The sequence below is a fragment of the Pseudomonas sp. GM30 genome (genome assembly GCF_000282275.2).
Taxonomy (GTDB): Bacteria; Pseudomonadota; Gammaproteobacteria; order Pseudomonadales; family Pseudomonadaceae; genus Aquipseudomonas.
The window spans coordinates 227,620-458,305 of the sequence record NZ_AKJP02000011.1; the positions used below are offsets into that span (position 1 = coordinate 227,620).

The following is a 230,686-nucleotide window of genomic DNA, read 5'->3' on the forward strand; positions in this document are numbered from 1 at the left end:
CTCCGGACCGCTTGAGGGTACCGCCGGGAGAGTGAGTTTTATCAGGCACGGACAGCGTTGAAGCTGCGCAAGGCTACAGAATATCCCGTTGATACAAAAGATGATTCTGACCTGTGTCGGCGCAGGCAACAATGAAAGGACAGGCAGCTGAATCACAGGCAAAAAAAATCCGGAAATCTCCCGCGCCTGGAGACCTCCGGATTTGCCGAACCGCCAGATACAGCAGATCGCGTAAATAGCTGCGATCTTGCCTGCCGGATTTGCCGATCTAGCGCAGCGGGTAGATGGAACCGCCACGTTTCTTTTTCTTACGCTTGAACAGACTCAAGATTTTTCGAATGATGCCCATGCTGTTGCTCCCGATAGAGGCCTAGTTCGGCACTGATGAGTTTTGCCAATTGCTCGTTGCCCAGGTCATTGAAGTGGACGCGATCGACAAAAAGGGTTTCGTTGAAGACCGGCGACTGCTTGAGCATGGAATTCATGTCCAGGCAGCGGATGTCACCGGCCTTCGCCTGAATATGCGCGAAAAACGGCGCGTGCACTTCCTTGCCCAGTACGCCGCTGAATAGCCGGTAGAAGTTGTTCGGACAGCTGTCGATGGCATGGAATACAGCTTCTTCATCCGCCGTCAGTTGATCCCGGCACCAGTGGGACAGGGGTTGAAGGACGAAGCTCAGGGTAGCGCCACTGCCCGACAGCAGCAGTTGCCATTGCTTCAATGCGTCGGTGATGGAATCAGCCGCGCGCTCCAGACGTTCGTCCAGCGAGATCCCCTCGTCGGTGATGACTTCATCCGCCGGGTTTTCATAGAACAATGCTTTCTTGCAGCGCTGCAGCCAGGACTCCCCCCCCTTGGAACCGAACGAGTTCTTTTTGCGTTGCATGTCCTCATTGAATTTATTCATGTAATGCTGAAATTCGAACGAGTAGTAATAACGCCCATGCTCGCTGGCGAACTCGTCCGGGATACCCTCCAGAGCCAGGGTGTTGATGCCGCTGAACACCACGACATGACCGATATTGCCCAGACGCTTCTGATGCATGAGGAACATCAATAATTCCTGGGTAGAGTTGTAGCCCCGGCCGGCAAAATTCAGCCACACCTCGCCAGTCAACTCGCTGAGCCTGGAAGCCACGGTAAACGCATCGCGCGTAGCGCCCACACCCAGTGCGGTCGAACCGCCTACCAGCAAGTTGATCTTGCCATTGGCCGGAAGCTCAGTGACCGAAAACCGCTGGCCTTCATATTCGCTGTAACGAAATCCGAATGCGTCGGTATTGATCGTCGGCGAACGAAAGTTCTTTTCATGGAAGTACATGGTATAGGGCACCCAGCGCGCGCCGATGTGCATGAAGCTATCGTAATCACGGATTTGCGGGGTCCACCTGTAGACCTCCTGCACCGCCTGGTGGTGATTCAGTTCGGGTTTGTCAGTCAAGGGCATAGTGCGTTCTCCAGTCGGTCTCTTCATTCCATTGAGGCTGGTCGGACTTGGTCAGCAGAAACTGACCGATCACCAGACAATCCATTTCCGTGCGCATGAAGCAGCGGTAGGCATCTTCCGGACTTTCAACGATCGGCTCCCCCCGAACGTTGAACGAGGTATTGATCAGTACCGGGCAGTCCGTCCGCTCGGCAAATGAGCTGAGTAACTGTCGAAATCGCGAATTGTGTCTGCCATCCACGGTCTGCACCCGAGCGGAGAAGTCCACGTGAGTCACTGCCGGTATTTGCGAGCGCTTGAGCTTGAGCTTCTCGATACCGATATAGCCGACGTCATTCACGTTTGGCTCTCGCTTGTCAGGCTGTACCGGCGCGACGATCAACATGTAGGGCGACGGTTGATCCAGATCGAACCATTCGTGCGCCTTTTCGGCCAGAACCACTGGGGCAAACGGGCGAAACGACTCACGATTCTTGATTTTCAGGTTCATGACGCTCTGCATGTGCTCCGAGCGAGGATTCCCCAGAATCGATCGCGAGCCGAGAGAGCGTGGGCCAAATTCCATGCGCCCCTGAAACCATCCGATGACTTTGTCTTCGGCCAACCGCGCGGCCGTCGCCTCGATCAAGGCCAACGGATCGAGCTTTTGATAGTTGGCTTTCAGCTCACACAGGTACTGTTCGATCTGGTCATCACTGTAAGCATTGCCAAGATAGGCACCTTGCATGCTGTCCTCGGTGCCGTCCGCCTGACGTTGCATCCCGGTCTTTTCAAAATGGCATTGCAACGCGGCGCCAAGAGAGCCCCCGGAATCCCCCGAGGCTGGCTGGATGAACAAACTTTTGAATAACCCGGATCTGGACAGTTTGCCGTTGGCCACACAGTTCAGGGCCACACCACCGGAAAGGCACAAATGCTCGGCGTTGGTCATTGCCTTGACCTTGCGGGCCAGTCCGAGCATGACCTGTTCGGTGACCACCTGGATGGAGGCCGCCAAATCCATTTCCCGTTGAGTGATGAGAGCCTCGGGTTCGCGCGGCGGGCCAGCGAACAAGGTCTCAAAGGCATCGCTGATCATCCGTTCGCCCACCTCATAATCGAAGTACTGGCGATTCAGCGTGAAAATGCCGTCGTCTTCGATCCGGATAAGATGCTCCAGAATGGTCTCGACATATTTCGGCTCACCGTAGGGCGCCAGCCCCATGAGCTTGTATTCGCCGGAGTCAACCTTGAACCCGCAGTAATAGGTGAATGCCGAATACAACAAGCCAAGAGAATGAGGGAAACGAACCTCGAACAGCGGTTCGAGACGATTACCGGTGCCATGCCAGGCGGTAGTGGTCGACCACTCCCCTACACCGTCGACACACAACACAGCTGCATCTTGGAACGGTGACGGATAGAACGCCGAAGCCGCGTGACTCAAATGATGCTGACACAGATACAACGGGGGCATTGCCACGCCGGGAAATAGCGTCTGCAGTTCGCGAGCGATGATGCCCTTGACGTCCTTTCGCGCGACGAAGCGGGTGTAGTTTTGCGCGAACGCCAGAGCGCCTCGCGGGAAATTGCTCTTGTAGGTGTGGCAGATTCGCTCGAACTTGATGCTCGGGTCTTCGTAATAGGCCAGCCAGCTGATATCCGCCAGCGTGATACCTGCCTGATCCAGGCAGGCGAGCAAGGCTTTGGCCGGGAAGCGCTTGTCCTGTTTGACCCGTGAAAAACGCTCTTCCTGCAATGCGCAGACGATTTTTCCGTCCTTCAGCAGGGCCACCGCGCTGTCATGGTAGAACGCCGAGATTCCAAGAATGTAACTCATACCACCCCCTGCACGAAGGCGAAAATCGCAATGGCGAAAAACAGCACGGGCGGCAGATAGTCAAACCAGGTGGCGCGCTGGATGGCGCCTCGCAATGAATGCGCGGTCAGCCCGACCGTCATATTCACCAGAATCCCGCCGATATTGAAAATGAGCCCGTAAAGCAGAAAATGCAGCCACGCAGGACTCGCATCGGACGGCACGAATTGCGGCAGCAGACTGATAAAAAACAGGCCGATCTTGGGGTTCGACAGGTTGATCAGCATGCCTTTGCTAAACGCATAGCTGGCTGGCGCTGGCGGGATTTCGCTGCCTTCAGCCGTGCCGCCAACAGGACGGCGGGGCCAGGAAATATAGGCCAGATACAACAAGTAAAAAGCCCCGGCAATCTGCACTGCGCGATACAGCAGCGGCACTTCCTTGAAAATCAGTACCAGGCCGAATGCTGCCAGCAACACGTAGAAAAACACTCCAAACTCAACGCCCGCCGCCGCCCGCAAACCGGTCCTCACGCCATGCTTGAGCGATTGGTTCATCACGTACAGCATCGCTGGCCCGGGCGCCAGGTTGATGACCAGTACCGCCAAAATGAAAGATAGAAATCCGTAGCTCATAATGCATCCTGCCGTTGTGTGATTTTGTTGTAACTGCGTCGGGTAAAGTCACGCAGCGCGGCCAGCAGTGACGCTTCGGGCGGGCTCAACGCACGGTAGCCGATCCAGACGCGCTGCCAATGGTGAGCGAGTTCCGTTTGCCCACCGTTCTGCGCCACATCATCCAGATGTAGTTTGATCGCCTCGATGGCCCAGGCTGTGTGGCCACTGACCACGTTGTCGATGGTGTTGTGGAGGTCGGTAAACATCGAGTTGAAGCCGTAGTGCCGCAAGACGTCAGCCGAACGGCGATACTCGCCTCCCACACCCGACAGTTCCATGGCGAGATTCAAACCCAGGGTTTCCGGTTGAAAACTTTGCGGAAACAGTGAAATGGCTAGCCAGAACACCGGAACCTGCAGACAGTCGTCGTCAAAATGCGTGGATGCAGCAAAGGACCGAGCCGTGAACGTCCCGACATCGACTCCCATACTGGCCAGCAGCTCCTGGTAGATATTGCCGTGATGGAGCGCTGTATCGCCTTGGCCGAGCTCGTCGATCAGAGTGCGGTATAGCAATGCGCCGATCGGACTGGTGACAATCGCCGGCTTGACGATGTTTCGCAGCCAGGCACCATCGATCAGGGTCAAGGGCGCCAGCCGCGTCGCGTCGGCAATAATCTCCTCGCGACTTTCTTCGGGTGCCTGCGTCAATGGTCGGTAGCTTTCAACCTGTCGCTTGTGCTGCGCGGCTAACCACTGATCCAATCGTTGATGGCTGTAAACATTGAACGGCAGTCCTTCACTGCGCACAGCCTGTTGATGGCGTGCCAACCACCGCTCGGCAAAAAGCCTGGCTGCCGGCAGGGCATCAGGCGCCTTGTCAATATGAAGGAACAGGGGGTAAAGCTGCTGTAGCGAATAATCGGAATACTTGGCCAGTGCCAGTTGCCGGGCTTGAGCCAGTGCTTTTTCGCAAAGCGTTGCCGATTGCTCAGGAGATGGAGCGGTCAGCGGCGGCGGAGCAACAACACTCAAGCTCTCTCTGTTCAGCGATGCGATCCAGGTATCGACGACTTGAATATCTTGCGCAGAAAAAACCCCGAACATCCTGCCTTTCGGGTGACTGATGAGATTCATCAACGCGCTTTTTCCCGGCTGGCCAGCCCTGACGTAACGAGAGTTCGCCAGCGCCTGAATCGTCGCCTGCGCATTGAAGGTTTGCGGATCCAGCCAATGGTCGATCGGTTGGTCGGCCAGTTGCCCACGCTTGTGATAACCGCAGCCATGAGGACCCAGTTTTTCAATCAATGCGACCATGGCCGCCGCATTACTGAAACGCGCTTCATCCTTGAGTTCACTGGCCAGGCGTTTTTCACTTTTCTGAATCAGACTCAGTGCGCAAGCAAAGCCTGTGGCGATCCGGTCATGCGCCTGCGAATCGACCTGCGCCAGGAAATAGTCAATGGCCTCCGCCGCCGCCGGCCAATACCGGTCGCTGGATGAACAGCCAAAGACAGGGTTGCCCGCTTGCGCGCACAGGATGTTGAGCTGATCGAGATAACCGCACATTGCAAGATTGACGCCCAGGGTTTCGGCGAACCGTGTCGCTGGAAAACTTGCCAGGCCTAGCAAGAACACCGGTAGCTCGTAAGCGGCGCCCTCGATGTTCGGGTCATGACTGAAACTGTTCGCGAATACTTCATTCAAGTGTACCCCTGCCTGCCGTGCGGCCTGCTCGAACAAATAGCTCTGGCTCAAGGACGGATACCCTCCCCCGACCAGCCGCGCATGTGTCTGAAGCAGCAAACCACCATCCTTGCGCCACGCGTAGGCGATCGAAGTCACGCCGCAAAGCCAGCCACCGAGGGTTTTAAACAGCGGCGCATATTGATAGTAAAAATGACGTCGCTGCGGCGCATCGTGAAGAGTGTCTGGCATGTCCTGACGAATTTGCGCCCCGAGTGCCTGGATATCGCGCTGTCCCGCAACAATAAACGCAGCAAGATCTGCAGCCTCGCCCACCGCGCGATGAGGATTCAGATATTGATCGATATTGTTCCAGACCAACTCCATCAGCCCATGACTCTGTTCCTGGTTAATCAGCCTGAAAAACCATTGACGAGGGCTATATCGCAGCGTCGAGAGTTCCGTCGAAGAGATCGCCAGAAAACTCGGCACTTCGTCATCAGGTAACGCAGAAGTACTACCGGCCATTATTCGATCCTTGATTGATGGCATTGAATTGCTTCGGATAACCAGACCGTACAAACAGTCAACTCATGACAAATTGAACAGTTCGCGCACGTTATAGATCAGCCCGGACAAGGCAATCAAAAGCAATGCGACACCCGCCCCCCTGGAAATCAAGTGGCTGCTGGTTTTACTCAGCAGTTTTCTGGTCATGAAAATATATAAACCCAGAATGGCAAAATCGATCACAACCCAGAGTAACGAGAGCAGGATCAGGCTGTGCTTCGAGGAAGAGGTAATCTGGATGAACTGGGGAAAGAATGAGATAAAGAAAATAATGTCTTTGGGGTTGGAAATACCCACGATGAACCCGTGCCACAGACCACCCTGCATCGCTTGTTTATCCGGGGATTGTGCATCCGCAGATGCCGGATTGTTCTTCAGCGCATCAAGCGCCAGGTAACCGATAAAAAGACAACCCAGCAAGCTGAGCATGTTCAACAACACGACATTGACAGCAGCGCTGGCAACGATGATGTAAGAGGCCAGTGCAATCAGCATCAAGGAGGCCCAGTTCGTGCCTATCGCCGTCGAGAACGCCTTTCTCGGCCCGGCAGCGCTGGCAGTCGCGACCACTAGCGCGACGACGGGGCCAGGCGTCGCTATCAAAAGCATGACGGTCAAGATATAGGTAATGGCTAATGCAGTATTCACGCTTTGCTGGCCCCGCTGTCGGTTAATCGATATTCATTCGAAAAGGGCATCGCTCATGACTCAGTGAGCCCGGTTCTTCAAGTTGGTATTGTTTGATTTCAAAATTGCCCGGATCACCAAAAACACCGAGTGTTCTGGAGTACACGCCTCCGTTGTAGGCATCAGAACGGGAACGAATACGTGCACGAATACGTTGTCCGCTCAGCGAGTTACCGGCAGCCACCTGGTCAAAATTTTCTCGAGGATTGATCACGAATACGATATGCGTCCCCAGGTTCCTGCTTTTCATCAGGCGATGCCGGGGAAAGTTCATGTTCACGAAAAGAGGTATCCCCATGAAAGAGAATGACCATTTTTCGCTGCTCAGGTCGGCCGAAATCTCTCTTGGCCATGGCCCGGGATCCTGGTTGTGCAGCCTCTGCAAAAGATCCCAGGCATAAAGTTGCTCTTGTTCAAGAGAATCAAACTCGTTGTTTTCCAACAGTACGATCAAGGGCTTGCCGACTCTACATTTCAGTGGCCAGGCATTTACCTTTTTCAAATAAGAAGCAAGCCCCGTCATGAAGTCGGTAACGTCAGACTCTTTACTGACAAACAAAAGTTCGACATTCGAGGACTTCACCGCTTTCATCCCAAACAGACAGGGAAAAGAGGCCTGGCGTACGATACTTTCGAACACGTCTAATGCCGATGTTACCCAAGTCGTCTTGAGCGACTCATACACCTGCAGATTCTCAAGCCAATCCAGCTTGTTAAAACAACGTCCGTGTATAGCTACCATTGCATCTCCATGATGACGCTCAAAAAAAGTTATATGCATATATCTTTTTTAGAAGGCGCATTCTGGGAGAGGCCGGGATCGTTGTAAAACGAGTTAGATTATGATCTATTATTAGTTTTACTCATGGTAGAAACCTGTATGACGGAACGGATTCCCGCACTGTATTCCTTACGCGCATTTGAGGTCGCAGCGCGCTTTGTCTCATTCAGCAAGGCAGCCAGCGAGCTATCGGTCACTCAAAGTGCGGTGAGTCATCATGTTAAAACCCTCGAAGAACTTTTCGGTTGCAGCCTTTTCGAACGCCACGGACCAAAAATCAGCCTGACCGAACATGGGCGACTGCTCGCAGACGAGTTGAAGGTCGGCTTCAAGATCATCGAAAGTGCTTGTGAGCTATTGAAGGTGGATCGTCATCGGCTGCGCCTCAAGGCACCTTCGACGCTGACGATTCGCTGGCTTCTCAGAGCGCTGGATAAATTCAATAAACACAACAGCCATTGCTCTGTGCAACTCTCCAGTGTCTGGATGGATGTTGACGAGGTCGACTTCTACTCCGAGCCCTATGATTGCGCGATTCTGTTGGGGGATGGCAATTTCGGCCCGGCCATGGAGAGCTTTAAACTGTTTGATGAATGGCTGATCCCCATTTGCAGTCCTGGGTATCTGGAGCCGGAAGACCTCAAACTGTCGTCGCTCAACGATCATGAATTGCTGCATCCCTCCACTGACCGGCGAGACTGGCGACGATGGCTGAAAAGAATGGGCTGCCTTGATACCACCAATATAGAACGCGGCCAGTTGTTCGACACCCTGGATCAGGGAATTGCCGCTGCCGTACAGGGTATGGGAATCTCCGTGGCAGATCTGGTGCTGGTTGTTCAGGAGATTCAGGCCGGCCAGTTGCGGCTTCCATTCAAAAGCGCTGTGGCGACAGGGGATGGCTATTACATGACCTGGCTGAAGGCCAGCCCCAAGTCGCAGCAGATGTGCCAACTGCGCGATTACCTGATGACTCAGGTTCATGCCCTCCCGGCACAAGGTATCGCCTACCTGCTCTGATGGCCGCAGGCGTCGCGCATTCGAGACTTTCGCAGCGGCGCCTGATCCAGCCTCAAGACGCAGGAGCCCGCGAAATCGCAGGCAAAAAAAAACCCGGAAATCCTCACTTTCGTGGGCCTTCCGGATTTTCTAAACCGCCAAATATGGTGGGTCGTGTGGGATTCGAACCTACGACCAATTGGTTAAAAGCCAACTGCTCTACCAACTGAGCTAACGACCCGCTGTGTGGTGGCGCGTATAATACTGATTTTTAAGGACTATTCAACACCTTTTTGAAAAAAATCAAAAATAAGGTGTTGGATCGCTTACACCGGCCGCTGCGAAGCCTTCCGCGCGCAGGCGGCAGCTGTCGCATTTACCGCAGGCGCGGCCGTTATCGTCCGCCTGATAGCAGGAAACGGTCAGGCCGTAATCCACGCCCAGCTTCACGCCCGCCTGGACGATCTGCGCCTTGCTCAGGTTCTGCAGCGGTGCCTGGATGCGGAAACCGTTGCCTTCCACACCCGCCTTGGTCGCCAGGTTGGCCATGCGCTCGAACGACTCGATGAACTCCGGACGGCAATCCGGGTAACCGGAATAGTCCACCGCATTGACACCGATAAAGATGTCACGCGCGCCAAGCACTTCAGCCCAGCCCAGCGCCAGCGACAGGAACACGGTATTGCGCGCCGGCACGTAGGTCACCGGGATGCCCTCGCCCAGCTCTTCCGGGATGTCGATGCTGGTGTCGGTCAGCGCCGAGCCGCCCATACCGTTCAAGTTCAGGCCGATCACTTTGTGCTCGACCACACCCAGATCGCGGGCGACGCGCGCGGCGGCATGCAGCTCCGCATGAGAGCGCTGGCCGTAATCGAAACTCATGGTGTAGCAGGCGTAACCTTCAGCCCGGGCCATCGCCACCACCGTGGCTGAATCGAGGCCACCCGACAGCAGGATGACCGCACGTTTTTCGTGAGTGTTCAGTTGTTCAGTCATATCAGCGCCCCGGCTCGTCATTCCATAGATATTTATGCAGCTGCAATTGCAACCGCACCGGCAGGTTGTCTGCCACCACCCAGTCCGCCAGATCCCTGGCATTGAGGTCATGATGACTTGGGGAGAACAGCACTTCCCCCGCACGGCGATCAAGACCGTACTGGATCAGCTTCGAGACCGCCCAGTCATAGTCGTCCCGCGAACAGATGACAAACTTCACCTGATCGTTGGACGTCAACAGTTCGATATTTTCATAGCGGTTGCGGTGCGCCTCTTTGGAATCCGGCGTCTTCAAGTCGACCACGCGACTGACGCGCGGATCTACTGCCGAGATGTCGAGGGCACCACTGGTTTCCAGGGAGACCTCATATCCGGCATCACACAACTGCTTGAGCAAAGGGATGGCGTTCGGCTGTGCCAGCGGTTCACCGCCGGTTACACAGACATAGCGCGGACGATATCCGGCCACTTGCTCGAGGATGTCGTCGAGGGTACGAATTGTACCGCCGCTGAACGCATAGGCACTGTCGCAGTATTGGCAACGCAACGGGCAACCGGTCAGGCGCACAAAAACCGTGGGCAGCCCGGCTGTCCGAGTTTCCCCCTGCAACGAGTAGAAAACTTCGGTAATTCTCAATGTGTCTTGCATAGTCGCCACGGGCGTAACAGCTAAACAGGCTGTCCGCCTCCGTCAGGCACTTCGGGCAACCCCGCCAACGCGTAGATCACCAGAAGCGTGTTTCAGAAAAAGGGCGTGAATTCTAACGAAAAAACCCGCGACAAGCGCGGGTTTCTTCCAAACGGGTCAAACACACTTACATGCGTTGCAGATCGCGTTGGGCCAACTGAGCAGCGGAGGTCCCCGGGTATTGGGAAACCACCTGTTGCAGAATGCCTTTGACCTTGTCGGTATGACCCAGGCGGCGCTCTACGTCAGCCAGCTTGTACAGCGAGTCCGGCACTTTGTTGTGCTTGGGATAAAGCTGCGAAACTTTGGCAAAAGCCTGACCTGCGCCCTGCAGATCACCCTTGGCCAGATTGACTTCGCCCAACCAGTACTGGGCATTGCCCGCGTATTGACTGTTCGGGTATTTACGCAGGAATGCCGAGAAAGCCTGGCTGGCCTTGTCGAAATCCTTGGCTTTGATCAGGTCGAAAGCGGCATCGTAATACAGCTTTTCCTTGGCCGGATCACCCGGTTCGCTACTTGCAGCAGGTGCCTGGGCAGCAGCCCCGGCGCCAGAGGCAGCACCGGCAGCAGCACTTGCATCGCCACCGGCAGAAGAATTCTCAGGAGTCGCGGCAGGTGCAACACCGGATCCTATGCGCCGATCAAGATCCTGGTATCGCTCCAGGGATTCCTGTTTCATGCGCGCAACCTGATTCTGCAGTTCTTCGATCACACCTTGCTGGCGCGATATCTGATCCTGCATCTGTTGCAGTTGGTTGAACAGCATGCCCTGTGCCGAGGCAGGGGCCGAAGCCGCTCCCCCGGCATAGGCGCCGTTCGTACCGTAACCCGCAGGCGGATAACTGCTCCCGCTATTGTTATAACCGGAGTTGTCATCGACCACAGGAACCGCAGCCCACACCGCAAGCGGTGCGAGACTGAGAGCCAGGACAGTTACAGCACGACGGCACGTTCGCATATCGAATTACTTACGCAGTTCGACGCGACGGTTTTGAGCCCAGGACTGCTCGTCGTTGCCGGTAGCAACTGGACGCTCTTCGCCGTAGGAAACCAGTTCCAGCTGAGCTGGGGAAACACCTTGCAGTACCAGGTAGCGCTGAACGGCTTTCGCACGACGCTCGCCCAGTGCCATGTTGTACTCACGAGTACCACGTTCGTCGGTGTTGCCTTCCAGAACAACGCGAGCGCCGTTTGCTTTCAGGTCTTTGGCGTGAACGTCCAGAGCGCGCATGGCTTCTGGCTTCAGGTCCGAGCTGTCGTATTCGAAGTAGAAGGTGGTGATTGCGCGCAGAGCAGCTTCTTCGCTCAGGGAACCGTCAACGGCACCAGTGTTTGCGCCGTAACCAGCGTTTGGATCAACAGCGCCTTCACCGGCGTTGTCGCCGCCTTTGGACGAGCAACCTACAGCTACAGCCATGGCCAGAGCCAGCGCAGCAAATTTACCAAACTTCAGCATTTCCATCGTGAAACTCCTAATGAACCCCAGTGTGTTAAGTAAAACGTAAAGCGCCGCGTCAGTTCAGGTAAGGGGACCAGGACGGTTCTCTGACTTCGCCTTGTGCGGTAGGAAGCGGGAGCCTCACGCGTCCATTAATGGACACGAGCATCAAGACTCCCCGGCCCTGCTGGCGGGTGGCGTAGATTACCATGGTGCCGTTGGGCGCAACAGTGGGTGACTCGTCCAGAGTGCTATCAGTGAGGATCTTTACACTACCTCGCTGCAAATCCTGGGCCGCCACCTTGAAATTGGTGAAACCATCCTGGCGATGGATCATCACCAGCGTCTTTTCATCCGCCGAAAGCTTCGGGTTGGCGTTGTAGTTGCCAATGAAGGTCACACGCTCGGCACCGCCGCCATTGGCGCTGGTTTTGTAGATCTGTGGTTTGCCGCCACGGTCCGAGGTGAAGTAGATGGTCGAACCATCCTTGCCCCAGTACGGTTCGGTGTTGATGCCAGGACCTGCCGTCACACGAGTGATCTGACGCGAACCCAGGTTCATCACATAGATGTCCGGGTTGCCGTCTTTCGACAGCACGAAAGCCAGGCGATTGCCATCCGGCGACCACGCTGGCGCGCCATTCAGGCCTTCGAAGTTGGTGATCTGCTCACGGCGACCGGTGTCGATGTTCTGCATGAAGATCCGTGGACGCTTCTGCTCGAACGACACGTAAGCGATACGCTTGCCATCCGGTGCGAAACGCGGCGACAGGATCGGCTCGCGCGATTGCAACAGAGTCACGGCACGGGCACCGTCGTAGTCCGAACGCTGCAGGGTGTAGCGAGTGTTCTTCTCGGAAAAACGCTCGGCTGTCACGTACAGCAGACGGGTCGAAAACGCACCTTTGATACCGGTGAGTTTTTCGAACGACTGGTCAGAGATGAAGTGCGCCATGTCACGCAGTTGCTCGGTGGTACCGGAAACACTGCCGTCAGCCACTTTCTGCTCGGTGGCCACGTTGAACAGTGCCCACTGCACCTGCAGACGACCGCCCGCTGGAGCAATGCTGCCAACCATCATGTACTGAGCACCCACCGCCTTCCAGTCACGGAAGATGATTTCGCTCGGCTGGCTTGGCTGGCTGATCATGTTTTGCTTTGGAATCGGCGAGTAGTAGCCCGAGTTCCGCAAATCGTTACCAATGATTTCTGCCATGTCGTCCGGCAGCACGGCACCGCCCTGCATGCCGAACGGTACGACGGCAATCGGGGTGGCCCGATCGCTGCCGCTGGTGACCAGAATGTTCTTTTCATCAGCCATCGCGATCCCTGCCATGCAGCAGATCACGACCAGCATTCCTCGAAGAAGGTTTCTCACAAGGCTAGATCCTCAGGTGTGAATGTCATCTTGAATGAACGATACGGAGCGAAATCGCTCGGCTTCATTCCCTGCATTTCCGTCAAACGTCCAATATTCTTCACTGCCGCGACTGCCGACGCATCGAACGGACCGTCGCCACTGGACTTGGCCACGCTGACCGAAGTCACCGTACCGTCAGGCAACATGCCGATTTGCAGCACGACCGTCATGCCTTTGCGTGCCGAAGGAGGACGAGCCCAACCTTCCGCTGCCCGCGCACGAATCAGGTCATCGAAACTGCCCGCGACTTCGTCACCCTGCTCATCGGCCAAGGCCTGCTGACGCTGTGGCGTGTCGGAAAGCAAATCTGCCAGGGCCTGAGCCTTTTTCTCTTCGGCGGATTTACGTGCCGCTTCCTGCGATTTCTTCTTCGCAGCATCAGCAGCAGCTTTCTTCTTCGCTTCGTCGGCGACTTTCTTCTTCGCCTCCTCAGCTTCAGCTTTTTTCTTGGCGTCTTCGGCGGCTTTCTTCTTCGCGTCTTCGACGATCTTCTTCTTGGCTTCTTCAGCGGCCGCTTTCTTGGCCTCTTCCTTGGCCTCTTCTTCGGCTTTCTTCTTGGCTATATCAGCCAATTGTTTCTCTTCTGCCTTCTTGGCCTCGGCTTTCTTCGCATCGTCGGCTTTCTTGGCTTCATCAGCCTTTTTCGCCTCGTCCGCTTTCTTCGCCTCGTCGGCCTTCTTGGCTTCCTCGGCCTTTTGAGCCGCTTCTTCTTTCTTTTGTTCCGCAGCCTTCACCGCTTCCTGCTCGACCTTTTTCTGTTCCATCTGCTCGACTTCGGTCTGGCGCGCGGCGGATTTCTTCGCCTCACCCGCAATCTTCTGATTGGTCTGGGTGGTTGCCTGACTTTTCGATTTCAGCTGGTACAGGGTCGCCTGGACGATCGGCTTGGCCGGCGGCAACTCGGGTGTGAAGGCAAAACTGACGAACAGCATGCCGAACACCAGCACGTGCAGGACAATCGCCAGAACACTGGGCCAGAAGTAGCTTTCCGAGGCGGACGGCTCTCGCTGTTGCTGCATCAGGGGGCCTCGGTAATCAAACCAACATTACCGACCCCGGCTTTCTGCAACCCGCCCATGGCACCCATGACGGCGCCGTAGTCGACCGACTTGTCGCCACGAATGAAGACCTGGGTACGCTTGCCGCCTTCGGTACCGGCGCGAATGATCTTGGTCACCGCGTCAGTCATCTGCGGCAGCGTCATTGCCCTGTCCTGCTGCTTTTCAGTATCGACTTCGCTGCCAAGGTTCCAGTAGTAGGTCTTGTCAGCCTTGATCGAAATGGTCAGCACCTGAGTGTTGTTGTCCTGCGGCAAGGCTTCGCTGGAAACCTTGGGCAGATCCACTTTCACGCCCTGATTGAGCATCGGCGCGGTCACCATGAAGATAACCAGCAGCACCAGCATCACGTCGATGTATGGCACCACGTTCATCTCGGCGACCGGCTTGCGCTTGTTTCGGGCTCGAGCGATTAAAGCCATCGGGAAATACCTGCTTATTCTTCGCTGGTGTGCACTTTGCGGTGCAGGATCGCCTGGAACTCATCGGCGAAGGTGTAGTAGCGGCTCAGCAAGGTTTCGCTGCGGGCAGAGAAACGGTTGTAAGCGATAACGGCCGGGATCGCGGCGAACAGGCCGATCGCGGTAGCGATCAGGGCTTCGGCGATACCCGGGGCTACGGTGGCCAGGGTCGCCTGCTGGGCGCTGGCCAGACCGCGGAAGGAGTTCATGATGCCCCAGACGGTACCGAACAGACCGATGTACGGGCTGACCGAACCAACGGTGGCAAGGAACGGCAGGCTCTGCTCCAGCTTCTCTTCCTCACGGGAGATGGCAACGCGCATGGCACGGGCCACACCTTCCATCACCGCTTCCGGATCAACACCTGGCTGCTGACGCAGACGGGAGAATTCCTTGAAACCGGCACGGAAGATCTGCTCCACGCCCGAATCAGGATCCGGGTTGCTGCCGGCCTGACGGTACAGCTTGGACAGATCGATACCCGACCAGAAGCGCTCTTCGAAGCTCTCCAGGGCGCGTCGACCGGCGCGCAGCAGATTGCTGCGCTGAAAGATCATGATCCATGAGGTCACCGATGCGGCCACCAGGGTCAACATTACCAACTGCACCACGATGCTGGCATTGCTGACCAGGCTCCACATGGAGGAATGGTCGACGACGTTAGCTTCCACGCTTTATCTCCTGCTTTGAGTGTGTACCCGTGCCGCCCGCGTCGGCAAAGGCCGCACGCAAGGATTCGGGCATGGCCCGGGGTTTCAAACTGTCGGTGCGCACACAGGCCACCAGAAACTGCCCTTCACAGAGCAGCACATTATCCGCAGCCCGCCTGACCTGCTGTCTGAAGCGCAGGCTGGCACGGTTCAATTCGATTACATCAGCGCTTACCAGCAGTTCGTCGTCCAGTCGCGCCGGCGCGTGGTAGCGCGCTTCGCTGGAATGCACGACAAACAACAGGTCCTCTCCGGCCAGTTCCGACTGGGCAAAGCCCAGCGTCCGGAGCCGCTCGGTTCGAGCCCGTTCCATAAACTTGAGGTAATTAACGTAATACACGATGCCGCCCGCATCGGTGTCCTCGTAATAAACGCGACAACGATGTGCGAACGGCTCAAGCCCGTTTTGCGCGCGCATACTCTAGTGCTTACTCCTCGGGTTGCCAATCCGGCCAGGCAACTGTTTTTTCAGTGTTTAAGGCTTTACCGCAAAAGTACCGTCCTGTGACAGTACAAACGCTGAATAAATCGCGAAAAAATGTGTATCAATCGTCCACGGCATCGAGAAACTCGTCTGCCACGGGCATCTCGCCCATTCGTGACGGAATGTTTAAGCCGAAATGCAGGTACGCATGCCGCGTCACCACCCTGCCCCGTGGCGTACGCATGATGTAGCCCTGTTGAATCAGGTACGGCTCCAGCACGTCTTCGATGGTATGGCGTTCCTCACTGATGGCAGCCGCAAGGCTGTCGATGCCCACCGGACCGCCATCGAACTTCTCGATCATGGTCAGCAGCAAGCGCCGGTCCTGATGGTCGAAACCGTGTTCATCGACGTCCAGCAGATTCAACGCCAGATCGGCCACCGACTTGGTGATATGGCCCTTGGCCCGGACTTCGGCAAAATCGCGCACCCGACGCAGCAGACGGTTGGCGATCCGCGGCGTGCCACGGGCACGACGAGCGATTTCGAAAGAACCCTCCGGATCCAGTGGCAGACCGAGAATCGCCGCCGACCGGCTGACAATCGTCGCCAGATCCGCCGTGCTGTAGAACTCGAGACGCTGGACGATACCGAAGCGGTCACGCAACGGGTTGGTCAGCATGCCGGCACGGGTCGTGGCGCCAACGAGGGTGAACGGTGGCAGATCAAGCTTGATCGAGCGCGCCGCCGGCCCTTCGCCGATCATGATGTCGAGCTGGAAGTCTTCCATCGCCGGATACAGCACTTCCTCAACGATGGGCGACAGGCGATGGATTTCGTCGATGAACAATACGTCGTGCGGCTCAAGATTGGTCAGCAGTGCCGCCAGATCCCCCGGACGTTCTAGCACCGGACCGGACGTGCTCTTGATCGACACGCCCATTTCCTGGGCAATGATATTGGCCAGCGTGGTTTTACCCAGACCCGGCGGGCCGAAGATCAACGTGTGATCCAGCGATTCACTGCGACCACGCGCAGCCTGAATGAACAGTTCCATCTGCTCGCGCACGGTCGGCTGGCCAATGTAGTCGGCCAGACTGACCGGGCGAATGGCCCGGTCCTGGACTTCTTCGCGCTCGCGCGGGCTGTGCGCGGCGGCGATCAGACGATCAGCTTCAATCACTTAAATCATTCCCTTCAGGGCGCGGCGGATCAGGTCTTCACTGCTCAAATTCTTGTCCTTGATGGCGGTAATCGCCTTGCTCGCTTCCTGCGGCTTGTAGCCCAGGGAAATCAACGCACTGACCGCATCGTTTTCAGCGGTGTTGACCGGCGCCGGGCCGTCCGGCTGGTTCGGCACCAGGGCGAACATGGCCGGCGAGGTTTCCCAGGCCTTGAAGCGATCCTTCAGTTCAACCAGCAGGCGTTCAGCGGTTTTCTTGCCGACACCCGGGACCTTGGTCAGCGCCGAGGTGTCCTGGGATTGCACGCAGCGGATCAGCTCATCGACTTCCAGGCTCGACATCAAGGCCAGGGCCAATTTCGGCCCGACACCATTGAGACGGATCAACTCGCGAAAAAAGTCTCGCTCACGCTTGCCGGCGAAGCCATAGAGTAATTGCGCGTCTTCGCGTACGACCAAATGGGTGTGCAGCGTCAGCGGTTCACCGACCGACGGCAAGCGATAAAGGGTGGTCATGGGCACTTCCAGCTCATACCCGAGGCCGTTTACATCCAGAATCAGGTGCGGCGGCTGTTTCTCAGCCAGGGTGCCGCGCAAGCGTCCAATCACGTTTCAGATCCTTGAGCGTTGGCCAGCCGTGGGCTGGCGACAGATGGAAGGCGGGAATCGGGCCGACGACCCAGGCGCGAAATCCGCATTCCGCAAAAATGATTGCTGATGCTATCAGAGACGCAGGCGCCCGCCACGACTGCGTGCGGTACCCAGGCCATGCGGCAGCAGACTGGAACGGGTGTGCGCGTGACAAATGGCAATGGCCAGGGCATCCGAGGCATCGATCTGCGGTTTGCTGGTCAACTTGAGCATGTGCATGACCATCATCTGCACCTGTTCTTTATTGGCAGCGCCGGTGCCGACCACGGCTTGCTTGACCTGGGTGGCGGTGTACTCGGCAATTTCCAGACATTCTTCGGCGCCGGCAACAATCGCCGCACCGCGAGCCTGCCCGAGCTTGAGCGCCGAGTCGGCGTTTTTCGCCATGAACACTTTTTCGATGCCCATGGTCACCGGGCCATAGGTCTGAATGATTTCGCGCACGCCGCGATAAACGATTTGCAGCCGCTCATGCAGCTCGCCGGCGCCGGTACGGATGCAGCCCGAGGCCACATAGATGCAGCCGCCGCGTCCGGTATCGCGAACAATCCCGTAACCGGTGATGCGCGAGCCGGGGTCGATACCCAGAATTAAAGTCATAACGCCTGCTGGTTCGAAATAACACAAAAACAAATGTGGGAGCTGGCTTGCCAGCGATGACGGAGTGCCAGGCGCCATCATTGCCTGATGTGCCGACGCCATCGCTGGCAAGCCAGCTCCCACATTGAATCGTAGTCGCTCTTAACCGAGCTGAGCGGCCACGTCTTCCGGAATGTCTGCGTTGGAGTAGACGTTTTGCACGTCATCCAGATCCTCGAGCATGTCGATCAGCTTGAGCACCTTCTCCGCGCCTTCCAGATCCAGTTCGGCGCTGGTGGTCGGCTGCATGACGATTTCTGCGTCGTCGCCTTTGAACCCGGCCGCTTCCAGCGCGTTACGCACCGCATAGAAGCTGGTGAACGAGGTGAACACGTCGATCGAGCCGTCTTCATGGCTGACCACGTCGTCGGCATCGGCTTCCAGCGCCGCTTCGGTCAGGGCGTCTTCGTCGACGCCCGGGGCGAAGCTGATCTGTCCCTTGCGCTCGAACAGGTACGCGACCGACCCGTCGGTGCCGAGGTTGCCGCCGCACTTGCTGAACGCATGGCGGACGGCTGCTGCGGTACGGTTGCGGTTGTCGGTCATGCACTCGACCATCACCGCCACGCCACCCGGGCCATAACCTTCGTAGGTCAGCTCTTCAACGTTGTCCGCTTCGGTCGCACCGGCGCCACGGGCGACGGCGCGATCGATGATATCGCGGCTCATGTTCGCGCCAAGGGCCTTGTCCAGAGCCAGCCGCAGACGCGGGTTGGAACCCGGATCGCCGCCGCCCTGACGGGCCGCAACGGTCAGCTCACGGATCCACTTGGTGAAGATCTTGCCTCTCTTGGCATCCTGACGTTCTTTGCGGTGCTTGATGTTCGCCCACTTGGAATGACCTGCCATAACTCGCTCCGAATTCTCTTGAAACGTTGCCCGCCCTGCTCACGCAGCAGCCAGCAAACAAAAAATCTCGACCTGCTCTCTATAGAAAGAAAAAAGGCGCATCCGAAGATGCGCCTTCAGGCCCGTCTTACTCAGCCTTTGGCGTTTCGCGCAAACGAATGTGCAGCTCGCGCAATGCCTTGGCATCCACCACACCCGGTGCTTGGGTCATGACGTCCGCAGCACTCTGGGTTTTCGGGAAGGCGATCACTTCACGGATCGACTGGGCGCCGGTCATCAGCATCACCAGACGGTCCAGGCCGAAGGCCAGACCACCGTGCGGCGGCGCACCGTACTTCAGCGCGTCGAGCAGGAAGCCGAACTTCTCTTCCTGTTCCGCTTCGTTGATACCCAGCAGACGGAACACTGCCTGCTGCATTTCCTTGCGGTGAATACGGATCGAACCGCCACCCAGCTCGGTGCCGTTGAGCACCATGTCGTAGGCGCGGGACAGAGCGCCGGCCGGGTTGGCCTCCAGCTCTTCAGGGGAGCACTTTGGTGCGGTGAACGGGTGGTGCAGCGCAGAGAAGCTGCCATCGTCGTTTTCTTCGAACATCGGGAAGTCGACGACCCACATTGGCGCCCACTTGCAAGTCAGCAGGTCGAGGTCGTGACCCAGCTTGATACGCAGCGCGCCCAAGGCTTCGCTGACGATCTTGGCCTTGTCGGCGCCGAAGAACACGATATCGCCGTCAACCGCACCGACGCGATCGAGGATCACGTTCAGGTTGGCTTCAGGGATGTTTTTCACGATCGGCGATTGCAGACCTTCAACACCGGCAGCGCGCTCATTGACCTTGATGTACGCCAGGCCCTTGGCACCGTAGATGCCGACGAACTTGGTGTAGTCGTCGATCTGCTTGCGCGGCATGCTCGCCCCGCCTGGAACGCGCAGCGCGGCGATACGGCATTTCGGATCGTTGGCCGGACCGCTGAACACCTTGAATTCGACTTCTTTGAGTTGATCGGCAACGTCGACCAGTTCCAGCGGGTTACGCAGGTCCGGCTTGTCGGAACCGTAACGACGCATGGCTTCTTCAAAGGTCATGTGCGGGAATTCGCCGAATTCCAGATCCAGCACTTCCTTGAACAGGTTGCGGATCATGCCTTCGGTCAGACCCATGATGTCTTTTTCGTCGAGGAAGCTGGTCTCGATGTCGATCTGAGTGAACTCAGGCTGACGGTCGGCACGCAGGTCTTCGTCGCGGAAGCATTTGGCGATCTGGTAGTAACGGTCGAAACCGGCAACCATCAGCAGTTGCTTGAACAGCTGAGGCGATTGCGGCAGGGCGAAGAACGAACCGGCGTGAGTACGGCTCGGCACCAGGTAGTCACGGGCGCCTTCCGGGGTCGCTCGGGTCAGGATCGGCGTTTCCACGTCGAGGAAGCCGTTCTCGTCAAGGAAGCGACGGATGCTGGTGGTCATGCGCGAACGCAGACGCAGCTTCTCGGCCATTTCCGGACGACGCAGATCCAGGAAGCGGTAGCGCAGACGGGTTTCTTCGCCGACGTCGGAGTATTCGTTAAGCGGGAACGGCGGGGTTTCCGACTCGTTCAGCACTTCCAGCTCGTAGCCCAGCACTTCGATCATGCCCGACGCCATGTTGGCGTTGGTCGCACCGGCCGGACGCAGACGCACCTTGCCGGTGATCTTCACCACGTATTCGCTGCGCACGCGGTCGGCGGCGGCGAAGCTCTCGGCGCGATCCGGATCGAACACCACCTGAGCCAGACCATCACGATCACGGATATCGAGGAAAATCACCCCGCCGTGGTCGCGACGACGGTGAACCCATCCGCAAAGGGTAATTTCCTGGCCTTCCAGGCTTTCGTTCAGTTGGCCGCAATAATGGCTGCGCATCATGGTAGTGGTTTCGCTTCTCGTAATTCGAAATTCGGTGGAGATTCCGTCGCACTCAAGCACTGCGAAATCTCACGCGTGTCGTTCGACCAGGGTTTGAACCCTAGTCAGATTTGTCGCCACCGGCCAGATTCTTCTTGGCTCCGGTCTTGAAATCGGTTTCGTACCAACCGCTGCCGCTGAGGCGAAAACCCGGCATGGACAGCTGTTTCTTGAGCTCTGGCGCCTGACAGGCAGGGCAGTCGACCAGCGGTGCCTCGCTGATCTTTTGAATGGCTTCCAACTGATGACCACAGGAAGCACATTGATAATCGTACATCGGCATGGGGGTGTCTCGGCGATCAGATTGCCACCGCGCGCAGGGCTTTGCGGCGAAAGAGCGGGATTATATCCATTAAATGCGGGCTGTGCAGCCGTAAGACTGCACAGCCCGCCACGTCATTTCAAGTATTGCCCGTTCAGGGCATGACGGCCGCCGGGGTATCGCGCAGGCCATTCATCACGCACACCACCCGCACCAGACCACTGAAGTTTTTCACCCCGCCGTGGCGCAGGTGCACTTCGCGGTCCACATGGGACAGCAGCGTGCTAACCGAACAGCCGTTGTGCCCGGCCATTTCACCGAGAATGTTCCAGTAAACCTGCTCGAGCCTCAAGCACGTGGCAAACCCGTTCAACCGCACTGATCTCGCCAGCGGCCGGATCAGCTCGAAGTCGAAATCGCTGACAAACGGATCAACCTTCAGAGCCTGCTGCGAAACGCCATGTTCGCTTTGCCTGTCTGCACCCACCATATCGCTGACACTCCTTTGTCATCGCTGCTTTTATAAAGACAACATCCTGTGCCTTCATAAAAACGCAGACGCAGAGCCAGCGCCAGATGACTAGTTGCCCAGCAACGTAGGATAAGCCGACATGTTCAGTAAGATTTGAAACAGCACGCGGACATCCATTACCCCCGGATATCCGCGCACCGGATTATCAGGCCTCGAGCAACGCGCGCAGCATCCACGCGGTCTTCTCGTGTACTTGCATGCGCTGGGTCAGCAGGTCGGCCGTCGGCTCATCACTGACTTTGTCCAGCAACGGGAAGATGCCGCGAGCGGTGCGCGTGACCGCTTCCTGGCCGTCGACCAACTGCTTGATCATGTCCTCGGCACTTGGCACGCCGACTTCTTCTTTAATAGAGGAGAGACGCGCGTAAGTCGCGTAGGCCCCCGGCGCCGGAAAACCCAGAGCGCGGATGCGCTCGGCGATCAGATCCACCGCCAGCGCCAGCTCGTTGTATTGCTCTTCGAACATCAGATGCAGGGTCCTGAACATGGGACCTGTGACGTTCCAGTGGAAGTTATGGGTTTTCAGATACAGCACGTAGGTGTCCGACAGCAGCCGCGACAGCCCCTCGACGATGGACTTGCGATCTTCTTCACTGATACCGATATCGATTGCCATGTTTACCCCCTAAGGCGATTGAATTCATCCAACAGGTGCAGACCCACTCTAGCAAGGCAGCCGCCACCTCGCAGCCGACAATCTTCACTCGCCATGCGACAAATCGACCGGGCACGTGCCGCTGGCCGGGGTAATTTGAGTCGCTGCAGGCTTTGCTGTTAAATAGGCAGTGTGTCGCTACGCCCCATTTTTCGGGGGTGTCGCGCATAGGCTGATGCCGGGCACGTGTCCAACGCCTCTTTATTGTTCCGAAGCGAACCGTGCGCCTTCAGCTCTTCCTTGTGAGCCGTCATAACGTGAGCCAATCAAAATGTTGAAGATCGTCCACCTGCTAATGGGCGCAGCGGCCTTGCTGCTGTCGTTCATACCTAGCTTGAAATCCGAAGCCGTTCCTTACCTGCAACAACCCGATGCACTTTACCTGGCCTTTTTCGGCCTGCTGAACCTGGTCATCGCTCCAGTGATTCCTTACTGGAACAAAGGCCCGCGCCAGCATCTGCAAAATCTGGTCAGCGCTCTTCTCGTGCTGACTGTCGTCCTGCAAACCCTGACCCTGATCGCACCGATGCCAGTCATCGCCGGTCAACCTGCCGTGTTGTTCAGCCTGGTGATCGCCCTGGTTGCCGTGGTTGTGCATCTGGCTGTGAGCTTCTACAAATCTTCACCGGCTGCCGCACCTGTCAGCTATGACATGAGCAATCGTGATACCGGTACCGTCAAGTGGTTCAACACCTCCAAGGGCTTCGGCTTTATCTCCCGGGATTCCGGCGATGATATTTTCGTGCACTTTCGTGCAATCCGTGGCGAAGGCCACCGCGTACTGGTCGAAGGCCAGCGCGTGGAGTTCTCGGTGATGAACCGGGACAAAGGCCTGCAAGCCGAGGACGTGATCGCCGCCCTGCCGCGTCGCTGATCCAGGGTAATAAAAAACCGCGAGCAGCCAGGCTGATCGCGGTTTTTTTATGCCTGCACAAACGTGCCTGGCATCAGTAATGCGGCGGTGGCGCCTCTTCCTCGAAAGAGTCGAACTGCCCGACCATCTCTTCCTGACGCTTGAGCAAGGCGGCCATCTGCAACTGCAGGCGCTCGATCACGCGCTGCTGCGCCACCAGTTCGTCGTTCAATGCCTGAATGGTGTCATCCTGGAAGGCCAGACGGCTTTCCAGATCGGTAACGCGTTCTTCAAGGTTCATGGTTCAGCTCTCCAGAAACGTGAAGTGTTCGGTCAACACCAGCCGCAACCGCTCACGAATGGCCGCTACCTGCTCGGCGCTGTAGGGCTTTGCCGGATGTTTGCCCCAGACTGGCGCCGGCCATGCCGCATCGTCACGCTTGCGCACGATCACATGCACGTGCAGTTGGCTGACGACGTTGCCCAGCGTTGCGACGTTCATCTTGTCAGCGTCGAACAGGTCCTTGAGCAACTCGGCCAGCGCGGTGGTTTCCTGCCACAACTGCTGCTGGTCGGCGACATCCAACTGAAACAACTCGCTGATATCGTCGCGGCGTGGCACCAGGATGAACCACGGGTAATTGGCATCGTTGGACAACAGCAGCCGGCAGAGCGGGAAGTCGCCGATGGTCAGGGTGTCCTGTTGAAGTCGTGAATCTAAAGCAAACACTGCATGCACTCCCGGCTGATCTACACAATTCAGCTTAGCGGCCATCCCGACGGGCGACGCACCAAGCGACAGGCAGGCAGCATACCTGCGAATGCGCCGGGGTTCACGAAGCCAGCACACTCAGGCCCTTGCAAGAGGCATTCATACGGACCGTGCACCATCACAGCGCCAGGTTTGCCCTCAAGCACGAACAAATGCCCGAGACGCCCAGACCAACCCGACAGCAGAGTGACCACACACTGTATGAATCCGGTACAGCCTGTAAATTTTTTGCACCAAAAGCGCACAGTGCGTCTACGCTCAGTGCGTCGGGCATCCGCCAAATACTCACTTATGGGGTGAACCGGTAACGTTTTTGGTTGTCACGCCACCCTTCGAACGTGACAACACGATGTAAAGGTATGCGTCAAGCCCCTGATACAAAAGGGCTTGAACCCCCGTTTTTATGAGGTTTTTACGGCTACAGGCGGGTGTTCAGAAAAATAAACGTGGCAACCCTGCACTTTGTGCACGCTTGTTGCATTGAGTCACACATGGTCTATAAGCGCAGCACGTGAAGTGGCAGCTTGAGACCAACCAAATACGGTGGCAGGGTTGCCCCAATGGAGATTCAAGTGTTTTGCCAGGGACTCTTTTTTACCGATGCAAAAAGGCCCAGAAACAGCGATAAAGTTGTCAGCCCGGCTGCATGGGTACTGTGAATTTGCGACATCGACCAAGCTATTTGCGACCTCGTCGTAAAGAACATGAAAGGTTGTATGTGCAAGTATCGCCAACAATGTCGGCGTGATATAAGTTTGCGCCGACACAAAAAGAAAGAGCCGCCCAGATAATAAAACAGGTGGGACGGCAGTACTCTTCTAAAACCAAAGGAGCAAATCACGATGCGCGTGATGAAGTGGAGCACAATCGCACTGGCAGTTGCAGCAGCAGCCAGTACTCAGTTGGCTACGGCCGCCCCGTTTGTTAGTGACCAGGCAGAAGCCAAAGGTTTCGTTGAAGATGCAAAACTCACCGAAACGTTGAAGAACTACTACTTCAACCGCGACAACAAGAACGGCGGCGCTGACCAGAAAGACTGGACACAAGGTTTTCTGGGTAATTTCACCTCCGGCTACACCCAGGGTACTGTCGGCGTGGGTGTTGATGCTTTCGGCTACCTGGCTATCAAACTGGACGGCGGTGACGGTACTTCCGGTTCGGGTAACATGAGCCGTAGCGATGTCGTCAATCCGAACAACGGCGCTCGCGACGTCAACGACAGCCAAGGTAAAGCCGGTGCTGCCGTTAAATTCCGCATTTCCAAAACCGAGCTGAAAGTCGGCGACCAGCAGCCAAGCACTGCTCCTGTGTTCGCAGTTGGTGGCTCCCGTATCATTCCGCAAACTGCCAGCGGCTTCCAGCTCCAGAGCAGCGAAGTCAAAGACCTTGACCTCGAAGCCGGTCATTTCTACTCGGCGACCAGCCAGGACAAAAACGCCCGTAACGGCGGCCTGTACGCGAACTACGCTGGCGTAGAAGCCAAGTCGATCGACTATTTCGGCGGCAAATACGGCATCACCGAAAACCTGAGCGCATCGCTCTACGGTGCCAAGCTGGAAGACGTCTGGAACCAGTACTACGCGAACGTGAACCTCACCACCCCTTTCGGTGGCGACACTTCGCTGAACACTGACTTCAACATCTACCGCACCACCGATACCGGTGACAAGCTGGCAGGTGACATCAGCAACACGGCCTTCTCCCTGGCAACCGCGCTGTCGTTCCTGAAGGCACACACCTTCACCCTGGCCTTCCAGAAGGTTAACGGCGATACCCCGTTCGATTACGTGGGCGTTGGCAAGAACAACCGTGGCGGCGACTCGATCTTCCTCGCCAACTCCATCCAGTACTCTGACTTCAACGGTCCAGGCGAGAAATCCCTGCAAGCCCGTTACGACCTGAAAATGGCCGAGTACGGCGTACCTGGCCTGAGTTTCATGGTTCGTTACGTCAAAGGTTGGGATATCGACGGTACCGGTCTGGCTGCAAACAGCCAATACCGCACCAGCACTGGCGCACCGCTCTACGGTGAAGATGGCAAACACCACGAAACCAACTTCGAAGCCAAGTACGTTGTTCAGTCTGGCCCAGCGAAAGATCTGTCGTTCCGCATCCGTCAAGCCTGGCACACTGCCAACGCCGACCAGGGTGAAGGCGACGTTAAAGAGTTCCGCCTGATCACCGAATACCCACTGAACATCTTGTAATCGTCAGTGGTTAGTTTCGAAGCATAAAAAAAGGCCCATCTACGGATGGGCCTTTTTATTGCCTGTCACTTGTAATAAATGCCTGACCAGCAAGTCAGGCATTTAATTAGCAACCTATCATTGTGTTGCCGATTCCTGAACCACACGAATTACGCGCTGTGGAAACGGAATATCAATACCGGCAGTCTTTAAACGATCACGCGACTGTTCGTTAAACATGAACATCACATCCCAATAGTCTGCAGTTTTAACCCAAACTCGCAGGGAAACCGTGATCGAACTGTCACCCAATGTCGAAATGACCGCTTGTGGCGCAGGGTCCTGCAACACGCGCTCATCCTTGGCCAGATCCAGCAGCACTTGACGGGCCTTCTGCAGATCCGCTTCGTAATCCACACCCACATCAAACACCACTTTGCGGGTTGGCTGACGGTTGGTGTTGGTGATGATGCCGTTCGACAGATTGCCGTTCGGCACGATGATGGTCTTGTTGTCGCCGGTACGCAGCACGGTGTGGAAAATCTGGATGCTGTCGACCGTACCCGCCACGCCTTGCGCTTCGATCCAGTCACCGATACGGAATGGACGGAACAGCAAAATCAACACGCCGCCGGCGAAGTTCGCCAGGCTGCCCTGCAACGCCAGACCGATGGCCAGGCCGGCAGCACCAATCGCGGCCACGAACGAGGTGGTTTCCACGCCGATCATCGAGGCCACGCTGACGATCAGCAGCACCTTGAGAATGATGTTCGCCAGACTGCTGATGAAGCCTTGCAGCGCCAGGTCGGCATTACGCAGCGCCAGCAGACCGCCGAGTTTTTGCGTGACCTTGTTGATCAGCCACCAGCCAATGGCCAGGGTAATCACCGCCAGCAGCACGCGGCTGCCGTATTCCATGATCATCGGAATCCACGCCTGGGACGCCTTGACCAGGTTGTCTACCTCAGCATTCAAATCCATCATCCATCTCCTGATTTCCGGCTACCCGGGCTGTAAAAAATCAGCGGCAGAAACCGCCAGGTATACATAAAACAATGTGGGAGCGAGCTTGCTCGCGAAGGCGGTGTGCCAGTCAACTCATGGCTGAATGACATACCGCTTTCGCGAGCAAGCTCGCTCCCACAGATCATCTGACCGGACTTAGTCGCGGAAGTTGTTGAACTGCAGCGGCATGCCGAATTCCTTGGCGCGCAGGGCCGCGATGGCTTCCTGCAGATCATCGCGCTTCTTGCCGGTCACACGTACCTGCTCGCCCTGGATGGCGGCCTGCACCTTGAGCTTGGCGTCCTTGATGTGCGCGACGATCTTCTTCGCCAGTTCCTTGTCGATGCCTTCCTTGAGAATGGCGTCCTGCTTCATCAGCTTGCCCGAGGCGTAAGCGTCTTTGACTTCAAGGCACTGCACATCGATCTTGCGCTTGGTCAGGGCCAGCTTCAGGATCTCGATCATCGCTTCCAGCTGGAACCCGGCTTCAGCGGTCAGGTTGACGGTCAGGTCCTTTTCCTTGAACTCGAAGCTGCCCTTGCCTTTCAGATCATAGCGACGATCGAGTTCCTTCACGGCGTTCTCGACCGCGTTGGTCAGCTCGTGTTTGTCCAGTTCGGATACCACGTCGAACGACGGCATGTAATCTCTCCAATAAAAAGGCGCGCTCGATGAGGATGGAGCGCGCTTGGCTTGCGGTTAAAATCCGGCTCATTATAACGGGTCTTTTCCCACCGATACGGCGAGCCTTGCATGCCAGTACCTTACCGAGTGAAAAACTGATGTCCACCCCCTGGCACGTTCTCGGCGCCGGCAGCCTCGGCACCCTGTGGGCCACGCGTCTGACGCGGGCCGGGCTGCCGGTGCGCCTGATCGTGCGGGATGCCGAGCGTTTGCGCAGCTATCAGGCGGCGGGCGGTCTGACGCTGGTCGAACACGGCGCAGCCACTACATATACCGTCCCCGCGCAAACGGCGGACGATCCAGAGCCGATCCGCCGCCTGCTGGTCGCCTGCAAGGCCTATGACGCCGAAAGCGCCGTCGCCCGCCTCGCCCCGCGCCTGAGCGCAGATGCCGAGCTGATCCTGTTGCAGAACGGCCTCGGCAGTCAGGACGCGGTCGCTGCGCTCGTGCCGCAGGCTCGCTGCATCAGCGCCTCCAGCACCGAAGGCGCGTTCCGCGACGGCGACTGGCGCGTGGTGTTTGCCGGCCACGGTTTCACCTGGCTGGGCGATGCCGGCCATCCGGTAGCGCCGATCTGGCTGGACGATCTCGACGCAGCAAAAATACCCCACGAATGGAGCACCGACATCCTCACCCGGCTGTGGCGCAAACTGGCGCTGAATTGCGCGATCAATCCACTGACCGTGCTCCACGATTGCCGTAACGGCGGGCTGAAACAGCATCAATGCGAAGTCGCCACGCTGTGCGCAGAGCTTGCCGAATTGCTGGAGCGTTGCGGTCAACCGGCAGCCGCGGTCAATCTGCAACAGGAAGTCGAACGGGTGGTCCACGCCACAGCGGCCAATTACTCGTCCATGTATCAGGACGTGGCGAACCGGCGCCGCACCGAAATCAGCTACCTGCTGGGCCACGCCTGCAAAGTCGCCACCCGTCATCAACTGAACCTGCCGCACCTCAATCAATTGCAGCAGCGCCTGGTCAGTCATCTGCACAGCCTTGGATTGCCCAGCGACTGAGCAGCGGCTACGCTGCCCACTTGTTCCTTTGTTGCGATAAACCTGATGCCATTGCGCCAGCGCCTCGAAAACCTGCCGGTTGGCCAGAAATTGCTGGCCGCCCTGCTGGTGTTGTTGACCACCGTCCTGCTGGTCGCCAACCTGACCTTTATCAGCGCCGCCTATTACATCTCCCAGGAAAGCATGGCGCCGCAGGCCCTGCAGACCATCGGCCGACTGATCTCCAACCCGAGCCTGGTCGCGCAAGCCCTCGAGTCGCCACAAAGCGCCGAACGCCTGCTCAAGGAACTCGACAGCTATTCGCCGTTGCGCGCGGCGGCGCTGTATGACGGCAAGGGTGACCGCATCGCCCAGGTGCAGCGTGGCGACAAGCTCAATCTGCCGGAACGCTATCGGCACGTCGAAGCCTGGCAACTGACCGAGTTTCGCAGCAACCAGTTGATCACCCTGCCCCGCCCCGGCACCGCGCCGGGGCATCTGCTGCTGGTGGCCAGCAGTGAACTGCCGATGGCGTTCTACACCGGCACCCTGACCGCCAGTCTCGGCATCCTGATTTTCAGTGTGCTGCTGTGGCTGGTGATTGCGCGGCAGATCAAACGCCTGATCACCCGCCCGATCCATGAACTGGAAGAGCTCTCGCGTCAGGTCACTCGCGAAGAGAACTATGCCCTGCGCGCCTCACGCGGCAACCACGATGAAATCGGCAGTCTTGCCGAGGCTTTCAACACCATGCTCTCGCGTATCGAGGCCCGCGAACAACAGCTCAAGCGCGCCCGTGATGACTCGCAGGCCGCCTACGATCAGGCGCAGGGCCTGGCCGAAGAAACCCGCCACACCAACCGCAAGCTGGAGCTGGAGGTCCAGGTGCGGAGCAAGATCGAGAAGAAGCTCACCGGATTCCAGAACTACCTCAACAGCATCATCGACTCCATGCCCTCGGCGCTGATCGCCCTCGACGAGCAGCTCTACGTGACCCAGTGGAACCAAGAGGCCAGCGCCCTCTCCGGGACGCGCCTGGATGAAGCGCTGAACCAGCCGATCTTCCTCGCCTTCGAACCGCTCAAGCCGTTTCTGCCGCAACTCAAGCAGACCGTGGAAGAGCACACGGTGGCGAAGATCGAGCGAGTGACCTGGTTCAAGGATGACGAACCCAAGCATTACGCCCTGACCTTTTACCCGCTGATGGGCGGTGCCGGGCGTGGTGTGGTGATCCGGATCGACGACATCACCCAGCGCCTGTCGCTGGAAGAAATGATGGTGCAGTCGGAGAAAATGCTCTCGGTCGGTGGCCTCGCTGCCGGCATGGCTCATGAGATCAATAACCCGCTCGGCGCGATCCTGCACAACGTGCAGAACATTCGTCGGCGGCTGTCGGCGGATCTGCCGAAGAACCTCGAAACCGCCGAGCAGCTCGGCATCGAACTGGACACGGTCAACCGCTACCTGCAAAGCCGTGAAGTGCCGAAACTGCTCGACGGCATCCAGCAGGCCGGCGCGCGCGCGGCAAAAATCGTCACCCACATGCTCAGTTTCAGCCGCCGCAGCACCCGGCAAATGGCGCCCTGCGATCTGCCGGCGTTGATTGATCAGGCGGTGGAAATTGCCGGCAACGACTTCGATCTGGCGATCGGTTTCGACTTCAAGGGCCAGGCGATCATCCGCCAGTTCGACCCGGCGCTCGGCCCGGTGCCGGGCACCGCCAACGAACTGGAACAAGTGCTGCTCAACCTGCTGAAAAACGCCGCGCAAGCCATTCACCAGCGCGAAGACGACAGCGAGCCGGGGCGGATCATCCTGCGCACCAAGCTCAATCCGCCATGGGCCGAGATCCAGGTCGAGGACAATGGCATCGGCATGAGCGAGAACGTGCGCAAACGTACTTTCGAGCCGTTCTTCACCACCAAGGAAATCGGCCAGGGCACAGGGCTGGGGCTGTCGGTGTCGTACTTCATCATCACCAACAACCATAAAGGGCAGATGGAAGTGCAATCGGCGCCGGGCCAGGGCACCTGCTTCACCTTGCGCCTGCCACTGACCCAACCGGCGGCCATCGCCGCCGAAACCAATCAACTACCGAGGTAACCCATGGGCTTTCGCTTGTCGAAGATCTACACCCGCACCGGCGACACAGGCGAAACCGGCCTGGGCGATGGCCGCCGCGTACCCAAGGATCACCCGCGGATCGAAGCGATTGGCGAAGTCGATACGTTGAACAGTCAGGTCGGTGTGCTGCTGGCCGGATTGATCGCCGAACGTGAGGCATTCCCGGGTTTGAATGAACTGATCGACGTGCTCACGCCCTGTCAGCATCGATTGTTTGACCTCGGCGGTGAACTGGCGATGCCGCAATATCAGGCGCTGAATGCGGCGGAAATCGAGCGCCTGGAAGCAGCCATCGATGTGTGGAACGAGGAATTGGGGCCGCTGGAGAATTTCATTCTGCCCGGCGGTTCGATGTTGATTGCCCAGGCCCATGTGTGCCGCAGTCTGGCACGCAGTGCCGAGCGCCGTTGTCAGCATTTGAATGCAATTGAGCCATTGGCCGGGGTTGGCCTGGCGTATATCAATCGGCTGTCGGATCTGCTGTTTGTGGCGGCGCGGTTGATTGCGCGGCGGCAGGGGATTGCAGAGATTTTGTGGCAGCCGGCGGCAAAACCTTCAGATATCTAGCGCCTGTACGGACGCCTTCGCGAGCAAGCTCGCTCCCACAGGTATGTGAACGACATAGAACCTGTGGGAGCGAGCTTGCTCGCGAAGGGGCCAGCTATATCAATACGAAATCAAGCTTCCGGCCAGAACGCCCGAATCCCCGCCACACCCTGAGCCCCGACACCCCACGCTTTCTCGCGCTCCGCCGGGCCAACGCCGCCAAGCAGGAACACCGGCTTGCCAAAGCCCTCGATCAACGCCGCAGCCTGCTCCCAGCCCAACGGCTGCGCATCAGGGTGGGTCAGGGTCGGCTGCACCGGCGACAGGGTGACGAAATCCACACCCATCTGCTCGGCCAGCGCCAGTTCTTCGGCGTTATGGCACGAAGCCGCCAACCAGCGCTCCGCCGGCAACGGTCGCCCCGCTTCGGCGTATTTGCGCAATTGCGCGGCGGTGATGTGCCAGCCGGCCGACGGGAAATCGCCGAGCCATTCGAACGGGCCCTTGATCATCAACTGCGCCTTGCCGGCACACAGACCGGCTGCATCCACCGCCAGATCGCGGTATTTTGGGTCGTAGCCGTTGGGCGCACGCAGCTGGATCAGTTTGATCCCGCCGGCAATCGCCTTCTGAATGCCGCGCAGCAAGGCCGGGGCTTCCAGATCTTCCGGAGTGATCAAGTATTCAGCGGGCAGGCGTGCGGCGGCGACGATTGGCTGGTTGGCGGCCGGAAACTCGTAGCCGGTCAGTTCTTTCGCGCTGACCCAGGCCAGTGGCTGACCTTCGGCACCGTGGGGTTCACCGCTGAAGCTCGAGACTTCCCAGACATCCAGCAACACCTGTTTGTCCGGGTAGTCGTGGCGAACCTTGATCAGTGGACGAGCGGCGCCCACGACAATGCCCAATTCTTCCTGAAGCTCGCGAGCCAGGGCGCTTTCGACCGATTCGTCGGCCTCGACCTTGCCGCCGGGAAATTCCCACAAGCCGCCCTGATGCTGGGTGTCGGCACGGCGGGCGATGAGGATTTTGCCGCTGTCGTCACGAATGACGGCAGCCGCGACGTGTACGCGTTTCACGGATTCAACTCCTCCAGTCCAGCCTTTTGCCACGCCTTGAAGGCGGGCCATTGGTAGATGGTTTCAACATAGGCCTGATCAACCGCCGGCAACTGCACCTGGTAGGTCCGCAGGCGCACGGCAATCGGGGCGAAGAACGCATCAGCCAGACTCACCCGGCCAAACAGATACGGCCCAGGCTCTGTGGCAGCAGCACGGCATTCAGCCCACAGCGCGAGCACGCGCTCGATATCGACCTTCACTTCCGGCGGCACCGGGTTCAGCGGTGCGTCGTGGCTCAGGTTGAACGGCATGTGATTGCGCATGGCGAAAAAGCCGCTGTGCATCTGCGCGCACGCAGAACGGGCCTGGGCGCGAGCGTAAACATCGCTCGGCCAGAGCTGTTCGGACGGAAACTGCTCGGCCAGGTATTCGGCGATCGCCAGAGAGTCGGCGATGGTGCCACGAGAGGTTTGCAGCAACGGCACCTTGGCGGTCGGCGAATGCTTGAGCAGCTTCTCGCGGGTGTCGGGCTTGCCGAGCTTGATCAGTTCTTCGCTGTAGGGTGCGCCGGTCAGCTCGACGGCCAGTGCGGCACGCAGCGACCAGGAAGAAAGCAGTTTGTCGCCGATGATCAGGTGCAGGGACATGGTGTGGCGCCTTTTCGTCAGTGGAAAGCTTCAAGACTTGTAGTGACCGGGCCGACGCTTTCGCGGGCAAGCCCGCTCCCACAGTAGTTTCGGTCGTGCACAAAGGTTGTGTACACCGCAGAACCCTGTGGGAGCGGGCTTGCCCGCGAAGAGGCCGGCAGCCCACCCTCACCCTTTGGATCAGGTGCGGTATTCGGCGTTGATCTTCACGTATTCATGCGACAGGTCGGTGGTCCAGATGATTTCGCTGCAGTCGCCACGGCCCAGTTCGATGCGGATGGTGATCTCTTCCTGCTGCATCACCGCCGAGCCCTGCGCTTCAGTGTAGGTCGCTGCGCGTGCGCCACGGCTGGCGATGCACACGTCACCGAGGAACACGTCGATCTTGCTCACATCCAGATCCGGCACGCCGGCACGGCCGACGGCGGCGAGAATGCGGCCCCAGTTCGGGTCGGAAGCGAACAGCGCGGTCTTGATCAGCGGCGAGTGGGCCACGGTGTAACCGACGTCCAGACATTCCTGATGATTGCCGCCACCGTTGACTTCAACGGTGACGAACTTGGTCGCGCCTTCGCCGTCACGCACGATGGCCTGGGCCACGTCCATGCACACCTCGAACACCGCTTGCTTCAACTTGTTGAACAGCTCGCCTTCGGCACGGGTGATTTCCGGCAATGCAGCCTTGCCAGTGGCAATCAGCATGCAGCAGTCGTTGGTCGAGGTGTCGCCGTCGATGGTAATGCGGTTGAACGATTTGTTCGCGCCGTCGAGCATCAGGTTGTGCAGCACGTCGCGGGAGACTTTGGCATCGGTAGCGATGTAGCCAAGCATGGTCGCCATGTTCGGGCGAATCATGCCCGCGCCTTTGCTGATGCCGGTGACGGTGATGGTCACGCCGTCATGCTCGAACTGACGGCTGGCGCCCTTGGGCAGGGTGTCGGTGGTCATGATGCCGGTGGCGGCGGCTTCCCAGTTGTTTTCCGACAGGTCGTCCAGCGCCGCTTGCAACGCGCCTTCGATCTTCTCGACCGGCAGTGGCTCGCCGATCACGCCGGTGGAGTACGGCAGGATCTGGCTGGCATCGACACCGGTCAGTTCGGCCAGTCTGGCGGTGGTGCGCTCGGCAGCCGCCAGGCCCGGCTCACCGGTACCGGCGTTGGCGTTACCGGTGTTGGTCAGCAGGTAACGCACGTCGTTCTGCACACGTTTTTTTGCCAGGATCACCGGCGCGGCGCAAAACGCGTTCAACGTGAACACACCGGCCACGGTCGAACCTTCGGCGCAGCGCATCACTACCACATCCTTGCGCCCGGGGCGCTTGATGCCGGCCGAGGCAATACCGAGTTCAAAACCGGCAACCGGGTGCAACGTTGGCAAAGGACCAAGACCAACAGCCATGAATGCGCTCCTTACTCAATGATGTCAGCACCGCTCACAGGGATGGCGGTGGTGTAAATGGCAAAACGCCGCGACGGCAGGAGCCGGTCGCGGCGCGGGTATTTCAGCGATTGAAACGGGAGTTACTGGATCTGCCCGTGGCAATGCTTGAATTTCTTGCCCGAACCGCAGTAGCACAGTTCGTTGCGACCCAGCTTCTGCTCGTTGCGTACCGGCGCGGTGGCGAGGGCTACATCGACCTCTTCACCCAGCACTTCCGGCTGCTCCAGACCAGGAGCCTCGGCGTGTTCGAACTGCATGCGGGCGGCCAGTGCTTCGGCCTCCTGACGCAGACGTTGCTCTTCGGCTTCCGGATCTTCGCGGCGCACCTGAACGTGCGACAGCACACGGATCGAGTCGCGCTTGATCGAATCCAGCAGCTCGGAGAACAGCGTGAACGACTCGCGCTTGTATTCCTGCTTCGGGTTCTTCTGGGCGTAGCCACGCAGGTGGATGCCGTGACGCAGGTGATCCATGGTCGACAGGTGGTCTTTCCACAGGTCGTCCAGCACGCGCAGAACGATTTGTTTCTCGAACGAGCGCAGTGCTTCGGCACCGGCCTGATCTTCTTTCTCGTTGTACGCCGCCATCAGCTCGACCATCAGCTTCTCGCGCAGGGTCTCTTCGTACAGGTGATCGTCCTCGTCGAGCCATTGCTGGATCGGCAGTTTCACCCCGAAGTCGCTTTCCAGCGAAGCTTCCAGACCGGCCACGTCCCACTGCTCTGGCAGCGATTGCGGCGGAATGTGCGCGCTGACGGTGGCGTTGAGCACGTCCTGACGGAAGTCGGCGATGGTTTCACCGATGTTGTCGGCGGCCAGCAACGTGTTACGCATGTGATAGATCACTTTACGCTGTTCGTTGTTGACGTCATCGAACTCAAGCAGCTGCTTGCGGATGTCAAAGTTGCGACCTTCAACCTTGCGCTGCGCCTTCTCGATCGCATTGGTCACCATACGGTGCTCGATCGCTTCGCCAGGCTGCATGCCCAGGGCTTTCATGAAGTTCTTCACCCGGTCAGAGGCGAAGATGCGCATCAGGCTGTCTTCCAGCGACAGGTAGAAGCGGCTGGAACCGGCATCACCCTGACGACCGGCACGGCCACGCAGCTGGTTGTCGATACGACGGGATTCGTGACGCTCGGAAGCAATCACCTGCAGACCGCCGGACTCCAGCACTTGCTGGTGACGTTTCTGCCAGTCGGCCTTGATCTGGGCGATCTGCTCGGGGCTCGGGTTTTCCAGTGCCGCGACTTCCACTTCCCAGTTGCCGCCCAACAGAATGTCGGTACCACGACCGGCCATGTTGGTGGCGATGGTCAGGGCGCCCGGACGACCGGCTTGCGCGATGATCTCGGCTTCTTTTTCGTGGAACTTGGCGTTCAGCACCTTGTGCTCGATGCCTTCCTTGTTGAGCAGGTTGGACACGTGCTCGGAAGTTTCGATGGTCGCGGTACCCACCAGGATCGGACGGCCCTGGGCCATGCCTTCCTTGATGTCGTTGATGATCGCCGCGTATTTCTCTTCGGCGGTCAGGAACACCAGGTCGTTGAAGTCTTTACGCGCCAGGGGCTTGTTCGGCGGAATGACCATGACCTGCAGGCCATAGATCTGGTGGAATTCGAACGCTTCGGTGTCGGCGGTACCGGTCATGCCGGACAGCTTGGTGTACAGACGGAAGTAGTTCTGGAACGTGGTCGAAGCCAGGGTCTGGCTCTCTGCCTGGATGTTCAGACCTTCCTTGGCTTCGATGGCCTGGTGCAGGCCTTCGGACAGACGACGACCCGGCATGGTACGACCGGTGTGTTCGTCGACCAGTACGACCTGACCGTCCTGCACGATGTATTCGACGTTGCGGTGGAACAGCTTGTGCGCACGCAGACCCGAATAAACGTGGGTCAGCAGGCCCAGGTTATGCGCCGAGTACAGGCTCTCGCCTTCGGCCAGCAGACCGACGCCGGTGAGCATTTCTTCGATGTACTGGTGACCGGCTTCGTTGAGTTCGACCTGACGGGTCTTCTCGTCGATGGTGTAGTGACCGGCCTTGGTGACCTGGCCTTCGACTTCTTCAACGTGCAATTCCAGCTGCGGGATCAGTTTGTTGATCTCCATGTACAGCTTGGAACTGTCCTCGGCCTGACCGGAAATGATCAGCGGGGTACGGGCTTCGTCGATGAGGATGGAGTCGACTTCGTCGATCACGGCAAAATTGAGTTCGCGCTGGAATTTCTCTTCCATGCTGAACGCCATGTTGTCGCGCAGGTAGTCGAACCCGAATTCGTTGTTGGTGCCGTAGGTGATGTCGGCAGCGTAGGCGGCGCGCTTCTCTTCCGGCGGCTGGAACGGCGTCACGACGCCGACGGTCAGGCCGAGGAATTCATACAGCGGGCGCATCCAGTTGGCGTCACGGCGGGCCAGGTAGTCGTTCACGGTTACAACGTGCACGCCCTTGCCGGACAGCGCGTTGAGGTAAACGCCCAGGGTCGCTACGAGGGTTTTACCCTCACCGGTACGCATTTCGGCAATCATGCCTTCATGCAAGGTCATGCCGCCGATCAACTGGACGTCGAAGTGGCGCATGCCCATGACGCGCTTGCCGGCTTCACGGGCGACCGCGAAGGCTTCAGGCAACAGCTTGTCGAGGGATTCCCCTTTGGCGATACGGGCCTTGAACTCATTGGTCTTGGCGCGCAATTGATCGTCCGAAAGGGCCACCATTTGCTCTTCGAAGGCATTGACGAGCTGCACCGTCTTGAGCATGCGTTTGACTTCACGCTCGTTCTTGCTTCCAAAAAGTTTCTTTAACAAAGGCGCAAACATATCGGCAGGATCTTCCACACTAAAGGGATGGAGGGCGGCCCCGTGAGTCGCCCGTGCAGCCCTCATGGCCGCATGCGAACGAGCATTCTACCCGGAAACGGTGGTGAGGAAAGTGGCGATATTCCACGATGCTGGCACTGCGCTTTGACGGGGCTCACTTAAAATAAGGGCGTTTTGCTCAACTTCAACCCATCAAGGCAAGAAGTTAGTTGTTGATTTAATGGGTAAAGCAGGGACAAAAGCAATGGGCGAGTGGTTCCGTTGCTTTCTGCTAACATGGCGCCTCTGTTACTTCAGGTCTTCGATCATGGCATTTCGCCCCCTTACAGCCAGAGCGCCCGCCGTTCTGCTACGCGAAGCCAAGCCGCTCAAAGCCATCCTCGGCCATGCCCAACGCCTCGCTCATCTGCAACGCCTGCTTGAAAGCCAGCTGCAACCTGCCGCCCGCGCACATTGTCATGTGGCCAAGTGGCGTGAAGGCGAACTGTCGCTGGTGGTCACCGACGGCCATTGGGCCACACGCCTGCGCTACCAGCAAAAACGCCTGCAACGGCAACTGCAGCTGTTCGAAGAGTTCGCCAACCTGACGCGAATCAAGTTCAGCGTGCGACCACCGATCGTCCAGCCTGGGGCTGTCGGGCACACGATGGACCTGTCGAGCGATGCGGCGGCGACCATTCAGTCCACGGCCGACGGGATCAGCGATCCTGGCCTGCGTGCGGCGCTTGAACGTCTGGCGGCGCACGCCAAAGACAAGGCCTGAAGCAAAAGCAAAAGATCGCAGCCTGCGGCAGCTCCTACAGTTGAAATACGTTCCCCTGTAGGAGCTGCCGAAGGCTGCGATCTTTGCTTTTAGCGGCGTTTGCTGCCGCCAAGTAATGAGCCCATCAAACCGCGCACCAGTTGCTTGCCCAGATTGTTCGCGGCCTGGCGCATAGCCGATTTCAAGGCCTGCCCCGCCGCCGTGCCCAGAAACTCTCCGGCCCGATCGGCCAGGCTCGGCTCTTCGGCTGGCGGCTTACCCGCTGGCGCATCCGGTGCCAGATCCTTGCGGCCCATCAGGATTTCGTACGCGGATTCGCGGTCGATCGGTTTGTCATATCGGCCTTTGAACGGCGACCCGGCGATCAGCATTGTGCGTTCGGTTTCGCTCAGCGGCCCGATCCGCGACTGCGGTGGCGCCACCAGCACCCGCTGGACCATCTCCGGCGTGCCTTTTTCCTGCAGCGTCCCGACCAGTGCTTCGCCGATACCCAATTCCGTCAGCACCGACAAGGTGTCGAATGCCGGATTCGGCCGGAAGCCATCGGCCACCGCGCGCAGGGATTTCTGCTCCTTGGCGGTGAACGCACGCAAACCGTGCTGGATGCGCAGACCGAGTTGCGCCAGCACGTTATCCGGCAAATCCCCCGGCGACTGGGTGACGAAATACACGCCGACACCTTTCGAGCGAATCAGCCGCACCACCTGCTCCAGACGCTCCTGCAGCGCCTTGGGCGTATCGCCGAAGAGCAAATGCGCTTCATCGAAGAACAGCGCCAGCAGCGGTTTGTCGGCGTCGCCGCGCTCCGGCAACTGCTCGAACAGCTCGGCCAGCAGCCACAGCAGGAACGTCGCGTAGACTTTCGGCGCCTCGTGTACCAGACGACTGGCATCGAGCAAATGAATCCGTCCACGGCCATCGGCGGACGGTTGCAGAATGTCTTCGAGTTGCAGCGCCGGTTCGCCGAACAAGGCTTCAGCGCCCTGCTGCTCCAGGGTCGCCAGCCGGCGCAACAGCGCCTGACTGGAACCGGTGGTCATCAGCGCAGCATCTTCGCCCAGCAGTTGCGGGTTGTCCTTGAGGTGATTGAGCAGCGCCTTGAGGTCTTTCAGGTCCAGCAGCAGCAGGCCTTCGCGATCGGCCACTTTAAAGGCTGCGTACAGCGCCGCCTGTTGGCTGTCGGTCAGTTCCAGCAGGCTGCCGATCAGCAACGGGCCCATTTCACTCAAGGTGGTACGCAACGGATGACCGGATTCACCGTGAATGTCCCACAGCGTCACCGGATAAGCCTGCGGCTTGTAATCGAGCCAGGGCATCCCGGCGATACGCTCGGCGACCTTGCCCTGCGGATTGCCGGCGGCACCGAGGCCGCACAGATCGCCCTTGATGTCGGCGGCGAACACCGCGACCCCGGCGTCACTGAATGCTTCGGCAAGGCGTTGCAAAGTCACGGTCTTGCCGGTCCCGGTCGCACCGGCGATCAGCCCGTGGCGGTTAGCCAGGCGCATGGCCTGAGCAATCGGTTGCCCCGCCAGATCGGCGCCGATAACGAGTTGCGATGTGTCAGGCATTTTGTCACCTATGGTTAATCTTTAATCCGCTGTGGCCGATAGCTAAGGCGAGAACCGACTGAAAAGTCGGTCGGACATTTCCCTAAGGAGAGTCGGAAATATCAGTTTGTTTCACCCTTGCCCATATTGCGCGTCTTTATAAAAGCACGCCCAGGACATTAAGACCTTAGCGGAACCCCAAGCCATGAACAAAAACCTGCGCTTCAGCCATAAAATTTTGCTTGCCGCCGCCCTCATCGTCATCGCCGCTTTCGCCTCGTTCACGCTGTACAACGACTGGCTGCAACGCAACGCGATCCGCGATGACCTGAACAACTATCTCAACGAGATGGGCGAAGTCACCGCCGACAACATCCAGACCTGGCTCAACGGGCGCATTCTGCTGGTGGAGAACGCCGCGCAGAACATCGCCATCAACCCGGAACCGGCCAACGTCGCCAGCCTGCTGGAACAGAAGTCCCTGACCTCGACATTCATGGCGACCTATCTGGGCGATGCCACCGGTCACTTCACCATCCGCCCGGACGTGAAGATGCCGGACGGTTTCGATCCACGGGTGCGCCCTTGGTATAAAGGTGCCGAGAGCAGCAGTGCCTCGACCCTGACCGAACCGTACATCGACGCCGCCACCGGGCAGTTGATCATCTCCATCGCCACCGCCTCGAAAAAAGCCGGCCAGAGCGTCGGCGTGGTCGGCGGCGACCTGAGCCTGCAAACCCTGGTCGACACCCTCACCGCGCGGGACTTCTCCGGCATGGGCTACGCGTTCCTGGTCAGCGCCGACGGCAAGATCCTCGTGCACCCGGACAAGGCACTGGTGATGAAATCACTGAAGGAGGCCTATCCGCAGGACACCCCGCGCATCAGCAGCGACTTCAGTGAAATCAGCGTCGATGGCAAGACCCGCATCGTCAGCTTCACCCCGATCAAAGGCCTGCCGTCGGTCAACTGGTACATCGGTCTGTCGGTGGACAAGGACAAAGCCTTCTCGATGCTCAGTGAGTTCCGCACCTCGGCGGTGATTGCCACGGTGATTGCGGTGGTGATCATCATCGCGCTGCTGGGCATGCTGATTCGCCTGCTGATCCAGCCGCTGCACGTCATGACCCGCGCCATGGAAGACATCGCCGATGGCGAAGGCGACCTGACCAAGCGCCTGACCATCGTCAATAACGATGAGTTTGGCGTGCTGGGTACCGCATTCAACCGTTTCGTCGAGCGTATTCACGGCTCGATCCGTGAAGTGTCGTCGGCCACCGGCCAGGTCAACGAGGTCGCGTTGCGCGTGGTCGCGGCGTCCAACTCGTCGATGTACAACTCCGACCAGCAAGCCTCACGCACCAGCAGCGTCGCCGCCGCGATCAATCAACTGGGCGCCGCCGCCCAGGAAATCGCGCGCAACGCCGCGCAAGCCTCGAACCAGGCCAGTGATGCCCGCGGCCTCGCCGAAGACGGCCAGCAAGTGGTGGATCGCAGCATCAAGGCGATGAATCAACTGTCGAGCATGCTCAGCGCCTCCAGCACCAACATCGAGTCGCTGAACAGCAAAACCGTGAACATCGGGCAGATCCTCGAAGTGATCACCAGCATCTCCCAGCAGACCAACCTGCTGGCACTCAACGCCGCCATCGAAGCGGCGCGTGCCGGTGAGGCCGGACGTGGTTTTGCCGTGGTCGCCGACGAAGTACGCAACCTGGCGCACCGCACCCAGGAATCGGCGCAGCAGGTGCAGACCATGATCGAGGAGCTGCAAGTCGGCGCCCGAGAGTCGGTGAGCACCATGAGCGACAGCCAGCGCCACAGCCAGGACAGCGTGGAAATCGCCAACCTCGCCGGCGAACGCCTGAACAGCGTGACCCAGCGTATCGGCGAAATCGACGGGATGAACCAGTCGGTGGCGACCGCGACCGAAGAACAGACGGCGGTGGTCGAGTCGATCAACGTCGACATCACCGAGATCAACACGCTGAACCAGGAAGGTGTCGAGAACCTGCAGGCGACCCTGCGTGCCTGTTCGGATCTGGAGCAGCAGGCTTCGCGCCTCAAGCAATTGGTTGGCAGCTTCCGCATCTAGGGCGCTGAGACTGGCCTCTTCGCGAGCAAGCTCGCTCCCACATTTTATCTGTGTCGTTTGCAGATCCCTGTGGGAGCGAGCTTGCTCGCGAAGGCGTCCTGTCAAACACCACAACACCTCGCAAAAAACCCCACCGCGTATTCCCGACCGAACATCTATTCTGGATAAAGGTCAACCAAGGGAGTGCAACGCAGCGGAGGGTTGATCACTGTGCATATCGCCGACATCACCATGTTCTACGCCCCGGCCAGCGGCGGCGTACGCACCTACCTGGACGCCAAGCATCGTCGGCTGGGCGTCAAACCCGGGATTCGCCACAGCCTGCTGATCCCCGGCGCGCACTTGAGTGAACACGATGGCGTCTACACGGTGCCTGCTCCCGCCCTGCCCTTCGGCAAGGGTTATCGCTTCCCCGTGCGTCTCGCCCCTTGGCGCAATGTCCTGCAGGATTTGCAGCCGGAGCTGATCGAAGTCGGTGATCCGTACCTGACGGCCTGGGCGGCGCTGGATGCACGACGGCAACTGGACGTGCCGGTGATCGGCTTTTATCACTCGGATCTGCCGTTGCTGGTGGGTAACCGCATGGGTCATTGGGTCACGCCGAATGTCGAGGCGTACGTCAGCAAACTGTATGGCAACTTCGACCGGGTGCTGGCGCCGAGTCAGGTGATGGCCGACAAGCTCCGGGGCCTGGGGGTGCGCAACGTCTTCGTGCAGCCGCTCGGGGTCGATCTGCAGACCTTCCATCCTGACGCCCGCGACAACGGTTTGCGCGCCGAGCTGGGGATTGCCGAAGATACCCGCCTGCTGATCTTCGCCGGGCGCGGATCCAAAGAGAAGAACCTGCCGATACTGCTCAAATGCATGCAACGTCTCGGCCCGCGCTACCACCTGCTGCTGGTCGGTTCATCGATGCCCGCTGTGGTCCCGGACAATGTCAGCGTGATCGACGGGTTCTGTCCCGCCGCCACCGTCGCAAGGTTGATGGCCAGCGCCGACGCCCTGCTGCATGCCGGCGATCAAGAAACCTTCGGTCTGGTGATCCTCGAAGCCATGGCCTGCGGGATTCCGGTGGTCGCCGTGGCGGCCGGAGCATTTGAAGAAATCGTCGCCGAAGACTGTGGCTTGCTCTGTGCGCCGAACAACCCGCAAGCCATGGCCAATGCGGTGCGCGAGCTGTTCAGTCGCGGCTGCGTGAAACTCGGCCAACAAGCCCGGCAACACGTCGAACGGCGTTATTCCTGGGACAGCGTGGTTGACAGCCTGCTCGGCCATTACCACGCGGTGCTCGGTCACTCGCTGCCAAGGGTGGCCAATGGCTGATTCCTTGAATGACCGCGCAGTGCTGCTGGTGCTGCACGACGTGGCGCCGTCGACATGGGCGGATTATCGGCCATTTGTCGAGGCGGTCGACACGATGGGTGGCGTGCCGATGACCTGGCTGGTCGTTCCGGATTTCCATGGTCACGACGCGCTTGAGGATCATCCCGCGTTTTGCCGAATGCTCGGCGAGCGCGTGGCCCGTGGCGATGAACTGGCCTTGCACGGTTTTTTCCATGACGACCGCGAGCCGGCACCAACCACGCCGCGCGACTGGTTCATGCGCCGGATCTACACCCACGAAGGCGAGTTTTATCGCCTGTCCCGCGAAGCCGCCCTGGCTCGCCTGCACGCCGGCATTGAACTGTTCCGGCGCAATGAATGGCCGTTGCACGGCTTCGTCGCCCCGGCATGGCTGATGAGCGAGGGCACGCGCCAGGCGCTTCGTGAAACACCATTGCGCTACAGCAGCGACCCGCAACATCTTTATCAATTGCCGGATTTCACCCCGATCAACGCTCCCGGTCTGGTCTGGAGCGCGCGCAGTGCCTGGCGCCGGGGTCTGTCAAAACTTGTCAGCGAGCAACGCGAACAGCGGTGGCGCGACGCACCGGTGATTCGTCTAGGCTTGCACCCGGTAGACATGCGCCACGTCTTCGCACGTGATTACTGGCTACGAACCCTTGAACGGCTGCTGGCAGAAGGACGCACGCCCATGACCAAAATCGACTGGCTCAGCGAGCAACGCGGGCGAATGGAGCGCGCTGCATGAGTCGCGGCATTGTGCTGTTGATCGGCCTGCTCGCTGCTGTACTGATCCCGGTGTTGCTCGGCGGCGGCGAGATCGGTGCGCGCCTGCAAAACTTCCCGCTGCAATGGCTGCTGATCATGTTCGGCATGATTCTGCTCTGCTGGGGTATCAACACCCTGCGCTTGCGCTTGCTGCTGGGCGATCAACGCGAGCGGGTAACACCGCTGAAAAGCCTCGGCGTGGTGATGGCCGCGGAGTTTGCCTACTGCGCCACACCCGGCGGCAGTGGCGGGCCGCTGACGATCATGGCGTTGCTGGCGCGCAGCGGTGTGCGCCCGGCCCGTGGCAGTGCGGTGTTTGCCATGGATCAGTTGAGCGATCTGCTGTTCTTTCTCTGTGCCTTGAGCGGCATCCTGATTTACGCCTTGTTTCAGCACCTCAGTGACCGCCTCGAATGGTTGCTGATGGTCAGTGCGGTGTCGCTGTTCGGTGGCCTGTTCAGTTGCGTGCTGCTGGCGCGCTACCACCGCCGTCTGATCCTTTTAAGCGGGCGCCTGCTCGCTCGCCTGAACGTGCGGCCCGCCACTCGCCGGCGCTGGGCACGCAAGCTGCTGCATTTTCTCGCCGCGTTCATCGATACGCTCAAGTTGCCGTGGCAGACCCTGATCAAAGTCTTCGCCCTGACCTGCGTGCACTGGCTGCTGCGCTACAGCGTGCTGTACCTGGCCTTGCGCGGACTGGGCGCGGACCTGCAATGGGCCTGGAGTTTTCTGGTGCAGATGCTGTCGCTGGGGGCTGGTCAAATGAGCCTGCTGCCCGGTGGCGCTGGGGCGGCAGAACTGACCTCGGCAGCGCTGCTGGCGCCGATGGTCGGCAAATCCACCGCAGCGGCAGCGATCCTGATCTGGCGGGTGGTGACGTTCTATTTCTATCTGGTGGTGGGCGGGCCGGTGTTTCTGTTGATGCTCGGACGGCCGCTGCTCAAGAAGCTGTTGAAGATCAGGCAGGCTTCTCAGGTTCGTCCGCCTTCTCCTTGAGCTGCTCCCACAGCTCGGCGGCGCCGGGAAACTCGGTGCCATCCTCCGGACTGAGGTCATCCGGGTCGTAGCGGCTCAGACAGCCTTCGCCCAATGTGGCAGGTGCTTTCGAAGTGGCTTTGTCCAGTGGATCGCTCACGGGCGGTTCCTCAACGGCTGAAACGAAAAAAGGCCTGGGACGATTGAACGCCCAGGCCCTTCTTTATTCAAGTACGCGCAGATTCGATCAGAACACCACGGTCTTGTTGCCGTGCACCAGCACGCGATCTTCGAGGTGATAACGCAGGCCACGGGCCAACACCATCTTCTCGACGTCACGGCCGAAACGCACCATGTCTTCGATGCTGTCGCTGTGGCTGACACGCACCACGTCCTGCTCGATGATCGGACCGGCGTCCAGCTCTTCGGTCACGTAGTGGCAGGTTGCGCCGATCAGCTTCACGCCGCGCAGCGACGCCTGATGGTATGGCTTGGCACCGACGAACGACGGCAGGAAGCTGTGGTGAATGTTGATCACCTTGTGCGCGTATTCGCGGCACAGCGCTGGCGGCAGGATCTGCATGTAGCGCGCCAGTACCACCACTTCGGCATCGTGCTGTTTGACCAGACGCGAGACTTCGGCGAAGGCCGGCTCCTTGTCCTGCGGGTTGACCGGGACATGGTAATAAGGAATGCCGTGCCACTCGACCATGCTGCGCAGGTCGTTGTGGTTGGAAATCACGCAGGAGATTTCGCAATCGAGCTCGTCGCTGTGCCAGCGGTGCAGCAAGTCGGCCAGGCAGTGGGATTCGCGGCTGGCCATCAGCACCACGCGTTTCTTCTGCTCGGTGTCGGTGATGCGCCAGTCCATCGAAAACTCTTCGGCGATCGGCGCAAACTTCTCGCGCAGCACTTCAATACCGAACGGCAGCGAATCGGCGCGGATCTCGTGACGCATGAAGAACCAGCCATTCTGATTATCCGAATGGTGGCTCGCTTCGGTGATCCAACCGTTGTGGGATGCCAGAAAGTTACTGACTTTGGCAACGATGCCAACGCGGTCAGGGCAGGAAATCACCAACCGAAAGGTGCGCATGGGGGGGAAACTCCAGAACTTCGCAAAGGCGGCCATTCTAGCGACTGTGCGCGGAAACTGCAGTATTGATGACCACATCCCCGCAGGCAGGCCCGATTCGCGGCGTCTGACGTCACGCGCGGCAAAACTATAGTCCTGCAGTGAAGCTGTTCGGCCAGATAATTGTGAATACTCGTGATGACTGCATCACATTATTTAAATGACCATTCAATTCAACGGTTATTCCACGTAACTAATTCAAATAAAAAAACCGGTTAAATGTTTACTTGATGAAACAGCCTGACTATTATTGCGGCACTGTCCCTGCCATTCAACACATCCGCATAAGGTAGTTACCATGTCCTTGATCAACGAATATCGCGCCACCGAAGAAGCAATCAAAGAGCTGCAAGCGCGTTTGAAGAATCTGTCGCAAGACGACAAATTGCAAGCCGAGCTGGAATTCGAAGGCAAACTGCGCACCCTGATGGGCGAATACTCCAAGTCCCTGCGCGACATCATCGCCCTGCTGGATCCGGAATCGAAAACCAAAGGCACCCGTGGCGCCGCAGTCAAAACTACCGGCACCAAGCGCGCGCGCAAAGTTAAACAATACAAAAACCCGCACAATGGCGAAGTCATCGAAACCAAAGGTGGCAACCACAAGACTCTGAAAGAGTGGAAAGCCAAGTGGGGCGGTGACGTGGTTGAAGGCTGGGCTACCCTGCTGGGCTAAGCCGCAACGCCTGCCGCAGACTGCTTCTGCGGCCCATGAAAAACGCCAGCATATGCTGGCGTTTTTTTATGCCCGGCATTTCACGGGCACACTATGTTCGATTTCAAAGATTCAAACGTTTGCGCAATGCCTGGACATAATTCTGCCACTCATTGAGCACTTGATTCTGTATCGGCGTAGCACTAAGCACCCATTGCTGCGCGGCCTCGGCAAAAGATTGCAGGGTATTAGGCGCGCCCATTTGCGGCTCGGACAAACGCTGCTGGCAGAATATTCTCCAGCGTTCTTGCTCCTCGGAATTCAACGTATCGGGAAAGTTACGTGCGCGATATCGAAAGAGTAATTCCGGCAGACGTTCATCATCGAACGGCCAGTGTTCTTGCGCTAATTGCGCCGGATCCGCCGTCCTCACTTGCTCGCATAGACGCCGGTCACGATCACCGATGAATCCATCGTACAACTGCTGTTCCGGATCTTCGCTCGGCGTGAAGTCTTCGCTGGCGTAAATCGCCGCGACTTTATCTTTCCAGACTTGTTGTGCGTCACTTAGCCGCAGTGCACGCGCCTGATACAGCGCCATATCCAGACCCAGGCGCTGCTGATCGTCGGCGCGCAACACCGACAACGGCGCCACCACCGGGCAGCGATTGATGTGAATCAGTTTGAGCGGCACCGGCAGTTCACCCTCGGCGAGGTCGTCGCGGCGGGTGTACAGGCGCCGGCGCAGGGTTTCGGCATCCAGGTCCAGCAAGCCTTGCGGATCAAGGTGCAGGTCACAGACGATCAGCGCATTGCGATTGCGCGGATGCCAGGCCAAGGGCAGCACCACACCGACATAGTGCCGCGCCGCCGAAAATCGTCCAGAGATATGCACCAGCGGTTGCAGCAGACGAATCTGATCCATGACCTTTTGCTTGCTGCGCAGTTGAAACAGCCAGTCATACAACTTCGGCTGTTTCTCGCGGATCAACCGCGCCAGCGCGATGGTGGCGCGCACGTCCGAGAGTGCTTCGTGGGCATGCCCATGGTCGATGTGGTTGGCGGCTGTCAGGCGTTCGAGCTTGAGGGTGACCTTGCCTTGGTCATCGGTTGGCCAGACCAGCCCCTCCGGGCGTAGCGCATACGCGGCACGCACCACATCGATCAGGTCCCAGCGACTGTTGCCGCCCTGCCATTCACGGGCGTACGGATCGAAGAAATTGCGATAGAGACTGTAGCGGGTCATCTCGTCGTCGAAACGCAAGGTGTTGTAACCCGCGCCGCACGTGCCGGGCGCCGCCAGCTGTGCGTGCACGCGGGTCATGAAGTCGGCTTCGCTCAAACCCTGTTCGGCGAGACGACTTGGGGTGATACCGGTGATCGCGCACGCCGCCGGGTGCGGCAGGATGTCTTCGCTGGGCTGGCAGTAGAGGTTGACCGGTTCGTCGATTTCATTGAGGTCGTGGTCGGTGCGAATCCCGGCGACCTGCAGCGGACGGTCGTTGCGCGGATTGATGCCGGTGGTCTCGTAGTCGTACCAGAAGATTGAAGTCACGGGCGGTTCCTGAACTGAAGATCGGCAAAGTCTAGGCGTTGAACGGCCGTCGCGGCCAGCGCTGTGTCATTCAACCACCGCGCATCACACGATGTGCAATACATAGTTATGTCGTTTTCCCCCAAGAGGCTGCTAGCATCGGACGGACTTCGCATCCCGATCCGGCCCCATCAGGTAGCCCATGCTCGAGAACACAGCACTGCCACGGAAAGCACCGCTGAACCCGCCACTCGATACCCGCTATCAAGTGGAAACGCCGGAGGGCATCGACCTGCCGTTGCGCCCGGCCGGTCTGATGGTGCGCAGCCTCGCCTTCGGCATCGACCTGGGCATTCGCGGGGCCATCCTCGGCGTGCTGTTGCTGGTGCTGGCGTTTCTCGGCAAGCTCGGCATCGGTCTCGGTTCGTTGCTGCTGTTTGCCGTCAGCTGGTGGTACATGGTGCTGTTCGAAGTGCTGCATCAGGGCCGCTCGCCGGGCAAGCAATGGATGGGCCTGCGGGTGATCCACGATGACGGCACACCGATCGGCTGGTCGGCCTCGCTGCTGCGCAACCTGCTGCGTTTTGTCGATCTCTTGCCGTTCGGTTATGCCTTCGGCGCCATCAGTTGCCTGCAACATCCCACCTTCAAACGCCTCGGCGACATCGCCGCCGGCACCCTGGTGGTCTACAGCGAACGCGCCCTGCTCCGCCCGCAATTACCTGACGCCCAGCCACGCCGTTCACCGGTGCCGCTCAACCTCGGCGAACAACGCGCCCTGCTCGCCTTCGCCGAACGCCAGGCTGAACTGTCGCCGGCGCGGGTCAACGAGCTGGCCGCGCTGCTCGCCCAACCGCTGCACATCACGGCGCCCAAAGCGGTCAGCGAACTCAATGGCATCGCCCGCGGCTTGTTGGGTCCGACATGAAGCAGAGTCTTTTCGAAACTCGCCACAAGGCCGAATGGGAGCGCTTCACCCTGGCCCTCGAACGTCTCGAACACGGCAAGGACACCTCGCAGGTGGCCGCTTTCCCCAAGGCTTATCGACGCCTCTGCCAGCATCTGGCGCTGGCACAGGAGCGTGGTTACAGCAGTTTTCTGATCGACTCGCTGCAACAGTTGGTGTTGCGCGGTCACCAGCAGCTGTATCGGCACCGCAGTCGTTTCGGCGCCAACCTGCTGGGTTTCATCCTCGCTGACTTCCCTCGACTGGTGCGTGCCGAATGGCCGTTCGTGCTGGCCGCCGGTCTGGTGTTTTTCGGCAGCCTGATCGGCTTTGCCTTGCTGGTGTATGCCTTTCCCGAATTGATCTACAACCTGATCCCCGCCGAACAGGTGCGCGACATGCAGAGCATGTACGACCCGGTGGCCGGGCACCTCGGGCGCTCGGCCGAACGAGCGGCCAGCGAAGACTGGGTGATGTTCGGTTATTACGTGATGCACAACATCGGCATCGCCTTTCAGACCTTCGCCAGCGGTTTGCTGCTGGGCGTGGGCAGCGCGTTCTTCCTGTTCTACAACGGATTGATCATCGGCGCGGTGGCCGGGCATCTGACTGAAATCGGTTTCGGGCAGACGTTCTGGTCGTTCGTGATCGGCCACGGAGCTTTCGAGCTGAGCGCCATTGCCCTGGCGGGTGCTGCGGGGCTGAAACTCGGCTGGGCAGTGATTGCGCCGGGGCGGCTGACGCGCGGTGAGGCGCTGGTGCAGGCGGCGCGCAAAAGCGTGCAGTTGGTGTGCGGCGTCATGCTGTTCCTGCTGATCGCGGCGTTCATCGAAGCGTATTGGTCGTCAAAGACCGGGGTCACACCGCCGACCAAATATGCGGTCGGTGCCTCGTTGTGGATCGCAGTGGCGGTCTATCTGCTGTTCGCCGGAAGGACACGCCATGCGCCTGAGTGACGCCACGGTGGCGATCCGCCCGCGCACCAGCTGGGAAGCCATGGACCTGGGCGTGCTCATGAGCCAACAGCACCGACGCCTGCTGATGACCAGTTGGGCCATCGTCACCCTGCCGCTGTTCGCCGTGCTGACCTTGTTGCTGTGGGATTCGCCGTCGCTGGCGGTGTTGATTTTCTGGTGGCTGAAACCGGTCTACGAACGCCTGCCGCTGTACATCCTGTCCAAGGCCCTGTTCGGCGAAACACCGACACTGAAACAAGCCCTGCGTGAGTTCCCGCGGCTGCTCAAACCGCAATGGCTGGCCAGTCTGACCTGGCGCCGCCTGAGCCTGAGTCGCAGTTTCCTGCTGCCGGTGCTGCAACTCGAAGGCCTCGACGGTACCGCCCGTCAGCAACGCTTGCAGGTGTTGCTGCAACGCAATGCCGGCGCCGCGCAATGGCTGACGATCATCGGCATGCATCTGGAAACCGCACTGTGGATCGGCCTGATGGTGCTGTTCTACATGTTGCTGCCACAGCAGATTGAAACCGACTGGGACTGGCAATCGCTGATCCTCGACACCGATCACCACTGGCGTTGGCTGGAACACCTGACCAACGCTTTCTACGCGCTGGTACTGGTGGTCTGGGAACCGATTTATGTCGCCTGCGGTTTCAGCCTGTATCTGAACCGGCGCACGGCACTGGAAGCGTGGGACATCGAGCTGGTATTCCGTCGTTTGCGCCAGCGCCTGAACAGCAGCGCGGTGGGTTTGTTGTTGGCGGTCTGTCTGTTGCTGCCGTCGGTGCCACCCGTATGGGCTGCGGCCGACCCCGCCAGCGCACCGGAGGCGCCACGCCTGCTGCACCAACCGCTGACCAGCCAGGCTGCGCACGACAGCATCAAGGCACTGCTCGAACAACCGCCGTTCAAGAATAAGGAAAGCGTGACCCGCTATCGCTTTGGCGACGACCCGGCAGCCCAGGCCGAGGGTAAACCCGGTGAGGCGCCGCAATGGCTGAAAACCCTGCTCGGCTGGCTGGACAGTCAACGTTTCAATGCGCTGGCGGGCCTGATTGAAGTGCTGTTGTGGGGGGCGTTGATCGCCGCTGTCGGCTGGCTAATCTGGCGTTATCGCGAGTTCCTGCGCACCTTCGTCAGCCGTCGGCCGAAGCTGCCCGCCCGCATCAGGCCACCTGAGCCGCAGCAGGCGTTCGGCCTCGATCTGAACCCGCAATCCTTGCCCGACGACATCGCCGCCAGCGCCGAACAACTCTGGCAGACCCAGCCGCGCGCCGCACTGGGCCTGCTCTATCGCGGATTGCTCAGCCGTCTGCTGCACGACTTTGCCCTGACCTTGAAAGCCGCTGACACCGAGCATCAAGTGCTGCTGCGGGTCGAGCAACTGCAGCGCCCTGAACTGCTGGCGTTCAGTCGCAGCCTGACGCAGCACTGGCAGAACATGGCCTACGGGCACCGCGTACCGGCGGCGCATCTGCAACAGGAATTGTGTGACGGCTGGCGCGCCTTGTTCGACCATGGAGCGCGCACTTGAACCGGCGTAGCGCGTGGCTGCTCGGCGGGCTGATCGTCGCCTTGCTCGCGGCGTTGAGCATTTATCTGTACCTCAAGGCCCGGCCTTATCAGGAAGTGATCGATCACGGCCCTTCGCCCCAGGCCCAGGCCAATCCTTATCTGGCGGCAGAGATGTTTTTGCGTGAACGCGGGCTCAACGTCGGCCATGCCGAAACGCTGGCAGTGCTGCCGGATATCGATCCGCGTCGGCACACCCTGCTGTTGTTCGGCGAACGTTCGCGCATGACCCCGCGTCAGGTCGATCAGGTGTTGAACTGGGCCCGCGCCGGTGGGCGCCTGGTGTTCGTGGCCGAAGCGCTGTGGGACAAGCAGGCCAGACAAAGCGCTGACCTGTTGCTGGATCGGGTGCAGTTGCACCAGTCCCTGAGCAAGGATCTCAAGGAGCCGCCGGCGGAGTTGGCCGATGATCCGTACCCGAACCTGACCAAGCTCTACCTGGAAGACGAGGACGCTCCCGCCTACGCCGGTTTCGACACCGCGTTCCATCTGGACGACCCGAAGAATCTCGCCCAGGCCTGGGCCAACAGCGCCAAGGCCACGCACATGATGCAACTGCCGTACGGCCTCGGCTCGATCACCGTGGTCACCGATGCCGAACTGTGGAAGACCCCGGCCATCAGCAAGCACGACAACGCCTGGCTGCTCTGGTACCTGAGCGCCGACACCGACGTCACGCTGATTTTCAATACGGTGCACGATGGTTTGCTGACCTTGCTCTGGCGTTACTTCCCGCAAGCCATCGTCGCCCTGCTGGCGCTGATCGGCCTCGGCCTGTGGCACGTTGCTGTGCGTCACGGGCCATTGCAGGCGCCCGCCGCGAGTGGCCGCCGGCAGTTGCAGGAACACCTGCGCGCCAGTGCCGATTTCATCCTGCGTCACAACGGTCAGCACACGCTGTTGCAAGCTTTGCAGCTGGACGTGCTGCGCCGTGCCCGCCGCCGTCATCCCGGCTTCGACCAATTGAACGTGGCCGAGCAATGGCTGGTGCTGTCGCGTCTGACCCGCCAGCCGACCCGCGCCATCAGTCAGGCCCTGAGCCCGGTGCCGAAACAGCGCATGAGCAGCGCTGATTTCAGTCGCCAGGTAGCCCACCTGCAAACCTTGAGGAACACGCTATGAGTGAACAGATCGAGCCCGGCAGCGCCAGCCACGCCGCCCAGCAACGCCAGCGTGCCAGCCAGTTGGCGCAAGCGCTGCGCGGCGAATTGCAGAAGGCCCTGATCGGCCAGAACAGCGTGATCGACGATGTGCTGACCGCGTTGATCGCCGGCGGTCACGTGCTGCTTGAGGGCGTTCCGGGGCTGGGCAAGACCTTGCTGGTGCGGGCGCTGGCGCGCTGCTTCGGCGGCGAGTTCGCGCGCATCCAGTTCACCCCGGACCTGATGCCCAGCGACGTCACCGGCCACGCGGTGTACGACCTGCACACCGAGCAGTTCAAGCTGCGCAAGGGGCCGCTGTTCACCAACCTGCTGCTGGCCGACGAGATCAACCGTGCACCGGCGAAAACCCAGGCGGCACTGCTCGAAGCGATGCAGGAACGCCAGGTCACCCTCGAAGGTCGGGCGCTGCCGATCGCCCAGCCGTTCATGGTGCTCGCCACGCAAAACCCGATCGAGCAGGAAGGCACTTATCCCTTGCCGGAAGCCGAGCTCGACCGCTTCATGCTCAAGGTACGCATGGATTACCCCGAGGCCGAGCAAGAGCTGAACATGGTGCGTCAGGTCAGCCGCTCGACCCGCGCCGACATGCTTGATGTGCAGCCGCTGCGCACCGTCCTGCAAGCCAAGGACGTGCAAGCCTTGCAACGCATCGCCAGCGATCTGCCGATCGACGATCAAGTGCTCGATTACGCCGTGCGCCTGGCGCGCAGCACCCGCTCCTGGCCCGGCCTGACCCTTGGCGCCGGGCCGCGTGCCTCGATTGCGCTGGTGCGTTGCGCTCGCGCCCGCGCGTTGCTGCGCGGCGGCGAGTTCGTGATTCCCGATGACATCAAGGGTTGCGCGCTCTCGGTGCTGCGCCATCGGGTGCGAGTGGCGCCGGAGCTGGACATCGAAGGTCTGCAGGTCGATCAGGTGCTGCAACAATTGCTCGACCAAGTGCCGGCGCCGCGCCTGTGAAACCGTCACGCCTGCTGCTGATCTGGCTCGCGATTCTGCTGGCCGTCGGCACGCTGCTGGGCACGCTGCAAGCTCTCGACATCGACGTGCCCGCCACGCTGTTGTCGATCAACTGGGGCTTGCTCCTGGCTCTGCTGGTGCTGGCGCTCATCGATGCGCTGCGCCTGAACAACCTGCCCTCGCCGCGCATCCAGCGGCAGATGCCCGGCAGCCTGGCACTCGGCCGTTGGAGCGAGGTGCGGCTGCAGCTCATCCATGACTTCATCGAGCCGGTCGCGGTGGAGATTTTCGACCACGTGCCACAGGGCCTGAGCTTCGAAAACCTGCCGCTGGCGATTGAACTGCAACCCGGGCAATTCAGCGCGGTCGGCTACCGTCTGCGCCCGCTCAAGCGCGGGCACTTCAGCTTCGAGCATTGCGAAATCAACCTGCCCAGCCCGTTCGGTCTGTGGACAGGCAAACGCCTGCTCGCCGTGAGCGGCGAGATCCGCGTCTACCCGGACTTCGCAAAGCTCTACGGTGGGCAGTTGTTGGCGGTGGACAACTGGCTCAGCCAGCTCGGTGTGCGCCAGCGCCAGCGTCGCGGGCAGGGTCAGGAATTTCATCAGTTGCGCGAATTTCGCGAGGGCGACAGCCTGCGCCAGATCGACTGGAAAGCCACCGCCCGTCAGCGCACGCCGATTGCCCGCGAGTATGAAGACGAGCGTGATCAACAGATCATGTTCATGCTCGATTGCGGGCGGCAAATGCGCAGCCAGGATGGCGAGCTGTCGCATTTCGACCATGCGCTGAATGCGTGTCTGCTGCTGAGCCATGTCGCGCTGCGTCAGGGCGATGCGGTGGGATTGAGTACATTTGCAGACGATCAACCGCGATATCTAGCTCCGGTAAAAGGCAGCGGGCAACTCAACGTCCTGCTCAACACGGTCTACGATCTGGCGAGTAGCCAACGTCCGGCGGACTATCAGGCAGCCATTCGGCAACTACTAACACGTCAGAAACGACGGGCACTGGTCATCCTTATGACCAACCTGCAGGATGAGGACCATGGCGAACTGACCAACGCAGTCCAACACCTGAGCCGCCAGCATCAAGTGTTAGTGGTCAGCCTGCGCGAAGAAACGCTCGACCAAATGCGCCAAGACTCGGTACAAACCCTTCCTGAAGCATTGGCCTATTGCGGCGCAGTGGATTACCTAAACGCTAGGGCCGAACTGAATGAGCGCCTGATGGCTCATGGCACACCTGTGCTGGATGTCCCTACCAGTAAGCTAAACACTGAACTAGTGTCAATTTACTTAAGCTGGAAGAAAGCTGGAGCCCTATAGACATTGTAGATTTCACGCCGGCGGGGTGTTTCAAATTGGCAAGCGGGTGTAGATTTCTTAATAAGAAATACCGCTGCTAAAAGGGCTTTTCCATTGATCGGTATCTCACTCCACTTATTTAAAGGAGTACCAGTCCGCTCCTTGAGGCGGCCCATCCCGCGCTATCGGATTGCCCGCTAAATTTTCCCATGCAGCCATGCTCGAAGCCTCTCGAACGGAGTCGAAGAATGCCCACTAAATATTCATTATCTGATGTGTTGGAAAGGATTTATCAGAATCAGCTTGGGCTGGAGGCAGCCCTAATGGAGCTAACACTCCAGGTCGAAGAGAGGGGGTTTACCGAGATCGGAGAAAACGTCCGCTCTGCGCTTTTTGTCATTGGAGAAAATGCCGGCTATATCAAGCAGGGCTTGGCGAAACTCAGAGCAAAGGAAACGGACTAGGCCTCAAAAACTCAATGAATTTTGTCGACCGCTTTGGTGTTATCCACAGGGTGATTATCGAAGCGATTTGACGATTCAAAAACCTTCCAACACCCCACCTAAAATCCCCCCGTCTCATATCGAAATGATACAGATTGATGCGTTCGGGTACACATATCCGTCATCCGAATGAAGTCTTTCCCCAAACCTAGGAATTTAGGCTACACGACGTGGCGCCTTTGCCTACGAACACACCAGAATGCTCTGTCTTGTACGCATTGGTGAGGCTCCGTAACTTGATCTTGGCCGCTGAATCAGCGGTCGAAATTAATTGTCCGGGGCAATGTCGAGGCAGTAGCTTCAGTCAGGCTAGTAACATTTTAGCTGTTAGCAGGACGTCTCTAGGTGAGCCGAACAGCTCACCTCCCCCCGGCCGAATAACCTCTTCATAGCAGTTTCCGTTCACGTTCACCCGAACTGGAAGCCAAGCAAAAAGGATATAAAGCCATGAACAGTGCAACATCAAATCCTCCAGAATCTGACGCGACTTCCAGCTGTCTCCCCCCTGATTCAGAGAGGTTTCAGGAAGCCGCAGAACGCGCCCTCGACCACTACCTCAAACCAAAATCGCCCTCACGCAATTCCGTGGATCGCGGCATGCAGATGTTCGTTGTCGCCCCCGACCTCAACCCCGAAGCCATCGCCATCCAGACCTACGAAACCTTCTCGTCGGTGAGCATTCTGCTGCTGGATCTGGCGGACAGCCTGGAAGACAAACCACGGCATCTGGCGATGGCGATCTATCAGTTGAGCGAGATGGGTTTGTTGCTGGCGGAGAAGACACTGGACAGTGAGCGGGCGATTGCCTTGAAGGCTTGAAGATCAAAAGATCGCCGCCTGCGGCAGCTCCTGCAGGAAAATTGCATTTCCACTGTAGGAGCTGCCGCAGGCGGCGATCTTTGGTTTTGGCTGTATCAGGCAGACGCCGGCAGGGGCTGAAAACTGAAGTACTGCTTCAACGCCTGCACCAGTTGCGCATATTCCGGCGGCGGGCGTTGCAGGCTGAAGCCGGCGTCGTAGTGCATCGGGGTCGCGTCTTCATGGCACCACAGGCAGCACGCCGTCAGGTCGATGACCTGCTGGCAGCCATCGCCGAGCGGAATTTTGAGACGCAGACTGAAATCGACACCGGTCATCATCGGTAACTGGCTGATGAGCATCAGCCCGTCTTCGGACACATTGCCCAGAAAACCGATGGGTTTGTCGGTGACGCTGTTGAACACCCTGAGGAAGTACGGCAACTGGTGCCGTTCGATTCGTCGGTCGGTAAACATGCGAGGTACGCCACGCAAGGCCCCATCACAGAGCCGCACCTTTGCTTCGGAACACGCCTGTGTCACAGACACGCTCTCCCCGCTTCCGGTGGCATGGTCGCCAATACGCCATCGCCTCAACATCGACCAGTCGCAGGTGTTGCCCCATGTTTAGAGGCCAGACTCTAAACCGGATCACTGGACTATAGCTCAACCTGTACAGTCAGCCAGCGTTTGTATGACATCCGGCATCAGAAGCGTTGCGCACTCGGCACCGCCGCCGCACTGCGAGTCGGGTAATGTCCCAGGCTCTGCAGGGTTTCCAGGCGGGCGCGGGCGCGGAAGGCGTATTCGCTGTTGGGGTACGAGGCGATGATGAACTGGTAGGTCTGCGCAGCGTCGATGTACATTTTTTGCCGTTCCAGGCACTGGCCGCGCATCATCGACACTTCCGGCCACACATACGGACGGGCCCGGCTGGCGCGTTCGACCTTGGACAGTTCGAGCATCACCTGCTCGCAATTGCCCCGGTCGTAGGCGCTGTAGGCGTTGTTCAAATGATGGTTCATCGACCAACGGGTGCAGCCCGTGACGGCGAGGACGCTGAGGGCAAGGGCGGCAATGGGCAACAATCGCATGGGGAGGTTCTCCTGTCTTGAGCTCTGTATCGACCCCTGGTCGTAAATCTTCAGGCGCGTTTGTCCCAAAGTTGCCACGTTCAATAAAGAAAACAATAAGTAGTGCAAACGAACAATGACTACACCCCAAGAGCATAGTAGCCTCTGCTAGCGCTTGAACTCAGGAGTCTTTGCATGTCCGTCCGTCGTACCAAAATCGTCGCTACCCTTGGCCCGGCCAGTAACTCGCCGGAAGTTCTCGAACAGCTGATTCTGGCTGGTCTGGACGTTGCCCGTCTGAACTTCTCCCACGGCACCCCCGACGAGCACAAGGCTCGCGCGAAGCTGGTGCGTGACCTGGCCGCCAAGCACGGCCGTTTCGTCGCCCTGCTGGGTGACCTGCAAGGCCCGAAAATCCGTATCGCCAAATTCGCCAACAAGCGCATCGAGCTGAAGATCGGTGACAAGTTCACCTTCTCCACCAGCCATCCGCTGACCGAAGGCAACCAGCAAGTGGTCGGCATCGACTACCCGGATCTGGTGAAAGACTGCGGCGTGGGCGACGAGCTGCTGCTCGACGACGGCCGCGTAGTGATGCGCGTCGAAACCGCCACCGCTACCGAGCTGCACTGCGTCGTGACCATCGGCGGCCCGCTGTCCGACCACAAAGGCATCAACCGTCGCGGTGGCGGCCTGACCGCACCAGCCCTGACCGAAAAAGACAAGGCCGACATCAAGCTCGCCGCGGAAATGGAAGTCGACTACCTCGCCGTGTCCTTCCCGCGTGACGCGGCTGACATGAACTACGCCCGTCAACTGCGCGACGAAGCCGGCGGCACTGCCTGGCTGGTGGCGAAAATCGAACGCGCCGAAGCCGTGGCCGACGACGAAACCCTCGACGGTCTGATCAAGGCTTCCGACGCAGTGATGGTTGCCCGTGGCGACCTCGGTGTGGAAATCGGCGACGCCGAGCTGGTGGGCATTCAGAAGAAGATCATTCTGCACGCACGCCGCCACAACAAGGCGGTGATCGTCGCGACCCAGATGATGGAGTCGATGATCCAGAACCCGATGCCGACCCGCGCCGAAGTGTCCGACGTGGCCAACGCCGTGCTCGACTACACCGACGCCGTGATGCTCTCGGCCGAATCCGCTGCCGGCGCTTACCCGCTGGAAGCCGTGCAGGCGATGGCGCGCATCTGCGTCGGCGCTGAAAAGCACCCGACCAGCAAGACTTCCAGCCACCGCATCGGCAAGGAATTCGAGCGCTGCGACGAGAGTATTGCGCTGGCGACCATGTACACCGCCAACCACTTCCCGGGCGTCAAGGCGATCATCGCGCTGACCGAAAGCGGTTACACCCCGCTGATCATGTCGCGCATCCGTTCGTCGGTGCCGATCTACTGCTTCACCCCGCACCGCGAAGCCCAGGCCCGCGCGGCGATGTTCCGCGGTGTGTACACCGTGCCGTTCGACCCGGCTTCGCTGGCTCCGAACGAAGTCAGCCAGAAGGCGATCGACGAACTGGTCAAGCGCGGCGTTGTGGAAAAAGGCGACTGGGTCATCCTGACCAAGGGCGACAGCTACCACACCACCGGCGGCACCAACGGCATGAAGATCCTGCACGTGGGCGACCCTCAGGTCTGAGTGATCAGCTGAAAACCAAAAGCCCCGGCATGTGAGTGCCGGGGCTTTTGGTTTACTGCTCTGGAAGATGTGTCGATTGGTCTAACCTCTTCGCGAGCAAGCTCGCTCCCACAGGGAACGCATTCCAATGTGGGAGCGAGCTTGCTCGCGAAGGGGCCGGCACAGTCAGCGAAAATCTCAATGCCGTTTGATAAACCCGGTCAACGCCGCCAATGCCTCCGGCGAGCGCAACCGCTGGGTGAACAGTGCGCCCTCCTGCTCGATCACCTTACGGATCAATTCGCGATCCGGCGCCCTCATCAATTGCTTGCTGATGCGTACCGCCTCTGCTGGCAGTTCATCGAAACGCAACGCCATCTCCCGCGCCTTGTTCAGCGCCGCTTCGCCGCTGCCCAGCGCTTCAGTGGCAATGCCCCACTGCGCCGCCTGCTCACCGCTGAATCCTTCGCCGAGCAGCAACAGCTCCGCCGCTTTCGCCTGCCCGAGCAAACGCGGCAGGATCAGGCTGGAGCCAAACTCCGGACACAACCCGAGATTGACGAACGGCATGCGCAACCGCGCATCGCGGCTGACGTAGACCAGATCACAATGCAGCAGCAACGTGGTGCCGATGCCCACCGCTGCGCCGGCCACAGCGGCGATCACCGGTTTGCGGCATTCGAGCAGGTTGAGCATGAAGTGGAACACCGGGCTGTCGAGGTCGCTCGGCGGTTGCTGGATGAAGTCGGCAATGTCGTTGCCGGCGGTGAAGCACTCAGCGCTGCCAGTGATCAGCACAGCATTGATGTCAGGATCGTTGTCGGCCTGCTTCAGGGCCTCGGCGAGGCGACTGTACATCGCACGGGTCAGGGCGTTTTTCTTGTCCGGACGGTTGAGGCGCAGGGTGAGCAAACCGCGTTCGCGTTCCAGCAGGATGGCTTCGGTCATCAGCGTTACTCAACATTTAAATGGCTGACAAAATTCTTTGTGGTGAGGCTGGATTGCTGTGGTGAGCCAGAACTTCTGTGGTGAGGTTGATTCCTGTGGCGAGGGGATTTATCCCCGATTGAGTGCGCAGCGCTCACAAAAACTGGGGCCGCTGCGCAGCCCATCGGGGATAAATCCCCTCGCCACAGGAGTTCACCTTCACACGAGATTCAGCGCTCAACCGCGGGTCAGAAACACATCGGCCAGCAGTTGATTGCGCGGCAATCCGGCCAGGTACAGACGCTTGGCAAACGCATCGACGCTGGCAGTCGAGCCGCAGACTAAGGCCAGAGTTTGCCGGGAAACAAGGCGCAGTTGCGCCAAAGCGGCGGCTGACTCGGCCGCCGTCCACAGCTCGACGCTGAGGTTTTCGCGTTGTGCGGCAAGCGCCGCCAGAGGTTTGGCCAGATAGTGTTCGCGCGGGTCATGGGCCAGGTGAATGACGCGGATGGCGCCTTGGTGATCCTGGCGCAAGGCTTCGCGCAGCACGCCGAACAACGGGCCCAGCCCGGTGCCGGCCGCCAGCAGCCACAGCGGGCGCGAGTGCCAGTCCGGGTCGTAATGCAACGCGCCGCCGCGCAGTTCGCCGAGGCGGATCGGGTCGCCGATCTGCAGGCGCCGCGCCGCATCGCTGAATTCGCCGGGCTGGCGGCAGTCGAGGTGAAATTCGAGAAAACGGTCTTCCTGCGGCAGGCTCGCCAGCGAATACGGCCGGGCGATGTGATTGATCCACAACACCAGATGCTGCCCCGCGCTGTAGCGCAGCGGTCGCTGCGGAGCGAGGCGCAAACGCAGGACGTTATCACTGAGCCAGTCCAGCGCCTCGACCACCGCCGGGCGCCCGTCGGTGACCGGGTCGAAGGTGTGTACCTGCAAATCTTCCGTGACCTGACACTGACAGGCCAGCCGCCAGCCTTGCTGGCGCTGTTCGGCGCTCAAGGCATCCGGGCGACTGTCGGCGGGCAAGCCGTTCACGCACTGCACCAGACAGGCATGGCAACTGCCGGCGCGGCAGCTGTAAGGCACCGCGACGCCGTTCTGGTTGAGGGCGTCGAGCAGGTTGCTGCCCGCCGCCACCGACCATTGCCGATCACCGACGCGAAGTTCAGGCATCCACATTCTCCCATGCCGCTGCACAGCGATTGCGCCCGTCGCGCTTGGCCCGGTACAGCGCCTGATCGGCACGCTGCAAAGCGTCGTCCAGATCATCGCCCAGTTCCAGCAGGGTCATGCCTGCCGACAGGCTGAGGCTGCGCACGTTCAGGCCCATCAGTTCGACATCAGTGAAAGCAATGCGCAGGCGTTCGCAGCAGGCGGTCAGGCGTTCGGCATCGCAGTCGGGCAGCAACACCACGAATTCTTCGCCACCGTAACGCGCCAGCACGTCGCCGTCACGCAGGCAGGCACCCGCCACGCCGGCGAAAGCCTGCAACACCTGATCGCCGGCGGCATGACCGTGCAGATCGTTGATGCGTTTGAAGTGATCGAGGTCGATCAGTGCCAGACCATGCACCACGCCCGGTTCCATCTCCGCCAGTTCCCGTGAGGCCAGACGCAGAAAATGCCGGCGATTGAACAGCCCGGTCAACTCGTCGGTGGCCACCAGATCTTCGAGCTGGCGCATCATCCCGCGCAGGGTGTCCTGATGCGCCTGTAAGGCAAACCGGCGCTGGCGCATGCGCTGGCGTGAAACCTGGACGAAGCGTGCGTAAATCACCAGCCACGCCAGCACCATCGCCAGAATGCACACCTGCAACGCCGCCAATGCCGGATCCGGCAGACGGAAGTGGAAGCCATCCCAAAGGGTGATCGCACAGAAACTGAAGAACACCAGCAGCGCGCAACGAATGAACGCGCGTCGGGATAAATGGAACAGGCCGAACAGCAGGATCAGCACGTAGAACACCAGAAACGCGCCGCGTGCTTCATCCAGATGGGCGATCAGCCAGGTCTGCCAGCCGAGCCCGAGCAGCACTTGCGCCTCGGTCAGGCTGGGGTCGGCAAAGCGCTGATTGCGCCCGGACCAGAACAGCGCAAACAACGTCGCCTGGCAGATCACCACCAGCGCGCTGCCGATGGCCACGCTGTTCAATGATTGCGGGTAATGCCCGGTGAAAAACGCCAGCCACAGCAGCAGCAAAGCCAATCCATAGGTGGCTGCAGCGAGTGCAAAGCGTTTGAGCAAAAGACGTTGAATAGCGTTATGGGTCAATCGTTGACTCACCGTGCGATAGGAGGCTGACCGAGTGTCCTACTCTACAGACCGGATGCCACTTTAGAGGGGCGGTCGATAAATGACCACCGATTTTCGGCGCCAAAAATTGACGTCAAATGCATGACCCGATTGTCGGATTGACGCCGCCTTCTGTGGCGAGGGAGCTTGCTCCCGCTGGCCTGCGCAGCAGGCCCAAATCCAGCCAACTCAATATTTCAGTTCCACCGTGTATACCGATTTACGGCTGCTGCGCAGCCGAGCGGGAGCAAGCTCCCTCGCCACAGGGGCCAGCAGGGTTCGGTATGCGACCAACGAATGACTGCCGGCGCGTGTATGCCCTGCTGAGGCGCGGTATACTGCCGCGCCTTTTTAGCGTCGCGCCAGCAGCCCCGGCGTGCCTTGAAAGGTGCTTGCGACCGACCGATGCACCCAAGCCGCAGGCACCTTATTGAATGTTCCCGTCTTTTAGAGGAGCGCGACTCATGACCGTGATCAAGCAAGACGACCTGATTCAGAGCGTTGCCGACGCCCTGCAGTTCATTTCCTATTACCACCCCGTGGATTTCATCCAGGCGATGCACGAAGCCTACCTGCGCGAAGAATCGCCAGCGGCCCGTGATTCGATCGCGCAGATCCTGATCAACTCGCGCATGTGCGCCACCGGCCACCGGCCGATCTGCCAGGACACCGGCATCGTCACCGTGTTCGTGCGGGTGGGCATGGACGTACGTTGGGATGGCGCGACCATGAGCCTGGACGACATGATCAATGAAGGCGTGCGCCGCGCCTACAATCTGCCGGAAAACGTCCTGCGTGCCTCGATCCTCGCCGACCCGGCGGGCGCTCGTAAAAACACCAAGGACAACACCCCGGCGGTCATCCACTACTCCATCGTCCCGGGCAATACCGTGGAAGTGGACGTGGCGGCCAAGGGCGGCGGTTCCGAGAACAAGTCGAAAATGGCCATGCTCAACCCGTCCGACTCGATCGTTGACTGGGTGCTCAAGACCGTTCCGACCATGGGCGCCGGCTGGTGCCCACCGGGCATGCTCGGCATCGGCATCGGTGGCACCGCCGAGAAAGCCGCGGTCATGGCTAAAGAAGTGTTGATGGAATCCATCGACATTCACGAACTGAAAGCCCGTGGCCCGCAGAACCGCATCGAAGAGATCCGCCTGGAGCTGTTCGAGAAGGTCAACCAGCTGGGCATCGGCGCCCAGGGCCTCGGTGGCCTGACCACCGTGCTCGACGTGAAGATCATGGACTACCCGACCCACGCCGCTTCCCTGCCGGTGTGCATGATCCCGAACTGCGCCGCCACCCGTCACGCGCACTTCGTGCTCGACGGCACTGGCCCGGCCTCGCTGGAAGCGCCATCGCTGGACGCCTACCCGGAAATCGTCTGGGAAGCCGGCCCGTCGGCCCGTCGCGTCAACCTCGATACCCTGACCCCGGAAGAAGTGCAGAGCTGGAAGCCGGGCGAAACCGTCCTGCTCAACGGCAAGATGCTCACCGGTCGCGACGCAGCGCACAAGCGCATGGTCGAGATGCTGAACAAGGGCGAAACCCTGCCGGTGGATCTCAAAGGTCGCTTTATCTACTACGTCGGCCCGGTTGATCCGGTCGGTGACGAAGTGGTTGGCCCGGCTGGCCCGACCACCGCCACGCGGATGGACAAGTTCACCCGGCAGATCCTTGAGCAGACCGGTCTGCTGGGCATGATCGGCAAGTCCGAGCGTGGCCCGACCGCGATCGAAGCGATCAAGGACAACAAGGCCGTGTACCTGATGGCCGTCGGCGGCGCCGCTTACCTGGTGGCCCAGGCCATCAAGAAGTCCAAGGTGCTGGCCTTCGCCGAGCTGGGCATGGAAGCGATCTACGAGTTCGAGGTCAAGGACATGCCGGTCACCGTCGCGGTGGACAGCAACGGTGAGTCGGTGCACATCACCGGCCCGGCGATCTGGCAACAGAAGATCGCCGAAAGCCTGGCGGTAGAAGTGCAGTAAGCGTTTCGCAGCTGTAAAAAAGGCCGGCCCGTCAATCGACGGGCCGGCCTTTTTTATGCCTGGGAGAACGACACATACCTTGGGCTTGAGCGCACCTGTCAGATCTGACAGGTGTGCGCTGCCATGATTGTTGTTAGCGTCAATCCATCTGCGTCTTCGCCTGTGCAATGTATGTGACTCATGGCTGATCAAGACCTCAGTATCACCCCGCCCTCCATCGCCAAGAGTTCGACGATTGCCACTTTCAGCAAGCGTTTGGTTTGTTCGAGTGACAGCGTCGAAAGCCTGACACAGGCCACGCAAGCCATCATTGGCGAGCTGGCTTATACCCGCACCATGCTGCTTTCACACTCACACCGGTTCACGGCGGTCTGATCAGGTAACGCGTCAGACGAGAAGGACGGGCAGGCCCATGCTATCGTGCCCGCCCGTCCCTCTATCCATTAGCCCAGCATGCTGCCGACTTCCCGTACCCTGCGTTTGTCGTTGTACACCCTGCTGATCATTGCCGGTGCGGCCATCGCCGCGACCCTTGCCATCCGCCACGCCGAACGCCAGGCGATGGAGGAAGACGCCACCCGCGCCAGCCAGCAATTGGCGCTGTATGCCAACTCGTTGCACACCCTGATCGACCGCTATCGCGCCCTGCCCGCGGTGCTGGCGCTGGACCCGCAATTGCGCAGCGCGCTGGCCGGGCCGGTGGGCGCGGAACAACAGAATGTGCTGAATCTGAAGCTGGAGCAGATCAACGGCGCGGCGCAGTCCTCGACCCTCGAGCTGCTTGATCACAGCGGCCTCGCGGTGGCCGCCAGCAACTGGCGCCTGCCGAGCAGTTACGTCGGCCACAACTACGGTTTTCGTCCGTACTTCAGCCAGACCCGCACTCAGGGCAGCGGGCGCTTTTATGCGGTGGGCGTGACCAGCGGCATCCCCGGCTATTTTCTGTCCAGCGCGGTGCTCGGCGACAACGCCGAGTTCCTTGGCGCGATGGTAGTCAAACTGGAGTTCCCCGAGCTTGAGCGCGAATGGAGCCAGGGCAGCGACACGCTGCTGGTCAGCGATGCACGCGGGATCATCTTCATCGCCAACCAGCCCGGCTGGCGCTATCGCTCGTTGCGGCCGCTGGACAGCCGCGACATGGACGAGATCAAGCGCACGCGCCAGTACGACAAACAATCGCTGATCCCGCTGACGCATTTGTCCCTGCGTCACTTCGACGACAACAGCGACCTGCGTCGAGTCGAAGGCCCGGACGGAACGGCGGATTACTTGTGGGAATCACTGCCGCTGGCCGCCGAAGGCTGGACCCTGCACTTGTTGCGGCGCCCGCAAGTGGCTTTCGAAGATTTGCGTAACGCCGGGCTGGCCGCTGCGGGTGTATGGCTGGCGCTGGTGTTCCTGCTGTTGTTCCTCAATCAGCGCTGGCGCCTGTCGAAAGTCCGTCAGCGCAACCGTGAAGAACTCGAACAACTGGTCGAAGAACGCACCCGCGATCTGCGCACTGCGCAGGACGGTCTGGTGCAATCGGCCAAGCTTGCCGCACTGGGGCAGATGTCCGCCGCACTGGCCCACGAAATCAATCAGCCGCTGACCGCGCAACGCATGCAGCTCGCAACGCTGCGCTTGCTGCTTGAGCATGGCCGCGTCGATGATGCGTACAAGGCGCTCAAACCGGTGGACGACATGCTCACGCGCATGGCATCGCTCACCGGCCACCTGAAAACCTTTGCCCGCAAAAGCCCCAGCGGCCTGCGCGAACGGCTGGATCTGGCGACCGTGGTCGATCAGTCGCTGCAACTGCTCGACGCGCGCCTACGCGACGAACAGGTCAGTCTGGTGCTGCACCTGACGCGTCCGGCCTGGGTGCGTGGCGATGCGATTCGCCTCGAACAGGTGCTGATCAATCTGTTGCGCAACGCCCTCGATGCGATGCAGGGCAAACCGTGCAAACGCCTGGAAATCCGTCTGGAGTCCGATGAACAGCTGTGGCGTCTGAGCGTGATCGACAATGGCGGCGGGATTGCCGAGCAGCACCTGAATCAGGTGTTCGATCCGTTCTTCACCACCAAACCGGTGGGTGACGGTCTGGGGCTGGGGCTGGCAGTATCCTTTGCCATCGTGCATGAATCCGGCGGGCGTCTGAGCGTGGAAAATGGCGAGGCTGGCGCGGTGTTCAGCCTGACCTTGCCGATCGATCTGGAGGCACACATCTGATGCTCAACTCAGTGATGGTGGTCGATGACGAGAGCAGCATTCGCAGCGCCGTCGAGCAATGGCTGAGCCTGTCGGGGTTCGAGGTGCGGCTGTTCAGCCGCGCCGAAGATTGCCTCGCCGCGCTGCCCGCGCATTTCCCAGGGGTGATCCTCAGCGATGTGCGCATGCCCGGGCTCAGTGGCCTGCAGTTGTTGGCCGAAGTGCAGCGCCGTGACAGCGATTTGCCGGTGATCCTGCTGACCGGTCACGGCGATGTGCCGATGGCGGTCGAAGCCATGCGTGACGGCGCCTACGACTTTCTGGAAAAACCCTTCAGCCCGGACACCCTGCTCGGCAGCCTGCGCCGGGCGCTCGACAAGCGTCGGCTGGTTCTGGAAAACCGTGCCTTGCACGAGCAGGCCGACCACCGCGCCAGACTCGATGCCACGCTGCTCGGCGTGTCTCGTGGCATGCAGACTTTGCGTCGGCAAGTGCTGGATCTGGCGGCGCTGCCGGTCAACGTGTTGATCCGTGGTGAGACCGGCAGCGGCAAGGAACTGATCGCCCGTTGCCTGCATGATTTCGGCCCGCGCGCCGACAAACCCTTCGTGGCACTGAACTGCGCGGCGATCCCCGAGCAGTTGTTCGAAGCCGAGCTGTTCGGTCATGAAAGTGGCGCGTTCACCGGCGCTTCCGGCAAGCGCATCGGCAAGCTGGAATATGCCGACGGTGGCACGCTGTTTCTCGATGAAATCGAAAGCATGCCGCTGGCCCAGCAAGTGAAGCTGCTGCGGGTGTTGCAGGAACAGAAGCTGGAGCGCCTCGGTTCGAACCAGAGCATTCGCGTTGATCTGCGGATTGTTGCCGCGACCAAACCCGACCTGCTGGATGAGGCCCGGGCCGGACGTTTTCGCGAAGACCTAGCGTATCGCCTGAACGTCGCCGAACTGCGCCTGCCGCCGCTGCGCGATCGGCGCGAAGACATTCCGCTGCTGTTCGAGTCGTTCGCCTTCAGCGCTGCACAGCGCCTGGGCCGCACGTTCCCGCCGTTGAGCGGGGCGCAATTGAGTCATCTGCTCAGCCACGACTGGCCGGGCAACGTGCGCGAACTGGCGAACGTCGCCGAGCGGCAGGTGCTGGGGCTGGATGAGCCGGTGCACGGCATCGATCCGGGCCAGTCGCTCGCGGCGCAGCAGGAAGCGTTTGAAGCGCAATGCCTGCGCGCGGCGCTGACCCGGCACAAGGGCGATGTGAAAGCGGTGCTGGAGGAGTTGCAGCTACCGCGGCGGACCTTCAATGAAAAGCTGCAGCGGCATGGGTTGAGTCGGGAGATGTTTGTTTCGGGCAGCTGAGTTTTGCTGTGTCTGATCGGGCCTCTTCGCGGGCAAGCCCGCTCCCACAGGGTTTTGTGCTGAACACAGATTTTGTGAACACCACCGACCACTGTGGGAGCGGGCTTGCCCGCGAAGAGGCCCGCACAGGCAACATTTATCCATCAGCCTGAATGAGCGACTTTCCGCTCACCACAATCCAGCCATAAGCGGATTTCCGCTCATAAAGTCCTGCCGCCCCCTCTAAACCGGCCCTCCCCCCGTTGGCACAGCTCCTGCTATAGCCCCTGCAGGCTGCGTTTCTACGCGCTCCACAAAAACAATTAAACGAAGGATCCTTCAATGGATAACTCCAACGCCCTGCCCCTTGGGTCGGCTGCCGCGCCCGCCAAAGAAAGAACCACCGCCAGCCGGATCAAATCGATCTTCAGCGGCTCGGTCGGCAACATGGTCGAGTGGTACGACTGGTACGTTTACGCAGCATTTTCGCTGTACTTCGCCAAGACCTTCTTCCCCGCCGGTTCCACCACTGCGCAATTGATGAACACCGCCGCGATCTTCGCCGTGGGTTTCCTGATGCGCCCGATCGGTGGCTGGCTGATGGGCCTCTACGCCGACAAGGTCGGGCGCAAGAAAGCCTTGATGGCCTCGGTCTACCTGATGTGCTTCGGCTCCTTGCTGATCGCCCTCAGCCCGAACTACGAAACCATCGGCATCGGCGCGCCGATCCTGCTGGTCTTCGCCCGCTTGCTGCAAGGCCTGTCGGTCGGCGGCGAATACGGCACCTCGGCCACCTACCTGTCGGAGATGGCGACCAGGGAGCGTCGCGGCTTCTTCTCCAGCTTCCAGTACGTGACCCTGATCTCCGGCCAGCTGATCGCGCTGGGCGTGCTGATCGTGCTGCAGAACATGCTGACCACCGAACAGCTGTACGCGTGGGGCTGGCGTATTCCGTTCGCCATCGGCGCACTGTGCGCGATCGTCGCGCTGTACCTGCGTCGCGGCATGGAAGAAACCGAATCGTTCACCAAGAAGGAGAAGTCCAAGGAAAGCGCGATGCGCACCTTGATGCGCCACCCGAAAGAACTGCTGACCGTGGTCGGCCTGACCATGGGCGGGACGCTGGCGTTCTACACCTACACCACCTACATGCAGAAATACCTGGTGAACACTGTCGGCATGAGCATCTCCGACTCGACCACCATTTCGGCCGCCACGCTGTTCCTGTTCATGTGCCTGCAACCGATCATCGGTGGTCTGTCCGATAAGATCGGTCGTCGTCCGATCCTGATCGCTTTCGGTGTGCTGGGGACGATCTTCACCGTGCCGATCCTGATGACCCTGCACACCATCCAGACCTGGTGGGGCGCGTTCTTCCTGATCATGGCCGCACTGATCATCGTCAGCGGCTACACCTCGATCAACGCCGTGGTGAAAGCCGAACTGTTCCCCACCGAAATCCGCGCGCTGGGCGTCGGCCTGCCGTACGCGCTGACCGTGTCGATCTTCGGTGGCACCGCCGAATACATCGCACTGTGGTTCAAGAGCATCGGCATGGAAACCGGTTACTACTGGTACGTGACCGCGTGCATCGCGGTGTCGCTGCTGGTGTACATCACCATGAAAGACACGCAGAAACACTCGCGGATCGTGACTGACTGATCGGGTTTTCACAGCCACTGCAACGGTGGCTGTGGTGGCCTCATCGCTGGCAAGCCAGCTCCCACAGGTTCGGGTGGTGCATACAGATTTGGTGAACATCACCGATCATTGTGGGAGCTGGCTTGCCAGCGATTGGGGCGACTCGGTATCAGGACAATTCAGCAACTATCGTTGGCTTGCCGTAACGCTTCTGCGCATACAACGCGCCGACAATCATCACCAGCAGAATCCCCGCCAGCACCGCCGACGAGCCGATGGTGCCGAAATCCAGGCCGCCCTTTTCATGGGGCTTGGTCATCAGATCGCCCAAGGTCGCACCAAACGGCCGGGTCAGCACGAACGCCACCCAGAACAACAGCACCGACGAAATCTTCGTGAAGTATTTGAGCGCCACGACCACGGCAATGGTCGAGCCGATCAGCAGCGCGCCCCCCGCAAACCCCAGACCCGAGTCATCGGCCAGGTAGTCGCCGAGCGCTGTGCCCAGGGTGTTGGAAAACAGAATCGCCATCCAGTAGAACATCTCGCCGCGGAAAGTCTGCACCTTGCTGACGTTCAGCGAATCGCCACTCAGGCGCCAGGCCGCGAAGATCGCCAGCAGAATCGCAATCAGGATCATCGACCCGGTGGCGTAGCCGAGCCCGAGGGTGCGGTCCATGAAGTCGGACATGGTGGTGCCGGCGGTGCTGGTGGACAGAATCACGATCCAGTACAGCAGCGGCTTGTAGGTCTTGGCCATCAATTGGCTGATCAGGGTCAGCACGAACACGCTGATCAGGATCAGCGAGCTGAGGGCGTACCCGACGTTGAGGGTCATCGACAGCAAATCCCCCGCGGTTTCCCCCAGGGTCGTCGCGCAGATTTTCATGACCCAGAACGCCAGGGTGATTTGAGGCAGTTTGTTCATCGCAAGCAAAGCTCCAGTGTGAGACGGCCGTTTCTTGGGTTTTCTGGCCGTGGGCAGACTGGCGATGCGCCGGTGAAAAAGCGGTCGGCAACAGATGAAAAATCTGTCATATCGCGAAAACAGCGATTAATCCCCCATTAATGCTGCCCTTGCACCCTGCCAATAACTGATCGATGACCTGCGCGGCGTTCGCTCCCGACAGTGGAAGCCCATTCAATGCGTCGCCCTTAATATCAATTTAATCGATGGTTTTTAGCATTAATTCGCTCTTTTTAATCAACTTAGTTGGCGTAGCATTCAACCCAAGCAAGACACACCGCCAACCCATCCGGAGTCACAAACATGAAAACCAAACTGATCCTCGCCCTGACCCTGTCCGTACTGGCCGCCAACACCTTCGCTGCCGATGGCTCGGACAAAACCAAATCGGCCGACTTCATTTCCGGCGCCAGCGCCGTCATCGAAACCAGCCACTCGGGCACTTACGCCGCTGACGGTTTCGATAAAACCAACATCGGCAAAACCGTGGCCGCCGATGGTTTCGATAAAACCGGTACTGCCAACGCCATCGCGGCTGACGGCTTCGATAAAACAGGGACCGCTGCAGCCATCAGCTGACTATCAGCGGTCCTTCCACAGCCCGGCCTCGGCCGGGCTTAGTCATTTCTGGGGCAGCACAGTTTCTGAAATCCACGCAAAACCCTGTGGGAGCTGGCTTGCCAGCGATGACAATCTTTCATTCAAATTAATTGTCGACTGACAGACCGCCATCGCTGGCAAGCCAGCTCCCACAGGTTTCCATTGAATGGAATATCAGCGACCGACTGGAAATTGTCTGACCGTGCTTGCACTATTGTTCACCTGTCCTAGCCCCCTTCCGGAACCCCATCCATGTCCGACGACATCCACTACTACGAACCCGCCAACGGCCACGGCCTGCCCCACGATCCGTTCAACGCCATCGTCGGCCCGCGCCCTATCGGCTGGATTTCTTCGCAGGATGCCAATGGGCAGTTGAACCTGGCGCCTTACAGCTTCTTCAACGCGTTCAACTACATCCCGCCGATCATTGGTTTTTCCAGCGTCGGGCGCAAAGACAGCCTGAACAACATCGAGCAGACCGGCGAGTTCGCCTGGAACCTCGCCACCCGCCCGCTGGCCGAGCAGATGAACCAGAGCTGCGCGATGGTCGCGCCCGAGGTCGACGAGTTTGAACTGGCGGGGCTGACGCCGGCGGCGTCGAAGGTGATTGCCGTGCCACGGGTAGCCGAAAGCCCGGTGTCCTTCGAGTGCAAGGTCACGCAGATCATTCAGCTGCAGCGCGCCGATGGCGAAACCGTGCCGAGCTGGCTGATTCTCGGCGAAGTGGTTGCAGTGCATATCGCCAAGTGGCTGTTGAAGGACGGAATCTACGACACCGCCGCGGCAGAACCGATTCTGCGCGGCGGCGGGCCGGCGGATTATTTCCAGTTGGGGCCTGAAGCCCTGTTCAAAATGTGGCGCCCGGGGGCGGGCAAGTAAGCGCAGTTACCAGATCAGCTCGGCGTCATCAGTGACACCCTTGAGGCGGTCCAGCTCATTGATGGCAGCCTCATCGGCAGCGATGGCGCCGGGGAACACCTGGTCACCCAGCAGTTTGTGGAAGCGTGGCGCACCGCCATCGACCAGGGCCTTGACCGCGATTGCCGCGTGATAACCCTTGTTGCCGCCCAACTCGACGGGGACGACTGCGGAGACTGCTTCGAAGTGTTCAAACTCTTTACGTGCCATGGCACACATCCTGGCTCAGACGAATAAGCCGGACATTAAACCCTCAACCGGCGAGTTTGTGTATCGGTGCCGGGCATTGTCCGAGCGCCTGCGCCGCCGACACCTCTTTGAAGGTGTGGAAATCCAGGCTGTTGACCACCAGATCCTGGACCAATTCGGCAAAGATCTGCATCGACGGGCTGTTGAAATACGCGGTCATCGCCTGTTGATGGCTCCAGAAACCGGAAACCAGCCACAGCTCCGGATCGCATTGCGAATGCTGCAGGGCAAAGTTCAGGCAACCGGGGGCGCTGCGTGACGGTTCGATCAGGGCACTGAGGCGTACACCCAGTTCGGCGGAGCGTCCGGCGCGCGCTCGAACGAAGGCCATATGACTGACGGGAATCTGCTTGGACATGTTCAACCCTCCCAGGGAGTCGCGTGGCAGCCGGGGGACGGGCTGCGACAGGATCCAAGGTTAAGGGCCGGGCGCAAGGTGCGGTTAGTCGATTCCTGCCGCTGCGTTGCACAATCCTGCGAGACTGCACACAAAGCTCGTAACAACCTGCAAAACAGCGTCACACCACTGTCATACGGCGTTTCAAGCAAGTTTTCCGCCCTGCATCCTGCTATGACTGGGCACGCCGGCAATGCAATGCAGAATCAGGCAAGCATTTGACAGGATGTGTCTACCGCTGGCGCTTGCACAAACATATGCTCTGCCCCATTCCAGATTCCTTGCCGAGGATGCCGTGCATGACGTCATTCGATCGTTTCCAGTCTCCGCCCGATGCCGACATGGAAAAACAGCGTGCAGAACTCGCGGCGATCATCCGCCGCAACACCACCGACGACGGCAGTTACCAGACCGCCATCGGCTCGTTGTTCATGTCGCGCCACACAAAATCCCACGACTTCGCCCCGGTGCTGGCGCAACCGGCGCTGTGCATCATGGCTCAGGGCCGCAAAGAGGTGCGGCTGGCGGATGAGTTCTTCAATTACGACCCGCTGAATTACCTGGTGGTCTCGGTATCGATGCCGTTGAGCGGGCGGGTGGTAAATGTCTCGCCGGAAGATCCGATCCTCGCTGTGCGCCTGGACATCGATCCGGCGGAAATCACCGCACTGATCGCCGATGCCGGCCCGATGGGCGTGCCGACCCGGCCGACCGGGCGTGGCCTGTATGTGGAAAAGATCGACAGCGCGATGCTCGACGCGGTGTTGCGTCTGGCGCGACTGCTGGACGCGCCGAAAGACATTGCCATGCTCGCGCCGCTGATTCGCCGGGAGATTCTCTATCGCCTGCTGCGCAGTCCGCAGGGCCATCGCTTGTATGAGATCGCGATTGCCAACAGCCAGAGCCACCGCATCAGCCAGGCGATCAAATGGCTCAACGGCAACTTCGAGCAGCCACTGCGCATCGATGATCTGGCGAAAGAAGTGAACCTCAGCGTCTCGACCCTGCATCACCGTTTCAAGGCGATGACCGCGATGAGTCCGTTGCAGTACCAGAAGCAGCTGCGCCTGCAGGAAGCGCGACGCCTGATGCTGGCCGAGGGTCTGGAAGCGTCGGCGGCGGGCTATCGCGTGGGCTATGAGAGCCCGTCGCAGTTCAGCCGCGAGTACAGCCGCTTGTTTGGTGCACCGCCGTTAAGGGATCTGGCGCGGTTGCGGCAGTCGGTCTGATCCGGAACTTGTGTCAAGGCTGATGGCCTCTTCGCGAGCAAGCTCGCTCCCACATAGGATGTGTGATCGACACAAATCCCCTGTGGGAGCGAGCTTGCTCGCGAAGAGGCCGGAATGGTCAGTAAAAAATCCGGATCAAGCCCCCAACACCCGACACGCCTCACTCGGCAACGTCACCGACACCGGATGCCCGATCCCCAAACCGATCCCCTGACACGGCGTACTCAATGCGGTGAACGTCACCCCGGAACACTCCACCGTGGTCTCGATGGTCGCGCCGATATCACGCACGAACGTCACCTTGCCGAGCAAGCGATTGCCCGCCGTCGCCTGTGGCGCGGACAGTTGCAGGTCTTCCGGACGAATCAGCATCTTCACCTTTTGCCCCACCTCGATGCTGCTGCAGATCGGCACTTGCAGCGCATCACCGCCCGGCAAACTGACCTTGCCGTCGCCCAGCGCCGTGGCCGGGAAGATGTTGCCTGAGCCGATGAAGTCAGCGACGAATTCGTTGGCCGGGTGCCGGTAGATTTCGATCGGCGTGCCCACCTGCTGCACCTTGTGCTCGCCCAGCACCACGACGATGTCGGCCATGGTCATGGCTTCGCGCTGGTCGTGGGTGACCATGATCGTGGTGATGTTCAGCCGTTGTTGCAGTTGACGTATTTCCACCTGCATCGACTCGCGCAGCTTGGCGTCCAGCGCCGACAGCGGTTCGTCGAGCAGAAGGATTTTCGGCCGCGAGGCGATGGCCCGGGCAATCGCCACCCGCTGCCGTTGCCCGCCGGAGAGTTTCGCCACCGGCCGGTCGATCATCGCTTGCAACTGGATCAATTCCAGCAGTTCCACCACCCGCGCCTGCTGCTCGGCCTTGCTCACGCCGCGCAGTTTCAGCGGATAGGCGATGTTCTCGCCGACGGTCATGTGCGGGAACAGCGCCAGCGACTGGAACACCATGCCGAAGTTGCGCAGGTGCGCCGGGGTGTGGCCGATGTTCTCGCCGTCGAGACGAATCTCGCCGCCGGTGAGGGTTTCCAGCCCGGCGATCATCCGCAGCAAGGTGGTCTTGCCGCAGCCCGAGGGGCCGAGGAAACACACCAGTTTGCCTTCCGGCAAATGCAGATTGACGTCCTGTACCGCGCAAGCCGAGCCGTAGAATTTCTCGACGTTTTCCAGAATCAGACCAGTCATGTTGCACCTCAAATCAAAAGGAAACGCCGCCCTCGCCCACCAGCTTCTCCAGCGCCCAGATCAGGACGAAGTCGATCAGCACGATCAGCACGGCAAACGAGAACACGGTAGGGTCGAGCGATGACACGGTGCGGCTGTACATCCAGATCGGCACGGTCATGACGTCGATGGTGTAGAGGAAATAGGTCACGGTGAATTCGTTGAACGAGACGATGAACGCCAGCAGCATCCCCGCCAGAATCCCCGACTTCATCAACGGCACCACCACGTCGACAATCGCCCGCAGCGGTGAAGCTCCGAGCATCCGCGCCGCCTCTTCGACTTCGCTGCCGATGGAGAGCATCGCGGCGGTGCAGTTTTTCACCACGAACGGCAGCGCCAGAATCACGTGGGCGATCACCAGCCGCGAGGTGGTCAGGTGGAACGGCAGGCTGTCGAACACCAGCAGCAACGCGAGGCCCAACACCACCATCGGAAACACCAGCGGCAGCGACATCAGCTGCAGCGCCACGGCTTTGCCACGGAACTCGCAACGGGTCAGCGCATAGGCGGCAGGCACCGCGATCAGCGTGGCGAAAACCATGGTCAGACACGACACCAGCAGGCTGGTAGCCATGGCCTGACCGAGACTCAGCACGTCGCTGGCGTCTGGCGAGACGAAGGTGTGCCAGGCCGCCTTGTACCATTGCAGACTGTAGCTGCTCGGCGGGAAGTCGAGGTTCGACGCACCGCTGAACGACATGACGATCATGGTCAGGATCGGCAACACCGCCAGCAGCAGAATGAACCCGGAAAGGATACCGGCGAACTTGCCGGTGTCGCCGGGCAGCAGCGCCATGCGCTTGTTGGTCAGGGAACTCATTGCGAAGCCTCCAGCAGACGCCGACGACGGCCGGTGATGTATTCGGACAGGGTCATGATCGCCAGCGTGGTGACGATCAGCACCACTCCGGCCGCCGATGCCGCGGGCCAGTTCATCAGCGGCGCGATCTGGTCATGCACCATCACCGCAAGCATCGGCACACGGCGGCCACCGAGCAGCAACGGCACCACAAAGCTGCTGGCGTTGTAGGCGAACACCAGCGTCGCCCCGGTGATGATCCCCGGCAGACTCATCGGCAACACCACCTGACGGAACACCTGAAAACGGCTGGCGCCCAGAGTCGCGGCGGCCTCTTCGTAGGTACGCGCAACACCGCGCATGGCGCTGGCAATCGGCAGCACGGCCAAAGGAAACGCGGTCTGCACCAGACCCATCAGCACGCCGTTCTGGTTGTACAGCAGCATGATCGGGCGCTTGATCAGGCCCAGGCCCATCAGCGTCTGGTTGAGCATCCCGCCCGGGCCGAGAATTACCAGCCAGCCGTAGCTTTGCAGCAGCAGGTTGACCAGCAGCGGCAACAGCACCGCGGCGAGAAAAATCCGCCGCACGAACGGCGAGGTCAGACGTGACATGGTGTAAGCCACCGGGATCGCCAGCAGCACGGCGATCACCGCACTGATCAGCGCCAGCCGCAGGGTCAGCAGCAGGGATTTCAGGTAATAGGGTTCGAGCAATTGTGCGTAGCTGGCGAGGCTGAACCCGCTCCATTCCGCGCCTTTAGTGCCGACGCTCATGCGCAGCACCAGCAGGCTGGCGGCGATCAGCACACCGAGAAACAGCATCGACGGCGTGAGGAAAAACCACGCCCGGGCAGTCGGCGAAACACCGCGCGCCGGGCGCACGTCAGCGGCGCCGACCGGTTGGGTCAGGGATTGATGTTCCATAGCAATGATCTCGTCAATGGAAAAGCAACAGGATTGAAATCCGGGATAAACCCTGTGGCGAGGGAGCTTGCTCCCGCTGGGTCGCGAAGCGGCCCCATCAATGGCTAGATGCATTCGCCAGGTCGCCATTCAGATTGCGGCTGCTTCGCAGCCGAGCGGGAGCAAGCTCACTCGCCACAAAAGATTTTCAGTCCTCGGAAATCAGGAAGAAAAAATTTCCGTATAACGACGAATCCATTGGTCATGCACGGTCGCCAGGAAGGCGTTGTCGTGCATGATCGCCTTCTCGGCAATCTGCTCCGGGGTGAGGATGTACGGGCTCTTGCGCGCTTCGGCGGAGATGATCGCCTTGGCGTTGACCGGGCCGTTGAAGATGTCTTCGGCCATCTTGCCCTGCACCAGCGGGTCGAGAGAGTGGTCGATGAAGGCGTAGGCCAGATCGGTGTCGCCCGGACGGTTCTTCGGCATCACCGAGAGCATCAGGTCGGTGTAGAAACCTTCCTTCATGCCGAACGTGGCACCGAGGCCGTAGTTCGGATCGCGGATCTGCTTGGGGAAGAATGCCGGGGCGTACAGCCCACCCATGTCCAACGACCCGGTGCGGAACAGCTCGGCGATCTGGTTCGGGTTTTCGCCGAGGGTGACCACGCGATCCTTGAGCTCGGCGAGTTTCTTGAAGCCCGGTTCGATGTTGTGTTCGTCACCGCCGGCCAGTTTCGCGGCGATGATGATCAGGTCCATGGCCTCGGTCCAGTTCGGCGGCGGCAGGAAAATGTTCGGCGCCAGATCGGCGTCCCACAACGCAGCGTAACTGGTGGGTGCTTCTTTCTGGGTGCGGGTGCTGTAGACCAGACTGTTGCACCACAGCAGGTAACCGATGCCGTGCCCGTTGGCGCCGGTGCGGTATTTTTCCGGTACGTCGATGAGGTTGGGAATGCGGTTGAGGTCGGGTTTTTCCAGCAGCCCGGCGGCGGCCAGACCTTCGGCGCCGACCCCGGCCAGGGTGATGATGTCGTACTGCGGACGATCACCGCCGGCCTTGAGTTTGGCGACCATCTCCGAGGTGCTGCCGGTGCGGTCGGCGATGACCTTGGCGCCGGTCTTGGCTTCGAAGGTGGCGGCGATGTTGCGCAGTGCGGCGAGGCCGGTGTCATCCGACCAGGTCAGCAAACGCAGAGTCTTGCCGGCGAACCGCGTGTCGCTGGCGCTGGCCCGGATGAAGGGCATGCTCAGGGCCGCCGCCGCTACCGAAGCGACGCCGACGGTTTTAATGAATTGACGCCTGTTCAGATCATGCTCGCCCATGAAGGACTCCCTTTGTTCTTTTAAGTATGAGGTTGGTCGCAACCGTTGCATCCGCGCGGCCGGATCCGCTGCAGGCCTTGTGTTCAAAGGCCTGCAGCGCTGCCGACGGGTTCATCCTGAGGTCGTGCAATACACCTGACTATCGATAAAAACTCATCGAAGCCATGACACCGACGCATGCCTCGTTGCGAGGCATGCGCTCACCTTTTTCGGGCGTTCAGAGCGCGCGGATCACGTGTTTGATTTCCTGAAACGCGGCCAGGCCCCACGGCCCCAATTCGCGGCCGATGCTGCTCTGCTTGTAGCCGCCCCACGCCGTCTGCGGGAAGATCACTTGCGGCGCGTTGAGCCACACCAGCCCCGCCTGCAGGGCATTGGCGACCCGATCGGCAGTCTCGGCGTTACGCGTCACCACACTGGCGACCAGCCCGAACTGGCTGTCGTTGGCCAAGGCAATCGCCTCGGCTTCGCTGCTGAAACGGCGCACACAGAGCACCGGGCCGAAAATTTCTTCGCACCACAGCGCACTGTCGAGGGGCACGTCGGTGAACACAGTCGGCTGCAAAAAATAACCGCGCGGCAGATGTGCCGGGCGATTGCCGCCGCACACCAGCTTGGCCCCAGCACTCAGGCCACGGTCGATGTGACCGAGCACGCGCTGGTATTGCGTCTGATTGACCAGTGCGCCCATCTCCACGTCCGGGTCGAACGGATCCGCCACGCGAATCGCTTGCGCGCGCTTTTGCAGACGCTCAAGAAACTCATCGGCCAGCTCATCGGCGACCAGCACGCGACTGGTGGCCGAGCACATCTGCCCGGCATTGAAGAAACCGCCGCCGCAAGCCAGCTCCACGGCCAGTTCCAGATCGGCATCTTCGAGCACCAGCAACGAAGATTTGCCCCCCAGTTCCAGGCTCACGCCTTTCACCGTTTCAGCGGCGCGCTGCATCACCTGCACGCCGACGGCGTTGCTGCCGGTGAAGGATATCTTGGCGATGCGCGGATCCGCCGACAGCGGCGCACCGACCGCCAGCCCGGTGCCGCAGACCAGGTTGAACACACCGTTGGGCAGACCGGATTCAGCGATGATCGCCGCCAGTTCCAGCTCCGGCAGCGGCGTGACTTCCGACGGCTTGAGCACCACGCAGCAACCGGCGGCCAGTGCCGGCGCGAGTTTCCACGCGGTGGTGACCATCGGGAAATTCCACGGCACGATCAGCCCGACCACACCGCACGGTTCACGGCGCAGACGTGCGCTGAAGTCGTCGCTGGGCAGCGTCACGTTGCTGTCGAGTTGTGCGTCGAGGCCTTCGGCCAAACCGGCGTAATACTCGAAGGTGGCGATCACATCATCGACGTCGATCGCCGCTTCGAATTGCGGTTTGCCGTTGTTGCTCGACTGCAATTTCATCAGATGATCGCGGCCGTTGCGCACGCCATTGGCGATGTTGCGCAGGATCGCCCCGCGCTCGGCACCGCTGGTTTTCGACCAGCGCTTGAACGCTTCAGTGGCCGCGCTGACGGCCAGATCTACCGCGTTTTCATCGCCGCCATTGACCGTGGTCAGCAGCGCTTCGGTCGCCGGGTTGATCACCCGCAGGTGTTCACGCCCGGCCGACCATTGGCCGTTGATGTACAGGCCATCGAGTGTGGTTGGGAAACTGCTCATTGGGCCACCGCCTGCATCCATTGGCTCTGGTCGATTTCGATCACGGTCGGGCCTTGGCGATCAGTCGCCGCACGCAGCGCGCCACGCAATTGCTCAACCGAGCCGATCGCTTCGGCGGCGCAACCCAGGGCCTTGGCCACGCCGATGAAATCCGGGGTGTAGATGTCGACGCCAACCGGCTCGATGGCGCGGTTGACCATGTACTTCTTGATCTCTTCGTAACCCTGGTTATTCCACAGCAACACGATCACCGGGGTGCGCGCTTCAACCGCGCTGGCCAATTCCGGCAAGGTGAATTGCAAGCCACCGTCACCGATCAGGCACACCACTGGTGGACGAGCACCGCCCTCGACGCTGCCGCCGAGCCACGCGCCGATCGCCGCCGGCAAGGCGTAACCGAGGGTGCCGTAACCGGTGGACGAATTGAACCAGCGCCGTGGTCGTTCCGGGTTGAAGGTGAGGTTGCCGGTGTACACCGGTTGCGTGGAGTCGCCGACGAATACTGCGTCCGGCAACTCGTGCAGGACGGTTTCCAGAAAACGGGTCTGGGCCAGGGTTGGCACGTCCCAAGTCGCGGCCAGATCATCACGCAGACGCGCTGCCCGCACCTGGCCCCAATCGTTGCGCCGCTCGGCCAGCGCCTGCTGCGACAGCGCGCCAAGCAGCGCTTGCGCGGCGTTGCGCGAGTCGGCGACCAACGCCACGTGCGGCGGATAGTTGCGCACGGTCTGATCGGCGTCGATGTCGATGCGCAGCAGCTTGCCGGGGATTTCAAAGCCGCCGGCGAAGGTCACGTCGTAATCGGTTTCGGCCAGTTCGGTGCCGATCGCCAGTACCACGTCGGCATCGGCCACCAGTGCGCGAGTGGCGACCAGGCTTTGTGTCGAACCGATCAACAACGGATGGCTGGACGGCAACATGCCTTTGGCGTTGATGGTCAGCGCCACCGGAGCGTCGAGCAGCTCGGCCAGTTCGGTGAGTTCGGCAGCGGCATCGATGGCACCGCCACCGGCGAGAATCAGCGGACGCTGGGCGCCGGCCAGCAACTCGCTCATGCGGCGTACGGCTGCCGGCGCAGCCCCGGCGCGGTCGATATTCACCGGAACGCTGGCGAGCAGTTCATCGGCTTCTTCCACCAGCACGTCCAGCGGAATTTCGATGTGCACCGGACGCGGGCGCCCGGCCTGGAACAGTGCGAAGGCACGGGCCAGCACCGCCGGCAATTCTGCCGCCGACATCAGGGTGTGGGAGAACGCCGCGACACCGCCGACCAGTGCGCTCTGGTTCGGCAGTTCGTGCAGCTTGCCGCGACCGCCGCCCAACTGGCTGCGGGTCTGCACGCTGGAGATCACCAGCATCGGGATCGAGTCGGCGTAGGCCTGGCCCATCGCGGTGGTGATGTTGGTCATGCCCGGACCGGTGATGATGAAGCACACACCCGGTTTGCCGCTGGTGCGCGCATAGCCGTCAGCCATGAATCCGGCGCCTTGTTCATGCCGTGGGGTGACATGGTTGATGCTCGAACGGGCCAGCCCGCGATACAGCTCCACGGTGTGCACCCCGGGAATGCCGAACACCTGCTCGACCCCATAATCTTCGAGTAACTTGACCAGTACTTCGCCACACGTCGCCATGTCGATTGCCCTTCTTGTTGTTCAATACGCCGTGCCAGTGTGGGAGCGAGCTTGCTCGCGAAAGCGGTGTATCAGCCACATTGATGCTGAATGGAAAACCGTATTCGCGAGCAAGCTCGCTCCCACATCGATCCGGGTGGAATGGGCTCATTGAACGGGCGGCAGGTAGCGGCAACAATCGATTAAAAGTCATACTAGCCATGTCCTCACGTCATACCTTGGATCCACATGAAACGACTGCCTCCCCTGCCCGCCCTGCATACGTTTCTGATCACCGCGCAGTGCTGCAACTTCACCCGGGCCGCCGAGCAGTTGCACATCACTCAGGGCGCGGTGAGCCGGCAGATTGCCGGGCTGGAAGCTCATCTGGGGTATGAGTTGTTCATCCGTCTGGCCCGAGGCCTGGAGCTGACCGCCGAAGGACGTGAATGGCTGCCACGGGTGGAAAAGATCTTTGGCCTGATCAGCGAAGCCACCGAGCAGATTGGTCGCAAGCGCCAGACCCTGCAGCTCAAGGCGCCAAGCTGCGTGATGCGCTGGCTGGTGCCGCGCCTGCTGCAATGGCAAAAGGAACGCCCGGACGTACCGGTCAAACTGACCACCACCCTGGCCCACGGCGTGGACTTTCAGCGCGAGCAATTCGATGCAGCGGTGATCTACGGCACGCCGCCGGACAACTCCTCGACTGCCCTGCATCTGTTTGATGAGCAACTGACCCCGGTGTGTTCGCCAGCGTTATTGAAAGGCCCACCGGCGCTGAGCGAACCGGCCGATCTGCAACAGCATCTGCTGTTGCATCCGACCCGCGATACGCAGGACTGGACGGTGTGGCTAACGGCGGCCGAGTTGCAGTTGAACAACGTCAACACCGGGCAGCATTTCGAGACACTGGATCAGGCGATGTCGATGGCGTCGCATGGGACGGGGGTGGCGATTGGCGACTGGTCGCTGATCGGCGACGACCTGCGCGCCGGGCGGCTGGTAATGCCGTTTGAGCTGAAGGTGAAAACGGGGCTGGGCTACTACGTGGTGATGCCGCAAGGCGGCGAGGCGTCGCCGCAGTTGGAAGAGTTGATGATCTGGCTGGTGGAACAAGCCCATACCCGCTGAATCAACGCATTCCCCTGTAGGAGCTGCCGCAGGCTGCGATCTTTTGATCTTGTTTTTAAAAATTCAAAGTCAAAAGATCGCAGCCTGCGGCAGCTCCTACAGGGGGTTGTGTTTGCAGGTCAGTAGCCGACGGTGAACCGCTGACGCGAATGCTTCGGCGTTTCCACTTCGTCGAGCAGTGCAATCGCGTAATCGGCGAAGGTGATCCAGCTACGGCCTTCGGCACTCACCAGCAAGTGATCCTTGCCGACCCGGAAGGTGCCGGTGCGCTCACCTTCGACGAACTCGGCTGACGGCGAGAGGAAGGTCCAGTCCAGATCCTGCTCCTGACGCAAGGCATCGAGGAACGCCGCGCCAGCGCTGGCCTCGGTTTTGTACTCGGCGGGGAAACCGGTGCTGTCGATCACTCGGGTGTCGTCCGGCAGCAGCAGCGAACCGGCACCGCCGACCACCAGCAGACGCTTCACGCCCGCCTGCTTCACCGGGCCAACCAGAGCGCTGGCCGGTACGCTGGCGAAATGCGCGGCGCTGATCACCACGTCGTGACCGGCCACCGCAGCTTGCAGCGCCGCCGAATCCAGCACATCGACATTCTTGCTGACCACACCGGCGCGTGCGCCGATCTTCGAGGTGTCGCGGGCGATGGCAGTGACGCTATGCCCGCGACGCAGGGATTCTTCCAGCAGTTGGCTACCGGCACGGCCGGTGGCACCAATGATTGCGATCTTGCTCATGACATTCTCCAGTTGGCTTGAGAGTGCTGCGTTTTCAAAATCGGGTTACCACTTCATCTCGCCCTTGGCGACTTTGGCGCTCAGTTCCAGCGAGCTTTCTTCGCCGAGTTTCGGGTAGCGCTTTTGCATGGCCTTGATCAGTGCGGCGGAATCCTTGGCCTTGGCGGTTTCTTCGTCGAAAGCCTTAATGTAGTCGGCGGTGAATTTCACGCTGGCCAGCGAGCGGCTGCTCTCGCCCAGGTAGTGACCCGGCACCACGGTTTTCGGTTTCAGGGTTTCGATCGAATGCAGGGTGTCCAGCCAGTCGGCGTGGGATTGCGCAGTCTGGGTATCGGCCATCCACACATGGATGTTCTCGGCGACCACAACACCACCGACCACCGCCTTGAGCGACGGAATCCACACGAAGCTGCGATCCGGCTGTTTGCCTTCAAGGCCCACCACCTGCAGCTTCTGACCTTCGAGCATCAGGCTGTCGCCCTTGAGCACGCCGGGCACGATGGTTTTGGCCGGCAAGTCGGCGCCCATTTTCGGCCCCCAGAAAGCGAGTTTGCCCGCGACGGTTTTGTTGATGTGATCGACGGTCGGCTGCGAGGCCAGAACCACGGCGTCGGGGAAGGCCTGGGTCAGGGTGTCGAGGCCGAAGTAGTAATCCGGGTCACCGTGGCTGATGTAGATGGTGGTCAGGTGTTTGCCGCTGGCGCGGATCTTTTCCACCACCTGCTCGGCCTGGGCCTTGCCGAATTGCGCGTCGACCAGGATCGCGTCTTTCTCGCCGCTGACCAGCACCGAGGTCACCGGGAAAATCGCGTTGTTGCCTGGGTTGTAGACATCCAGGGTCAGGTTGGCGGCAGCGGCGTGGGCCGCAAAACCGAGGGTGGCGGTGGCCAGCAAAACGCGCTTGAGAGTAGTGAAGCCGATCATCTGTTGCTCCGTGATCCGAATGCCGGGTTGGCGATGGGACAGAGCTTAGTTGCCTGACTCGGTACAAAAAATGCGATGCTTGGACATAGTTTGTTTCTGAAAGCGGGCAAATCATGGATCGTCTTCAAGCAATGCGGGTGTTTGTCACGGTGGTGGATCTGGGCAGCCAGTCGGCGGCCGCCGATCATCTGGACCTGTCGCGGCCGGTGGTGTCGCGCTATCTGGCGGAGCTGGAAGACTGGGTCGGCGCGCGCCTGATGCACCGCACCACGCGCAAGTTGAGCCTGACCGCCGCCGGCAGCGAAATCCTGCCGCGCTGCCGGCAGATGCTCGAATTGTCGACCGACATGCAGGCCGCCGTCAGCGAACCCCACGATGCGCCGCGCGGTTTGTTGCGCATCAGCGTCAGCACCTCGTTCGGCCAGGCGCAACTGGCCGATGCCATGGCGGCGTACGTCAAGCGCTACCCTGGGGTCAGCATCGACCTGCAGATGCTCGACCGCACGGTGAACCTGGTGGATGAGCGCATCGATCTGGCGATCCGCACCAGCAATGACCTCGATCCGAACCTGATCGCCCGGCGCCTGACCGTGTGCCGCTCAGTAGTCTGCGCCGCGCCCGCTTACCTGCGCGACAACCCGCCACCGCAGCGAGTCGAGGACCTGAGCCGACACAATTGCCTGACGCACTCGTATTTCGGCAAGAGCCTGTGGCATTTCGAAGAGGATGGCGAACCGGTGTCAGTGCCGGTGCAGGGCAACATCAGCGCCAACGAGGCCAGCACTCTATTGCGCGCAACCCTGGCCGGTGCGGGCGTGGCGATGCTGCCGACCTATCAGGCCGGGGTGCATGTGCATGCCGGTGAACTGGTGCGTTTGCTACCGCATGCCGAGCCACGGCAGATGAACATCTACGCGGTGTACGCCTCACGCAAGCACATGCCGGCGGCGCTGCGCAGCATGCTGGATTTTCTGGTGCAGCGGTTTCCAGAGAATCCAGAGTGGGATGTGGGGTTGTAGAAAAGCAAAAGATCGTCCGAACGCGGCCCGAACCCGCGGCAGCTCCTACACATAACCCTGTAGGAGCTGCCAAAGGCAGCGATCTTTTGATCTTGTTCTATGCTGAAAGTAATACCGCAGGGTATGCGTTCAGAGGTCTACGCCATGAACATCAGAACAAGAAGGTACTTCGCGATTTTCATCACCTGCGCCGCCACGCTGGCGTTGTATGGCACCGCGGCCTGGCGGGTCGAGCAACTGCGACAGCTGCCCCGCGAGTATGCGAGCTGCAATTTCGAGCGTTGTATTCCGCACAATGCGACGCTGAACGCATTGCGCTGAATGATCTGAGCTGGAATGCGATCCTGTGGGAGCGAGCTTGCTCGCGAAAGCAGTGCACCAGTCAACATCAATGCTGAATGTAAGACCGCATTCGCGAGCAAGCTCGCTCCCACAGGGGTTGGCAGTGTCTACAAGATTACTGCTCAGCCTTCAGCCGGTCACGAAACGCCTTTGGCGAAATCCCCACCCTGCGCCGGAACAGGCGCGTGAAGTTGGTCGGGTCGGAAAACCCCAACAACTCCGACATCTCGTAAATGGTCATGCTGGTGTAGGTCAGCAACCGTTTGGCTTCCAGCAACTGACGTTCGTGCATGATCTGCAGCGCTGGCTGCCCCGCCAGTTCGCGGCAGGTGCCGTTGAGGTGTGATACCGAAATCCCCAGACGATGGGCGAGGTCTTCGACCTTCACATGCTGGCGGTACGTCTCCTCCACCAATTGAATGAACCCGTTGAGGTACTCGCGCTGGCGTTGCGGCCGCTGGCTGGCGTTATGGCGCACGAGCGCCTGACGGCTGACCCAGACCATGATCACGCTGACCAGCGAATGCATGAGCATTTCCCGCGCCGGCTGATGGCCGTTGTACTCGGCCTGCAACGCTGAAAACAGACTGTTCAGGTACTCCGCGTCCTTGCCCGCCGGGTAGTGCTCGGCCTGGGCCAGTGCGTGCACCGAACTGCCCAGTTGCGCCTGCAGGTGATTGATCAGCGGATTGGCGAGGGTGACGACGAATCCTTCGACGTCCTCGGAAAAGCGAAAGCCATGCACCGACAACGGTGGCAGGACTTGAATCGCGGGTTGGTTGAGCTGCGTGCGTTGACCTTCGATTTCAAGCTCTGCCTGACCTTTGAAGACGAAGAGCAACTGGCACAAATCGGCGTGGCGGTGGGGTTTGATTTCCCATTGATGTTCGCGGCTGCGTTTGGAAATGGTTTCACAGTGCAGCAAGTCAGGGGTCGGCCAGTCCAGGCTTTCACCGTAGAGCTTGAACACCGGAATCGAAGGCAGGTCAGGCTTGTTCATCACTTCAATCCAGGCCTCGAGTTTGCGGGCGATAATCGCACCGATTGGCAGAATGTACAGGTATCGGCTCAGTTTTCACCTTCAATTGACAGACTCGCAAGGGAAAAATGCAAGCACTCGATCCATAAAAATCATTCACCGACTCACGTCGCGTGAAGCTTGCGAGTCATAAAAACAATGAAAACGCTGAAAACCCAAGTCGCCATCATTGGCGCCGGTCCGTCCGGATTGCTCCTCGGTCAGTTGCTGCACAACGCCGGCATCGACACCCTGATTCTCGAACGCCAGACACCCGACTATGTCCTCGGACGAATTCGCGCCGGCGTGCTTGAACAAGGCATGGTAGAGCTGTTGCGCCAGGCCGGCGTAGGCGCGCGCATGGATGCCGAAGGACTGGTGCACGCCGGCTTCGATCTGGCCCTGGATGGACGCCTTGCGCACATCGATCTGCAGGGTTTGACCGGTGGCAAAACCGTGATGGTCTACGGTCAGACCGAGGTCACGCGCGACCTGATGGCCGCTCGTCGGGAGGCCGGGGCGCCGTCGTTTTATGAAGTGAGCGATATCGTTCCTCACGGCATGAAAAGCGACGAGGCGTTTGTCACCTTCGAAAAGGACGGCGAAACCTGGCGCGTCGATTGCGATTACATCGCTGGTTGCGATGGTTTTCATGGCGTCGCCCGACAGTCGATTCCCGAGGACTGCCTGAAGATTTTCGAGCGGGTCTATCCGTTCGGCTGGCTGGGGATTCTCGCCGACACCCCGCCGGTGCACGAAGAGCTGGTCTACGCCCGGCACGAACGTGGCTTCGCGCTGTGCAGCATGCGGTCGGCCACGCGCACCCGGTATTACCTGCAAGTGCCGGCCGAGGAGAACGTTTCCGACTGGTCCGATGAGCGCTTTTGGGCTGAGCTGAAAACCCGCCTGCCCACCGCGCTTGCGGAAAAACTGGTGACGGGCCCGTCGATTGAAAAAAGCATCGCGCCGCTGCGCAGTTTTGTCGTCGAACCCATGCAGTACGGGCGGATGTTTCTCCTCGGCGACGCCGCACACATTGTGCCGCCCACCGGCGCCAAGGGTCTGAACCTGGCCGCCAGCGATGTCAGCACGCTGTTCAATATCCTGCTGAAGGTTTATCGCGAAGGGCGCACCGATCTGCTGGAGAAATATTCGGAAATCTGCCTGCGCCGGGTCTGGAAAGCTGAACGGTTTTCCTGGTGGATGACCAACATGCTGCACCGCTTCGACGAGCACGACGATTTTAGCCAGCGGATCAGCGCCTCGGAACTGGACTACTTTGTCAGTTCCGAAGCGGGGCGAAAAACCATTGCAGAAAATTACGTCGGACTTCCGTACGAGGCTATCGAATAGCCTGCTATCGACTTACACTGGCGAGCATCCACCCGCGTGCGATGGCAGCGCGGGTCCATCACTGCCCGCAGGCTTGCCCGTGACCAATCTCAATCACCCTGAAACGCCCAAACCGGCTATTCGCAGCGTGCTGGTCGCGCTGATGCTGGCAATCTTTCTCGGCGCGCTGGACCAGACCATCGTCGCCGTCTCGATGCCCGCCATCTCCGCACAGTTCAAGGACGTCAGCCTGCTGGCCTGGGTGATTTCCGGGTACATGGTGGCAATGACTGTGGCGGTACCGATCTACGGCAAACTCGGCGATCTGTACGGGCGACGCAAACTCATGCTGTTCGGCATGGGCCTGTTCACACTGGCCTCGCTGTTCTGTGGCATGGCGCAAAGCATGGAACAACTGGTGCTGGCGCGGATTCTCCAGGGCATCGGCGCCGGCGGGATGATCTCGGTGAGTCAGGCGATCATCGGCGACATCGTCCCGCCGCGCGAACGCGGACGCTATCAGGGTTATTTCAGCAGCATGTACGCGGTCGCCAGCGTCGCCGGGCCGGTGCTCGGCGGCTACATGACCGAATACCTGTCGTGGCGCTGGGTGTTCCTGATCAATCTGCCACTGGGGCTGGGCGCCTGGTGGGTTGCCAATCGCAATCTGCGCGGCCTGCCGATTCCACAACGCAAACCGATCATCGACTACCTCGGCACGTTGTTGATGATCATCGGGTTGACCGCCCTGCTGTTGGCCATCACTCAGGTCGGTCAGGGTCACTCTTGGCGCAGCAGTGAAGTGCTTGGCTTGTTCGCCTGTGCGGTGCTGGTGCTGGCGGTGTTCGTCTGGCATGAACGCCGGGCGCGCGAGCCACTGCTGCCGATGCACTTGTTCACCAACCGCAACGCATTGCTGTGCTGGTGCACGATTTTCTTCACCAGTTTTCAGGCAATCTCGCTGATCGTGTTGATGCCGCTGCGCTTTCAGAGCGTCACCGGCGCCGGGGCCGACGCGGCGGCGTTGCACTTGCTGCCGCTGGCGATGGGCCTGCCGATTGGCGCTTATTTCGCCGGACGCCGCACCTCGGTGACCGGTCGCTACAAGCCGCAGATTCTGACTGGCGCATTGCTGATGCCGATCTCGATTCTCGGCATGGCGTTCAGCCCACCGGATGCGACGCTCGTCAGCAGCCTGTTCATGCTGCTCAGCGGGATTGCCGGCGGCATGCAGTTCCCGACTTCGCTGGTGGGCACGCAGAATTCGGTGGAACAACGCGACATCGGCGTCGCCACCAGCACCACCAACCTGTTCCGCTCGCTGGGCGGCGCGGTGGGGGTGGCGTTGATGTCGGCGCTGTTGCTGGCCTTGTTGCAGGGTTCGAGTTTCGCCCATCTGGCGAGCAACTCGCTGATCAGCGAGGGGCATTCGGGCAACGTGCTGCTCGACGGTCTGAACGCCGCACCGGGCGATGCGCAGAACGCCTTGCGCGCCGAGCTTTCGGTGACGTTCCAGCATTTGCTTTGGGTGAGTACGGCAGTGTCGCTGCTGGGGCTGGCGGCGGCGATTGCGATGCCGAACAAGTTGCTGCGCGGGCGCGAGCACGGCGCCAAATAACAGCAACACCGCGATCCCCTGTAGGAGTGAGCCTGCTCGCGATGAGGGTGTGTCAGTCGACATCACTGTTGAATGACACTTCCTTATCGCGAGCAGGCTCACTCCTACAAAAGCAGTTCACTCAAGGGCTGTAGTAACCCACTGCCACCAGAAAATGCCCGACCTTCTTCAGGTAGGCATGCTTGTCCTCGACCTTGCCGGTCACCGGGTTTTTCCAGCGGTATTCGTATTCGCCGTCGTCCTGTTTGGCGATCAGCGCCAGAATCGGCTCGCCCACCGGTTTGCCTTCCGGGTCCTTGATCTTGCTGAAATCGGTATTGATCAAGCGCAGGTTGGTACCGTGGGCCACGTAGCGTTGGGTGTCGAGATCGACCACGAATACATACAGGTCATCCTGCAGATACCCGCCCTTGAGCGAGTTGATGGCCGTCAGCGTACCCTTTTCGTTTTTCCCCAGATCGGTTGCAGCCTTGTCGAGCAGTGCCTTGGCCTGCTCGGCTGACGCACGCGGCAGGTAATAACCGACTGCCAGAATGCGCTGACCGATACGCTGGTAATACACATGTTTGCGCTCGACCTTGCCGTCGGCCCAGTTCTGCCAGCGGTACTCGGCTTGCTGGATGCCGTTGCCTTCCGGCACCAGCAAGGCGTCCTTGAAGGCTTTCTGCAAATCCGGCGCAAGCACCTCGCTGACATCGCGGCCGATCAAGGCTGAGGAAGGCCCGCCGCTGGCGAGCATCACGCCTTTGGTGTCGACCACGAACACGTAGCGATCCTTGTCGACGAACTCGCCCTGACGGCTGAACGCGGCGAAAGCCTTGTCGCCATTGTCGTGGTAATAGGCCAGGGCCTTTTCCAGCAAAGCGATGGCGGCCTTGCTGTCGTCCTTTTGTGTGGTGGCAGCATTGACCTGCCCTGCCCCCACAAAAAGCATCACCCCGAGCCACGCCACTTTATGCAAAAACCCCATAACGCATCCCTCGTTCTTGTTGGTGTTTCAAGAGCGTAGACGGCTTGGGATCGGACGGAGGTCGAAGATGAATCCAGAAGTTGCCGCATTACCTGTGGCGAGGGAGCTTGCTCCCGCTCGGCTGCGAAGCAGTCGCAAAACCTGCAAATGCGCTCTACCTGAACGAAAGCAGGGGAGCGCTTCGCACTCCAGCGGGAGCAAGCTCCCTCGCCACAAAGGTTCCTGAGTCAGGTTCTACGGCCGGGCATTGATCTGCTGCTGCAGATTCTGGATCTGCGCCTGCAGGGTGTTGAGGTTGCGGGTCATCTGGCCACGGAACGCATCGAACTCAGCGGTATTGCCGCCACCCTGTGGCGTTGCCGGGCGGTTGTCCTGTTCACTCTTGAGAACGACGATTTCCTGCTCCAGACGCTCGATCGCTGCGTTCGAGTTGCCCTGCTTTTTCAGCGCAACGATATCAGCGCCAAGGCTTTTCAGTTGCGCGTCATAACTCTTGAGCTGGGCGTCGACCTTGCTGGTATCCGCCGGTGCGCTTTTCAGGGTGGCCAGTTCGGCGCTCAAGGCTTTGACCTGGGCCTGCAACTGGGTGTTGGCGTTCTGTTGTTCGGTGGTCTGCGCGGTCATCTGCGCCAGACGCTTGTCCAGATCGCTGGCCTGGCCGACCACGCCTTGCTGCTGTTTGCTCTGATCCAGCAACTGGGTTTCCAGCTGTTTGATCTGCAGCTTCAAGGCTTCGCTGTCGCTGTTGACGTTGCTCTGGCTGGCGACGACCTTGCCGGAAATATCCTGCAACCGCCCCGCCGCTTCCTCGCTGATGCGCGCAAAGCTTTCCTGGGTCGCGACCAATTGCTGCTCCATCAGCGAAATCTGCTGGAAGCTCCACCAGGCCAGACCGATGAAGGCGAAGAACAACGCGCCGACCAGTGCCCACAGCGGCCCGGTACTCGCAGCCTTGACCTTGACCACCGGCGGCGTGCGCGAGTGCACCGAGGTGCGAGCGGAGGGCGGAATGTCATCGTCGTCAAAGGTGTCGGCCCGCAGGCTCGGTACATCGTCGAAATCGTCGTTGGCATCGTTACGCATGGACATTGAGGCAACCTTTGTGGAACGCGGTGATGGCTAAATGCTGCGAAGTATAACCGCCGCAGCCGCAGGGATTGACCCTCAAGCGGCAGTGCGGTTCATTGCCGGCCGGGCGACTTGTATCAACGGATGTCCTGAGCTTTCCACCAGCCACAGAACTCGTCGAGGGCCGACCACAGGCTGACTTTCGGATCGTAGTCCAGATAATGCCGGGCGCGGCTGATGTCGAGGGTGAAATTTTTCTTCATGACCTGCATGCCCAACCGCGACAGAGTCGGCTCGGGGCGCCCCGGCCAGAGCTTGCACGCACCTTCGTTGAGCGCCGCAACGCTGTAGGCCAGACCGTACGAGCGGTATTTGGTGACCTGCGGCACTTCCATCTTGCGCATCACGTAATTGACCACATCCCACAACGGCACCGGCGCGCCATTGCTGATGTTGTAAGCCTTGCCCAGTGCGGAACCGGCCGCCAGCAGACTGCTGAGCAACGCTTCGTTGAGGTTCTGCACGCTGGTGAAATCGACCTTGTTCAGGCCGTCGCCGATGATTGCCAGACGCCCCTTGCGCTGCATGTTCAGCAGGCGCGGGAAGATGCTCATGTCGCCGGCGCCGGTGACAAAACGCGGGCGCAGGGCGATGGTTTCCAGGCCGAATTCCTGCGCACCGAAGACCTTCTGCTCGGCCAGGTACTTGGTCGCGGCGTAGTGATGTTTGAAGCGTTTGGGCACTTGTTCTTCGGTCAGGCCGAGGTGGTCGCGGCCATCGAAGTAGATCGACGGCGACGACAGATGCACCAGCCGCCGCACGCGCTGCTTGAGGCAGGCTTCGACGACATTCTCGGTAACCTGCACGTTGCCCAGATGAAAGTCCTGATAGCGCCCCCACAAGCCGACGGCACCGGCGCAGTGCACCACGGCTTCGACGTCGCTGCAGAGGTCGCGCACGAGATCCGCATCGGTCAGATCGCCCGGGACAAACTCGGCGCCACGGCGCACCAGATGCTCGACGCTCTCGGCCCGGCGACCGTTGACCCGCACGTCCAGGCCCTGCTCCAGGGCGAAACGCGCAAAGCGTCCGCCAATGAAGCCGCTTGCGCCGGTGACCAGAATTTTCATGTAACGCTCCGATGTCTTTCGTTTACCTGATACGTCTGTCTTGACGCTGACCGTCAGCCCAAGGGCACCAGCCAGCGCGGTGAAGAACGTAGCAATTGCTCGGTCAGCAAGCCCAGCAGCTGACCGCCATTGCGCCAATGATGCCAGTACAACGGCACATCGATCGGTTTATCTGGCAACAGTTCACGCAACACCCCGCGTTGCAGCTGATCGCGCACTTGCAGTTCCGGCACAAGGCCCCAGCCGAACCCGGCTTCGGTCAGGCGCACAAATCCTTCGGAGGACGGGCACAAATGATGCTCGAATCCGCCATCAACGCCCAATGATGCAAGGTAGCGATGCTGGAGAAAATCGTCCGGGCCGAACACCAGCGCCGGCGTGCGTGGTAACTGCTCGGCGCGCACCCCGTCGGGGAAATGCCGCTCGATGAACGCCGGACTGGCCAGCGCCCGGTAACGCATGGCCCCGAGCAACACGCTGCGCGCCCCGGCCACCGGGCGCTCGCTGGCACAGACACACGCCGCCACCTCCCCGGCACGCATGCGCTTGAGGCCGACGGTCTGATCTTCCACCACCAGATCCAGCAATAAATGCTGCTCGGCGCAGAAATCGCCCACGGCTTCGGCCCACCAGGTGGCGAGACTGTCGGCGTTTATCGCGATGCGCAACCGCTCCGGCAGACCCTCTTCGTCGAGCGCCGGCACCAGGGTCTGCAAGTCACGTTCGAGCAGGCGTACCTGCTGCACATGGTTGAGCAGCCGCCGGCCGATCTCGGTCGGTGACGGCGGCGTGCCGCGCACCAGCACCGGTTGGCCGACCCGCGCTTCCAGCAGTTTGATGCGCTGGGAAATCGCCGATTGCGACAAGCCCAGCACCTGCGCGGCGCGTTCGAAACCGGCCTGCTCGACCACAGCGGCCAGAGCGGAAAGCAATTTGTAGTCGAACATCAGTTTTCCTAATGAGCGATCAGCACTATTGGTTTTTCTTATACCGCTTTCGACCGGAGAATAGCCAGCAAGCACTCTTTATCAAGGAACACGGCAATGGCTGGCGAAACCTCACTCACAACTCTGCTGCGCAGCATGAGCCCGCAGCTCAACGCCGGCGAATACGTGTTCTGTACCGTGCCTGACAACTTGCTGCCGAGTGGGCTGGAGATTGTCGGCAGTTTCCGCGAGCAGGAAGGCCTGACCGTGATTCTTGAGCGCTCCCAGGCTGAACACGCCGGGTTCGCTTTCGATTATGTCGCGGCGTGGATCACCCTCAACGTGCATTCGGCACTGGAAGCGGTCGGCCTGACCGCCGCGTTCGCCACGGCATTGGGCAAAGCCGGGATCAGTTGCAACGTGATCGCCGGTTACTACCACGATCATTTGTTTGTCGGTCAGGCCGACGCCGAACGCGCCATGCACGTGCTGCGCGATCTCGCAGCCAACGCGGAGTAAATTTTATGTGGCAAAGCTATGTGAACGGCCTGCTGGTGGCGTTCGGGCTGATCATGGCGATCGGCACCCAGAACGCTTTTGTCCTGGCCCAGAGTCTGCGCCGCGAACATCACCTGCCGGTCGCGGCGCTGTGTGTCGCGTGCGATGCGCTGCTGGTGGCGGCCGGGGTGTTTGGTCTGGCCACTGTGCTGGCGCAGAACCCGACATTGCTCGCGGTGGCGCGCTGGGGCGGCGCCGTCTTTCTGATTTGGTACGGCAGCCAGGCGCTGCGCCGGGCGTTCTCGAAACAGAGTCTGGATCAGGGCGAAAACCACACCGTGCGCTCGTTGCGCGCGGTGATGCTCAGCGCGCTGGCAGTGACCCTGCTCAACCCGCACGTTTATCTCGATACGGTCTTGCTGATCGGCTCACTCGGCGCGCAGCAATCAGTGCCGGGCGCTTATGTCGTGGGCGCGGCAAGTGCCTCGCTGCTGTGGTTTTTCACCCTCGCCCTCGGTGCCGCATGGCTCGCGCCGTGGCTGGCGCGACCGAGTACCTGGCGGATTCTTGATCTTCTGGTGGCAGTGATGATGTTTACAGTCGCAGGGCAATTGATATTGGCGCAGTGATTTATTCCAAACAGCTCTGGAACCTCTATCCCACACAGTTGTTGCGTGGTTAAGCCTTGACCCCGGTGCTATGATCCGAACCCTGCGCCGCAAAGAGTAAAAACTCGTCGGTGCATTTCTGGCCGCCCGTGATCGGCCTTGCGCTCACCGCAACAGACCTGATTAGGAGAATCATCATGGCTTTCGAATTGCCGCCGCTGCCTTACGCACACGATGCCCTGCAGCCGCACATTTCCAAGGAAACCCTGGAATTTCACCACGACAAGCACCACAACACCTATGTCGTGAACCTGAACAACCTGGTGCCAGGCACCGAGTTCGAAGGCAAGACCCTGGAAGAGATCGTCAAGACTTCCTCGGGCGGCATCTTCAACAACGCCGCTCAGGTCTGGAACCACACCTTCTACTGGAACTGCCTGGCGCCAAACGCCGGCGGTCAACCAACTGGCGCACTGGCTGAAGCGATCAACGCAGCCTTCGGTTCGTTCGACAAGTTCAAGGAAGAGTTCAGCAAAACCTCGATCGGCACCTTCGGTTCCGGCTGGGGCTGGCTGGTGAAGAAGGCTGACGGTTCCCTGGCCCTGGCCAGCACCATCGGCGCCGGCAACCCGCTGACCAGCGGCGACACCCCGCTGCTGACCTGCGACGTCTGGGAACACGCTTACTACATCGACTACCGCAACCTGCGTCCGAAGTACGTTGAAGCGTTCTGGAACCTGGTCAACTGGAAGTTCGTCGCCGAGCAGTTCGAAGGCAAAACCTTCACCGCTTAAGCTGCGCACCAGATAAAAAACCCGGCTGATGCCGGGTTTTTTTATGCCTTTGATTTCTGTAGGAGCTGCCGCACCGTGCCACAATTTATGGCGCCTCTGTTTTCCTACAGGGAATAGCGTTTTTCTCACGATGAACGCTGGCTCCGGCCACTTGCCGGGGCAGCACAGCGGGCTACCATCAAATCAACGAAAATTTGTTCCACACCGCTCAAGTTGAGGGGCGAAACTACCGACACAGTACAAATAGAGCTGAGACTCCAGACAGCAGTATTTCGGCCAAGGCCACGGGCAAATGTTCCGAGGCTTGATTGTCCCTTTGACTGCCAACACGGGATTGCCAATACTCATGGCAACTTGACGCTACCCGCACGGAACAAGGAATAACCCTTTGAAGCTGGAACTCAAGAACAGCTTGTCGGTGAAGTTGCTCCGGGTCGTGCTCCTTTCGGCATTGATCGTCGGCGTAGTCTTGAGCTGCGCCCAGATTGTTTTCGATGCCTATAAAACCCGCCAGGCGGTGGCCGGCGACGCTCAGCGCATCCTCGACATGTTCCGCGATCCCTCGACTCAGGCGGTCTACAGCCTGGACCGGGAAATGGGCATGCAGGTGATCGAAGGCCTGTTCCAGGACGACGCCGTGCGCCAGGCTTCCATCGGCCATCCCAACGAAGCGATGCTCGCGCAAAAATCCCGTGAGTTGCAGCACTCCAACAGCCGCTGGCTGACTGATCTGATTCTCGGTCAGGAACGCACCTTCACCACCCAACTGGTCGGTCGCGGCCCGTACAGCGAGTATTACGGCGACCTGAGCATCACCCTCGACACCGCCACCTATGGCGAGAGTTTCATCGTCAGTTCGGTAATTATTTTCATTTCCGGCGTCTTGCGCGCCCTGGCCATGGGCCTGGTGTTGTATCTGGTTTATCACTGGCTGCTGACCAAGCCGCTGTCGCGGATCATCGAGCACCTGACCGAAATCAATCCCGATCGCCCCAGCGAGCACAAGATTCCACAGCTCAAGGGTCACGAAAAAAATGAACTCGGCATCTGGATCAACACCGCCAACCAGTTGCTCGAATCGATAGAACGCAACACCCATCTGCGCCACGAAGCGGAAAACAGCCTGCTGCGCATGGCCCAGTACGACTTCCTCACCGGCCTGCCGAACCGCCAGCAATTGCAGCAGCAACTGGACAAGATTCTGGTCGACGCCGGCAAGCTGCAACGCCGGGTCGCGGTGTTGTGCGTGGGGCTGGATGATTTCAAAGGGATCAACGAGCAGTTCAGCTACCAGACCGGCGACCAGTTGCTGCTGGCGCTGGCCGACCGCCTGCGCGCCCACAGCGGTCGCCTCGGTGCCCTCGCCCGCCTGGGTGGCGACCAGTTCGCCCTGGTGCAGGCCGATATCGAACAGCCTTATGAAGCGGCGGAGCTGGCGCAGAGCATCCTCGATGATCTGGAAGCGGCGTTCGCCCTCGACCATCAGGAAATCCGCCTGCGCGCGACCATCGGCATCACCCTGTTCCCCGAGGACGGCGACAGCACCGAGAAGCTGTTGCAGAAGGCCGAGCAGACCATGACGTTGGCCAAGACTCGTTCGCGCAACCGCTATCAGTTCTACATCGCCAGCGTCGACAGCGAGATGCGCCGGCGCCGCGAACTGGAAAAAGACTTGCGCGATGCGCTGATTCGCGACCAGTTCTACCTCGTCTATCAGCCGCAGATCAGCTACCGCGATCACCGCGTGGTCGGGGTTGAAGCGCTGATTCGCTGGCAGCATCCGGAACACGGTCTGGTGCCGCCGGATCTGTTCATTCCGCTGGCCGAACAGAACGGCACGATCATCGCTATCGGCGAGTGGGTGCTGGATCAGGCCTGCAAGCAATTGCGCGAATGGCATGATCAGGGCTTCGTCGATCTGCGCATGGCGGTCAACCTGTCCACCGTGCAGCTGCACCACGCCGAGCTGCCGCGGGTGGTCAACAACCTGTTGCAGATTTACCGCCTGCCGCCGCGCAGCCTCGAGCTGGAAGTCACCGAAACCGGCCTGATGGAAGACATCAGCACCGCCGCCCAGCATCTGCTGAGCCTGCGCCGCTCCGGGGCGCTGATCGCCATCGACGACTTCGGCACCGGCTATTCATCGCTGAGTTATCTGAAAAGCCTGCCACTGGACAAGATCAAGATCGACAAGAGCTTCGTCCAGGATCTGCTGGATGACGACGACGATGCGACCATCGTTCGCGCGATCATCCAACTGGGCAAAAGCCTGGGCATGCAGGTGATCGCCGAAGGCGTGGAAACCGCCGAGCAGGAGTCCTACATCATCTCCGAAGGCTGTCACGAAGGTCAGGGTTACCACTACAGCAAGCCACTGCCGGCCCGGGAGCTGGGCGCTTATCTCAAGCAGGCCCAGCGCAGCAACGCGGCTATTTTATAAAGTCAAAAGATCGCAGCCTGCGGCAGCTCCTACATTTTGGAATGCATTCCCCTGTAGGAGCTGCCGCAGGCTGCGATCTTTTGATCTGCGTAAACAAGAAATATTTCCAGCCACAACCCTTTACACATAATGCGAAAGATTTGCATTATGTCGCAGCTTTGCGCACCCCCGCGCCCTGTCCATTCCATTACCGAAGCAGGATGTTCGCCATGATTCGTATGCCTCTGGCTACCGCCAGTCTGCTGGCCATCGCTATTTCCCTCGCCGGTTGCGGCGAAGGCAAAGACAAGGCTGCCGCCCCGGCCACGCCGACGCCGGCCGCCAGCACCGCTGCCGCGCCAGCACCTGCCGCTGCCGGTAAAGTCGATGAAGCCGCCGCCAAGGCTGTGGTCGCGCACTACGCCGACATGGTCTTCGCCGTTTACAGCGATGCCGAATCCACCGCGAAAACCCTGCAAACTGCCGTCGACGCATTCCTCGCCAAGCCGAACGCCGACACCCTGAAAGCCGCCAAGGCTGCCTGGGTCGCTGCGCGCGTGCCTTACCTGCAGAGCGAAGTGTTCCGTTTCGGCAACACCATCATCGACGACTGGGAAGGTCAGGTGAACGCCTGGCCGCTGGACGAAGGCCTGATCGACTACGTCGACAAATCCTACGAACACGCACTGGGCAACCCGGGCGCCACCGCCAACATCATCGCCAACACTGAAGTGCAGGTCGGCGAAGACAAGGTTGACGTGAAGGACATCACCCCGGAAAAACTCGCCAGCCTCAACGAGCTGGGCGGTTCCGAAGCCAACGTTGCCACCGGCTACCACGCCATCGAATTCCTGCTCTGGGGCCAGGACCTGAACGGCACAGGCCCGGGCGCCGGCAACCGTCCGGCTTCGGACTACCTGGAAGGCGCAGGCGCCACCGGCGGTCACAACGATCGTCGCCGTGCGTACCTGAAAGCCGTGACCCAACTGCTGGTCAGCGATCTGGAAGAAATGGTCGGCAACTGGAAGCCGAACGTGGCTGACAACTACCGCGCCACCCTGGAAGCCGAGCCTGCCGAATCCGGCCTGCGCAAAATGCTGTTCGGCATGGGCAGTCTGTCCCTGGGTGAACTGGCGGGCGAGCGCATGAAGGTTTCGCTGGAAGCCAACTCCCCGGAAGACGAACAGGATTGCTTCAGCGACAACACTCACAACTCGCACTTCTACGATGCCAAAGGCATTCGTAACGTGTACCTGGGCGAGTACACCCGCACCGACGGCACCAAGCTGACCGGCGCCAGCCTGTCGTCGCTGGTGGCCAAGGCCGACCCGGCTGCCGACAACGCGCTGAAAGCCGATCTGGCCGCTACCGAAGCGAAGATCCAGGTCATGGTCGATCACGCCAACAAGGGTGAGCACTACGACCAGTTGATCGCTGCGGGCAACACCGCCGGCAACCAGATCGTGCGTGACGCTATCGCCGCGCTGGTCAAACAGACCGGTTCGATCGAAGCCGCTGCCGGCAAGCTGGGCATCAGCGACCTGAACCCGGACAACGCTGATCACGAGTTCTGATCAACGCTGGCTGCACAAGAAGGCGACCTCCGGGTCGCCTTTTTCATGCCTGCCAAACACGGCCCTCTGTAGGAGTGAGCCTGCTCGCGATAGCGGTGTGTCAGCCAGAAATTAGTCGAATGACACTCCGCTATCGCGAGCAGGCTCACTCCTACAAGGTTTTTGCATTGGTCTTGAGGCTTGCGCCATATCAAGCAAACGATAATTCCTCTTATTCAAATTCACTCGCCCTGTTAGACTTTGCGCCTTTGTTTTCGCCCGTCCGCAGGATGTCTGATGCCCTCGCTGCCGCTTCGCTTTTCCGCACTGTTTCTGGCCCTGGGCCTGAGTGCCTGCGATGACGCCCCGCGCTTTACCAAGGCCGAGCCGGGTGAAGCGCGTTCGGGCGGTGCAACGACCGTGCGCAAGACCGATCAGAATGCGTTCTCCCTGCCCTCGGCCAACCTGCCACCGTCGCGTCGGGTCGATTTCAGTGTCGGCAACAGTTTTTTCCGCAGCCCTTGGGTGATCGCCCCGTCGACCACCACTGCCCGCGATGGCCTCGGCCCGTTGTTCAACACCAACGCCTGCCAGAACTGCCACATCAAGGATGGTCGTGGCCACCCGCCAGCGCCCGATGCGGCGAACGCGGTGTCGATGCTGGTGCGCCTGTCGATTCCCGATTCGCCGGCCTACGCCAAGGTCATCGAGCAACTCGGCGTGGTGCCGGAGCCGGTCTACGGCGGGCAGTTCCAGGACATGGCCGTGCCCGGGGTCACGCCCGAAGGCAAGGTGCGCGTCGAGTACACGCCGGTGCCGGTCCGCTTCAAGGACGGCACCGAAGTCGAACTGCGCAAACCGGTTTTGCAATTCACTCAGTTGGGCTACGGTCCGATGCACCCGGACACGCGTTTCTCCGCCCGCGTCGCGCCGCCGATGATCGGCCTCGGCCTGCTCGAAGCCATTCCCGAAGAAGCGATCCTCGCCAACGCCACCGCGCAAGCCAAAGAGAACAACGGCATCAATGGTCGACCGAATCAGGTCTGGGATGACGCGTTGCACCAGACCGTCATGGGTCGATTTGGCTGGAAAGCCGGGCAACCGAATCTTAATCAACAAAATGTTCACGCGTTTTCTGGTGATATGGGCCTCACCACCCGCCTGAGACCCTTCGATGACTGCACCGACGCGCAAACCGCCTGCAAACAGGCGCCGAACGGCAACGGCCCGGACGGCGAGCCGGAAGTCAGCGACAACATCCTGCGTCTGGTGCTGTTCTATACCCGCAACCTGGCGGTGCCCGCGCGCCGTGACGTCAACGACGAACAGGTGCTGGCCGGCAAGAACCTGTTCTTTCAGACTGGCTGCCAGTCCTGCCACACCCCGCAATACACCACCGCCGCCAACGCCGCCGAACCTGAACTGGCCAATCAAGTGATTCGCCCGTACAGCGATCTGCTGCTGCACGACATGGGCGACGGTCTGGCCGACAACCGTACGGAATTCCAGGCCTCCGGCCGCGACTGGCGCACCCCGCCGTTGTGGGGGATCGGCCTGACGCAGGCAGTCAGTGGTCACACCCAGTTTCTGCATGACGGCCGCGCCCGCAACCTGCTCGAAGCCGTGCTCTGGCATGGCGGCGAAGCGCAGCAGGCGCAGCAACAGGTTTTGTCTTTCAACGCCGAGCAGCGTGCTGCGCTGCTGGCGTTCTTGAACTCACTTTAAACACTTAAAAGAATCGGGAGCCCGACATGTTCCGTCCCAAGTTGTTGTTCACCAGCCTTGCCGCACTCGCCCTCGGCGCCTGCTCGCCGCAGGATCCGCAAGCGGTCACGTCGGCGGCCATCGCCAAATCGGTGATCCTGCCGACCTATACCCGTTGGGTCGAAGCCGACAAGCAACTGGCCGTCAGCGCCCTCGCCTACTGTCAGGGCAAGGAAACCCTGGAAACCGCCCGCGCCGACTTCCTGCATGCGCAGAAAGCCTGGGCCGAGCTGCAACCGCTGTTGATCGGCCCATTGGCCGAGGGCAACCGTTCGTGGCAGGTGCAGTTCTGGCCGGACAAGAAGAACCTGGTTGGCCGTCAGGTCGAACAACTGGTGATCGCCCAGCCGCAGATCGACGCCGCCGCACTGGCCAAATCCAGCGTCGTGGTGCAGGGTCTGTCGGCTTACGAATACATCCTGTTCGATGAAAAACCGGACGTCACCAACGCCGAGCAGAAAGCCAAATACTGCCCACTGCTGATCGCCATCGGCGAGCGCCAGAAGCAACTGGCCGAAGAAATTCTGCAGAGCTGGAACAACACCGACGGCATGCTCGCGCAAATGAGCAAATTCCCTAACCAACGCTACGCCGACTCCCACGAAGCCATTGCCGATCTGCTGCGCGTGCAAGTCACCGCCCTCGATACCCTGAAGAAAAAACTCGGCACGCCGATGGGCCGTCAGAGCAAAGGCGTGCCGCAGCCGTTCCAGGCTGATGCATGGCGTAGCCAGTCGTCGCTGACCGCGCTGGAAGCCAGTCTCGCTGCAGCCAAAACCGTCTGGGAAGGCGTCGACAACAAAGGCCTGCGTGGTCTGCTGCCGGCCGAGCAGAAACCGTTGGCGGACAAGATCGACGCCGCTTACGCCGCGTCGCTGAAACTGTTCGACAGCAGCCAGCGCTCGCTGACCGAAATGCTCCAGGACGACGCTGGTCGCCAGCAGCTCAACGATCTCTACGACAGCCTCAACGTCGTCCATCGCCTGCACGAAGGCGAACTGGCCAAGGCGCTGGGCATCCAACTGGGCTTCAACGCCAACGACGGTGACTGATGAGGGCAAGTGCCATGCTGCGACGCCAGGCTCTGACTTTAGGTAGTTTGCTGCTGGGAGCAGTGACACTGGGCGGCTGGACGCTGTTCAAGCGCAAGGATCAGAGCCCGCTGTTGCTCTCGGCGCGCGACGACACCGACGGCAAGCATTACGCCGTCGGTTATCGGCTGGACGGCACCCGGGTGTTCGCCACCGAGGTCGGCCAGCGTTGCCACGACATCATCAACCATCCGACGCTGCCGATCGCGCTGTTCGTCGCCCGCCGCCCGGGTACCGAGAGCTACCTGATCGACCTGCGCGACGGGACGTTGCTGCAAACCGTGACGTCGCAGCCGAACCGGCATTTCTACGGCCACGCCGTGGTGCACAAGGACGGCGAATACCTGTACGCCACCGAGAACGACACCACGGATCCGGGGCGTGGCCTGCTCGGGGTGTACAAGTTCGAAGGCGAGCGGCTGGTGCACAGCGGCGAGATTTCCACCCATGGCCTCGGCCCGCATCAGGTGTCGTGGATGCCCGATGGCGAAACCCTGGTGGTGGCCAACGGCGGGATCCGCACCGAGGCCGAAAGCCGCGTCGACATGAACCTCAACGCCATGGAACCGAGCCTGGTACTGATGCAGCGCGACGGCACCCTGCTGAGCAAGGAAACCCTCGCCCAGCAGATGAACAGCGTGCGTCACCTGGGCATCGCCAGCGACGGCACCATCGTCGCCGGCCAGCAATTCATGGGCGCCTCGCACGAGCGTTCCGAGCTGTTGGCGATCAAGCGTCCGGGCCAGCCCTTCGTGGCATTCCCGGTGCCGGAGCATCAGTTGCAGTCGATGGGGCACTATACCGCCAGCGTCGCAGTGCACAGCGAGCTGCGGTTGGTGGCGCTGACTGCGCCGCGTGGAAACCGCTTCTTCATCTGGGACCTGGACAGCGGCGAAGTGCGTCTCGACGCGCCGCTGCCCGATTGCGCGGGTGTCGGCGCGGTGAAGGATGGTTTTGTCGTGACCTCCGGTCAGGGCCGCTGCCGCTACTACGATTGCCGCCAGGATGAACTGCTGGCCAAACCGCTGGAATTGCCGGCGGGGCTCTGGGACAACCATCTGCACCTGATGGCGTGAATCAACGCTGTAACTGTGGCGAGGGAGCTTGCTCCCGCTGGGGCGCGAAGCGGCCCCGCTTTTTAATTCAAAAGCATGGGACTGCTGCGCAGTCCAGCGGGAGCAAGCTCCCTCGCCACAGGGGTTTTATTCGTCGTCACTGTAATAACTGCCAGTTGGAATCCCCCCTGTACTCGGAGTAATGTGCCCGCCTGTCTCACCTGATTTATCCAAGGAACTGGAAATATGCTGCGTCGCCGCATGCTGATCATGTTGGGTGTTGTCTTGCTGGTCGTCCTGGTATTGGGCGGGTATAAAGCCTTTTCGATCTACACCATGATCCAGGGCTTCTCCAAACCGAAACCGCCGATCAGCGTCGCCGTGGCCCGCGCCACCGAACAACCGTGGCAGATGCGCCTGCCCACCGTCGGCTCGCTCAAGGCTTTGCAAGGCGTCGAGCTGAGTCTTGAAGTCGCCGGCACCGTCACCGAACTCAAATTCGAATCCGGACAGAAGGTCAAGGCCGGGCAGCCATTGCTGCAACTCGACAGCGCGGTCGAGACCGCCCTGCTGGAAACCGCCAAGGCTGACCTCGGTCTGGCGCAACTGGATTTCGGTCGCGGCAGTCAACTGGTCGACAGCCGCGCGATCTCCAAAGGCGAGTACGACCGTCTCTCCGCCGTGTTGCAAAAGAACAAGGCCACGGTCAACCAGCTCAACGCCTCGCTGGCGAAAAAACGCATCCTCGCGCCGTTCAGCGGCACCATTGGCATCCGTCAGGTAGATGTCGGCGACTACCTCGCCAGCGGCACCAAAATCGCCACCCTGCAGGACCTGAGCAGCCTCTACGCCGACTTCTATGTGCCGGAGCAATCGGTGCCGAAACTGGCCATCGGGCAACCGGTGCAGATCGGCGTCGCCGCCTATCCCGGACAGGATTTCCCCGGCGCCATCAGCGCGATCAACCCGATTGTCGAGAGCACCACGCGCAATATTCTGGTGCGCGCGACCCTGGCCAACCCCGACGGCAAATTGCTGCCGGGGATGTTCGCCAGCCTCAACGTGTTACTGCCCGATCCGCAGCAACACATCGTGGTCCCGGAAAGCGCGATCACCTACACCCTCTACGGCAACTCGCTGTACGTGGTCGGGCAGAAAAAGGCCGAGGACGGCAGCGTCGAAAAAGACGACAAGGGCCAGCCGGTACTGATCGCCGAACGCCGTTTCATCGAGACCGGTGAGCGGCGCGATGGCCTGGTGATGATCAACAAGGGCGTGCAGAGCGGCGAACAAGTGGTGACCGCCGGCCAGATCAAACTGGACAACGGCGCACACATTGCCATCAGCGACGACAAGACCCTCGGCGAGCAGAACAGTCCGCCTCGCGCCGACTGATCAAGGAATCCCCATGGCTTTTACCGATCCGTTCATCCGCCGCCCGGTGCTCGCCACCGTGGTCAGCCTGCTGATTGTGCTGCTGGGTTTCCAGGCCTGGAGCAAACTGCCGCTGCGCCAGTATCCGCAAATGGAAAACGCCCTGATCACGGTAACCACCGCCTACCCCGGGGCCAACGCCGAGACCATTCAGGGCTACATCACCCAACCGATGCAACAGAGTCTGGCCAGCGCCGAGGGCATCGACTACATGACCTCGGTCAGCCGCCAGAACTTCTCGGTGATCTCGATCTACGCGCGCATCGGTTCCAACACCGACCGTTTGTTCACCGAACTGCTGGCCAAGGCCAACGAGGTGAAGAACAAACTGCCGCAGGACGCCGAAGACCCGGTACTGAGCAAGGAATCGGCGGACGCCTCGGCGCTGATGTACATCAGTTTCTTCAGCAAGGACTTGAGCAACCCGCAGATCACCGACTACCTGTCGCGGGTGATCCAACCGAAACTGGCGACCCTGCCGGGCATGGCCGAGGCGGAGATTCTCGGTAATCAGGTATTCGCCATGCGCCTGTGGCTCGACCCGGTGAAGCTCGCCGGTTTCGGCCTCAGCGCCAGCGACGTGACCAACGCGGTGCGCCAGTACAACTTCCTCTCTGCCGCTGGCGAGGTGAAGGGCGAGTACGTGGTCACCAGCATCAACGCCAACACTGAACTGAAATCCGCCGAAGCCTTCGCGGCGATTCCGCTCAAGGTCAGTGGCGACAGCCGCGTGCTGCTCAGCGATGTGGCGCGGGTTGAGATGGGCGCGGAAAACTACGATTCGATCAGCTCGTTCGGTGGTACGCCGTCGGTGTACATCGGCATCAAGGCCACACCGGGCGCCAATCCGCTGGACGTGATCCGGGAAGTGCGCAAGCTGATGCCGGAGCTGGAGGCGCAATTGCCGCCCAACCTCAAGAGCGAGATTGCCTACGACGCCACCCAGTTCATCCAGGCCTCGATCGACGAAGTGGTGAAAACCCTGTTCGAAGCGGTGCTGATCGTGATTGTGGTGGTGTTCCTGTTCCTCGGTGCGCTGCGCTCGGTGGTGATCCCGGTGGTGACGATCCCGCTGTCGATGATCGGCGTGATGTTCTTCATGCAGATGATGGGCTATTCGATCAACCTCCTGACCCTGCTGGCGATGGTGCTGGCCATCGGTCTGGTGGTGGACGACGCGATCGTGGTGGTGGAGAACATCCACCGGCACATCGAGGAAGGCAAGACACCGCTGGAGGCCGCGCTGGAAGGTGCGCGGGAAATCGCCATGCCGGTGGTGTCGATGACCATCACCCTGGCGGCGGTGTATGCGCCGATCGGCTTCCTCACCGGGCTGACCGGGGCGTTGTTCAAGGAGTTCGCCCTGACCCTGGCCGGCGCCGTAGTGATCTCCGGGATCGTCGCCCTGACCCTGTCACCGATGATGTGCGCCCTGCTGTTACGCCACGAAGAAAACCCCAGTGGCCTGGCGCACCGCCTCGACCGCATTTTCGACAGCCTGAAACGCCGCTACCAGAGCATGCTCCACGGCACATTGAACACGCGGCCGGTGGTGCTGGTATTCGCAGTGATCGTGCTATGCCTGATCCCGGTGTTTCTCAAGTTCACCAAGTCGGAACTGGCACCGGATGAGGACCAGGGCATCATCTTCATGATGGCCACGGCCCCACAGCCGACCAACCTTGATTACCTGAGCACCTACACCGACGAATTCATCAAGATCTTCAAGGAGTTTCCGGAGTACTACTCTTCGTTCCAGATCAACGGCTACAACGGCGTGCAAGCGGGCATCGGCGGCTTCCTGCTCAAGCCGTGGAACGAACGCAGTCGCACGCAGATGCAGATCCTGCCCGAGGTCCAAGGCAAACTGGCGAGTATCCCCGGCCTGCAGATTTTCGGCTTCAACCTGCCCTCCTTGCCCGGCACCGGTGAAGGTTTGCCGTTCGAATTCGTGGTCAATACCGCCAACGACTACGAGTTGCTGCTGCAAGTGGCCGACCGGATCAAGAAACGCGCCATGGAGTCCGGCAAGTTCGCCTTCGTCGACCTCGACCTGGCGTTCGACAAACCGGAAGTGGTGGTCGATATCGACCGTGCCAAAGCCGCGCAGATGGGCGTGTCGATGCTCGACCTGGGCGGCACCCTGGCGACGCTTCTGGGTGAGGCGGAAATCAACCGTTTCACCATTGAAGGCCGCAGCTACAAGGTGATTGCCCAGGTCGAACGACCGTACCGCGAAAATCCCGGCTGGCTGAACAACTACTACGTGAAGAACACCCAGGGCGAGCTGCTGCCGCTGTCGACCCTGATCAAGGTCAGCGACCGGGCGCGACCGCGCCAGCTCAACCAGTTCCAGCAACTCAACGCGGCGAAGATTTCCGGATTCCCGCTGGTCAGCATGGGCGAGGCCATCGACACCGTGCTGCAGATCGCCCGCGAAGAAGCACCAGCCGGGTTTGCCTTCGATTATGGCGGCGCTTCACGCCAGTACGTGCAGGAGGGCAGCGCCCTGTGGGTAACCTTCGCCCTGGCGCTGGCGATCATTTTCCTGGTGCTGGCAGCGCAGTTCGAAAGCTTCCGCGATCCACTGGTGATTCTAGTGACGGTGCCGCTGTCGATCTGCGGAGCGTTGATTCCGCTGTTCCTGGGCTGGTCGAGCATGAACATCTACACCCAGGTCGGGCTGGTGACGCTGATCGGGCTGATCAGCAAGCACGGGATCCTGATCGTCGAATTCGCCAACCAGTTGCGCAAGGACAAAGGCCTGACCGCACGCGAAGCGGTCGAGGAAGCGGCAGCGATTCGTTTGCGCCCGGTGTTGATGACCACGGCGGCGATGGTGTTCGGCATGGTGCCGTTGATTCTGGCGACCGGTGCTGGCGCCGTGAGCCGTTTTGACATCGGCACCGTGATTGCCACGGGGATGTCGATCGGCACCCTGTTTACCTTGTTTGTACTGCCGTGTATCTACACCTTGCTGGCAAAACCCGATCCGAAAGAAACCGCATAACCCTTGTAGGAGTGAGCCTGCTCGCGACGGTGGTCTGTCAGCTAACAATGATGTGAATGACGCACCGCCATCGCGAGCAGGCTCACTCCTACAGAGGATCCATGTTGGCCAGGGAATAAAAAAGGCCTCGCAACTGCGAGGCCTTTCATTTTGGCTTCAATCGGTTCAATTCTGTGGCCTCATCCCTTGAGAAAGTCCGAACATGAACAGCAACAAATCATGGTCAGGTTTAGTCGCCACGGAGGCTTTCGCCACCCGTGGTACTGCGCAGTGAGCATCGCCTGTGGTAGCACCGATCACCTGCATGCGGGGCTGCTCCCAGGCCGCCACCGCCAATGAAGCAACTGCCAAGGCTCCAACCAGAAACAAACCTCGTGCAATTTCGAGTTTCATCGCTATAAACCTTTGATAGCGCTGCCAAACGCCGTCTCATAAAAGTAGACGAGTTTTTTCCAGTCCGTGTCGCTGAACGACGAATGGCGACGCAATTGCTTCATGTCATGGGAGGCCGCGCGATAAGCGGTCAGACGCTGACGGCATTTCTCCAGATCGATCAATGCCACTTCGACCTGAGCCGCATCACCTTCGCCGGTCACCCGTACAAAAACGTGTTTGATGTAGATGCAGCTGTGCTGCCAACGGCCCTTGTGCATGCGCGCGAGGTTTTCGGCCAGGTCTTTGAGGACGCGCTCGTAAACCGCTTCGCCATATTGGGCACGGCCACCGGCGGCTTCCCACTTCTCGAGTTCGTCGAAACCGTCCAGCGACTTGGTCACCAGCAACGCACGCCACTTGTGTTGCGGATCCGGCTGCGCACCGCAGAAGACGATTTGCGGGACGCGTACGCCGAGGCGGCTGACACCGGTCAGGGCATCCAGCTCTCGCAAGACTGTCGGCCGGCCGAAAGGATGCAGCCAACTGCGATAGATATGTCCGGTCTGGCGCTTGGCATACAGTAACTGGCCGTCACGGCCCACGACTCGTTGCACACCACTTTCCCCGCCACGGCGCACGTTGGGCTCTTCCACCCATTCACCGCGCTGGTTCCAGTAGTAGTCGAAGCGATCCTGGGGAGCGACTTCCGTTTCTGCTGCTATTTGCACCGCCATCCTGTTACCTCTTGCGTAATACGTAAACCCGCCACATGGCATACAGCGGAATGAAGTCCAGTTGTTCCTGAATGCGAAAACCTGCTTCTTCGAACTCTTTTTCTACTGTCACAGCCGGTAACACAAACCGGTTTTGGTAACCTTCCTGCCCACGCCGCTGTTCGGCGCGCTTGCGTTTCCAAGCCTTGAAATTACCGTCCACCCACAACGAAATGATCACGCTGTCACGGGTGACACGCTCGAATTCGCGCAAAATCGTCCGCCGATGTTCGGCTTCACCGATGTGATGCAGCAAACGCATGCAGAAAATGCTGTCGACAGCGTTATCCGGCAAGGCAATGTCGAACGCAGACGTGTGCAAAGGTTGTACCCGTTTCACCACGTCAGCCGGTTGCGCCTGCATCGCGGTCTTGATCATCGACTCGGAATTGTCCGCGCCAATGATCACTCGATTGGGTTTTTCCGCCAGCAACGGCCAGAAGCGTCCTGCACCGCAGGGCAAATCCAGCACCAACCCTGGCTCACCCGCCAGCGTCAGCGCCTTGCGGGCCAATTGCTCGTCCCGCCAATGTGACAACCGACGACCGAGACCGTCCTGATGCTTGCGCAAATATTTTTGCGCATGTTGGTCATCATACTTTTCGGAAAAATCGAGCTTGATCGGACTGCTCATTTTCAGGACTCCTGAATAACTGATGCCCCTACCATAGGTAATGGCATGTCAGCGTCAGGTCGTCCATTTGTGAAAATTACGTCAGGTAAACAGGCAAACTATTACAGGGTTTTACAGTGAGAAAGCAATAGCGCAGGGCCATTAGCGACCGTCAATACGGCCCAGCGTCACCTCAAAGCGGCAGCCATTGGGCTGCATCGTGCTCAGTGTCACTTCCCAGCCCTGGTTTTCACAGATCCGCTGCACCAGCGACAGGCCCAGGCCGAGGCCTTCGCCGCGCTTCTCATTGCCGCGCACGAAGGGCTGGAACATGGCTTCACGTTTTTCCTCGGGAATGCCGACACCCGAGTCCTCGACGACAAATCCATTGTCGTTGAGCGTCAGGCGAATGAAGCCCTGCTCGGTGTAGTGACAGGCGTTACGCAGCAAATTACCCATCACCGCGCTGAGCAGAGTCGCGTTGAAGCAGGTGTCCGGTGGATGGCCCGGCTCGAACATCAACCGCAGCCCTTTCGATTCGATCGGTTCACGCCAGATACTCAACAAGCCATCGGCCACCTGGCTGATGTTCTGCTGCGGCGCTGAACCGGCATCTTCGCGCTGGGCGCGGGCGAGCATCAGGAAGGTCTGCACCAGTTCGCGCATTTCTTCGCTGGCGCGGGCGATGCGCTCGACCTGGGCACGCCCGCGTTGATCCAGTCCCGGATTTTCCAACAGCAATTCGCAGGAACTGGCCAGTACCATCAACGGAGTGCGCAGTTCGTGGCTGACGTCGCTGGTGAACAGCCGCTCGCGGGTCAGCGCCTGACGCAAGCGCCCCAGCGTGGCATCGAACGCCACCGCCAGTTCGCCGACTTCATCAGCCGCATAGTCCGGTGCCAGTGGCGGCGCCAGCCCGAGCAGTTGATCGCGATGCCGCACTTGCCGTGCCAGGCGCACCACCGGCGCCATGACTTTGCGCGCCAGCACCCAGCCGAGGAATACCGCCAGCGCCAGACTGAGCACAAAACCCACCAGCACCACGGCAAACAGCACGCGCTCGCGTTCTTCGAAATCGCTTTGATCCTGCAGCAGGACATAGCGACGACCGTCGACGATCTCGACCATCGCGTGATACGACAGCTGCTCGCGGAACACTTCGTGGAACCCCGCATCAAGGTGACGCAGGTCCTTGGGCAGTTCGAAATCACCCGGTCCGCCACTGAAATAGAACAACTGATCCGGCTCCGGGCGATGGCTCCAGTCGGAGACGTTGTCCATCAGCAGCAGACGTTGCAGGTCGCCGCCCAGCCCCGCCGAAATCAGTTTCTCCTCCACCAGGTGCACGGTCGCCACGATGCCCATGGCAAAGGCCCCGGCCACCAGCGCACTCATCAGTGCAAAAGCAATGATGATCCGCTGAGAAAGGCTTTGCTTAAACTCCATCACGCCCCTCGGCCAAGCGGTAACCCACGCCGTGCACGGTTTGCAACAACGGCTTGGCGAATGGCTTGTCGATCACCTGACGCAATTGGTGGACGTGGCTGCGCAGGCTGTCGCTGTCCGGGCAGTCATCGCCCCACAGCGCTTCTTCGAGAATTTCCCGACGCAAGACGTGCGGACTCTTCTGCATCAAGACTGCCAGCAGCTTGAGGCCGACCGGGTTGAGCTTGAGCAGCTTGCCCTCGCGGGTCACTTCCAGCGTGTCGAGGTCGTAGGTCAGATCGCCGACCTGCAACGCACGGCGACCGCCGCCCTGGGTGCGACGCATCACCGCTTCGATGCGCGCCGCCAGTTCCGACAGCGCAAACGGTTTGACCAGATAATCGTCGGCCCCGGACTTGAAGCCCTGCAGGCGGTCGTCGAGTTGATCGCGGGCGGTGAGCATGATCACCGGCGTGTCGCGCCGCGCGTCTTCGCGCAGGCGCTTGCACAGGGTGTAGCCGTCGATCCCCGGCAGCATGATGTCGAGCACGATCAGGTCGTAATGCTCGGTGGCGGCCAGATGCAGGCCCGACAAGCCGTCCTGGGCGCAATCGACGGTATAGCCTTTGAGCCCCAGGTAATCGGCCAGATTGGCCAGGATATCGCGGTTGTCTTCGACCAATAGAATTCGCATTGGCATTTCCTCCGTACACAGTAACGGCCGTCATGGCCCGCGCAGCTTAAGGCCAACGCCGGTTCACGGCTAGGGCCGGCAAGCGCACGAATCCATTTGCCCAGGCAAATTAAATATTTAACAAAGTTTTCACTATCGATTCACAACCTGACTACAGTGGCGCCGCGACACTCGCGCGCCATTGATATAAGGAAAACGAAACAATGGACTCTTTCAAGACAGCGCCTATGCGCTTTCTGCTGCTGATCACTGGCGCCTGGCTGGTCATCTTTCTTCTGACTCGAGCGGTACTGCTGCTGACTCACCTGGATGAGGCCGGCGGCTTTGCCCTTTCGGTGTTCGGCATCGGCGCGCTGTACGACCTGGGGTTCCTGGCCTACGCGGCATTGCCGCTGGGCTTGTACCTGCTGCTCTGCCCGCCGGGCCTGTGGCGGCGTCGTGGACATCGCGGGTTCCTGCGCGCCCTGTTGACCGTCAGCCTGTTCGCCATGCTGTTCGTGGCGGTGGCTGAATGGCTGTTCTGGGACGAGTTCGGCGTGCGCTTCAACTTCATCGCCGTCGATTACCTGGTGTATTCCGACGAAGTGCTGAACAACGTCCTCGAGTCGTACCCGATCGGCAAGCTGCTGAGCCTCCTCGCCGTGCTGGCCGTGGTGATCAGTTTTGCTTTGGGCAAGCCGTTCAATGTCGCCATGAATGCCCCGCTGCCAGCGCTGCGCGGGCGTCTGCTCAGTGCCTTGGGCCTGTTGATCGTCGCGGGTCTGAGCCTGCAACTGCTCAGTCAGGACGCCCCGCGTGCGCAGGGCGGCAATGCCTACCAGAACGAACTGGCCAGTAACGGCCCGTATCAGTTCTTCGCCGCATTCCGTAACAATGAACTGGACTACACCCAGTTCTACAAGAGCCTGCCCGCTGAAAAAGTCGCCAGACAGATCCGTTCCGAGCTGAGCGAAAGCGACGCGCGCTTCATCGGCAAGGATCCGCAGGATATCCGCCGGGTGATCGACAACCCGGGCACGCCGCGCAAGCCGAACATTGTGCTGGTGACCATCGAAAGCCTGAGCGCCAAGTATCTGGGCAGCAATGGCGACGGTCGCAACCTGACGCCGAACCTCGACGCCTTGCGCAAGCAGAGCCTGTATTTCAATAACTTCTACGCCACCGGCACCCGCACCGACCGTGGTCTGGAAGCGATCACCCTGGCCATCCCGCCGACGCCGGGTCGCTCGATCGTCAAGCGCATCGGCCGTGAGAGCGGTTTCGCCAGCCTTGGTCAGCAGTTGAGCGCGGTGGGTTACGACAGCGTGTTCGTCTACGGCGGACGCGGCTACTTCGACAACATGAACGCGTTCTTCAGCGGCAACGGCTATCGCGTCGTTGACCAAAGTAGCGTCGATGAAGCCGAGATCCACTTCAAGAACGCCTGGGGCATGGCCGACGAGGACCTGTATCGCCAGACGCTGAAACTGGCGGATGCCGACTACGCCAAGCAGCAACCGTTTCTGCTGCAACTGATGACCACGTCCAACCATCGTCCTTACACCTACCCGGACAACCGGATCGACATCAAGTCCGGCAACGGTCGTGATGGCGCGGTGAAGTACACCGACTATGCGATTGGTCGGTTCCTCGAGCAGGCGCGGCAGAAGCCGTGGTTCGACAACACGATCTTCATCTTCGTCGCCGACCACACCGCGGGCAGCGCCGGCAAAGAAGACTTGCCGATCGCCAACTATCAGATCCCGCTGTTCATTTACGCGCCGAAAATGATCGAAGCTCGCGAAAGCGCGCAACTGGCCAGCCAGATCGACCTGGCGCCGACACTGCTGGGCTTGCTCAACCTGGATTACACCTCGACGTTCTTCGGTCGCAACCTGTTGCAGGACAACCCGCTGCCACCGCGCGTGGTGGTCGGCAACTACCAGCATCTGGGCCTGTTCGACGGCAAGGATCTGGCGATCCTCAGCCCGCGCCAGGGCTTGCGCCGGCATGACGATGCGTTGACCGAGAGCCGTGAATCGCGAGTCAGCAGCGACGATCCGCTGGTCAGCCGGGCCATTGCGTATTACCAGGCGGCCAGTTATGGCTTCAAACAGCAGTTGCTGAGTTGGAAGCCGGCGAAGGACAGCACTGTCCAGGTCAGCGAACAGTAACCGTCAATAGAAACGCCCCGGGCTGATGCACCGGGGCGTTTTTTTTTGCGCAACCGGTTATCACAGGAAATACAGATCCCAATGTGGGAGCGAGCCTGCTCGCGAATGCGCTGTATCAGTCACAGATGTAGTGACGGGGGGATTGCTTTCGCGAGCAGGCTCGCTCCTACAGGGGACGGTGTGAAGCCTGATATCCGGGCAATAAAAAACCCCGCCTGCTCATCGCAGGCGGGGTTTTTCGTTACAGGGGTAAGGCTGGCTTACATCATGCCGCCCATGCCACCCATGCCGCCCATGTCTGGCATACCGCCGCCAGCCGAGCCTTCTTTCTTCGGTGCATCGGCAACAGCCGCTTCGGTGGTCAGGATCAGACCGCCGATCGAGGCTGCAGCTTGCAGAGCGGAACGGGTGACCTTGGTTGGGTCCAGGATGCCCATTTCGATCATGTCGCCGTATTCGCCCGAAGCAGCGTTGTAACCGAAGTTACCTTTGCCGTTCTTCACTTCGTTGACGACTACGCTTGGCTCGTCGCCGGAGTTGGCAGCGATCTGACGCAGCGGCGCTTCAACAGCGCGACGCAGCACAGCGATACCGACGTTCTGGTCAGCGTTGTCGCCGGTCAGTTCGGTCAGGGCTTCCAGAGCACGGATCAGCGCAACGCCACCGCCAGGTACCACGCCTTCTTCAACGGCTGCACGGGTTGCGTGCAGGGCGTCTTCAACGCGGGCCTTCTTCTCTTTCATTTCAACTTCGGAACCCGCGCCAACCTTGATCACTGCAACGCCGCCGGACAGCTTGGCCAGACGCTCTTGCAGTTTTTCACGGTCGTAGTCCGAGGAAGTTTCGGCAACCTGGGCACGGATCTGAGCGATACGTGCTTCGATGTCGCCTTGTACGCCAGCACCGTCAACGATGATGGTGTTTTCCTTGGACAGGGTTACGCGCTTGGCGTTACCCAGGTGCTCCAGAGTGGTGCTTTCCAGGCTCAGACCGATCTCTTCGGAGATCACGGTACCGCCAGTCAGAACGGCGATGTCCTGCAGCATGGCCTTGCGACGGTCGCCGAAGCCTGGCGCCTTGACGGCTGCAACCTTGACGATGCCGCGCATGTTGTTCACGACCAGAGTCGCCAGGGCTTCGCCTTCAACGTCTTCGGCAACGATCAGCAGTGGACGGCCGGCTTTGGCAACGGCTTCCAGCACTGGCAGCATTTCGCGGATGTTCGAGATCTTTTTGTCGACCAGCAGGATCAGCGGGCCGTCGAGCTCGGCAACCATGGTGTCCGGCTTGTTGACGAAGTACGGCGACAGGTAGCCACGGTCGAACTGCATGCCTTCTACAACCGACAGTTCGTTTTCCAGGCCCGAGCCTTCTTCAACGGTGATCACGCCTTCTTTACCGACTTTTTCCATGGCTTCGGCAATGATGTCGCCGATGGAGTTGTCGGAGTTGGCAGAGATGGTGCCAACCTGAGCGATAGCCTTGGTGTCAGCGCATGGCTTGGACAGGGCTTTCAGCTCTTTGACGATCGCGATGGTCGCCTTGTCGATACCGCGCTTCAGGTCCATCGGGTTCATGCCGGCAGCGACGGCTTTCAGGCCTTCGTTGACGATCGACTGAGCCAGAACGGTCGCAGTGGTAGTACCGTCACCAGCGTCATCGTTGGCACGGGAGGCAACGTCTTTGACCAGCTGCGCGCCCATGTTTTCGAAGCGATCTTCGAGTTCGATTTCTTTGGCGACGGAAACGCCGTCCTTGGTGATGGTCGGAGCGCCGAAGCTCTTCTCGAGGATCACGTTACGGCCTTTCGGGCCCAGGGTCGCTTTTACCGCGTCAGCCAGAACGTTGACGCCTTTGAGCATCTTGGAGCGGGCGGCATCGCCGAACTTAACTTCTTTAGCAGCCATGATCGATATTCCTTAAATACTTTGTAGTAACGGGAAAATGAGCGGGGAAATCAGCCTTCCAGTACAGCGAGAATCTCGTTCTCAGCCATTACCAGCAGGTCTTCGCCTTCAACTTTCACAGTGTTGCTGCCGGAGTAAGGACCGAACACAACCTTGTCGCCGACTTTAACGGCCAGCGCACGCACTTCACCGTTTTCCAGAGTCTTGCCTGGGCCTGCAGCGACGATCACACCGTGGTTGGCTTTTTCAGCAGCCGAACCTGGCAGGACGATACCGCCAGCGGTTTTCTTTTCTTCTTCGCTGCGACGGATGACGACGCGGTCATGCAGAGGACGAAGCTTCATTGTCGATCTCTCCTAATTGTGGTTTTCATCGGCCGGTGTAGTCCCGGCGGGTTTAACGAATCCGGCCTGCGCCGGTTGCGGTTCGTCGAGCGAACCGCGGAAGTCTGTCCGGCTCAACGCCGGAAACCTTTCGGTGACCGATACATAAGGGCGCATAAGCTTATTACAAGGGCGGGGGCAGAAAATTTTTCATCGATTTGCCCCTTGAATGCCGCGCATAAACAAACGGCACCCGAAGGTGCCGTGTCGATGCAGCGGTTACTTGCTGTCGCGATGTTCGAACTCGCCTTCGATCACATCGCCTTCACGACCCAAAGGCTGGCGCGGCGCAGGACCGCCACGCGGTTGCAGGTCGTCGGCGAAGGCACGCTGACGGATCGCCTGTTCTTCGGCGCGCTGGCGCATTTTATTGGCCAGCAGACGACGGGTGAACGGCAACAGCATCACCAGACCGACCACGTCGCTGACGAAGCCCGGCAGGATCAACAGACCGCCGGCCAGTGCCAGCATCAGGCCTTCGAGCATGGTCTGTGCGGGCAACTCACCGCGATTCAGGCTTTCACGGGCACGCAGGGCGGTGGCCAGACCGGCGACGCGCAGTACGAACACACCGAACATCGAGCCGAGAATGATCAGCAGCAGGGCCGGGAAAAACCCGATAGACCCTGCCACTTTGACGAATACGAACAGCTCCAGCACCGGAAACAGCAGAAAGAGCAACAAAAAAGGGCGCATCAAAGATTCCTCAACGCAAGAAATGCCTTGCAGTAAGCCTTAGATGACGTCGCCCTTTCGTGAATTCAAGCGTCGGCCACCGCATTTTTTGGCCAGACCTCGGCGCGAGCCAGAGAAACCAAGGCTTCGCGCACTTGTATCGGCGTATGACAAGCCGCTTGAAACGGCAGCCAGTACAGCGCCTGACCGATGCGCAGGTGCATGCCTTCGCTGTCGATTCCGGCCAGTTGCGCCGGTACGGTTTTCGGCAAACCGCTGAGTTCCACGTAATGCGCGATGGCTTTGGCGTGATCGCTGTTCATGTGCTCGACCATGCTGATCTCGGCCTTGCCGGCAAACGGGTTGGCCAGGGTCAGCTGATCGATCCAGTGAATCGCGCCGAAACCGCCGATGTAGCGGTGACGCACCGGGTTGAGCATCCAGAAATCAAAGTCGTGGGCCTTGTGGTAGTTCTGCGAGTCGGGGAAATAACGGTAGTAGCGCTCGGCGGCGGCTTCGATGGCAGCCGGGTCTTCGAGTTTTTGTGCCTCGGCCAGACAGGTCAGGCGACCAACGGCCTGCACGTCGTCGGCCTCGCGTTCGCCCACCAGCAGCGAACACTTCGGATCTTTCTGCAGGTTGTGGGTGTGCTGGGCGATGCGGCTGATCAGGATCAGCGGGCGGCCCTGCTCGTCCAGGCAGTACGGCACCACTGAGCCGAACGGGAAACCGGGCATCGATTTGGAGTGGGTGGACAATACGCCACGGTATTCCTTGAGAAGCAATTCTCGGGCATTCTTGGCCGCTTCAACGCTCAATTTATGACTCCTTAAATAGAATCCGTCGAAAAAACGGACAGGCGCCTGGGGATAAGTCCCGGTCACGCCATCGGGCAATGCTCATGTGCAATCCGGCCATCACCGGTACGGATCGAGCGTCGCCAATAACAAAAACCACTCAGACCGGCTATCGGGGCATGCGAATGCAACTCAACGACAAAGTAATCATTATCACCGGCGGTTGCCAGGGTTTGGGCCGTTCCATGGCCGAGTATTTCGCCGGCAAAGGCGCGAAACTGGCGCTGGTCGACCTCAATCAGGAAAAACTCGATGACGCGGTCGCAGCCTGCAAGGCCAAAGGCGTCGAGGCGCGCAGCTATCTGTGCAACGTGGCCAACGAAGAACAGGTCGAGCACATGGTTGCCCAGGTCGCCGAAGACTTCGGCGCGATTCATGGCCTGATCAACAACGCCGGGATCCTGCGGGATGGCCTGCTGCTGAAGGTCAAGGATGGCGAAATGACCAAGATGAGCCTGGCCCAGTGGCAGGCGGTCATCGACGTCAACCTGACCGGCGTGTTCCTGTGCACCCGTGAAGTGGCGGCGAAAATGGTCGAGCTGAAGAACAGCGGCGCGATCATCAACATCTCGTCGATCTCCCGTGCCGGTAACGTCGGCCAGACCAACTATTCCGCCGCCAAGGCTGGCGTGGCCGCCGCCACCGTGACCTGGGCCAAGGAACTGGCGCGTTACGGCATTCGCGTGGCGGGCATTGCACCGGGCTTCATCGAAACCGAGATGACCCTGGGCATGAAGCCGGAAGCGCTGGAGAAGATGACCTCGGGTATCCCGCTCAAGCGCATGGGCAAGCCGGAAGAGATCGCCCATTCGGCGGCGTATATCTTCGAGAACGACTACTACACCGGGCGGATTCTGGAGATGGATGGCGGGTTGCGCATCTAAAGCAAGATCAAAAGATCGCAGCCTGCGGCAGCTCCTACATGGGATAACTGTAGGAGCTGCCGAAGGCTGCGATCTTTTAATGGACGACGCCGATCAATCGTCACTGATGCTGATGTTCGGCATCGCCGGTGTCGCCGCTTCCTGCAACACAATGCGCGCGCCGACGTGGCGGGCCAGTTCCTGATAGACCATGGCAATCTGGCTGTCCGGTTCGGCGATCACCGTTGGCTTGCCGCCATCGGCCTGCTCGCGAATCAGCATCGACAGCGGCAGCGAGGCCAGCAGTTCGACGCCATATTGGGTCGCCAGCTTCTCGCCACCGCCCTCACCGAACAGATGCTCGGCATGTCCGCAGTTCGAGCAGATGTGCACGGCCATGTTTTCCACCACGCCCAGCACCGGAATGTTGACCTTGCGGAACATTTCCACGCCTTTGCGCGCGTCCAGCAGCGCCAGATCCTGCGGCGTGGTGACGATCACCGCACCGGCCACCGGGACTTTCTGCGCCAGGGTCAACTGGATGTCGCCGGTACCTGGCGGCATGTCGATCACCAGATAATCCAGGTCGCCCCACGCGGTTTGCGTGACCAGTTGCAGCAGTGCGCCGGAGACCATCGGCCCGCGCCAGACCATCGGCGTGTTGTCGTCGGTCAGGAACGCCATCGACATGACTTCCACGCCGTGGGCCTTGAGCGGCACGAACCACTTCTGATCCTTGACCTCGGGGCGGGTGCGCTCGGGGATGCCGAACATGATGCCCTGGCTCGGGCCATAGATGTCGGCGTCGAGAATGCCGACCTTGGCGCCTTCACGGGCCAGCGCCAGCGCGAGGTTGGCCGCGGTGGTCGACTTGCCCACACCGCCCTTGCCCGAAGCCACGGCGACCACGTTCTTGACGTTGGCCAGGCCCGGGATCTGGGCCTGGGCCTTGTGTGCGGCGATTACGCTGTTGACTTCAACCTTGGCCGAAACCACGCCGTCGAGACTTTCGATGGCCAGCTGCAACAATTGCGCCCAGCCGCTCTTGAACAGACCCGCGGCATAACCGATTTCCAGCTGAACCCTGACGCGATCGCCATCGATCTCGATGTGCTTCACGCAACCGGCGCTGACCGGATCCTGATTCATATAAGGGTCGGTGTACTGGCTGAGGACGGCTTCCACCGCTGCGCGAGTGACGGCACTCATGGGCAACTCCGATAACAAGACTGGGAAAAGATGGCGGGTATCGTACCCCGCAGATTGATTCGTGGTCAGGCGATTTATGCGTTGATTCGACTTTGTGGCGAGGGAGCTTGCTCCCGCTCGACTGCGCAGCAGTCGCGATCCGATTGATCTGGTCTATCTGCCATTGCCGGATGGGGCGGCTTCGCCACCCAGCGGGAGCAAGCTCCCTCGCCACAATGTAATGCAGTCAGTCCATCCGGTTATTGCAGTGGCCGCATCCGGAAACAGGTGCACAGGGTGAAAAATATGCGCCAGCGCTTTATAGTGGCCGACCTCCGTTTCATCAAGTAGCGAAGCCCCACATGTCCGAACCACGCAAGATCCTCGTCACCAGCGCCCTGCCCTACGCCAACGGTTCGATTCACCTTGGCCATATGCTGGAATACATCCAGACCGATATGTGGGTGCGCTTCCAGAAGCATCGCGGCAATCAATGCATTTATGTCTGCGCCGACGACGCCCACGGTTCGGCGATCATGCTGCGCGCGGAAAAGGAAGGCATCACCCCGGAACAACTGATCGCCAACGTGCAGGCTGAACACAGCGCCGACTTTGCCGAGTTCCTGGTCGATTTCGACAATTTCCACTCCACTCACGCCGAAGAAAACCGTGAGCTGTCGAGCCAGATCTACCTGAAACTGCGTGATGCCGGGCACATTGCCCAGCGCTCGATCACTCAGTATTTCGACCCGGAAAAGAAAATGTTCCTGGCCGACCGCTTCATCAAGGGCACCTGCCCGAAATGCGGCACCGAAGACCAGTACGGCGACAACTGCGAAAAATGCGGTGCGACCTACGCTCCGACCGATCTGAAGGATCCGAAGTCGGCGATCTCCGGCGCCACTCCGGTGCTCAAGGATTCCCAGCACTTCTTCTTCAAGCTCCCGGACTTCCAGCAGATGCTGCAGACCTGGACCCGCAGCGGCACCCTGCAGGACGCCGTCGCGAACAAGATCGCCGAGTGGCTGGACGCCGGCCTGCAACAGTGGGACATCTCCCGCGATGCGCCGTACTTCGGTTTCGAGATCCCGGACGAGCCGGGCAAGTATTTCTACGTGTGGCTGGACGCGCCGATCGGCTACATGGCCAGTTTCAAGAACCTCTGCAACCGCACGCCGGAGCTGGACTTCGACGCGTTCTGGGGCAAGGACTCCACCGCCGAGCTGTACCACTTCATCGGCAAGGACATCGTCAACTTCCACGCGCTGTTCTGGCCCGCCATGCTCGAAGGCGCCGGTTTCCGCAAGCCGACCGGGATCAACGTGCACGGCTACCTGACCGTCAACGGCCAGAAGATGTCCAAGTCCCGTGGCACCTTCATCAAGGCCCGCACCTATCTCGATCACCTGTCGCCGGAATACCTGCGCTACTACTACGCAGCCAAACTGGGCCGTGGCGTCGACGACCTCGACCTGAACCTCGAAGACTTCGTGCAGAAGGTCAACTCCGACCTGGTCGGTAAAGTGGTCAACATCGCCAGCCGTTGCGCCGGTTTCATCCACAAAGGCAACGGCGGCCTGCTGGTCGACAACAATGCCGCGCCAGAGCTGACCGAAGCGTTCCTCGCTGCCGCGCCAAGCATTGCCGACGCCTATGAGGCCCGCGACTTCGCCCGCGCCATGCGTGAAACCATGGCCCTGGCCGATCGCGCCAACGCCTGGATCGCCGACAAGGCCCCCTGGTCGTTGAACAAGCAGGAAGGCAAGCAGGATGAAGTCCAGGCGATCTGCGCCACCGGCATCAACCTGTTCCGCCAGTTGGTGATCTTCCTCAAACCGGTGCTGCCGCTGCTGGCCGCCGACGCCGAGGCATTCCTCAACGTCGCCCCATTGACCTGGAACGACCACACCACGCTGCTGGCCAACCATCAGCTGAACGAATTCAAGCCGTTGATGACCCGCATCGACCCGGTAAAAGTGCAAGCCATGACCGACGCCTCGAAAGAAGACCTGACCGCCAGCCAGACCGACACCGGTGCAACCGCCCCGGTCGGCAATGGCGAATTGGCCAAGGATCCGCTGTCGCCGGAAATCGACTTCGACACCTTCGCAGCCGTCGACCTGCGCGTCGCGCTGATCGTCAAGGCCGAACACGTGGAGGGCGCCGACAAGTTGCTGCGCCTGACCCTGGACATCGGTGACGAGCAGCGCAACGTGTTCTCGGGAATCAAGAGCGCCTACCCGGACCCGTCGAAACTCGACGGTCGCCTGACCATGATGATCGCCAACCTCAAGCCACGGAAAATGAAGTTCGGCATTTCCGAAGGCATGGTGATGGCGGCCGGCCCTGGCGGTGAAGAAATCTACCTGCTGAGCCCGGACAGCGGCGCCAAGCCGGGTCAACGCATCAAGTAAGGCCCAGCGGTAAAGCGATCCCACAGGCATGTTCCGCAGGCCTGTGGGATTTTTCATATCTGGCCCACCCTTCACGGGTGCCGGATAATGCCTAACCTTGAATGACACCCGCCCGTTGCTGCCGGCAGAACCATGACCGAACTTGCGCTTACGCTGATCAGTGCCGCCCTGCTCAACAACTTCGTGTTGCACTGGCCGCTGGGCGTCGATCCGTTGCTGGCCGGCAGTCGGCGCCAGGTGCATGCGCTAGGGCTGGCGACGGCGTGCCTGATGCTGAGCGTCGGCTTCATCGGTTATGTGCTCTGGCACTGGCTACTGGTGCCGCTGCAACTGCAGGCCCTGCAGCTGTTTGTGTTCCTGCCGCTCAGCGTGCTGCTGATCGCACCGCTGCTGAAGTTGCTGACTCGCGCACTGCCTGACTGGCCCTTCGCCGGGCTATGGCCGTTGTTGCTGGGCAATGCCGGCGTGCTGGGGCTGGCCTTGATCAATGCACACAATGATCGTGGCCTGCTGCAGGCAACGGCGCTGAGCCTGGGGGCCGGGCTGGGTTTCTGGCTGGTGCTGAGCCTGTTCAGCGACTTGCGTGAACGCACGGCTGACAATGACATTCCCCTGCCCTTTCGCGGCTTGCCGATCGACCTGATCGGCGCCGGACTGATCGCAGTGATTTTTCTCGGATTCAGTGGACTGATCAAAACATGAGTCTGATTCAACTCATCGATGCCCTCCTGCCGCAGACCCAATGCGGCAAATGCGGCCACCCCGGGTGCAAGCCCTATGCGCAAGGCATCGTCGATGGCGAACCGATCAACAAGTGCCCGCCCGGCGGTGACGAAACCGTCGCCGCCCTGGCAGAACTGTTGAACGTGCCGGTGCTGGAGCTGGACGTCAGCCGTGGCTCGGCACCGCCACAAGTGGCGTACATTCGCGAGGCCGAGTGTATCGGCTGTACCAAGTGCATCCAGGCCTGCCCGATCGACGCCATCGTCGGCGCGGCGAAACTGATGCACACCGTACTGATCGACGAATGCACCGGTTGCGACCTGTGCGTGGCGCCGTGCCCGGTGGACTGCATCGAGATGCATCCACTGCCGCTCGGCACATTGCCGGTGGTCGGTGGCCTGGCATCCAGCCTTGAAGAACAGCGCGCACGCGCCGCCAAACGCGATCATGCACGCCAGCGTTTTGAACGCCGCAATGCCCGCCTGCAGCGCGAAGAACAACAGAAACAGGCTGAGCGCGAAGCCCGGGCGCAGCGCGCAGCGCAACCGGCGGTGGCCACTCTCGATCCGGTGCAGGCCGCTCTGGAACGGGTGCGCGCGCAGAAAGCCGCAACCGCCGACGCGGCATTGAAGAAAGCCAAGATCAATGTCGCCATGAGCCGCGCGCAATTGCACAAATCGCTGAAAGCCTTCGGCCATCCGCCGACCTTCGAACAGCAATCGCAACTGATCGTGTTGCAACAGCAGTTTGAAGCCGCCGAACAGGCGTTGGCGAAACTCGAAAGCAGCGCCGCCACCGCTCCAGCCGCTGCGGCCCCGGCTCCGGCGAAAGACGCCGACCTGAAGCGGGCGAAAATCCAGTTGGCCATGCGCCGCGCCGAACTGAAAAAGGCTCAGACTGCCGAGGCGCCGCCGGAACAGATCGCCACGCTGGAACAGGCCTTGCGTGATGCCGAGCAAGCCCTTCACGCTGCCGAAGCCTCGAGCGAGCAGGCTGTACCGGATCTGATGCGTGTGGAAAAACGTCCGATCGACAGCCAGCTCCGTCAGTTGAAAACCGAACTGGCCTACGCCCGTGCCGACCTGAGCAAACTCGAGCGCCGCGCCGACACGCCGGACGACATCCTCGACAAGGCCCGCGCGCGCCTGCAAGACGCCGAGCGGCAGGTGCAAGATCATGTCGTCCCGTGAAGCACCGGATGATCGCCTGCAACAGGCGATGAAGCGGGTGTTGCTGGCCACGCTGCCGGGGCTGTTGGCGTTGTTCTGGTTTTACGGCTGGGGCGTGTTGATCAACCTGATCCTGGCGGCGAGCACCGCGCTGCTGATCGAGGCTGGCGTCGCCCGCCTGCGCCGACAACCTTTGCAACCAACGCTCAGTGATGGTAGCGCACTGGTCAGCGCGGCACTGCTGGCCGCTGCGCTGCCGCCGTATTGCCCGTGGTGGCTGACCGTTAGTGCGGTGGCTTCGGGGCTGCTGTTCGGCAAGCATTTGTACGGTGGCGTCGGCAAGAACCCGTTCAACCCGGCCATGCTCGGTTTCGCCCTGGCAATGCTGCTGTTCCCGCAACCGATGACCCACTGGCCGGCGCATGGCATGAATCTGCAGGCCGCTTTTGCGCAAGTCTTGAATCTGGGCCAGGCGCCGGACGCCTGGGTTCAGGCCACCGCGCTGGACAGCCTGCGCATCAACAAAAGCCTGACCATCGATGAATTGTTCGCGGCCAATCCGGCGTTCGGGCGTTTCGGTGGACGCGGTGTGGAGTGGATCAATCTGGCGTTTCTCGCCGGTGGACTGGTTTTATTGCAGCGCCGGGTGATTGCCTGGCAAGCGCCAGTTGGCATGCTGGCCAGCCTGATTGTCGTCAGCCTGCTCTGCTGGAACGGTTCGGGTTCTGATTCCCACGGCTCACCGCTTTTTCATCTACTGAGCGGCGCAACCATGCTCGGTGCATTTTTCATCATTACCGAACCAGTATCCGGCGCCAAAAGTGCGTTGGCCCGACTGCTGTTCGGCGTGGGTGTCGGCTTGCTGACCTACCTGATCCGCACCTGGGGCGGCTACCCGGACGGTGTTGCGTTTGCGGTGTTGCTGATGAATCTGTGTGTACCGGCTCTGGAACGTTTTGCCGCTGCCCGCCAGACACAGGTGCAATCATGAACCGTGCGGTTTCTATGGTGACGCTTGTGCTGCTGGCCGGTGCCGGTCTCGGCCTGACTTATGTGGTGCAGCGCGCCAGTGCGCCGCAGATTGCCAGAGAGCAACGCCTGCTCGACAGCCGCAAGCTGCTGGATGTACTCGCAGCCGATGCCTACGACAACCAGCCACTGGAAAAGCCGCTGGCGTTGACTGATATGACGTTGAGCCACAGCACCCTGCTGGCAGGCTATCGCGCTACCAGACTCGGGCAGCCGGTGGCAGTGTTGTTGCGCTCGCAAACCGAGGGCTATGCCGACGTTATCGAACTGCTGATCGTCATTGATGCCAACGGCAGACTGCTGGGGGTAAAAACCCTGCGGCACAACGAAACGCCGGCGCTCGGCGGACTTATCGGCGACTGGCCGAACCCCTGGTTGGCGACATTTACCGGCAAGTCGCGCAATGCACCTGACGACGCAGGCTGGGCACTGAAAAAAGATCAGGGACAGTTCGATCAACTGGCGGGAGCCACCATTACATCCCGGGCCACCGTCAATGCCATCCATGACGCCCTGCGCTACTTTGATGAGCAGCGTGCAACCTTGCTCGGGAGCGGATCATGAACCAACCGGTGAACCTGACGAATGCCTTGCTGCTGGTTCTGCTACTTGGCACCAGTACGACACTGGCTGGCGCACTGGGCATGCTGCTGATGTCGGGCGCCGTCGTGGCGGTTTACGGCGTATGTATCGCTCCATTGCGCTCGCGACTGTCTGACAGCAACCTGATACTCGCCAGTCTGCTGCTGGCCGCCACCTTGACCAGTTGCTCCAATATCCTCGCGCAGCGCTGGGCGTTGCAGTGGCAGCAGTCACTCGGGATCTATGCCGGGCTGATCGCCTTGCAGTGTGTGGTGCTGGAATACAATGGATTCTTTCGTCAGGCGCTGACCGAATGCCTGAAGTTTTTTGGCCTGTCGAGCGCACTGCTACTCGCGCTGGCGGTACTGCGTGAACTGTTCGGTCAAGGCCACATCGGCCGTGGCCTGTCTGAGCACTGGCAAGGCCTGATTCTGTTCAGCGACGGACTGCACTTGCTCACCCTGGTTCCCGGCGCCTTCATCCTGCTCGGACTACTGCTCGCCGCCCGCCAGGCCTGGACCCGCTCGAACGCTATCTCCAAGGAAACACATCATCCATGAATGCCGCAAAACGTCTGGAAATCTTCCGCAGACTTCATGAGGACAATCCCGAGCCGAAGACCGAACTGGCCTATTCCTCGCCGTTCGAGTTGTTGATTGCGGTCATTCTTTCTGCGCAATCAACCGACGTCGGCGTCAACAAGGCCACGGCCAAACTGTTTCCGGTGGCCAATACCCCGGCAGCGATCCACGCGCTGGGCGTCGAAGGACTGTCCGAATACATCAAGACCATCGGCCTCTATAACAGCAAAGCGAAAAACGTGATCGAGACCTGCCGCATGCTGGTCGAGCTGCACAATGGCGAAGTCCCGCACACGCGCGAAGAACTGGAAGCGCTGCCCGGCGTCGGCCGCAAGACGGCCAACGTGGTCCTCAATACCGCTTTCCGTCAGTTGACCATGGCGGTCGACACGCACATTTTTCGCGTGAGCAACCGCACCGGCATTGCACCGGGTAAAAATGTGGTTGAAGTGGAAAACAAGCTGATGAAGTTTGTGCCAAAAGACTACCTGCTGGATTCTCACCACTGGCTGATTCTGCACGGTCGCTATGTGTGTCTGGCGCGCAAGCCCCGCTGTGGCAGCTGCCGGATCGAAGATTTGTGCGAGTACAAACACAAAACTTCGGACGATTGATTGGCTATTGGAATAATTGATTCGTCGATTGAAAAAATCTTTTTTACCCGCAGCAGGAATATCGATATAAGGAGCGCCAAAGGCAGTCTTAGCCTGGAGTTCACCTTATGACTGACAGCAAAGAACAACTGGACGTAGATGACGATTTTACCGCTGTGGAAACCGAAGACGCCGAACCGGTGGTCGAGGTTGCCAAGACCAATCTGAGCAAACGTCGCACCATCGATAACCTGCTTGAGGAGCGCCGACTGCAAAAGCAATTGGCTGATTACGATTTTGACCTCTGACACTTGAAAGCCTCCCGAACCGGAGGCTTTTTACTGTCTGGGAAATCCGACACTGAGTGGCCCATGATTCCTCGGCAATCAGGATCATCAGACCAGTCCGTTACGTTGCGCCAACTCAATCAGATCCACCAGCGACCGGGCATTGAGCTTCAATAACAGACGCGTCTTGTACGTGCTGACCGTCTTGTTGCTGAGAAACATGCCGTCGGCAATTTCCTTGTTGGTCTTGCCCCGCGCCAATTGCTGCAACACCATCATTTCCCGGCCGGAAAGACGGTCCACCATATCGGCTTCACTGGCATTGCCCAGACTGGTCCGCACAGTATGCAGGGCCTGGTTTGGAAAATAGCTGTACCCGGACAGTACGGCTTTGATCGCACTGAGCAATTCAGTCAGATCCTGTTGTTTACAGACATATCCCGCCGCACCCGACTGCATGCAGCGCATCGAAAAATGTCCCGGTGCCTGGGAAGTCAGCACCAGAACTTTCAAGGGCATCGGTGTCGAGTTCAGACGCGCGATAACTTCCAGGCCGTCAAGCTTGGGAATTCCAATATCCAGAATAACGATATCCGGCATCTGTTCACGAGCAAGTTGTAACGCGTCCACGCCATTATCTGTTTCGGCAATAACTTCGTAGCCATGACGTTCCATCAGCATACGCACAGCAAGACGAATGACGGGGTGATCATCCACGATCAGCACTTTATTCATGGGCAAGTCCAGTTTCGCTGTTCGAATTTTTAGAATCCGCACAATAGCCTAGTCACTTCCGACATGGCACAAGAGAGTTCCATCGCACTCCCAGCCAAAGACATTCCCTACAACAAAAAAAGATTATTCCTACAAAAAACCTGACACCGATGATATTGGCGTGCGCCAACTGTTTCTCTGATAGCGACTTCGACGTGAAAAATACTACGCCCTTGAGGCCATGCCTGGCGACGCCTCCGAGTGGCACGCCCAGCAAAAGTCTGAAAAAGCGCCGTCATTGCATGACTGCGCATTAACGACACCCTGAAAAAATCAGATAACCAATCAATTGCCAAGAAGATAGAAAAAACCATCTGCACACTTTAACAAATCAACGTCTGAAACAAGATACTTCTACCCAACGGATTTCTTTTAATATAAAAAAGAGCATCAAACGCAAGACCTCACCCATACAAAAACCATTCAACAAACACAATGGAATACACACTTAATGAGCAAACGCCATGATAAAAATCAGAAAGAGAATAACCAACCCCATGACTGTAATTACGATATTTGCATTTATTTCCGAGTCATCGGCAGCCATCTCCTTACCCTTTCTTGATAGCGACGAAAGAGAAGTTTATGTCTGGTTCCTGATCAGCTTCCCGTTTTACTTGCTGCTGCTATTTTTTTTAACGCTCAATTTCAACTACCGATCATTGTATGCCCCCTCGGACTTCGACAATGACGATAGTTTTCTGCAAGTCTTTGACGAGTTGAAACCGGCCGAACCCACACCGTGTGCGCCTACACCAGGCGCTTGTGCTGCGCCAGACGGGACAGCAACTTCAAACGGTTTGCAATGGACGTTGCCTGCACACAATACTGATCCGGGGCGTCGCTATCCGGACGGCACAGGCAAGTCCTGTACGGAGCGCCTCTGGATTGAGCACAACATTCAACTGCCCAAACCCATGGGCACATTGCGTGCGATAGATGTACGCCCGATGAGCAGCGCGCAGGCGTTCAACATCCTGGCTGAACACTTCCCGCACCTTGGCGGGCAATCGGCCAAGGTGGTGGTTTTTTTGACCGATTCGGCGTCCGGTGTTTTGCTCAAAAAAATCACCCCCAGTCTTATCAAGCAATCGAAAAAAAACGGGGGTGCCAAAATTTTCATTGCCTACAACGTGACCGCGCAAAGTACTACGGTATTAAGAGGCGTATGAAACGCAGAGTTGATGCCTGAAGTGGACATTCGAAAAAATACTGAAATTGACCGTACCGACCGACGCTCCAGAGTCGGGCCGGACACACAGGAAAAAAAATGGCGGCTTTGTCACTGTGACAAGCCGCCATTTCTTCACGGGTCCGCGAGGCTTAGAACAGCTTGCGGCCTTTGTTCGCGGCAATGCGCATGCGCAGCGCGTTGAGCTTGATGAAGCCCGCCGCGTCGGCCTGGTTGTAAGCGCCGCCGTCTTCTTCAAAGGTCGCGATGTTGGCGTCGAACAGCGAATCGTCGGACTTGCGGCCGGTAACGATCACGTTGCCTTTGTACAGCTTCAGGCGAACCACACCGTTCACGTTGACCTGCGAAGCGTCGATCATCTGTTGCAGCATCAGACGCTCCGGGCTCCACCAGTAGCCGGTGTAGATCAGACTGGCGTATTTCGGCATCAGCTCGTCTTTGAGGTGAGCGACTTCGCGGTCCAGAGTGATCGATTCGATGGCGCGGTGCGCGCGCAACATGATGGTGCCGCCTGGGGTTTCGTAGCAGCCACGGGACTTCATGCCCACATAACGGTTTTCAACGATGTCGAGACGGCCGATACCGTGCTGCCCACCGATCTTGTTCAGCGTTGCCAGTACGGTGGCCGGGGTCATTTCGACGCCGTCCAGCGCAACGATGTCGCCGTTACGGTAGGTCAGTTCCAGGTATTGCGGGGTGTCGGGAGCCTTCTCCGGGGAGACGGTCCAGCGCCACATGTCTTCTTCGTGCTCGGTCCAGGTGTCTTCCAGCACGCCGCCTTCATAGGAGATGTGCAGCAGGTTGGCGTCCATCGAGTACGGGGACTTCTTCTTGCCGTGACGCTCGATCGGGATCGCGTGCTTCTCGGCGTAATCCATCAGTTTCTCGCGCGACAGCAGGTCCCACTCACGCCATGGCGCAATCACTTTCACCCCTGGCTTGAGCGCGTAGGCACCCAGTTCGAAACGCACCTGGTCGTTGCCCTTGCCGGTGGCGCCATGGGAAATGGCGTCGGCGCCGGTTTCGTTGGCGATTTCGATCAGGCGTTTGGCGATCAGCGGACGTGCGATGGAAGTACCCAGCAGGTACTCGCCTTCGTAAACGGTGTTGGCGCGGAACATCGGGAACACGAAATCACGCACGAATTCTTCGCGCAGGTCGTCGATGTAGATTTCTTTGACGCCCATGGCCTGAGCCTTGGCGCGAGCCGGCTCGACCTCTTCGCCCTGACCCAGGTCAGCGGTGAAGGTCACCACTTCACAGTTATAAGTATCCTGCAGCCACTTGAGGATCACCGAAGTGTCCAGGCCGCCGGAATACGCCAGAACGACCTTGTTTACGTCCGCCATGCCATCACTCCACGGGGTTCTACGGAAAGCCGAGGAGTCTACCGCTCAAATCCGAGAATTTACAGAGGCGCGACAGCTTAAGACGACAAAGCGACAGAATCTGTCGAGAGCGCGACGATGACCGCCGGGTCAGGAAGTCGCCGCAGCGTTGGCTGGCGTACTGGCTTGTGGCGCTGGCGCGGTGGTGGGTGCCACTCGTGCGAGTTTCACGCTGACCCGGCGATTCTTCGCCCGGTTGGCCGCATTGTTGTTCGGCACCAGCGGGTACTGCTCGCCATGGAAACGCACGGTTATCTGCGCTTCGGCGATGCCGTTGGCCTTGAAAAAGTCGACGACTGCCAGCGCGCGACGGCGCGACAGTTCACGGTTGGTCAGACGGTTGCCGCTGTTGTCGGAATAGCCATCCAGTTCGATGTGATTGACCGTCGGATCGGCCTTCATGAACTCGAGCATCACCTGCAGCTTGGCTTTGGCGGCAGCATCCAGATCGGTGCCTTCGCCGGGGAAGCCGATCTGCGATTGTTTCACCTGATCGAAATTCTGCGGCAGCAACTTCGCCACACACGTCTGGTAATCATTGAACGCTTTGCTGAACTTCACCGGCAGCAGACGCACTTCCGAAACCCGGCCATCGCCGGACGCACGGCGCACCACCGGGCTGCGACCATCGAGCAGACCGCTGATCAATCCGCCGGCCTGGGATTGTGAGCTGTTGAACAGCACGTTGCCGGTGCCGATCCTGACGCTGCCCAGGTTGATATCGTTGCGCCCCGGCTGCCATGGCGCCGCTGCTGCAAGCAAGGTCGCCGAGCCGCCACCGAGCATGGCGTTGTAGGCATTGAGGCGGAATATCGCCTGCTCGCCGGCCTTGCGCACGAACTGGCCCGAGCCGAAATCGGTGATCGGCTGGGTCAGGCGGCACTCGAACTTGTCGCCCTCGACCGTCCACTCAATGTTCTCCAGACGCGTCTGGTAGGTGAGCGCCATCGCGGGGAGGCTGGCAAACACACTGAGCAAGGCTAAATATCGCTGGCGCACGGGAGGCTCCATTGGCTTCTGTAACACAAAGACCGATTCACACTATGTTTACGGCATACCTACGGGATATCGGAAGGATCCTGCAAAACTTGATAGCGAGTGCCTGCAAGAGTCTTTTCCGGTAGCATTCCCCTCAGTTTGACCCGCCTGGAATCCCCTCATGTCCGACCGCCTGACCCTGCTGCGTCCCGACGACTGGCACATTCATCTTCGCGATGGTGCCGTGTTGACCAATACCGTTGCCGATGTGGCGCGCACCTTTGGCCGCGCCATCATCATGCCCAACCTGGTACCACCGGTGCGCAACGCCGCTGAAGCCGACGGCTATCGCCAGCGGATTCTCGCCGCCCGCCCGGCCGGCAGTCGCTTCGAACCGCTGATGGTGCTGTACCTCACCGACCGCACCCAGCCCGAAGAAATTCGTGAGGCCAAGGCCAGCGGTTTCGTGCACGCCGCCAAGTTGTACCCGGCCGGCGCCACCACCAACTCCGATTCCGGAGTCACCAGCATCGACAAGATTTTCCCGGCGCTGGAGGCCATGGCCGAAGTCGGCATGCCGCTGCTGATCCACGGCGAGGTCACCCGTGGCGATGTCGACGTTTTCGACCGCGAAAAGATTTTCATCGATGAGCACATGCGCCGTGTGGTCGAGCGTTTCCCGATGCTCAAAGTGGTGTTCGAACACATCACCACCGGCGACGCCGTGCAGTTCGTCAACGAGGCTTCGGCCAACGTCGGCGCGACCATCACCGCGCATCACCTGCTGTACAACCGCAACCACATGCTGGTCGGCGGAATCCGGCCGCACTTCTATTGCCTGCCGATCCTCAAGCGCAATACCCATCAGGAAGCCTTGCTTGACGCCGCCACCAGCGGTAGCGCCAAGTTCTTCCTCGGTACCGACTCGGCACCGCACGCCCAGCACGCCAAGGAAGCCGCCTGCGGCTGCGCCGGCTGCTACACCGCGTATGCCGCTATCGAGTTGTATGCCGAAGCGTTCGAGCAGCGTAATGCACTGGACAAGCTCGAAGCGTTCGCCAGCCTCAACGGTCCGCGTTTCTACGGCCTGCCAGCCAACACCGATCGCATCACCCTGGTTCGTGAAGAATGGACCGCCCCGACCAGCCTGCCATTCGGCGAGCTGAACGTTATCCCGCTGCGCGCCGGTGAAAAACTGCGCTGGCGCCTGCTGGAGGAACACGCGTGAGTGAAGACCATTTCGACGACGAACTGGACGGTCAAGGTGGCGGCGGCGGTTCCCGTCACCCGATGGCAGCACGTTTTCGCGGTTACCTGCCGGTTGTCGTCGACGTAGAGACTGGTGGCTTCAACTCGGCCACCGACGCTCTGCTGGAGATTGCCGCGACCACCATCGCCATGGATGAAAAGGGTTTCGTCTACCCGGACCACACCTACTTCTTCCGTGTCGAGCCGTTCGAAGGCGCCAACATCGAAGCGGCGGCACTGGAGTTCACCGGGATCAAGCTCGATCATCCGCTGCGCATGGCCGTCAGCGAAGAAACCGCGCTGACCGACATCTTCCGTGGCATCCGCAAGGCGCTGAAGGCCAACGGCTGCAAGCGCGCGATCCTGGTCGGCCACAACAGCAGCTTCGACCTCGGTTTCCTGAATGCCGCGGTTGCGCGTCTGGACATGAAGCGCAACCCGTTCCACCCGTTCTCCAGCTTCGACACCGCGACACTGGCCGGTCTGGCTTACGGTCAAACCGTGCTGGCCAAGGCCTGTCAGGCAGCCGATATCGATTTCGACGGCCGTGAAGCGCATTCGGCGCGTTACGACACCGAGAAGACCGCCGAGCTGTTCTGCGGCATCGTCAACCGCTGGAAACAGATGGGCGGCTGGGAAGACTTCGACGACTGATCCTCGTCGGGTATTTCCCGCGCATGAAAAAACCGGCCACATGGGCCGGTTTTTTTTGTACCGCGACGTTGCGCCTTACAGGGCAGCAGCGTTCTCGGTCAGGTAAGCCGCAACGCCTTCTGGCGAAGCGTTCATGCCTTTGTCGCCTTTTTTCCAGTTGGCAGGGCAGACTTCGCCGTGCTCTTCGTGGAATTGCAGCGCGTCGACCAGACGGATCAGCTCTTCCATGTTACGGCCCAGCGGCAGGTCGTTGATGATCTGCGAGCGGACAACGCCCTTGTCGTCGATCAGGAACGCGCCACGGAAAGCCACGCCGCCTTCGGACTCAACGTCGTAGGCCTTGGCGATTTCGTGCTTCATGTCGGCGGCCATGGTGTATTTCACCTGGCCGATACCGCCGTTGTTGACCGGGGTGTTGCGCCAGGCGTTGTGGGTGAAGTGCGAGTCGATCGACACAGCAACCACTTCCACGTTACGCGCCTTGAAGTCAGCCATGCGGTTGTCCAGAGCGATCAGCTCGGACGGGCAGACGAAGGTGAAGTCCAGTGGGTAGAAGAACACCAGGCCGTATTTGCCTTTGATGGCCGAGGACAGGGTGAAGCTGTCAACGATCTCGCCATTGCCGAGTACGGCCGGGACGGTGAAATCTGGGGCTTGTTTGCCTACGAGTACGCTCATGGATATCTCCTGGTGAATAACTTGAAGTTCAGGGTCCGGGCCAGCCTGCCACCCTGAGGCGACAGCCCTGTGACACGAACCCTCTTCGCAAGGGCCGACCATCATACACTGCGTTTTTCGCCTGTCCTTAACGGTTTTTTACCCAAAGCGGATAACCGGGCAGCATTTTCGGGGCCAGGCAATTCGCCAGTAATCACCGTTCGTCAGTGACCCGCCTTCCGATCGAAAACCATTCAGAAAGCACTTTGACAATCATTCTCGTTAACATTAAGATCCATCGCAATTGAGTCACAACCAGCGACGGTTCTCACTTATGTATGTTTGTCTCTGCACTGGCGTCACCGACGGACAGATCCGCGAAGCGATCTATGAAGGTTGCTGCAGCTACAAGGAAGTCCGCCAGGCCACCGGCGTCGCCAGTCAATGCGGCAAATGTGCCTGCCTTGCCAAGGAAGTGGTGCGCGAAACCCTGACCAAGCTGCAAACCGCTCAGGCCGCAATCCCCTATCCGGTAGAATTTACTGCCGCGTAATTGCCCCCCATTTCGAAGAACCGGACTTATGTCCGGTTTTTTTATGCCCGCAAATCAATCGGTTAGACGCTAGACGCGGAACACAAACATTCTTATTCAGATTTAATTTCATTTATTATTCAATAACTTAGGTTTGACACTTATAAATACCAAGCTCAAACTCCGCCTTATATACAGCTATTACAGGGCAGGACTCCCATCATGAAAGGCGACATTACAGTCATCCAGCATCTCAACAAGATCCTTGCCAATGAACTGGTCGCGATCAATCAGTACTTTCTGCATGCGCGCATGTATGAAGATTGGGGCCTGAACAAGCTGGGCAAGCACGAGTACCACGAATCCATCGACGAGATGAAGCACGCGGACAAGCTGATCAAGCGCATCCTGTTCCTTGAAGGCCTGCCGAACGTGCAGGATCTGGGCAAGCTGCACATCGGCGAGCACACCCGGGAAATGCTCGAGTGCGACCTGCGGATCGAGAAGACCGGCCACGCCGACCTGAAAGCCGCCATCGCCCATTGCGAATCGGTTGGCGACTTTGGCAGCCGTGAACTGCTCGAAGACATTCTCGAATCCGAAGAAGAGCATATCGACTGGCTGGAAACCCAACTGGGCCTGATCGATAAAGTCGGTCTTGAGAACTACCTGCAATCGCAGATGGGCGAAGAGTAGGAGTTGCCGCAGGCTGCGATCTTTTTCGATTGCGCCGGTAACCCGCGTTAACTTTTCCAACGCACTAAAAAGCCCCGCCCTCTTACGAGGTGCGGGGCTTTTTATTGGCTGAAGATCAAAAGATCGCAGCCTCGTTTCACTCGACAGCTCCTGTAGCAGAAGCCTGTGCCGAGTGAACGCCGGATCAGGCTTCGGACTTGGCCGCAGCAGCCTTGGCCGATGCTTCCTTGACCAGGGTCTGCAGTTCACCGTTGGCGAACATTTCAGCCATGATGTCACTGCCGCCGACCAGTTCACCACCGACCCACAGTTGCGGGAAAGTCGGCCAGTTGGCGTACTTCGGCAGGTTGGCGCGGATTTCCGGGTTCTGCAGGATGTCGACGTAGGCGAACTTCTCGCCACAGCCCATCACAGCCTGCGCAGCTTTCGCGGAGAAGCCACACTGCGGGGCATTCGGCGAGCCTTTCATGTAAAGCAGAATGGTGTTGTTGGCAATCTGCTCTTTAATCGTTTCGATGATATCCATGGAGCACCTCGGCTGAACTTTCCGACTCATGGGTCGGCACGGTGACGCATTGTAACGGAATCCCGAGCGCCATGCTCGGTCTCCCCGACGGTCACGCTCAAGCCGCCGCCACCGTCACCGGCACGCCATTGAGCGCGGCGTTGCCCGACAGTTCATCAAGCTGACACTCATCGGTCAGATCATTAGCACTCGAACCTGGCTGCCCACTGGCGATTGCCATTTGCACACCTGGCCGCGCATGCCCCCAACCGTGCGGCAGGCTAACCACGCCTTTCATCATGTCCAGACTGCCGAGCACCTCGACCTCGATCTGCCCTACCCGCGAGCTGACGCGAACTAACTGACCATCGTTGAGCCCACGGCTGGCGAGGTCATCCGGGTGCATCAGCAATTGATGCCGTGGCTTGCCCTTCACCAGACGATGATAATTGTGCATCCACGAATTGTTGCTGCGCACATGCCGACGACCAATCATCAGCAGTTCATCGGCGGCCGGCGCCTGCAAGGCCGCAAAGCGTGCGAGATCAGCAAGAATTTCCGGCGGCGCAGCCTGCACCCGTTGATTTGGCGTTTTGAGGCGAGCTGCAAGATTCGGTTTCAACGCCCCAAGATCAATCCCGTGTGGATGATCGAACAACGTCGCCAATGACAGCTTTTGCTCGGACGCGTCTCCGTACAGTCCCATGCGCAGGCCCATGTCGATCATCTTCGCCGGCGGCATGGTCGGTTTCAGTTCCTTGCCGGTCTTCTCGGCAAAGGCCTTGGCCAGGCCGACAAAGATCTCCCAGTCGTGCAACGCGCCCTCGGGTTTGGCGAGAATCGCCCGGTTGAAGCGAGTGACGTTGCGCACCGCGAACAGGTTGAACGTGGTGTCGTAGTGATCGTTCTCCAGCGCCGAGGTCGATGGCAGGATCAGGTCGGCGTAGCGCGTGGTTTCGTTGATGTACAGGTCGACGCTGACCATGAATTCCAGGCCATCCAGCGCCTGCTCCAGTTGCCGGCCGTTTGGCGTCGACAATACCGGGTTGCCGGCGACGGTGATCAGCGCGCGAATCTGCCCTTCACCTTCGGTGAGCATCTCTTCAGCCAGCGCCGACACCGGCAGTTCGCCGCCGTACTCGGGCCGTCCGGACACCCGACTCTGCCACTTGTTGAAGTGCCCGCCGGAGGTCGATGCCACCAGATCCACCGCCGGCTCGGTGCACAAGGCACCGCCGACGCGATCGAGATTGCCAGTCACCAGATTGATCAACTGCACCACCCAATGGCACAGCGTGCCGAAGGCCTGAGTGGAAACGCCCATGCGTCCGTAGCAGACCGCACTCGGCGCGGCGGCGAAGTCCCGGGCCAGTTGGCGGATCTGTTCAGCGGGAACGGCGCACAGCGGGCTCATGGCTTCGGCAGTGAACGCGGCGACAGCTGCGCGCACTTCATCGAGACCATCAACCGGCAAGTGACTGTCACGGGTCAGGCCTTCGCTGAACAAAGTGTTGAGCACCCCGAACAACAACGCCGCATCGCCACCGGGACGCACGAACAGGTGCTGATCGGCGATGGCTGCGGTTTCGCTGCGCCGCGGGTCGACCACCACCACTTTGCCGCCGCGCGCCTGAATCGCCTTCAGACGCTTCTCGACATCCGGCACGGTCATGATGCTGCCGTTCGACGCCAGCGGATTACCGCCGAGGATCAGCATGAAATCGGTGTGATCGATGTCCGGAATCGGCAACAGCAAGCCGTGGCCGTACATCAGGTAACTGCTCAGGTGATGCGGCAACTGATCGACCGAAGTCGCCGAGAAGCGGTTGCGCGTCTTCAGCAGGCCGAGGAAATAATTGCTGTGGGTCATCAGCCCGTAGTTGTGCACGCTCGGGTTGCCCTGATAGACCGCCACCGCGTTCTGCCCGTGACGCTGCTGAATCGCCGCCAGACGTTCGGCCACCAGCGCGAAGGCTTCGTCCCACGCGATCGGCAGCCATTCGCTGCCGACCCGGCGCATCGGCTGGCGCAGGCGGTCGGGATCGTTCTGGATGTCTTGCAGGGCCACGGCCTTGGGGCAGATGTGCCCACGACTGAACGTGTCGAGCGCGTCACCCTTGATCGAGGTGATCGCGACATTGCCATCGGTTTCAGTGGTCTCGAGGGTCAGACCGCAGATGGCTTCGCACAGGTGGCAGGCACGGTGATGGAGAGTCTTGGTCATGGCCAGTCTCTGTCTTGTTCTGGGCAGGCAATCACGCCTGCGGGAACAAAACTATGGCCCGCGACCCGGTGCAGCGCCAGCGACGTTCGTCTTGTGAATCGGCGGCCATCAGGCCGGCCGATAGACGCGTCAGTTCGCCGGAAGCTGGGGCGGCGCGGCCAGCTGGATTTCCTGGATGGTCTCGATCTGCTCGTGGGCGACGTGGACGCCGGTGAGTTCGCCGATCAGTCGCCAGTGCTCGTCGAGCCCGGCGCTGATGGTCGCCATGCGGTCGATCATCTGCCGACTGGCAGCCTTGACCACGTCATCTTCACTGCGCAGCAGTTCGAAGGACATCGAGGTCATCGAGGCGGTGAGGTGGGTCAATGAGCGTGCCGTGTGGCCCAGCAGTTCCATTAACAGTTTTTCTTTCGATTCCATGCGGAGGCTTCCTGCGTCGCTCGTGATTTATTTATAACCCAGCACTTTGCTTTAGCAAATGTTTCAACCTGCGCATCCGACCAAGCGAACCGGTGGCTCTCGGGTCACAAACCGACCAGAGCTGTGCCATCCCCGCCGCGCCTGATTGCCAAGCCCGATGGGGCCAGTGTACAAATGCCTCGCTGGCCTCTCGAAAACTGACCGGAAATCACAGTGTTCGCCCTGTTTTCCCCCGGCGCATTTCTGCAAAAACCGCAGCCTATTGGAAAAACGCGACATTTAGTGTCAATATCGCGCCTCCCCCTATTTCGTCGCCCCGTGCGGCTTACGCCGCAGGTCTCGCCCGTTGTTCCGTTAAACAAGGCTTTGAGCATCTGCGGTCTGTAGCAAAAAGGTAGTCAATGATGAGCGCAAGGCACTTTCTCTCCCTGATGGGTTGCACGCCCGAAGAGCTGGTCAGCGTGATCCGTCGAGGCGTTGAGCTCAAGGACCTGCGTAACCGCGGCGTACTGTTCGAGCCGCTGAAAAACCGCGTCCTGGGGATGATCTTCGAGAAATCCTCGACCCGTACCCGGATCTCCTTCGAGGCCGGCATGATCCAGCTCGGTGGCCAGGCGATCTTCCTCTCGCCACGTGACACCCAGCTGGGCCGTGGCGAGCCGATCGGTGACTGCGCCATCGTCATGTCGAGCATGCTCGACGCGGTGATGATCCGTACCTTTGCTCACAGCACCCTGACCGAATTCGCCGCCAACTCGCGCGTGCCGGTGATCAACGGCCTGTCCGATGACCTGCACCCGTGCCAGTTGCTGGCCGACATGCAGACCTTCCTCGAACACCGCGGCTCGATCCAGGGCAAGACCGTGGCGTGGATCGGCGACGGCAACAACATGTGCAACAGCTATATAGAAGCGGCAATCCAGTTCGACTTCCAGTTGCGCGTTGCCTGCCCGCAAGGCTATGAGCCCAACCCTGAATTCGTCGCACGTGCAGGCGATCGCGTGACCATCGTCCGCGATCCGCAAGACGCCGTGCGCGGCGCGCATCTGGTGAGCACCGATGTCTGGACTTCGATGGGTCAGGAAGAGGAAACTGCCAAGCGCCTGAAGTTGTTCGCTCCGTTTCAGGTGAACCGCGCCCTGCTCGATCTGGCGGCCGAAGATGTGCTGTTCATGCATTGCCTGCCGGCGCACCGCGGCGAAGAAATCAGCCTCGACCTGCTCGATGACCCGCGCTCCGTCGCCTGGGATCAGGCAGAAAACCGTCTCCACGCACAGAAGGCCCTGCTCGAGTTCCTCGTCGAACCGGCATATCACCACGCATGAGCCATGAATTACTGCTGAACCTGCGCAACCTTGCTTGCGGCTATCAAGATCAACGTGTGGTGCAGAACCTCAATCTGCACCTCAACGCCGGTGACATCGGCTGCCTGCTCGGCTCGTCCGGCTGCGGCAAGACCACCACCCTGCGCGCCATCGCCGGTTTCGAACCGGTGCATGAAGGCGAAATCACCCTCGGCGGCGAGACCATCTCCAGCGCCGGTTTCACCCTGGCGCCGGAGAAACGCCGGATCGGCATGGTGTTTCAGGACTACGCGCTGTTCCCGCACCTGAGCGTCGCGGACAACATCGCCTTCGGCATCCGCAAGCACCCGAACAAGGAGCGCGTCACCGAAGAGCTGCTGGAACTGGTCAACCTGAAGAATCTCGGCAAGCGTTTCCCGCACGAACTCTCCGGCGGCCAGCAACAGCGTGTCGCCCTCGCCCGCGCTCTGGCGCCGGAACCGCAGTTGCTGCTGCTCGACGAACCGTTCTCCAACCTCGATGGCGAACTGCGCCGCAAGCTCAGCCACGAAGTGCGCGACATCCTCAAGGCCCGCGGCACCAGTGCGATTCTGGTGACCCACGATCAGGAAGAAGCCTTCGCCGTCAGCGATCATGTTGGTGTATTCAAGGAAGGTCGCCTGGAGCAGTGGGATACGCCGTACAACCTCTACCACGAGCCGGCCACGCCGTTTGTCGCCAGCTTCATCGGTCAGGGTTATTTCATCCGCGGCCAGCTCGGCAGCCCGGAATCGGTGCAGACCGAACTCGGTGAACTGCGCGGCAACCGCGCCTACACTTGGCCGGTGGGTGGTGCGGTGGATGTACTGTTGCGTCCGGATGACATCGTTTATGCGCCGGACAGCGGGTTGAAAGCGCGGATCGTTGGCAAGACGTTCCTTGGCGCCTCGACCCTGTATCGCCTGCAACTGCCGACGGGCGCACAGCTGGAGTCGATTTTTCCGAGCCATGCCGACCATCAGGTGGGCGCGGAGGTAGGCATTCGTGTTGCCGCCGAACATCTGGTTCTGTTCCAGGCCTCCGGCAGCACCGCCGCACAAATCCCGGCGGTGGAAAACGGCGTCCGCCGCTACAGCACCGCCCTCTGATCAAACAGAACATCGGAGTGTGGAGTTTTTTGTGGTGAGGGGATTTATCCCCGATGGGGCGCGAAGCGGCCCTTTAGCCTGCACCGCGGAGTGCCTGGCACTGTGCAAGTAATGGTTTGGGGCTGCTGCTTAGCCCATCGGGGATAAATCCCCTCACTACAAAGGCTCACTCCAACAAATTTTTGCGTTAACCGAGAATAAGCGTGCCGCTGGCCACCAGCGTCGCATTCCCGCCAATCTTGACCCGCTCCCCCTCCAGCCGACAGAACAACTCCCCGCCCCGCGCCGAGCGCTGGCACGCGGTCAGACTGGATTTGCCCAGACGTTTCGACCAATACGGAATCAGGCTGCAATGCGTCGATCCAGTGACCGGATCTTCGTTGATGCCGATCGCCGGGGCGAAGTAGCGCGAGACGAAATCGTGCTGATTGCCGCGCGCGGTCACAATGGCGCCGAGCCATGGCAGTTTCGCCAGTGCAACCATGTCCGGCGTGCAGTCGAGCACTGCCTGCTCCGACTCCAGCACCACAAACAATTCGTTGGAACCGAGCACATCTACAGCCTCGACACCTAGCGCACGCTCGACATCCAGCGTCACGCCAATCTCTGACGGCACAATCGACGGGAAGTCCAGCCACAGACGATCACCCTCGCGGCTGACACTCAACGGCCCGGACTTGCAGGTGAAGTCCAGCCGCTCGGCATTTTCCTTGTAGATCTCGAACAATACATAGGCACTGGCCAGTGTGGCGTGCCCACACAACGGCACCTCGGTGGTCGGGGTGAACCAGCGGATGTGCCACGCCGCGCCTTCGCGCACCACAAACGCGGTTTCTGCCAGATTGTGTTCGGCGGCGATCTTCTGCATCAGCTCATCCGCGAGCCATGCGTCGAGCCGATACACCATGGCCGGGTTGCCACTGAACGGCCGGTCACTGAACGCGTCCACCTGATAAAACTCGAGCTGCATAACGTTCTCCCTGAGTCAGTCGGCGAAGCATGCCGCCCGGATCGGCTCAGCGCCAGTGACAGAACCGGCCAATTTTCCTCATACAGAAATGAGTGTTACGCGCGACCGATGTCGGCGAATCTGGCCTGAGTGTGTTCGGCCAGCACCGCAGGCGCCAGTTCGACTTCCAGGCCACGTCGGCCGGCACTGACATAAATAGTCGCAAAGCCCTGAGCCGAACTATCGATGAAGGTGCGCAGACGCTTCTTCTGCCCCAGCGGACTGATGCCGCCCAACAGATAACCGGTGGAGCGCTGTGCCGCGGCCGGGTCAGCCATTTCGACTTTCTTCACCCCTGCCGCGTGTGCCAGGCCCTTGAGATCAAGGCTTCCGACGACCGGCACCACCGCCACCAGCAATTCACCTTTTTCGCTGGCTGCGAGCAGCGTCTTGAACACCTGCGCCGGCTCCAGCGCCAGTTTCTCTGCGGCCTCCAGCCCATAGGACGCGGCCTTGGGGTCATGTTCGTAACTGTGCACGCGATGTTCGGCACGAACTTTTTTCAACAAGTCCAACGCAGGGGTCATGGCAGCTCCAGGCTCGGTATCAACAGAAAAATCCTGTGCTGGATTCTAGGCCATGACATCGCAAAAGGCTCTAGCGCAAGCCCCGTTTTCCGGGCGCTGCAGGCGAATCGCCGGACTATCGTCGCGGCGATTCGCAGGATCATTCAGCAGGCTGATAGTTTAATTGTGACCGATGGTTCACTTTCGACCTTTGACAGGTTTGTTTCTTGTCTATATTTTTTCGAATCTGAATAATGTAAGAATTATCGTCACCGCAGCACCCAGCAGTAAACCGGGAACAGGATGGGGATCCTGCCCCGGGGGAAAATCGCGCCTTGCCCTGACGGCAAACGCGCCAGACAACAACAAAAATCGAGGTTTTCAATGACAACTGCTTTACCGCAACCATCGCTATCGGGCCAATGCCTGGCCGAATTTCTGGGTACTGCATTGCTGATCTTTTTCGGTACCGGCTGTGTCGCCGCGCTCAAGGTCGCGGGCGCCAGCTTCGGCTTGTGGGAAATCAGCATCATCTGGGGCGTCGGCGTGAGCATGGCGATCTACTTGACCGCCGGGGTTTCCGGCGCGCACCTGAACCCCGCCGTGAGTATCGCCCTGAGCATTTTCGCTGACTTCGAAAAGCGCAAGCTGCCGTTCTATATCCTGTCGCAGATTGCCGGTGCCTTCTGCGGCGCGCTGTTGGTCTATACGCTGTACAGCAATCTGTTCTTCGATTACGAACAAACTCACCAAATGGTTCGTGGTTCGACTGCGAGCCTGGAACTGGCGTCGGTGTTCTCCACTTTCCCGAACCCAGTGCTGTCCACCGCCCAGGCGTTCCTGGTCGAGATGATCATCACCGCGATCCTGATGGGTGTGATCATGGCCCTGACCGACGACAACAACGGTCTGCCGAAAGGCCCGATGGCCCCGCTGCTGATCGGTTTGCTGATTGCCGTGATCGGCAGCTCGATGGGCCCGCTGACCGGTTTTGCGATGAACCCGGCGCGTGACTTCGGTCCGAAACTGATGACTTTCTTCGCCGGCTGGGGTGAAATTTCCTTCACTGGCGGCCGCGATATTCCGTACTTCCTGATTCCGATTTTTGCACCGATTGTCGGTGCCTGCCTCGGCGCTGCCGGGTATCGCGGGCTCATCGCCCGTCACCTGACCGGCGCCACACCTGCTACAAAGGATGCAGAACCGGCCATTGACGGCAAACCAAGAACTTCTTGAAACAGTCGGCGCGGGGTCCTGCCCATTTCGAGCCTGCGCCACGGCCCACTCTCCCTTATTTCGTCCAAGGCAATCGACATGACCGACATTCAGAATAAGAACTACATCATTGCCCTTGATCAGGGTACGACCAGCTCCCGCGCGATCATTTTCGACCGCGACGCAAACGTGGTCTGCACCGCCCAGCGCGAATTCGCCCAGCATTACCCACAGGCCGGTTGGGTCGAACACGATCCGATGGAAATCTTCGCCACCCAGAGCGCGGTGATGGTTGAAGCGCTGGCCCAGGCTGGCCTGCATCACGATCAGGTTGCCGCCATCGGCATCACCAACCAGCGTGAAACCACCGTGGTCTGGGACAAGACCACCGGTCGCCCGGTGTACAACGCCATCGTCTGGCAGTGCCGCCGCAGCACCGAGATCTGCCAGCAGCTCAAGCGCGATGGCCACGAAGACTACATCCGTGACAACACCGGCCTGGTCACCGACCCGTACTTCTCCGGCACCAAGCTGAAGTGGATCCTCGACAACGTCGAAGGCAGCCGCGCGCGTGCGCGCAACGGCGAACTGCTGTTCGGCACCGTCGATAGCTGGCTGATCTGGAAATTCACCGGCGGCAAGGTGCACGTCACCGACTACACCAACGCCTCGCGCACCATGCTCTTCAACATCCATTCGCTGGAATGGGATTCGAAGATGCTGGAAATCCTCGACATCCCGCGCGAGATGCTTCCGGAAGTCAAAGCGTCGTCGGAAATCTACGGTCGCACCAAGAGCGGCATCGCCATCGGCGGTATCGCCGGCGACCAGCAGGCGGCGCTGTTCGGCCAGATGTGCGTCGAACCGGGCCAGGCGAAAAACACCTACGGCACCGGCTGCTTCCTGTTGATGAACACCGGCGACAAAGCGGTGAAATCCCAGCACGGCATGCTCACCACCATCGCTTGCGGCCCGCGTGGCGAAGTGGCTTACGCCCTGGAAGGCGCGGTGTTCAACGGTGGCTCGACCGTGCAGTGGCTGCGTGATGAACTGAAGATCGTCAACGACGCTCACGACACCGAATACTTCGCCAATAAAGTGAAGGACAGCAACGGCGTGTATCTCGTACCGGCCTTTACCGGCCTGGGCGCTCCGTACTGGGACCCGTATGCCCGTGGCGCACTGTTCGGCCTGACCCGCGGCGTGCGCGTGGATCACATCATCCGCGCCGCACTGGAGTCGATTGCCTACCAGACCCGCGACGTACTCGACGCCATGCAACAGGACTCCGGCGAACGCCTCAAGGCCCTGCGCGTGGACGGCGGCGCGGTCGCCAACAACTTCCTGATGCAATTCCAGGCCGACATCCTCGGCACTCAGGTCGAGCGCCCGCAAATGCGCGAAACCACGGCTCTCGGTGCGGCGTATCTGGCCGGTCTGGCGTGCGGCTTCTGGGGCAGCCTGGAAGAACTGCGCGGCAAGGCTGTGATCGAACGCGAATTCGAACCGAGCCTGGACGAAGCGGCGAAAGAGAAACTCTACAAAGGCTGGAAAAAAGCCGTCAGCCGCACCCGTGACTGGGAACGTGAGGACGCTGAATAAGCCAACCTGAGTACTCGTATCCGTATGTAACTGGTCGGGAGCGGATTCCTGCGGCATCATGGGCAAATTTTGCACGGCAGCCCAAAGGAAGCCCCATGAATCTGCCTCCCCGTCAGCAGCAAATCCTCGAGCTGGTCCGCGAACGCGGCTATGTGAGCATCGAGGAAATGGCGACGCTGTTCGTTGTTACCCCGCAGACCATCCGCCGCGATATCAATCAGCTCGCGGAAGCCAATCTGTTGCGTCGCTACCATGGCGGCGCGGCCTATGATTCCAGCGTCGAAAACACCGCCTACGCGATGCGCGCCGACCAGATGCGCGACGAAAAACAACGCATCGGCGAAGCCATTGCCGCGCAGATCCCCGATCACGCCTCGCTGTTCATCAACATCGGCACCACCACCGAATCGATCGCCCGCGCCCTGCTCAACCATAGTCACCTGAAAATCATCACCAACAACCTGAACGTCGCCTCGATGCTCAGCGCCAAGGATGACTTCGATGTGCTGCTGACTGGCGGCAACGTGCGCCGTGACGGTGGCGTGGTCGGTCAGGCGAGCGTGGACTTCATCAACCAGTTCAAGGTCGATTTCGCGCTGGTGGGTATCAGCGGCATTGACGAAGACGGTAGCCTGCTCGATTTCGATTATCAGGAAGTGCGGGTTTCCCAAGCGATCATCGCCAATGCGCGGCAGGTGATCCTGGCGGCGGACTCCAGCAAGTTCGGGCGTAACGCGATGATCCGCCTCGGTCCGATCAGCCTGATCGATTGCCTGGTGACCGATCAGCAGCCGGTGCCGGCGCTGGCGCAGTTGCTGAGCCAGCACAAGATTCGTCTGGAAGTCGTTTAACCCCCACTTGGCGCAGCTCCCCTGTGGCGAGGGAGCTTGCTCCCGCTGGGCTGCGAAGCGGCCCCAAAACCATATAATCCAGTGCCTCCAGCCACTTCCTGCGCATCGGATGTACGACGGCTCCGCCGCCGAGCGGGAGCAAGCTCCCTCGCCACAAAGATCATCTGCGCCTCAATAATGTTCGAAAATTTTCTTTTGGCCGCCCTTCGATGAGTTTTTTCAATCGAAGGCGACTGGCTGTGCGCGGCTTTATGGGCTACCATTTTCGCAAATGAACATTTATGTTCGATTTCCAAGACAGAAAATCAAAAGAGCCCGAGGCCAGCCGATGTCCACCTCTACCTTGCGTACGCCCCCTATCTCCGAGATCTACGATGTTGCCGTGATTGGCGGCGGGATCAATGGCGTGGGGATCGCAGCGGATGCCGCCGGTCGCGGTCTTTCGGTGTTCCTTTGCGAAAAGGACGACCTGGCCAGCCACACCTCGTCGGCCAGCAGCAAGCTGATCCACGGTGGCCTGCGCTACCTCGAACATTACGAATTCCGTCTGGTGCGTGAAGCACTGGCCGAGCGCGAAGTGCTGCTGGCCAAGGCGCCGCACATCGTCAAGCCGATGCGTTTCGTGCTGCCGCACCGTCCGCACCTGCGTCCGGCGTGGATGATTCGCGCCGGCCTGTTCCTCTATGACAACCTCGGCAAGCGCGAAAAGCTGCCAGGTTCGAAAAGCCTGAAATTCGGCGCCGACAGCGCGCTGAAAAGCGAAATCACCAAAGGCTTCGAATACTCCGATTGCTGGGTCGATGACGCCCGCCTCGTAGTGCTGAACGCCATGGCCGCCCGGGAAAAAGGCGCCCACGTGCACACCCAGACCCGTTGCGTCAGCGCCCGCCGCACCAAGGGCCTGTGGCACCTGAGCCTGGAGCGCGCCGATGGCAGCCTGTTTTCGATCACCGCCAAGGCGCTGGTGAACGCCGCCGGCCCGTGGGTCGCCAAGTTCATCCGTGACGACCTGAAGATGGAATCGCCGTACGGCATCCGCCTGATTCAGGGCAGCCACATCATCGTGCCGAAACTGTACGAAGGTGATCACGCGCACATCCTGCAAAACGAAGATCAGCGCATCGTCTTCACCATTCCGTACCTGAATCACTTCACCCTGATCGGCACCACCGACCGCGAATACACCGGCGACCCGGCGAAAGTGGCAATCACCGACGGCGAAACCGATTACCTGCTCAAAGTGGTCAACGCCCACTTCAAGAAGCAGATCAGCCGCGACGACATCCAGCACAGCTACTCGGGCGTCCGTCCGCTGTGCAATGACGAGTCCGACAACCCGTCCGCCGTGACCCGCGATTACACCCTGGCCTTGTCCGGTGGCGGCGAAGAAGCGCCGCTGCTGTCGGTGTTCGGCGGCAAGCTGACCACCTACCGCAAACTCGCCGAGTCAGCGATGGCCCAGTTGATGCCGTACTTCACCCAGATGCGCCCGAGCTGGACCGACACCGCGACCCTGCCCGGCGGCGAAGACATGACCACCCCGCAGGCCTTGAGCGCGCAGATTCGCGACAAGTTCGATTTCGTCCCGACCGAGATCGCCCGCCGCTGGGCCACCACCTACGGCAGCCGCACCTGGCGCATGCTCGAGGGCGTCGAGTCCCTGAACGACATGGGCGAACACCTTGGCGGCGGGCTTTACACCCGTGAAGTCGATTACCTGTGCAGCGAAGAATGGGCCACCACAGCGCACGACATCCTGTGGCGTCGCAGCAAACTGGGCCTGTTCACCACCCCGGCCGAGCAGGAGAAACTGGCGGCGTATCTGGGCAAGGTCGAGCAGAACCGCAAGATTGAAGCGGCGTGATTTGAACATCGCTTAAACGAAGCCCCTGAATTGAGAGATTCAGGGGGCTTTTTTGTTTATCCGCGCCGGACACTGAACCTGTGGCGAGGGAGCTTGCTCCCGCTGGGTCGCGTAGCGGCCCTTTCATAAAAGCGGGCCTGCTGCGCAGTCCAGCGGGAGCAAGCTCCCTCGCCACAACAGCGTTCGGATTTCCGAACGCGACCTGTCGGTCGATTCGGATAACCGGATCAGTGACTGCCAAAAACACCGACATAAAACTTTAATCACCTTATAAATCAAGCCATTAGCCACTATCGACTGCTCTGGCACGACTCATGCTCTACACTCTCTCGACGAATGCCTGCCGTGCCAACACTTCAGGAGCCGTCAGGCATTCGAAGCACAAAAGGGCCGACGAACTGGCTCCATAAAAAAAACAATTCGAGGAAAATTTGATGCGCATCGTTCCCCATATCCTGGGCGCAGCCATTGCGGCCGCTCTGATCAGCACGCCAGTTTTCGCCGCCGAACTCACCGGCACCCTGAAGAAAATCAACGATTCCGGCACCATCACCCTCGCTCACCGCGACAGCTCCATCCCGTTTTCCTACATCGCGGATGCTTCCGGCAAGCCAGTGGGCTACTCCCACGACATTCAACTGGCCATCGTTGAAGCCCTGAAAAAAGACCTGAACAAGCCAGACCTGCAGGTCAAATACAACCTGGTGACCTCGCAGACCCGTATCCCGCTGATCCAGAACGGCACCGCGGATATCGAGTGCGGTTCCACCACTAACAACGCCGAACGCGCCCAACAGGTCGACTTCACCGTCAACATCTTCGAAATCGGCACCCGTCTGCTGGTCAAGAAAGACAAGGAAGGCAACCCGTCCTACAAAGACTTTGCCGACCTCAAAGGCAAAAACGTCGTGACCACCGCCGGCACCACGTCGGAGCGCATCATCAAAGCGATGAACGCCGACAAGCAGATGGGCATGAACATCATCTCCGCCAAGGACCACGGTGAGTCCTTCAACATGCTGGAAAGCGGCCGCGCCGTTGCCTTCATGATGGACGACGCGCTGTTGGCCGGTGAAGAAGCCAAGGCCAGGAATCCAAAAGACTGGATCATCACCGGTACTCCGCAATCGTTCGAAGCCTACGCATGCATGGTTCGCAAAGACGACCCCGCCTTCAAGAAGGCTGTGGATGACGCCATCGTTGGCCTGTTCAAGTCCGGCGAGATCAACAAGATCTACAGCAAGTGGTTCGAAAGCAAGATTCCACCAAAAGACCTGAACCTCAACTTCCCGATGAGCGACAAGGTCAAGGAACTGATTGCCAACCCGAGCGACAAGCCGGCGCCTGACGTAAAAATCTGATTCCTGACTAACCTTATCTCCTGAGGGAGCCACCCTCCCTCAGGCGTCTGTTACCTGCTGGTTTTACAGTGGAACACTCGACCTGGCGGTTTTCGAGCCGATCGCGTGTGCCCGGCGTTCAACGTCGGACGGGAAAGGATTTTCCCCAAGCGGGTGCTTGTACATCGATCGATCTCGAGGGGAGACCCTAATGAATTACAACTGGGACTGGGGCGTGTTCTTCAAGTCCACCGGCGTGGGCAGCGAGACTTATCTCGACTGGTACATCGCCGGCCTGGGCTGGACCATTGCCATCGCTGTCGTGGCATGGATCATCGCCTTGCTGCTGGGCTCCATTCTGGGGGTCATGCGCACCGTGCCAAACCGCCTCGTATCGGGCATCGCGACCTGCTACGTCGAACTGTTTCGCAACGTGCCGCTGCTGGTGCAGCTGTTCATCTGGTACTTCCTGGTGCCCGACCTGCTGCCGCAGAACCTGCAGGACTGGTACAAACAGGATCTGAACCCGACCACCTCGGCCTACCTGAGCGTTGTCGTGTGCCTGGGCCTGTTCACCGCCGCCCGGGTCTGCGAGCAAGTGCGCACCGGTATCCAGGCGCTGCCGCGTGGTCAGGAATCCGCCGCCCGCGCCATGGGCTTCAAGCTGCCGCAGATCTACTGGAACGTGCTGCTGCCCCAGGCCTACCGCATCATCATTCCGCCGCTGACCTCGGAATTCCTCAACGTCTTCAAGAACTCCTCCGTGGCGTCCTTGATCGGCCTGATGGAACTGCTGGCGCAAACCAAGCAGACCGCCGAGTTCTCGGCCAACCTGTTTGAAGCCTTCACCCTGGCCACGCTGATCTACTTCACCCTGAACATGAGCCTGATGTTGCTGATGCGCATGGTCGAGAAGAAAGTCGCAGTGCCCGGCCTGATCTCCGTGGGGGGTAAATAATGGACTTCGATTTCAGCGGCATCATCCCCGCGATTCCGGGCCTGTGGAACGGCATGGTCATGACCCTGCAGCTGATGGTCATGGGCGTGATCGGCGGCATCGTGCTGGGGACCATCCTCGCGCTGATGCGCCTGTCGTCGAGCAAACTGCTGTCGCGGGTCGCCGGCGCCTACGTGAACTACTTCCGCTCGATCCCCCTGCTGCTGGTGATCACCTGGTTCTACCTGGCGGTGCCGTTCGTGCTGCGCTGGATCACCGGCGAAGACACCCCGATCGGCGCGTTTACCTCCTGTGTCGTGGCCTTCATGATGTTCGAAGCCGCGTACTTCTGCGAGATCGTCCGGGCCGGCGTGCAGTCGATCCCCAAAGGCCAGATGGCCGCAGCGCAAGCGATGGGCATGACCTATGGCCAGACCATGCGTCTGATCATCCTGCCCCAGGCGTTCCGCAAGATGACCCCGTTGCTGCTGCAACAGTCGATCATCCTGTTCCAGGACACCTCGCTGGTCTACACCGTGGGCCTGGTGGACTTCCTCAACTCCGCCCGTTCCAGCGGCGACATCATCGGTCGTTCCAACGAGTTCCTGATCTTTGCCGGTGTCGTCTACTTCATCATCAGCTTTTCCGCCTCGCTGCTGGTCAAGCGTCTGCAAAAAAGGTTTGCCGTATGATCTCCATCAAGAACATCAACAAGTGGTATGGCGACTTCCAGGTGCTGACTGATTGCAGCACCGAGGTCAAGAAAGGCGAAGTGATCGTGGTCTGCGGCCCGTCGGGTTCGGGCAAGTCGACCCTGATCAAGTGCGTCAACGCGCTGGAGCCGTTCCAGAAAGGCGACATCGTCGTCGACGGCACCTCGATTGCCGACTCCAAGACCAACCTGCCGAAACTGCGTTCGCGCGTCGGCATGGTGTTCCAGCATTTCGAGCTGTTCCCGCACCTGACCATCACCGAAAACCTGACCATCGCGCAGATCAAGGTGCTGGGCCGCAGCAAGGAAGAAGCGACCAAAAAAGGTCTGCAACTGCTCGAGCGCGTCGGCTTGTCGGCGCATGCCCACAAGCACCCGGGGCAACTGTCCGGCGGTCAGCAGCAGCGTGTGGCGATTGCCCGTGCGCTGGCGATGGACCCGATCGTCATGCTGTTCGACGAACCGACCTCGGCGCTCGATCCGGAAATGGTCAACGAAGTGCTCGACGTGATGGTGCAACTGGCCCACGAAGGCATGACCATGATGTGCGTGACCCACGAAATGGGTTTCGCGCGCAAAGTGGCTGACCGCGTGATCTTCATGGACGCCGGCAAGATCATCGAAGACTGCCCGAAAGAGGAATTCTTCGGCGACATCAGCGCCCGCTCCGAACGCGCGCAGCATTTCCTCGAGAAAATCCTGCAGCACTAAAAGCAACACCGATTTGCCCTTGTGGCGAGGGAGCTTGCTCCCGCTGGGTCGCGCAGCGGCCCCAAAACCTGCCAATGCGATCTATCTGAAACACCGCATTGAATGGATTTACGACTGCTTCGCAGCCGAGCGGGAGCAAGCTCCCTCGCCACAGGTTCCAGGCTCGACCAAACCAGTGCGTCGTCCGCGGCAGCGCTGGTTGACCCAAGGCAACTGTGATGAAATGCGACCCCAATCTCTATCGCGCAGCGCCGCCATCACTTGCCGTGAAGCCCCGTCTGATTCGCCATCTGTTCCTGCCGCCACTGATCATTGTCCTGATGATCGGCCTGGGTTACGCCGGCTTCTGGACCAGTGAACATTTCGGCATCCGCAGCCTCAGCGAAAACGGCCAGCGTCAGCTCGAACTGCACGCGCGCACCGTCGAAAGCGAGATCAGCAAATACACTTACCTGCCCAGCCTGCTGGAACTGGAAACCAGTGTCCCGCAACTGCTGGCCGACCCGACCCCGGAACACCGGCAAACGGTCAATGCTTACCTTGAGGGCCTGAACCGGCGCAGCCGCAGTCGGGCCATCTACGTCATGGACACCACCGGCCGCGTGATGGCCACCAGCAACTGGCGCGACGTCGACAGTTACCTCGGTGAAGACCTGTCCTTTCGCGCCTATTTCCAGAAAGCCGTACGCGGCGAGCCCGGACGTTTCTACGGCATCGGCAGCACCAGCGGCGAACCCGGTTACTACCTCGCCCATGGCCTGGAAGAACACGGCAAGATCATCGGCGTCGCCGTGGTCAAGGTGCGCCTCGAAGCCCTGGAGGAACGCTGGCAGCGCGCCCGCCTGGAAGCCTTCGTCAGCGACGAGAACGGCATCATCATTCTTTCCAGCGATCCGGCGCGGCGCCTGAAATCGGTGGTGCCGTTGAGCGATGAAACCAAAGAAAAACTCGCGCGCAGCCTGCAGTACTACTGGTTCCCGCTCAACGAACTGCAACCGCTGGCCCGCGAAACCCTGGCCGACGGTGTGGAGAAACTGACCTTCCCGGCCAACAGTGAACTGAGCGCCGATGACGACAGCATCAGCTATCTGGCGCAGACCCGGCCGCTGAGCGATACGCCATGGAATTTCACCCTGCTCACGCCGTTGCAGGACTTGCGTCGTGAAGCGATCAATCAGGGCATTCTGGTGGCCGTGGCCTTTGCCCTGGTGGCGTTCCTGCTGATCGCCTGGAACGAGCGGCGCAAGGTCATCGCCACCCGCCTCGCGGCCCGCGAAGCCTTGCAGGAAGCCAACAATCAACTGGAGCGTCGGATTACCGAACGCACCGGCGACCTGCGTGCCAGCAACGAACGGCTGAAGAGTCAGATCCGCGAACGACGCCAGGCCGAAGAGACCCTGCGCCGCGCCCAGGACGAGCTGGTGCAGGCCGGCAAACTCGCGGCCATCGGCCAGATGTCGACCAGCATCGCCCACGAACTGAACCAGCCGCTGGCGGCGATGCGCACCCTGTCCGGCAACACCATTCGCTTTCTGGAACGCGGCCAGCTCGATGTCGCCAGCACCAACCTCAAGACCATCAACGACCTGATCGACCGCATGGGCCGGATCACCGCCAGCCTGCGTTCGTTCGCCCGGCGCGGCGACGACAAGGGTCAGGCCAGTCTCGGCAAAGCGGTGGATGCTGCGCTGCAATTGCTCGGGGCGCGGGTGGACAGCATGGCGCTGCAACTGCACCGGCAGTGCAGCGACGTTCAGGTGCAGATCGACCAGACCCGCCTCGAACAGATTCTGGTCAACCTGATCGGCAACGCCCTCGACGCCATGCAGGCGCAACCCTTGCCGCAGCTGTGGCTGGAAGGCGAAACGTTCAACGGCAAATACCGCCTGCGGGTGCGCGACAATGGCCACGGCGTCGACGCCGAAGCGCGCAAGCATCTGTTCGAGCCGTTCTTCACCACCAAACCCGGCGAGCAGGGCCTGGGCCTCGGCCTGACCCTCTCCGCCAGCCTCGCTGCCGCCACCGGCGGGCACCTGGGTGTCGAACACCCGGCCAGCGGTGGCACCACCTTCGTCCTCAGTTTACCGTTGGTAAGCCCTGATTCTGCCGAGCCAATATGAACCACGACCTTAGTGTGCTGATCGTCGAAGACGACCCCCATGTGCTGCTCGGCTGCCAGCAGGCGCTGACCCTGGAAGACATTCCCTGCATCGGCGTCGGCAGTGCCGAAGAAGCGCTGGAGCGGGTCGGCGACAACTTTGCCGGCATCGTCATCAGTGACATTCGCCTGCCCGGCATCGATGGCCTCGAACTGCTGACCCGCCTCAAGCAACGCGACCGCAGCCTGCCGGTGGTGCTGATCACCGGTCATGGCGATATCTCCATGGCCGTCGGCGCGATGCAGAAAGGCGCCTACGATTTCATGGAAAAACCGTTCTCCCCGGAGCGACTGGTGGACGTCGCCCGTCGTGCGCTGGAGCAACGCAGCCTGGCCCGGGAAGTCTCGTCGCTGCGGCGGCAGCTGGCCGAACGCGATTCTCTCGAGGGTCGGATCATCGGGCGCTCGCCAGCCATGCAGAACCTGCGCGAGCTGATCGCCAACGTCGCCGACACCTCGGCCAACGTATTGATCGAAGGCGAGACCGGCACCGGCAAGGAACTGGTCGCCCGCTGCCTGCACGACTTCAGTCGCCGGCATGCCAAGCAGTTCGTCGCACTGAACTGCGGCGGTCTGCCGGAAAACCTCTTCGAAAGCGAGATCTTCGGTCACGAGGCCAACGCCTTCACCGGCGCCGGCAAACGGCGCATCGGCAAGATCGAACACGCTGACGGCGGCACGCTGTTCCTCGATGAAGTGGAAAGCATGCCCCTGCCCTTGCAGATCAAACTGCTGCGGGTGTTGCAGGAACGCACCCTCGAACGCCTCGGTTCGAACCAGAGCGTGGCGGTGGATTGCCGGGTGATTGCCGCGACCAAATCCGACCTCGACGACGCGAGCAAGGCCGGCGAGTTTCGCAGCGACTTGTACTACCGCCTCAACGTGGTGACGCTGGAACTGCCACCGCTGCGCGAGCGCCGTGAAGACATCCTGCAACTGTTCGAACACTTCACCCAGCAGTCGGCGCTGCGTTTCGACCGCGCGCTGCCGGAGCTGGACAACCAGACCCTGTCGAACCTGATGAGCCACGACTGGCCGGGCAACGTGCGTGAGTTGCGTAACGTCGCCGAGCGCTTTGCCCTCGGCCTGCCAGCGTTCAAGAAGTCCGGCGCCAGCAGCGGCGGTCAGGGGCTGGCGTTCGCCGAAGCGGTGGAAGCCTTCGAGCGCAACCTGCTCAATGACGCCTTGCAACGCAGTGGCGGCAACCTGACCCAGGCCAGCCTGGAACTGGGCATGGCCAAGACCACGCTGTTCGACAAAGTGAAAAAGTACGGGTTGAGCCACTGATGGATCTGATTCTCAAAGCCGCCCTTGGCGCGGCAGTGGTGGTGATCCTCGCCGCGCTGTCGAAGACCAAAAACTATTACATCGCCGGGCTGGTCCCCCTGTTTCCGACCTTCGCGCTGATCGCCCATTACATCGTCGGCAACAGCCGTTCGATCGACGATCTGAAGGCGACCATCGTGTTTGGCATGTGGTCGATCATTCCGTACTTCATCTACCTGGCGACGCTCTACGTGATGGTTGACCGGATGCGCCTGGAGGCGTCACTGGCGGTGGCGGTTGTCGCGTGGTTGATCGCCGCCAGCGTATTGGTCTCGGTGTGGGTGCGCCTGCACAGCTGATCCCTGTAGGAGCTGCCGCCCCGGGGGTGGGGATTCAGTTGCTGACGGTGCCGCCCCGGGTTTCACTGATGATCTGCCGGATCGCTCCGACAAAAGTGTCCACCGGTTGCCCGCCCGTCACCGCGTACTGACCGTTGAACACCACGGTCGGCACTGAACTCACGCCGCGCTGCAGCCACAGTTGCTCTTCTTCGCGCACTTCATCGGCAAATTCGTCGCTGGCCAGAATCGCCTCGGCACGTTGCCGATCCAGACCCACGCTTTCGGCAATCTGCGCCAATTGCGCATGATCCGACGGATTGCCGCCATCGGTGAAATAGGCCTTGAACAGCGCTTCTTTCAACGGCAACTGCACACCTTCCAGCCCGGCCCAATGCAACAGACGATGGGCATCGAAGGTGTTGTAGATGCGGCTGTTGCCATCGGTACGAAAGGCAAACCCGACGTCGGCGCCACGGGCACGAATTGCTTCGCGGTTTTTCTGTGACTGCTCCGGGGTCGAGCCGTACTTTTCGCTGATGTGTTCGGTGATGTTCTGCCCGTCCGGGCCCATCTTCGGGTTCAGTTCGAACGGCTGGAAATGAATCTCGGCCTGCACTTCGTTGCGCAGGATTTCCAGCGCCTGAAGCAGGCCATACAGACCGACGACGCACCACGGGCAGGAGACGTCGCTGACGAAATCGATTTTCAAAGCGGAACTCATCACACACCTCGCAGACAGAACGCACATCGCAAAGTCTGAAAGATACACCTGTAGGAGCTGCCGCAGGCTGCGATCTTTTGATTTTTAAAAGCCAAAGATCGCAGCCTGCGACAGCTCCTACAGGGGGTGCATGCCAGTGCAGGAGTGAGCCTGGGGCCGACCCGGTTACAACAGATTCCCCGCCGCCACCGGCTCGATCTGCGCCCAGTGCGAGGTGTCTTCACGGTGCTCTTGCAAATACGGCAACACCGCCGCCAGCAACGGCGCCTTGAACGCCTCTTGGAAACGATGGGCCAGCCCCGGAATCAGCTTCAGCTGACTGCCACGGATATGCGCCGCCAGATGCACGCCATGCATCACCGGCAACAACGGATCGGCCGTGCCGTGCACCACCAGGGTCGGGACCCGCAGTTGATTGAGCAAGGTGACCCGGCTCGGCTCGGCGAGGATCGCCATGATCTGGCGCTTCACACCTTCAGGATTGAATGCCCGGTCGTAAGCAATCGCCGCCTGATGCAGCAGTGCTTGCCGATCATCAGTGACTGACGGGCTACCGAGCGCCGCCAGCAGATCGGCCTGCTGCTCCAGCGCTACCTCGCGATTCGGTGCGCCACGCCGCGCCAGCAGTTGCACCAGCGCCGCACTGGGCGCCGGCAACCCTTCGGCGCCGGAACTGGTCATGATCAGCGTCAGACTCTCCACCCGCTGCGGAGCCATCGCCGCCAGATGCTGGGCGATCATCCCGCCCATGCTCGCGCCCAGCACGTGAAACTGGTCGATGTGCAACGCGTCCATCAAACCCAGCGCATCGTCGGCCATGTCGGTCAGCGAATACGGCGCCGACACCGGCAAGCCGAGCTTGTAGCGCAACACCTCGAACGTCAGGTTGGCCTCGGCCGGAGCCTGACGCCAAGTGGACAGACCAACATCGCGATTGTCATAGCGGATCACCCGAAAACCCTGCTGACACAGCGCAACCACCACTTCGTCGGGCCAGTGAATCAACTGGCCTCCCAGGCCCATGACCAGTAACAGCGCCGGATCCGAAGCACGACCGATGCTCTGGTACGCCAGGCTCACCTGTGCCAGATCGACCCGTTCAGTCGGTACATTGACGTCGCAACGCGAAGCCGCCATCGACGGCAGGCCGAACAACAGCGCGGCCAACAGAAAAAATAAACGCATGAAGAAACACCGAAACGCAGAACCCCAGTAGAGCGCGAGTCTGATGAAGTTTGTTCAAGCGCGCTGCCACAGTTGCGTGACAGTTTGATGAAGATTGCCGAGCGGTCATTCTGCACAGCGTCCCGACGTCCGGCACGCTCTTCTATGCCAACGCGATGACGGCAACGAATCAGGCCGGAGCGGTCTGTACATCCTCTGAAACAAAAGCACTATCAAGCGATAACCATGTACCGCATGAGCTTGTGACAGCGCGCCTCTAATAGGCATGAAAACCGGAATCACCCGGCCCGCATGCCTTTTGGAGACTTGTCGCATGTCCCACGCACTGCCACCTGCAACGGCCGACTTCGGCCTTGATCAACGATTGCAGCCATACGTCGATCAAACGCTTTACCTGTTGGCGACGGCTCGTTTGAACGACTGTCACCAGCAATGGCTGGATCTCCTGGCCCACCATCCCCAACAGCCCGAAAGCGCCTGGTGGGGTGCCCGCGCGCCCGGCACGGCGCTGTCGCGGCGCGAGCATGCCCTGAGCCTGTATCAGCTGCATTTCGAAGCCGCGCTTCAATGGGCGGGGGCCGAGGGCAAGCTCGACACCTCACAACGACACAGGCTGGCGCAGCTCCTCACCCCATCGAACAAGGTCGCGGCGGATTTGCGGGTCGCACAACCGGTGCTCAACCGCGTCGATAACAGCCGCCTGCGCGTGTACGGCACGTTGCTGATCCAGCTGGAGGAAACGCTGCTGCTTTATCTGCCCGCGCACCCGCAACCGTTGATCCGTTTTCAACAGCAGACCGCGCTTGAACGCTGGCTGATTGACCAGCACCCGGATCCGCTACGCATCACCTCGCTGGACTTCATCGAGTTCGGTAGCGATCCGCTCACACGCGGATTTGAACCACTGATGTCCACATCGGCAAGCACCGGTGCCAGTCGGGCCGAGCTCGACAAATTGTTCCCGGTCGCGCCCACCCGGCCAGAGAGTGCCGGGCCAACCGCCAGTGAGGTCGCGCCCTTCGGCCTGCTGGTTGCCGACATTCCCCTGGACCTGCGTCAGCAGACGCTGGCGCTTGAACAGCGTGCGCTTGACCGTTTGTTTGGCGACGCCGATCCGGACAGCCCGCAACGTCAACAACAGAGACAACGACTCGACGCCTTGAACGCGGCCCGGCAAGCCAGTCACGACGCGGCATCGGCCCTGCTCGACAGCCATCATCCGTTGACGATGCTCGAATTGCGCCATGCCACAAACGTGCATTACCAGGCCCTGCTGGAGGCCCGCGTCGCGGGGTTGCGCGCCGAAGTCGAAGTGCAACGGGCGCTGGAGCAACTGTCCGTCGAGGAGCATCGGCGTGTCATCGCGATGCTCGACGCGCCCGAGCGCAACCTGCCGACAGCGGACGGGGTCATCGCGCGCGTATCGTTGGCGGCGACAGATGAGGGCGTCACCGCCGTCGAGGAGCTGCATGGTGTGCTGATCATCGCGACAACTGCGGCGCTTGCCCCCGGTTCGACTGACAGCCTGCTGCTTTACTGGCCCGGCCAGTTCGGCGGCCTGCAACGTTTTGCTTCGCGTGCGGCGCTGGAGCAGGACCTGTTCAAACGCTCGCCCGGCGACGGCGGGCTGACCCTGCACCTGACCCCGCTCACTGTTGACCCGCTCGTCTGGTCCCTCGATCAGCAGCTTTATCTGTGCGAACGGCAGGCCGCGCAGATTCTGCGCGATAACCCGCTGCCCGAACGGGCCGACGAGCGTCGGGCCGAAATGGAAAAGCTGCGCGAACAACACCTGCCGCGCCTGACCGTACCGATCGCGCAGGCCCGTGAGCGGGCATTTGCCGAACGTCAGGCGCAAGACCACAGCGCCGCGCTGGCCGGTAGCCTGCCCGGGTGGTTTGACAACCTGGACACTGCGCAACGTGCGCAGATCAAAGCGCTGATCAACCGCTACCTCGGCGCCATGCAACGCGCTCATGCCTTGCTCGAACGGGAATTGCCGCCACGTCAGGCCTTCGCCGAAAAGCGTATCGACGCTCGTTTGCGCGCAGACTTCGCGCTCAAACAACGGGTGAGTGTGAGTCTCGACCTGCCCGACTCGACTTTCTGGCGTAGAACCGTGATGGAAGCCCCCGGGCCCGGCACGCCGCAACGCAACATCCTGACCGCGAGCGACAAGCGCAGTGTCGTCCCTCTCGAACAACTGGCACAGGACAATGTCGATCAGGACATGTGGTGGCGCCTGTCGTTCATGCAGGCCAGGATCAGCGCCGAGGACCCAAGTGATCGGCAGAGCCTCGAAGCCGGGCTCAACCCGGTCTATTTGCGCAAACTGGTAACGGAACTGGATCTGCCCGGACGTTACGAAGAACTGATTCGCCTGGCATTTTTCGGCGCGCCGGCAGAACCGGCGTTTCAGCAGGCCTGGCGCCGCGAATGCCTGAGTGAACCGTGGCGGTTGATGCTCCGCTTGCAAGGCGAATTCGCTTTGCTGCAACGGCACATCGACAGTGCCGGCCACGCTGTGCTGAAGGTCGCCATCGAGGCGACTACATCTCAGGCGTATGCCGCCGACGGACAACGCATTGCGCTGCTGCCGGCGCACCTGACCGTCGGTGGAGAGGACACCGCGCATCAGGGGACGAGCACGCTCGCGGGGGTCACGTTCATTGTCGAGCAAACCAGTGGCCTGACCCTGCTGTACCTGCCCGACAGCACCGACGCCATCTTCCTGCGTCAGTACGAAACGCTGGAACTGGCGCGGATGGATCTGTTCAGGCGTTGTGTGGACAGCAAAATGGTCAATTACCTGGCCGGGCGCGCCGTGAGTGGCGATTTTGCCAGTCATGTCAGCCGGATCAACCAGGCTCAGCTGCGCAATTTCGATGCGCTGATCGGCGTCGGGATGGCCTGGCCGGCGACCACCTCGCTGGCCATTCACCTGTTGAATGTGCACATGGGCCGACTACTGGAGGCCCATCGCGGCAGTTCGCGTTCCAACGATGCGTTGTATCTGGAGCGCTGTGCACTGAAATCCGGGGCGTTGTTCAACTACCTGAAAATGGCCATCGGCATGTTGCCGTTCGTGGGCGCGGCCGTGGCCCTGTATGACGCCTGGAACAGCGCCAATCTGGCCGTCGCGGCGTTCTTGCGCGGCGAGCTCGGGCATGGGCTGGCGGAGGTAGAGGCGGTGCTGCTGGCATTGATCGACGCGGCAATGGATGTGCTTCCCGGAACAGTCTCGGTTCCCGCAGCCGCACGCCTGGCCACCCGTCAGCGGCAACGCGCGGCCTTGGGCAGATCCGCCGCGATACCGACATCCTGGCAATGGACCAGGCAGTCACTCGAACGCTTCAAGGGTTACGAATACGAACACGAGATTTCCCTCGCCGGCCTGCACCCCGGCACCCATGGGATTTATCGCAACGTCTATCGACATGCCGAGGGCGATTTTATCGTCCGTCAGGGCCGCATCTACCGGGTGCAGCTCAGCGATGCGTCGCGTGGCTGGAGGCTCTACGGCACGGCGAGCCGCGGCTACAAACAACCGATCGCCCTCGACGAAAGCGGCCAGTGGAATACCCATTACGCGGTGCACGGCACTGTAATGGACGGTGGCGGTGCCGGCGGTGGCGCCGTGCTCGGGCATCTGGCCGACGGCATGGACCCGCTCTGGCCCGAGTCCATCCGCCAATGGTTGCCGCGCTGGTGGACCGATCGGCAATTGCGCAGGCAATTGACCCTGACCAACACCGCCGACGCCTATACCCGGCGCCTTGATACCCAGACACGCGCTACCAACCAGTTGCTGGAGAACTACCAGTCACTCGACATTGCCCAGCGCAAGCCACTGCAGGCAGCGGTTGACGCCGCCTGCCGCAATGACATCGAGCTCGCGATCGCCCAATACCACAACCTTGCCGAGCTGTTGCCCCTGAGCCACGGCCACAAGAGCCTGCAGATCAAAGAGATCCACAGCCTTTGTGCATGGATCGTAGTCGACCGCTCCGTGCAACGCGTCACCGTGGCCCGTGACCGCTTGCTTGAGCACCTGAACCGGATCGACGCATTGGTCACCGAGTCCGATGCCACGCGTTTTGACAATATCGCTGCCCATATCAAACTCATGGCCCGGCGCAAGCTGGCACGCAAGGATTTTATCAAGGAGCTCGATCACCTGCATGCAGTCACCGAGCAGGCCAACCTGTGGAACAACCGCATCACCCATCAAGCGCATAAATCCAAAATGGCAGCCGACATGTTGGCCATCAACCGTAAACTCGGCGACCACACACATCACTACCTGAGAACTGCGCACCTGCTGGAAATCATCACCCGCTACGACGCGGTGGCCGACCTGTCCTGGGTGTATTTCCATACCCAGCTGAAAAATGCCCGTATCAAGGTCGGGCGTGCGCTGCTGACTCAACATCATCTGCCGGAGGTCGGCGCCAGCCTGACCCAGCGTAATCGGGTGATCGAGGATTGCCTGCAGATCTATGCCGATTTTCGCCGTCAGCTCCACGCCTGGACGCTCGGTTATGCGCAGCATCTGGATCTGGAACAGGTCGGGCCGTTTCTCGACGGTCTGAGCAAGGTTGAAGAGCACGCGCGGCATGCGATCAAACAGCGTCCGCCAATCAAGCCTAAAGAGCCCGGCGGCAAGCAACTGTTCGAAACCGAGGACAACCAGTTGCTGATCGGTACGGAAAGCATCGACGCCGGCACCCGGGAGAAACGCTTCACTGTCGAAGGCATCGACGGGTTCCGCGAAACCTGGTTGCCGCGCTCTACTGGCAAGTACCACCTGCAAGCTCAGAGCACGCCGGCCGCTGCCCCCCTGACAGGCGACGTTCAGCCATTGCTGACCGAAGCCCGAAAACGTCTTGCGGCAGTTCCCGCCTACAGCGACAAGGTTCAGGCCTACGCCCCCCAGGACATGCTGCCAGTGGATCTGGAACATATGCTCGGCAGCGAAGCGACGGAACTGAGTACCCGCGCGCAGGCCATCGAGCGATTGTCACCGACCGAGCCGATGGTGCGCCAACTGCACGACACGGCCGCAGAATTGCGGCGAACCGGCCGTACTTTGCGCATCGATCAGTCAATGCGCAGCAAGACGCCTACCGAAGGCTATCTGGATTATTTGCTGCAACAGCATGTGGTGGAAATCCGCAAGGAAGGCGCACTGCGGGCACTGGGCAAACGCGCTGACGGGCGCAAGGATTACCTTCAGGAATACGAGGTGCGCGACCTCACCAGCACACCGCCGCGCACGCTGTGGTATGCGCACTTTCACTACACCTCGGACAAGGTGCCATTCACCGACTTCGTCAAAGCGCATCTGAAACTGCCGGAGCAACGCAATCTCGGCCTGCAATGGCAGCAGGCCCGGGCCGCCGGCGGTGCGCAGGTCGAGGCGATCTGGCGCGGCGATATCGGCAAACCGCTGGGCATCCGGCATTTCGCAGATCTCTAGGGCAAAAAGCAGCGGGGCACTGGCTATGCCCCGCTGCTGCTGGAGCGGTCGACAGCGCCGTCAACATGAGACAAACTCACCGCTTTCGTCATGATCACAAATTTTCTTCATGAGGCCAGCAGTGCTTGAAATCCGTCATCTGAAAACCCTGCACGCCCTGCGCGAGGCCGACAGCCTGGTCGACGCCGCCGACCGTCTGCACCTGACCCAATCGGCGCTGTCGCACCAGTTCAAGGAACTGGAGGAACGCCTGGGCATGCCGTTGTTCGTGCGCAAGACCAAACCGGTGCGTTTCACCAGCGCCGGCCTGCGCCTGCTGCAACTGGCTGACGCGACCCTGCCGCTGCTGCGCGCCGCCGAACGCGACATCAGTCGTCTGGCCGGCGGCACCGCCGGGCGCCTGCACATGGCAATCGAATGCCACAGCTGTTTCCAGTGGCTGATGCCGACCATCGACCAGTTTCGCGACGCCTGGCCGGAGGTCGAACTCGATCTGGCCTCGGGTTTCGCCTTCGCCCCGTTGCCGGCACTGGCCCGCGGCGATCTGGACCTGGTGGTGACCTCCGATCCGCTGGACATCGCCGGCATCACCTACGTGCCGCTGTTCACCTACGAAGCAATGCTCGCGGTGGCCAACCAGCACCCGCTGGCGAGCAAACCGTACATCGTCCCCGAAGACCTGCTGACTGAAACCCTGATCACCTACCCGGTGGAACGCGACCGGCTGGACATCTTCACCCGCTTCCTCGAACCGGCCGACATCGAACCGGCGCAGGTGCGCACCTCGGAGCTGTCGGTGATGATGATGCAACTGGTCGCCAGTGGTCGTGGCGTCTGCGGCATGCCGCACTGGGCACTGCATGAATACAGCTCGCGCGGCTACGTGAAGGCCAAGCGCCTGGGCGAGAAAGGTCTGTTTGCCACGCTGTACGCGGCGATCCGCGCCGACATGCTCGATGCACCGTACATGCGCGATTTCCTGCTGACGGCCAAGGACACTTCGTTCTCGACGCTGGATGGGGTCAGTGCAGTGCGCTGACACCAAGGTGCCTCATGGCTGACGGTGAACCGAGAACATTTGCGGGACAAAAAGATTCATTGTGGCGAGGGGATTTATCCCCGATGGGCTGCGCAGCAGTCCTGAAAGCTGTGCACGCGGTGTTGCAGATAGGCCGCGTTTGTAGGGTCTGGGGCTGCTTCGCCGCCCATCGGGGATAAATCCCCTCGCCACAAAAACCTCTCACTTAGGGGGACGATCAGAGTTCACGCCACATGTGGATCTTGTCGAAGTAGTCTTCGCCAACCCGCACCGCCAGAGGCTCAAGCCCGAACTGGATGAAACCGCAGCGCCGGTACAGCTTGAACGCGGCGTCGTTGCCGGCGGTGACGGTCAGCTGGATCAGTTTCAGCGCCGGATGGCTTTGGGCTTCGGCGATGGTCGCCTCGACCAGTTTCTGCCCCAGACCGTGCTGGCGAAAGTCGGCTGAAACGTACATCCCGAACAAGGTCGATTTGTGCCGGGCCTTTTCACGCGGTTCCAAGGCCAGGCCGACGATACCGGCGAGTGCACCGTTCTCGAACGCGCCAAGTACTACATCGAGTTTGCTGGTCAAACGCCCTTCCCACCAGCTCAACGGCATCACCGCGCGCTCGCGCACGCTGGAGGTGAAGGCCTGCGGATGGCGGTCATAGGCTTCGAGCATCAGCTCGCGGTAAGCCAGCGCGTGGCTGGCGTCGAGGCGTTCGATCCACATGCTCAGGCCGTCCTGCGTTGTTCAAGCATCAGCCGTACGGCCAGACCGGCGAGTACAAAGCCCATGAAATAACGCTGCAGTGCCAGCCATGTCGGATTGCGCACGAACCACGAGGCAATGCCCGCCGCGAACAGTGCGATCAGCAGATTGACGCTGAAACTGACGCTGATCTGGGTCAGGCCAAGCATGATGCTCTGGGTGAACACTGAACCGTGTTCAGGGCTGATGAATTGCGGAAACACCGAGAGGTAGAACACGGCGATTTTCGGGTTCAGTACACTGGTGAGAAAGCCCATGCTGATCAGTTTGCGCGACGAGTCCGGCGGCAGTTGCTGTGCTTCGAACGGTGAGCGCGCACCGGGTTTGACCGCTTGCCAGGCCAACCACAGCAGATACAGTGCACCGGCCCATTTCAGCACTTCATAAGCCAGCGGCACCGCCAGAAACACCGCGGTCAAACCCGCAGCCGCGGCAAACATGTGCACGAAGAATCCCGCCACCACACCGAGCAACGAGGTGACCCCGGCCTTGCGTCCCTGACAGATCGAACGCGAGATCAGGTAAATCATGTTCGGCCCTGGCGTCAGGACCATCAACAGCGCGGCGGCGGCGAAGATCAGCAGGTCGTGGAGCGGGATCATGGTGAGCGTCCTGTGCGTGGATGATCAGGCAATCGCGGTCAGCGAGTTGCGATAAAACGGCAGGATCAGGTCGCGTGTCAATGGCGCCAGAACGACAGCGGGATCAGTGGCGGGATCGATCCAGAGCACTTCCTCGATTTCGGCAGCGGGCATCACATCGGCGTCGATGGTCAGCTGAAATATCTGCGCTTGCACCACAAACCCCGGCTCGTTGGCGGCCGGCGCCGAAAACTGGCCGAGAAAAGCGGCCTGCGCCGGATCGATCTGCAAGCCCAGCTCTTCCTCCAGCTCACGGGCCAGCGCGTGCACCGGCAACTCATGCGCTTCGATCTTGCCGCCCGGTTGCATGAACGCCGTGGTGCCGCGCTTGCGCACCAGCAGGGTCCGGCCTTCGGGGTTGAGCAACAGTGCGGCGGCAATACGAATGAGGCCGGAAGGTGGAGCGGAAAAAGTCGACATGTCAGACAAAGCCTTTGGTGCAAAAACGGCAAGCATCACATGCTTGCCGTTGCGCAGCAAAGCCGCTGCCGAGTTCTTACGTGGCTTCCTGGAAATCCATCTCCGGTGGCTGACGACGAAAGCCGCCGGTGAGCACCGCCAGATACACCACGCCAATCGCCAGCCAGCTCAGGCCCAGATACACCGCCAGGTGATCCAGGCTGACCATCAGCCACAAGTCCGCGACCAGCCCGATGAACGGGAACACCAGAAACAGCACCAGCTCACGCGGGCCTTTTTTCTCGCCACCGATCCAGTAGTGAAAAATCACCGACAGGTTGACCAGACTGAACGCCAGAAACGCGCCGAAGTTGATGAACGAGGTCGAGGTGGTCACGTCGAGTTTCAGTGCCAGCAACGCCACCGCTGCACACAGCAGGATGCTGTTGACCGGTGTGCCGAAGCGCGCATGCAAGGTGCCGAAAAACGACTTGGGCAACACGCCGTCGCGGCCCATGGCAAACAGCAGGCGCGAACCACTGGCCTGAGCGGACAGCCCCGAGGCGAACTGGCCGACGATCAAGCCAATGAGGAAGATCGAGACGAACAGATCGCCGCCGATGTTGCGCGCAATTTCATAGGCCGCCGAGTCGACGCTGTCGAACTGGATCGACGGGTGGGCGATCTGCACGAAGTACGACACGCCGACGAAGATCAGCCCGCCAATCAGCGTAATCAACATGATCGCCCGTGGAATGGTGCGCCGTGGCTCGCGGGTCTCTTCAGTCAGCGTGCTGACCGCATCGAAGCCAAGGAACGAGTAACAGGCGATGGCCGCGCCGCTCATGATCAGCGGCATCTGCATGTCGCCGTTGAAAAACGGTTTGATCGACCACAACGGCGTGCGCGCATCGCCACCAACGTAGTGCACGCACAGCGCGACGAAGGCGATCAGCACCAGAAATTGCACGAGCATCAGCAAGGCGTTGATGCCGTTGGCCAGTTTCAGGCCGATGATGTTGATCGCGCTGGTGATGCCGATGAACGCCAGCACCCAGATCCACTGCGGGATCGACGGGAACGCCGACGCCAGATACGCCGCGCCGATCAGCCAGATGGCCATCGGCAGGAACAGGTAATCGAGCAACACCGCCCAACCGGCGATGAAGCCGAGCTTGGGGCTGATCGCCTTGCGCACATAGCTGTAGGCGGAACCGGCGACCGGGAACGCAGCGGCCATGCGCCCGTAACTCATGGCGGTAAAGAACATCGCCACCAGTGCCGCCAGATACGCGGCCGGGACCATGCCGGCGGTGGATTGCGCGAGGATGCCAAAGGTGCCGAGGACAATGATCGGCGTCATGTAGGCGATGCCGAACAGCACCACCGAGCCTAATGACAGGGTGCGTTGCAAACGAGCCATGAGCGACTTACTCCGAATTTTATTGGATTTATGGCAGAGCCGAGTTCGGCGAATGTTTCGGGTGTGTGTTGTTGTTTTTTGGATCAAGCAGGTGTGTTGTCTGGGCTGGCCTCTTCGCGAGCAAGCTCGCTCCCACAGTGACCGCGCTCCCCTGTGGGAGCGAGCTTGCTCGCGAAGGCGTCAGCCCGACGACACAGAACCCGGATCAGCGCGCAGGAATCAGCAACTCACGCAATCCGCACGCGTGCTCCACCACCTCCCCCGGCAGCTTCAACCGCTGATCATCCAGATAGCGATAATCCTTGCGCGCAATCTCCAACCGGTCGAAATCCAACTCGACGCTGAACTGCCCTTCTTCGCGTCCAGCTTCGAACAGCAACGTCCCCAGCGGATCGACCAGCGCACTGCCGCCGGCAAACATCAAGCCGTCATCCCCGGCCTCGACGCGGTTGACCATCAACGCAAACGCCTGATTCTCCTGCGCCCGGGCCATGATCGCGGTGCGGTGGGTCGGGGCGTAGGGGTCCATGTTGCCGTTGGTCACGATCAGCAACTCGGCGCCCAGTTGCGCCAGGGCGCGGGCGGATTCGGGGAACTCGATGTCGTAGCAGATCAGCAGGCCGACGCGCACGCCGTTCCACTCGCAAGTGGCATAGCGGTCGCCCGCCTCGAACACGCCGCGATCCGACGCCCAGAGGTGGGTCTTGCGGTATTTGAGCGCGATGCCTTCGGGAGTGATCAGCAGCGTGGTGTTGTAGAAGTGACCGCTGTCGTTCTCGGCCATGCCGATCACCACGGCGATGTTGCGCTCGCGGGCGGCGGCCAGCACGGCGCGGATGGTCGGGCCATCCAGCGGTTCGGCGATCTGCGCCACGGTGTCGGCGCTCGGGAAGCCCATCAGGTGGGTTTCCGGGAATACGATCAGTTGTGTGTCGGCGGCGCACGCGGCAATCGCCGTGAGAGCACGTTCGAGGTTGTACGCCGTGTCTTTGTCACGGCCCGCCAGTTGGGCGAGTTCGACTTTCATCGCGAGTCCTTGAGGTCATGGCCGGGCGCTGAAAGATTGCCCGGTGGCTGTCTGTGGGCCAGTATGCGCAGCAAGCAACCGGCCAGGGAATCACGCGGCCGGGGTAACCCGATAGGGGTAGTCCATGTCCGTTTCGTTTGATGACATCACCTGGCACCGCGCCGTCGGGCAACTGATCGACGCGCTCGACAAGCCGAATTTCTGGGCGCAACTGGTACGTCTGCTCGACCAGTACGTGGCATTCGATAGCTGGGTGGCGCTGCTGTTCAGTGCCGACCAGCACCCGCAGGTATTCGCCGAATGCCCCGGCGAAGACGGCAGTCCCGACCCGCTGTTTCAGGATTATCTGCGCGGGTTGTACCTGCTCGACCCGTTCTACATCGCCTGCCGCGAGCAGTCGCGCACCGGGTTGTACCGCCTGTCGGAGGTGGCGCCGGAGCATTTCGAGCTGACCGAGTATTACCAGCGATACTTTCGTCTGAATGTGGTCGCTGACGAAATCCAGTTCAATTGTCAGCTCGAAGGTGAGCGCACGTTGTGCCTGTCGCTGGGCAGTGAAAAACGTTTCACTGGCGAACAGATCGCTTTGCTGTCTTTGATCCAGCCGTGGGTGCTGGGCCTGTTGCGCCAGCGCCTGCCGTACGAGATCAACCAGACCGTGGCCCTCGCTGCCGCGCCTGCACCGGCGGACTGGCGGGTGCAACTGGAAGCGTCGGTGCAACAACTCAAAGGCGCGCAACTGACCGCCCGGGAGCTGGATGTCGGGCGGTTGATGCTCAGCGGTTGCTCCAGTAAAGAAATCGCCCGTAAGCTGGAAATCTCCGTCGAAACCGTGAAAGTCCATAAGAAACACATGTACAGCAAGCTGGGGATCAAATCCCAGTCGGAGCTGTTTTCGATTTTTCTCCAGGCGCAGAGCGCCTGATAACGCATGGAAATGTTTTCCTGTGTCGATAGATTCTCTGTGGTGAGGGGATTCATCCCCGATGGGTTGCGCAGCAGCCCCAAGTCTATGCATGCGGTCTTTCAGTTAAACCGCAGTGAATGGTTTTGGGGCGGCTTCGCCACCCATCGGGGCGGTGCGACGTTTCGCTGAATCCCCTCACCACAATAAATCTCATCAACAGGCCCGCCTGCTGCCACAGGTTTGCAAACCATTGAGTCCGAACCAAGGAAACCGTATGAGCCTGTCACTCCTCAGCCGCTACGCCTTCTTTGCCGTCTGCGTGATTTTCACCCTCGCCAGCCTGCCCTTTCTCGAACACGACTGGCTGTGGCCGATCGCCGCCGTCACCGGCGTACTGAGCCTGCTCGGTCTGTTCGACCTGCTGCAGAGCCCGCACGCGGTGCGCCGCAACTACCCGATTCTGGGCAACATCCGTTATCTGGTCGAAGGCATCCGCCCGGAGATCCGCCAGTACCTGCTGGAATCCGACAGCGACGCCCTGCCCTTCTCCCGTGCTCAACGCTCGCTGGTGTATTCGCGGGCGAAAAATGAAAGCGCCGACAAGCCGTTCGGTACTTTGATCGATGTGTATCAATCAGGCTTCGAATTCATCGGCCACTCGATGCGCCCGGCGCCGTTGAGCGACCCGAGCAGTTTCCGCGTCACCGTCGGTGGCCCGCAGTGCACGCAGCCGTATTCGGCCTCGGTGTTCAACATTTCCGCGATGAGTTTCGGTTCGCTCAGCGCCAACGCGATCCGTGCGTTGAACCAGGGCGCCAAACTCGGCAACTTCGCCCACGACACCGGCGAAGGCAGCATCAGCCCGTATCACCGCGAACACGGCGGCGACCTGACTTGGGAACTGGGCAGCGGCTACTTCGGCTGCCGCACCAGCGATGGCCGCTTCGACCCGGAACGCTTCGCCACTCAGGCGCAGAATCCGCAGGTGCGGATGATCGAAATCAAGATGAGTCAAGGCGCCAAACCGGGTCATGGCGGGATCCTGCCCAAGCACAAAGTCACCCAGGAAATCGCCGACACCCGCGGCATCATGATGGGCGAAGACTGCATCTCGCCGTCACGCCACAGCGCGTTCTCCACGCCAATCGAAATGATGCATTTCATCCAGCAACTGCGTGAACTGTCCGGCGGTAAACCGGTGGGCTTCAAGTTCTGCCTCGGGCATCCGTGGGAGTTCATGGGCATCGCCAAGGCCATGCTGGAAACCGGCATCCTGCCGGATTTCATCGTGGTCGACGGCAAGGAAGGCGGCACCGGCGCCGCACCCGTGGAGTTCACCGACCACATCGGCGTGCCGATGCGCGAAGGCCTGCTGTTCGTGCACAACACCCTGGTCGGCCTGAATCTGCGCGACAAGATCAAACTCGGCGCCAGCGGCAAGATCGTCAGCGCCTTCGACATCGCCAGCGTCCTGGCCATCGGCGCCGACTGGGCCAACTCGGCGCGCGGCTTCATGTTCGCCATCGGCTGCATCCAGTCGCAAAGCTGCCACACCAACAAATGCCCGACCGGCGTCGCCACCCAGGACGCTCTGCGCCAACGCGCCCTCGTTGTCCCGGACAAGGCCCAGCGCGTCTACAACTTCCACCGCAACACGCTCAAGGCGCTGGCGGAAATGTTGGCAGCGGCCGGCCTTGAGCATCCGTCGCAACTGTCGGCCAAGCACCTGGTACGCCGCATGTCGGCGACCGAGATCAAACTGTTCTCGCAGCTGCATGTGTTCCTGAAACCGGGGGAATTGCTCACGGGTGAGGTGAATGGCGAGTTCTATTCGCGGATGTGGCAGATGGCGCGGGCGGACAGTTTTGAGCCGCAGGAGATAGCGGCGGCGTAAGCACAGGATGTGTGCCGCCCCGTACTGGGGCCGGCACTGATTCTGGAGTAAACAGGTATGCTGAAATATCCCCGCCATGAAGTGTGAGAGAAGGCGCCCTTCCCCTCGTAAATATGGGTCCGTCAACTGACGAGTAGCTGTCCGTAATCCACCATATTCTCTGGCTGCGACAGTCCAAAACCGTCACACCATCCAAATAGCCGCTGGCTGCAGGATCATTGATCAGGCTAAAGACGCCACGACTGCTGAGGCGTAGAAAATCATCCATTGATGAACGAATTTCAAACTTTGGACTGATTGAAGTGTTGCTGTAGTAGGCAAATGTCGGAAACCAAAAAATACTGGCCATGACGATCTCGTCATCCGGCTGAGTTACTTGAGTCAACTGCATCATCAATTGGGAGAATCTCAAATCTCGGCGCATGCCTGTGCCATTCATTCCATCGGTTTGCCGATAAACCTCGATCAGCCCAGACAGTTGCACAACGATCAAAAGCATCAATACCAATTTGGCCCACAGTGGCCGGAGTTGGTGCAAGGTATCCAGCGACACAGCTGCAATCATTGCAATACCAGGTGCCGCAAACATCAAATATCGGGGCACAAACAAAGGAATAACAAAGCCAATCAGATAAAGAGCGATCACAGGTACGAAGAAGTAACTGACCAGCAATACACTGAATCGCCGCTCAATCGATTTATTCACAATGGCAATTGCGGCGCACAACAGCATCAATGCGAAGGGCACCAAGTGCCAAATGGAAGGTTGCGAAATGCCTTCACCCATCACGATGAACTGCCAGACAAGATTCAATGCGCCTCTCAGAGTCACGGGCACGATCCACCCCAAATTGCTCGTGTCCGAAAGCTGATCGATTAAAGAAGGTATCCAGGGCAGATACCAAAACACTACGGCGAAGTTGGCAATCAACCATCGATCTGGCGCAATCGCGGCAGCTTTAGCACTCACCCGGTTTTGCCACCAGAACAACCAATGCACCAGCACACACAACCCTGCGAAGTAGTGGGTATAAAACGCGGCAATCATCAGCAAAACATAGATCAACGCAAAGCGTTTTTGCCCAGGATGTCGCGCCCAGCACACCAGAGCTACCGTCGCTCCCATCAGCCAAAACCCGAGCAGTGCATACATCCGCACTTCTTGGCTGTAACGCACCGAAATCGGCAGTAACGCCAACAGCAATGCTGCGATCCAGGTTGCCCGACGAGTAGAAACAAGGCTCATCAGCTTGGTGCAAAGCAGCAACGTGCCAACATCGGCCAGCGCACTGAATGCACGAGCCGCCAGTGCAGATTCTCCCCACACCGTCACCCAATAATGCAGCAGCACATAGTAAAGCGGCGGATGCACATCCAGCGCCGTCTGCGTCCAGATGTGAGCCGGTGTCTCTCGCGCCAGCAGCAGACTGTAAGCCTCGTCATACCAGATCGCGGGGACTGTAATGGAGTAGAACCGCACGCACAGCGCAATAATCAGCACTGTTGCCAGAACCAGCCGATCAGCCCGCACTGAAACATTCGCGTCTTTGAAAAAAGGTACGGCCACCAAGGCTTTCATGTCCGTTGTCCGCGAAACAGCGCAAACCGGAAAAAGCCGTAAGCCAACGTCAGGTTCAGCGCGGTAAACACCATGACCGTCAGCAGACCACTCCAGTCACGCGCATCGGCAATCGCACCGATGCCGAAACTGGCTCCGCCCATCAGCCCGATAAACAGCAAATAGCCGAATACCGGCGTTTTGCTGTCGAAGGTGTAGAGCATATTCACGTAAAACGAGAACGCCGCCGCCACGCAGAACGCGGCGAAGTTACTGGCTGACTGGGTCAATCCGATGGCGCTGCACAGGACGAAAAAAATCTGCCAGTGGATCAGGGCATCGGCGATTCCAATCACTGTCAGCGCAGGAAATCCTTTCATCACGGTTCCTTGTCATGGCTTGGTCCGGCTGACTTTCGAAGCTAGGGCATGGCGCTTGAATGGTCTACTGTCAGAAATTACAGGTACAGGGTGGATTGCGACGGACGGTCGGCCTTACCACTGCAGCTTTCTGCCGTGAGGCGGTTCTTTCATGACGATGAAACCGTAATCGCCAATCAGGTAAATCCGGTAATACAGGCTGTCCACCAGCGCTGGAAAACCCTGGTAGCCGACGCGGGTGGCGTTGCGCCGTTCGCGTTCGGCGACCACGTTGGTAATGCCTGCTGCCGACAGGTTTTCCGCAAGGATGAAGTAGTCGACGTTGAGCAGATAGTGCAGCACCGGCAGCTGTTTGAATGAACCGGTCGCACTGGTCAGCCAGCGATCGGAGTAGCTTACCGAGAGGTAAATCCGCTTGGCTTCACGCAGCTCGCGATGGGCGGCGATGTCGTGGCTCAGGCTGTACAGCGCGCTGCTGGCGAAGGTTTTCTGCAGGCTCAGCACCCGGCCGTACGCGAAGGACAGCGAGAGTGTCGCCAGCAGCGGAATGATCAGCAGCAAGGGCAAGCGACGGTGCCCGGATGCCAGCGCAACGTGCGCCAGATAGAACAATCCCGACAGCAACACGCCGAACCCCATCAGGGTCCGCGCGCCTTCATTGAAGTCACGGAACAGCAGCGTGATCCCCGGCACCAGCAATGCCAGGACAGGCAGCGTAAGCAAGCACAGCAGCAAGCTCGGCCAACGATGCTCGCGACAAAGAACCATGCGCACACCGCCGGCAACCGCACACAACACCAGCGCAGCGAAAATCCAGGCGTAGCCGCCGTGAAACAACAGGGCAACGCTCTCCACAATCCGAGCGAAATTGATGCCGATCTGCAACAGCGGGTTGGTGTGCAGGTTCAACAGATCCGTTTTTCGCAACGTCTCCATGAACGGGTAAGCCGTGACGCTGTAGATCAGGATCCCCAGGCCTGCTTGTGCGAGCTTCCAGCCCACCATTCGCAGGATCTCCGGCCACGGCGTTTGCCGCTGAACAGCCCTGATCGACTCGACACAACACAGACCGAGAAACACATTGAAGCTGATCTGATACAGCCCGATCGCCAATCCCAGCAACGCCGCCGGCACCAGCCAGCGCTGCACCCGCGATGCACCTTCGAACGTGATGGCGCAGATCACCGCGACCATGCTCAGGGCCATGATCGGGCCGTCGTATTGGTAGGACAGGTTCTGCAACAGGAACGGGTTATACCAGAGCGGCAACGCAACGAGACAAGAGGCCAGCGTCGGTTCAGTGAAGTAGTGAAACGTCAGGCGGGTCAGCGCCAGGCTCATCGCAACCGAGGCGAGCAACAGTGGCAAGGGGAAGATGTTCGGCGCAGCATCGGTAAAGCTCAGCGCCTGAAAAAACCAGTCGGCAAACAACCGCCCCTGCCCGGCCCAGGCATTACCTGCTGCCAGCGTGCGCCAGTTGTCGTCGATGTAGGGGAAGTCGGCGAGGATCAGGGGCAGGACGTACAACGAGGTGGCAAGCAGGTAGAACAGCGCGACCTGCCGCTGACTGAGTTCTCGTTCGAGAAAAGCGCTCGTCCTCATGTTCGCGCCTCGGTTCAATGCTGCGCGGAATGTGAATCTGATAGAAATGTGAGCGTTTTCAGGTGAGTTGGATCGCTCTTTCAGACCAGCGGTAAAACGTCAAAAGATCGCAGCCTGCGGCAGCTCCTGCAGGGTGAATAAATATCCCGTGTAGGAGCTGCCGCAGGCTGCGATCTTTTGCTTTTGCTATCGAGCGTTACCGCTTAGGAAACCGAACGCACCGCGCCCTGCGTTTCACCGGTCGGCTGCAACTTGAACACGTAGAACAACACCGTCAGCAGCACCAGGAACACCGGCCCCACATACAGCGCCACGCGGGTGTCCGGGAAGTACGCCATCAGGCCGACCACCAGCACCAGGAACGCCAGCGCGAAGTAAGAGCTGACCGGGTACAGCCACATTTTGTATTTCAGCCCGGCACGTTCGCTGGCGCTCAGGCCTTTGCGGAATTTCAGTTGCGCCAGCAGGATCATCACCCAGGTCCAGATCGCGCCGAAGGTGGCAATCGACGTCACCCAGACGAAGACTTTTTCGGGCACCAGGTAGTTGAGCAGTACGCCAATCAGCAGCGCGAAAATCGATAGCAGCAGCGCGCGACGTGGCACGCCGTTGGAGGTCTTGGCGAAACCGGCCGGGGCCTGGCCGTTCTGCGCCAGGCTGTAGAGCATGCGCCCGGTGCTGAAAATGCCGCCGTTGCACGACGACAGCGCCGCAGTGATCACCACGAAGTTGATGATGCCGGCGGCGGTCTTGATGCCCAGACGCTCGAAGGTCATCACGAACGGGCTGCCCTGAGTGCCGATTTCGTTCCACGGGTAGATCGACAGGATCACGAACAGCGCGCCGACGTAGAACAGCAGAATCCGCCAGAACACCGAGCCGATCGCATTCGGGATGGTTTTCTGCGGGTTGCGCGCTTCACCGGCGGTCAGGCCGATCATCTCGACACCGAGGTAGGCGAACATCACCATCTGGAGGGACATCAGCACACCGGTCACGCCGTTGGGCATGAAGCCGCCGTGGGCCCACAGGTTGGAAATCCCCAGCGCCACGCCGTCGTTGCCGAAACCGAAGGCAATGATGCCGACGCCGCCGATGACCATGGCGATGATGGTGACGATCTTGATCAGGGCAAACCAGAACTCGAATTCACCGAAGGCTTTTACCGCGATCAGGTTGATCGAGCCCATGCTGACCAACGCCGCGAGGGCCCAGATCCAACGCGGTACATCGGGGAACCAGATGCCCATGTACACGGCGACGGCGGTGATTTCCGCGACGCAGGTCACCAGCCACAGGAACCAGTAGTTCCAGCCGGTGAGAAAACCCGCCAGCGGACCGAGGTAATCCTGGGCATAGCGGCTGAACGAGCCGGCCACCGGATTGTGCACGGCCATTTCACCGAGGGCGCGCATGATCACCAGGATCGCCAGGCCGCCGAGAATGTACGACAGCATGATCGCCGGACCGGCCATTTCAATGGCCTTGGCCGAACCCAGGAACAGGCCGACACCGATACAGGCGCCGAGCGCCATCAGGCGGATATGCCGTTCACCGAGTTCGCGTTTGAGCGGGCCGCCGTGAGCGGTCTCGCCATGGGGCAGGTGATTGCCGACTGGCATAGGGATACAACCTCGTCTTGTTATTGGATATGACCACCGAGTGGCGAAGCGTCGACCGATAGGCCCAGGCTTGCCGAAACCGCACCTGCCTCGTGGGCAAACGCGCCTTGCAGGTCCCGACCTGCAAGATCAGCGGGGCGTGCAGTATAAAAAGCTTGTGACAGGGCTTTTCACTCTATAAACCACAACATTCAGCGGGAACTCTCGGCAGAAAGCCGGTTTACGGAGAGGCATTAACTGCTTTACGTAGGAATATTCGCCACCAAAAAGGCCGGCGAGTATTGCACAGCATGGGTGCATCGTCATGTACCTGCGTTGGTGGTATCGCGTGGGTGATGGCTCTAGCACAGCGGTTTCGATCAATTTGACTGTCAAATTCCCTGTGGCGAGGGAGCTTGCTCCCGCTGGGTTGCGCAGCAGCCCTGATCCCTGCAATCGCGATCTGCCTGAAACACCGTGTGCACAGGTTTTACGGCTGCTTCGCAGCCGAGCGGGAGCAAGCTCCCTCGCCACAGAGGAGGCGACACCTGGAAATTTTCGGAAATTTCGTACAGTCATCGCAGACCCAATTCTTGAATGCTGCGACTAGCGTGGATAAGGATTGAACTCGCGAAGGACGCAACGGAATGCGTAAACATCTACATTCACACAGGCTACGCCGAGGGCGCTATTCGGAATCGGGACGTGCCTATCTGATAACTGCAGTGGTGTATCAGCGCCGCAGGATATTCAGCGATTGGCAGGTGGGTCGTTTATTGGTAGCGGAACTCCGGCGAGCTCATGACCAGCGATGGGTCGATTCGATAGCCTGGGTGGTGATGCCTGACCACTTCCATTGGTTGGTCCAGCTGGAAGAAATGCATATTGAACGTCTGATGCAAGCGGTGAAATCCCGCAGCACTTTGTCGATTAATCGCGCCCTGAACCGAAAAGGCGCGTTCTGGCAAACCGGCTATCACGACCGCGCCATCCGTGATGGCGAAGACTTGAAACCCTTCGCCCGTTACATCATCGCCAATCCGCTACGGGCAGGATTGGTGAAGCGGATTGGCGATTACCCACTCTGGGATGCCTGTTGGCTCTAGGTCCATTACCGAAACCCGATCATGGTGAGGAGATTTATCTGTGGTTAGGAGATTTGAATGTGGTGAGGGGATTTATCCCCGATGGGGCGCGAAGCGGCCCCTGAACAAGGGGCTCCGCATTTTAATTGCGGGGCCTGCTGCGCAGCCCATCGGGGATAAATCCCCTCACCACAGATAAATCCCCTCACCACAGATAAGTCCCCTCACCACAGATAAATCCCCCCGCTACAGATAACCTCCACAGCCACCGACTTCAGTTTTGTTCAGATGGCTTCCCCGCACTTTTTTTTCCCCATCACCAACCACCGTCTAAGCTTCAGTCAAGTCCGATCAATCTGCGTGAATGGATCAATCGACTATGGGCGCTTTGTGGCAAACCGATTCGAGTAAAGCCGTGGTTCCGACTGAACGTGTGGATGAAGCGCCTGTCCCCCCCAAAAAACGCCGCAACCGGCATGGCTGGAAGGCGTTCTGGTTATTGCTGCTGATTATTGCCATCGTGGTGGGTCTGGCCGCGAGCAAGGAGATGCGCACCTCGCGTTTCCAGTCCCGGGAGCTGAGCCAGTACGCCGCCTCGCTCAAATATCAGCTGGAACCCGGCCCCAGCGAAGCGATCCGCTATCCGGGCAACGGGCCGTTCGATCTGCGTCTGGGTTACAGCTCCCTCGATGAATTCCTGCCGCGCCTGCTCAAGCGCGACTACGTGATCACCGAGCAGACGCGTTTTTCCCCGGCGCTGCTCAGCTACACCGACAAAGGCCTGTTCGTGCCTTATTCAGAAAAGATCCAGGCCGGGTTGTCGATCACCGACTGCCGCGCCGCGCCGCTGTATCAGTACAAGTATCCACAACAGCTGTATTCGAGTTTCGCGGCGATTCCGCCGGTAGTGGTCAGCAGTCTGCTGTTCATCGAAAACCGTTTTCTGCTCGACCCCAAACAACCGCTGGCCAACCCGGCCGTGGACTGGCCGCGTTTCGGTATGGCCGCCTGGTCGCAGGTGGCCAAGTTGCTGCACCTGCCGGGGCAATCAGCCGGCGGCAGTACCCTGGCCACGCAACTGGAAAAATACCGGCACTCGCCTGATGGCCTGACCGTGTCTGGCGCCGAGAAGATCCGCCAGATGCTGTCCGCCAGCGTGCGCGCCTATCAGCCCGGCCCGCAAACCCTCGGCGCGCGGCAGAACATCATCCGCGACTACCTCAACAGCGTGCCGCTTTCCGCTGTGCCGGGGCACGGTGAAGTGCATGGCATGGCCGAAGGTTTGCGGGTCTGGTACGGCAGCGATTTCAACAAGGCCAACGAACAGCTCAACAGCCCGGCCACCGATCCGAAAACCATGGCCGAAAAAGGCCTGGCCCTGCGCGAAATGCTCTCGCTGATGATCGCCCAGCGCCGCCCTTCGCATTACCTGACCAAGGGCCGTGAAGAACTCGCCGACCTCACCGACAGCCACTTGCGCCTGCTCAAACAGAACGGCGTGATCGACAGCGCGCTGGCCGATGCCGCGCTGGCGAGCAAGGTCACTTACCGCGACTGGCAAACTCAGCCGACGATTCAGCCGATCGAAACCAACAAGGGCATCAGCGTCGCCCGCAGCCGGCTGGCGAGTATGCTCAACCGTCCGCTGTACGACCTCGATCGCCTCGACCTCTCAGCCACCAGCACCTTGCAGGGCGACTTGCAGACCCAGGCCACCGAATACCTGAAAAAACTCGCCGATCCCGCGTTCGCCGGACAGATCGGCCTGATCGGCGAACGCTTGCTCACCCCGACCAGCACCACCCAGGTGCGCTACAGCTTCACCCTGTTCGAACTGACCCCGGACGGCTCGCGGGTGCGCGTGCAGACCGACAGCACCGACCAGCCGTTCGACATCAACGAGGGCAGCAAGCTGGAGCTCGGCTCGACGGCGAAGATGCGCGTGCTCACCACTTACCTGCAGATCATCTCCGAACTGCACGACAAGTACGGCGCCATGAGCGTGCCGGAATTGAAGAAAGTCGAAGTGCCGGATCAGGACCGTCTCAGCCAGTGGGTGATCGACTACCTGATCCAGAACAAAGACCACGATCTGTCGAAAATGCTCGGCGCCGCGCTCGACCGTAAATATTCGGCCAGCCCCGGCGAGGCGTTTTTCACCGGTGGCGGCCTGCACGTGTTCCACAACTTTCGCAAGGAAGACAACGGCCGCATGCCGACCCTGCGCGATGCCCTGCGCGAGTCGATCAACCTGCCGTTCATTCGGCTGATGCGCGATGTGGTGCGCTACGTCACCTACTCCGGCCCCAACAGCAGCGCCGAGTTGCTCAAGGACGACCGCGACCCTCGGCGTCAGGAATACCTGGCCAGTTTTGCTGACCGCGAAGGCACTTCGTTCCTGCTCAAGTTCTGGAAGAAATACAAGAACAAGGACACCCAGGCGCGCCTCGACACTTTCCTCGACAGCATGCGCCCCACGCCGATCCGCATGGCCGCTGTACACCGCTACCTGCTGCCCAATGCCAGTCAGGAAGACTTCAACAGCTTCGTCCGTGCCCACCTCAAAGGCGCCAAGCTCACCGAGAAACTCACCGACGATCGCCTGATCCGGTTGTACGACGCTTACGGCCCGGGCACCTACGATCTGCCGGATCAGGGCTTCATTGCCAAGGTCCACCCGCTGGACCTGTGGCTGATGGGCTACCTGCTGCACAACCCGGACGCCACTTTCAGCCAGGTGGTCAAGGCCAGTCAGTTCGAGCGTCAGGAAGTCTATAGCTGGCTGTTCAAGAGCAAGCACAAGGGCGCTCGTGACAGCCGCATCCGCACCATGCTCGAGATCGAAGCGTTCCTGGAAATCCACCAGCGCTGGCAGAAAGTCGGCTATCCGTTCGACCATCTGGTGCCGTCGCTGGCCACCGCCATCGGCAGCTCCGGCGATCGCCCTGCCGCACTGGCCGAACTGATCGGCACCATCCTCAACGACGGCGTGCGCATGCCGACCCTGCGCATCGACAGCCTGCACTTTGCTGCAGACACCCCGTATGAAACGCGTCTGACCAACGACCCGCATGTGGGCAAACGGGTGATGCCATCGGAGGTCGCCACGGCAATGCGCGAGGCTCTTTCACAAGTGGTGGACTCGGGTACGGCGAAGCGGGTTTCCGGCAGTTTCAAAACCGCCGACGGTACCCCGCTGGTGATGGGCGGCAAGACCGGCACCGGCGACAACCGCATCGAAGCCATCGGCTCTGGCGGGCGGATCCTCAGTTCGAAGTCGATCAACCGTACCGCGACCTTCGTGTTCTACATCGGCAACAACCACTTCGGCACGCTCACCGCGTTCGTCCCCGGGCGCTCGGCGGAAAACTTCAAGTTCACCTCGGCGTTGCCGGTGCAGGTGCTCAAGGGCATGGCACCGATCCTCTCGCCGTACCTGCAACCGGGCACGCATACGATGTGCCAGGCACCGGAAGTCACCGCCGCCCGCTAAGCACGAAAGCCCGGTGACGGGGTGGTAACAATGTATTTTTCGCTCCGTGTTTTTCGAAGGCTCCGTGCGCAACCCCGGCGTTTTCCACCGGGTATTTGCGCTTTTTTCACCCGCTGCCCTTGCCTAGGCTGATCGCTCCATTTTTGATCAAGGACGATCCAGCAATGCCCACCCTTTCCCCGCAGGGGCAACCGCCGCGCACGGCGAACCTCGTCTCACCGGATGTCAGTATTCATTATCAGACGATCGAAAAAGCCATCCCGGCCTGGCTGCGCGCAAGCTCAGCAAAGCGGGTCAATGAATTGCAGCTGCACCGACTGAAGCTGCCGGCCTGGTATCAAGAGGTCTCCGACGCCGAACATCTGCGTCTGCAACAGCAGATGCAAAATGCCTGGAAAGCACAAAACGACGTGGACAAGGCCTTGAGCAGCCTGCAAGACGTCTACGCCTTCGCCAAACCGTTATTACAGCAGGCGCTGCACCAGCGCTTCGGCGTCGAAGACGACGTCGAGAGCACCTGGCTGCGCCTGTACGCACCCGTCAACAGCGCGTGGTGGGCCCATGACTTTGCCGGTGCAACTACCAGCCGGACCGTCTCGCTGCTCGACGCTGCATTGCATAACTTTGCTCAGGACGAGGCCTTCAGCCCGGACTCGGAGTTCATCACCCGCCCCGATGCCAACGGCCACTTCACGGTCAGACCGCTCAAGCACCAACTGAGTATCGAGCAGTTCAAGTCACTCTGCCGCGAGCTGAATATCGGCGCCCGCTACGAACAGCATCTGAACGAGTTTCTGCGCTCGGGCAACCGTGTCGCCCGCCAGGTTTTGCAGTACAGGGTCATCTTCAGTCAGAAAAGTACCTTGAGCGTCTGTGCCCAACTGGCCCTGGCGAAAAAGGACATCGACCGCGACGCCTACGAGGTCGTGCAGGGCATGCTCGATGATCGGCGCGACCTGCGCTGGCGCGGGCGGGCTATCAACTATTACAACCTCGCCATGATGGATACGGCGCTGACCGGGATCACCCTCATCGCCCCTGACGTGGACACCGCCAATGCCCCGGTTCCGGTGATTGCCTATGTGCCCCATGACCCGGAGCACCCGCTCAGACAATACCCCTCGGCGCTGGATTTCATGGCGGAACTGACGCGGCAACTGCGCGACCGCGATTCTGCCGGCAGCTATCAGCGGTTTTTCAGCCAGTTCGTCAACCATCAGCAACGCGGGCATTTTTTTGCAGGCCTGAACGCCCGCCTGAGCAGCGTGAAATGGCACGCCGTGCCGCCGGGAACCGACCTGCCCGGTTGGCGTGAAACGCCTGTGGATCACCCCGACCTGCGCTTTCGCCTGACAAAAATCCAGGACGACCGCGATACCCGCTACACCGGCAGTCTCTGGGCTTACTTCTATCAGCAGAAGCTCAACAAGATCTTCAATGACGCACGGGAGATCGCCATTTCCACCGAGTATGCCGATCGCATGGCCCGCTGGGCCTGGTGGGACAACCTGGGGAAAATCCTCGCGGACATCTTCAACGTGGCGCTGCTGGTGGTGACCCCGCTGGTGCCGGGGCTCGGCGAATTGATGCTGGCCTACACCACGTATCAACTGCTGGACGGGGTCTTTGAAGGCATCGTCGACATGGCCGAAGGGCACTTGGCCGAAGCGGGTGAGCAAGCCCTCGGCGTGCTGCAAAGCATCGTCCAGCTCGGCGCCTTCGCCGCTGGCGCCAGCCTGGGACGTGTCGCACGGGTCAAGCTGTCGTCGTTTGTCGAAGGCCTGAAACCGGTGCAGTTGGCCGATGGCCAGACCCGTCTGTGGCACCCCGATCTTGCGCCCTATCGCCTGCCGGAACAGACGCTGCCAAGCCCGGCCCGGCCCGATGCGCACGGCGTTCATACGCTGGGGGACAAACAACTGCTGCGCCTGGATCAACACCTGTTCGAGGTGACCAAGGATCCGGTTTCCGGGGAGCACCGTCTGCGCCATCCACGACGCCCCCGGGCCTACGCGCCGACGCTTGCGCACAACGCCGACGGGGCCTGGGTCTGTGAAACGGAAAACCCGCGTCTGTGGGACGGGCCAACACTTATGCGACGCATCGGTCACCGCACCGATGGCTTCAGCGACGCGCAACTGGAACACCTGCGCCTGCTGACCGGTACCGACGAGGACGTGCTGCGCCGCATGCATGTGGATAACACTCCGCCACCGCCGTTGCTCAGCGACACGCTGGAGCGTCTCGGCCCGGCGCGCCCGGCGCAGCCCGCCGCGCCTCTCTCGCCGGCGGTCAGCCAGGTGTTGGTGGATTGTCCACAGTTGACACCGGTCCTTGCCGAACGGGTGATCTCCCAGGCCAGACCGATGGAACAGCAGCAAGCCATGACGCAACGCCGTCTGCCTTTGCGTTTGCGCACGACCGCCCGCGAGGTGCAGTTTGAATTGCAGTCCGTGCGCGCTGCCCAGAGTTTGTTGCAGCCAGCTCTGATCAACATCGACAGCGAACGGCTGATCCTCGGGGCGCTGCGGCACTACAGCGATACCTTCGGGGCGCTGCGGATTGAAATCCGAGAAGGCACGTTCGACGGCGAGTTGCGTTGCGAGGCCGGTGCAGCGGTCGCCGAACGGGTTCGGGTGCTGGTGCGGGTCGCCGCCGATCGCTATCAGGTGCGCGATGGCGCGGATCTGCCGCTCCACCCTGCCACTGGCCTGTACGAGGCAATCCTGCAGGCGATCAATCACGCTGGCCACAGCGTCCTGGGCTACCGAACCGACGAAGTCGAACCGTTCAGGCAGTGGCTCATCGCCAAAACCCAGCCCCCCAGCGAGCGGCGCACAATACTCGCCAGTTCGCCGATCCGCCGGGTCGCTGAATTCACTACTATGCTTCTGCTGCGCGGCCCGGCGCTGAGCCGCAACGCCGTCACTCTGGAACAACGCATCCAGGACCTGCATCCGCATTTCAGCCCGGGCGAGGTCGATGCCTTTGCCAGTGCCCTGACCGAACGCGGCGAGCCGCTCAAGGCCATCGAGGCACATGAAAACGACCTCGATGAGCTGCGGGTCATTGTCAATCGCTGGCGCTATCAGCAGCCGGATACCTGGGGGCCGGGCAGCTATTCGTTCCGCGAGGGTGGCGGGCTGCATATTTTCGAAAGGCTGCTGGACTGTTTCGAACGCAAGGACGAGCACCTGGGTAACCGCGCCGATCCGACCGCCTATGCGCTGGACCTGTCGCGGGAACTGCTCTCCACGGATCTGGAGATCTGGTGGGCGAAACGTCCGCCGCTGAAGAAGTTTCTCGACAGGGTCACGGTGCTCAAACTCGACAACACGCGATTCTCCCCCGACGCCAATGGCTTGCTCAAAGACTTCCCGAACGTGGTCGAGCTGAGTGCCAAATACTGCGAACTGACGCGCTTGCCGGACCGCATCGGGACCACGATGCGCCGCCTCGAACGCCTGCGTCTGAACAACAACCACATTGAGCTGGATCGCGCCGCCGTCGAACGGCTGAGCAGCCTGACCTACCTCGAAGTGCTGAGAATGGATGACAACCCGCTGGGGCTGTCGCCTGATCTGTCGCGCATGCCGCGCCTGAAGGTGGTGGCGCTGAAGAACACCGGGCTGACCACCTGGCCGGACGGCATTCTGGCCAAGCCACGGCCACGCGGTTTGCTGCTCGACTTGCGCGGCAACCCGCTGACCGTGATCCCCGACGTGCCAAGCGGTTCCGAGGCGCAATGGCTGGTGGCGCGCACGCGCCTGGACGTCGCCGCGCTGTCGGACCTCAACCAGTTGCGCTACCAGGACAGTCGCCGTTCGATGGCACTGCCACCGGAGCCGATCATGCCTGTCGCCACCCCGAGTACCTCGATCATCTCCAACTATGGCGCCGACTACTGGTCCGACGTGCCGGGCTGGGGCATTGATCGCGAAACACCATGGACGGAGCTGGTGGAAGATCCCTTGGCCCAACCGTTCATGGCGACGTTACTCAATGTGCGTGAGTTTGCCGATTTCCGTGCTGGCGGAACGGCGCGCGAGCAGTTGATGCAACGCGTCTGGCGCATGCTCGACGCCGTGCACGTCGACAGCCGCTTGCGTGAAAAACTGTTCACCATGGTGGTGGCACCGGTGGATTGCGCCGATGCCGGTGCGCAATTGTTCAATCACATGGGCGTGAATGTGCTCGCCTACGAGGCCCATGCCTATTCGGTCGAACCGAAGGAGCTGGAACGCAAACTGGTGACGCTGGGCAAAGGCGCAGCGCGGCTGGAACAGGTCAACGAAATCGCCCGGGCCGATGTCGCCAGCCGTGGCGGCAACCCCGACGAGGTGGAAGTCTATCTGGCCTACCAGACCGGTCTGGCCAAGCGTCTCGGCTTGCCCTGGCAGTCCGAAGACATGCTCTACCGTCCGGTATCCGGCGTCACCGACGCGATGATCGATCAGGCGTACGACACGGTACTGGCGCTGGGCGAAGGCGATGGTCTGGTCAACCAGATGCTCGAGCTCGACTTCTGGAAAGAGTACCTGAGCGAGCGCTATCCCGTGCGCCTGGAAAGCAACAAGCGCCTGTTCCAGCGCCGCTACGAAGCCCTTGAGTCGCTGCGCGAGGTCCAGCGCCAGTGGACGCAATCGGCGGTGGCCGAGGAACGCGCGGCCCTGCGCGAACAGCTCAAGACGTTGATGAACGAGCTGCCGGTGCCAGCGACCGTGGTGTTCAATGACCAGCCGATCAGCGACACGCTGTTCGACCGGTTGCTGATCGACCTTGCGGATGACGAAAAGGAACTGGCGCGGCGCCTGACCCGTGAAGCACTGGCTCGCGCCGGGCTTTGACGACGGCGTGACGGCCTGCCCGTTGCACATCGGGCAGGCCGGGCAACTTCAGGGCGCCGCCGCGTTAAAGATCAGGTGCACGTTGCCGTAGTAACTCCCCGGCTTGTAGCCGCCGGCGGGCGTGATCGGCTGGATCTCCAGCACGTAACGCCCGCCGGCCCTGGCCTGCTCCGCCGAGACCACCTGACGCGGCGGCGTCTCGTGAGTCAGCACGGTATCGGCGAAGCTGACGCGCAGATAAATGTTCTGCTCGTCGCGGCCATTGGACAGATACGCTTCGCTCTCCAGCCGGGCCTCGATGGCACTGGTGTCGTGCCTGACGTCGAAGTGTTTGCGCAATCCGCCGAGGCGTTTGGTGCTGACATTCCACGGCAGAATCTGCGCACGATGAATCCAGTCCGTCTCGGCCGGTATTACATAAAAACCCAGCGCCGGAATATCCACCGACACCTCGAAACGGTACTCCTCGCGTGCCGCGAACGACGCCGTGCTGAGCAGCGTCAGAATGCCCGCGCACAGGGTCATCAACGATTGCCTGATCATCTCGGTTGATCCCCTGAAGAGAGGCCGACCACGCGCTGGGACTTCTTGCTGTTGCCTTCCACCAGATTGAAGCGGTATTCGCGTCCCGGTTTCTTGTCGAACTCGAAACTGTTGCCCGCGCGGATGTGGTGTTTGGTGGTCGGCTCGCAGGCGGTCTCGTCCTTCAGCGCGCAATTGCGAAACTCGTCGATCATGACCACGGTGTTGCCGTTATTGCGCACCCGATAGGTCGCTGCGGTGTCTTCGATCACGCTGTCGAAACGGCTGTCTTTCGGGCGCACAAAGAACACCGTACCGAAACCGGTCATGACGTTGACCCCGGCCGACAAGGTGTTCTGGTATTGCTCACGCTCCTCGGCGGACACAGCGAATTCGTCCTCCTTTTCCGGAACCACCGGGATGAACCGCACGCGGAAGTAACGCTCCCGGTCGCGCTCGCCCATCATCAACAGACGCGTGCCCTGCATGCCGTTGGCCGGCACGATCAGCCGTGCGGGACTGGCCATCAGGCCGTCACGACTGCTCATGTCGGCCTGGCTTTTGACTTCGATTTCCCGCGAGTTACCGTCAGCGTCGTAGAGGATTTCGAGGATATTGACCTTGACGAATGCGGTGCTGTCGCCGCTGTTGAACACTCGTTTCAGGTAGGTGCTCTTGTCACCGTCGAGGTAGTCATAGACCGTGCCGACATTGATCTGCGGGCCGGCCTGCAGGGCAAAGGGCAACCCGCTCAAAAACATTAATAACAACAGACGTTTCATCACCTTGATTCCTTGGTCGTTGAACACGATGCCGACTCGAGTCGTCGCTATAAGGTCCATCAGATATCCGAATCCCAGACCACCACGACAGCGCCGGAATAGCTGTCGCTCACCCCGGGCTGCAGCATGTTTGCCATTGAATGTGGCGGCACCTCGAAATGCAGGGTTCCCGGGGCTCGATCCACATAGAAGCCCGGCTTGAAATACAGGGCATTTGCATTGCCCGATTTCAATCGCGCGCGTTTCACGGGCTGACCGGCAAGATCGGTTATGCCGTTGGGCATGCTGACGCTGATGTGCAGCTCGACGCGACGGTAATTTTTACTGTCCTGCAATCCGCACTCGCCATTGAATCCGGGGCCGCAGGCGATTATCTGCATCTTGAAACGTGAGGACGCCGAGATGTTGAAGGTCTGATCGCGGAACAGGTTCACCGGCCGCCGTCCGGCCTGCAGCCAGCTCTGCCAGCCTCCGGCGGGCACCAGACGGATTTTCTCGCCGCCGGGCGGGATGTCGACCTTGAGCGTGTGCTGTACGTCCAGATTGAAGTTCAAGGTCAGCGATGAACTGCTGGGTATCATCACATCACCGAAATCGAAGTCTGCATTCGGTCCTACGCTGTAAGTCAGCGAACCGATGTAGCGCCCCGACGACATGCCCAACGGGTTGGGGGTTTCCAGTTCATAGGCAAAATCGAGGAACTCCAGACGCAGCCACGGCACATCGAACCTGGCCTGCTTTGTACAGGCGGTAGCCGAGGGAGTTTTCCAGAAAAAGGCGTAAGAATTGGTGGAGTAGAATCCCACACCACTGTACAGACAGGGCGCCGGGGCATTGACCCAGCTTGATCCCCATAACAGGTTATGGGCGATGCGATAGTCAGCGGCGCCGCCCACCAGTTTCATCACGTCCTCGGTCACATAGCGCGAACCGATACCGACAATCCGCACCCTGACGGTTTCCGGCTCGCGGGTGGTTTCGTGATAGACCGTCAGTTCACGCCATTGCGTGGGCACCTGGAACGTCGCGCCCTGGCGTGGCGAGGCATGATTGGCCAGGATCGGCGTACGGGAATTGAACTGGATCGGCACCTGCAAGCTGAACATTTCGTTCTGCTCGCACTGCACCGGGTCGTAGGTGCAGTAGCCACTGGGAGGGGTAGTGTTCTGAAACTTGTTGCGGTGTGGATAAGACGAGTCCGGCTTGAACTCGGCGGTAATCGAAACCTGTTCGGCGTGAGCCGGCAACACCGTGCTCGCGACCAACACAACAGCCGCCAGCAAGAAGCGCCGGGATGTAGCCAAAGGTGAGACGTTCATGTCTGCAAAATCTCCTGAAGCAGGCCGTATCAACCCGCGGTATGTGCCTGGTGGGTGACGTCGGCCAACGTGTCCGGCGAGCAGCGCAAATCACCGATCATCAACACGTTGTTTTCACTGCGATGCTTGTCGGTGTCGAGCCGGAACTGGCACAGCAGTTGATCGGCGTAGCGCACTTCGAGGGTCGGTGAACCGGCGTGCATTTCCATCGAGAAAAACCCGTCGACTTCGCTGACCCCGCGGCTGGCGTGATTGATCACGTGATGGCCCTTGAGCGGGCGCCCTTGCGGGTCGAGCAAGCGTCCCAGCACGGTCAGGGTTTTCATCACCCGCACCTTGCGGTACTCCACGCCGCCCTTGTTCAGGTGATAGCGGGCGCGGGACGGTTCGATGCTGGCCGCCGGAACGTGGTTGCCTTGGAAATCGAAGCCCACCGAACTGTTGCGGTACGCCGTGAGCGGGATGAAATTGCGCCCCGGCCGCAGCGCTGAGCTGCCGCCGCTGAGGTCGTCGGCGCGCAGGGCAATGTCGGCGATATCCGATTCGACATCGACGATCATCCCGGCACCGCGGCCCTGATGCTGACTGGTCATGAGCAGATGCTGACCGCCAATGATCACGCTGCTGTCGAGGTTCACGCCACCGGTGAAATTGCCGTTGTAGGACGAGCGTTGCACGAAGCCGTCGCCATTGACCCAGTCGGTACGGAAGTTGGCCAGGCTCGAAAGACCGACGCCGTAGGTGTCGGTCAGCGCCGTGACCGAAATGCTTTGCAGAATGTGCTCCTGCAGATCCTTGCGATAGCCGATCGAGCCATTGTTGTCGCGCCCGCCATCGCGGGCGGTGCGGCTGCCGATGCTCCCGGAAATCTGCTGGCCCGGCCCGCCCAGCGCCATGTTGATGCTCAGGTCGATCCCGCGATTACGCGCCTCGCCACTGCTGTAGCTGCCCGGCCGGTCGAACAGCGACAAGCGCCAGTTGGCATCGCTGCCAAACAGCTCGGTGCGCTGCGTCCAGCCCAGGTCCATACCAACGCCGTCGACATTGCCTTCGCTGTGCGAGACCCGTGCGCTCAACGAATTCTTGCGGCTGAGGCGATGGTTGAGCGCCAGCGACGAGTTACTGGTTTCGCCGGTGAACACATTGCGCTGGCGTACGCGAGTCCCGTCGGGCAGCGTGTCGTAACTGTTGCGGGTGTCGAGCCAGCTGCGGTTGTGGCTGACCACCAGGCTGCCGGCGCCGTAGTTGTACAGGCCCTGCACATCGACGCCGGTGCCGTGGTCTTCGGTCTGATAGAGGTTGGCGAAGAGGCTGATGCTGTCGGCCAGGCTCCAGTCGATCGAGGTGCCGTACTGCAAGGTGTCACGTACCTGACGCGCCGACAGGCCGAGGATCACCCGTGGATGCAACAGGTAATTGAGCGCGGCGCCGGCGGTGAGATCACCGCTTTGCTGTTCCTCCCAATTGCTCAGCAGTTTGCTTTCCTGCCCGGCGAACAGGTTGTAGCGCCAGCGCTGGTCGAGGTTTTGCCAGTTCACCGGTTTGTAGACCAGCTCCTGGGTGGTCGAGGTGGTCTGGCCATCCTCGATCAGACGGACTTCGACTTCGTAGATGCCACCGGGCAAGGGCCGGGTGTCCAGCGTCTGTAAACCGGCCGGCACGGCTTGCGTGTTGATCAGCAGGCCATCGCGGTAGATCTCCACCGACGCCTGGCGATTGGCCGTGACGAAAATCGGGTAGACGCTGGGCCGCGGGCTGTCGACCGCCAGGCTGTCGGAGCTGCCATACATCACGCCGACCGCCGTGTCGGGGCTGGTGCCGAACGAACGGGGCTGGCGGGTCAGGCCTTCGGAATTGGGGGTGAAATAGCCCAGGCGGAAAAAACTGCCCTGCAGTTCGCGCTGGGTGAAAAGCTCGTGTACCGCGTGATAGGTCTTGGTGTCTGGCCCGCCGAGGCGCGCCAGTTGCATGTTGAAGGACTGGCTCCAGTTGCCGAGACTGGCACTGGCTTCGAGGCCGAAACGTCCGCCCAGATCCTGGTTCTGGCCGCCATTGAGGTTCAGCTGATTACGCAGCATCAGACCGCTGCTGCCCCCCTCGGGCTGCTCATGGAAGCGTTGCGTCTGCAGATCGCGCTCGGCGTTTTCGGTGGCGATCGAAAGCAGTGAATTTTCCAGGTTGTAGTGCACCGCCAGCAGTTGCTCGGGGCATTGCCCGCTGCAGTTGCCAAGCGCTACACCGGATTTGAGGAGGCTGGCCCAGGTTTCACGCTCGGCGGCACTGATGCGGCTGTCGCTGGTGTCGGTGAAGTCGAGCAAGGTAATGCGATCATCGCGCGACAATACAATCATTGCCTCGCCCAGCGGTTGTTGATCAAGATCGACACGAACCGCCAGAGGCACATCAAAGAAATGCTCTTCAAAGTCTGCCGGAAGACCTTTCGCCTGAGCCAGCAAACTTCGCGGGGTATTATCGACTGGCGGCGGCGCCGCCAATACGCTGCTGCTTAACAGCAACGCAAGCGCAGCCGCGATGGGCGTCATCGGATACATGAATTAATACTCTGATTACCGGAAGTAAAAGCCCGGCCGGGCAACTTAAAAGTTGCCGACCGGTTACGTTACTGGACAAGTAACGTCAGGTATTGCCGTTATGACTCAGACCGAAGGTTCGACGACCAGCATGACCACACCGGTGTAGTCGCCAGCGGCCGGTTTGGCACCGGTGGCGCTGATCTTGAAGGGTGCGCGATAACGCGTATTGGACTCGGTATCGCCGACCACTTCCTGCGAGGTGGTGGTCAGTGTCCTGCCGTTGAGTTCGACTTTCAGGTCGATGGTGTTGTTGCCGCCAATCAGCTTCGGCACGCCTTCCAGACGTGCATGAACCTTGCCGGCAGTGTGCAGCACATCGAAGTGCCCGTTGACTTCGCGCATCGAATTGGTGCCCGGGTTAAAGCTCATGTCCTGATCCTTGTTGACCAGATCGGCATCCACCGGCACCGCATAGAAGTCGTCAGCCGGTACGTGCGCCACGATACTGATGGAGTGCTTGGCTTCAGTGGCGGCAAACGCCATCGAGGCGCTCATGGCCAGGACAGTCAGAGGGGCGGCAAGGGCGAGTTTCTTGAGCATCATTGAATACCTGTCTTATATAAATTAGTTGAGTCGTCGAGCAGTCAAGGCGAGCTGAACAGTCACGAGCAGTCAGTGCTCACCGTTAACTTTCAACGCCGAAGAATGTTCAACCAATTTATCTTCAAAGTAAGCAGGCAACGTCCTGCGAGCTTGTAGCCTGGACGCCATTAGATGAGAAAGAAAAAACCGTTAAATTCAGGAAAGTTCCTGTGCAACTGTCAGATACAGGCTACAGGGCGCCAGCAGAGTGACTGTACGCGCCACAACTTCGCCGCAACTTCCGTAAGACATGTACCACACTTTCCCGGAAATAAAGGGCGAAACGGAATATTAGAGAACAAGCACTAATCTGCGCCTTTGCCGGGAGATTTAATACTGCGATTTCTTGATCGTTTTCCGGTTTTTTGCGAGCGCCGATTCGATCGGTCAGGTGTGCACCGTTGGTCAGGACACCTTGCCAGCGCGTAAAGATATATCTTAAGTTGTATCTAAACACGACGAGAGAGCAGGCCAATGAGAGACCATCATTCCCCCCATCATCACCGCGAACACGGCGACGGCCGTGACGGCTTCGAAAAACGCCCAGGCCGTGAACGCGGCGGACGCGGCCCACGAGTCTTCGCCCCCGGTGATCTGAAATTGTTGCTGCTGGCGCTGATCGCCGAGCAGCCGTGCCACGGCTATGACCTGATCCGCCAGATCGAAGGCATGTTCGACGGCGCCTACAGCCCAAGCCCCGGCGTGATCTACCCGACCCTGACCTTCCTTGAAGAAAGCGACCTGATCAGCGGCGACGCCGAGGCCGGCAAAAAACGCTACAGCGTGACGGATGCCGGTCGTTTGTCTTTGAGTGAGCAAGCGGTCGCACTGGACGGCGTGCGCATGCGCATTGACGTCAGCAAACGTTCGTTGCGCGGCCATGACCGGCCGCCGGAAATCCACGAGGCGGTGCACAACCTGCGCCACGCTTTGCAAATGCACCACGGGCGCTGGAGCCCGGAAGAAATCCTGCGTGTGCGTGACCTGCTTAACGACACCGCCAAAGCCATCGTCGACGGCCCTGCCGTTCAAACTGCCCAGGAGAAAGCCGAATGACTGCAGTCGATACCCAAACCATTCACCGCGTGATGCACGAAATCAAACGCCGCAAGCTCGAAGTGCTGCGCGTGGTCGACCTGACCCCGCGCATGCGCCGCATCACCCTCGGCGGGCCGCAGCTGGCGGGCTTCATCAGCCTGGGCACCGACGATCACGTGAAATTGCTGTTCCCGCAGAACGCCGAACAGGCTGCAGCGCTGGAAACCCTGGTGCTCGGTGCCGGCAAGGACAACGGCCCGCTGCCCGAGATGCGCGACTACACCCCGCGCCGTTATGACCTGGACACACTCGAGTTGGACATCGACTTCGTCCTGCACGGCGACGGCCCTGCCTCGACCTGGGCCGAACAGGCGAAGCCCGGGCAATTTCTGCACATCGGTGGGCCACGCGGTTCGATGATCGTGCCGGATATCTTCGACAGCTACCTGCTGATCGGCGACGAAACCGCCCTGCCCGCCATCGCCCGCCGTCTCGAAGGTCTGGCGGCCAATCGCAGAGCACTGGTGGTGATCGAAGTGGAAAACGGTGCCGAACAACAAGTGCTGGACAGTGCGGCGCAGGTCAACGTGATCTGGGTACTGCGCGAGGGCGGCAAGGACAACCTGCTGACCACCGTCAAACAGTTGCAGGTGCCCAAGGGCAATCTGTATGCATGGGTGGCGACCGAGACCAAGGTCTCGCGGCAGATCCGCCGGGTGCTGATTGATGAGCATGGGCTGGATGAACAGCTCATCAAGGCCGTCGGTTACTGGCGGGCTGAGGGCACATCCGAAGAAGAATGACACCGATCCCCTGTGACTGATGATTACCTGTGGTGCTGATTACATGTGGTGAGGGGATTTATCCCCGATGGGCTGCGAAGCAGCCCCAAAACATTCAATGAGTTGTTTCAGGTAAATCGCGATTGCAGATTTCAGGGCTGCTTCGCAGCCCATCGGGGATAAATCCCCTCGCCACAGGGTTACGCCCTATTTTTCAGCCCCACGCCAACGGTCGATCCCGATCACCAGCAACCCAATCACCACAAACCCCACCAATATCCCTCCGGCATTGATGAACACCTGTGCATAACCGAGCAGCGCCACATCAATGAACGGGTACGCATACGCGCCAAGCAGATGCCCGCGCAGCAAGGCGTAAACGAAGTACACGAGCGGATAGATCAGCCACAGCGGCAGGTGCCACAGGCGCAACGTCCCTTTAGGCACGCAGCACCACCAATAGCCGAGAAACATCAGCGGCATCACGTCGTGGAGCAATTCGTCGGCAACAAACTGCCAGCCCTGCGGGTGCCACAAATGCCGCAGCAGAATGCTGTAAGCCAGACCGACCACCGCAATGCTGACCGCAATCCCGCTGCTGACCCACGGCTGGAGAAACCAGCGCTGCGCAGCGGATTCACGCCGGGTGGCAGCGCAGGTCAGCACGGTCGCCACCAGGGTGTTGGTGAGTACCGTGAAGTAACTGAAAAAGCTCACCAGCCCGCCCAACAGGCTGGCATCGACACTCAGTCGCGCAAGGAAAATCAGGTACAGCTGAATGCTCAGCCCGGCCCAGCCGAGGGTGGCGATGAGTGTGAGCAGGCGTCGCCGGGCAACGGCGTTCATCTCAGAGCGGACGCTTGGTGCGCATCAGTTTCACGTACAAGCGCTCGACCTTCTCCCGCGCCCACGGGGTTTTGCGCAGGAAGGTCAGGCTCGACTTGATGCTCGGGTCGCTCTTGAAGCAGCGGATATCGATGCGCTCGGCCAACCCCGACCACTCGTAATGCGCCACCAGCGCATTGAGGATCTGTTCGAGGGTTACGCCATGCAGCGGATCGGGAGTGTGGTCGTTCATGCCAGGCCTTTGGACGGAGGGAAAATGCACAAGCCGCGCACCTTAGCCGAGGGGCCGGTCAGGTGGAAGGCCTTGCATCAAATGTAGGCCAACCGCAGAAGATCGCAGCCTGCGGCCATCGCCACAATGCGCCCGTTTGCCGCACTGTTACCGAATCAGAAAAGCTGCATGTCCACAAAACCCCTTTGTCTTTTTGTTACAGATCATTATCCTGCCGCCCTTCAGCTGAATCGCTTCACTGCCTGCGTCAAATTGAAGCGCTCGGTTTACCCCCGTAAAACACCAAAAAAAGACTGACCCATGCCCGATTTTTCCTTCTCCCGAGACAGCGCTATCTCAGTCCTGCGCCTGATCGGCGGCTGCACCGCGCTCGGCTTCGCCACCTACGCCCAGGCGACTCCCGCCTTCGACAGCGACTCACCGTGGATGCTCGGTGACTGGAACGGCACTCGAACTGAACTGGCGGAAAAAGGCTACGACTTCAAACTGGACTACACCGGCGAGATGGGCAGCAACCTGCACGGCGGCTATGACCACGATCGCACCGCGCGCTACAGCGACCAGTTCGGCCTGGGCACGCACCTGGACCTGCAAAAAATCCTTGGCTGGGACGATGCCGAATTTCAACTGACCATCACCAAGCGCAGCGGCAACAACATCAGCAACGACCGGATCAACGATCCCCGCGTGGGCGGCTTCACCTCGGCCCAGGAAGTCTGGGGCCGTGGCCAGACCACACGCCTGACGCAGATGTGGTACCAGCAGAAATTCTTCGACCAGAAGCTCGACATCAAGGTCGGCCGCTTCGGTGAAGGCGAAGACTTCAACAGCTTCCCCTGCGACTTCCAGAACCTGGCGTTCTGCGGCTCGCAAGTCGGCAACTGGGTCGGCGGCATCTGGTACAACTGGCCGGTCAGCCAGTGGGCGCTGCGGGTCAAATATCACCTGACCCCAGAGCTGTACGCGCAGGTCGGCGCCTACGAGCAGAACCCGTCGAACCTCGATCGCGGCAACGGTTTCAAACTCAGTGGCAGTGGCACCCAGGGCGCGGTGCTGCCGGTGGAGCTGGTGTGGACACCAAAACTCAACGGCCTGCCGGGCGAGTACCGCGCCGGTTACTACTACAGCAGCGCCAAGGCCTCCGACGTCTATAAAGACCAGAACGGCCAGCCTGCCGCGCTGAGCGGCGAAGCCTACCGCAGCGCGTCGAGCAAACACGGCGTGTGGTTCGGTGCGCAGCAGCAAGTCACCAGCCTCGCCAGCGACCACTCGCGCGGCTTGAGCGTGTTTGCCAACGCGACGATGCACGACAAGAAAACCAACGCCATCGACAACTACGTACAGGCCGGCGTGGTCTACAAAGGCCCGTTCGATGCCCGCGCCAAAGACGACATCGGTTTCGCCCTGGCCCGCGTCCACGTCAACCCGGCCTTTCGCAAGAACGCCGAAGCGAGCAATCAGGCGCAGGCGGTCTACGACTACGACGATCCGTCATTCCTGCCACCGCAGGACACCGAATACAGCGCCGAACTGTATTACGGCGTGCACCTCGCCAACTGGCTGACCGTGCGCCCGAACCTGCAATACATCCGCCATCCCGGTGGCGTCAACGACGTCGATGACGCGCTGATCGCGGGGATCAAGATCCAGTCGTCGTTCTAAACGACTGACGCAAATCCATTGTAGGAGTGAGCCTGCTCGCGATAGCGGTGTTTCAAGCGACATTACCAGTGACTGAAACACCGCTATCGCGAGCAGGCTCACTCCTACAGAAGAAATTCGTTAGCTAGACAAGTTTTTATCTGAACCATACCCGCGCCCAATCGTCATCTAGAGTGACTAAAGCGCGGGACTAAATAAACGTCACGGAGAATCACACTATGAGCACCGAAAGTGCTTCGAGTCGGGGCCGTCTGCTACCGAGCCTGCTCGGCATTCTGCTTCTACTGATGGGCCTGGCCATGTTGGCCGGGGGAGTCAAGCTGAGCATGCTCGGCGGCTCGCTGTACTACCTGCTGGCCGGTATCGGCATTGCGCTGAGCGGCATTCTGTTGCTGCTGCGTCGTCGTGCGGCGCTGGGCCTGTACGCCATCGTGCTGTTCGCCAGCACGGTCTGGGCCTTGTGGGAAGTCGGTCTGGACTGGTGGCAACTGGTGCCGCGTCTGGCGCTGTGGTTCGTTCTCGGCATCGTGATGTTGCTGCCGTGGTTCCGTCGTCCGCTGCTGCTCGCAGGCCCGGCGCCGATGGGCACCGGTGGTCTGAGTGTGGCCGTGGTGCTGGCCGGCGTCACTGCCCTGGCCAGCCTGTTCACCCACCCGGGCGAAACCTTTGGCGAACTGGGCCGCGACACCGCGGACATGACCAGCACCGCGCCGCAAATGCCTGAAGGCGACTGGCAGGCCTATGGCCGCACCGAATTCGGTGACCGCTACTCGCCGCTGAAACAGATCACTCCGGCCAACGTCGGCAAGCTGCAAGAAGCCTGGCGCATCCAGACCGGCGACCTGCCAACCGCAGATGACCCGGTCGAGCTGACCAACGAAAACACCCCGCTCAAAGCCAACGGCATGCTCTATGCCTGCACCGCGCACAGCAAAGTGCTGGCGCTGGACCCGGACACCGGCAAGGAACTGTGGCGCTTCGACCCGCAGATCAAGAGCCCGGTGGGCTTCAAGGGCTTTGCCCACATGACCTGCCGTGGCGTGTCGTACTACGACGAAGCCGCTTACGCCAAGTCTGAGAACGCTGCGTCCGCCGTCATCTCCGAAGCCGGCAAAGCCGTTGCCCAGGCCTGCCCGCGTCGCCTGTACCTGCCAACCGCCGATGCCCGTCTGATCGCCCTGAACGCCGACACCGGCAAGATCTGCGAAGGCTTCGGCAAAAACGGCGTGGTCGACCTGACCCAAGGTATCGGCCCGTTCACCGCCGGTGGCTACTACTCCACCTCGCCGGCGGCGATTACCCGTGATCTGGTGATCATGGGCGGTCACGTCACCGACAACGAATCGACCAACGAGCCATCGGGCGTGATCCGCGCCTTCGACGTGCGCGACGGCCACCTCGTATGGAACTGGGACAGCGACAAGCCGGACGCCACCGAGCCATTGGCCCCGGGCGAAACCTACAGCCGCAACTCGGCCAACATGTGGTCGCTGGCCAGCGTCGACGAAAAACTCGGCATGGTTTACCTGCCGCTGGGCAACCAGACTCCAGACCAGTGGGGCGCTGACCGCACCCCAGGCGCCGAGAAATTCAGCGCCGGCATCGTCGCCCTCGACCTGGCCACCGGTAAAGTGCGCTGGAACTACCAGTTCACCCACCACGACCTGTGGGACATGGACGTTGGCAGCCAGCCAACCCTGCTCGACATGAAAACCGCCGACGGCGTGAAACCGGCGCTGATCGCCCCGACCAAACAGGGCAGCCTGTACGTCCTCGACCGTCGTGACGGCACGCCGATCATCCCGATCAAGGAAATCCCGGTTCCGCAAGGCGCCGTGAAAGGCGACCACACCGCACCGACCCAGGCCCGTTCGGACCTCAACCTGCTGGCCCCGGAACTGACCGAAAAAGCCATGTGGGGCGCCAGCCCGTTCGACCAGATGCTGTGCCGCATCCAGTTCAAGGAACTGCGCTACGAAGGCCAATACACGCCTCCGTCGGAACAGGGCAGCCTGATCTACCCGGGTAACGTCGGCGTGTTCAACTGGGGCGGCGTCTCGGTCGATCCGGTTCGCCAGATGCTGTTCACCAGCCCGAACTACATGGCCTTCGTCTCGAAAATGGTGCCACGCGAGAAAGTCGCCGCCGGCAGCAAACGCGAGAGCGAAACCGCTGGCGTGCAACCGAACACCGGCGCGCCATACGCAGTGATCATGCACCCGTTCATGTCGCCACTGGGCGTACCGTGCCAGGCCCCGGCCTGGGGCTACGTTGCCGGTATCGACCTGACCACCGGTAAAGTCGTGTGGAAACGCAAAAACGGCACCAGCCGCGACAGCTCCCCAATCCCGATCGGCTTCACCCTGGGCGTACCAAGCATGGGCGGCTCGATGGTCACTGCGGGCGGCGTCGGCTTCCTCAGCGGCACCCTCGACCAGTACCTGCGCGCCTACGACGTGAACACCGGTAAAGAACTGTGGAAATCGCGTCTGCCTGCAGGCGGCCAAGCGACCCCGATGACCTACACCGGCAAGGACGGCAAGCAATACGTGCTGCTCGTTGTCGGCGGTCACGGCTCGCTGGGCACCAAGATGGGTGACTACGTGATTGCGTACAAACTGCCGGAATAAGTCTCAGCGGCGGTAAAGGAAAGGCGATGTTCCGTGAGGGGCATCGCCTTTTTTGTTGCACATCGATGTTGAATTCACCCCAAACACTGTAGGAGTGAGCCTGCTCGCGATAGCGGTATTTCAGTCAATACTTTCGGTGACTGATTTACCGCTATCGCGAGCAGGCTCACTCCTACAAAGGAAGGTGTTCCTCCTACAGAAGCGCGTTGTGAGCGGGAGATTTCCGACAGGATGCGGCGGTTGTGCCTCGGAAGTCGGCTGGATAGGCTCTGGTGGTCGCTGCAAATTCAGCGGCCGGGCGTCGCGGCCTGATAACTGATGCATAATCGCCAACCTGACAGCACCTCGGATGCCTGTTGGTTGTGTCATGGCGGCTGTGCGCGGGATACCTTCTTTGGGGGTATGCCGATTCCTCAGTTATCGGTCCGCGAACCCGCGTACAGCTGCCACCTCAAATTGCGTCGCGGCAATTGAAGGTAGCTCCACTTCACCAACTGAGCATTCACCATGATCAAACCCACACCGAATCCCCCCGAAACCTCCCCCTACGAATCCCTCGACTCAAAAAAACTCCACGACGCCGCCGAGCGTGCGCTGGATCACTACCTGAAACCCTCTGCTGCCGCGGTGAGATTCCACAAACCCAGCAGCATGTTCCAGGTTGCCCCCGACATGGACAACGAAAGCCTGCTGGCTCACGCCTGCGAATCACTGGCCCAAGCCAGCCTCATGACCAGCGACATCGCTGCGTACATCGACATCCCGCAGCGCCGGACGATACTGGCCATTCAGCAGATCATCATGCTGGCCGAACTGGCGGTGAACCGAGTGCTGGATAATGTGGAAATCACCCAATCTGCGGCACACAGCTGAGCCATAGTGGGCGCGGGCTTGCTCGCGAAAGCGTCAGCACATCCAACACTTTCGGTGACTGACACACCGCTTTCGCGAGCAAGCCCGCTCCCACAGTGGAATTGGGTGAGTCAGGTGGAGATGGGTCGGCTCGTAGGCCGCCATCGCGAGCAGGCTCACTCCTACAGTTGGAATGGGTGTGGTCAGTTGGAGATTGGCCGGCTGTCAGGCCGCCATCGCCGGCAAGCCAGCTCCCACAGCTCTGATTTGTGCATGCCCCATGCGGCGCAGCCGCCCCACTCAAAACAATGAGCGCAAGCTCGAGTACCGCTCTTGATCTTGATCCACGGGCGACGTCGGAAGGCTGAGCGGAGGGATTGATCCGGGGGTGGGAGCGCAGCGACCGTTTGGCGCAGCCAAACACAGCGAGAGGAGGTGCAGCGAAGCAAACCGGAGGCGCTGCCCCACGGATCAGTCCCGGAGCGAAGGAACCCCGAGCCCCAGCGAGCGGGCCGAACGCAGGAGCAAGCCTTTTCGGTTACCTTTTCGGCGTCTGGAAAAGGTGACTCGCCGTAAGGGCGAAACCGCCAGCCGCAATACCCAAAAGAACGGATATACACCCAAACCCCATGAACATGGTCGGCCCAAAGGCCGCCAAGTCCAAAGCGTGACGCCTGTCAAAACCCTGAACACCCAAGCAGAAACACCGCCCCCCATTGAAACCACCCAAAGCCTGCCCCATCTAAGACCCATACCCCATTGCGCAGGTGCCCCAATGAGCGACCAGCAAGAATTCCCCGACAACCCCGACGACTACACCGAAGCTGACCACATCGAACACCATTCCACCGGCAAAGGCCTCGCCCTGCCCGGCCAGAACCTGCCGGACAAGGTCTACGTCATCCCGATCCACAACCGCCCGTTCTTCCCGGCCCAAGTGCTGCCGGTCATCGTCAACGAAGAACCCTGGGCCGAAACCCTCGATCTGGTCAGCAAATCCGAACACCACTCCCTGGCCCTGTTCTTCATGGACACGCCCCAGGAAGACCCGCGCCACTTCAACACCAAAGCCCTGCCGGAATACGGCACTCTGGTGAAGGTACACCACGCCAGCCGCGAAAACGGCAAACTGCAATTTGTCGCCCAAGGCCTGAGCCGCGTGCGCATCAAGACCTGGCTAAAACACCACCGTCCACCGTACCTGGTGGAAGTCGAATACCCGCATCAGCCGACCGAGCCGACCGACGAGGTCAAGGCCTACGGCATGGCGCTGATCAACGCGATCAAGGAACTGCTGCCGCTCAACCCGCTGTACAGCGAAGAGCTGAAGAACTACCTCAACCGCTTCAGCCCCAACGATCCGTCGCCGCTGACCGACTTCGCCGCCGCCCTGACCTCCGCCACCGGCCCCGAACTGCAGGAAGTGCTCGACTGCGTGCCGATGCTCAAACGCATGGAAAAAGTCCTGCCGATGCTGCGCAAGGAAGTCGAAGTCGCGCGCCTGCAAAAAGAGATCTCTGCCGAGGTCAACCGCAAGATCGGTGAACACCAGCGCGAGTTCTTCCTCAAGGAACAACTCAAGGTCATCCAGCAGGAACTCGGCCTGACCAAGGACGACCGCAGCGCCGACCTCGAACAGTTCGAACAGCGTCTGGAAGGCAAAGTCCTGCCGGCGCAGGTGCAGAAACGCCTCGAAGAGGAAATGAACAAACTGTCGATCCTCGAGACTGGCTCGCCCGAGTACGCGGTCACCCGCAACTACCTCGACTGGGCGACTTCGGTGCCGTGGGGCGTGTACGGCGAGGACAAACTCGACCTCAAGCACGCACGCAAAGTGCTCGACAAACACCACGCCGGCCTCGACGACATCAAGGATCGCATCCTCGAATTCCTCGCGGTCGGTGCCTACAAAGGCGAAATCAGCGGTTCGATCGTGCTGCTGGTCGGCCCGCCGGGCGTGGGTAAAACCAGCGTCGGCAAATCCATCGCCGAATCCCTCGGCCGCCCGTTCTACCGCTTCAGCCTCGGTGGCATGCGCGACGAAGCCGAGATCAAGGGCCACCGCCGCACCTACATCGGCGCGCAGCCGGGCAAACTCGTCCAGGCGCTGAAAGACGTCGAAGTGATGAACCCGGTGATCATGCTCGACGAGATCGACAAGATGGGCCAGAGCTACCAGGGCGACCCGGCCTCGGCGCTGCTGGAAACCCTCGACCCGGAACAGAACGTCGAATTCCTCGACCACTATCTCGACCTGCGCATGGACCTGTCGAAAGTCCTGTTCGTGTGCACCGCCAACACCCTGGATTCGATTCCCGGGCCGTTGCTGGACCGGATGGAAGTGATTCGCCTGTCGGGCTACATCACCGAAGAAAAGGTAGCCATCGCCAAGCGTCACCTGTGGCCAAAACTGCTGGAAAAGGCCGGCGTGTCCAAAGGCAGCCTGAGCATCAGCGACAGCGCGCTCAAGGCGTTGATCGACGGTTACGCCCGTGAAGCCGGGGTGCGCCAGCTGGAAAAACAGATGGGCAAACTGGTGCGCAAAGCGGTGATGAAGCTGATCGACGACCCGAAAGCGGTGATCAAGCTCGGCCCGAAAGACCTCGAAGCCTCGCTGGGCCATCCAGTGTTCCGCAATGAACAAGTGCTGTCAGGCACCGGTGTGATCACCGGTCTGGCCTGGACCAGCATGGGCGGCGCGACCCTGCCGATCGAAGCCACGCGAATTCACACGCTCAACCGTGGTTTCAAACTCACCGGACAACTGGGCGATGTAATGAAAGAGTCGGCGGAGATCGCCTACAGCTACGTCAGCTCGCACCTGAAACAGTTTGGCGGCGATGCGAAATTCTTCGACGAAGCCTTCGTTCACCTGCACGTGCCGGAAGGCGCGACACCGAAAGACGGCCCGAGCGCCGGCGTGACCATGGCCAGCGCCCTGCTCTCGCTCGCCCGCAACCAGCCGCCGAAAAAAGGCGTGGCAATGACCGGCGAACTGACCCTGACCGGGCATGTACTGCCGATCGGCGGGGTGCGCGAGAAGGTAATCGCGGCGCGGCGGCAGAAGATCTTCGAACTGATCCTGCCGGAGCCGAACCGTGGCAACTTTGAGGAACTGCCGGATTATCTGAAGGAAGGCATTACCGTGCACTTTGCCAAGCGCTTTGCGGATGTGGCGAAGGTGCTGTTCTGATTATCATGTAGTGCCCTGATATACCGCTTTCCCGAGCAAGCTCGCTCCCACAGGGTTTAGGGTGGACACAGGATTTGTGGACACTGCCGGCCACTGTGGGAGCGAGCTTGCTCGCGAAGGCGTCCGTCCAGACACCTCCACTCCTGACTGTCACACTTTGTCTCATCTTCAGTTATGCTCGCCGTTCGTCGTCAACGCCGGAGCCACTGAGCCTATGTCCGCCACTCGCCTGTTTGTCCCTCTCGCCCTCTCTTTGCTGGCCGCCTGCGCCACGCAGCCAAAACAGAACGTGACCGTGGAAAACCAGAGCGAATGCCCGGTGCAGTTGACCAACGGACAAAACCTGATCGTGATGCTGCCGAGCAACCCGACCACGGGCTATCGCTGGGCAATTCAAGACTCCGCCGGCGGCGTGCTGCATGCCCTCAGCCCTGAGGTTTACAGCAGTCCGAAAGATTCCGGCATGGTCGGCGCGGGCGGTTTCTCCACCTGGCGCTTTCAGGCTTTCGCCACCGGCACCGGCCGCCTGCGCCTGACCTCGCAGCAGCCTTGGGAACCGGAAGTTGAACCGGCAGAAACCTTCGACTGCGCCATTTCGGTGAACTGATCGTGGGCTGGCTGATTCTGGCGCTGATGGGCGCGGTGACCTTTCTCTATGGCGTGAGCACCCATGCGGCGCTGCTGTGCCTGCTGGTCAAACCGCTACCGGTGTTGGCCCTGCTTGGCTGGTTGCACGATGCGCCACCCAGCGACTATCGCCGCTGGATCAGCCTGGGGCTGATTTTCTCTGTGCTCGGTGATGTGTTGCTGGCGTGGCCGGGTGATTTGTTTGTGTTTGGCCTCGGTGCGTTTCTGGTCGCGCATCTGGCGTACCTCAAGGCTTATCTCAGCGATTGCAAACGGCTGGCGCTGTTGCCGCTGGTGCTCGCGCTCGGCGTCGGCGCGGTGCTGCTGGGGATTTTGATTTCCAGTGGCCTGGGGCCGTTGCTGGTGCCGGTGGTGGTCTATGGCACGGCGATCAGCGCGATGCTCTGGCGCGCCCTCGCTCGCCTCGGCACCGACGTGACCAAGCGCTCGGCGTTGCTGGCGGCGGCGGGTGCGCTGGCGTTCGTGTTCTCCGACAGTGTGATTGGCATCGACCGCTTTGTGTCGCCGTTTCACGCCGCGCCGTACGTGATCATCCTCAGTTACTGGCTCGGACAGTGGGGGATCACGGCCTCCGCGTTCTCCAAAAAACCCCACTAACCCCTGTGGCGAGGGAGCTTGCTCCCGCTGGGTTGCGAAGCGACCCCAAAATCGCCACACGAGATACTGCAGGTATATCCGGTAATCAGGTTTTGCGACTGCTGCGCAGCCGAGCGGGAGCAAGCTCCCTCGCCACAGGTGTGTGCTTAAGGCTTGCTTGCGGCGCTTTATCAGACAACCCAAGCATCCCCGCGCCACTTTGGCTAAAATGCCGGCCTTTTCATCGACACCGCCGGAACCGCCGTGAGCAAAGAACCCGATCGCATTTTCGCCCAGCCGATGGCCCAAGTGCCTGACTTCGCCTTCAACGAGGACGTGGTGCGGGTGTTCCCGGACATGATCAAGCGTTCGGTGCCGGGTTATCCGACCATCGTCGAAAACCTCGGCGTGCTGGCGGCGCAGTTCGCACAACCGAACAGCGTGCTGTACGACCTCGGTGCTTCGCTCGGCGCCGTGACTCAGGCCTTGCGCCGTCACGTGCGCACCGACGGTTGCCGGGTGATCGCGGTGGATAACTCGGCGGCGATGGTCGAACGCTGCCGCGAGTACCTCAACGGTCAGGATTCGATGTTCCAGGAGTTACTGCCGGTCGAAGTGATCGAAGGCGACATTCTCGCGCTCGAGTTCAAACCGGCCTCGGTGGTGGCGCTGAACTTCACCCTGCAATTCATCGCCCCCGAGCAGCGCACTGCGTTGCTCTCGCGTATCCGCCAGTCGCTGCTGCCCGGCGGCGCGCTGATTCTGTCGGAGAAGCTGCGCTTCAACGATGCCGAAGAACACGCGCTGCTCACTGATCTACACGTCGCGTTCAAACGCGCCAACGGCTACAGCGAACTGGAAATCGCCCAGAAGCGCAGCGCCATCGAAAACGTCATGAAGCCCGACAGCCTCGAAGAACACCGCGAACGCCTGCTGGCCGCCGGGTTCTCGAAAGTCGTGCCGTGGTTCCAGTGTCTTAACTTTGCCTCGTTGATTGCCTTGCCATGATTGATCTGTCCCCCCTCGCCCGCCGTCTGGCCGGCACCCCGCTGGCCGATTGGGCCAACACCCTGCAAGTGCAACTCGACAAGAAAATGGAGAAAGGTCACGGCGATCTGGAGCGCTGGCAGAGTGCGCTGGACGCGCTACCGAAGGTCCAGCCGAGCGAAGTCGATCTGCTCAACGGTTTGAAACTCGATACCGACTGCGACGACGAAACCCGCGCGCAAATGCGCACCGCGCTGATGGGCCTGTCGCCGTGGCGCAAAGGGCCGTTCGACCTGTTCGGCGTGCACGTCGACACCGAATGGCGCTCGGACTGGAAGTGGTCACGGGTGGCCCCGCATCTGGATCTGAAAGGCAAACGCATCCTCGATGTCGGTTGCGGCAACGGTTACTACATGTGGCGCATGCTCGGCGCCGGTGCCGACAGCGTGATCGGCGTCGATCCGAACTGGCTGTTTTTCTGCCAGTTCCAGGCCGTGCAGCGTTATCTGTCCGAGCCGAATGCCTGGCACCTGCCGTTCCCGTTCGAAGACCTGCCGCCGAACCTGGAAGGCTTCGACACAGTGTTTTCGATGGGTGTGTTCTACCACCGGCGTTCGCCGATCGAGCATTTGCTGGCGCTGAAGGATTGCCTGGTCAAGGGCGGCGAACTGGTGCTGGAAACGCTGGTGGTCGAAGGCGACAAGCATCAGGTGCTGGTGCCGGAAGATCGCTACGCGCAGATGCGCAACGTGTGGTTCCTGCCGTCGGTACCGGCGCTGGAATTATGGCTGCGCCGCGCCGGGTTCACCGATGTGAAGTGTGTGGACGTCAGCACCACCACCGTTGAAGAACAGCGTGGTACCGAGTGGATGAAGTATCAATCGTTGAGCGACTTCCTCGACCCCGAAGACCACAGCAAAACCATCGAAGGTCTGCCGGCGCCAATGCGGGCGGTCATCGTCGCGAAGAAGTAACGATCCCTTCCAGACACTGCAAAAAACTGTGGGAGCTGGCTTGCCAGCGATAACGGTGGATCAGTCGACATCAATGCTTGATGTGCCGACGCCATCGCTGGCAAGCCAGCTCCCACAGGGTTTGATGTCGTTCTTCAGTCTGCCGGTTTCGCACGCCGCGCCCTGAAGAATTCGGTCAGCACCGCGCCACACTCTTCGGCCAGCACTCCCCCCTCATACAACACCCGGTGATTCAAAAAGCCCTGGGTAAAGAACTGTCCCTGACTCTGCACAATCCCGGCCTTCGGCTCCAGCGCACCATACACCACACGGGCGATCCGCGAATGCACGATCAGCCCGGCGCACATGCTGCACGGTTCCAGCGTCACGTACAGCGTGCTGCCCGGCAGGCGATAGTTGTTTACGGCCTGGGCAGCAGCGCGGATCGCGACCATTTCCGCGTGAGCACTCGGGTCACTGGTGGTGATCGGGCAGTTGAAGCCGCGACCAACAATCGCGCCGTCCTGCACCAGCACCGCGCCGACGGGCACTTCGCCCAGCGCCGCGCCCTGCTCGGCAAGGGCCAGGGCTTCGCGCATGAAATCGCGGTCACGACTGCGGTCGATGATCGCGGCGGGGCGAATCTGGCGCATCACTTCACCTCGATGGCGGCCATCAGGCCGGTTTCCATGTGGTCGATCACGTGGCAATGGAACATCCATACCCCCGGGTTATCCGCCACCAGCGCCACTTGTGCACGCTCGTTCTTGCCCAGCAGATACGTGTCGGTGAAGTACGGCGTGATCTTGTGCCGGTTCGACGCAATCACCTTGAAACTCATGCCGTGCAGGTGGATCGGGTGCTGGTACTGGGTCATGTTTTTCAGTTCGAAGATGTAGCTCTGGCCCAGCTTCAGACTGGCAATCGGCCGATCGGCGCAGGTCTTGTCGGTGATGTCCCAGGCCTTGCCGTTGATCTGCCACAGGCTCGGCGGTTTGCCGTTGTCGACGTTGACCGACACCGAACCGACCCATTCGAAATTGAAGTTGAGTTTCTCGGCATTCGCCAGATCCGGCTCGGCCACCGGGTTGGCGGGCAAGGCTTTCGGCCACTCGGTCGGTGCATCGTTATTGGCCACCGAGCGCAGAGTCCCCAGACGCACCGGGCCGTTGCGCAGCGACAACTCTTCACCGGCCGGCGGCGCCTTGATCGCCAGACAGATGCGCATGCCCGGCCCCAGCCAGTATTCCTTGCCCAAAGGGCGCGGCTCGACCGGGTTGCCGTCCAACGCATAGATCTGCGCTTCGACACCGGGGATGTTGATGCGATACGTCAGGGTGTTGTCGAGGTTGAGCAAACGCACACGGGTGATCTGCCCCGCCGGCAATTCGATCACCGGCGATGGCACGCCGTTGATGGTCGACAGCCGCCCCGCCGTGCCGCCACGCGCCGCTTCGCGAGGAATGCTGAACTCGACGAAATTGCCTTGCTCGTCGATGTGCCAGTTCTTCAGGCTCAGGGTCTTTTCGTACTTGAAACCAGTGGGTTCGCGCTCTTCGACGATCAGCGGCCCAACCAGTCCGCGTCCCAGCTCTTCGCTGCTGCTGACATGCGGGTGATACCAGTAGCTGCCGGCGTCCGGCACGCGGAATTTGTAATCGAAGTATTCACCGGGCAGCACCGGCAATTGCGAGACGTACGGCACGCCGTCCATCTCCAGCGGCAGGCGGATGCCGTGCCAGTGAATCGTGGTCGCCACCGGCAGATGGTTGATGAAGCGCACTCGCAGCCACTCGCCCTGACGCACACGCAGTTCGGTGCCCGGCGCCGATGGGCCGAACGCCCAGGCCTCGGTCTTGTGCCCCGGCACCAGCTCGACGTCCAGTGGCGCCGCGATCAGCTCGTAGTCGTGGCCCGCGTCAGCATCGGCCATCTTGCCCAGCCAGTAGCGCGACGCGCCGCCCGCCCCCATACCAACGACAACAAGACCGGCCAGGCCACCGAGGATTTGGCGACGGGTAAAGGACATGAACTCAACTACCTCACGTATCTGCTTCGGGCACCGGGCCCGCAAAAGGCAAATACGATACACCTGCAATTGCGAAACAGTAAGGGCAGCGCGGCGGATGGACGCAGTTGCGCCTCGCGCATACACGATTTCGATCGCTCAGGTGACATAACTATGTAGTGCACATGCAGCGAACAGCCGGGCCATCCTGTGCCACCCGTTTCTCAAGGACAGAGAGCCCAAACACATGCCCAACCCGATGCCCAACGCCGCCGACAAGGCCGCGCTCAAGGCGATTGCCGCCACCGTCATCCAGACCTGCCCGAGCTTGCAGGACGCCGCTCGACAGGTCGCCAGCGACTTGCTGATCAAATACCAGGTCCACGACCTCGACCCGGATCACGTGTATTTCCACCGCTTCGACGCCTCGCAAAGCAGTTCGAAAGCCTTCACCGGCTGGGAGCATGTGCACGCCACGCCCACTTCAAGCATGACCCTGACCCAGTTGGTGATTCACCGCTTCCGCGTCGCCGATCAGGACAACGCCGACCTGCTCGACGTCTATGGCGGTTTCTACACTGCCGGTCCCGATGCCCGCACCTTCGATGAACGCAATGAAGTGCGCCTGCACGGCAACGACGTGCTCAAGGACTTCTGGAGCATCGATTTCAGCGCCCTGTACGACGCTCAACTGAACGCATTCTGGAACACCAGCGGCAGCGACTTTCGTACCCTGGCCAAGTGCAACTTTCTGATCAAAGCACTGCAGGCGCGGGACAAACGCCAATTGAGTGACGAGGACTTCCTGTTCGTCACGCAAGCGGTGATCGGCCCGTTGATCTGGCCAGTCAGCCTGTCAACGCTGCAGGCTCGACATGCTTGCACGAGCAGCGTACGCACGCTGGACCTTGCCGGTTACGTCGCGATCAACGCCCTGCGTTTCGTCGCGCCCAAGGGTCGGCAGATTCTTTACCTGCCCGGTGAAACCGATGCCTTTCAAGTAGTGGAAACCGTCACCGACCTGCACTTCTGGATCTTGCAGCGGATGAACACACTTGCGGCGCGCGAGACATTCCTTGCGCATTTCTCGCTGGCCGACCGGCAGCAGATCAACGCCAGCCTTGGTGACCTGATGAATCGCCTGGTGGCGACATGGGGCCGCTACGATCACTCGCTGATCAATCAGGACAACCGCGCGGTCAGCGGTGACGCCTTCATCTGGCTGAGTGATTCGACCCGCGCGGCGATGTTTGCCGAGGCCAGCCTGTCCCTGACCTCCAACGGTGACCTGCGCAAGCAGCTGTGGATCGGCTATCTCAGCGCCGGGGTCAAGGTATTCGGGCCAATGGCCGTGATCGGCTGGCCAATTGCATTGCCGGTGATCGGCGCCAGCATTGCCAACATGGGGCTGAACATCGATCAGGCGGTCAATGGCAAAACCGCCGCCGAGCGCAAGGCCGGGATTCTCGGCGCAGTCCTCAGCGGCATCGACATGCTGTTCAACCTGTTGGTACTCAAAGGCCCCGGATCGCTGGAGGAAGTTGGCCCGCAGATTGATGCTGCCGAAGCGACAGAGATGGCTGACCTGATTGAAAGTCAGCCGAAAAATCCGCAGCCGGTGACGCCGCAATCAGTACCCCTGCCCGATTCGCCCGCGACTCCCCACCCGGGCATACCGGAGTCGTTCAGGATCAACCGGGTCCTGGGTGAGGACACGCTGATCAACGATCCCGGAAAATTCCGTGGTATCCACAGACTGGCGTCCAATCCGTCGTCCGCGATCGTGCTCGACGACAATGCCTACTACGTACGCTTCGAACAAAACATCAACGGTCGTGGCACGTGGGCAATCATCGATCCGACCCGGCCCGAGGCATTTTCAGGTTCGATTCCCGTCCGGATGAACGCCGAAGGAAACTGGGAAGTTGCGCCCAGACCGGGGCTTCGCGGCGGTAGTGATGCGCCTATGATCGCGGGTGCAGGCGCAGTCAGTGAACCCGCAGTCGAACAGTGGGCGCAGACACCCGGCATCCATGTGCCTGGACTCGATGATCCGGCGATGCGCGCCTGGGCGCTCGGCGGCCCGGATCTGCAAGGCCAGTTCCGTCGGGCCTGGACGCTGGGAGGCATCGACATGCACAGTGTGATCCGACCCGAAACCGAAGCAGGCAATGCACTCATGCCGACTGCACATGAGGTCATCTCGTTAAGCGAGTTCGATCTGGCGCAGGAGCAACCGCGTGCGACGCTGATCAGCGATGCCACTGCCTGGTACGAACTGCATCCGCCTGTTCCACGCCCGCCGCTCACGACGCCGGCTCCCGTCGCCAGCCCGAGCAAGCTGCTCGAGTCCGCGCTGACGGAAAAACCCGGGCTGGTCATCGGCGAAAGCCGGGGCAGTATCGGCAGCAAGAAACTGCTCATCGAAGACATGCCCAATCTTGCCCGCAACGGTGTGAAGACCCTGTATCTGCAAGAACTGCTGGCCAACGTCAATCAACTGGATCTGGATGCTTTCGCCCGCACCGGGGAAATGTCCGAGGAACTGCAAAACTATCTGAGCCGAATCGACTTCAGGGCCGGCAATGACCCGGATGGCAAATTCAATCTCATGGCCTTGATCAAAGCCGCCAACGCCCAACGCATTCGGATTCAGGCGATCGACCTGTCGAGCACATACAACATCAACAAAGACTCAATGCAGCCCGTGCCCAACAGTCAGATGGCGCGCAGCTTTTTCGCCAGCGAGGTCATCCGCTTTCATCAGGAACTCAATGGTCCGGGCAAATGAGTGGCGCTGGTCAATCAGGAAAACATGAGCGCCTTCCGCGGCTATCAAGGCATCAGCGAGCAGACCGACGCCTTGAGCGTGCGTGTCGATGATGTGGCGCCCGGGCAGGCCCGGAGTATCGGCTCCGACCCTGGCCTGGCGGTGGAGTACGCCGATTACCCCGACTCTCCGGTCGAAGAACTGGCTGGCGGCCTCAGCGACCCCGACAGCATTCAGAACCTGATCAAAGGCGATTGGCGGGTGCAAGTGGAAACGCCTTGGGCGTACCGCCCCCCACAGGACCTGCGAGCACTGCTGCCGGAACCGGGGATGTTCACGTTTCAGCGCTACCGCAGCAGCCTGCTGGTGGTCTACCGAAATGCCGAGCGCCACATGGCCGACAGCGTGATCAGAATGACCCCTGCTGGCCGATTCAATCTTGACACACCGCTTGCCCCGGCCCCGGACTCGCTGACTGTGGACTCCCTGGATGAATTGAAACAGGCGCTGATCGAAAGAGGCCTGAAGCCGATGGGCTGGCCGCAAGTCAGCGTTGCCACGCTGCTGGAAGACGCTCCGCGTCCGGTCATTCCGCCAAGCTGGCAGGCCAATGAATTGCTGGACGGGATGACTCCGGTCAGCGAGCCAGGAAAATTCCAGGGTATTTATCTGCTCGATTCGAACCCCTCGACCGCCATCCTGATGGATGACACCGCCTATTACGTACGCTATGAAACCGACATCAATGGCAGCGGACACTGGGCGGTCATCGATCCCGAGCATCCCCACGGTTTTACTCGCTCGATCCCGGTACGCCTGAATCCTCAGGGTGAATGGGAAACCATGCCTCGCGCAGGGCTCAGCGGCGGTGGCAAGCCGTCGGCACTGGTCGGATCGAGCAGCCGCAGCCCGGTGACCGCACTGCCCGCTTCGCAATACGACGTACCTGCACCACTCAAGGCGCACCTGGAAGAAGGCGCAGCGGGACTGAATGACGAAGCCCTGCGTGATGTCTATGACAGCCTGAACGAGTTCGATGCCTATCGCGACTTCAAGGCCATTCGCAAGCGCCTGTATCGCGACGCGCTGGATTTTTACAGCACCTTGCGCCTGCCCGAACGTCCTCCCGTGCCAACCCTGGCGGCAGACGCGACAGCCGAAGAGATCATCGGGAAAATCCTTGAACATGCCCGAGGCCTGGTGCTCGGCGAGAGCCACACTGCCATCGGCAGCAAACAATGGCTGATCGAGAACATGCAATTGCTCGCCAGCAAACAGGTGAAGAGCCTGTACATGGAGCACCTGCTGACCGACTTCCACCAAGCCGCGCTGGACGAGTTCTTCCAAACCGGCAGCATGCCGACAAAACTCGAGGCCTATCTCAAGGCGCTCGACGTCGGCAACATGACCGATCCGCTGGAACGCTATACGTTTCTGGAGTTGGTCAAGGAAGCCGGAAAACAGGGCATTCATGTGCAAGCCATCGATTGCATGGCGAGTTACCGGCTCAACGGCATGTACCTGCCTTTGGGCAACGAAACCGCGCGGCAAAAGATGATGAATTATTTCGCCCGCCTGATGATCCGCGCTGACCAGTCCGCACGCGGCGCGCACAAATGGGTGGCGCTGATGGGCAACTCTCACTCCAACACTTTTGAAGGGGTTGCCGGCGTCAGCGAACTGGAGGAGGCAATCGGCATTCGCGTCGAGGACGTCCCCGAAGGGGCTTCCCGGGGCATCGAAGTCGATCCGGGGAAAATCCTGCCACTGGGCGGTACGGCGCATGATCGTTCGGCGCTGGTCAGAGGCGACCTGCGCCTGCAAATCGAAACCCCCTGGACCGCACACACCATGACGGAATTCGAGACCCTGCTGCCTCGCTACGGCATGTACTCCCTCAAGCAGCAACCCAACATGACATTCATTGTGCATCGCAGCCGCACGGGAGAGCTGGTGCGAACCGTCATCGGCACCGAAGGCAAACGTTTCTACATCGAACGTCCCGGCTGGCCTTCGGTGAGCGGTAAACGCTACCCGAGCATGAAAGCGCTGCTGCAGGCACTGGATGATTTGGGTATGCAACTGGGCGGCTGGTCACAACCGCTGTAACGCAAAAACAGAAAAGCCGTGTGAAACGGATTTCACACGGCTTTTCGGTTGCAGCGATCAAGCCTTTACGGCTTGCGTGGGATCACTCCCACTCGATAGTCGCCGGCGGCTTGCTCGACACGTCGTAAGTGACGCGCGAAATACCTTCGATTTCATTGATGATGCGGCCGGATACGGTTTCCAGCAGTTCGTAAGGCAGGTGAGCCCAACGTGCGGTCATGAAGTCGATGGTTTCCACGGCACGCAGGGCCACGACCCAGGCGTAACGACGGCCATCGCCGACCACGCCAACCGATTTCACTGGCTGGAACACCACGAAGGCCTGGCTGACCTTGTGGTACCAGTCGGCTTTGCGCAGTTCTTCGATGAAGATGTGGTCGGCGCGACGCAGCAGGTCGGCGTATTCCTTCTTCACTTCGCCGAGGATGCGTACGCCCAGACCCGGGCCCGGGAATGGGTGACGGTAGACCATGTCGTACGGCAGGCCCAGTTCCAGACCCAGACGACGGACTTCGTCCTTGAACAGTTCGCGCAGTGGCTCGACCAGTTTCAGGTTCATCTCTTCCGGCAGGCCGCCCACGTTGTGGTGCGACTTGATCACGTGGGCCTTGCCGCTTTTCGCGCCAGCCGACTCGATCACGTCCGGGTAGATGGTGCCCTGAGCCAGGTACTTGATGTTGTCCAGCTTGCAGGATTCGGCATCGAACACGTCGATGAAGGTACGGCCGATGATCTTGCGCTTCTTCTCCGGGTCGGCTTCGCCGGCCAGGTTATTGAGGAACTGCTCTTCGGCGTTGGCGCGGATCACCTTGACGCCCATGTTCTCGGCGAACATGGCCATCACTTGCTCGCCTTCGTGCAGACGCAGCAGGCCGTTGTCGACAAAGACGCAGGTCAGCTGATCGCCGATGGCCTTGTGCAGCAGCGCCGCAACCACCGAGGAGTCAACGCCGCCGGACAGACCCAGCAGTACGTTGTCAGTGCCGACCTGTGCGCGGATGTTGGCGATGGCGTCTTCCGCGATCTTCGACGGGGTCCACAGGGCTTCACAGCCGCAGATGTCGAGCACGAAACGCGACAGGATGCGGCCGCCCTGCTTGGTGTGGGTCACTTCCGGGTGGAACTGCACGCCGTAGTAAGCGCGTTCGTCGTTGAACATGCCGGCGATCGGGCAGCTCGGGGTGCTGGCCAGGATGTGGAAGTCTTCCGGCATTTTGGTGACCTTGTCACCGTGGCTCATCCATACGTCGAGGCCGAACAGGCCGTCGGCGTCGATGTGGTCTTCGATGCCGTCGAGCAGGCGGCTCTTGCCGACCACGTCAACGCGGGCGTAACCGAACTCACGCAGCTCGGAACCTTCAACCTTGCCGCCCAGTTGCTCGGCCATGGTCTGCATGCCGTAGCAGATACCGAAGACCGGCACGCCCAGATCAAACACGGCCTGCGGGCAACGCGGGCTGTTGGCTTCGTGCACGGACTCGGGGCCGCCGGCGAGGATGACGCCTTTAGGGGCGAATTCGCGGATCGCCTCTTCGTCCATGTCGAACGGGTGCAGTTCGCAGTACACGCCGATCTCGCGCACGCGGCGGGCAATCAGTTGGGTGTATTGCGAGCCGAAGTCGAGGATCAGGATGCGGTGAGCGTGAATGTCGAGGGCCATGATTCAGTCTCGTCTTAAGTAATTCAGAAACAGTCGTGATTCAGAAACAACTCGGGGCTGAATAAAACAGCCCCGGTTGCTTGATGTTTTGCTAGAAGCCTCAACCTACGCGGTAGTTTGGCGCTTCTTTGGTGATCTGCACGTCGTGAACGTGGGATTCGGCCATACCGGCACCGGTGATCCGCACGAACTCAGGCTTGGTACGCATTTCTTCGATGTCGGCGCTGCCGGTGTAACCCATCGAGGAACGCAGACCGCCCATCAACTGGTGGATAATCGCCGTCAGGGTGCCTTTGTACGGCACGCGACCTTCGATACCTTCCGGAACCAGTTTCTCGGCGCCTGCCGAGGAGTCCTGGAAGTAACGGTCGGACGAGCCTTGCGCCTGGGACATGGCGCCCAGCGAACCCATGCCGCGATAAGCCTTGTACGAACGGCCCTGGAACAGTTCGATCTCGCCCGGGGCTTCTTCAGTACCGGCGAACATCGAACCCATCATCACGCAAGAGGCACCAGCGACGATGGCCTTGGACAGGTCACCGGAGAAACGGATGCCGCCGTCGGCGATCAACGGCACGCCAGTGCCTTCGAGGGCTGCGGCGACGTTGGCGATGGCACTGATTTGCGGCACGCCGACACCGGCGACGATACGGGTGGTGCAGATCGAACCAGGGCCGATACCGACCTTGACTGCGTCGGCGCCAGCTTCGGCCAGAGCCTTGGCGGCGGCACCGGTGGCGATGTTGCCGCCGATCACCTGCACTTCAGGGAAATGCTCTTTGACCCAGCGAACGCGGTCGATCACGCCCTTGGAGTGACCGTGTGCGGTGTCGACCACCACCACGTCCACACCGGCGTTGACCAGCGCAGCAACGCGGTCACCGGTGTCTTTACCGGTACCGACGGCAGCACCAACGCGCAGACGACCTTGATCGTCCTTGCTGGCCAGCGGGTAAGCCTTGGCTTTTTCGATGTCTTTGACGGTCATCATGCCTTTGAGGGCAAACTTGTCGTCGACGATCAGGACTTTTTCCAGGCGGTGCTTGTGCAGCAGCTCGCGGACTTCGTTCTTGTCGGCGCCTTCACGCACGGTGACCAGACGCTCTTTAGGCGTCATCACTTCACGTACGGTGGCTTCCATACGGGTTTCGAAGCGTACGTCACGGGAAGTGACGATGCCGACCAGGTCGCCATCGTGCAGTACCGGAACGCCGGAAATGTTGTGCATGCGGGTCAGTTCGAACAGGTCACGCACCGTGGCATCAGCCTCGATGGTGATCGGATCCTTGACGACGCCGGCTTCGAACTTCTTGACCTTGCGCACTTCGGCAGCTTGCTGCTCGATGGTCATGTTCTTGTGGATAATGCCGATGCCACCTTCCTGAGCCATGGCGATTGCCAGACGGGCTTCAGTGACGGTATCCATGGCGGCAGAAACCAGAGGAATGTTCAGCTCGATGCCACGGGTAAGGCGGGTCTTGAGACTGACTTCGTTAGGAAGCACCTCGGAATAACCGGGCACTAGGAGAATGTCGTCGAATGTCAGAGCTTCTTGGCTGATACGCAGCATCGCGGGGGCTCCCGAGCGGGAAAATGGAAGCGCGCCATTATAGTCAGACACCCCCTGCTGTTCAATGTAAAACTCAGCTTAATATCAATGTTGCTGATATACGGAGACCCCCGCCGCTACAGCTCCACCTTGACCCAAGAGACAGGTTGGTCGAGCCAATCGGCGAACTCATCGATAAAACTCTGCTTGAAGCCTGCTTCCAGCCAGTTGTTGAAGATGAAACCCAGGTTGGAAAACGCACATTCCTGCAAAAACAGAAAACCGTTGATGTCATCTTCGTGCCCGCATTCCGGACAGGTGAAGTTGTCGGTGCGGCCTGGAAACCAGTCTTCCAGGCTCTCGAACAACGCTTCGCCGACTTCGCGGCGGCACTCGGCGCACCCGGCTTCTTCGAGAAAACCCTTGGCCGGGGTGTAGATGCAGCGCTTGGTGACGATCTCCAGGCCGTTGATGGGTTCACCGAAAGGCAAAGCCTGCGGGTGCAGCACCACGGCGCGCGCGCCATCGGCGATCGCGTACGCCATGCGATTGCCGGTGCGGCCGCAGGTGCTCAGTTCTTCCTTGACGATATTCTTGCGAACCAGCCAGCGCAGGATCGCCCGCGCCCTAGGCTCGTGGACCGGCAGGGTGGAGATTTTCGGGACGATGATGCTTTGCGAATTCATGGATAGTCCTGCGGTATGGCTTCTGACGCCTTCGCGGGCAAGCCCGCTCCCACAGGGATATGCGTTCCAATGTGGGAGCGGGCTTGCCCGCGAAGGGGCCCTAAAGGCCGGCAGCTTAATCCCTGACGAAATCCGGTCAAGTACTCACGCCATACTAATAATGTAGCGTCCGATCAACGCAATCCCGCTCGCCAGCACCAGCCACGTCACCAGCCGCACAAACGCCTCGCGCGACAATCTCATGGTCACCCGCCGCCCGATCCACAGCCCCAGCGCCATGGCCGGCAACAGACACACCGCCAGCATCAACAAGGGTAGCTCGGCGTACACCCCGGCGATGGCGAACAGACTCAAACGCACCACCGTGCTGCAACTGATCAGTGCACTTTGCGTGGCCCGGGCCGCGTCCTTGGGCAAACGGCTGTTGAGATAGATCGCGTATAAAAAGCCGCCGCTGCCAAACAGCGCGCCAAACAACCCGCCCACCGTGCCCATCGGCAGCGCCCATGCGGCGGACAGCTGGGTCGGCCGGGCTTTCACCCACAGGCTGTAAATCGCGTAAGCGCTGATGAACAGCCCCATCAACAGCAGCAACAGATCGGATTTGAGGTTAAGCAGGAAAATCACCCCCAACGTGCACCCCACCGCCATGCACGGCAGCAGCCGCAACAACTCGGGTTTCGCCACGTCCCGGCGCGAGGGCAGCAGATTGCCGAATGCCGCGACGAAATCCAGCAGCACCAGCAGCGGCACGATCTTCGACAGCGGCATGAACAGAATCAGAATCGGCCCCGCGACCAGCGCCGTACCGAACCCGGCAATCCCGAAGACGATATAGGCCAGCGCGACACCGAAGCCGATCACCGCCCAACCGCCAGCGCCCCACGTCCACTCGCTCAACAAACCCGCCACACTCATCGATCCGCTTCCTTTATAAGCCTGAGATGACTTTAGCCAGCGCCAAGCCTTGCGACTAATATGTTCAAAGCCACCCACTCATCTCGAAAAGGCATACCTGGTGCTTTCAACCCGTCAACTGCGCTACTTCGTGGAAATCGCCGAAAGCGGCAGCTTCAGTGCAGCGGCAGAACGCCTGTTCATCGCGCAGTCGGCGCTGAGCCGGCAGATCAAGGACATGGAAACCCGCCTGCAAACCCCGCTGTTCGAACGTACCGCACGCCAGCCCCGACTGACCGCCGCTGGCGAGGCTTTTTTGCCCCGGGCCAGAAACCTGCTCAATGAACTGAGCAAAGCCAGCGCGATGGCAACCGAAGTCGGCAACGGCCAGTTGGGCACGCTGCGTCTGAGTCATTCCAGCACCGTGTCGATCAGCGGGCATTTATTGGGTCGGATCAGCACATATCTGAATCAGCAGCAGGGCGTGTCGCTCGACATCGGCAAGCTTTCCTCCGAGGCACAGCTTGAGGAACTCGCTGAAGGACGTCTGGATATCGGCCTGTTACGCCTGCCCGTTTTGCGCCAGCGCGAGGGCATTCGGATCGTGCCGCTGTTCACCGAGCGCTTGCTGCTGGCGGTGCCGAACGATCATCGACTGGCCGATGCATCCTCCATCGAACTGGCGCAACTGCAAGACGAAGCCTTTATATCGATCCCGCATCCACAGCGCGGCGGCCTCAGCTATCTGTGTGCCGACCTGTGCATGCGCCAGGGCTTCTTCCCCAAAGCGGCGCGGGTGATGTCGCGCAAGACCACGCAGTTGCAACTGATCCAGGCTGGATTCGGCATCGCCCTGTTGCCCGAATCGATGCAGGACATTGCCCCCGGCGGCGTACGATTTCTGCCGCTGAGCGATCCCGATTGCCAAAGCACCGTGGCCCTCGCCTATCGCCAGAACCCCACGCCACTGATTCAACACTTCATCCAGACCTTCACAAATCCTCCCTACAAGGGTTTTGTGTTGGGTCATGGTGATCGGTAGGCGAATGCCTTTAAACTGCGCCCCATGATTAAAGATCCCTTTGCAAGACTTGGCCTGGACCGTGAAGTCCTGACCGTCAGCCAGCTCAACGGCCGCGCGCGGGTGTTGCTCGAAGACGTGTTCAGCAACATCTGGGTCGAAGGCGAAATCTCCAACCTCGCCCGCCCGGCGTCCGGCCATGTGTATTTCACCCTCAAGGACAGCGGTGCGCAGGTGCGTTGCGCGCTGTTCCGCAATAATGCGGCGCGGGTGCGTCAGGCGTTGAAGGACGGCCTGGCCGTGAAAGTGCGCGGCAAGGTCTCGCTGTTCGAAGGGCGCGGCGACTATCAGCTGATTCTCGATACCGTGGAGCCGGCCGGTGACGGCGCGCTGCGCCTGGCCTTCGACGCACTGAAGGAAAAGCTCAGCGCCGAAGGTCTGTTCAGTGCGGAACGCAAAGTGCCCCTGCCGGCGCATCCGCAACGCATCGGCATCATCAGTTCGCCGACCGGCGCGGTGATTCGCGACATCATCAGCGTGTTCCGCCGCCGGGCGCCGCAGGTGCAACTGACGCTGATCCCGACTGCCGTGCAGGGTCGTGAAGCCACCGCGCAAATCGTCCGTGCGCTGAAAATGGCTGACGCCCGGGGTTTCGACGCACTGATCCTCGCCCGTGGCGGCGGTTCGCTGGAAGACCTCTGGTGCTTCAACGAAGAAGCCGTGGCCCGCGCGGTCGATGCCTGCGTGACGCCGATTGTCAGCGCCGTCGGGCATGAAACCGATGTGTCGATCAGTGACTTCGTGGCTGACGTGCGCGCCCCAACGCCCTCCGCCGCCGCCGAACTGCTGGCCCCGGATTCGAGCCACCTGACCCGTCAGGTGGAAAGCCTGCACCGGCGTCTGGTGATGCGCATGCGCGACCGGCTGATGCGCGATCGTCTGCGCCTGGAAGGCATGGCCCGCCGTCTGCGCCACCCCGGCGAACGCCTGCGCCAGCAAGCGCAACGCCTGGATGACCTGGACATGCGCATGCGCCGGGCTTTCGAGCGCCAACTGAATACCCGCCGCGAACGTCTGATCCGTCTGGAAACCCGCCTCGCCGGGCAGCATCCGGGTCGGCAACTGGCGATGCTGCGCCAACGCCTCGACAGCCTCGCCGAACGCCTGCCGCGCGCCATGCGCGAAGGCCTGAAAAACCGTCGCCTGCAACTGCACAGCCAGATGCAGACGCTGCATGTGGTCAGTCCGCTGGCGACCCTCGGCCGTGGCTACAGCATTCTGCTCGATGAGCGCGGGCACGCGATCCGTAATGCCGCGCAGACCCAAACCGGCCAGCGCCTGAAAGCAAAACTGGGCGAAGGCGAACTGCAAGTGCGCGTCGAGGACAACCACCTGACGCCCGTCACCCTTTCTTTACTGGACTGATCCATGCCGCGTTTTTTCGCTCCGTTATTGTTGCTGTGCCTGACCACCTTCAACGCCCACGCCGACAGCTACATCACCCGTCTGCTGAACAAACCGGTGCCGGGCGGCGTGGCGGTGGTCGATCTGGGCAGCGCCGCGCAGGCACCAAAAGCCACCTATCAGGGCAAACCGGTGCTGGTGGTGAAAGAACAGAACAACTGGCTGGCGATTGTCGGCGTGCCGCTGACGGTCAAACCCGGCAGCCAGCAGATCAGCAGCGGTGGGCGCAATTTGCCGTTCACCGTCGGCAACAAGAAATACCCGGAACAGCACATCACCCTGAAGAACACTCAGCAGGTCAATCCGAACCCGGCCAACCTCAAGCGCATCGAAGGTGAACTGGCCGAGCAGATCAAGGCTTACCGCAGCTTCAGCCCGAACACCCCGAGCAACCTGCTGCTGGACAAACCGGTCAACGGGCCGCTGTCGAGCAAGTTCGGTGTGCGCCGTTTCTTCAATGGCGAAGAACGCAACCCGCACGCCGGCCTCGACTTTGCAGTGCCGGCCGGCACGCCGATCAAGACTCCGGCGGCGGGCAAGGTGATTCTCACCGGCAACTACTTCTTCAACGGCAACACGGTGTTTGTCGATCACGGCCAGGGCTTTATCAGCATGTTCTGCCACATGTCGAAAATCGACGTGAAGGTCGGCGATCAACTGGCCCGTGGCGCAGTGGTGGGCAAGGTCGGTTCGACCGGCCGGGCGACCGGGCCGCACATGCACTGGAACATCAGCTTGAACGATGCGCGGGTGGATCCGGCGATTTTCATTGGGGCGTTCCAGCCCTGAATTTGGTGTTGAGGCCACGGGCCTCTTCGCGGGCAAGCCCGCTCCCACAGGTTTTTCGGGTGTACATAATATTCGTGTGCGACACGGACACTGTGGGAGCGGGCTTGCCCGCGAATGCGGTCTACCCAATCCGAAAATATTGCTGACACCCGACCAACATCAATTGCGCCCCAATCTAACCTCACGCAAACATCAATAAGAACCACCGACTTAAACGCAATAAAATTCTGCAAAACCCGGTATTTCGAGTATTCCTCTCAATTTTTTTCGACTGCTTGCCATCCTCTCCCCTCGCGGTTAGGGTTGAAGGCATGAAAACCTCTCACACCCTTATTCAGCTTCGCCAGCACCGCAGCCTGTGCCTCGTCAGCGCACGACTGCCGGGCTGAATCGCTGCGCCTCGTCCCAAGCTGTTCCCCGAACATTCGTTCCACCGGCAGGCCGCCTCTTTTCGGCCCAGACAATAAGGAGTTTCCCGATGAGCATGCTCAAAGACCCGTCTTCGAAATACCGCGCGTTCCCCGTCATCAATCTGCCGGATCGCACCTGGCCATCGAAAACCATCGACGCCGCGCCGATCTGGTGCAGTTCCGACCTGCGTGACGGCAACCAGTCGCTGATCGAGCCAATGGACGCGGTGAAGAAGCTGCGCTTCTGGAAAACCCTCGTTCAGGTGGGTGTGAAGGAAATCGAAGCCTCATTCCCGGCCGCTTCGCAGACCGACTTCGACTTCGTGCGCACCCTGATCGAAGAAGGCCACATCCCGGACGACACCACCATTCAGGTGCTGACCCAGGGCCGTGAAGACTTGATCGAGCGCACCTTCGAATCCCTGCGCGGGGCGAAGAAAGCCATCGTTCACCTGTACAACGCCACCTCGCCTTCCTTCCGTCGTATCGTCTTCAATCAGGACAAGGACGGCATCAAGGCCATCGCAGTCAGCGCCGCCAAGCTGTTCGTCAAATACGCGGCGATGCAGCCGGACACCGAGTGGACGTTCGAATACTCGCCGGAAACCTTCAGCGCCACCGAATTGGAATTTGCCAAGGAAGTCTGTGACGCAGTGATCGAGGTCTGGAACCCGACGCCTGAGCACAAGATGATCCTCAACCTGCCGGCCACCGTTGAATGCGCGACGCCGAACGTCTACGCCGACCAGATCGAATGGTTCGGCCGCAACATCAACCGTCGTGACAGCGTGATCATCAGCCTGCACACCCACAACGACCGTGGCACCGGCGTTGCCGCCACCGAACTGGGCCTGATGGCCGGCGCGGATCGCGTCGAAGGCTGCCTGTTCGGCAACGGCGAGCGCACCGGTAACGTCGACCTCGTTACTGTGGCACTGAACATGTACACCCAGGGCGTTGACCCTGAGCTGGACTTCTCCGACATCGACGGCGTGCGCAAAGTCGTCGAAGAGTGCAACCAGATCCAGGTGCACCCGCGTCACCCGTACGTCGGCGACCTGGTGCACACCGCATTCTCCGGCTCGCACCAGGACGCGATCCGCAAGGGCTTCGCCCAGCAGAAACCGGATACCCTGTGGGAAGTGCCGTACCTGCCGATCGACCCGGCCGACATCGGTCGCAGCTACGAGGCCGTGATTCGTGTGAACAGCCAGTCGGGCAAGGGCGGCATCGCCTACCTGCTGGAGCAGGAATACGGCATCAGCCTGCCGCGTCGCATGCAGATCGAGTTCAGCCAGGTGGTGCAGCGGGAAACCGATCGCCTCGGCCTGGAAATGACCGCCAAGCAGATCCACTCGTTGTTGATCAGCGAATACCTGCAAGCCAACACCCCGTACGCGCTGGTCAGCCATCGCCTGCAGGAAGAAAACGGCAATAGCGCCGTCGAGGTGGAAGTGGCAAGCAAGGGTCAGGGCGAAACCAACCTGCACTGGCGCGGCAAGGGCAACGGTGCGCTGGAAGCACTGGTGGCCGGCCTGCCGATTCCGGTGGAGATCATGGACTACAACGAACACGCGATCGGCGCGGGCACCAACGCCAAAGCGGCGGCGTACATCGAGCTGCGGGTGAACGGTGAGCGTGCGGTGCACGGCGTGGGCATCGATGAAAACATCACCACCGCCAGCTTCAAGGCGCTGTTCAGTGCGCTGAACCGCTCGTTGAGCCAGCCTGAGGCGAAAGCGGCTTAAGTCCTTCGCTGACATGCAAAAGGCCCTGGAGTGTGAACTCTGGGGCCTTTTTGTTTAGATCAAAAGATCGCAGCCTTCGGCAGCTCCTACATCGGGACAGCGTACCTCCTGTAGGAGCTGCCGAAGGCTGCGATCTTTGTTTTTCAGGTGAACTCGAAGGTATCCGCATCCAGATTCGCCGGGAAGCGCTCGCGATACGCCGCCAATGGCGCGGCCTCCAGCACAACCTTGAACACGCCGTCCGCCTCCCCCGCCGCCAGCAACGTCTCGCCCTGGAAATCCAGCACCTGACTGTCGCCGGTATAAGCGAAGCCCTTGCCGTCGGTGCCGATCCGGTTCACCGCCGCCACGTAGCACAGGTTTTCAATCGCCCGCGCCGGCAACAAGCGGTTCCAGTGCAGACGCCGTGCACCCGGCCAGTTGGCGGTGTACAGCAGCAGATCGGTGTCTTGCGCATCGCGACTCCACACCGGGAAGCGCAGGTCGTAGCAAATCAGCGGGCGGATACGCCAGCCCTTGAGTTCGAACTGCACCTGGCGCTCGCCGGGGGTGTAGTGATTGTGCTCGCCGGCCATGCGGAACAAATGGCGCTTGTCGTAATGCCAGACTTCGCCGTCCGGGCGTGCCCACAGCAAGCGATTGCGATGGCTGCCATCCGCCGCCTGAATGATCACGCTGCCGGTGATCACCGCATTGAGCTTTGCAGCCTGGGCCTTCATCCACTTGCTGGTCGGGCCGTGCTCGGCTTCAGCGAGGGTTTCCGATTCCATGGAGAAGCCGGTGGTGAACATCTCCGGCAGGATAATCAGATCCGCGCCTCGGGCCTGCTCCAGCAGCACCTCGAAGTGCTCGAGGTTGGCCTGACGGTCATGCCAGGCCAGGCTGGTCTGGATCAGCGCCAGATTGAGATCGGGCAATGCACTCAGATCACGCATAGTTTTGCCGCCGCTTCACGCAACGTCTCCTCGCGTTTGGCAAAGCACAGGCGCACCAGGCGCTGGCCTTGCGGTGGATTCTGATAGAACACCGACACCGGAATGCTCGCCACGCCGTGCTCGCGGGTCATCCAGATCGCCATGTCGACATCGTTCAAGTCAGGGCGAATCTGCGAATAGTCGACCAACTGGAAATACGTGCCGGTGACGCGGGTAAAGGTGAAGCGCGACGGCGCCAGCAGATCGCAGAACAGGTCACGCTTGGCCTGATAGAAACCCGGCAGCTCTTCAACGTGTTCCGGGTGTTCGGCCATGTAATCGGCCAAGGCGTATTGCAGCGGCGTGACACCGCAGAAACTGACGTACTGGTGCACCTTGCGCAGCTCGGCGGTCAGCGCCGGCGGTGCAACCACGTAACCGGTTTTCCAGCCCGTCACGTGGTAAGTCTTGCCGAACGAGCTGACCACAAATGCGCGCTGGTACAGCTCTTCGTGAGCCAACACGCTGACATGCGGCACACCGTCGAACACCAGGTGTTCGTACACCTCGTCGCTGATCAGGTAGATGTCACGACCACGGATCAATTCCGCCAGTTGATCCAGTTCGGCACGGCTGATCAGTGCACCGCTCGGGTTGTGCGGGGTGTTGATGACGATCATTTTCGTGCGCGGGCTGAGGGCCGCGGCGAGCTTGTCGAAATCGATGGAGAAATCATCCGGATTCAACTGCACATGCACGCAGCGACCGCCCGCCAACTGCGTCGCCGGGTCATAGCTGTCGTAGCACGGGTCGAACACGATGACTTCGTCGCCGCTGTGGATAACCGCCTGAATCGCACAAAAGATTGCCTGGGTCGCGCCCGGCGTCACGGTCACTTCACTGTCGGCATCGACTTTCACGCCATAGCTGCGGGCGATTTTCGCCGCGATCTGCTCGCGCAACGCCGGCAGGCCGGTCATCGGTGAATATTGATTGTGGCCGCTGGCGATATGCCGACCGACCGCGTCACGCAGGGACTGCGGGCCGTCGAAATCAGGAAAACCCTGGGACAGGTTGATCGCTCCGGTCTGCGCCGCGAGCTGAGACATCTGCGTGAAAATAGTGATGCCGACATTCGGCAGCTTACTGGTGATCATCGAGGGGTTCCCTGCTCTACACCCGGCTCTGACGGCGGCGCGGGAGAGCCCGAGAATAGCCCATCCGGCGCCCATAAAAAAAGGGCGCCCAACTGAGCACCCTTCTTTCATTTATAGCGCAGCAACCTTGTGGCGAGGGGATTCATCCCCGATCGGCTGCGAAACAGTCGCAAACCCTATGACAGGTATTTGGAGTCGCTTCGCAACCCGTCGGGGATAAATCCCCTCACCACAGGATCACTTCTTGTCGCGGCGTTTCTTGCTGGCTTTCTTGTTGTGCGACATCAAGCGACGCTTCTTGTTGACCTGGCGGTCGGTCAGCGTGTTCTTGTTGCCTTCGTACGGGTTCTCGCCACCTTTGAACTCGATGCGGATCGGCGTACCGACCAGCTTCAGCACACGGCGGTAAGTGTTCTCCAGATAGCGCACATACGACTTCGGCACTTTCTCGATCTGGTTACCGTGGATCACGATGATCGGCGGGTTCGCACCACCCAGGTGAGCGTAACGCAGCTTGATCCGGCGGCTGTTGACCATCGGCGGCTGGTGCTCGCTGACCGCATCTTCGAGAATCTGCGTCAGGCGGCTGGTCGGCCAGCGGGTGACCGCGGACTTGAACGAGTTCTGCACCGAGGCGTAGAGGTTGCCCACGCCAGTGCCGTGCAATGCCGAAATAAAGTGAATATCGGCGAAGTCGACAAAGAACAGACGACGCTGCAGCTCGACCTTGACGTAGTCGCGCTCGCTCGGGGTCATGCCGTCCCATTTGTTGATCGCGATCACTAGCGCACGACCTGCTTCAAGGGCAAAGCCCAGCAGGTTGAGGTCGTGATCGACCACGCCTTCGCGGGCGTCCATCACGAAGATCACCACGTTGGCGTCTTTGATCGCCTGCAGGGTTTTGACCACGGAGAATTTTTCGACTTCTTCGTGGATCTTGCCGCGCTTGCGCACACCAGCGGTGTCGATCAGCGTGTACTTCTCGTCGTTACGCTCGAACGGGATGTAGATACTGTCGCGGGTGGTGCCGGGCTGGTCATAAACGATCACCCGGTCTTCACCGAGCATGCGGTTGACCAGGGTCGACTTGCCGACGTTCGGACGGCCGATGATGGCGATCTTGATCCCGTCTTTTTCGCTCGGGCCAGGAATGCGCTTGGCTTCCTCGCCTTCGGCGACGATCTCTTCCTCTTCGCCTTCCTGCGGCTCGTCTTCGTCACGCGGGAAATCGCTCAGTGCCGCTTCCAGCAGTTGAGTGATACCACGGCCGTGGGCACCGGCGATCGGGATCGCGTGGCCCATGCCCAGCGGGGCGAATTCGGCGCGGGCCATTTCCGGGTCGATGTTGTCGACCTTGTTGGCAACCACGTGGGAACGCTTGTTACGCTTGCGCAAGTGTTCGGCGATCATCTGGTCGGCGGCGGTGAAACCGGCCTTGGCATCTACCAGGAACAGCACAACATCCGCTTCTTCAATGGCCAGCAGCGACTGCTCGGCCATTTTTTCGTCCATACCGTGTTCGTCACCGGAGATACCACCGGTGTCGATCAGAATGTAGGAACGCCCTTGCCACTTGGCCTCACCGTACTGGCGATCACGGGTCAGACCGGACAAGTCGCCAACGATGGCGTCACGCGTCCTGGTCAGGCGGTTGAACAAGGTGGATTTGCCGACGTTCGGTCGGCCCACCAGGGCGATTACGGGAACCATGCGGCTCTCCACTTCGTTATTTCAGAAAATACAAAAGCCGCTGCGAGGCAGCGGCTGGTGCTCGGGGCAACGCCGGGTAGCGCTGCAAGCCCCGGAAATCCGGGGCCGCTTGGGGTTTAACCCCAAGCATAGTTGTTACTTGATGGTCAGGGCTTCCAGTTTGCCGCTGTTGCCATACACATAGATCGTGTTGCCCACCACCAGCGGACGGGCACGCAGGCCGTCACTGTCGATACGCTCACGACCCACAAAACGACCGTCCACCTGGCTCAACAGGTGCAGGTAACCTTCCAGGTCACCGACGGCTACGTAGCTGGAGAACACTTCCGGAGCCGACAGTTGGCGGCGAGCCAGCGAGTCGTTGCTCCACAGTGCAGTGGTCGAACGCTCGTCAACGCCTTCAACGGTGCCCGAAGACAGGCTGACGTAGACGTTGCCGAAACCTTGCGCAACACCGGCATAGCTCGACGCATCGCGCTGCCACAGTTGACGGCCGCTCTGCAGATCGAGTGCCGCGACGCGGCCCTGATAGCTGGCAACGTAGAGGGTTTCGCCGGACAGCAGCAGACCGCCGTCGATGTCGACCACGCGCTCCAGTTCCGAACGACCGGTTGGAATCGCGACCCGTTGTTCCCACACCGGCACGCCGTTGGAAATGTCCAGGGCAACCACTTTACCGGTCGACAGGCCAGCCACCGCGAGGCGGTTGGTCACGACGGGGGCGCTGGTGCCGCGCAAGGTCAGGACCGCAGGGGTGCTGTCGTAGGTCCAGCGACGGTCGCCGGTGGCAGCGTCCAGACCGATCAGACGATCGTCCTGGGTCTGTACCACGACAACGTCACCGTTGTTGGCCGGCGGCGCGAGCACTTCGCTGGAAACCCGGGCGCGCCACTTCTCTTCGCCGTTGATGGCGTCGAGGGCAACGATTTCACCCTTGAGGGTACCGATGGTGACCAGACCGTAACCCACGCCAACGGCGCCGGAGACAGGCAGTTCAAGATCCTTTTTCCACTTCACGTCGCCATTGCTGCGATCCATGGCCATCAGCACGCCGGTCACGTCGGCGGCGTAGATGGTGTCACCATCGATCGCCGGCACCAGCATGTTGTAGGTTTCGCCCTGACCGTCACCGATCGAACGGCTCCACTGCTTTTGCAGAACCACTTCTTCTTTGAAGTCGGTCAGCTCGGCCGGTGGCAGTTCTTTTTTGCTGTTGCTGCTGCAACCCGCGGCCAGAATGGCCAGAGCCAGCAATGCTGCATGCTTCCAACGGATCACGTCACGCATCCCCTTTGGCCAGGTCGTCGAGCTTGATTTGAAGGCCACCGACTGCCGCTTCATCCGACAGTGCCGCCTTGGCTTTTTGATACGCGGTGTTCGCCTCGTCGGTACGACCCAGCTGAACCAGCAGATCACCCTTGAGTTCTTCGCGAGTGGCCAGGAACGCCTTGTCGGCATCGCCGTCGAGCAGCTTCAGGGCTTCATCAGCCTTGTTCTGCGCACCCAGCACTTGGGCCAGACGCTGACGGGCGATTTCGCCCAGCGCCGGGTTGGCCGGCTTGGCAACGATGGCTTTGAGTTCGGTCGCGGCGTCGTCCAGCTTGCCGCTGTCGACCGCTACTTTGGCCACGAACAGGCTGCCGTACTGCGCGTACGCGGTGCCGCCGAATTCGCTGTTGAGCTTGCCGGCCAGATCCGCAACGCGGGCAGCGTCAGGCTTGCCGTCCGGGGTCAGCGTGGTTTCCAGCAGTTGCTGATAGAGCACCGAGGCGCCTTGCGACTGGTTGCTCTGATACTTGTGAAAAGCCTGCCAGCCGAACACGATGACCAGCGCCAACAGGCCGCCGGTGACCAGAGGTTTGCCGTTGCGTGTCCACCAGTCCTTCAAATCCGCCAACTGTTCGTCTTCGGTACTCGACACCCCAATACTCCTTAATCGCTAAATCGGCTGTTTGGACAGCTTCAACCCTGCACGACGCAGGTGGCCAGGTGAGCGGCGAGCGCATCCCAGGCAATGCTTTGTTGTTCGCCCTGGCCACGCAGGGGTTTGAAACCTACCACTTGCTGGGCCATTTCGTCGTCACCCAGGATCAGTGCATACAACGCACCGCTCTTGTCGGCTTTCTTGAACTGGCTTTTGAAGCTGCCGGCGCCGGCATTGACTTGCAGACGCAGGTTTGGAAGCTGGTCACGCACACGCTCGGCCAGGGCCAGACCGGCCAGTTCGGCTTGCTCGCCAAAGGCGCAGAGGTAGACATCGACTTGACGGGAGATTTCTTCCGGGATCTGCTCCAGGGTTTCGAGCATCAACACCAGACGCTCGATGCCCATGGCGAAACCCACGCCGGTAGTCGGCTTGCCGCCCATCTGCTCGACCAGACCGTCGTAACGACCGCCCGCGCAGACCGTGCCCTGAGCGCCGAGCTTGTCGGTGACCCATTCGAATACGGTTTTGCTGTAATAATCGAGGCCGCGCACCAGTTTCGGGTTGAGCACGTACGGGATGCCAACCGCGTCCAGACGCGCCTTCAGACCTTCGAAGTGCGCACGGGACTCGTCGTCCAGGTAGTCCGCCATCTTCGGCGCATCGACCAGTACCGCCTGAGTGTCGGCATTTTTGGTGTCGAGCACGCGCAGCGGGTTGGTTTTCAGGCGACGCTGGCTGTCTTCGTCGAGCTTGTCGTGGTGCGCCGAGAGGTACTCGACCAGCGCTTCACGATAGCGACCACGGGACTCGCTGGTGCCCAGGCTGTTGAGTTCGAGCTTGACCGCATCACGGATACCCAGCTCGCCCCACAGGCGCCAGGTCATGATGATCAGCTCGGCATCGATGTCCGGACCGTCGAGGTTGAACACCTCCAGACCGATCTGGTGGAACTGGCGATAACGGCCTTTCTGCGGACGCTCGTGGCGGAACATCGGGCCGATGTACCAGAGTTTCTGCACCTGACCACCGCCGGTGATGCCGTGCTCGAGCACCGCACGCACGCACGCCGCGGTGCCTTCCGGACGCAGGGTCAGAGAGTCGCCGTTGCGATCTTCGAAGGTGTACATTTCTTTTTCGACGATGTCGGTCACTTCACCGATCGAGCGCTTGAACAGCTCGGTGAATTCGACGATCGGCATGCGGATCTGCTTGTAACCGTAGTTATCCAGCAGACGCGCGACAGTGCCCTCGAAATAACGCCACAGCGGGGTCTGTTCGGGCAGGATGTCGTTCATGCCACGAATGGCTTGCAGAGACTTGCTCACTTTAAATCCTTAAATTCGTTCGGCTTTCAGTCAGCCGCGCGCGATGACCGCTGCGTCAGCTTCGACCTTCTCGGCCGCTTTCTCGCGGATCAGCTTTTCCAGCTCGTCCACCAGATTGTCATTCGTCAGTTTCTGCGACGGCTTGCCGTCGATGTAAATCAGGTTTGGCGTGCCGCCGGTCAAGCCGATATGGGCTTCCTTGGCTTCGCCGGGGCCGTTGACCACGCAGCCGATCACCGCGACATCCAGCGGCACCAACAGGTCTTCAAGGCGCCCTTCCAGCTCGTTCATGGTCTTGACCACATCGAAGTTCTGCCGCGAGCAGCTCGGGCAGGCGATGAAGTTGATGCCACGGGAACGCAGATGCAAAGACTTGAGAATGTCGTAACCGACCTTCACTTCCTCGACCGGATCGGCCGCCAGCGAGATGCGGATAGTATCGCCAATCCCCTCGGCGAGCAGCATACCTAGGCCCACGGCGGATTTCACTGTGCCCGAACGCAATCCACCGGCTTCAGTGATGCCCAGGTGCAGCGGCTGGACAATTTCCTTGGCCAGCAGACGGTAGGCTTCGACGGCCATGAACACGTCGGAGGCTTTCACGCTGACCTTGAAGTCCTGGAAATTCAGGCGCTCGAGGTGCTCGACGTGACGCAGCGCGGACTCGACCAGCGCGGCCGGAGTAGGTTCGCCGTATTTCTTCTGCAGGTCTTTTTCCAGGGAACCGGCGTTGACGCCGATGCGGATCGGAATC

At 60.3% G+C, this 230,686-nt stretch carries 199 protein-coding genes, 1 tRNA gene and 2 pseudogenes (1 of these 202 cut by a window edge); 95 read left to right on the forward strand and 107 right to left on the reverse strand.

The genetic code is table 11. The features are described from left to right. Nucleotides 1-308 precede the first annotated feature (308 nt). The 6 genes from PMI25_RS08730 to PMI25_RS08755 all read right to left on the reverse strand — a co-directional run bounded on the left by PMI25_RS08730 (nucleotide 309) and on the right by PMI25_RS08755 (nucleotide 7,547). Nucleotides 309-1,355 carry an SGNH/GDSL hydrolase family protein gene (locus PMI25_RS08730; RefSeq protein WP_238547073.1) on the reverse strand — a complete coding sequence of 349 codons (1,047 nt, stop codon included), beginning with the start codon at nucleotides 1,353-1,355 and terminating at the stop codon, nucleotides 309-311. 79 nt (nucleotides 1,356-1,434) lie between these two features. Continuing rightward, nucleotides 1,435-3,267, reverse strand: coding sequence for a carbamoyltransferase family protein (locus PMI25_RS08735; protein WP_007962046.1), 1,833 nt, complete (start codon nucleotides 3,265-3,267; stop codon nucleotides 1,435-1,437). Continuing rightward, nucleotides 3,264-3,881 carry a LysE family translocator gene (locus PMI25_RS08740; protein WP_007962045.1) on the reverse strand — a complete coding sequence of 206 codons (618 nt, stop codon included), beginning with the start codon at nucleotides 3,879-3,881 and terminating at the stop codon, nucleotides 3,264-3,266. Before PMI25_RS08740 ends, PMI25_RS08735 begins: the two co-directional genes overlap by 4 nt. Continuing rightward, nucleotides 3,878-6,076, reverse strand: a complete 2,199-nt coding sequence (locus tag PMI25_RS08745; RefSeq protein ID WP_007962043.1) for an iron-containing redox enzyme family protein — start codon at nucleotides 6,074-6,076, stop codon at nucleotides 3,878-3,880. Before PMI25_RS08745 ends, PMI25_RS08740 begins: the two co-directional genes overlap by 4 nt. Before the next feature lie 63 nt (nucleotides 6,077-6,139). Continuing rightward, complete coding sequence (locus tag PMI25_RS08750) at nucleotides 6,140-6,766, reverse strand: LysE family translocator (RefSeq protein WP_045122017.1); 627 nt, start codon at nucleotides 6,764-6,766, stop codon at nucleotides 6,140-6,142. 22 nt (nucleotides 6,767-6,788) lie between these two features. Beyond that, a complete protein-coding gene (locus PMI25_RS08755; protein ID WP_007962039.1) occupies nucleotides 6,789-7,547 on the reverse strand; it encodes a YqcI/YcgG family protein in 759 nt (252 codons plus the stop codon). A 138-nt stretch (nucleotides 7,548-7,685) separates the two neighbouring features. Between PMI25_RS08755 and PMI25_RS08760 the strand changes: the two genes are divergently transcribed. Next, a complete protein-coding gene (locus PMI25_RS08760; RefSeq protein WP_045122031.1) occupies nucleotides 7,686-8,606 on the forward strand; it encodes a LysR substrate-binding domain-containing protein in 921 nt (306 codons plus the stop codon). Between the two features lie 144 nt (nucleotides 8,607-8,750). On the opposite strand, the gene PMI25_RS08765 is transcribed toward PMI25_RS08760, so the two are convergent. The 18 genes from PMI25_RS08765 to PMI25_RS08850 form a co-directional block, all read right to left on the reverse strand. Next, nucleotides 8,751-8,826, reverse strand: a tRNA-Lys gene (locus PMI25_RS08765). 62 nt (nucleotides 8,827-8,888) lie between these two features. Continuing rightward, nucleotides 8,889-9,581, reverse strand: a complete 693-nt coding sequence (gene queC, locus PMI25_RS08770; RefSeq protein WP_007962033.1) for a 7-cyano-7-deazaguanine synthase QueC — start codon at nucleotides 9,579-9,581, stop codon at nucleotides 8,889-8,891. 1 nt (nucleotide 9,582) lies between these two features. After that, nucleotides 9,583-10,230, reverse strand: coding sequence for a 7-carboxy-7-deazaguanine synthase QueE (gene queE / locus PMI25_RS08775; protein ID WP_007962032.1), 648 nt, complete (start codon nucleotides 10,228-10,230; stop codon nucleotides 9,583-9,585). Nucleotides 10,231-10,396: 166 nt separating this feature from the next. Continuing rightward, nucleotides 10,397-11,230, reverse strand: coding sequence for a tol-pal system protein YbgF (gene ybgF / locus PMI25_RS08780; RefSeq protein WP_007962031.1), 834 nt, complete (start codon nucleotides 11,228-11,230; stop codon nucleotides 10,397-10,399). Nucleotides 11,231-11,236: 6 nt separating this feature from the next. Beyond that, nucleotides 11,237-11,734, reverse strand: a complete 498-nt coding sequence (gene pal, locus PMI25_RS08785) for a peptidoglycan-associated lipoprotein Pal (RefSeq protein WP_003178634.1) — start codon at nucleotides 11,732-11,734, stop codon at nucleotides 11,237-11,239. Nucleotides 11,735-11,786: 52 nt separating this feature from the next. Then, nucleotides 11,787-13,067 carry a Tol-Pal system beta propeller repeat protein TolB gene (tolB, locus tag PMI25_RS08790; protein WP_177325710.1) on the reverse strand — a complete coding sequence of 427 codons (1,281 nt, stop codon included), beginning with the start codon at nucleotides 13,065-13,067 and terminating at the stop codon, nucleotides 11,787-11,789. A 17-nt stretch (nucleotides 13,068-13,084) separates the two neighbouring features. Continuing rightward, a complete protein-coding gene (tolA, locus tag PMI25_RS08795; protein ID WP_007962027.1) occupies nucleotides 13,085-14,149 on the reverse strand; it encodes a cell envelope integrity protein TolA in 1,065 nt (354 codons plus the stop codon). Further along, on the reverse strand, nucleotides 14,149-14,601 hold the full coding sequence (tolR, locus tag PMI25_RS08800; RefSeq protein WP_161794900.1) for a protein TolR: 453 nt from the start codon (nucleotides 14,599-14,601) through the stop codon (nucleotides 14,149-14,151). The genes tolA and tolR overlap by 1 nt, the downstream gene beginning before the upstream one ends. A 23-nt stretch (nucleotides 14,602-14,624) precedes the next feature. Beyond that, entirely contained in the window at nucleotides 14,625-15,320 is a 696-nt protein-coding gene (tolQ, locus tag PMI25_RS08805) for a protein TolQ (protein ID WP_007912733.1), read from the reverse strand. Then, nucleotides 15,310-15,777, reverse strand: coding sequence for a tol-pal system-associated acyl-CoA thioesterase (gene ybgC, locus PMI25_RS08810; RefSeq protein WP_007962025.1), 468 nt, complete (start codon nucleotides 15,775-15,777; stop codon nucleotides 15,310-15,312). The genes tolQ and ybgC overlap by 11 nt, the downstream gene beginning before the upstream one ends. 127 nt (nucleotides 15,778-15,904) lie before the next feature. After that, nucleotides 15,905-16,966: a Holliday junction branch migration DNA helicase RuvB gene (gene ruvB, locus PMI25_RS08815; protein WP_007962024.1), complete on the reverse strand. Its 1,062-nt coding sequence runs from the start codon at nucleotides 16,964-16,966 to the stop codon at nucleotides 15,905-15,907. Further along, complete coding sequence (gene ruvA, locus PMI25_RS08820; RefSeq protein WP_003227522.1) at nucleotides 16,967-17,575, reverse strand: Holliday junction branch migration protein RuvA; 609 nt, start codon at nucleotides 17,573-17,575, stop codon at nucleotides 16,967-16,969. It lies immediately after the preceding gene. Between the two features lie 114 nt (nucleotides 17,576-17,689). Continuing rightward, nucleotides 17,690-18,217 carry a crossover junction endodeoxyribonuclease RuvC gene (gene ruvC / locus PMI25_RS08825; RefSeq protein WP_007962095.1) on the reverse strand — a complete coding sequence of 176 codons (528 nt, stop codon included), beginning with the start codon at nucleotides 18,215-18,217 and terminating at the stop codon, nucleotides 17,690-17,692. 141 nt (nucleotides 18,218-18,358) lie between these two features. Beyond that, nucleotides 18,359-19,105: a YebC/PmpR family DNA-binding transcriptional regulator gene (locus PMI25_RS08830; RefSeq protein ID WP_003227527.1), complete on the reverse strand. Its 747-nt coding sequence runs from the start codon at nucleotides 19,103-19,105 to the stop codon at nucleotides 18,359-18,361. A 127-nt stretch (nucleotides 19,106-19,232) separates the two neighbouring features. Beyond that, nucleotides 19,233-21,008: an aspartate--tRNA ligase gene (gene aspS / locus PMI25_RS08835; RefSeq protein ID WP_003227530.1), complete on the reverse strand. Its 1,776-nt coding sequence runs from the start codon at nucleotides 21,006-21,008 to the stop codon at nucleotides 19,233-19,235. Between the two features lie 100 nt (nucleotides 21,009-21,108). Beyond that, nucleotides 21,109-21,330 carry an FmdB family zinc ribbon protein gene (locus PMI25_RS08840; RefSeq protein ID WP_003227532.1) on the reverse strand — a complete coding sequence of 74 codons (222 nt, stop codon included), beginning with the start codon at nucleotides 21,328-21,330 and terminating at the stop codon, nucleotides 21,109-21,111. 133 nt (nucleotides 21,331-21,463) lie between these two features. After that, a complete protein-coding gene (locus tag PMI25_RS08845; RefSeq protein ID WP_007962093.1) occupies nucleotides 21,464-21,799 on the reverse strand; it encodes a ribbon-helix-helix domain-containing protein in 336 nt (111 codons plus the stop codon). A gap of 187 nt (nucleotides 21,800-21,986) precedes the next feature. Then, complete coding sequence (locus PMI25_RS08850; RefSeq protein ID WP_007912745.1) at nucleotides 21,987-22,457, reverse strand: Dps family protein; 471 nt, start codon at nucleotides 22,455-22,457, stop codon at nucleotides 21,987-21,989. A 310-nt stretch (nucleotides 22,458-22,767) separates the two neighbouring features. On the opposite strand from PMI25_RS08850, the gene PMI25_RS29765 reads away from it, so the two are divergent. Further along, a complete protein-coding gene (locus PMI25_RS29765; protein WP_003227539.1) occupies nucleotides 22,768-23,370 on the forward strand; it encodes a cold-shock protein in 603 nt (200 codons plus the stop codon). Nucleotides 23,371-23,443: 73 nt separating this feature from the next. On the opposite strand, the gene PMI25_RS08860 is transcribed toward PMI25_RS29765, so the two are convergent. Both PMI25_RS08860 and PMI25_RS08865 read right to left on the reverse strand, forming a co-directional pair. Next, nucleotides 23,444-23,650 (reverse strand): SlyX family protein, encoded by a 207-nt coding sequence (locus PMI25_RS08860; protein WP_007962092.1) that lies wholly within the window; start codon nucleotides 23,648-23,650, stop codon nucleotides 23,444-23,446. A 3-nt stretch (nucleotides 23,651-23,653) separates the two neighbouring features. Then, nucleotides 23,654-24,079 (reverse strand): HIT domain-containing protein, encoded by a 426-nt coding sequence (locus PMI25_RS08865; protein ID WP_007962091.1) that lies wholly within the window; start codon nucleotides 24,077-24,079, stop codon nucleotides 23,654-23,656. 884 nt (nucleotides 24,080-24,963) lie between these two features. Between PMI25_RS08865 and PMI25_RS08870 the strand changes: the two genes are divergently transcribed. After that, entirely contained in the window at nucleotides 24,964-26,328 is a 1,365-nt protein-coding gene (locus PMI25_RS08870; protein WP_007962090.1) for an OprD family porin, read from the forward strand. A gap of 117 nt (nucleotides 26,329-26,445) precedes the next feature. Here the strand turns inward: PMI25_RS08870 and PMI25_RS08875 are convergent, their stop codons facing one another. Together PMI25_RS08875 and PMI25_RS08880 are read right to left on the reverse strand one after the other, a co-directional pair. Further along, entirely contained in the window at nucleotides 26,446-27,288 is an 843-nt protein-coding gene (locus PMI25_RS08875; protein ID WP_007912753.1) for a mechanosensitive ion channel family protein, read from the reverse strand. A gap of 180 nt (nucleotides 27,289-27,468) precedes the next feature. Beyond that, nucleotides 27,469-27,954, reverse strand: a complete 486-nt coding sequence (locus PMI25_RS08880; RefSeq protein ID WP_003227548.1) for a YajQ family cyclic di-GMP-binding protein — start codon at nucleotides 27,952-27,954, stop codon at nucleotides 27,469-27,471. 140 nt (nucleotides 27,955-28,094) lie between these two features. On the opposite strand from PMI25_RS08880, the gene PMI25_RS08885 reads away from it, so the two are divergent. Genes PMI25_RS08885 through PMI25_RS08895 form a run of 3 tightly spaced genes read left to right on the forward strand, consistent with a single transcriptional unit; the run spans nucleotide 28,095 to nucleotide 31,682 of the window. Further along, nucleotides 28,095-29,012: a putative 2-dehydropantoate 2-reductase gene (locus PMI25_RS08885; protein WP_007962089.1), complete on the forward strand. Its 918-nt coding sequence runs from the start codon at nucleotides 28,095-28,097 to the stop codon at nucleotides 29,010-29,012. Nucleotides 29,013-29,057: 45 nt separating this feature from the next. Next, a complete protein-coding gene (locus PMI25_RS08890; RefSeq protein ID WP_007962086.1) occupies nucleotides 29,058-31,094 on the forward strand; it encodes a sensor histidine kinase in 2,037 nt (678 codons plus the stop codon). Nucleotides 31,095-31,097: 3 nt separating this feature from the next. After that, nucleotides 31,098-31,682, forward strand: coding sequence for a cob(I)yrinic acid a,c-diamide adenosyltransferase (locus PMI25_RS08895; RefSeq protein ID WP_007962084.1), 585 nt, complete (start codon nucleotides 31,098-31,100; stop codon nucleotides 31,680-31,682). Between the two features lie 110 nt (nucleotides 31,683-31,792). Here the strand turns inward: PMI25_RS08895 and PMI25_RS08900 are convergent, their stop codons facing one another. The 4 genes from PMI25_RS08900 to secA form a co-directional block, all read right to left on the reverse strand. Further along, complete coding sequence (locus PMI25_RS08900; RefSeq protein ID WP_007962083.1) at nucleotides 31,793-32,737, reverse strand: Nudix family hydrolase; 945 nt, start codon at nucleotides 32,735-32,737, stop codon at nucleotides 31,793-31,795. After that, complete coding sequence (locus tag PMI25_RS08905) at nucleotides 32,734-33,366, reverse strand: glutathione S-transferase family protein (RefSeq protein ID WP_007962082.1); 633 nt, start codon at nucleotides 33,364-33,366, stop codon at nucleotides 32,734-32,736. The genes PMI25_RS08900 and PMI25_RS08905 overlap by 4 nt, the downstream gene beginning before the upstream one ends. 180 nt (nucleotides 33,367-33,546) lie before the next feature. Then, entirely contained in the window at nucleotides 33,547-34,764 is a 1,218-nt protein-coding gene (argJ, locus tag PMI25_RS08910) for a bifunctional glutamate N-acetyltransferase/amino-acid acetyltransferase ArgJ (RefSeq protein ID WP_007962081.1), read from the reverse strand. A 122-nt stretch (nucleotides 34,765-34,886) separates the two neighbouring features. After that, complete coding sequence (gene secA / locus PMI25_RS08915; RefSeq protein ID WP_007962079.1) at nucleotides 34,887-37,622, reverse strand: preprotein translocase subunit SecA; 2,736 nt, start codon at nucleotides 37,620-37,622, stop codon at nucleotides 34,887-34,889. A gap of 307 nt (nucleotides 37,623-37,929) precedes the next feature. Here secA and PMI25_RS08920 point away from each other — a divergent pair, with 307 nt between their 5' ends. After that, the gene (locus tag PMI25_RS08920; RefSeq protein WP_045122019.1) at nucleotides 37,930-38,385 is read left to right on the forward strand and encodes a DUF721 domain-containing protein; all 456 of its coding nucleotides are present in this window, start codon (nucleotides 37,930-37,932) and stop codon (nucleotides 38,383-38,385) included. A gap of 89 nt (nucleotides 38,386-38,474) precedes the next feature. Here PMI25_RS08920 and PMI25_RS08925 read toward each other — a convergent pair whose 3' ends face one another. Beyond that, entirely contained in the window at nucleotides 38,475-39,956 is a 1,482-nt protein-coding gene (locus PMI25_RS08925; protein ID WP_007965920.1) for a helicase HerA-like domain-containing protein, read from the reverse strand. Between the two features lie 184 nt (nucleotides 39,957-40,140). On the opposite strand from PMI25_RS08925, the pseudogene PMI25_RS29895 reads away from it, so the two are divergent. The 5 genes and pseudogenes from PMI25_RS29895 to PMI25_RS08945 form a co-directional block, all read left to right on the forward strand. After that, a pseudogene (locus PMI25_RS29895) lies at nucleotides 40,141-41,172 on the forward strand (HAMP domain-containing protein); the annotation flags it as partial. Between the two features lie 93 nt (nucleotides 41,173-41,265). Continuing rightward, the gene (locus PMI25_RS29900) at nucleotides 41,266-42,030 is read left to right on the forward strand and encodes a methyl-accepting chemotaxis protein (RefSeq protein ID WP_371859049.1); all 765 of its coding nucleotides are present in this window, start codon (nucleotides 41,266-41,268) and stop codon (nucleotides 42,028-42,030) included. Nucleotides 42,031-42,261: 231 nt separating this feature from the next. Continuing rightward, nucleotides 42,262-43,353: a glycosyltransferase family 4 protein gene (locus PMI25_RS08935; RefSeq protein WP_177325711.1), complete on the forward strand. Its 1,092-nt coding sequence runs from the start codon at nucleotides 42,262-42,264 to the stop codon at nucleotides 43,351-43,353. Further along, nucleotides 43,346-44,122, forward strand: a complete 777-nt coding sequence (locus PMI25_RS08940; protein WP_007965917.1) for a DUF2334 domain-containing protein — start codon at nucleotides 43,346-43,348, stop codon at nucleotides 44,120-44,122. The genes PMI25_RS08935 and PMI25_RS08940 overlap by 8 nt, the downstream gene beginning before the upstream one ends. Continuing rightward, nucleotides 44,119-45,138, forward strand: coding sequence for a lysylphosphatidylglycerol synthase transmembrane domain-containing protein (locus PMI25_RS08945; RefSeq protein ID WP_007965916.1), 1,020 nt, complete (start codon nucleotides 44,119-44,121; stop codon nucleotides 45,136-45,138). Before PMI25_RS08940 ends, PMI25_RS08945 begins: the two co-directional genes overlap by 4 nt. On the opposite strand, the gene PMI25_RS29455 is transcribed toward PMI25_RS08945, so the two are convergent. Then, nucleotides 45,101-45,277, reverse strand: a complete 177-nt coding sequence (locus PMI25_RS29455; protein ID WP_007965915.1) for a hypothetical protein — start codon at nucleotides 45,275-45,277, stop codon at nucleotides 45,101-45,103. The genes PMI25_RS08945 and PMI25_RS29455 overlap by 38 nt on opposite strands. A gap of 87 nt (nucleotides 45,278-45,364) precedes the next feature. Next, a complete protein-coding gene (purU, locus tag PMI25_RS08950; protein WP_003227580.1) occupies nucleotides 45,365-46,213 on the reverse strand; it encodes a formyltetrahydrofolate deformylase in 849 nt (282 codons plus the stop codon). Between the two features lie 337 nt (nucleotides 46,214-46,550). Between purU and mvaT the strand changes: the two genes are divergently transcribed. Next, nucleotides 46,551-46,928 carry a histone-like nucleoid-structuring protein MvaT gene (gene mvaT, locus PMI25_RS08955; RefSeq protein WP_003227581.1) on the forward strand — a complete coding sequence of 126 codons (378 nt, stop codon included), beginning with the start codon at nucleotides 46,551-46,553 and terminating at the stop codon, nucleotides 46,926-46,928. A 103-nt stretch (nucleotides 46,929-47,031) separates the two neighbouring features. Here mvaT and sbcB read toward each other — a convergent pair whose 3' ends face one another. Beyond that, complete coding sequence (sbcB, locus tag PMI25_RS08960; protein WP_007965912.1) at nucleotides 47,032-48,462, reverse strand: exodeoxyribonuclease I; 1,431 nt, start codon at nucleotides 48,460-48,462, stop codon at nucleotides 47,032-47,034. A 181-nt stretch (nucleotides 48,463-48,643) separates the two neighbouring features. On the opposite strand from sbcB, the gene PMI25_RS08965 reads away from it, so the two are divergent. The 8 genes from PMI25_RS08965 to PMI25_RS09000 all read left to right on the forward strand — a co-directional run bounded on the left by PMI25_RS08965 (nucleotide 48,644) and on the right by PMI25_RS09000 (nucleotide 56,664). Continuing rightward, a complete protein-coding gene (locus tag PMI25_RS08965; protein WP_007965910.1) occupies nucleotides 48,644-49,369 on the forward strand; it encodes an RDD family protein in 726 nt (241 codons plus the stop codon). After that, nucleotides 49,366-50,343: a stage II sporulation protein M gene (locus PMI25_RS08970; RefSeq protein WP_007965907.1), complete on the forward strand. Its 978-nt coding sequence runs from the start codon at nucleotides 49,366-49,368 to the stop codon at nucleotides 50,341-50,343. Before PMI25_RS08965 ends, PMI25_RS08970 begins: the two co-directional genes overlap by 4 nt. After that, the gene (locus tag PMI25_RS08975; protein ID WP_007965905.1) at nucleotides 50,330-51,877 is read left to right on the forward strand and encodes a DUF4129 domain-containing protein; all 1,548 of its coding nucleotides are present in this window, start codon (nucleotides 50,330-50,332) and stop codon (nucleotides 51,875-51,877) included. The genes PMI25_RS08970 and PMI25_RS08975 overlap by 14 nt, the downstream gene beginning before the upstream one ends. Then, a complete protein-coding gene (locus PMI25_RS08980; protein WP_007965904.1) occupies nucleotides 51,874-53,037 on the forward strand; it encodes a DUF4350 domain-containing protein in 1,164 nt (387 codons plus the stop codon). The genes PMI25_RS08975 and PMI25_RS08980 overlap by 4 nt, the downstream gene beginning before the upstream one ends. After that, the gene (locus tag PMI25_RS08985) at nucleotides 53,034-54,035 is read left to right on the forward strand and encodes an AAA family ATPase (protein ID WP_007965902.1); all 1,002 of its coding nucleotides are present in this window, start codon (nucleotides 53,034-53,036) and stop codon (nucleotides 54,033-54,035) included. Before PMI25_RS08980 ends, PMI25_RS08985 begins: the two co-directional genes overlap by 4 nt. Beyond that, nucleotides 54,032-55,363 (forward strand): DUF58 domain-containing protein, encoded by a 1,332-nt coding sequence (locus PMI25_RS08990; RefSeq protein WP_007965899.1) that lies wholly within the window; start codon nucleotides 54,032-54,034, stop codon nucleotides 55,361-55,363. Before PMI25_RS08985 ends, PMI25_RS08990 begins: the two co-directional genes overlap by 4 nt. A 227-nt stretch (nucleotides 55,364-55,590) precedes the next feature. Continuing rightward, nucleotides 55,591-55,806, forward strand: a complete 216-nt coding sequence (locus PMI25_RS08995) for a hypothetical protein (protein WP_007965898.1) — start codon at nucleotides 55,591-55,593, stop codon at nucleotides 55,804-55,806. 486 nt (nucleotides 55,807-56,292) lie between these two features. After that, on the forward strand, nucleotides 56,293-56,664 hold the full coding sequence (locus PMI25_RS09000; RefSeq protein ID WP_007965896.1) for a DUF6124 family protein: 372 nt from the start codon (nucleotides 56,293-56,295) through the stop codon (nucleotides 56,662-56,664). Between the two features lie 95 nt (nucleotides 56,665-56,759). On the opposite strand, the gene PMI25_RS09005 is transcribed toward PMI25_RS09000, so the two are convergent. Together PMI25_RS09005 and PMI25_RS09010 are read right to left on the reverse strand one after the other, a co-directional pair. Further along, the gene (locus tag PMI25_RS09005; RefSeq protein WP_027612508.1) at nucleotides 56,760-57,119 is read right to left on the reverse strand and encodes a PilZ domain-containing protein; all 360 of its coding nucleotides are present in this window, start codon (nucleotides 57,117-57,119) and stop codon (nucleotides 56,760-56,762) included. A gap of 230 nt (nucleotides 57,120-57,349) precedes the next feature. Further along, nucleotides 57,350-57,736, reverse strand: a complete 387-nt coding sequence (locus tag PMI25_RS09010; RefSeq protein ID WP_007965893.1) for a tetratricopeptide repeat protein — start codon at nucleotides 57,734-57,736, stop codon at nucleotides 57,350-57,352. Between the two features lie 174 nt (nucleotides 57,737-57,910). Between PMI25_RS09010 and pyk the strand changes: the two genes are divergently transcribed. Beyond that, entirely contained in the window at nucleotides 57,911-59,362 is a 1,452-nt protein-coding gene (gene pyk / locus PMI25_RS09015) for a pyruvate kinase (protein ID WP_007965891.1), read from the forward strand. Between the two features lie 177 nt (nucleotides 59,363-59,539). Here the strand turns inward: pyk and PMI25_RS09020 are convergent, their stop codons facing one another. From PMI25_RS09020 to PMI25_RS09030, 3 genes are all read right to left on the reverse strand, one after another. After that, nucleotides 59,540-60,289 (reverse strand): enoyl-CoA hydratase-related protein, encoded by a 750-nt coding sequence (locus PMI25_RS09020; protein WP_007965889.1) that lies wholly within the window; start codon nucleotides 60,287-60,289, stop codon nucleotides 59,540-59,542. 216 nt (nucleotides 60,290-60,505) lie between these two features. Beyond that, the gene (locus PMI25_RS09025) at nucleotides 60,506-61,441 is read right to left on the reverse strand and encodes an iron-sulfur-binding ferredoxin reductase (protein WP_007965887.1); all 936 of its coding nucleotides are present in this window, start codon (nucleotides 61,439-61,441) and stop codon (nucleotides 60,506-60,508) included. Beyond that, on the reverse strand, nucleotides 61,434-62,540 hold the full coding sequence (locus PMI25_RS09030; RefSeq protein WP_007965885.1) for a GGDEF domain-containing protein: 1,107 nt from the start codon (nucleotides 62,538-62,540) through the stop codon (nucleotides 61,434-61,436). The genes PMI25_RS09025 and PMI25_RS09030 overlap by 8 nt, the downstream gene beginning before the upstream one ends. A gap of 485 nt (nucleotides 62,541-63,025) precedes the next feature. On the opposite strand from PMI25_RS09030, the gene PMI25_RS09035 reads away from it, so the two are divergent. The 5 genes from PMI25_RS09035 to PMI25_RS09055 all read left to right on the forward strand — a co-directional run bounded on the left by PMI25_RS09035 (nucleotide 63,026) and on the right by PMI25_RS09055 (nucleotide 69,735). Continuing rightward, on the forward strand, nucleotides 63,026-64,549 hold the full coding sequence (locus tag PMI25_RS09035) for a fumarate hydratase (protein WP_003227616.1): 1,524 nt from the start codon (nucleotides 63,026-63,028) through the stop codon (nucleotides 64,547-64,549). 180 nt (nucleotides 64,550-64,729) lie between these two features. After that, nucleotides 64,730-64,924 carry a hypothetical protein gene (locus PMI25_RS09040; protein WP_027612503.1) on the forward strand — a complete coding sequence of 65 codons (195 nt, stop codon included), beginning with the start codon at nucleotides 64,730-64,732 and terminating at the stop codon, nucleotides 64,922-64,924. Between the two features lie 78 nt (nucleotides 64,925-65,002). Continuing rightward, nucleotides 65,003-66,763, forward strand: a complete 1,761-nt coding sequence (locus PMI25_RS09045; RefSeq protein ID WP_007965883.1) for an ATP-binding protein — start codon at nucleotides 65,003-65,005, stop codon at nucleotides 66,761-66,763. After that, complete coding sequence (locus PMI25_RS09050) at nucleotides 66,763-68,094, forward strand: sigma-54-dependent transcriptional regulator (RefSeq protein WP_007965882.1); 1,332 nt, start codon at nucleotides 66,763-66,765, stop codon at nucleotides 68,092-68,094. Before PMI25_RS09045 ends, PMI25_RS09050 begins: the two co-directional genes overlap by 1 nt. Before the next feature lie 321 nt (nucleotides 68,095-68,415). After that, nucleotides 68,416-69,735, forward strand: coding sequence for an MFS transporter (locus tag PMI25_RS09055; RefSeq protein WP_007965880.1), 1,320 nt, complete (start codon nucleotides 68,416-68,418; stop codon nucleotides 69,733-69,735). 148 nt (nucleotides 69,736-69,883) lie between these two features. Here the strand turns inward: PMI25_RS09055 and PMI25_RS09060 are convergent, their stop codons facing one another. Further along, nucleotides 69,884-70,642, reverse strand: a complete 759-nt coding sequence (locus PMI25_RS09060) for a COG4705 family protein (RefSeq protein WP_007965878.1) — start codon at nucleotides 70,640-70,642, stop codon at nucleotides 69,884-69,886. Nucleotides 70,643-70,984: 342 nt separating this feature from the next. Between PMI25_RS09060 and PMI25_RS09065 the strand changes: the two genes are divergently transcribed. Next, nucleotides 70,985-71,260, forward strand: coding sequence for a hypothetical protein (locus PMI25_RS09065; protein ID WP_007965875.1), 276 nt, complete (start codon nucleotides 70,985-70,987; stop codon nucleotides 71,258-71,260). 273 nt (nucleotides 71,261-71,533) lie between these two features. Then, a complete protein-coding gene (locus tag PMI25_RS09070; RefSeq protein ID WP_007965874.1) occupies nucleotides 71,534-72,163 on the forward strand; it encodes a flavin reductase family protein in 630 nt (209 codons plus the stop codon). Nucleotides 72,164-72,169: 6 nt separating this feature from the next. Here the strand turns inward: PMI25_RS09070 and PMI25_RS09075 are convergent, their stop codons facing one another. Then, the gene (locus tag PMI25_RS09075; protein WP_007965872.1) at nucleotides 72,170-72,412 is read right to left on the reverse strand and encodes a hypothetical protein; all 243 of its coding nucleotides are present in this window, start codon (nucleotides 72,410-72,412) and stop codon (nucleotides 72,170-72,172) included. A 43-nt stretch (nucleotides 72,413-72,455) separates the two neighbouring features. Then, nucleotides 72,456-72,809, reverse strand: a complete 354-nt coding sequence (locus PMI25_RS09080) for an antibiotic biosynthesis monooxygenase family protein (RefSeq protein WP_007965870.1) — start codon at nucleotides 72,807-72,809, stop codon at nucleotides 72,456-72,458. A gap of 338 nt (nucleotides 72,810-73,147) precedes the next feature. Here PMI25_RS09080 and PMI25_RS09085 point away from each other — a divergent pair, with 338 nt between their 5' ends. Beyond that, the gene (locus PMI25_RS09085; RefSeq protein ID WP_007965868.1) at nucleotides 73,148-74,077 is read left to right on the forward strand and encodes an AraC family transcriptional regulator; all 930 of its coding nucleotides are present in this window, start codon (nucleotides 73,148-73,150) and stop codon (nucleotides 74,075-74,077) included. A gap of 135 nt (nucleotides 74,078-74,212) precedes the next feature. On the opposite strand, the gene PMI25_RS09090 is transcribed toward PMI25_RS09085, so the two are convergent. The 6 genes from PMI25_RS09090 to PMI25_RS09115 form a co-directional block, all read right to left on the reverse strand. Next, the gene (locus tag PMI25_RS09090; protein WP_007965866.1) at nucleotides 74,213-75,268 is read right to left on the reverse strand and encodes an ABC transporter ATP-binding protein; all 1,056 of its coding nucleotides are present in this window, start codon (nucleotides 75,266-75,268) and stop codon (nucleotides 74,213-74,215) included. 13 nt (nucleotides 75,269-75,281) lie between these two features. Then, the gene (locus PMI25_RS09095) at nucleotides 75,282-76,130 is read right to left on the reverse strand and encodes an ABC transporter permease (protein WP_007965864.1); all 849 of its coding nucleotides are present in this window, start codon (nucleotides 76,128-76,130) and stop codon (nucleotides 75,282-75,284) included. Beyond that, nucleotides 76,127-77,035 carry an ABC transporter permease gene (locus tag PMI25_RS09100; protein WP_007965862.1) on the reverse strand — a complete coding sequence of 303 codons (909 nt, stop codon included), beginning with the start codon at nucleotides 77,033-77,035 and terminating at the stop codon, nucleotides 76,127-76,129. The genes PMI25_RS09095 and PMI25_RS09100 overlap by 4 nt, the downstream gene beginning before the upstream one ends. Before the next feature lie 201 nt (nucleotides 77,036-77,236). Next, nucleotides 77,237-78,340 (reverse strand): ABC transporter substrate-binding protein, encoded by a 1,104-nt coding sequence (locus PMI25_RS09105; RefSeq protein WP_007965860.1) that lies wholly within the window; start codon nucleotides 78,338-78,340, stop codon nucleotides 77,237-77,239. Nucleotides 78,341-78,557: 217 nt separating this feature from the next. Next, nucleotides 78,558-80,009, reverse strand: a complete 1,452-nt coding sequence (locus PMI25_RS09110; protein WP_007965857.1) for an aldehyde dehydrogenase family protein — start codon at nucleotides 80,007-80,009, stop codon at nucleotides 78,558-78,560. Further along, on the reverse strand, nucleotides 80,006-81,643 hold the full coding sequence (locus tag PMI25_RS09115) for a 5-guanidino-2-oxopentanoate decarboxylase (RefSeq protein WP_007965855.1): 1,638 nt from the start codon (nucleotides 81,641-81,643) through the stop codon (nucleotides 80,006-80,008). The genes PMI25_RS09110 and PMI25_RS09115 overlap by 4 nt, the downstream gene beginning before the upstream one ends. A gap of 228 nt (nucleotides 81,644-81,871) precedes the next feature. Between PMI25_RS09115 and PMI25_RS09120 the strand changes: the two genes are divergently transcribed. Beyond that, nucleotides 81,872-82,753, forward strand: coding sequence for a LysR substrate-binding domain-containing protein (locus PMI25_RS09120; RefSeq protein ID WP_007965854.1), 882 nt, complete (start codon nucleotides 81,872-81,874; stop codon nucleotides 82,751-82,753). 119 nt (nucleotides 82,754-82,872) lie between these two features. On the opposite strand, the gene PMI25_RS09125 is transcribed toward PMI25_RS09120, so the two are convergent. Continuing rightward, nucleotides 82,873-83,487 (reverse strand): NAD(P)-dependent oxidoreductase, encoded by a 615-nt coding sequence (locus PMI25_RS09125; protein WP_007964050.1) that lies wholly within the window; start codon nucleotides 83,485-83,487, stop codon nucleotides 82,873-82,875. 45 nt (nucleotides 83,488-83,532) lie between these two features. Further along, nucleotides 83,533-84,411, reverse strand: a complete 879-nt coding sequence (locus PMI25_RS09130; protein ID WP_007964049.1) for an MBL fold metallo-hydrolase — start codon at nucleotides 84,409-84,411, stop codon at nucleotides 83,533-83,535. 113 nt (nucleotides 84,412-84,524) lie between these two features. Between PMI25_RS09130 and PMI25_RS09135 the strand changes: the two genes are divergently transcribed. Both PMI25_RS09135 and PMI25_RS29460 read left to right on the forward strand, forming a co-directional pair. Next, the gene (locus PMI25_RS09135) at nucleotides 84,525-85,430 is read left to right on the forward strand and encodes a LysR family transcriptional regulator (RefSeq protein WP_202962692.1); all 906 of its coding nucleotides are present in this window, start codon (nucleotides 84,525-84,527) and stop codon (nucleotides 85,428-85,430) included. 144 nt (nucleotides 85,431-85,574) lie between these two features. Then, entirely contained in the window at nucleotides 85,575-85,751 is a 177-nt protein-coding gene (locus tag PMI25_RS29460; RefSeq protein ID WP_007964044.1) for a hypothetical protein, read from the forward strand. A gap of 136 nt (nucleotides 85,752-85,887) precedes the next feature. Here the strand turns inward: PMI25_RS29460 and PMI25_RS09145 are convergent, their stop codons facing one another. Then, complete coding sequence (locus PMI25_RS09145; protein WP_007964041.1) at nucleotides 85,888-86,772, reverse strand: helix-turn-helix domain-containing protein; 885 nt, start codon at nucleotides 86,770-86,772, stop codon at nucleotides 85,888-85,890. A gap of 177 nt (nucleotides 86,773-86,949) precedes the next feature. Here PMI25_RS09145 and pobA point away from each other — a divergent pair, with 177 nt between their 5' ends. Beyond that, nucleotides 86,950-88,143, forward strand: a complete 1,194-nt coding sequence (gene pobA / locus PMI25_RS09150; RefSeq protein WP_007964039.1) for a 4-hydroxybenzoate 3-monooxygenase — start codon at nucleotides 86,950-86,952, stop codon at nucleotides 88,141-88,143. A gap of 79 nt (nucleotides 88,144-88,222) precedes the next feature. Beyond that, a complete protein-coding gene (locus PMI25_RS09155) occupies nucleotides 88,223-89,740 on the forward strand; it encodes an MDR family MFS transporter (protein ID WP_007964037.1) in 1,518 nt (505 codons plus the stop codon). Nucleotides 89,741-89,861: 121 nt separating this feature from the next. Here the strand turns inward: PMI25_RS09155 and PMI25_RS09160 are convergent, their stop codons facing one another. The 4 genes from PMI25_RS09160 to PMI25_RS09175 form a co-directional block, all read right to left on the reverse strand. Further along, nucleotides 89,862-90,710, reverse strand: coding sequence for a cache domain-containing protein (locus PMI25_RS09160; protein WP_007964035.1), 849 nt, complete (start codon nucleotides 90,708-90,710; stop codon nucleotides 89,862-89,864). A 234-nt stretch (nucleotides 90,711-90,944) separates the two neighbouring features. Then, a complete protein-coding gene (locus tag PMI25_RS09165) occupies nucleotides 90,945-91,799 on the reverse strand; it encodes a hypothetical protein (RefSeq protein WP_007964033.1) in 855 nt (284 codons plus the stop codon). A gap of 116 nt (nucleotides 91,800-91,915) precedes the next feature. Then, nucleotides 91,916-92,908, reverse strand: coding sequence for an NAD-dependent epimerase/dehydratase family protein (locus PMI25_RS09170; RefSeq protein ID WP_007964030.1), 993 nt, complete (start codon nucleotides 92,906-92,908; stop codon nucleotides 91,916-91,918). A 53-nt stretch (nucleotides 92,909-92,961) separates the two neighbouring features. After that, complete coding sequence (locus PMI25_RS09175; RefSeq protein ID WP_007964029.1) at nucleotides 92,962-93,855, reverse strand: LysR family transcriptional regulator ArgP; 894 nt, start codon at nucleotides 93,853-93,855, stop codon at nucleotides 92,962-92,964. 96 nt (nucleotides 93,856-93,951) lie between these two features. Here PMI25_RS09175 and PMI25_RS09180 point away from each other — a divergent pair, with 96 nt between their 5' ends. From PMI25_RS09180 to PMI25_RS09225, 10 genes are all read left to right on the forward strand, one after another. Then, nucleotides 93,952-94,353 carry an ACT domain-containing protein gene (locus tag PMI25_RS09180; RefSeq protein WP_007964028.1) on the forward strand — a complete coding sequence of 134 codons (402 nt, stop codon included), beginning with the start codon at nucleotides 93,952-93,954 and terminating at the stop codon, nucleotides 94,351-94,353. Nucleotides 94,354-94,358: 5 nt separating this feature from the next. Beyond that, entirely contained in the window at nucleotides 94,359-94,961 is a 603-nt protein-coding gene (locus PMI25_RS09185; protein ID WP_007964027.1) for a LysE/ArgO family amino acid transporter, read from the forward strand. Nucleotides 94,962-95,137: 176 nt separating this feature from the next. Beyond that, on the forward strand, nucleotides 95,138-95,734 hold the full coding sequence (locus tag PMI25_RS09190) for a superoxide dismutase (protein ID WP_003227660.1): 597 nt from the start codon (nucleotides 95,138-95,140) through the stop codon (nucleotides 95,732-95,734). Between the two features lie 388 nt (nucleotides 95,735-96,122). Next, nucleotides 96,123-98,174 carry a putative bifunctional diguanylate cyclase/phosphodiesterase gene (locus tag PMI25_RS09195; RefSeq protein ID WP_007964026.1) on the forward strand — a complete coding sequence of 684 codons (2,052 nt, stop codon included), beginning with the start codon at nucleotides 96,123-96,125 and terminating at the stop codon, nucleotides 98,172-98,174. 209 nt (nucleotides 98,175-98,383) lie between these two features. After that, on the forward strand, nucleotides 98,384-99,727 hold the full coding sequence (locus PMI25_RS09200) for an imelysin family protein (RefSeq protein ID WP_007964025.1): 1,344 nt from the start codon (nucleotides 98,384-98,386) through the stop codon (nucleotides 99,725-99,727). Between the two features lie 276 nt (nucleotides 99,728-100,003). Next, nucleotides 100,004-101,431 (forward strand): di-heme oxidoreductase family protein, encoded by a 1,428-nt coding sequence (locus PMI25_RS09205; protein ID WP_007964024.1) that lies wholly within the window; start codon nucleotides 100,004-100,006, stop codon nucleotides 101,429-101,431. Between the two features lie 26 nt (nucleotides 101,432-101,457). After that, a complete protein-coding gene (locus tag PMI25_RS09210; protein ID WP_007964023.1) occupies nucleotides 101,458-102,522 on the forward strand; it encodes an imelysin family protein in 1,065 nt (354 codons plus the stop codon). 14 nt (nucleotides 102,523-102,536) lie between these two features. Beyond that, a complete protein-coding gene (locus tag PMI25_RS09215; protein ID WP_007964021.1) occupies nucleotides 102,537-103,637 on the forward strand; it encodes a DUF1513 domain-containing protein in 1,101 nt (366 codons plus the stop codon). Nucleotides 103,638-103,862: 225 nt separating this feature from the next. After that, nucleotides 103,863-105,011, forward strand: a complete 1,149-nt coding sequence (locus PMI25_RS09220) for an efflux RND transporter periplasmic adaptor subunit (RefSeq protein ID WP_007964019.1) — start codon at nucleotides 103,863-103,865, stop codon at nucleotides 105,009-105,011. A gap of 13 nt (nucleotides 105,012-105,024) precedes the next feature. Next, nucleotides 105,025-108,060: a multidrug efflux RND transporter permease subunit gene (locus PMI25_RS09225; RefSeq protein WP_007964017.1), complete on the forward strand. Its 3,036-nt coding sequence runs from the start codon at nucleotides 105,025-105,027 to the stop codon at nucleotides 108,058-108,060. 165 nt (nucleotides 108,061-108,225) lie between these two features. On the opposite strand, the gene PMI25_RS09230 is transcribed toward PMI25_RS09225, so the two are convergent. From PMI25_RS09230 to colR, 5 genes are all read right to left on the reverse strand, one after another. Then, a complete protein-coding gene (locus PMI25_RS09230; RefSeq protein ID WP_045122021.1) occupies nucleotides 108,226-108,453 on the reverse strand; it encodes a hypothetical protein in 228 nt (75 codons plus the stop codon). A 2-nt stretch (nucleotides 108,454-108,455) separates the two neighbouring features. Continuing rightward, nucleotides 108,456-109,169: a lipopolysaccharide kinase InaA family protein gene (locus PMI25_RS09235; protein WP_007964016.1), complete on the reverse strand. Its 714-nt coding sequence runs from the start codon at nucleotides 109,167-109,169 to the stop codon at nucleotides 108,456-108,458. A 4-nt stretch (nucleotides 109,170-109,173) separates the two neighbouring features. Then, nucleotides 109,174-109,842, reverse strand: coding sequence for a class I SAM-dependent methyltransferase (locus PMI25_RS09240; protein WP_007964014.1), 669 nt, complete (start codon nucleotides 109,840-109,842; stop codon nucleotides 109,174-109,176). A 141-nt stretch (nucleotides 109,843-109,983) separates the two neighbouring features. Further along, nucleotides 109,984-111,267 (reverse strand): sensor histidine kinase, encoded by a 1,284-nt coding sequence (locus tag PMI25_RS09245; RefSeq protein ID WP_007964013.1) that lies wholly within the window; start codon nucleotides 111,265-111,267, stop codon nucleotides 109,984-109,986. After that, on the reverse strand, nucleotides 111,257-111,940 hold the full coding sequence (gene colR, locus PMI25_RS09250) for a two-component system response regulator ColR (protein WP_007964011.1): 684 nt from the start codon (nucleotides 111,938-111,940) through the stop codon (nucleotides 111,257-111,259). The genes PMI25_RS09245 and colR overlap by 11 nt, the downstream gene beginning before the upstream one ends. 203 nt (nucleotides 111,941-112,143) lie before the next feature. Between colR and PMI25_RS09255 the strand changes: the two genes are divergently transcribed. Further along, nucleotides 112,144-114,093 (forward strand): LTA synthase family protein, encoded by a 1,950-nt coding sequence (locus tag PMI25_RS09255; protein WP_007964010.1) that lies wholly within the window; start codon nucleotides 112,144-112,146, stop codon nucleotides 114,091-114,093. A gap of 260 nt (nucleotides 114,094-114,353) precedes the next feature. Here PMI25_RS09255 and groL read toward each other — a convergent pair whose 3' ends face one another. The 4 genes from groL to PMI25_RS09275 all read right to left on the reverse strand — a co-directional run bounded on the left by groL (nucleotide 114,354) and on the right by PMI25_RS09275 (nucleotide 117,876). After that, nucleotides 114,354-116,000, reverse strand: coding sequence for a chaperonin GroEL (groL, locus tag PMI25_RS09260; protein WP_007964008.1), 1,647 nt, complete (start codon nucleotides 115,998-116,000; stop codon nucleotides 114,354-114,356). Between the two features lie 50 nt (nucleotides 116,001-116,050). After that, nucleotides 116,051-116,344: a co-chaperone GroES gene (locus PMI25_RS09265; protein ID WP_007964006.1), complete on the reverse strand. Its 294-nt coding sequence runs from the start codon at nucleotides 116,342-116,344 to the stop codon at nucleotides 116,051-116,053. Nucleotides 116,345-116,602: 258 nt separating this feature from the next. Continuing rightward, nucleotides 116,603-117,079, reverse strand: coding sequence for an FxsA family protein (locus tag PMI25_RS09270; protein ID WP_007964004.1), 477 nt, complete (start codon nucleotides 117,077-117,079; stop codon nucleotides 116,603-116,605). 65 nt (nucleotides 117,080-117,144) lie between these two features. Continuing rightward, on the reverse strand, nucleotides 117,145-117,876 hold the full coding sequence (locus PMI25_RS09275; protein WP_007964002.1) for a HugZ family pyridoxamine 5'-phosphate oxidase: 732 nt from the start codon (nucleotides 117,874-117,876) through the stop codon (nucleotides 117,145-117,147). Nucleotides 117,877-118,040: 164 nt separating this feature from the next. Here PMI25_RS09275 and PMI25_RS09280 point away from each other — a divergent pair, with 164 nt between their 5' ends. Beyond that, nucleotides 118,041-118,799 carry an SDR family oxidoreductase gene (locus PMI25_RS09280; RefSeq protein ID WP_016773416.1) on the forward strand — a complete coding sequence of 253 codons (759 nt, stop codon included), beginning with the start codon at nucleotides 118,041-118,043 and terminating at the stop codon, nucleotides 118,797-118,799. Between the two features lie 93 nt (nucleotides 118,800-118,892). On the opposite strand, the gene apbC is transcribed toward PMI25_RS09280, so the two are convergent. Next, a complete protein-coding gene (apbC, locus tag PMI25_RS09285; protein ID WP_007963998.1) occupies nucleotides 118,893-119,987 on the reverse strand; it encodes an iron-sulfur cluster carrier protein ApbC in 1,095 nt (364 codons plus the stop codon). Between the two features lie 341 nt (nucleotides 119,988-120,328). On the opposite strand from apbC, the gene metG reads away from it, so the two are divergent. The 8 genes from metG (at nucleotide 120,329) to PMI25_RS09325 (ending at nucleotide 127,365) form a co-directional block, all read left to right on the forward strand. Continuing rightward, complete coding sequence (metG, locus tag PMI25_RS09290) at nucleotides 120,329-122,380, forward strand: methionine--tRNA ligase (protein WP_007963997.1); 2,052 nt, start codon at nucleotides 120,329-120,331, stop codon at nucleotides 122,378-122,380. Between the two features lie 132 nt (nucleotides 122,381-122,512). Then, on the forward strand, nucleotides 122,513-123,082 hold the full coding sequence (locus PMI25_RS09295; protein ID WP_007963994.1) for an Rnf-Nqr domain containing protein: 570 nt from the start codon (nucleotides 122,513-122,515) through the stop codon (nucleotides 123,080-123,082). Then, nucleotides 123,079-124,293 (forward strand): electron transport complex subunit RsxB, encoded by a 1,215-nt coding sequence (gene rsxB, locus PMI25_RS09300; protein WP_007963992.1) that lies wholly within the window; start codon nucleotides 123,079-123,081, stop codon nucleotides 124,291-124,293. Before PMI25_RS09295 ends, rsxB begins: the two co-directional genes overlap by 4 nt. Continuing rightward, entirely contained in the window at nucleotides 124,280-125,263 is a 984-nt protein-coding gene (locus tag PMI25_RS09305) for an RnfABCDGE type electron transport complex subunit D (RefSeq protein ID WP_007963990.1), read from the forward strand. Before rsxB ends, PMI25_RS09305 begins: the two co-directional genes overlap by 14 nt. After that, a complete protein-coding gene (locus PMI25_RS09310; RefSeq protein ID WP_007963987.1) occupies nucleotides 125,260-125,865 on the forward strand; it encodes an RnfABCDGE type electron transport complex subunit G in 606 nt (201 codons plus the stop codon). Before PMI25_RS09305 ends, PMI25_RS09310 begins: the two co-directional genes overlap by 4 nt. Continuing rightward, the gene (locus tag PMI25_RS09315; protein ID WP_007963985.1) at nucleotides 125,862-126,443 is read left to right on the forward strand and encodes an Rnf-Nqr domain containing protein; all 582 of its coding nucleotides are present in this window, start codon (nucleotides 125,862-125,864) and stop codon (nucleotides 126,441-126,443) included. Before PMI25_RS09310 ends, PMI25_RS09315 begins: the two co-directional genes overlap by 4 nt. Next, nucleotides 126,440-127,078, forward strand: coding sequence for an endonuclease III (gene nth, locus PMI25_RS09320; RefSeq protein WP_007963983.1), 639 nt, complete (start codon nucleotides 126,440-126,442; stop codon nucleotides 127,076-127,078). Before PMI25_RS09315 ends, nth begins: the two co-directional genes overlap by 4 nt. Nucleotides 127,079-127,185: 107 nt before the next feature. Next, nucleotides 127,186-127,365 (forward strand): PA3496 family putative envelope integrity protein, encoded by a 180-nt coding sequence (locus PMI25_RS09325; protein WP_007963981.1) that lies wholly within the window; start codon nucleotides 127,186-127,188, stop codon nucleotides 127,363-127,365. Nucleotides 127,366-127,452: 87 nt separating this feature from the next. Here PMI25_RS09325 and PMI25_RS09330 read toward each other — a convergent pair whose 3' ends face one another. Beyond that, a complete protein-coding gene (locus tag PMI25_RS09330; protein WP_003227711.1) occupies nucleotides 127,453-128,079 on the reverse strand; it encodes a response regulator transcription factor in 627 nt (208 codons plus the stop codon). Nucleotides 128,080-128,582: 503 nt separating this feature from the next. Between PMI25_RS09330 and PMI25_RS09335 the strand changes: the two genes are divergently transcribed. After that, complete coding sequence (locus tag PMI25_RS09335; protein ID WP_007963978.1) at nucleotides 128,583-129,290, forward strand: hypothetical protein; 708 nt, start codon at nucleotides 128,583-128,585, stop codon at nucleotides 129,288-129,290. A gap of 151 nt (nucleotides 129,291-129,441) precedes the next feature. Here the strand turns inward: PMI25_RS09335 and PMI25_RS09340 are convergent, their stop codons facing one another. Both PMI25_RS09340 and PMI25_RS09345 read right to left on the reverse strand, forming a co-directional pair. Then, entirely contained in the window at nucleotides 129,442-130,659 is a 1,218-nt protein-coding gene (locus tag PMI25_RS09340; protein ID WP_007963976.1) for an argininosuccinate synthase, read from the reverse strand. A gap of 129 nt (nucleotides 130,660-130,788) precedes the next feature. Further along, nucleotides 130,789-131,697, reverse strand: a complete 909-nt coding sequence (locus PMI25_RS09345; RefSeq protein ID WP_007963975.1) for a flagellar protein MotY — start codon at nucleotides 131,695-131,697, stop codon at nucleotides 130,789-130,791. Nucleotides 131,698-131,857: 160 nt separating this feature from the next. Between PMI25_RS09345 and pyrC the strand changes: the two genes are divergently transcribed. Next, nucleotides 131,858-132,904 carry a dihydroorotase gene (pyrC, locus tag PMI25_RS09350; RefSeq protein ID WP_007963974.1) on the forward strand — a complete coding sequence of 349 codons (1,047 nt, stop codon included), beginning with the start codon at nucleotides 131,858-131,860 and terminating at the stop codon, nucleotides 132,902-132,904. Further along, the gene (gene rnt / locus PMI25_RS09355; protein ID WP_007963973.1) at nucleotides 132,901-133,578 is read left to right on the forward strand and encodes a ribonuclease T; all 678 of its coding nucleotides are present in this window, start codon (nucleotides 132,901-132,903) and stop codon (nucleotides 133,576-133,578) included. The genes pyrC and rnt overlap by 4 nt, the downstream gene beginning before the upstream one ends. Before the next feature lie 75 nt (nucleotides 133,579-133,653). On the opposite strand, the gene PMI25_RS09360 is transcribed toward rnt, so the two are convergent. Then, nucleotides 133,654-134,256: a peroxiredoxin gene (locus tag PMI25_RS09360; protein WP_007963972.1), complete on the reverse strand. Its 603-nt coding sequence runs from the start codon at nucleotides 134,254-134,256 to the stop codon at nucleotides 133,654-133,656. Nucleotides 134,257-134,569: 313 nt separating this feature from the next. Here PMI25_RS09360 and PMI25_RS09365 point away from each other — a divergent pair, with 313 nt between their 5' ends. Then, nucleotides 134,570-134,788 carry a bacterioferritin-associated ferredoxin gene (locus PMI25_RS09365; RefSeq protein WP_003227725.1) on the forward strand — a complete coding sequence of 73 codons (219 nt, stop codon included), beginning with the start codon at nucleotides 134,570-134,572 and terminating at the stop codon, nucleotides 134,786-134,788. Between the two features lie 201 nt (nucleotides 134,789-134,989). Then, nucleotides 134,990-135,463, forward strand: a complete 474-nt coding sequence (gene bfr / locus PMI25_RS09370) for a bacterioferritin (protein ID WP_007963971.1) — start codon at nucleotides 134,990-134,992, stop codon at nucleotides 135,461-135,463. A 184-nt stretch (nucleotides 135,464-135,647) separates the two neighbouring features. Here bfr and grxD read toward each other — a convergent pair whose 3' ends face one another. The 3 genes from grxD to PMI25_RS09385 form a co-directional block, all read right to left on the reverse strand. Then, the gene (grxD, locus tag PMI25_RS09375) at nucleotides 135,648-135,989 is read right to left on the reverse strand and encodes a Grx4 family monothiol glutaredoxin (RefSeq protein ID WP_003227729.1); all 342 of its coding nucleotides are present in this window, start codon (nucleotides 135,987-135,989) and stop codon (nucleotides 135,648-135,650) included. 97 nt (nucleotides 135,990-136,086) lie between these two features. Then, a complete protein-coding gene (locus tag PMI25_RS09380; RefSeq protein ID WP_007963970.1) occupies nucleotides 136,087-138,192 on the reverse strand; it encodes a molybdopterin oxidoreductase family protein in 2,106 nt (701 codons plus the stop codon). 129 nt (nucleotides 138,193-138,321) lie between these two features. Beyond that, nucleotides 138,322-138,612 carry a hypothetical protein gene (locus tag PMI25_RS09385; protein WP_007963969.1) on the reverse strand — a complete coding sequence of 97 codons (291 nt, stop codon included), beginning with the start codon at nucleotides 138,610-138,612 and terminating at the stop codon, nucleotides 138,322-138,324. A gap of 404 nt (nucleotides 138,613-139,016) precedes the next feature. Between PMI25_RS09385 and argF the strand changes: the two genes are divergently transcribed. Continuing rightward, nucleotides 139,017-139,937 carry an ornithine carbamoyltransferase gene (gene argF, locus PMI25_RS09390; RefSeq protein WP_045122022.1) on the forward strand — a complete coding sequence of 307 codons (921 nt, stop codon included), beginning with the start codon at nucleotides 139,017-139,019 and terminating at the stop codon, nucleotides 139,935-139,937. Further along, a complete protein-coding gene (locus PMI25_RS09395) occupies nucleotides 139,934-141,043 on the forward strand; it encodes an ABC transporter ATP-binding protein (protein WP_007963967.1) in 1,110 nt (369 codons plus the stop codon). The genes argF and PMI25_RS09395 overlap by 4 nt, the downstream gene beginning before the upstream one ends. Before the next feature lie 187 nt (nucleotides 141,044-141,230). Here the strand turns inward: PMI25_RS09395 and PMI25_RS09400 are convergent, their stop codons facing one another. Further along, nucleotides 141,231-142,013: a PhzF family phenazine biosynthesis protein gene (locus tag PMI25_RS09400; protein ID WP_007963965.1), complete on the reverse strand. Its 783-nt coding sequence runs from the start codon at nucleotides 142,011-142,013 to the stop codon at nucleotides 141,231-141,233. A gap of 95 nt (nucleotides 142,014-142,108) precedes the next feature. Continuing rightward, on the reverse strand, nucleotides 142,109-142,579 hold the full coding sequence (gene ybaK / locus PMI25_RS09405; RefSeq protein ID WP_007963963.1) for a Cys-tRNA(Pro) deacylase: 471 nt from the start codon (nucleotides 142,577-142,579) through the stop codon (nucleotides 142,109-142,111). Between the two features lie 363 nt (nucleotides 142,580-142,942). Here ybaK and PMI25_RS09410 point away from each other — a divergent pair, with 363 nt between their 5' ends. The 11 genes from PMI25_RS09410 (at nucleotide 142,943) to PMI25_RS09460 (ending at nucleotide 155,573) form a co-directional block, all read left to right on the forward strand. After that, the gene (locus PMI25_RS09410) at nucleotides 142,943-143,794 is read left to right on the forward strand and encodes an MIP/aquaporin family protein (RefSeq protein WP_007963961.1); all 852 of its coding nucleotides are present in this window, start codon (nucleotides 142,943-142,945) and stop codon (nucleotides 143,792-143,794) included. Between the two features lie 78 nt (nucleotides 143,795-143,872). After that, entirely contained in the window at nucleotides 143,873-145,375 is a 1,503-nt protein-coding gene (gene glpK / locus PMI25_RS09415; RefSeq protein ID WP_007963959.1) for a glycerol kinase GlpK, read from the forward strand. Between the two features lie 95 nt (nucleotides 145,376-145,470). Further along, nucleotides 145,471-146,226 (forward strand): DeoR/GlpR family transcriptional regulator, encoded by a 756-nt coding sequence (locus tag PMI25_RS09420; RefSeq protein ID WP_007963957.1) that lies wholly within the window; start codon nucleotides 145,471-145,473, stop codon nucleotides 146,224-146,226. Nucleotides 146,227-146,554: 328 nt separating this feature from the next. After that, a complete protein-coding gene (gene glpD, locus PMI25_RS09425) occupies nucleotides 146,555-148,090 on the forward strand; it encodes a glycerol-3-phosphate dehydrogenase (protein WP_007963956.1) in 1,536 nt (511 codons plus the stop codon). Nucleotides 148,091-148,524: 434 nt separating this feature from the next. Then, complete coding sequence (locus PMI25_RS09430) at nucleotides 148,525-149,451, forward strand: glutamate/aspartate ABC transporter substrate-binding protein (protein ID WP_007963953.1); 927 nt, start codon at nucleotides 148,525-148,527, stop codon at nucleotides 149,449-149,451. A gap of 190 nt (nucleotides 149,452-149,641) precedes the next feature. After that, nucleotides 149,642-150,388 carry an amino acid ABC transporter permease gene (locus PMI25_RS09435; protein ID WP_007963952.1) on the forward strand — a complete coding sequence of 249 codons (747 nt, stop codon included), beginning with the start codon at nucleotides 149,642-149,644 and terminating at the stop codon, nucleotides 150,386-150,388. After that, entirely contained in the window at nucleotides 150,388-151,059 is a 672-nt protein-coding gene (locus PMI25_RS09440; protein ID WP_007963949.1) for an amino acid ABC transporter permease, read from the forward strand. Before PMI25_RS09435 ends, PMI25_RS09440 begins: the two co-directional genes overlap by 1 nt. Further along, nucleotides 151,056-151,790 carry an amino acid ABC transporter ATP-binding protein gene (locus PMI25_RS09445; RefSeq protein ID WP_007963947.1) on the forward strand — a complete coding sequence of 245 codons (735 nt, stop codon included), beginning with the start codon at nucleotides 151,056-151,058 and terminating at the stop codon, nucleotides 151,788-151,790. Before PMI25_RS09440 ends, PMI25_RS09445 begins: the two co-directional genes overlap by 4 nt. A gap of 218 nt (nucleotides 151,791-152,008) precedes the next feature. After that, nucleotides 152,009-153,910 carry a sensor histidine kinase gene (locus PMI25_RS09450; RefSeq protein WP_007963945.1) on the forward strand — a complete coding sequence of 634 codons (1,902 nt, stop codon included), beginning with the start codon at nucleotides 152,009-152,011 and terminating at the stop codon, nucleotides 153,908-153,910. Next, entirely contained in the window at nucleotides 153,907-155,235 is a 1,329-nt protein-coding gene (locus PMI25_RS09455; RefSeq protein WP_007963944.1) for a sigma-54-dependent transcriptional regulator, read from the forward strand. Before PMI25_RS09450 ends, PMI25_RS09455 begins: the two co-directional genes overlap by 4 nt. Before the next feature lie 8 nt (nucleotides 155,236-155,243). Next, complete coding sequence (locus PMI25_RS09460; RefSeq protein ID WP_177325712.1) at nucleotides 155,244-155,573, forward strand: GlpM family protein; 330 nt, start codon at nucleotides 155,244-155,246, stop codon at nucleotides 155,571-155,573. A gap of 34 nt (nucleotides 155,574-155,607) precedes the next feature. On the opposite strand, the gene PMI25_RS09465 is transcribed toward PMI25_RS09460, so the two are convergent. Together PMI25_RS09465 and PMI25_RS09470 are read right to left on the reverse strand one after the other, a co-directional pair. Further along, nucleotides 155,608-156,276, reverse strand: coding sequence for a DsbA family oxidoreductase (locus PMI25_RS09465; protein ID WP_007963940.1), 669 nt, complete (start codon nucleotides 156,274-156,276; stop codon nucleotides 155,608-155,610). A gap of 165 nt (nucleotides 156,277-156,441) precedes the next feature. Continuing rightward, nucleotides 156,442-157,461, reverse strand: a complete 1,020-nt coding sequence (locus PMI25_RS09470; RefSeq protein WP_007968858.1) for an alpha/beta fold hydrolase — start codon at nucleotides 157,459-157,461, stop codon at nucleotides 156,442-156,444. A gap of 313 nt (nucleotides 157,462-157,774) precedes the next feature. Between PMI25_RS09470 and PMI25_RS09475 the strand changes: the two genes are divergently transcribed. Continuing rightward, nucleotides 157,775-162,940 (forward strand): dermonecrotic toxin domain-containing protein, encoded by a 5,166-nt coding sequence (locus tag PMI25_RS09475; RefSeq protein ID WP_007968857.1) that lies wholly within the window; start codon nucleotides 157,775-157,777, stop codon nucleotides 162,938-162,940. Between the two features lie 121 nt (nucleotides 162,941-163,061). Continuing rightward, a complete protein-coding gene (gene metR, locus PMI25_RS09480) occupies nucleotides 163,062-163,979 on the forward strand; it encodes a transcriptional regulator MetR (protein ID WP_007968856.1) in 918 nt (305 codons plus the stop codon). Between the two features lie 217 nt (nucleotides 163,980-164,196). Here the strand turns inward: metR and PMI25_RS09485 are convergent, their stop codons facing one another. The 5 genes from PMI25_RS09485 to PMI25_RS09505 all read right to left on the reverse strand — a co-directional run bounded on the left by PMI25_RS09485 (nucleotide 164,197) and on the right by PMI25_RS09505 (nucleotide 168,223). Then, a complete protein-coding gene (locus tag PMI25_RS09485; protein WP_007968855.1) occupies nucleotides 164,197-164,694 on the reverse strand; it encodes a GNAT family N-acetyltransferase in 498 nt (165 codons plus the stop codon). Between the two features lie 2 nt (nucleotides 164,695-164,696). Continuing rightward, complete coding sequence (locus tag PMI25_RS09490) at nucleotides 164,697-165,335, reverse strand: LysE family translocator (RefSeq protein ID WP_007968851.1); 639 nt, start codon at nucleotides 165,333-165,335, stop codon at nucleotides 164,697-164,699. A gap of 24 nt (nucleotides 165,336-165,359) precedes the next feature. After that, entirely contained in the window at nucleotides 165,360-165,794 is a 435-nt protein-coding gene (locus tag PMI25_RS09495; protein ID WP_007968850.1) for an NUDIX hydrolase, read from the reverse strand. A 76-nt stretch (nucleotides 165,795-165,870) separates the two neighbouring features. After that, nucleotides 165,871-167,196 (reverse strand): APC family permease, encoded by a 1,326-nt coding sequence (locus PMI25_RS09500; protein ID WP_007968849.1) that lies wholly within the window; start codon nucleotides 167,194-167,196, stop codon nucleotides 165,871-165,873. Between the two features lie 205 nt (nucleotides 167,197-167,401). Beyond that, complete coding sequence (locus tag PMI25_RS09505; RefSeq protein WP_007968848.1) at nucleotides 167,402-168,223, reverse strand: carbon-nitrogen hydrolase family protein; 822 nt, start codon at nucleotides 168,221-168,223, stop codon at nucleotides 167,402-167,404. A 124-nt stretch (nucleotides 168,224-168,347) separates the two neighbouring features. Between PMI25_RS09505 and PMI25_RS09510 the strand changes: the two genes are divergently transcribed. Together PMI25_RS09510 and PMI25_RS09515 are read left to right on the forward strand one after the other, a co-directional pair. Next, entirely contained in the window at nucleotides 168,348-169,148 is an 801-nt protein-coding gene (locus PMI25_RS09510; protein WP_007968846.1) for a helix-turn-helix transcriptional regulator, read from the forward strand. 256 nt (nucleotides 169,149-169,404) lie between these two features. Then, entirely contained in the window at nucleotides 169,405-171,024 is a 1,620-nt protein-coding gene (locus PMI25_RS09515) for an FMN-binding glutamate synthase family protein (RefSeq protein ID WP_024164444.1), read from the forward strand. Here PMI25_RS09515 and PMI25_RS28050 read toward each other — a convergent pair. The 4 genes from PMI25_RS28050 to PMI25_RS09530 form a co-directional block, all read right to left on the reverse strand. Then, on the reverse strand, nucleotides 170,933-172,603 hold the full coding sequence (locus PMI25_RS28050) for a glycosyltransferase family 39 protein (protein WP_007964499.1): 1,671 nt from the start codon (nucleotides 172,601-172,603) through the stop codon (nucleotides 170,933-170,935). The two genes, PMI25_RS09515 and PMI25_RS28050, sit on opposite strands and share 92 nt — an antisense overlap. Continuing rightward, nucleotides 172,600-172,962, reverse strand: coding sequence for a GtrA family protein (locus tag PMI25_RS09520; protein WP_007964498.1), 363 nt, complete (start codon nucleotides 172,960-172,962; stop codon nucleotides 172,600-172,602). The genes PMI25_RS28050 and PMI25_RS09520 overlap by 4 nt, the downstream gene beginning before the upstream one ends. Nucleotides 172,963-173,076: 114 nt before the next feature. After that, nucleotides 173,077-174,564 (reverse strand): glucosyltransferase domain-containing protein, encoded by a 1,488-nt coding sequence (locus PMI25_RS09525; protein WP_007964497.1) that lies wholly within the window; start codon nucleotides 174,562-174,564, stop codon nucleotides 173,077-173,079. Between the two features lie 203 nt (nucleotides 174,565-174,767). Continuing rightward, nucleotides 174,768-176,186: an amino acid permease gene (locus PMI25_RS09530; protein WP_007964496.1), complete on the reverse strand. Its 1,419-nt coding sequence runs from the start codon at nucleotides 176,184-176,186 to the stop codon at nucleotides 174,768-174,770. A 626-nt stretch (nucleotides 176,187-176,812) separates the two neighbouring features. Between PMI25_RS09530 and PMI25_RS09535 the strand changes: the two genes are divergently transcribed. The 3 genes from PMI25_RS09535 (at nucleotide 176,813) to PMI25_RS09545 (ending at nucleotide 185,590) form a co-directional block, all read left to right on the forward strand. Then, a complete protein-coding gene (locus tag PMI25_RS09535; RefSeq protein ID WP_007964493.1) occupies nucleotides 176,813-177,271 on the forward strand; it encodes an REP-associated tyrosine transposase in 459 nt (152 codons plus the stop codon). 358 nt (nucleotides 177,272-177,629) lie between these two features. Continuing rightward, on the forward strand, nucleotides 177,630-180,743 hold the full coding sequence (locus tag PMI25_RS09540; protein ID WP_007964491.1) for a transglycosylase domain-containing protein: 3,114 nt from the start codon (nucleotides 177,630-177,632) through the stop codon (nucleotides 180,741-180,743). Nucleotides 180,744-180,907: 164 nt separating this feature from the next. Continuing rightward, nucleotides 180,908-185,590, forward strand: a complete 4,683-nt coding sequence (locus PMI25_RS09545) for an NEL-type E3 ubiquitin ligase domain-containing protein (RefSeq protein WP_007964489.1) — start codon at nucleotides 180,908-180,910, stop codon at nucleotides 185,588-185,590. A 48-nt stretch (nucleotides 185,591-185,638) separates the two neighbouring features. Here the strand turns inward: PMI25_RS09545 and PMI25_RS09550 are convergent, their stop codons facing one another. The 5 genes from PMI25_RS09550 to PMI25_RS09570 all read right to left on the reverse strand — a co-directional run bounded on the left by PMI25_RS09550 (nucleotide 185,639) and on the right by PMI25_RS09570 (nucleotide 191,347). Continuing rightward, nucleotides 185,639-186,133, reverse strand: coding sequence for a CS1 type fimbrial major subunit (locus PMI25_RS09550; protein ID WP_007964488.1), 495 nt, complete (start codon nucleotides 186,131-186,133; stop codon nucleotides 185,639-185,641). Further along, nucleotides 186,130-186,894, reverse strand: coding sequence for a pilus assembly protein (locus tag PMI25_RS09555; RefSeq protein WP_045122023.1), 765 nt, complete (start codon nucleotides 186,892-186,894; stop codon nucleotides 186,130-186,132). The genes PMI25_RS09550 and PMI25_RS09555 overlap by 4 nt, the downstream gene beginning before the upstream one ends. Nucleotides 186,895-186,953: 59 nt before the next feature. Then, nucleotides 186,954-188,213: a hypothetical protein gene (locus PMI25_RS09560; RefSeq protein ID WP_007964484.1), complete on the reverse strand. Its 1,260-nt coding sequence runs from the start codon at nucleotides 188,211-188,213 to the stop codon at nucleotides 186,954-186,956. A 29-nt stretch (nucleotides 188,214-188,242) separates the two neighbouring features. Further along, nucleotides 188,243-190,765 (reverse strand): CS1-pili formation C-terminal domain-containing protein, encoded by a 2,523-nt coding sequence (locus tag PMI25_RS09565; protein WP_007964482.1) that lies wholly within the window; start codon nucleotides 190,763-190,765, stop codon nucleotides 188,243-188,245. A gap of 105 nt (nucleotides 190,766-190,870) precedes the next feature. Beyond that, nucleotides 190,871-191,347, reverse strand: coding sequence for a CS1 type fimbrial major subunit (locus PMI25_RS09570; RefSeq protein WP_177325706.1), 477 nt, complete (start codon nucleotides 191,345-191,347; stop codon nucleotides 190,871-190,873). A gap of 516 nt (nucleotides 191,348-191,863) precedes the next feature. Here PMI25_RS09570 and PMI25_RS09575 point away from each other — a divergent pair. Both PMI25_RS09575 and PMI25_RS09580 read left to right on the forward strand, forming a co-directional pair. Beyond that, nucleotides 191,864-192,445, forward strand: coding sequence for a PadR family transcriptional regulator (locus tag PMI25_RS09575; RefSeq protein WP_007964478.1), 582 nt, complete (start codon nucleotides 191,864-191,866; stop codon nucleotides 192,443-192,445). Beyond that, entirely contained in the window at nucleotides 192,442-193,230 is a 789-nt protein-coding gene (locus PMI25_RS09580) for a siderophore-interacting protein (protein ID WP_007964475.1), read from the forward strand. Before PMI25_RS09575 ends, PMI25_RS09580 begins: the two co-directional genes overlap by 4 nt. Nucleotides 193,231-193,416: 186 nt before the next feature. On the opposite strand, the gene PMI25_RS09585 is transcribed toward PMI25_RS09580, so the two are convergent. Continuing rightward, nucleotides 193,417-194,055: a Pr6Pr family membrane protein gene (locus PMI25_RS09585; protein WP_007964474.1), complete on the reverse strand. Its 639-nt coding sequence runs from the start codon at nucleotides 194,053-194,055 to the stop codon at nucleotides 193,417-193,419. Nucleotide 194,056: 1 nt separating this feature from the next. Continuing rightward, nucleotides 194,057-194,287, reverse strand: a complete 231-nt coding sequence (locus PMI25_RS09590; RefSeq protein ID WP_003227831.1) for a VF530 family DNA-binding protein — start codon at nucleotides 194,285-194,287, stop codon at nucleotides 194,057-194,059. Nucleotides 194,288-194,587: 300 nt separating this feature from the next. Here PMI25_RS09590 and PMI25_RS09595 point away from each other — a divergent pair, with 300 nt between their 5' ends. The 8 genes from PMI25_RS09595 to cmoB all read left to right on the forward strand — a co-directional run bounded on the left by PMI25_RS09595 (nucleotide 194,588) and on the right by cmoB (nucleotide 205,809). Next, complete coding sequence (locus PMI25_RS09595) at nucleotides 194,588-195,949, forward strand: carbohydrate porin (protein ID WP_007964472.1); 1,362 nt, start codon at nucleotides 194,588-194,590, stop codon at nucleotides 195,947-195,949. A gap of 218 nt (nucleotides 195,950-196,167) precedes the next feature. After that, nucleotides 196,168-198,579: a glucose/quinate/shikimate family membrane-bound PQQ-dependent dehydrogenase gene (locus tag PMI25_RS09600; RefSeq protein ID WP_007964471.1), complete on the forward strand. Its 2,412-nt coding sequence runs from the start codon at nucleotides 196,168-196,170 to the stop codon at nucleotides 198,577-198,579. Nucleotides 198,580-199,086: 507 nt separating this feature from the next. Further along, nucleotides 199,087-199,452, forward strand: coding sequence for a DUF6124 family protein (locus PMI25_RS09605; RefSeq protein ID WP_007964470.1), 366 nt, complete (start codon nucleotides 199,087-199,089; stop codon nucleotides 199,450-199,452). Between the two features lie 754 nt (nucleotides 199,453-200,206). Further along, entirely contained in the window at nucleotides 200,207-202,624 is a 2,418-nt protein-coding gene (lon, locus tag PMI25_RS09610) for an endopeptidase La (protein WP_007964469.1), read from the forward strand. A 214-nt stretch (nucleotides 202,625-202,838) separates the two neighbouring features. After that, nucleotides 202,839-203,231, forward strand: coding sequence for a protease inhibitor I42 family protein (locus PMI25_RS09615; protein WP_007964468.1), 393 nt, complete (start codon nucleotides 202,839-202,841; stop codon nucleotides 203,229-203,231). Between the two features lie 2 nt (nucleotides 203,232-203,233). Next, complete coding sequence (locus PMI25_RS09620; protein WP_007964467.1) at nucleotides 203,234-203,869, forward strand: lysoplasmalogenase; 636 nt, start codon at nucleotides 203,234-203,236, stop codon at nucleotides 203,867-203,869. 279 nt (nucleotides 203,870-204,148) lie between these two features. Beyond that, entirely contained in the window at nucleotides 204,149-204,856 is a 708-nt protein-coding gene (gene cmoA / locus PMI25_RS09625; RefSeq protein ID WP_219737930.1) for a carboxy-S-adenosyl-L-methionine synthase CmoA, read from the forward strand. Continuing rightward, nucleotides 204,853-205,809, forward strand: coding sequence for a tRNA 5-methoxyuridine(34)/uridine 5-oxyacetic acid(34) synthase CmoB (cmoB, locus tag PMI25_RS09630; RefSeq protein ID WP_007964465.1), 957 nt, complete (start codon nucleotides 204,853-204,855; stop codon nucleotides 205,807-205,809). The genes cmoA and cmoB overlap by 4 nt, the downstream gene beginning before the upstream one ends. A 134-nt stretch (nucleotides 205,810-205,943) precedes the next feature. Here cmoB and tadA read toward each other — a convergent pair whose 3' ends face one another. After that, nucleotides 205,944-206,441 carry a tRNA adenosine(34) deaminase TadA gene (tadA, locus tag PMI25_RS09635; protein ID WP_007964463.1) on the reverse strand — a complete coding sequence of 166 codons (498 nt, stop codon included), beginning with the start codon at nucleotides 206,439-206,441 and terminating at the stop codon, nucleotides 205,944-205,946. Next, nucleotides 206,441-207,817, reverse strand: coding sequence for a multicopper oxidase family protein (locus tag PMI25_RS09640; protein WP_007964461.1), 1,377 nt, complete (start codon nucleotides 207,815-207,817; stop codon nucleotides 206,441-206,443). Before PMI25_RS09640 ends, tadA begins: the two co-directional genes overlap by 1 nt. A gap of 226 nt (nucleotides 207,818-208,043) precedes the next feature. Here PMI25_RS09640 and PMI25_RS29905 point away from each other — a divergent pair. Then, a pseudogene (locus PMI25_RS29905) lies at nucleotides 208,044-212,675 on the forward strand (membrane-targeted effector domain-containing toxin). Between the two features lie 82 nt (nucleotides 212,676-212,757). Here the strand turns inward: PMI25_RS29905 and guaA are convergent. The 4 genes from guaA to PMI25_RS09665 form a co-directional block, all read right to left on the reverse strand. Continuing rightward, on the reverse strand, nucleotides 212,758-214,335 hold the full coding sequence (gene guaA / locus PMI25_RS09650; protein ID WP_003227864.1) for a glutamine-hydrolyzing GMP synthase: 1,578 nt from the start codon (nucleotides 214,333-214,335) through the stop codon (nucleotides 212,758-212,760). Between the two features lie 100 nt (nucleotides 214,336-214,435). Beyond that, the gene (gene guaB, locus PMI25_RS09655; protein WP_007964455.1) at nucleotides 214,436-215,905 is read right to left on the reverse strand and encodes an IMP dehydrogenase; all 1,470 of its coding nucleotides are present in this window, start codon (nucleotides 215,903-215,905) and stop codon (nucleotides 214,436-214,438) included. 116 nt (nucleotides 215,906-216,021) lie between these two features. Next, nucleotides 216,022-216,570, reverse strand: a complete 549-nt coding sequence (locus PMI25_RS09660) for a sugar ABC transporter ATPase (RefSeq protein WP_007964454.1) — start codon at nucleotides 216,568-216,570, stop codon at nucleotides 216,022-216,024. A 144-nt stretch (nucleotides 216,571-216,714) separates the two neighbouring features. After that, nucleotides 216,715-217,488 carry a sulfite exporter TauE/SafE family protein gene (locus tag PMI25_RS09665; RefSeq protein WP_007964452.1) on the reverse strand — a complete coding sequence of 258 codons (774 nt, stop codon included), beginning with the start codon at nucleotides 217,486-217,488 and terminating at the stop codon, nucleotides 216,715-216,717. A gap of 100 nt (nucleotides 217,489-217,588) precedes the next feature. Here PMI25_RS09665 and PMI25_RS09670 point away from each other — a divergent pair, with 100 nt between their 5' ends. From PMI25_RS09670 to leuA, 4 genes are all read left to right on the forward strand, one after another. Beyond that, nucleotides 217,589-218,509, forward strand: a complete 921-nt coding sequence (locus tag PMI25_RS09670) for a LysR family transcriptional regulator (RefSeq protein ID WP_007964450.1) — start codon at nucleotides 217,589-217,591, stop codon at nucleotides 218,507-218,509. Between the two features lie 24 nt (nucleotides 218,510-218,533). Further along, nucleotides 218,534-219,913: an exodeoxyribonuclease VII large subunit gene (gene xseA, locus PMI25_RS09675; RefSeq protein ID WP_007964448.1), complete on the forward strand. Its 1,380-nt coding sequence runs from the start codon at nucleotides 218,534-218,536 to the stop codon at nucleotides 219,911-219,913. Between the two features lie 3 nt (nucleotides 219,914-219,916). Beyond that, nucleotides 219,917-220,741 carry a peptidoglycan DD-metalloendopeptidase family protein gene (locus PMI25_RS09680; protein WP_007964447.1) on the forward strand — a complete coding sequence of 275 codons (825 nt, stop codon included), beginning with the start codon at nucleotides 219,917-219,919 and terminating at the stop codon, nucleotides 220,739-220,741. A gap of 478 nt (nucleotides 220,742-221,219) precedes the next feature. Beyond that, the gene (leuA, locus tag PMI25_RS09685) at nucleotides 221,220-222,899 is read left to right on the forward strand and encodes a 2-isopropylmalate synthase (RefSeq protein WP_007964445.1); all 1,680 of its coding nucleotides are present in this window, start codon (nucleotides 221,220-221,222) and stop codon (nucleotides 222,897-222,899) included. A gap of 143 nt (nucleotides 222,900-223,042) precedes the next feature. Here leuA and PMI25_RS09690 read toward each other — a convergent pair whose 3' ends face one another. From PMI25_RS09690 to ispG, 7 genes are all read right to left on the reverse strand, one after another. Beyond that, on the reverse strand, nucleotides 223,043-223,834 hold the full coding sequence (locus PMI25_RS09690) for an amidohydrolase (RefSeq protein WP_007964443.1): 792 nt from the start codon (nucleotides 223,832-223,834) through the stop codon (nucleotides 223,043-223,045). Then, nucleotides 223,822-224,970 (reverse strand): pyridoxal phosphate-dependent aminotransferase, encoded by a 1,149-nt coding sequence (locus tag PMI25_RS09695; protein ID WP_007964441.1) that lies wholly within the window; start codon nucleotides 224,968-224,970, stop codon nucleotides 223,822-223,824. Before PMI25_RS09695 ends, PMI25_RS09690 begins: the two co-directional genes overlap by 13 nt. Before the next feature lie 237 nt (nucleotides 224,971-225,207). Next, complete coding sequence (gene der, locus PMI25_RS09700) at nucleotides 225,208-226,680, reverse strand: ribosome biogenesis GTPase Der (RefSeq protein ID WP_003227884.1); 1,473 nt, start codon at nucleotides 226,678-226,680, stop codon at nucleotides 225,208-225,210. Between the two features lie 135 nt (nucleotides 226,681-226,815). Further along, nucleotides 226,816-227,967, reverse strand: coding sequence for an outer membrane protein assembly factor BamB (gene bamB, locus PMI25_RS09705; protein ID WP_027612133.1), 1,152 nt, complete (start codon nucleotides 227,965-227,967; stop codon nucleotides 226,816-226,818). Next, entirely contained in the window at nucleotides 227,960-228,601 is a 642-nt protein-coding gene (locus PMI25_RS09710) for a tetratricopeptide repeat protein (protein ID WP_007964436.1), read from the reverse strand. The genes bamB and PMI25_RS09710 overlap by 8 nt, the downstream gene beginning before the upstream one ends. A 41-nt stretch (nucleotides 228,602-228,642) precedes the next feature. Further along, on the reverse strand, nucleotides 228,643-229,932 hold the full coding sequence (gene hisS, locus PMI25_RS09715; RefSeq protein WP_007964435.1) for a histidine--tRNA ligase: 1,290 nt from the start codon (nucleotides 229,930-229,932) through the stop codon (nucleotides 228,643-228,645). Between the two features lie 30 nt (nucleotides 229,933-229,962). Next, nucleotides 229,963-230,686: the 3' portion of a flavodoxin-dependent (E)-4-hydroxy-3-methylbut-2-enyl-diphosphate synthase gene (gene ispG, locus PMI25_RS09720; RefSeq protein ID WP_007964434.1), read on the reverse strand. Its footprint extends 386 nt past the window's final position; the window shows 724 of its 1,110 coding nt (coding positions 387-1,110); the start codon falls outside the window, past its right edge; it ends in the stop codon at nucleotides 229,963-229,965.

Bases quoted from the DNA above. Each gene is read 5' to 3' on its own strand.
- PMI25_RS08730 (WP_238547073.1), bottom strand. From the start codon at position 1,355: ATGCACATCGGCGCGCGCTGGGTGCCCTATACCATGTACTTCCATGAA.
- PMI25_RS08735 (WP_007962046.1), bottom strand. From the start codon at position 3,267: ATGAGTTACATTCTTGGAATCTCGGCGTTCTACCATGACAGCGCGGTG.
- PMI25_RS08740 (WP_007962045.1), bottom strand. From the start codon at position 3,881: ATGAGCTACGGATTTCTATCTTTCATTTTGGCGGTACTGGTCATCAAC.
- PMI25_RS08745 (WP_007962043.1), bottom strand. From the start codon at position 6,076: ATGGCCGGTAGTACTTCTGCGTTACCTGATGACGAAGTGCCGAGTTTT.
- PMI25_RS08755 (WP_007962039.1), bottom strand. From the start codon at position 7,547: ATGGTAGCTATACACGGACGTTGTTTTAACAAGCTGGATTGGCTTGAG.
- PMI25_RS08760 (WP_045122031.1), top strand. From the start codon at position 7,686: ATGACGGAACGGATTCCCGCACTGTATTCCTTACGCGCATTTGAGGTC.
- queC (WP_007962033.1), bottom strand. From the start codon at position 9,581: ATGACTGAACAACTGAACACTCACGAAAAACGTGCGGTCATCCTGCTG.
- queE (WP_007962032.1), bottom strand. From the start codon at position 10,230: ATGCAAGACACATTGAGAATTACCGAAGTTTTCTACTCGTTGCAGGGG.
- ybgF (WP_007962031.1), bottom strand. From the start codon at position 11,230: ATGCGAACGTGCCGTCGTGCTGTAACTGTCCTGGCTCTCAGTCTCGCA.
- pal (WP_003178634.1), bottom strand. From the start codon at position 11,734: ATGGAAATGCTGAAGTTTGGTAAATTTGCTGCGCTGGCTCTGGCCATG.
- tolB (WP_177325710.1), bottom strand. From the start codon at position 13,067: ATGCTGGTCGTGATCTGCTGCATGGCAGGGATCGCGATGGCTGATGAA.
- tolA (WP_007962027.1), bottom strand. From the start codon at position 14,149: ATGCAGCAACAGCGAGAGCCGTCCGCCTCGGAAAGCTACTTCTGGCCC.
- ybgC (WP_007962025.1), bottom strand. From the start codon at position 15,777: ATGCGCGCGCAAAACGGGCTTGAGCCGTTCGCACATCGTTGTCGCGTT.
- ruvC (WP_007962095.1), bottom strand. From the start codon at position 18,217: ATGACTTTAATTCTGGGTATCGACCCCGGCTCGCGCATCACCGGTTAC.
- PMI25_RS08830 (WP_003227527.1), bottom strand. From the start codon at position 19,105: ATGGCAGGTCATTCCAAGTGGGCGAACATCAAGCACCGCAAAGAACGT.
- aspS (WP_003227530.1), bottom strand. From the start codon at position 21,008: ATGATGCGCAGCCATTATTGCGGCCAACTGAACGAAAGCCTGGAAGGC.
- PMI25_RS08840 (WP_003227532.1), bottom strand. From the start codon at position 21,330: ATGCCGATGTACGATTATCAATGTGCTTCCTGTGGTCATCAGTTGGAA.
- PMI25_RS08845 (WP_007962093.1), bottom strand. From the start codon at position 21,799: ATGGTGGGTGCAGACAGGCAAAGCGAACATGGCGTTTCGCAGCAGGCT.
- PMI25_RS08850 (WP_007912745.1), bottom strand. From the start codon at position 22,457: ATGGCAATCGATATCGGTATCAGTGAAGAAGATCGCAAGTCCATCGTC.
- PMI25_RS29765 (WP_003227539.1), top strand. From the start codon at position 22,768: ATGTTGAAGATCGTCCACCTGCTAATGGGCGCAGCGGCCTTGCTGCTG.
- PMI25_RS08860 (WP_007962092.1), bottom strand. From the start codon at position 23,650: ATGAACCTTGAAGAACGCGTTACCGATCTGGAAAGCCGTCTGGCCTTC.
- PMI25_RS08870 (WP_007962090.1), top strand. From the start codon at position 24,964: ATGCGCGTGATGAAGTGGAGCACAATCGCACTGGCAGTTGCAGCAGCA.
- PMI25_RS08875 (WP_007912753.1), bottom strand. From the start codon at position 27,288: ATGGATTTGAATGCTGAGGTAGACAACCTGGTCAAGGCGTCCCAGGCG.
- PMI25_RS08880 (WP_003227548.1), bottom strand. From the start codon at position 27,954: ATGCCGTCGTTCGACGTGGTATCCGAACTGGACAAACACGAGCTGACC.
- PMI25_RS08885 (WP_007962089.1), top strand. From the start codon at position 28,095: ATGTCCACCCCCTGGCACGTTCTCGGCGCCGGCAGCCTCGGCACCCTG.
- PMI25_RS08890 (WP_007962086.1), top strand. From the start codon at position 29,058: ATGCCATTGCGCCAGCGCCTCGAAAACCTGCCGGTTGGCCAGAAATTG.
- PMI25_RS08895 (WP_007962084.1), top strand. From the start codon at position 31,098: ATGGGCTTTCGCTTGTCGAAGATCTACACCCGCACCGGCGACACAGGC.
- PMI25_RS08905 (WP_007962082.1), bottom strand. From the start codon at position 33,366: ATGTCCCTGCACCTGATCATCGGCGACAAACTGCTTTCTTCCTGGTCG.
- argJ (WP_007962081.1), bottom strand. From the start codon at position 34,764: ATGGCTGTTGGTCTTGGTCCTTTGCCAACGTTGCACCCGGTTGCCGGT.
- secA (WP_007962079.1), bottom strand. From the start codon at position 37,622: ATGTTTGCGCCTTTGTTAAAGAAACTTTTTGGAAGCAAGAACGAGCGT.
- PMI25_RS08920 (WP_045122019.1), top strand. From the start codon at position 37,930: ATGGCATTTCGCCCCCTTACAGCCAGAGCGCCCGCCGTTCTGCTACGC.
- PMI25_RS08925 (WP_007965920.1), bottom strand. From the start codon at position 39,956: ATGCCTGACACATCGCAACTCGTTATCGGCGCCGATCTGGCGGGGCAA.
- PMI25_RS29900 (WP_371859049.1), top strand. From the start codon at position 41,266: ATGTACAACTCCGACCAGCAAGCCTCACGCACCAGCAGCGTCGCCGCC.
- PMI25_RS08935 (WP_177325711.1), top strand. From the start codon at position 42,262: ATGTTCTACGCCCCGGCCAGCGGCGGCGTACGCACCTACCTGGACGCC.
- PMI25_RS08940 (WP_007965917.1), top strand. From the start codon at position 43,346: ATGGCTGATTCCTTGAATGACCGCGCAGTGCTGCTGGTGCTGCACGAC.
- PMI25_RS08945 (WP_007965916.1), top strand. From the start codon at position 44,119: ATGAGTCGCGGCATTGTGCTGTTGATCGGCCTGCTCGCTGCTGTACTG.
- purU (WP_003227580.1), bottom strand. From the start codon at position 46,213: ATGCGCACCTTTCGGTTGGTGATTTCCTGCCCTGACCGCGTTGGCATC.
- mvaT (WP_003227581.1), top strand. From the start codon at position 46,551: ATGTCCTTGATCAACGAATATCGCGCCACCGAAGAAGCAATCAAAGAG.
- PMI25_RS08965 (WP_007965910.1), top strand. From the start codon at position 48,644: ATGCTCGAGAACACAGCACTGCCACGGAAAGCACCGCTGAACCCGCCA.
- PMI25_RS08970 (WP_007965907.1), top strand. From the start codon at position 49,366: ATGAAGCAGAGTCTTTTCGAAACTCGCCACAAGGCCGAATGGGAGCGC.
- PMI25_RS08975 (WP_007965905.1), top strand. From the start codon at position 50,330: ATGCGCCTGAGTGACGCCACGGTGGCGATCCGCCCGCGCACCAGCTGG.
- PMI25_RS08985 (WP_007965902.1), top strand. From the start codon at position 53,034: ATGAGTGAACAGATCGAGCCCGGCAGCGCCAGCCACGCCGCCCAGCAA.
- PMI25_RS08995 (WP_007965898.1), top strand. From the start codon at position 55,591: ATGCCCACTAAATATTCATTATCTGATGTGTTGGAAAGGATTTATCAG.
- PMI25_RS09000 (WP_007965896.1), top strand. From the start codon at position 56,293: ATGAACAGTGCAACATCAAATCCTCCAGAATCTGACGCGACTTCCAGC.
- PMI25_RS09005 (WP_027612508.1), bottom strand. From the start codon at position 57,119: ATGTTTACCGACCGACGAATCGAACGGCACCAGTTGCCGTACTTCCTC.
- PMI25_RS09010 (WP_007965893.1), bottom strand. From the start codon at position 57,736: ATGCGATTGTTGCCCATTGCCGCCCTTGCCCTCAGCGTCCTCGCCGTC.
- pyk (WP_007965891.1), top strand. From the start codon at position 57,911: ATGTCCGTCCGTCGTACCAAAATCGTCGCTACCCTTGGCCCGGCCAGT.
- PMI25_RS09020 (WP_007965889.1), bottom strand. From the start codon at position 60,289: ATGACCGAAGCCATCCTGCTGGAACGCGAACGCGGTTTGCTCACCCTG.
- PMI25_RS09025 (WP_007965887.1), bottom strand. From the start codon at position 61,441: ATGCCTGAACTTCGCGTCGGTGATCGGCAATGGTCGGTGGCGGCGGGC.
- PMI25_RS09035 (WP_003227616.1), top strand. From the start codon at position 63,026: ATGACCGTGATCAAGCAAGACGACCTGATTCAGAGCGTTGCCGACGCC.
- PMI25_RS09040 (WP_027612503.1), top strand. From the start codon at position 64,730: ATGGCTGATCAAGACCTCAGTATCACCCCGCCCTCCATCGCCAAGAGT.
- PMI25_RS09045 (WP_007965883.1), top strand. From the start codon at position 65,003: ATGCTGCCGACTTCCCGTACCCTGCGTTTGTCGTTGTACACCCTGCTG.
- PMI25_RS09050 (WP_007965882.1), top strand. From the start codon at position 66,763: ATGCTCAACTCAGTGATGGTGGTCGATGACGAGAGCAGCATTCGCAGC.
- PMI25_RS09055 (WP_007965880.1), top strand. From the start codon at position 68,416: ATGGATAACTCCAACGCCCTGCCCCTTGGGTCGGCTGCCGCGCCCGCC.
- PMI25_RS09060 (WP_007965878.1), bottom strand. From the start codon at position 70,642: ATGAACAAACTGCCTCAAATCACCCTGGCGTTCTGGGTCATGAAAATC.
- PMI25_RS09065 (WP_007965875.1), top strand. From the start codon at position 70,985: ATGAAAACCAAACTGATCCTCGCCCTGACCCTGTCCGTACTGGCCGCC.
- PMI25_RS09070 (WP_007965874.1), top strand. From the start codon at position 71,534: ATGTCCGACGACATCCACTACTACGAACCCGCCAACGGCCACGGCCTG.
- PMI25_RS09075 (WP_007965872.1), bottom strand. From the start codon at position 72,412: ATGGCACGTAAAGAGTTTGAACACTTCGAAGCAGTCTCCGCAGTCGTC.
- PMI25_RS09080 (WP_007965870.1), bottom strand. From the start codon at position 72,809: ATGTCCAAGCAGATTCCCGTCAGTCATATGGCCTTCGTTCGAGCGCGC.
- PMI25_RS09085 (WP_007965868.1), top strand. From the start codon at position 73,148: ATGACGTCATTCGATCGTTTCCAGTCTCCGCCCGATGCCGACATGGAA.
- PMI25_RS09090 (WP_007965866.1), bottom strand. From the start codon at position 75,268: ATGACTGGTCTGATTCTGGAAAACGTCGAGAAATTCTACGGCTCGGCT.
- PMI25_RS09095 (WP_007965864.1), bottom strand. From the start codon at position 76,130: ATGAGTTCCCTGACCAACAAGCGCATGGCGCTGCTGCCCGGCGACACC.
- PMI25_RS09100 (WP_007965862.1), bottom strand. From the start codon at position 77,035: ATGGAACATCAATCCCTGACCCAACCGGTCGGCGCCGCTGACGTGCGC.
- PMI25_RS09105 (WP_007965860.1), bottom strand. From the start codon at position 78,340: ATGGGCGAGCATGATCTGAACAGGCGTCAATTCATTAAAACCGTCGGC.
- PMI25_RS09110 (WP_007965857.1), bottom strand. From the start codon at position 80,009: ATGAGCAGTTTCCCAACCACACTCGATGGCCTGTACATCAACGGCCAA.
- PMI25_RS09115 (WP_007965855.1), bottom strand. From the start codon at position 81,643: ATGGCGACGTGTGGCGAAGTACTGGTCAAGTTACTCGAAGATTATGGG.
- PMI25_RS09120 (WP_007965854.1), top strand. From the start codon at position 81,872: ATGAAACGACTGCCTCCCCTGCCCGCCCTGCATACGTTTCTGATCACC.
- PMI25_RS09125 (WP_007964050.1), bottom strand. From the start codon at position 83,487: ATGAGCAAGATCGCAATCATTGGTGCCACCGGCCGTGCCGGTAGCCAA.
- PMI25_RS09130 (WP_007964049.1), bottom strand. From the start codon at position 84,411: ATGATCGGCTTCACTACTCTCAAGCGCGTTTTGCTGGCCACCGCCACC.
- PMI25_RS09135 (WP_202962692.1), top strand. From the start codon at position 84,525: ATGGATCGTCTTCAAGCAATGCGGGTGTTTGTCACGGTGGTGGATCTG.
- PMI25_RS29460 (WP_007964044.1), top strand. From the start codon at position 85,575: ATGAACATCAGAACAAGAAGGTACTTCGCGATTTTCATCACCTGCGCC.
- PMI25_RS09145 (WP_007964041.1), bottom strand. From the start codon at position 86,772: ATGAACAAGCCTGACCTGCCTTCGATTCCGGTGTTCAAGCTCTACGGT.
- pobA (WP_007964039.1), top strand. From the start codon at position 86,950: ATGAAAACGCTGAAAACCCAAGTCGCCATCATTGGCGCCGGTCCGTCC.
- PMI25_RS09160 (WP_007964035.1), bottom strand. From the start codon at position 90,710: ATGGGGTTTTTGCATAAAGTGGCGTGGCTCGGGGTGATGCTTTTTGTG.
- PMI25_RS09165 (WP_007964033.1), bottom strand. From the start codon at position 91,799: ATGTCCATGCGTAACGATGCCAACGACGATTTCGACGATGTACCGAGC.
- PMI25_RS09170 (WP_007964030.1), bottom strand. From the start codon at position 92,908: ATGAAAATTCTGGTCACCGGCGCAAGCGGCTTCATTGGCGGACGCTTT.
- PMI25_RS09175 (WP_007964029.1), bottom strand. From the start codon at position 93,855: ATGTTCGACTACAAATTGCTTTCCGCTCTGGCCGCTGTGGTCGAGCAG.
- PMI25_RS09180 (WP_007964028.1), top strand. From the start codon at position 93,952: ATGGCTGGCGAAACCTCACTCACAACTCTGCTGCGCAGCATGAGCCCG.
- PMI25_RS09185 (WP_007964027.1), top strand. From the start codon at position 94,359: ATGTGGCAAAGCTATGTGAACGGCCTGCTGGTGGCGTTCGGGCTGATC.
- PMI25_RS09190 (WP_003227660.1), top strand. From the start codon at position 95,138: ATGGCTTTCGAATTGCCGCCGCTGCCTTACGCACACGATGCCCTGCAG.
- PMI25_RS09200 (WP_007964025.1), top strand. From the start codon at position 98,384: ATGATTCGTATGCCTCTGGCTACCGCCAGTCTGCTGGCCATCGCTATT.
- PMI25_RS09205 (WP_007964024.1), top strand. From the start codon at position 100,004: ATGCCCTCGCTGCCGCTTCGCTTTTCCGCACTGTTTCTGGCCCTGGGC.
- PMI25_RS09210 (WP_007964023.1), top strand. From the start codon at position 101,458: ATGTTCCGTCCCAAGTTGTTGTTCACCAGCCTTGCCGCACTCGCCCTC.
- PMI25_RS09215 (WP_007964021.1), top strand. From the start codon at position 102,537: ATGCTGCGACGCCAGGCTCTGACTTTAGGTAGTTTGCTGCTGGGAGCA.
- PMI25_RS09220 (WP_007964019.1), top strand. From the start codon at position 103,863: ATGCTGCGTCGCCGCATGCTGATCATGTTGGGTGTTGTCTTGCTGGTC.
- PMI25_RS09225 (WP_007964017.1), top strand. From the start codon at position 105,025: ATGGCTTTTACCGATCCGTTCATCCGCCGCCCGGTGCTCGCCACCGTG.
- PMI25_RS09230 (WP_045122021.1), bottom strand. From the start codon at position 108,453: ATGAAACTCGAAATTGCACGAGGTTTGTTTCTGGTTGGAGCCTTGGCA.
- PMI25_RS09235 (WP_007964016.1), bottom strand. From the start codon at position 109,169: ATGGCGGTGCAAATAGCAGCAGAAACGGAAGTCGCTCCCCAGGATCGC.
- PMI25_RS09240 (WP_007964014.1), bottom strand. From the start codon at position 109,842: ATGAGCAGTCCGATCAAGCTCGATTTTTCCGAAAAGTATGATGACCAA.
- PMI25_RS09245 (WP_007964013.1), bottom strand. From the start codon at position 111,267: ATGGAGTTTAAGCAAAGCCTTTCTCAGCGGATCATCATTGCTTTTGCA.
- colR (WP_007964011.1), bottom strand. From the start codon at position 111,940: ATGCGAATTCTATTGGTCGAAGACAACCGCGATATCCTGGCCAATCTG.
- PMI25_RS09255 (WP_007964010.1), top strand. From the start codon at position 112,144: ATGGACTCTTTCAAGACAGCGCCTATGCGCTTTCTGCTGCTGATCACT.
- groL (WP_007964008.1), bottom strand. From the start codon at position 116,000: ATGGCTGCTAAAGAAGTTAAGTTCGGCGATGCCGCCCGCTCCAAGATG.
- PMI25_RS09265 (WP_007964006.1), bottom strand. From the start codon at position 116,344: ATGAAGCTTCGTCCTCTGCATGACCGCGTCGTCATCCGTCGCAGCGAA.
- PMI25_RS09270 (WP_007964004.1), bottom strand. From the start codon at position 117,079: ATGCGCCCTTTTTTGTTGCTCTTTCTGCTGTTTCCGGTGCTGGAGCTG.
- PMI25_RS09280 (WP_016773416.1), top strand. From the start codon at position 118,041: ATGCAACTCAACGACAAAGTAATCATTATCACCGGCGGTTGCCAGGGT.
- apbC (WP_007963998.1), bottom strand. From the start codon at position 119,987: ATGAGTGCCGTCACTCGCGCAGCGGTGGAAGCCGTCCTCAGCCAGTAC.
- metG (WP_007963997.1), top strand. From the start codon at position 120,329: ATGTCCGAACCACGCAAGATCCTCGTCACCAGCGCCCTGCCCTACGCC.
- PMI25_RS09295 (WP_007963994.1), top strand. From the start codon at position 122,513: ATGACCGAACTTGCGCTTACGCTGATCAGTGCCGCCCTGCTCAACAAC.
- rsxB (WP_007963992.1), top strand. From the start codon at position 123,079: ATGAGTCTGATTCAACTCATCGATGCCCTCCTGCCGCAGACCCAATGC.
- PMI25_RS09305 (WP_007963990.1), top strand. From the start codon at position 124,280: ATGTCGTCCCGTGAAGCACCGGATGATCGCCTGCAACAGGCGATGAAG.
- PMI25_RS09310 (WP_007963987.1), top strand. From the start codon at position 125,260: ATGAACCGTGCGGTTTCTATGGTGACGCTTGTGCTGCTGGCCGGTGCC.
- PMI25_RS09315 (WP_007963985.1), top strand. From the start codon at position 125,862: ATGAACCAACCGGTGAACCTGACGAATGCCTTGCTGCTGGTTCTGCTA.
- nth (WP_007963983.1), top strand. From the start codon at position 126,440: ATGAATGCCGCAAAACGTCTGGAAATCTTCCGCAGACTTCATGAGGAC.
- PMI25_RS09325 (WP_007963981.1), top strand. From the start codon at position 127,186: ATGACTGACAGCAAAGAACAACTGGACGTAGATGACGATTTTACCGCT.
- PMI25_RS09330 (WP_003227711.1), bottom strand. From the start codon at position 128,079: ATGAATAAAGTGCTGATCGTGGATGATCACCCCGTCATTCGTCTTGCT.
- PMI25_RS09335 (WP_007963978.1), top strand. From the start codon at position 128,583: ATGATAAAAATCAGAAAGAGAATAACCAACCCCATGACTGTAATTACG.
- PMI25_RS09340 (WP_007963976.1), bottom strand. From the start codon at position 130,659: ATGGCGGACGTAAACAAGGTCGTTCTGGCGTATTCCGGCGGCCTGGAC.
- pyrC (WP_007963974.1), top strand. From the start codon at position 131,858: ATGTCCGACCGCCTGACCCTGCTGCGTCCCGACGACTGGCACATTCAT.
- PMI25_RS09360 (WP_007963972.1), bottom strand. From the start codon at position 134,256: ATGAGCGTACTCGTAGGCAAACAAGCCCCAGATTTCACCGTCCCGGCC.
- PMI25_RS09365 (WP_003227725.1), top strand. From the start codon at position 134,570: ATGTATGTTTGTCTCTGCACTGGCGTCACCGACGGACAGATCCGCGAA.
- bfr (WP_007963971.1), top strand. From the start codon at position 134,990: ATGAAAGGCGACATTACAGTCATCCAGCATCTCAACAAGATCCTTGCC.
- grxD (WP_003227729.1), bottom strand. From the start codon at position 135,989: ATGGATATCATCGAAACGATTAAAGAGCAGATTGCCAACAACACCATT.
- PMI25_RS09380 (WP_007963970.1), bottom strand. From the start codon at position 138,192: ATGACCAAGACTCTCCATCACCGTGCCTGCCACCTGTGCGAAGCCATC.
- PMI25_RS09385 (WP_007963969.1), bottom strand. From the start codon at position 138,612: ATGGAATCGAAAGAAAAACTGTTAATGGAACTGCTGGGCCACACGGCA.
- argF (WP_045122022.1), top strand. From the start codon at position 139,017: ATGAGCGCAAGGCACTTTCTCTCCCTGATGGGTTGCACGCCCGAAGAG.
- PMI25_RS09395 (WP_007963967.1), top strand. From the start codon at position 139,934: ATGAGCCATGAATTACTGCTGAACCTGCGCAACCTTGCTTGCGGCTAT.
- PMI25_RS09400 (WP_007963965.1), bottom strand. From the start codon at position 142,013: ATGCAGCTCGAGTTTTATCAGGTGGACGCGTTCAGTGACCGGCCGTTC.
- ybaK (WP_007963963.1), bottom strand. From the start codon at position 142,579: ATGACCCCTGCGTTGGACTTGTTGAAAAAAGTTCGTGCCGAACATCGC.
- PMI25_RS09410 (WP_007963961.1), top strand. From the start codon at position 142,943: ATGACAACTGCTTTACCGCAACCATCGCTATCGGGCCAATGCCTGGCC.
- glpK (WP_007963959.1), top strand. From the start codon at position 143,873: ATGACCGACATTCAGAATAAGAACTACATCATTGCCCTTGATCAGGGT.
- PMI25_RS09420 (WP_007963957.1), top strand. From the start codon at position 145,471: ATGAATCTGCCTCCCCGTCAGCAGCAAATCCTCGAGCTGGTCCGCGAA.
- glpD (WP_007963956.1), top strand. From the start codon at position 146,555: ATGTCCACCTCTACCTTGCGTACGCCCCCTATCTCCGAGATCTACGAT.
- PMI25_RS09430 (WP_007963953.1), top strand. From the start codon at position 148,525: ATGCGCATCGTTCCCCATATCCTGGGCGCAGCCATTGCGGCCGCTCTG.
- PMI25_RS09435 (WP_007963952.1), top strand. From the start codon at position 149,642: ATGAATTACAACTGGGACTGGGGCGTGTTCTTCAAGTCCACCGGCGTG.
- PMI25_RS09440 (WP_007963949.1), top strand. From the start codon at position 150,388: ATGGACTTCGATTTCAGCGGCATCATCCCCGCGATTCCGGGCCTGTGG.
- PMI25_RS09445 (WP_007963947.1), top strand. From the start codon at position 151,056: ATGATCTCCATCAAGAACATCAACAAGTGGTATGGCGACTTCCAGGTG.
- PMI25_RS09450 (WP_007963945.1), top strand. From the start codon at position 152,009: ATGAAATGCGACCCCAATCTCTATCGCGCAGCGCCGCCATCACTTGCC.
- PMI25_RS09455 (WP_007963944.1), top strand. From the start codon at position 153,907: ATGAACCACGACCTTAGTGTGCTGATCGTCGAAGACGACCCCCATGTG.
- PMI25_RS09465 (WP_007963940.1), bottom strand. From the start codon at position 156,276: ATGAGTTCCGCTTTGAAAATCGATTTCGTCAGCGACGTCTCCTGCCCG.
- PMI25_RS09470 (WP_007968858.1), bottom strand. From the start codon at position 157,461: ATGCGTTTATTTTTTCTGTTGGCCGCGCTGTTGTTCGGCCTGCCGTCG.
- PMI25_RS09475 (WP_007968857.1), top strand. From the start codon at position 157,775: ATGTCCCACGCACTGCCACCTGCAACGGCCGACTTCGGCCTTGATCAA.
- PMI25_RS09485 (WP_007968855.1), bottom strand. From the start codon at position 164,694: ATGTGGATCGAACGCCTCGACGCCAGCCACGCGCTGGCTTACCGCGAG.
- PMI25_RS09490 (WP_007968851.1), bottom strand. From the start codon at position 165,335: ATGATCCCGCTCCACGACCTGCTGATCTTCGCCGCCGCCGCGCTGTTG.
- PMI25_RS09495 (WP_007968850.1), bottom strand. From the start codon at position 165,794: ATGTCGACTTTTTCCGCTCCACCTTCCGGCCTCATTCGTATTGCCGCC.
- PMI25_RS09500 (WP_007968849.1), bottom strand. From the start codon at position 167,196: ATGGCTCGTTTGCAACGCACCCTGTCATTAGGCTCGGTGGTGCTGTTC.
- PMI25_RS09505 (WP_007968848.1), bottom strand. From the start codon at position 168,223: ATGAAAGTCGAACTCGCCCAACTGGCGGGCCGTGACAAAGACACGGCG.
- PMI25_RS09510 (WP_007968846.1), top strand. From the start codon at position 168,348: ATGTCCGTTTCGTTTGATGACATCACCTGGCACCGCGCCGTCGGGCAA.
- PMI25_RS09515 (WP_024164444.1), top strand. From the start codon at position 169,405: ATGAGCCTGTCACTCCTCAGCCGCTACGCCTTCTTTGCCGTCTGCGTG.
- PMI25_RS28050 (WP_007964499.1), bottom strand. From the start codon at position 172,603: ATGAAAGCCTTGGTGGCCGTACCTTTTTTCAAAGACGCGAATGTTTCA.
- PMI25_RS09520 (WP_007964498.1), bottom strand. From the start codon at position 172,962: ATGAAAGGATTTCCTGCGCTGACAGTGATTGGAATCGCCGATGCCCTG.
- PMI25_RS09525 (WP_007964497.1), bottom strand. From the start codon at position 174,564: ATGAGGACGAGCGCTTTTCTCGAACGAGAACTCAGTCAGCGGCAGGTC.
- PMI25_RS09530 (WP_007964496.1), bottom strand. From the start codon at position 176,186: ATGCCAGTCGGCAATCACCTGCCCCATGGCGAGACCGCTCACGGCGGC.
- PMI25_RS09535 (WP_007964493.1), top strand. From the start codon at position 176,813: ATGCGTAAACATCTACATTCACACAGGCTACGCCGAGGGCGCTATTCG.
- PMI25_RS09540 (WP_007964491.1), top strand. From the start codon at position 177,630: ATGGGCGCTTTGTGGCAAACCGATTCGAGTAAAGCCGTGGTTCCGACT.
- PMI25_RS09545 (WP_007964489.1), top strand. From the start codon at position 180,908: ATGCCCACCCTTTCCCCGCAGGGGCAACCGCCGCGCACGGCGAACCTC.
- PMI25_RS09550 (WP_007964488.1), bottom strand. From the start codon at position 186,133: ATGATCAGGCAATCGTTGATGACCCTGTGCGCGGGCATTCTGACGCTG.
- PMI25_RS09555 (WP_045122023.1), bottom strand. From the start codon at position 186,894: ATGAAACGTCTGTTGTTATTAATGTTTTTGAGCGGGTTGCCCTTTGCC.
- PMI25_RS09560 (WP_007964484.1), bottom strand. From the start codon at position 188,213: ATGAACGTCTCACCTTTGGCTACATCCCGGCGCTTCTTGCTGGCGGCT.
- PMI25_RS09565 (WP_007964482.1), bottom strand. From the start codon at position 190,765: ATGTATCCGATGACGCCCATCGCGGCTGCGCTTGCGTTGCTGTTAAGC.
- PMI25_RS09570 (WP_177325706.1), bottom strand. From the start codon at position 191,347: ATGCTCAAGAAACTCGCCCTTGCCGCCCCTCTGACTGTCCTGGCCATG.
- PMI25_RS09575 (WP_007964478.1), top strand. From the start codon at position 191,864: ATGAGAGACCATCATTCCCCCCATCATCACCGCGAACACGGCGACGGC.
- PMI25_RS09580 (WP_007964475.1), top strand. From the start codon at position 192,442: ATGACTGCAGTCGATACCCAAACCATTCACCGCGTGATGCACGAAATC.
- PMI25_RS09585 (WP_007964474.1), bottom strand. From the start codon at position 194,055: ATGAACGCCGTTGCCCGGCGACGCCTGCTCACACTCATCGCCACCCTC.
- PMI25_RS09590 (WP_003227831.1), bottom strand. From the start codon at position 194,287: ATGAACGACCACACTCCCGATCCGCTGCATGGCGTAACCCTCGAACAG.
- PMI25_RS09595 (WP_007964472.1), top strand. From the start codon at position 194,588: ATGCCCGATTTTTCCTTCTCCCGAGACAGCGCTATCTCAGTCCTGCGC.
- PMI25_RS09600 (WP_007964471.1), top strand. From the start codon at position 196,168: ATGAGCACCGAAAGTGCTTCGAGTCGGGGCCGTCTGCTACCGAGCCTG.
- PMI25_RS09605 (WP_007964470.1), top strand. From the start codon at position 199,087: ATGATCAAACCCACACCGAATCCCCCCGAAACCTCCCCCTACGAATCC.
- lon (WP_007964469.1), top strand. From the start codon at position 200,207: ATGAGCGACCAGCAAGAATTCCCCGACAACCCCGACGACTACACCGAA.
- PMI25_RS09615 (WP_007964468.1), top strand. From the start codon at position 202,839: ATGTCCGCCACTCGCCTGTTTGTCCCTCTCGCCCTCTCTTTGCTGGCC.
- cmoA (WP_219737930.1), top strand. From the start codon at position 204,149: ATGGCCCAAGTGCCTGACTTCGCCTTCAACGAGGACGTGGTGCGGGTG.
- cmoB (WP_007964465.1), top strand. From the start codon at position 204,853: ATGATTGATCTGTCCCCCCTCGCCCGCCGTCTGGCCGGCACCCCGCTG.
- tadA (WP_007964463.1), bottom strand. From the start codon at position 206,441: ATGCGCCAGATTCGCCCCGCCGCGATCATCGACCGCAGTCGTGACCGC.
- PMI25_RS09640 (WP_007964461.1), bottom strand. From the start codon at position 207,817: ATGTCCTTTACCCGTCGCCAAATCCTCGGTGGCCTGGCCGGTCTTGTT.
- guaA (WP_003227864.1), bottom strand. From the start codon at position 214,335: ATGGCCCTCGACATTCACGCTCACCGCATCCTGATCCTCGACTTCGGC.
- guaB (WP_007964455.1), bottom strand. From the start codon at position 215,905: ATGCTGCGTATCAGCCAAGAAGCTCTGACATTCGACGACATTCTCCTA.
- PMI25_RS09660 (WP_007964454.1), bottom strand. From the start codon at position 216,570: ATGAATTCGCAAAGCATCATCGTCCCGAAAATCTCCACCCTGCCGGTC.
- PMI25_RS09665 (WP_007964452.1), bottom strand. From the start codon at position 217,488: ATGAGTGTGGCGGGTTTGTTGAGCGAGTGGACGTGGGGCGCTGGCGGT.
- xseA (WP_007964448.1), top strand. From the start codon at position 218,534: ATGATTAAAGATCCCTTTGCAAGACTTGGCCTGGACCGTGAAGTCCTG.
- PMI25_RS09680 (WP_007964447.1), top strand. From the start codon at position 219,917: ATGCCGCGTTTTTTCGCTCCGTTATTGTTGCTGTGCCTGACCACCTTC.
- leuA (WP_007964445.1), top strand. From the start codon at position 221,220: ATGAGCATGCTCAAAGACCCGTCTTCGAAATACCGCGCGTTCCCCGTC.
- PMI25_RS09690 (WP_007964443.1), bottom strand. From the start codon at position 223,834: ATGCGTGATCTGAGTGCATTGCCCGATCTCAATCTGGCGCTGATCCAG.
- PMI25_RS09695 (WP_007964441.1), bottom strand. From the start codon at position 224,970: ATGATCACCAGTAAGCTGCCGAATGTCGGCATCACTATTTTCACGCAG.
- der (WP_003227884.1), bottom strand. From the start codon at position 226,680: ATGGTTCCCGTAATCGCCCTGGTGGGCCGACCGAACGTCGGCAAATCC.
- bamB (WP_027612133.1), bottom strand. From the start codon at position 227,967: ATGCGTGACGTGATCCGTTGGAAGCATGCAGCATTGCTGGCTCTGGCC.